The organism is Paenibacillus sp. SSG-1 (assembly GCF_002224835.1).
Taxonomy (GTDB): Bacteria; Bacillota; Bacilli; order Paenibacillales; family Paenibacillaceae; genus Paenibacillus_AQ; species Paenibacillus_AQ favisporus.
Genome location: NZ_MBRK01000001.1, coordinates 6,400,482 through 6,631,167, shown reverse-complemented (window position 1 = coordinate 6,631,167; position 230,686 = coordinate 6,400,482). Strand labels below are relative to the sequence as shown.

The 230,686-nt window shown below is 52.9% G+C and carries 207 protein-coding genes, 1 tRNA gene, 1 pseudogene and 1 other annotated feature (2 of these 210 only partly in view); of the genes and pseudogenes, 50 read left to right on the top strand and 159 right to left on the bottom strand.

The genetic code is table 11. From position 1 onward, the window contains the following. Window positions 1-414 carry the 5' portion of a MerR family transcriptional regulator gene (locus BCV73_RS30260; protein WP_089549596.1) on the bottom strand. The gene continues 438 nt to the left of window position 1, outside the view, so the window shows 414 of its 852 coding nt (coding positions 1-414); the start codon lies at window positions 412-414; its stop codon lies beyond the left edge, outside the window. A 216-nt stretch (window positions 415-630) separates the two neighbouring features. Here BCV73_RS30260 and BCV73_RS30255 point away from each other — a divergent pair, with 216 nt between their 5' ends. Continuing rightward, window positions 631-1,632, top strand: coding sequence for a phosphotransferase (locus BCV73_RS30255; protein ID WP_089549595.1), 1,002 nt, complete (start codon window positions 631-633; stop codon window positions 1,630-1,632). A gap of 16 nt (window positions 1,633-1,648) precedes the next feature. Next, on the top strand, window positions 1,649-2,557 hold the full coding sequence (locus tag BCV73_RS30250) for an aminoglycoside phosphotransferase family protein (RefSeq protein WP_256993048.1): 909 nt from the start codon (window positions 1,649-1,651) through the stop codon (window positions 2,555-2,557). A gap of 81 nt (window positions 2,558-2,638) precedes the next feature. Here the strand turns inward: BCV73_RS30250 and BCV73_RS30245 are convergent, their stop codons facing one another. From BCV73_RS30245 to BCV73_RS30195, 12 genes are all read right to left on the bottom strand, one after another. Then, window positions 2,639-2,959, bottom strand: coding sequence for an MGMT family protein (locus BCV73_RS30245; protein ID WP_089549593.1), 321 nt, complete (start codon window positions 2,957-2,959; stop codon window positions 2,639-2,641). A gap of 197 nt (window positions 2,960-3,156) precedes the next feature. Further along, window positions 3,157-4,017 carry an AraC family transcriptional regulator gene (locus BCV73_RS30240; protein WP_089549592.1) on the bottom strand — a complete coding sequence of 287 codons (861 nt, stop codon included), beginning with the start codon at window positions 4,015-4,017 and terminating at the stop codon, window positions 3,157-3,159. A gap of 282 nt (window positions 4,018-4,299) precedes the next feature. Next, window positions 4,300-4,668: a YuzC family spore coat inner layer protein gene (locus BCV73_RS30235; protein WP_084203961.1), complete on the bottom strand. Its 369-nt coding sequence runs from the start codon at window positions 4,666-4,668 to the stop codon at window positions 4,300-4,302. Between the two features lie 70 nt (window positions 4,669-4,738). Continuing rightward, entirely contained in the window at window positions 4,739-6,034 is a 1,296-nt protein-coding gene (locus tag BCV73_RS30230) for a glycosyltransferase family 2 protein (RefSeq protein WP_089549591.1), read from the bottom strand. Next, window positions 6,027-6,170: a hypothetical protein gene (locus tag BCV73_RS35225; protein ID WP_163882044.1), complete on the bottom strand. Its 144-nt coding sequence runs from the start codon at window positions 6,168-6,170 to the stop codon at window positions 6,027-6,029. The genes BCV73_RS30230 and BCV73_RS35225 overlap by 8 nt, the downstream gene beginning before the upstream one ends. Before the next feature lie 21 nt (window positions 6,171-6,191). Next, window positions 6,192-7,067, bottom strand: a complete 876-nt coding sequence (locus BCV73_RS30225; protein WP_089549590.1) for a diguanylate cyclase domain-containing protein — start codon at window positions 7,065-7,067, stop codon at window positions 6,192-6,194. A 205-nt stretch (window positions 7,068-7,272) separates the two neighbouring features. Next, entirely contained in the window at window positions 7,273-7,635 is a 363-nt protein-coding gene (locus tag BCV73_RS30220) for a winged helix-turn-helix transcriptional regulator (RefSeq protein WP_076172132.1), read from the bottom strand. Window positions 7,636-7,763: 128 nt separating this feature from the next. Beyond that, entirely contained in the window at window positions 7,764-8,330 is a 567-nt protein-coding gene (gene hxlB, locus BCV73_RS30215; protein ID WP_089549589.1) for a 6-phospho-3-hexuloisomerase, read from the bottom strand. A gap of 1 nt (window position 8,331) precedes the next feature. Further along, the gene (gene hxlA / locus BCV73_RS30210; protein ID WP_089549588.1) at window positions 8,332-8,964 is read right to left on the bottom strand and encodes a 3-hexulose-6-phosphate synthase; all 633 of its coding nucleotides are present in this window, start codon (window positions 8,962-8,964) and stop codon (window positions 8,332-8,334) included. Window positions 8,965-9,170: 206 nt separating this feature from the next. Continuing rightward, on the bottom strand, window positions 9,171-10,445 hold the full coding sequence (locus BCV73_RS30205) for a DUF4129 domain-containing protein (protein ID WP_089549587.1): 1,275 nt from the start codon (window positions 10,443-10,445) through the stop codon (window positions 9,171-9,173). Next, window positions 10,442-11,533: a DUF58 domain-containing protein gene (locus BCV73_RS30200; RefSeq protein ID WP_256993046.1), complete on the bottom strand. Its 1,092-nt coding sequence runs from the start codon at window positions 11,531-11,533 to the stop codon at window positions 10,442-10,444. Before BCV73_RS30200 ends, BCV73_RS30205 begins: the two co-directional genes overlap by 4 nt. Window positions 11,534-11,538: 5 nt before the next feature. After that, on the bottom strand, window positions 11,539-12,513 hold the full coding sequence (locus BCV73_RS30195) for an AAA family ATPase (protein WP_089549585.1): 975 nt from the start codon (window positions 12,511-12,513) through the stop codon (window positions 11,539-11,541). A 465-nt stretch (window positions 12,514-12,978) separates the two neighbouring features. Between BCV73_RS30195 and BCV73_RS30190 the strand changes: the two genes are divergently transcribed. Both BCV73_RS30190 and BCV73_RS30185 read left to right on the top strand, forming a co-directional pair. Further along, complete coding sequence (locus tag BCV73_RS30190) at window positions 12,979-13,560, top strand: hypothetical protein (protein WP_089550467.1); 582 nt, start codon at window positions 12,979-12,981, stop codon at window positions 13,558-13,560. Window positions 13,561-13,632: 72 nt separating this feature from the next. Continuing rightward, a complete protein-coding gene (locus BCV73_RS30185) occupies window positions 13,633-13,998 on the top strand; it encodes a DUF423 domain-containing protein (protein WP_076172146.1) in 366 nt (121 codons plus the stop codon). A gap of 129 nt (window positions 13,999-14,127) precedes the next feature. Here BCV73_RS30185 and rlmN read toward each other — a convergent pair whose 3' ends face one another. Beyond that, window positions 14,128-15,225 carry a dual-specificity RNA methyltransferase RlmN gene (rlmN, locus tag BCV73_RS30180; protein ID WP_089549584.1) on the bottom strand — a complete coding sequence of 366 codons (1,098 nt, stop codon included), beginning with the start codon at window positions 15,223-15,225 and terminating at the stop codon, window positions 14,128-14,130. 273 nt (window positions 15,226-15,498) lie between these two features. On the opposite strand from rlmN, the gene BCV73_RS30175 reads away from it, so the two are divergent. After that, a complete protein-coding gene (locus BCV73_RS30175) occupies window positions 15,499-16,563 on the top strand; it encodes a bifunctional transcriptional activator/DNA repair enzyme AdaA (protein ID WP_076172150.1) in 1,065 nt (354 codons plus the stop codon). A gap of 113 nt (window positions 16,564-16,676) precedes the next feature. Here the strand turns inward: BCV73_RS30175 and BCV73_RS30170 are convergent, their stop codons facing one another. From BCV73_RS30170 to BCV73_RS30160, 3 genes are all read right to left on the bottom strand, one after another. Further along, a complete protein-coding gene (locus tag BCV73_RS30170; protein ID WP_089549583.1) occupies window positions 16,677-17,798 on the bottom strand; it encodes a DNA alkylation repair protein in 1,122 nt (373 codons plus the stop codon). A 159-nt stretch (window positions 17,799-17,957) separates the two neighbouring features. Beyond that, on the bottom strand, window positions 17,958-18,416 hold the full coding sequence (locus BCV73_RS30165; protein WP_089549582.1) for an SRPBCC family protein: 459 nt from the start codon (window positions 18,414-18,416) through the stop codon (window positions 17,958-17,960). Window positions 18,417-18,508: 92 nt separating this feature from the next. Further along, window positions 18,509-19,105 carry a TetR/AcrR family transcriptional regulator gene (locus tag BCV73_RS30160; protein ID WP_244169306.1) on the bottom strand — a complete coding sequence of 199 codons (597 nt, stop codon included), beginning with the start codon at window positions 19,103-19,105 and terminating at the stop codon, window positions 18,509-18,511. A gap of 265 nt (window positions 19,106-19,370) precedes the next feature. On the opposite strand from BCV73_RS30160, the gene BCV73_RS30155 reads away from it, so the two are divergent. The 4 genes from BCV73_RS30155 (at window position 19,371) to BCV73_RS30140 (ending at window position 22,559) form a co-directional block, all read left to right on the top strand. Next, a complete protein-coding gene (locus tag BCV73_RS30155) occupies window positions 19,371-19,664 on the top strand; it encodes an NAD(P)-binding domain-containing protein (RefSeq protein WP_089549581.1) in 294 nt (97 codons plus the stop codon). A 75-nt stretch (window positions 19,665-19,739) separates the two neighbouring features. After that, a complete protein-coding gene (locus BCV73_RS30150) occupies window positions 19,740-20,150 on the top strand; it encodes a hypothetical protein (protein WP_089549580.1) in 411 nt (136 codons plus the stop codon). A 99-nt stretch (window positions 20,151-20,249) separates the two neighbouring features. Then, window positions 20,250-21,413 (top strand): winged helix DNA-binding domain-containing protein, encoded by a 1,164-nt coding sequence (locus BCV73_RS30145; RefSeq protein ID WP_256993045.1) that lies wholly within the window; start codon window positions 20,250-20,252, stop codon window positions 21,411-21,413. A 291-nt stretch (window positions 21,414-21,704) separates the two neighbouring features. Further along, window positions 21,705-22,559: a helix-turn-helix transcriptional regulator gene (locus tag BCV73_RS30140; RefSeq protein ID WP_089550465.1), complete on the top strand. Its 855-nt coding sequence runs from the start codon at window positions 21,705-21,707 to the stop codon at window positions 22,557-22,559. A gap of 39 nt (window positions 22,560-22,598) precedes the next feature. Here the strand turns inward: BCV73_RS30140 and BCV73_RS30135 are convergent, their stop codons facing one another. Then, entirely contained in the window at window positions 22,599-22,976 is a 378-nt protein-coding gene (locus BCV73_RS30135) for a winged helix-turn-helix transcriptional regulator (protein WP_089549579.1), read from the bottom strand. 263 nt (window positions 22,977-23,239) lie between these two features. On the opposite strand from BCV73_RS30135, the gene BCV73_RS30130 reads away from it, so the two are divergent. Beyond that, window positions 23,240-23,779 carry an NAD(P)H-dependent oxidoreductase gene (locus BCV73_RS30130; protein ID WP_089549578.1) on the top strand — a complete coding sequence of 180 codons (540 nt, stop codon included), beginning with the start codon at window positions 23,240-23,242 and terminating at the stop codon, window positions 23,777-23,779. Window positions 23,780-23,895: 116 nt separating this feature from the next. Here BCV73_RS30130 and BCV73_RS30125 read toward each other — a convergent pair whose 3' ends face one another. Then, window positions 23,896-24,543 carry a FusB/FusC family EF-G-binding protein gene (locus BCV73_RS30125; RefSeq protein WP_089549577.1) on the bottom strand — a complete coding sequence of 216 codons (648 nt, stop codon included), beginning with the start codon at window positions 24,541-24,543 and terminating at the stop codon, window positions 23,896-23,898. Window positions 24,544-25,242: 699 nt separating this feature from the next. Here BCV73_RS30125 and BCV73_RS30120 point away from each other — a divergent pair. Then, a complete protein-coding gene (locus BCV73_RS30120) occupies window positions 25,243-26,778 on the top strand; it encodes an ABC-F family ATP-binding cassette domain-containing protein (RefSeq protein ID WP_089549576.1) in 1,536 nt (511 codons plus the stop codon). A gap of 131 nt (window positions 26,779-26,909) precedes the next feature. On the opposite strand, the gene BCV73_RS30115 is transcribed toward BCV73_RS30120, so the two are convergent. The 11 genes from BCV73_RS30115 to BCV73_RS30065 form a co-directional block, all read right to left on the bottom strand. Continuing rightward, entirely contained in the window at window positions 26,910-28,736 is a 1,827-nt protein-coding gene (locus tag BCV73_RS30115; RefSeq protein WP_089549575.1) for an APC family permease, read from the bottom strand. Window positions 28,737-28,932: 196 nt separating this feature from the next. Then, complete coding sequence (locus BCV73_RS30110) at window positions 28,933-30,351, bottom strand: hypothetical protein (protein WP_089549574.1); 1,419 nt, start codon at window positions 30,349-30,351, stop codon at window positions 28,933-28,935. A 76-nt stretch (window positions 30,352-30,427) separates the two neighbouring features. Continuing rightward, a complete protein-coding gene (locus BCV73_RS30105) occupies window positions 30,428-31,402 on the bottom strand; it encodes an aldo/keto reductase (RefSeq protein ID WP_089549573.1) in 975 nt (324 codons plus the stop codon). A 99-nt stretch (window positions 31,403-31,501) separates the two neighbouring features. After that, the gene (locus BCV73_RS30100) at window positions 31,502-32,371 is read right to left on the bottom strand and encodes a DMT family transporter (RefSeq protein ID WP_089549572.1); all 870 of its coding nucleotides are present in this window, start codon (window positions 32,369-32,371) and stop codon (window positions 31,502-31,504) included. Between the two features lie 216 nt (window positions 32,372-32,587). Beyond that, the gene (locus BCV73_RS30095) at window positions 32,588-33,994 is read right to left on the bottom strand and encodes a YfcC family protein (protein WP_076172185.1); all 1,407 of its coding nucleotides are present in this window, start codon (window positions 33,992-33,994) and stop codon (window positions 32,588-32,590) included. A gap of 4 nt (window positions 33,995-33,998) precedes the next feature. Next, window positions 33,999-35,195, bottom strand: a complete 1,197-nt coding sequence (locus BCV73_RS30090; RefSeq protein ID WP_089549571.1) for a M20 family metallopeptidase — start codon at window positions 35,193-35,195, stop codon at window positions 33,999-34,001. A gap of 224 nt (window positions 35,196-35,419) precedes the next feature. Further along, window positions 35,420-36,310, bottom strand: coding sequence for a LysR family transcriptional regulator (locus tag BCV73_RS30085; RefSeq protein ID WP_089549570.1), 891 nt, complete (start codon window positions 36,308-36,310; stop codon window positions 35,420-35,422). Between the two features lie 223 nt (window positions 36,311-36,533). Next, on the bottom strand, window positions 36,534-38,129 hold the full coding sequence (locus BCV73_RS30080) for a PTS sugar transporter (RefSeq protein ID WP_089549569.1): 1,596 nt from the start codon (window positions 38,127-38,129) through the stop codon (window positions 36,534-36,536). Window positions 38,130-38,457: 328 nt separating this feature from the next. Continuing rightward, complete coding sequence (locus BCV73_RS30075; RefSeq protein WP_256993043.1) at window positions 38,458-40,131, bottom strand: class I adenylate-forming enzyme family protein; 1,674 nt, start codon at window positions 40,129-40,131, stop codon at window positions 38,458-38,460. 78 nt (window positions 40,132-40,209) lie between these two features. Then, window positions 40,210-41,451 (bottom strand): beta-ketoacyl-ACP synthase II, encoded by a 1,242-nt coding sequence (gene fabF / locus BCV73_RS30070; RefSeq protein ID WP_089549568.1) that lies wholly within the window; start codon window positions 41,449-41,451, stop codon window positions 40,210-40,212. A 56-nt stretch (window positions 41,452-41,507) separates the two neighbouring features. Next, window positions 41,508-41,969 (bottom strand): acyl-CoA thioesterase, encoded by a 462-nt coding sequence (locus tag BCV73_RS30065; RefSeq protein ID WP_084203963.1) that lies wholly within the window; start codon window positions 41,967-41,969, stop codon window positions 41,508-41,510. Window positions 41,970-42,237: 268 nt separating this feature from the next. Between BCV73_RS30065 and BCV73_RS30060 the strand changes: the two genes are divergently transcribed. Continuing rightward, window positions 42,238-44,121, top strand: a complete 1,884-nt coding sequence (locus BCV73_RS30060; protein ID WP_218828207.1) for an S-layer homology domain-containing protein — start codon at window positions 42,238-42,240, stop codon at window positions 44,119-44,121. A 41-nt stretch (window positions 44,122-44,162) separates the two neighbouring features. Here BCV73_RS30060 and BCV73_RS30055 read toward each other — a convergent pair whose 3' ends face one another. The 6 genes from BCV73_RS30055 to BCV73_RS30030 form a co-directional block, all read right to left on the bottom strand. Beyond that, window positions 44,163-44,945, bottom strand: coding sequence for a GNAT family N-acetyltransferase (locus BCV73_RS30055; protein WP_089549566.1), 783 nt, complete (start codon window positions 44,943-44,945; stop codon window positions 44,163-44,165). A 144-nt stretch (window positions 44,946-45,089) separates the two neighbouring features. Then, on the bottom strand, window positions 45,090-45,458 hold the full coding sequence (locus BCV73_RS30050) for an LSm family protein (RefSeq protein WP_089549565.1): 369 nt from the start codon (window positions 45,456-45,458) through the stop codon (window positions 45,090-45,092). A 17-nt stretch (window positions 45,459-45,475) separates the two neighbouring features. Beyond that, complete coding sequence (locus BCV73_RS30045) at window positions 45,476-46,222, bottom strand: class I SAM-dependent methyltransferase (protein ID WP_076172203.1); 747 nt, start codon at window positions 46,220-46,222, stop codon at window positions 45,476-45,478. A 163-nt stretch (window positions 46,223-46,385) separates the two neighbouring features. Further along, window positions 46,386-46,736, bottom strand: coding sequence for a hypothetical protein (locus BCV73_RS30040; protein ID WP_089550463.1), 351 nt, complete (start codon window positions 46,734-46,736; stop codon window positions 46,386-46,388). 197 nt (window positions 46,737-46,933) lie between these two features. After that, window positions 46,934-47,509: a hypothetical protein gene (locus BCV73_RS30035; RefSeq protein ID WP_218828206.1), complete on the bottom strand. Its 576-nt coding sequence runs from the start codon at window positions 47,507-47,509 to the stop codon at window positions 46,934-46,936. A gap of 15 nt (window positions 47,510-47,524) precedes the next feature. Next, a complete protein-coding gene (locus BCV73_RS30030; protein WP_089549563.1) occupies window positions 47,525-48,184 on the bottom strand; it encodes a cobalamin B12-binding domain-containing protein in 660 nt (219 codons plus the stop codon). Between the two features lie 250 nt (window positions 48,185-48,434). Here BCV73_RS30030 and BCV73_RS30025 point away from each other — a divergent pair, with 250 nt between their 5' ends. Genes BCV73_RS30025 through BCV73_RS30015 form a run of 3 tightly spaced genes read left to right on the top strand, consistent with a single transcriptional unit; the run spans window position 48,435 to window position 52,767 of the window. Further along, on the top strand, window positions 48,435-48,740 hold the full coding sequence (locus BCV73_RS30025) for an antibiotic biosynthesis monooxygenase family protein (protein ID WP_076172210.1): 306 nt from the start codon (window positions 48,435-48,437) through the stop codon (window positions 48,738-48,740). Then, window positions 48,737-49,105, top strand: a complete 369-nt coding sequence (locus tag BCV73_RS30020) for a hypothetical protein (RefSeq protein WP_089549562.1) — start codon at window positions 48,737-48,739, stop codon at window positions 49,103-49,105. Before BCV73_RS30025 ends, BCV73_RS30020 begins: the two co-directional genes overlap by 4 nt. A 38-nt stretch (window positions 49,106-49,143) precedes the next feature. Then, on the top strand, window positions 49,144-52,767 hold the full coding sequence (locus BCV73_RS30015) for a CheR family methyltransferase (protein WP_089549561.1): 3,624 nt from the start codon (window positions 49,144-49,146) through the stop codon (window positions 52,765-52,767). A 255-nt stretch (window positions 52,768-53,022) separates the two neighbouring features. Here the strand turns inward: BCV73_RS30015 and BCV73_RS30010 are convergent, their stop codons facing one another. Together BCV73_RS30010 and BCV73_RS30005 are read right to left on the bottom strand one after the other, a co-directional pair. Next, window positions 53,023-54,084 (bottom strand): LLM class flavin-dependent oxidoreductase, encoded by a 1,062-nt coding sequence (locus BCV73_RS30010; RefSeq protein WP_076172216.1) that lies wholly within the window; start codon window positions 54,082-54,084, stop codon window positions 53,023-53,025. A gap of 155 nt (window positions 54,085-54,239) precedes the next feature. After that, on the bottom strand, window positions 54,240-54,827 hold the full coding sequence (locus BCV73_RS30005; RefSeq protein ID WP_089549560.1) for an NAD(P)H-dependent oxidoreductase: 588 nt from the start codon (window positions 54,825-54,827) through the stop codon (window positions 54,240-54,242). Window positions 54,828-54,951: 124 nt separating this feature from the next. Between BCV73_RS30005 and BCV73_RS30000 the strand changes: the two genes are divergently transcribed. After that, window positions 54,952-55,389 (top strand): MarR family winged helix-turn-helix transcriptional regulator, encoded by a 438-nt coding sequence (locus BCV73_RS30000; RefSeq protein WP_089549559.1) that lies wholly within the window; start codon window positions 54,952-54,954, stop codon window positions 55,387-55,389. A gap of 133 nt (window positions 55,390-55,522) precedes the next feature. On the opposite strand, the gene BCV73_RS29995 is transcribed toward BCV73_RS30000, so the two are convergent. The 4 genes from BCV73_RS29995 to BCV73_RS29980 all read right to left on the bottom strand — a co-directional run bounded on the left by BCV73_RS29995 (window position 55,523) and on the right by BCV73_RS29980 (window position 58,934). After that, complete coding sequence (locus BCV73_RS29995; RefSeq protein WP_089549558.1) at window positions 55,523-56,539, bottom strand: SDR family oxidoreductase; 1,017 nt, start codon at window positions 56,537-56,539, stop codon at window positions 55,523-55,525. 87 nt (window positions 56,540-56,626) lie between these two features. Next, entirely contained in the window at window positions 56,627-57,370 is a 744-nt protein-coding gene (locus BCV73_RS29990; RefSeq protein WP_089549557.1) for a hypothetical protein, read from the bottom strand. Window positions 57,371-57,487: 117 nt separating this feature from the next. After that, entirely contained in the window at window positions 57,488-57,799 is a 312-nt protein-coding gene (locus BCV73_RS29985; RefSeq protein WP_089550462.1) for a DUF6944 family repetitive protein, read from the bottom strand. A gap of 184 nt (window positions 57,800-57,983) precedes the next feature. Next, window positions 57,984-58,934, bottom strand: a complete 951-nt coding sequence (locus tag BCV73_RS29980) for a bile acid:sodium symporter family protein (protein WP_089549556.1) — start codon at window positions 58,932-58,934, stop codon at window positions 57,984-57,986. A gap of 330 nt (window positions 58,935-59,264) precedes the next feature. On the opposite strand from BCV73_RS29980, the gene BCV73_RS29975 reads away from it, so the two are divergent. Continuing rightward, entirely contained in the window at window positions 59,265-60,302 is a 1,038-nt protein-coding gene (locus tag BCV73_RS29975; protein ID WP_089550461.1) for a C40 family peptidase, read from the top strand. Between the two features lie 119 nt (window positions 60,303-60,421). Here BCV73_RS29975 and BCV73_RS29970 read toward each other — a convergent pair whose 3' ends face one another. The 14 genes from BCV73_RS29970 to BCV73_RS29905 all read right to left on the bottom strand — a co-directional run bounded on the left by BCV73_RS29970 (window position 60,422) and on the right by BCV73_RS29905 (window position 74,862). Next, the gene (locus BCV73_RS29970; protein WP_089549555.1) at window positions 60,422-61,816 is read right to left on the bottom strand and encodes a sugar porter family MFS transporter; all 1,395 of its coding nucleotides are present in this window, start codon (window positions 61,814-61,816) and stop codon (window positions 60,422-60,424) included. Between the two features lie 280 nt (window positions 61,817-62,096). Next, window positions 62,097-63,446, bottom strand: a complete 1,350-nt coding sequence (locus BCV73_RS29965; RefSeq protein ID WP_089549554.1) for an AraC family transcriptional regulator — start codon at window positions 63,444-63,446, stop codon at window positions 62,097-62,099. Next, entirely contained in the window at window positions 63,421-64,905 is a 1,485-nt protein-coding gene (locus BCV73_RS29960; RefSeq protein WP_089549553.1) for a sensor histidine kinase, read from the bottom strand. The genes BCV73_RS29965 and BCV73_RS29960 overlap by 26 nt, the downstream gene beginning before the upstream one ends. Next, the gene (locus BCV73_RS29955; protein WP_089549552.1) at window positions 64,902-65,891 is read right to left on the bottom strand and encodes a sugar-binding protein; all 990 of its coding nucleotides are present in this window, start codon (window positions 65,889-65,891) and stop codon (window positions 64,902-64,904) included. The genes BCV73_RS29960 and BCV73_RS29955 overlap by 4 nt, the downstream gene beginning before the upstream one ends. Window positions 65,892-66,191: 300 nt before the next feature. After that, a complete protein-coding gene (gene pdxA, locus BCV73_RS29950; RefSeq protein WP_089550460.1) occupies window positions 66,192-67,199 on the bottom strand; it encodes a 4-hydroxythreonine-4-phosphate dehydrogenase PdxA in 1,008 nt (335 codons plus the stop codon). Between the two features lie 2 nt (window positions 67,200-67,201). Beyond that, window positions 67,202-68,500, bottom strand: a complete 1,299-nt coding sequence (locus BCV73_RS29945) for a four-carbon acid sugar kinase family protein (protein ID WP_089549551.1) — start codon at window positions 68,498-68,500, stop codon at window positions 67,202-67,204. Between the two features lie 39 nt (window positions 68,501-68,539). Then, a complete protein-coding gene (locus BCV73_RS29940; RefSeq protein ID WP_076172238.1) occupies window positions 68,540-69,502 on the bottom strand; it encodes a 2-keto-3-deoxygluconate permease in 963 nt (320 codons plus the stop codon). Window positions 69,503-69,679: 177 nt separating this feature from the next. Next, window positions 69,680-71,374, bottom strand: coding sequence for a sigma-54-dependent transcriptional regulator (locus BCV73_RS29935; protein ID WP_089549550.1), 1,695 nt, complete (start codon window positions 71,372-71,374; stop codon window positions 69,680-69,682). Window positions 71,375-71,611: 237 nt separating this feature from the next. Continuing rightward, on the bottom strand, window positions 71,612-72,103 hold the full coding sequence (locus BCV73_RS29930) for a GNAT family N-acetyltransferase (protein ID WP_256993040.1): 492 nt from the start codon (window positions 72,101-72,103) through the stop codon (window positions 71,612-71,614). Next, complete coding sequence (locus tag BCV73_RS29925; RefSeq protein WP_089549549.1) at window positions 72,084-72,458, bottom strand: MerR family transcriptional regulator; 375 nt, start codon at window positions 72,456-72,458, stop codon at window positions 72,084-72,086. The genes BCV73_RS29930 and BCV73_RS29925 overlap by 20 nt, the downstream gene beginning before the upstream one ends. 63 nt (window positions 72,459-72,521) lie before the next feature. Further along, window positions 72,522-73,262 carry an SDR family oxidoreductase gene (locus BCV73_RS29920; protein WP_089550458.1) on the bottom strand — a complete coding sequence of 247 codons (741 nt, stop codon included), beginning with the start codon at window positions 73,260-73,262 and terminating at the stop codon, window positions 72,522-72,524. Window positions 73,263-73,394: 132 nt separating this feature from the next. Further along, a complete protein-coding gene (locus BCV73_RS29915) occupies window positions 73,395-73,796 on the bottom strand; it encodes an ester cyclase (protein ID WP_076172244.1) in 402 nt (133 codons plus the stop codon). 47 nt (window positions 73,797-73,843) lie between these two features. Then, window positions 73,844-74,194, bottom strand: coding sequence for an ester cyclase (locus BCV73_RS29910; RefSeq protein ID WP_089549548.1), 351 nt, complete (start codon window positions 74,192-74,194; stop codon window positions 73,844-73,846). Window positions 74,195-74,310: 116 nt separating this feature from the next. After that, window positions 74,311-74,862 (bottom strand): NADPH-dependent FMN reductase, encoded by a 552-nt coding sequence (locus tag BCV73_RS29905; protein ID WP_089549547.1) that lies wholly within the window; start codon window positions 74,860-74,862, stop codon window positions 74,311-74,313. A 193-nt stretch (window positions 74,863-75,055) separates the two neighbouring features. Between BCV73_RS29905 and BCV73_RS29900 the strand changes: the two genes are divergently transcribed. Further along, entirely contained in the window at window positions 75,056-75,826 is a 771-nt protein-coding gene (locus BCV73_RS29900) for an ArsR/SmtB family transcription factor (protein WP_244169312.1), read from the top strand. Window positions 75,827-76,075: 249 nt separating this feature from the next. Further along, on the top strand, window positions 76,076-76,315 hold the full coding sequence (locus BCV73_RS29895; RefSeq protein ID WP_143811912.1) for a hypothetical protein: 240 nt from the start codon (window positions 76,076-76,078) through the stop codon (window positions 76,313-76,315). 57 nt (window positions 76,316-76,372) lie between these two features. On the opposite strand, the gene BCV73_RS29890 is transcribed toward BCV73_RS29895, so the two are convergent. The 8 genes from BCV73_RS29890 to BCV73_RS29855 form a co-directional block, all read right to left on the bottom strand. Next, window positions 76,373-78,418, bottom strand: a complete 2,046-nt coding sequence (locus BCV73_RS29890) for a bifunctional diguanylate cyclase/phosphodiesterase (protein WP_481855811.1) — start codon at window positions 78,416-78,418, stop codon at window positions 76,373-76,375. A 156-nt stretch (window positions 78,419-78,574) separates the two neighbouring features. Further along, a complete protein-coding gene (locus BCV73_RS29885) occupies window positions 78,575-79,000 on the bottom strand; it encodes a DUF1801 domain-containing protein (RefSeq protein ID WP_089549544.1) in 426 nt (141 codons plus the stop codon). A 66-nt stretch (window positions 79,001-79,066) separates the two neighbouring features. Continuing rightward, a complete protein-coding gene (locus BCV73_RS29880) occupies window positions 79,067-80,842 on the bottom strand; it encodes a DUF5050 domain-containing protein (protein WP_089549543.1) in 1,776 nt (591 codons plus the stop codon). 134 nt (window positions 80,843-80,976) lie between these two features. After that, window positions 80,977-81,342 carry an MmcQ/YjbR family DNA-binding protein gene (locus tag BCV73_RS29875; RefSeq protein WP_089549542.1) on the bottom strand — a complete coding sequence of 122 codons (366 nt, stop codon included), beginning with the start codon at window positions 81,340-81,342 and terminating at the stop codon, window positions 80,977-80,979. A gap of 14 nt (window positions 81,343-81,356) precedes the next feature. Then, on the bottom strand, window positions 81,357-82,022 hold the full coding sequence (locus BCV73_RS29870) for a YdeI/OmpD-associated family protein (RefSeq protein WP_089549541.1): 666 nt from the start codon (window positions 82,020-82,022) through the stop codon (window positions 81,357-81,359). A gap of 202 nt (window positions 82,023-82,224) precedes the next feature. Beyond that, on the bottom strand, window positions 82,225-84,762 hold the full coding sequence (locus BCV73_RS29865) for a carbohydrate-binding domain-containing protein (protein WP_089549540.1): 2,538 nt from the start codon (window positions 84,760-84,762) through the stop codon (window positions 82,225-82,227). A 19-nt stretch (window positions 84,763-84,781) separates the two neighbouring features. Continuing rightward, on the bottom strand, window positions 84,782-85,462 hold the full coding sequence (locus tag BCV73_RS29860; protein WP_076172268.1) for a DUF4956 domain-containing protein: 681 nt from the start codon (window positions 85,460-85,462) through the stop codon (window positions 84,782-84,784). Beyond that, window positions 85,459-86,208: a polyphosphate polymerase domain-containing protein gene (locus BCV73_RS29855; RefSeq protein WP_076172270.1), complete on the bottom strand. Its 750-nt coding sequence runs from the start codon at window positions 86,206-86,208 to the stop codon at window positions 85,459-85,461. Before BCV73_RS29855 ends, BCV73_RS29860 begins: the two co-directional genes overlap by 4 nt. A gap of 299 nt (window positions 86,209-86,507) precedes the next feature. Here BCV73_RS29855 and BCV73_RS29850 point away from each other — a divergent pair, with 299 nt between their 5' ends. Together BCV73_RS29850 and BCV73_RS29845 are read left to right on the top strand one after the other, a co-directional pair. Then, entirely contained in the window at window positions 86,508-87,185 is a 678-nt protein-coding gene (locus BCV73_RS29850) for a response regulator transcription factor (RefSeq protein ID WP_076172272.1), read from the top strand. After that, complete coding sequence (locus tag BCV73_RS29845; RefSeq protein ID WP_089549539.1) at window positions 87,185-88,579, top strand: sensor histidine kinase; 1,395 nt, start codon at window positions 87,185-87,187, stop codon at window positions 88,577-88,579. The genes BCV73_RS29850 and BCV73_RS29845 overlap by 1 nt, the downstream gene beginning before the upstream one ends. A gap of 181 nt (window positions 88,580-88,760) precedes the next feature. Here the strand turns inward: BCV73_RS29845 and BCV73_RS29840 are convergent, their stop codons facing one another. Next, window positions 88,761-89,048, bottom strand: coding sequence for an alpha/beta-type small acid-soluble spore protein (locus BCV73_RS29840; RefSeq protein ID WP_089549538.1), 288 nt, complete (start codon window positions 89,046-89,048; stop codon window positions 88,761-88,763). Window positions 89,049-89,184: 136 nt separating this feature from the next. Continuing rightward, window positions 89,185-90,084, bottom strand: coding sequence for a LysR family transcriptional regulator (locus BCV73_RS29835; protein WP_089549537.1), 900 nt, complete (start codon window positions 90,082-90,084; stop codon window positions 89,185-89,187). A 158-nt stretch (window positions 90,085-90,242) separates the two neighbouring features. Here BCV73_RS29835 and BCV73_RS29830 point away from each other — a divergent pair, with 158 nt between their 5' ends. Beyond that, entirely contained in the window at window positions 90,243-91,334 is a 1,092-nt protein-coding gene (locus tag BCV73_RS29830) for an oxidoreductase (protein ID WP_076172280.1), read from the top strand. Window positions 91,335-91,390: 56 nt separating this feature from the next. Here the strand turns inward: BCV73_RS29830 and BCV73_RS29825 are convergent, their stop codons facing one another. The 4 genes from BCV73_RS29825 to BCV73_RS29810 form a co-directional block, all read right to left on the bottom strand. Continuing rightward, on the bottom strand, window positions 91,391-92,869 hold the full coding sequence (locus tag BCV73_RS29825; RefSeq protein ID WP_076172282.1) for a protein adenylyltransferase SelO: 1,479 nt from the start codon (window positions 92,867-92,869) through the stop codon (window positions 91,391-91,393). Window positions 92,870-93,163: 294 nt separating this feature from the next. Beyond that, window positions 93,164-93,373 (bottom strand): twin-arginine translocase TatA/TatE family subunit, encoded by a 210-nt coding sequence (locus BCV73_RS29820; RefSeq protein WP_076172284.1) that lies wholly within the window; start codon window positions 93,371-93,373, stop codon window positions 93,164-93,166. 66 nt (window positions 93,374-93,439) lie between these two features. Continuing rightward, complete coding sequence (locus tag BCV73_RS29815) at window positions 93,440-93,997, bottom strand: RidA family protein (RefSeq protein WP_343220316.1); 558 nt, start codon at window positions 93,995-93,997, stop codon at window positions 93,440-93,442. Between the two features lie 31 nt (window positions 93,998-94,028). Beyond that, complete coding sequence (locus BCV73_RS29810) at window positions 94,029-95,633, bottom strand: flavin monoamine oxidase family protein (protein ID WP_089549535.1); 1,605 nt, start codon at window positions 95,631-95,633, stop codon at window positions 94,029-94,031. Window positions 95,634-95,912: 279 nt separating this feature from the next. On the opposite strand from BCV73_RS29810, the gene BCV73_RS29805 reads away from it, so the two are divergent. Beyond that, a complete protein-coding gene (locus tag BCV73_RS29805; protein WP_076172288.1) occupies window positions 95,913-96,164 on the top strand; it encodes a MerR family transcriptional regulator in 252 nt (83 codons plus the stop codon). Window positions 96,165-96,196: 32 nt separating this feature from the next. Next, window positions 96,197-96,967: a twin-arginine translocase subunit TatC gene (gene tatC, locus BCV73_RS29800; protein ID WP_076172290.1), complete on the top strand. Its 771-nt coding sequence runs from the start codon at window positions 96,197-96,199 to the stop codon at window positions 96,965-96,967. Between the two features lie 147 nt (window positions 96,968-97,114). On the opposite strand, the gene BCV73_RS29795 is transcribed toward tatC, so the two are convergent. From BCV73_RS29795 to BCV73_RS29780, 4 genes are all read right to left on the bottom strand, one after another. Next, entirely contained in the window at window positions 97,115-98,140 is a 1,026-nt protein-coding gene (locus tag BCV73_RS29795; protein ID WP_089549534.1) for an SMI1/KNR4 family protein, read from the bottom strand. Window positions 98,141-98,273: 133 nt separating this feature from the next. Then, window positions 98,274-98,774 (bottom strand): DinB family protein, encoded by a 501-nt coding sequence (locus BCV73_RS29790; RefSeq protein ID WP_089549533.1) that lies wholly within the window; start codon window positions 98,772-98,774, stop codon window positions 98,274-98,276. Between the two features lie 211 nt (window positions 98,775-98,985). After that, on the bottom strand, window positions 98,986-101,088 hold the full coding sequence (locus BCV73_RS29785; protein ID WP_089549532.1) for a TerD family protein: 2,103 nt from the start codon (window positions 101,086-101,088) through the stop codon (window positions 98,986-98,988). A gap of 311 nt (window positions 101,089-101,399) precedes the next feature. Beyond that, entirely contained in the window at window positions 101,400-102,479 is a 1,080-nt protein-coding gene (locus BCV73_RS29780; protein WP_089549531.1) for an ankyrin repeat domain-containing protein, read from the bottom strand. Window positions 102,480-102,656: 177 nt separating this feature from the next. On the opposite strand from BCV73_RS29780, the gene BCV73_RS29775 reads away from it, so the two are divergent. Then, window positions 102,657-103,016: a hypothetical protein gene (locus BCV73_RS29775; protein ID WP_240913425.1), complete on the top strand. Its 360-nt coding sequence runs from the start codon at window positions 102,657-102,659 to the stop codon at window positions 103,014-103,016. Between the two features lie 195 nt (window positions 103,017-103,211). On the opposite strand, the gene BCV73_RS29770 is transcribed toward BCV73_RS29775, so the two are convergent. Then, window positions 103,212-104,720: a malate:quinone oxidoreductase gene (locus BCV73_RS29770; protein ID WP_089549530.1), complete on the bottom strand. Its 1,509-nt coding sequence runs from the start codon at window positions 104,718-104,720 to the stop codon at window positions 103,212-103,214. A gap of 456 nt (window positions 104,721-105,176) precedes the next feature. On the opposite strand from BCV73_RS29770, the gene BCV73_RS29765 reads away from it, so the two are divergent. After that, window positions 105,177-105,668: a pyridoxamine 5'-phosphate oxidase family protein gene (locus BCV73_RS29765; protein WP_089549529.1), complete on the top strand. Its 492-nt coding sequence runs from the start codon at window positions 105,177-105,179 to the stop codon at window positions 105,666-105,668. A 103-nt stretch (window positions 105,669-105,771) separates the two neighbouring features. Here BCV73_RS29765 and BCV73_RS29760 read toward each other — a convergent pair whose 3' ends face one another. The 6 genes from BCV73_RS29760 to BCV73_RS29735 all read right to left on the bottom strand — a co-directional run bounded on the left by BCV73_RS29760 (window position 105,772) and on the right by BCV73_RS29735 (window position 111,283). Next, entirely contained in the window at window positions 105,772-106,509 is a 738-nt protein-coding gene (locus tag BCV73_RS29760) for a GntR family transcriptional regulator (protein ID WP_076172305.1), read from the bottom strand. A gap of 70 nt (window positions 106,510-106,579) precedes the next feature. Then, window positions 106,580-107,362 carry a fructoselysine 6-kinase gene (gene frlD, locus BCV73_RS29755; RefSeq protein WP_089549528.1) on the bottom strand — a complete coding sequence of 261 codons (783 nt, stop codon included), beginning with the start codon at window positions 107,360-107,362 and terminating at the stop codon, window positions 106,580-106,582. Between the two features lie 63 nt (window positions 107,363-107,425). After that, window positions 107,426-108,439, bottom strand: coding sequence for an SIS domain-containing protein (locus BCV73_RS29750; protein WP_089549527.1), 1,014 nt, complete (start codon window positions 108,437-108,439; stop codon window positions 107,426-107,428). A gap of 79 nt (window positions 108,440-108,518) precedes the next feature. After that, window positions 108,519-109,889 (bottom strand): amino acid permease, encoded by a 1,371-nt coding sequence (locus tag BCV73_RS29745; protein WP_089549526.1) that lies wholly within the window; start codon window positions 109,887-109,889, stop codon window positions 108,519-108,521. A 25-nt stretch (window positions 109,890-109,914) separates the two neighbouring features. After that, a complete protein-coding gene (locus BCV73_RS29740) occupies window positions 109,915-110,733 on the bottom strand; it encodes a TIM barrel protein (RefSeq protein WP_089549525.1) in 819 nt (272 codons plus the stop codon). A 196-nt stretch (window positions 110,734-110,929) separates the two neighbouring features. Further along, window positions 110,930-111,283, bottom strand: coding sequence for a winged helix-turn-helix transcriptional regulator (locus BCV73_RS29735; protein WP_089549524.1), 354 nt, complete (start codon window positions 111,281-111,283; stop codon window positions 110,930-110,932). A gap of 119 nt (window positions 111,284-111,402) precedes the next feature. On the opposite strand from BCV73_RS29735, the gene BCV73_RS29730 reads away from it, so the two are divergent. The 3 genes from BCV73_RS29730 (at window position 111,403) to BCV73_RS29720 (ending at window position 114,864) form a co-directional block, all read left to right on the top strand. After that, window positions 111,403-111,822: a YybH family protein gene (locus BCV73_RS29730; protein ID WP_089549523.1), complete on the top strand. Its 420-nt coding sequence runs from the start codon at window positions 111,403-111,405 to the stop codon at window positions 111,820-111,822. Window positions 111,823-111,934: 112 nt separating this feature from the next. Further along, entirely contained in the window at window positions 111,935-113,008 is a 1,074-nt protein-coding gene (locus BCV73_RS29725; protein WP_089550457.1) for a hypothetical protein, read from the top strand. A 149-nt stretch (window positions 113,009-113,157) separates the two neighbouring features. Continuing rightward, window positions 113,158-114,864 carry an RICIN domain-containing protein gene (locus BCV73_RS29720; protein ID WP_256993038.1) on the top strand — a complete coding sequence of 569 codons (1,707 nt, stop codon included), beginning with the start codon at window positions 113,158-113,160 and terminating at the stop codon, window positions 114,862-114,864. A 117-nt stretch (window positions 114,865-114,981) separates the two neighbouring features. Here the strand turns inward: BCV73_RS29720 and BCV73_RS29715 are convergent. After that, window positions 114,982-115,339: pseudogene (locus tag BCV73_RS29715) on the bottom strand (winged helix-turn-helix transcriptional regulator). 168 nt (window positions 115,340-115,507) lie between these two features. On the opposite strand from BCV73_RS29715, the gene BCV73_RS29710 reads away from it, so the two are divergent. From BCV73_RS29710 to BCV73_RS29700, 3 genes are all read left to right on the top strand, one after another. Beyond that, a complete protein-coding gene (locus tag BCV73_RS29710; RefSeq protein ID WP_089549521.1) occupies window positions 115,508-116,098 on the top strand; it encodes an NAD(P)H oxidoreductase in 591 nt (196 codons plus the stop codon). A 139-nt stretch (window positions 116,099-116,237) separates the two neighbouring features. Then, window positions 116,238-116,594, top strand: coding sequence for a hypothetical protein (locus tag BCV73_RS29705; protein WP_076172322.1), 357 nt, complete (start codon window positions 116,238-116,240; stop codon window positions 116,592-116,594). Window positions 116,595-116,877: 283 nt separating this feature from the next. After that, entirely contained in the window at window positions 116,878-117,261 is a 384-nt protein-coding gene (locus BCV73_RS29700) for a Dabb family protein (protein WP_076172354.1), read from the top strand. A 158-nt stretch (window positions 117,262-117,419) separates the two neighbouring features. Here the strand turns inward: BCV73_RS29700 and BCV73_RS29695 are convergent, their stop codons facing one another. Then, window positions 117,420-118,559 (bottom strand): 5-methyltetrahydropteroyltriglutamate--homocysteine S-methyltransferase, encoded by a 1,140-nt coding sequence (locus BCV73_RS29695; RefSeq protein WP_076172357.1) that lies wholly within the window; start codon window positions 118,557-118,559, stop codon window positions 117,420-117,422. Between the two features lie 245 nt (window positions 118,560-118,804). On the opposite strand from BCV73_RS29695, the gene BCV73_RS29690 reads away from it, so the two are divergent. Beyond that, on the top strand, window positions 118,805-120,082 hold the full coding sequence (locus BCV73_RS29690) for an MFS transporter (RefSeq protein WP_089549520.1): 1,278 nt from the start codon (window positions 118,805-118,807) through the stop codon (window positions 120,080-120,082). Between the two features lie 130 nt (window positions 120,083-120,212). On the opposite strand, the gene BCV73_RS29685 is transcribed toward BCV73_RS29690, so the two are convergent. From BCV73_RS29685 to BCV73_RS29670, 4 genes are all read right to left on the bottom strand, one after another. Continuing rightward, window positions 120,213-120,875 (bottom strand): nitroreductase family protein, encoded by a 663-nt coding sequence (locus BCV73_RS29685; protein ID WP_089549519.1) that lies wholly within the window; start codon window positions 120,873-120,875, stop codon window positions 120,213-120,215. Window positions 120,876-121,011: 136 nt separating this feature from the next. Then, entirely contained in the window at window positions 121,012-121,413 is a 402-nt protein-coding gene (locus BCV73_RS29680; protein ID WP_076172363.1) for an RrF2 family transcriptional regulator, read from the bottom strand. 384 nt (window positions 121,414-121,797) lie between these two features. Next, on the bottom strand, window positions 121,798-122,718 hold the full coding sequence (locus BCV73_RS29675; protein WP_089549518.1) for an alpha/beta hydrolase family protein: 921 nt from the start codon (window positions 122,716-122,718) through the stop codon (window positions 121,798-121,800). 63 nt (window positions 122,719-122,781) lie between these two features. Further along, a complete protein-coding gene (locus tag BCV73_RS29670; protein WP_089549517.1) occupies window positions 122,782-123,534 on the bottom strand; it encodes an SDR family oxidoreductase in 753 nt (250 codons plus the stop codon). Window positions 123,535-123,762: 228 nt separating this feature from the next. Between BCV73_RS29670 and BCV73_RS29665 the strand changes: the two genes are divergently transcribed. Then, window positions 123,763-124,224 carry a MarR family winged helix-turn-helix transcriptional regulator gene (locus BCV73_RS29665; RefSeq protein WP_076172369.1) on the top strand — a complete coding sequence of 154 codons (462 nt, stop codon included), beginning with the start codon at window positions 123,763-123,765 and terminating at the stop codon, window positions 124,222-124,224. A 244-nt stretch (window positions 124,225-124,468) separates the two neighbouring features. Here BCV73_RS29665 and leuA read toward each other — a convergent pair whose 3' ends face one another. After that, window positions 124,469-126,139, bottom strand: a complete 1,671-nt coding sequence (leuA, locus tag BCV73_RS29660) for a 2-isopropylmalate synthase (protein WP_089549516.1) — start codon at window positions 126,137-126,139, stop codon at window positions 124,469-124,471. A gap of 76 nt (window positions 126,140-126,215) precedes the next feature. Continuing rightward, window positions 126,216-126,478, bottom strand: a binding site (T-box leader). A 440-nt stretch (window positions 126,479-126,918) separates the two neighbouring features. After that, entirely contained in the window at window positions 126,919-127,263 is a 345-nt protein-coding gene (locus tag BCV73_RS29655) for a winged helix-turn-helix transcriptional regulator (RefSeq protein ID WP_089549515.1), read from the bottom strand. A gap of 273 nt (window positions 127,264-127,536) precedes the next feature. On the opposite strand from BCV73_RS29655, the gene nfsA reads away from it, so the two are divergent. Continuing rightward, window positions 127,537-128,277, top strand: a complete 741-nt coding sequence (gene nfsA / locus BCV73_RS29650) for an oxygen-insensitive NADPH nitroreductase (protein WP_089549514.1) — start codon at window positions 127,537-127,539, stop codon at window positions 128,275-128,277. A 239-nt stretch (window positions 128,278-128,516) separates the two neighbouring features. Here the strand turns inward: nfsA and BCV73_RS29645 are convergent, their stop codons facing one another. Beyond that, entirely contained in the window at window positions 128,517-129,296 is a 780-nt protein-coding gene (locus tag BCV73_RS29645) for a nuclear transport factor 2 family protein (RefSeq protein WP_089549513.1), read from the bottom strand. Between the two features lie 248 nt (window positions 129,297-129,544). On the opposite strand from BCV73_RS29645, the gene BCV73_RS29640 reads away from it, so the two are divergent. Further along, on the top strand, window positions 129,545-130,153 hold the full coding sequence (locus BCV73_RS29640; RefSeq protein WP_076172379.1) for a TetR/AcrR family transcriptional regulator: 609 nt from the start codon (window positions 129,545-129,547) through the stop codon (window positions 130,151-130,153). A 124-nt stretch (window positions 130,154-130,277) separates the two neighbouring features. Here BCV73_RS29640 and BCV73_RS29635 read toward each other — a convergent pair whose 3' ends face one another. Then, window positions 130,278-130,742, bottom strand: coding sequence for a phage tail protein (locus tag BCV73_RS29635; protein WP_089550456.1), 465 nt, complete (start codon window positions 130,740-130,742; stop codon window positions 130,278-130,280). A 278-nt stretch (window positions 130,743-131,020) separates the two neighbouring features. Between BCV73_RS29635 and BCV73_RS29630 the strand changes: the two genes are divergently transcribed. Then, window positions 131,021-131,623, top strand: coding sequence for an isochorismatase family protein (locus BCV73_RS29630; RefSeq protein WP_089549512.1), 603 nt, complete (start codon window positions 131,021-131,023; stop codon window positions 131,621-131,623). A 74-nt stretch (window positions 131,624-131,697) separates the two neighbouring features. Here the strand turns inward: BCV73_RS29630 and BCV73_RS29625 are convergent, their stop codons facing one another. Next, a complete protein-coding gene (locus BCV73_RS29625) occupies window positions 131,698-132,144 on the bottom strand; it encodes an Lrp/AsnC family transcriptional regulator (RefSeq protein WP_089549511.1) in 447 nt (148 codons plus the stop codon). A gap of 158 nt (window positions 132,145-132,302) precedes the next feature. Here BCV73_RS29625 and BCV73_RS29620 point away from each other — a divergent pair, with 158 nt between their 5' ends. After that, the gene (locus BCV73_RS29620; protein WP_089549510.1) at window positions 132,303-132,953 is read left to right on the top strand and encodes an SDR family NAD(P)-dependent oxidoreductase; all 651 of its coding nucleotides are present in this window, start codon (window positions 132,303-132,305) and stop codon (window positions 132,951-132,953) included. Window positions 132,954-133,111: 158 nt separating this feature from the next. Here BCV73_RS29620 and BCV73_RS29615 read toward each other — a convergent pair whose 3' ends face one another. The 3 genes from BCV73_RS29615 to BCV73_RS29605 all read right to left on the bottom strand — a co-directional run bounded on the left by BCV73_RS29615 (window position 133,112) and on the right by BCV73_RS29605 (window position 135,989). Next, complete coding sequence (locus BCV73_RS29615) at window positions 133,112-134,125, bottom strand: DUF3231 family protein (protein WP_076172388.1); 1,014 nt, start codon at window positions 134,123-134,125, stop codon at window positions 133,112-133,114. A gap of 284 nt (window positions 134,126-134,409) precedes the next feature. Continuing rightward, window positions 134,410-135,633 (bottom strand): RNA polymerase sigma factor, encoded by a 1,224-nt coding sequence (locus tag BCV73_RS29610; RefSeq protein WP_089549509.1) that lies wholly within the window; start codon window positions 135,631-135,633, stop codon window positions 134,410-134,412. 8 nt (window positions 135,634-135,641) lie between these two features. Continuing rightward, window positions 135,642-135,989 (bottom strand): YciI family protein, encoded by a 348-nt coding sequence (locus BCV73_RS29605; RefSeq protein ID WP_089549508.1) that lies wholly within the window; start codon window positions 135,987-135,989, stop codon window positions 135,642-135,644. Window positions 135,990-136,355: 366 nt separating this feature from the next. On the opposite strand from BCV73_RS29605, the gene BCV73_RS29600 reads away from it, so the two are divergent. Continuing rightward, a complete protein-coding gene (locus BCV73_RS29600) occupies window positions 136,356-136,919 on the top strand; it encodes a DUF4062 domain-containing protein (RefSeq protein WP_089549507.1) in 564 nt (187 codons plus the stop codon). Window positions 136,920-137,019: 100 nt separating this feature from the next. Here the strand turns inward: BCV73_RS29600 and BCV73_RS29595 are convergent, their stop codons facing one another. The 3 genes from BCV73_RS29595 to BCV73_RS29585 form a co-directional block, all read right to left on the bottom strand. Beyond that, window positions 137,020-137,799 carry a class B sortase gene (locus tag BCV73_RS29595; RefSeq protein ID WP_089549506.1) on the bottom strand — a complete coding sequence of 260 codons (780 nt, stop codon included), beginning with the start codon at window positions 137,797-137,799 and terminating at the stop codon, window positions 137,020-137,022. Window positions 137,800-137,818: 19 nt separating this feature from the next. Further along, the gene (locus tag BCV73_RS29590) at window positions 137,819-144,166 is read right to left on the bottom strand and encodes a DUF7601 domain-containing protein (protein ID WP_143811942.1); all 6,348 of its coding nucleotides are present in this window, start codon (window positions 144,164-144,166) and stop codon (window positions 137,819-137,821) included. A 741-nt stretch (window positions 144,167-144,907) separates the two neighbouring features. Further along, complete coding sequence (locus tag BCV73_RS29585) at window positions 144,908-145,498, bottom strand: NAD(P)H oxidoreductase (RefSeq protein WP_089549504.1); 591 nt, start codon at window positions 145,496-145,498, stop codon at window positions 144,908-144,910. A 212-nt stretch (window positions 145,499-145,710) separates the two neighbouring features. Between BCV73_RS29585 and BCV73_RS29580 the strand changes: the two genes are divergently transcribed. Then, a complete protein-coding gene (locus tag BCV73_RS29580) occupies window positions 145,711-146,097 on the top strand; it encodes a winged helix-turn-helix transcriptional regulator (RefSeq protein ID WP_076172400.1) in 387 nt (128 codons plus the stop codon). Between the two features lie 197 nt (window positions 146,098-146,294). Here BCV73_RS29580 and BCV73_RS29575 read toward each other — a convergent pair whose 3' ends face one another. From BCV73_RS29575 to BCV73_RS29525, 10 genes are all read right to left on the bottom strand, one after another. Beyond that, window positions 146,295-148,418, bottom strand: a complete 2,124-nt coding sequence (locus BCV73_RS29575; protein ID WP_089549503.1) for a bifunctional metallophosphatase/5'-nucleotidase — start codon at window positions 148,416-148,418, stop codon at window positions 146,295-146,297. Window positions 148,419-148,678: 260 nt separating this feature from the next. Next, a complete protein-coding gene (locus BCV73_RS29565) occupies window positions 148,679-149,374 on the bottom strand; it encodes an ABC transporter ATP-binding protein (RefSeq protein ID WP_089549502.1) in 696 nt (231 codons plus the stop codon). Beyond that, a complete protein-coding gene (locus tag BCV73_RS29560) occupies window positions 149,374-150,495 on the bottom strand; it encodes an ABC transporter permease (RefSeq protein WP_089549501.1) in 1,122 nt (373 codons plus the stop codon). The genes BCV73_RS29565 and BCV73_RS29560 overlap by 1 nt, the downstream gene beginning before the upstream one ends. 116 nt (window positions 150,496-150,611) lie before the next feature. After that, window positions 150,612-151,181, bottom strand: a complete 570-nt coding sequence (locus BCV73_RS29555; protein WP_089549500.1) for a TetR/AcrR family transcriptional regulator — start codon at window positions 151,179-151,181, stop codon at window positions 150,612-150,614. Window positions 151,182-151,281: 100 nt separating this feature from the next. Further along, on the bottom strand, window positions 151,282-153,114 hold the full coding sequence (locus BCV73_RS29550; protein ID WP_089549499.1) for a hypothetical protein: 1,833 nt from the start codon (window positions 153,112-153,114) through the stop codon (window positions 151,282-151,284). Between the two features lie 166 nt (window positions 153,115-153,280). Continuing rightward, on the bottom strand, window positions 153,281-153,922 hold the full coding sequence (locus BCV73_RS29545) for a hypothetical protein (protein WP_089549498.1): 642 nt from the start codon (window positions 153,920-153,922) through the stop codon (window positions 153,281-153,283). A gap of 148 nt (window positions 153,923-154,070) precedes the next feature. Beyond that, a complete protein-coding gene (locus BCV73_RS35220) occupies window positions 154,071-154,442 on the bottom strand; it encodes a hypothetical protein (protein WP_179232097.1) in 372 nt (123 codons plus the stop codon). 176 nt (window positions 154,443-154,618) lie between these two features. Next, on the bottom strand, window positions 154,619-155,098 hold the full coding sequence (gene rlmH, locus BCV73_RS29535) for a 23S rRNA (pseudouridine(1915)-N(3))-methyltransferase RlmH (RefSeq protein WP_089549497.1): 480 nt from the start codon (window positions 155,096-155,098) through the stop codon (window positions 154,619-154,621). Window positions 155,099-155,361: 263 nt separating this feature from the next. Further along, entirely contained in the window at window positions 155,362-155,529 is a 168-nt protein-coding gene (locus BCV73_RS29530) for a CxxH/CxxC protein (RefSeq protein WP_076172419.1), read from the bottom strand. A gap of 111 nt (window positions 155,530-155,640) precedes the next feature. Further along, a complete protein-coding gene (locus BCV73_RS29525; RefSeq protein ID WP_089549496.1) occupies window positions 155,641-156,894 on the bottom strand; it encodes a S1C family serine protease in 1,254 nt (417 codons plus the stop codon). Between the two features lie 704 nt (window positions 156,895-157,598). Between BCV73_RS29525 and BCV73_RS29520 the strand changes: the two genes are divergently transcribed. Beyond that, window positions 157,599-157,805 carry a hypothetical protein gene (locus tag BCV73_RS29520; RefSeq protein ID WP_076172423.1) on the top strand — a complete coding sequence of 69 codons (207 nt, stop codon included), beginning with the start codon at window positions 157,599-157,601 and terminating at the stop codon, window positions 157,803-157,805. On the opposite strand, the gene BCV73_RS29515 is transcribed toward BCV73_RS29520, so the two are convergent. The 33 genes from BCV73_RS29515 to rpsF all read right to left on the bottom strand — a co-directional run bounded on the left by BCV73_RS29515 (window position 157,774) and on the right by rpsF (window position 204,818). Continuing rightward, window positions 157,774-158,580 (bottom strand): MBL fold metallo-hydrolase, encoded by an 807-nt coding sequence (locus tag BCV73_RS29515; protein WP_076172425.1) that lies wholly within the window; start codon window positions 158,578-158,580, stop codon window positions 157,774-157,776. The two genes, BCV73_RS29520 and BCV73_RS29515, sit on opposite strands and share 32 nt — an antisense overlap. Continuing rightward, on the bottom strand, window positions 158,580-159,383 hold the full coding sequence (yycI, locus tag BCV73_RS29510) for a two-component system regulatory protein YycI (protein ID WP_076172427.1): 804 nt from the start codon (window positions 159,381-159,383) through the stop codon (window positions 158,580-158,582). The genes BCV73_RS29515 and yycI overlap by 1 nt, the downstream gene beginning before the upstream one ends. A gap of 273 nt (window positions 159,384-159,656) precedes the next feature. After that, window positions 159,657-160,943 (bottom strand): YycH family regulatory protein, encoded by a 1,287-nt coding sequence (locus BCV73_RS29505; protein ID WP_089549495.1) that lies wholly within the window; start codon window positions 160,941-160,943, stop codon window positions 159,657-159,659. After that, window positions 160,940-162,703, bottom strand: a complete 1,764-nt coding sequence (gene walK, locus BCV73_RS29500; RefSeq protein ID WP_481855845.1) for a cell wall metabolism sensor histidine kinase WalK — start codon at window positions 162,701-162,703, stop codon at window positions 160,940-160,942. Before walK ends, BCV73_RS29505 begins: the two co-directional genes overlap by 4 nt. A 75-nt stretch (window positions 162,704-162,778) precedes the next feature. Then, window positions 162,779-163,513: a response regulator YycF gene (gene yycF / locus BCV73_RS29495; protein WP_089549493.1), complete on the bottom strand. Its 735-nt coding sequence runs from the start codon at window positions 163,511-163,513 to the stop codon at window positions 162,779-162,781. A gap of 254 nt (window positions 163,514-163,767) precedes the next feature. Further along, the gene (locus BCV73_RS29490; protein WP_089549492.1) at window positions 163,768-165,339 is read right to left on the bottom strand and encodes a peptidoglycan DD-metalloendopeptidase family protein; all 1,572 of its coding nucleotides are present in this window, start codon (window positions 165,337-165,339) and stop codon (window positions 163,768-163,770) included. Window positions 165,340-165,585: 246 nt separating this feature from the next. Next, window positions 165,586-166,323, bottom strand: a complete 738-nt coding sequence (locus BCV73_RS29485) for a hypothetical protein (RefSeq protein WP_089549491.1) — start codon at window positions 166,321-166,323, stop codon at window positions 165,586-165,588. A 527-nt stretch (window positions 166,324-166,850) separates the two neighbouring features. Beyond that, window positions 166,851-168,131: an adenylosuccinate synthase gene (locus BCV73_RS29480; protein WP_089549490.1), complete on the bottom strand. Its 1,281-nt coding sequence runs from the start codon at window positions 168,129-168,131 to the stop codon at window positions 166,851-166,853. Window positions 168,132-168,481: 350 nt separating this feature from the next. Next, window positions 168,482-169,843, bottom strand: coding sequence for a replicative DNA helicase (gene dnaB, locus BCV73_RS29475; protein WP_076172441.1), 1,362 nt, complete (start codon window positions 169,841-169,843; stop codon window positions 168,482-168,484). 1 nt (window position 169,844) lies between these two features. Next, window positions 169,845-170,288, bottom strand: a complete 444-nt coding sequence (gene rplI, locus BCV73_RS29470; protein ID WP_076172443.1) for a 50S ribosomal protein L9 — start codon at window positions 170,286-170,288, stop codon at window positions 169,845-169,847. Further along, entirely contained in the window at window positions 170,285-172,288 is a 2,004-nt protein-coding gene (locus BCV73_RS29465; RefSeq protein WP_076172445.1) for a DHH family phosphoesterase, read from the bottom strand. Before BCV73_RS29465 ends, rplI begins: the two co-directional genes overlap by 4 nt. 10 nt (window positions 172,289-172,298) lie before the next feature. Then, on the bottom strand, window positions 172,299-173,210 hold the full coding sequence (locus BCV73_RS29460; RefSeq protein WP_234489821.1) for a DUF2232 domain-containing protein: 912 nt from the start codon (window positions 173,208-173,210) through the stop codon (window positions 172,299-172,301). Window positions 173,211-173,221: 11 nt separating this feature from the next. Continuing rightward, on the bottom strand, window positions 173,222-173,524 hold the full coding sequence (locus BCV73_RS29455; RefSeq protein WP_076172449.1) for a MazG-like family protein: 303 nt from the start codon (window positions 173,522-173,524) through the stop codon (window positions 173,222-173,224). Window positions 173,525-173,880: 356 nt separating this feature from the next. Beyond that, window positions 173,881-174,333 (bottom strand): CBS domain-containing protein, encoded by a 453-nt coding sequence (locus BCV73_RS29450; RefSeq protein ID WP_076172451.1) that lies wholly within the window; start codon window positions 174,331-174,333, stop codon window positions 173,881-173,883. A 314-nt stretch (window positions 174,334-174,647) separates the two neighbouring features. Beyond that, window positions 174,648-175,667 carry an LCP family protein gene (locus tag BCV73_RS29445; RefSeq protein ID WP_076172453.1) on the bottom strand — a complete coding sequence of 340 codons (1,020 nt, stop codon included), beginning with the start codon at window positions 175,665-175,667 and terminating at the stop codon, window positions 174,648-174,650. 363 nt (window positions 175,668-176,030) lie between these two features. After that, window positions 176,031-177,035: an ABC transporter ATP-binding protein gene (locus BCV73_RS29440; RefSeq protein ID WP_089549489.1), complete on the bottom strand. Its 1,005-nt coding sequence runs from the start codon at window positions 177,033-177,035 to the stop codon at window positions 176,031-176,033. Beyond that, window positions 177,028-178,056, bottom strand: coding sequence for an ABC transporter ATP-binding protein (locus BCV73_RS29435; RefSeq protein ID WP_089549488.1), 1,029 nt, complete (start codon window positions 178,054-178,056; stop codon window positions 177,028-177,030). Before BCV73_RS29435 ends, BCV73_RS29440 begins: the two co-directional genes overlap by 8 nt. Next, the gene (locus BCV73_RS29430; RefSeq protein WP_076172460.1) at window positions 178,023-179,015 is read right to left on the bottom strand and encodes an ABC transporter permease; all 993 of its coding nucleotides are present in this window, start codon (window positions 179,013-179,015) and stop codon (window positions 178,023-178,025) included. The genes BCV73_RS29435 and BCV73_RS29430 overlap by 34 nt, the downstream gene beginning before the upstream one ends. Beyond that, the gene (locus BCV73_RS29425; protein ID WP_076172462.1) at window positions 179,012-179,983 is read right to left on the bottom strand and encodes an ABC transporter permease; all 972 of its coding nucleotides are present in this window, start codon (window positions 179,981-179,983) and stop codon (window positions 179,012-179,014) included. Before BCV73_RS29425 ends, BCV73_RS29430 begins: the two co-directional genes overlap by 4 nt. A 124-nt stretch (window positions 179,984-180,107) precedes the next feature. After that, entirely contained in the window at window positions 180,108-181,844 is a 1,737-nt protein-coding gene (locus BCV73_RS29420) for a peptide-binding protein (protein ID WP_076172464.1), read from the bottom strand. A gap of 964 nt (window positions 181,845-182,808) precedes the next feature. Further along, window positions 182,809-185,553: an alpha-mannosidase gene (locus tag BCV73_RS29415; RefSeq protein ID WP_089549487.1), complete on the bottom strand. Its 2,745-nt coding sequence runs from the start codon at window positions 185,551-185,553 to the stop codon at window positions 182,809-182,811. A gap of 692 nt (window positions 185,554-186,245) precedes the next feature. After that, on the bottom strand, window positions 186,246-189,368 hold the full coding sequence (locus BCV73_RS29405) for a beta-galactosidase (protein ID WP_089549485.1): 3,123 nt from the start codon (window positions 189,366-189,368) through the stop codon (window positions 186,246-186,248). Next, window positions 189,365-190,684, bottom strand: a complete 1,320-nt coding sequence (locus BCV73_RS29400) for a glycoside hydrolase family 125 protein (RefSeq protein WP_076172470.1) — start codon at window positions 190,682-190,684, stop codon at window positions 189,365-189,367. Before BCV73_RS29400 ends, BCV73_RS29405 begins: the two co-directional genes overlap by 4 nt. A 94-nt stretch (window positions 190,685-190,778) precedes the next feature. Beyond that, window positions 190,779-193,880 (bottom strand): alpha-mannosidase, encoded by a 3,102-nt coding sequence (locus BCV73_RS29395; protein WP_089549484.1) that lies wholly within the window; start codon window positions 193,878-193,880, stop codon window positions 190,779-190,781. Next, on the bottom strand, window positions 193,881-196,184 hold the full coding sequence (locus BCV73_RS29390; RefSeq protein WP_089549483.1) for a glycoside hydrolase family 3 N-terminal domain-containing protein: 2,304 nt from the start codon (window positions 196,182-196,184) through the stop codon (window positions 193,881-193,883). Between the two features lie 39 nt (window positions 196,185-196,223). Continuing rightward, on the bottom strand, window positions 196,224-197,144 hold the full coding sequence (locus BCV73_RS29385; protein WP_076172477.1) for a carbohydrate ABC transporter permease: 921 nt from the start codon (window positions 197,142-197,144) through the stop codon (window positions 196,224-196,226). A 26-nt stretch (window positions 197,145-197,170) separates the two neighbouring features. Then, complete coding sequence (locus tag BCV73_RS29380) at window positions 197,171-198,100, bottom strand: ABC transporter permease (RefSeq protein ID WP_076172479.1); 930 nt, start codon at window positions 198,098-198,100, stop codon at window positions 197,171-197,173. 91 nt (window positions 198,101-198,191) lie between these two features. Continuing rightward, window positions 198,192-199,682, bottom strand: a complete 1,491-nt coding sequence (locus BCV73_RS29375) for an ABC transporter substrate-binding protein (protein WP_076172481.1) — start codon at window positions 199,680-199,682, stop codon at window positions 198,192-198,194. Window positions 199,683-200,031: 349 nt separating this feature from the next. Then, on the bottom strand, window positions 200,032-201,552 hold the full coding sequence (locus tag BCV73_RS29370; protein ID WP_089550454.1) for a response regulator transcription factor: 1,521 nt from the start codon (window positions 201,550-201,552) through the stop codon (window positions 200,032-200,034). After that, a complete protein-coding gene (locus BCV73_RS29365) occupies window positions 201,545-203,380 on the bottom strand; it encodes a sensor histidine kinase (protein WP_089549482.1) in 1,836 nt (611 codons plus the stop codon). Before BCV73_RS29365 ends, BCV73_RS29370 begins: the two co-directional genes overlap by 8 nt. Window positions 203,381-203,706: 326 nt before the next feature. Continuing rightward, a complete protein-coding gene (gene rpsR, locus BCV73_RS29360; RefSeq protein ID WP_076172485.1) occupies window positions 203,707-203,979 on the bottom strand; it encodes a 30S ribosomal protein S18 in 273 nt (90 codons plus the stop codon). Window positions 203,980-204,000: 21 nt separating this feature from the next. After that, on the bottom strand, window positions 204,001-204,480 hold the full coding sequence (gene ssb, locus BCV73_RS29355) for a single-stranded DNA-binding protein (protein ID WP_076172487.1): 480 nt from the start codon (window positions 204,478-204,480) through the stop codon (window positions 204,001-204,003). Between the two features lie 50 nt (window positions 204,481-204,530). Further along, complete coding sequence (rpsF, locus tag BCV73_RS29350) at window positions 204,531-204,818, bottom strand: 30S ribosomal protein S6 (RefSeq protein ID WP_076172488.1); 288 nt, start codon at window positions 204,816-204,818, stop codon at window positions 204,531-204,533. A 201-nt stretch (window positions 204,819-205,019) separates the two neighbouring features. On the opposite strand from rpsF, the gene BCV73_RS29345 reads away from it, so the two are divergent. Then, window positions 205,020-205,214: a YjzC family protein gene (locus tag BCV73_RS29345; RefSeq protein WP_076172489.1), complete on the top strand. Its 195-nt coding sequence runs from the start codon at window positions 205,020-205,022 to the stop codon at window positions 205,212-205,214. Window positions 205,215-205,647: 433 nt separating this feature from the next. On the opposite strand, the gene BCV73_RS29340 is transcribed toward BCV73_RS29345, so the two are convergent. From BCV73_RS29340 to BCV73_RS29325, 4 genes are all read right to left on the bottom strand, one after another. After that, window positions 205,648-205,738: transfer RNA gene (locus BCV73_RS29340), tRNA-Ser, on the bottom strand. Window positions 205,739-205,814: 76 nt separating this feature from the next. Then, the gene (locus BCV73_RS29335; protein WP_076172490.1) at window positions 205,815-206,033 is read right to left on the bottom strand and encodes a DUF951 domain-containing protein; all 219 of its coding nucleotides are present in this window, start codon (window positions 206,031-206,033) and stop codon (window positions 205,815-205,817) included. 2 nt (window positions 206,034-206,035) lie between these two features. Continuing rightward, window positions 206,036-206,965 (bottom strand): mechanosensitive ion channel family protein, encoded by a 930-nt coding sequence (locus BCV73_RS29330; RefSeq protein WP_433618129.1) that lies wholly within the window; start codon window positions 206,963-206,965, stop codon window positions 206,036-206,038. 6 nt (window positions 206,966-206,971) lie between these two features. Beyond that, window positions 206,972-207,232, bottom strand: a complete 261-nt coding sequence (locus BCV73_RS29325; RefSeq protein WP_076172602.1) for a putative Se/S carrier protein — start codon at window positions 207,230-207,232, stop codon at window positions 206,972-206,974. Between the two features lie 144 nt (window positions 207,233-207,376). Between BCV73_RS29325 and yyaC the strand changes: the two genes are divergently transcribed. Further along, complete coding sequence (yyaC, locus tag BCV73_RS29320) at window positions 207,377-207,982, top strand: spore protease YyaC (protein ID WP_076172492.1); 606 nt, start codon at window positions 207,377-207,379, stop codon at window positions 207,980-207,982. Here the strand turns inward: yyaC and BCV73_RS29315 are convergent. The 13 genes from BCV73_RS29315 to BCV73_RS35510 form a co-directional block, all read right to left on the bottom strand. Continuing rightward, window positions 207,957-208,457, bottom strand: coding sequence for a DUF4446 family protein (locus tag BCV73_RS29315; protein WP_089550452.1), 501 nt, complete (start codon window positions 208,455-208,457; stop codon window positions 207,957-207,959). The genes yyaC and BCV73_RS29315 overlap by 26 nt on opposite strands. Before the next feature lie 210 nt (window positions 208,458-208,667). Continuing rightward, window positions 208,668-209,816, bottom strand: coding sequence for an aminotransferase class V-fold PLP-dependent enzyme (locus BCV73_RS29310; protein ID WP_089549481.1), 1,149 nt, complete (start codon window positions 209,814-209,816; stop codon window positions 208,668-208,670). A 92-nt stretch (window positions 209,817-209,908) separates the two neighbouring features. Beyond that, window positions 209,909-210,748, bottom strand: coding sequence for a ParB/RepB/Spo0J family partition protein (locus BCV73_RS29305; protein ID WP_089549480.1), 840 nt, complete (start codon window positions 210,746-210,748; stop codon window positions 209,909-209,911). Continuing rightward, window positions 210,741-211,502, bottom strand: coding sequence for a ParA family protein (locus BCV73_RS29300; protein WP_076172495.1), 762 nt, complete (start codon window positions 211,500-211,502; stop codon window positions 210,741-210,743). Before BCV73_RS29300 ends, BCV73_RS29305 begins: the two co-directional genes overlap by 8 nt. 403 nt (window positions 211,503-211,905) lie before the next feature. Then, complete coding sequence (noc, locus tag BCV73_RS29295; protein ID WP_076172496.1) at window positions 211,906-212,721, bottom strand: nucleoid occlusion protein; 816 nt, start codon at window positions 212,719-212,721, stop codon at window positions 211,906-211,908. Between the two features lie 744 nt (window positions 212,722-213,465). Next, window positions 213,466-214,188 (bottom strand): 16S rRNA (guanine(527)-N(7))-methyltransferase RsmG, encoded by a 723-nt coding sequence (gene rsmG / locus BCV73_RS29290; RefSeq protein ID WP_089549479.1) that lies wholly within the window; start codon window positions 214,186-214,188, stop codon window positions 213,466-213,468. 3 nt (window positions 214,189-214,191) lie between these two features. Then, complete coding sequence (mnmG, locus tag BCV73_RS29285) at window positions 214,192-216,078, bottom strand: tRNA uridine-5-carboxymethylaminomethyl(34) synthesis enzyme MnmG (protein WP_076172498.1); 1,887 nt, start codon at window positions 216,076-216,078, stop codon at window positions 214,192-214,194. A gap of 59 nt (window positions 216,079-216,137) precedes the next feature. Beyond that, the gene (mnmE, locus tag BCV73_RS29280) at window positions 216,138-217,514 is read right to left on the bottom strand and encodes a tRNA uridine-5-carboxymethylaminomethyl(34) synthesis GTPase MnmE (protein WP_089549478.1); all 1,377 of its coding nucleotides are present in this window, start codon (window positions 217,512-217,514) and stop codon (window positions 216,138-216,140) included. 191 nt (window positions 217,515-217,705) lie between these two features. Further along, window positions 217,706-218,410, bottom strand: coding sequence for an RNA-binding cell elongation regulator Jag/EloR (gene jag / locus BCV73_RS29275; protein ID WP_076172500.1), 705 nt, complete (start codon window positions 218,408-218,410; stop codon window positions 217,706-217,708). Then, complete coding sequence (locus BCV73_RS29270; protein ID WP_089549477.1) at window positions 218,407-219,300, bottom strand: YidC/Oxa1 family membrane protein insertase; 894 nt, start codon at window positions 219,298-219,300, stop codon at window positions 218,407-218,409. Before BCV73_RS29270 ends, jag begins: the two co-directional genes overlap by 4 nt. A 73-nt stretch (window positions 219,301-219,373) precedes the next feature. Then, window positions 219,374-219,724: a ribonuclease P protein component gene (gene rnpA / locus BCV73_RS29265; RefSeq protein WP_076172607.1), complete on the bottom strand. Its 351-nt coding sequence runs from the start codon at window positions 219,722-219,724 to the stop codon at window positions 219,374-219,376. A 357-nt stretch (window positions 219,725-220,081) separates the two neighbouring features. Then, the gene (gene rpmH, locus BCV73_RS29260; protein ID WP_068778604.1) at window positions 220,082-220,216 is read right to left on the bottom strand and encodes a 50S ribosomal protein L34; all 135 of its coding nucleotides are present in this window, start codon (window positions 220,214-220,216) and stop codon (window positions 220,082-220,084) included. Window positions 220,217-220,323: 107 nt separating this feature from the next. After that, window positions 220,324-220,497, bottom strand: coding sequence for a hypothetical protein (locus BCV73_RS35510; RefSeq protein ID WP_218828205.1), 174 nt, complete (start codon window positions 220,495-220,497; stop codon window positions 220,324-220,326). A 564-nt stretch (window positions 220,498-221,061) separates the two neighbouring features. Between BCV73_RS35510 and dnaA the strand changes: the two genes are divergently transcribed. The 6 genes from dnaA (at window position 221,062) to gyrB (ending at window position 227,413) form a co-directional block, all read left to right on the top strand. Next, window positions 221,062-222,408: a chromosomal replication initiator protein DnaA gene (dnaA, locus tag BCV73_RS29255; RefSeq protein WP_076172504.1), complete on the top strand. Its 1,347-nt coding sequence runs from the start codon at window positions 221,062-221,064 to the stop codon at window positions 222,406-222,408. A 199-nt stretch (window positions 222,409-222,607) separates the two neighbouring features. Then, complete coding sequence (dnaN, locus tag BCV73_RS29250; protein WP_076172506.1) at window positions 222,608-223,750, top strand: DNA polymerase III subunit beta; 1,143 nt, start codon at window positions 222,608-222,610, stop codon at window positions 223,748-223,750. Window positions 223,751-223,782: 32 nt separating this feature from the next. Then, a complete protein-coding gene (gene yaaA, locus BCV73_RS29245) occupies window positions 223,783-224,001 on the top strand; it encodes a S4 domain-containing protein YaaA (RefSeq protein WP_076172508.1) in 219 nt (72 codons plus the stop codon). A 56-nt stretch (window positions 224,002-224,057) separates the two neighbouring features. Beyond that, entirely contained in the window at window positions 224,058-225,170 is a 1,113-nt protein-coding gene (gene recF, locus BCV73_RS29240; protein ID WP_076172510.1) for a DNA replication/repair protein RecF, read from the top strand. A gap of 16 nt (window positions 225,171-225,186) precedes the next feature. Then, window positions 225,187-225,438, top strand: coding sequence for an extracellular matrix regulator RemB (remB, locus tag BCV73_RS29235; RefSeq protein WP_076172512.1), 252 nt, complete (start codon window positions 225,187-225,189; stop codon window positions 225,436-225,438). 64 nt (window positions 225,439-225,502) lie between these two features. After that, window positions 225,503-227,413 (top strand): DNA topoisomerase (ATP-hydrolyzing) subunit B, encoded by a 1,911-nt coding sequence (gyrB, locus tag BCV73_RS29230; RefSeq protein ID WP_076172515.1) that lies wholly within the window; start codon window positions 225,503-225,505, stop codon window positions 227,411-227,413. Window positions 227,414-227,513: 100 nt separating this feature from the next. Here gyrB and BCV73_RS29225 read toward each other — a convergent pair whose 3' ends face one another. Beyond that, window positions 227,514-228,344, bottom strand: coding sequence for a YheC/YheD family protein (locus BCV73_RS29225; RefSeq protein ID WP_089549476.1), 831 nt, complete (start codon window positions 228,342-228,344; stop codon window positions 227,514-227,516). A gap of 577 nt (window positions 228,345-228,921) precedes the next feature. On the opposite strand from BCV73_RS29225, the gene gyrA reads away from it, so the two are divergent. Beyond that, window positions 228,922-230,686: the 5' portion of a DNA gyrase subunit A gene (gene gyrA / locus BCV73_RS29220; RefSeq protein ID WP_089549475.1), read on the top strand. Its footprint extends 800 nt past the window's final position; 1,765 of the gene's 2,565 nt are visible here — the first part of the coding sequence; the start codon lies at window positions 228,922-228,924; its stop codon lies beyond the right edge, outside the window.

Genomic DNA, 230,686 nt, shown 5'->3' with positions numbered 1-230,686 from the left:
GACTTCCCGAATGGAGGCGATCCATTCAGGGCCGGTCTGCCTCACGATGACATCCAGGGGCGGCTCTCCATCCTCACTCCGGTCCAGCTCATCCAGCCTGGCCTCGATCCGGTTCAGGCGAGCCTGCTCCTCCCTCAGCATCTCGGCAATTTCGGCCGATTTATGAAGAAGCATCGCCCGCATCTGTTCCGTGCCCAAGGCTCCGTCCAGCAGCGGAATCATCTGCTCCAAGGTGAACCCCAGGTCCTTAAACACCAGAATCCGGTGAACCCGCTTCAGCTGGTCTGCCGTATAGAATCGGTATCCCGTATCCGGATCGGTATAAGACGGCTTCAACAGCCCGATCTGGTCGTAATAGCGAAGCGCTTTGGCCGATACCTGGCTAATTTTCGAAAATTCCGTAATTTTGAACATTTCCCAGCCTCCTCTCCGCTCCAGTATAAAGCTTTCCCTTAAGTGGAAAGTCAACCCCCGTGCCAGCGTCCATCGTTCCAAGAATCCACAAGCTTTTACGAAATCCAAGGCGAATGTCCATACCTTTCATGACATAAAGAATACGATAAAAAATCAACGGTCACCACACCATGCGCTGCTGTCTAAGTTACTTTCTAACGGAGGGAGACCCCACCCATGTCACATCTACTGAGTCAAAGGGAAATCCGCAGCATTTCCCGGCGTTTCCGTCTGCAAACCCTTCGCTCCACGCCGGTCTCATCGTTTTACCGGAAAAACGCCGTGATCCAGATCCAGACGAACCTGGGCACGTTTGCATTAAAGCCGTATAACCGGAATCCCCACCTTCGCTCAGGTCTGGCTGCCCAAATCAAATCAGCCGCAAAGTATGTTCGTCTGTTAATGAACAACGACTATGGCTTTATGCCGGACTGGCTTCCTGCCGACTCGGGAAAGCTGTGGGTCATGCGCCAGGGGCAGCCTTATTATATGACGGAGTGGATTCATGGACGGCCGATGGGGACGGAGCAGGATTGTGAGCAGCTGGGCCACGCCTTGGCAAAGCTTCACACCCTCCGCTGCGGGCTGCCGCCCACAACGAAATCGGCTACCTTGGAGCAAGTTCGACTGTGGAAAGTCAAGGATCGTTATCTGCGGAAAAACATGGTTCAAGCAGCTTCCGCAAATACGGCGCTCCGAAGAGCCGTCATGAAATATGGCGCGGCTTGGAAACGCTTCTCTGATGAGGCATGGTCCGAAATCCGCCATCCGGATATTTCGCGGCTTTGCGCCCAGGAAAAGGCGAATCCGGCCTTAATTCACGGCGATATCACGCCGCCGAATGTCATTATCGCAAATGACGAGCGTCTTCATATTATAGACTGGGATTTTATCAGAGTCGGCTCTACCTATGCGGATACGGCCAAGACGATCATGAATACGACCGGGTTTAATACTGCATTCATAGAGGCTTTTCTTAGGGGATACGAAGGGATCCGGCCCTTAAGCCCACCGGAGCGAAAATTGATCACGGCATTATACGGCTTGCCGAGGGAAGCCTGGTATGCCGTCCGGTTCCCACGAAGCAACAGAAGCGCCGAGATGCTGAAGACCATGGACCAGACCTGGGTGCTCAGGCGTCAGGCGATGGAATATATGAGCAGGTGGGCAAATCTATAACCAAGGGGTGATGTTTGTGACGGACTTCAGGACCGGCATTGAAGAAACCTACGGCATGAGAATCCGTGAAATCAGGCGGGTAAAGGACGTGTTCCGAATTCGGACTCGTCTGGGTACTTACTGCTTGAAGGGCTACGATGTTCAAGTGGAAGAAGTCTTCTATATCGCCCGGGTCTTTGCCTGCCTGGACGAACGGGGATTTACCCGCAGTCCAAAAGTATACCCTACAACCGCGCTTTCGCCGGTCATGATCCATCAGGGCTCGGTGTATATGCTGACGAATTGGGTGCACGGAAGGCAGCCGGATTTTGGGTCAGCAGCGGATTTGAGGAAAGGCCTTCGCTCGCTGGCCAGGTTTCACGCTGCCGCCGAAGGCTTTCCCGCAGGGGAGGCCCCCGCCTCTAGAATACGTTATTTCGACTTGGAGAAAGATGTCTCGGATTATAAGGACCTGCTTGGGTGCTACGAAAATACACGCCACTTAGTCCCTCCTTGCGAAGAAGCGATCAGCCGGCTGCGAGAGCCCGCCGTTCTTGCGGCGATTACAGCGGAGCAGCAGGCATCTGCTTTTATCCATGGAGATTATAATTATCCCAACTTGATTAAAGACAAGCGGGGAAAGCTGCATCTGATTGACTTTGAAAACAGCTCACTGCATGTGCGAATGAAGGACTTAGCCCACATTCTCCACCGCAATTTTACCTGGAACGCGGGCGGAATGCTGCGCGCCGTCGAATACTACCAGCGGCACCGGCAGCTTAGCGCTCCGGATCTCTCCCTACTGCATGCACTGCTGTCTGCACCGTATCCCGTCGTCCGAAGCATCAAAATCGGCGGGATCCAGTCTGCCGCACGGGTCATCCCTTCTACAGACCGATTCTTGCAATATCAAAAAGAGCTGGGCGCATTGCTCACTTCCTCCTGAGTTCCCCGGCCATGCTCATCCTTCATCGAGATGGTGCGCCCGCCGCTGTTCAACGGAACGAAGGGAGTCTGTGGCAAGGCCTCAGTCCGCCCCAGGCTCCGGATAATAGCGGTACGCCTCTAAGTCAATCCGTCCCTCGGCATCGACCTCTATCCCTTCGCCCTTCAAATACAAAATTTGCAGCATGCGCGGCTCCTCCTCCACAAGGGCAATCTCGCCTTTCGCGTTGACGACCCGGTGCCAGGGAAGACGGTGCTTCTTGCCCAAGGAATGAAGAATGCGCACGACCTGCCTTGCCGCTCTCCGGCTCCCCGCCAGCTCGGCGATTTGCCCGTAGGTCATCACGCGGCCCTCCGGTATATTTTGAATAATGTGGATGACGTTCATCGTAAAAGGCGTCATTAGCTTCTCCAACCTCCAAAACGGGATTCATGCTTAAAGCGGTCGATCATATACTGATACGCCGGCCGCTTCCGGCTTTCCTGCAAAAACCGAGCCGTAACAGCAGGCCGCAAATCAACGATGGCTTTTCACTAGCACATCAACAAGGCCGCCTCTAAAGAGGCGGCCTTGTTTAGGCTGAGCGATTATACAAATCGTTACTTCACCGGAATCCAAATTTCCGAATACAGGTCCGGACTGGAAGGATCCTCGTCTGTATAAACCTCCAGCTCGGCGGTGCCGGTATACTCGTAACCGCTGGACGGAAACCATTCGGAGAAAATCCGCTTCCAGGCGCTCTGCATCGCGTCCGGCATCGGGCCGCGCACTTCGAACACGGCCCATTTGGATGCCGGGATGTCCAGCTTCTCCAAGCCTTCCGGCACCTCCTGGTCGCACTCGGTCGCAATCCAGTAGTCCATCTCCTCCGGTCTCACCGCGCTTTGATCGACGCATACGCCAAGCACGCCCTTGATTTGCCCGCTGTTCACGCGGAACAACAGGTCGTTGACCCCGTTCTGGTGAACCTCCTGCCACATCTTCGGAATCCCCTCGAGATTCTGGCCATTTTTACAGGAAAAGGCCCGTTTGACTCCAACGACCTGGAACGCTTCTCTCTCCACAATATGATATTTCACCGGTTCGGCTCCTTTCAGACTCACCTGGATGACCAGGCGGTTATAAAATTGCAGCTTCCCGATCCCTTTCCGCGCTTCCGTCGGGGTCACGCCGTGCTGCTTGCGAAAAGCTTTCGAGAACGCCTCGGGAGTGTCGTACCCGTATTTGCAGGCAAGGTCTATAATTTTGGTATCCGTCCCCGTCAGCTCCTTCGCTGCGAGAGACAGCCGCCTGCGCCGAAGATAATCGCCGATCGTAATGTCGGTCAGCAGCGTAAAGGTCCGCTGAAAGTGAAACGGCGACGAATGCGCCTGCTTCGCGATCTCCTCAATGGTAATGTCCTCGGAGAGGTGGTCCTCCATATAATCGATTGCCCGCTGCAGAGATTCTACCCATGCCATATATCCGATCACTCCTCGTAAGTCATCATAACCCCGTCATTCGCCAAAATCCTGTCATTCCGTGCTATTGCCGAACAGGTTGTCCGTTACATTCTTCCGTTAAAATTAAGTATACAACAGGAACACGGGGGTACAGCACTCCATTTGGCAAAGGCAGCACAAATCAGGGAGCCCGGCTGTTTGGGAACTCCGCATAGAACGAACGTCAAATAAGCCCGAAACGCGAAGGTTTCGGGCTGCCATCGGATGTGGCTGATCATCAGGTACGCTCACCGTTCACTTTTATTTTCCCCATTTCAGGAACATGGCCAGTTTGCAGCAAGGGTCGGTTTCAACTAACGGGTCGACGGTAATCCCGATTCCGCTCGGAGAAAACTCGGACGAAATCTTCGACCTGCTGCTGATCGATTTCATCAGCCGGTCCACCTCCTGCTTGTTGCCGGCCTGGGCGGCTGTCATCACCTGAACGGCAAAGGCATGGTCCGACAGCCGGTTGAGAATTTTGTAGCCCTCCTCCATCAGCGAATAATATCCCTGAATGGACTGGTTGAGGGTATCGGTCTTGATCTGCGGGTATTCACGAATCCATGAATAGTAATAGGGCCGCGGGTAATAATGGGGACACCATCCACCGTATGAGGGATAACTCATGGCGTGATCTCCTTTCTGTAGGCACCGGTCGGTCCATTATATGCCGCGGCTGGGCAATGGTGAGAGGCGCCTATCCAAAGCGCTTGGTTTTATACCATTTGCTCTGCCTGCCCGTCACTTTATCGACGATCATCGACCAGAAGGCCAGCAGCGAAATGACCAGAAACAGCTGGGCATACGTAAAGTAAGACACACAGGACAGGATGAAGTTCCTGACGTTGCTCTGTCCGATATCGGTGGCCAGTGCCAGGTTGATCTGAAGAACATAAATGTAGTACATCAGAGCCCAGGCGATGACCAGATACACATACAGGTCACTGCTGAATTGGAACGGAGATACCGTATCCGGGTGAAAGAGCGCAATGATCTGGTACACGAGGTTGACGATAAAAATGAGGTCGGAAACGATAATCGCCACCATGAACCAAAAATAACTTGCGGCATAATAAAGCACGTGCAGCTTGATCCGCCAGCTGCTCCGATTAAACAGCTGGTGGATATTGTCCACGACCACCTTGTAATTGCCATTGGCCCAGCGCTGGCGCTGCTTCATGTAGACGTCGAGCCTTTCCGGCTCCTGCTGATAGGCTTCGGCCTGCGGTGCGAGCGCGATCAGCTGGCCGCGGCCCAAAATTTCGAAGGACACCGCCGTGTCTTCCGTGATGGCGTGCTCATCCCATCCCCCGATATCCTCCATAAGCGATCGTTTGACGATAAAATTGGTCCCGGGGATCGTTCCCAGACCGAACAGCTCCCACAGACCGGTATGATGCACCCGTTGAATCGTGATCAGCTCCAGGTTGATGAATTGCGACAGCAGGTTCTGCCCGCGGTTGCGCGCTTTGTTCCGTCCGAACACCGCACCGTAGCGCTCTGGCTGCTCCATGGCTTTCTGGATCAGAAAGTAGAGGGCGTTATGCTCGGGTGCGGCATCGGCGTCATAGACGCAAATCCAATCGCCGGTGGTTTCCTTCAGCGCATCATTCAGAGCTCCGGATTTCCCGCCGGTGCCGGTTCTTTCCAAAATGAGCAGGTCCCTGTCTTTATAGCTGGTTCTGGCCTTCAGTGCCTTCAGCTTGTCCGCGGTGCGGTCGGTGCAGTTATCGGCGATCACGATGATCTGGACCTTGTCCGGGGGATAGTACAGCTGCAGAATATGCTCCACCGTCGCGGTAATGACCAACTCTTCATTATGGGCGGGGACCATCACCGTCACGGTCGGAAAATCGTCCATTTGCCCGCTGCGCACCAGAGCCCCCCGGTTCTGCCTGTACACAAACCGGATCGCCCCGGCCATGATGACAATCGACTCCAGCACGGCGATCCAGATCGATACGATCGACAGGAGCAGGATCACGTCAGCCACTGAAATTCCCCCGATCGTATTTTTTATTAACCTTGGCCCGGAACATCAGCGTGGCGATTGTCAGCACCAGCACCGCTGCGGCAAAAAGGATGCTGACGCCGATACATACGGGTATAAACCACTGGGCATACGACATGCGGGCGCCCCTCCTTTCTCCTTATACATACTCACCGATCAGATCGGTCTCCGTATTGCGCTCCAATGCGGCAATGACCGCATCGATATGTTCATACTTGCTGAACTGCTCCGGCTGGAACACGAGCGCCCCCGTGCGGACGACGAGCTTCAGGGGGATCCCGCTCCGGTCGACGGCTTCAACATTCATCATAGCCTGCTTAATCCGGGCGGTGAGCTGCTGTAAATGCTCCTGATTCGTCATCGGATACAAGACCACAAAGCGCCCTTGGTCGATGAAAAATTTATAATCCTCGTAGCGGATCTGCTTCTGGATCGTGTGCGATAACTCGAGCAGCAGCCGGGCGTATCGCCTGGATCCGAGCGACTCTTTGACGAGCGGCAAAAATTCGATTTTAAACATCGCCATACAGAAGTCGTAACGCTGCGGATAACGCTTGGCGAGATTGGAGTGTTTGATGACGGCATCCTCCAGGGACAGCTTGTTCCCGAGGGACGTATCGAGGTCCAGCTGCGGGCTCATGTCCTTCAAATCTTCCAGCCGCTCGATCAGTCTCCGGTTGCGGATCAACCCGGAATGAATCACAGAGGCCAGAATCATGTTGGCGGGAACGAGCAGCAGCCATGAGAAAGATAAGATATCCACATGTGCATAAGTGTTCAGCCACACAAAATAACTCACAAGATAAAAGAAGACGGCCACCGCCGTGACGCCGACCGGCATAAAGAAGCCGATCAGCAGCGCAGCCAATGTCCCCAGACTGAACAGCAGCTCCGGAGTGGTATAAGCTTGATCTGCATATACCTTGATAAAAATAAGCAGCTCCTGAATCATGATGACAAACACAAGAATGAGATAGCCTGCTTCAATGCGACGTGTCGGCGTTTGGTCTTTCATCGGCATCCTTCCTTTACAGCAGCTGCAGCAGCCAGAATTGGAATCAATTTCTAATTATTACCCCATTTACAGGCGATGTCACAAAAAAATACCCCCGCAAAGCGGCGGCTTTTTACTCAGCTGCCTTCGGACTCTGCGGGGGATTGAACTTCATATTTTTTTAAGTACGTGAAAAAATCATTCCAATGAAGAGAATGCCGACCTGTTAATGATCGTCCTTCCAAATGACCCGGTCCCCATAATGACTGCCCCAGTCGTACATCATCTTCAGCACCGGCATCAGCGAGCGGCCGTATTCGGTCAGCGAATACTCCACCCGGGGAGGGACCTCCGGATATACCTTCCGCGAAATCAGCTGATCGTCTTCCAGCTCCCGAAGCTGGTTGGTCAGCATTTTTTGGGTCACATTGGGGATCAGCTTCTTCAGCTCGCCAAACCGCTTCGTCCCCTCAAGCCCCAGGTGCCACAATATAATCAACTTCCATTTGCCGCTGATCACGGCAAGGGTCAGTTCCTTCGCGCAATTGATTTCTTTTAAGTTGATACGGTCTTTGATTTCCGTTGCCACGCTGCCACCTCCTTCTTATAGGATACTACACGATTCGCTTTTTCGCTTGATGCAAAAAAGAACCATCCCTCAGTCTTCGACCTCCGGGATGGTTCCTGTTTGGATGGGTATCTTTTTCAGGTGAAGCTTTACTCCAGGTTGGCGTGTCTGCCGAACATCTGGGAGGAATCTTGACCCCGCTGCTCCATCAAGCGGAGAACGACGGCATCGTACAAAATGATCAAGGTTTGCTCAAACAGCGATCCCATCGGCTGTATGGTCTCCTTTTCTCCACTGCCCGCTGCCTGCTGTTCCTTCGGCGTACCCGGAAGACAGACCGGGAAATCGGACAACCGGCCCAGCGTGGAGTCCGGGTGAATGGTTGCGGTGACGACCGCTGCTCCGATCTCCTTGGCTTTCCTGGCCATCGTGACCAAGCTTTGCGTCTCGCCTGACCCGGAGCCGATGACAAGCAGGTCGCCCGGGCCGATTCCCGGTGTCACTGTCTCGCCGACCACATATGCGGTAATTCCGAGATGCATTAATCGCATGGCCAGCGCCCGGCCCATCAGGCCCGACCTGCCGGCTCCCGCCACAAATACATTTCCGGCTTCAAGAATCATGTCAGCCAACTGGTCCGCTTCTCCATTCGAGATGCGGGCAATCGATCGCTGCAGCTCCTTCGTAATTTCGAGGGCATAATCGGCCGTGTTCATCTTAGACCTGACTGACCAGCTGCTTCATCTGCGATGCCGCAGCCCGCTTGTCATCCTGACCGGTGATTCCCCCGCCCACAATAACCAGATCCGGGCCGGCCGCAATCACCTGAGGCAGCGTGCTCAGCTTGATCCCGCCGGCAATGGCCGTTTTGGCGCGGTTCACCACCCGTTTGATCGTCAGCAGATCTTCAAAGGAGCTGATGCCAGCAGCCTGATGATCGTACCCTGAATGCACGCAGATATAATCCACGCCCATTTGGTCAATTTCCTTGGCGCGCTGTTCAATATCCTTCACATTGATCATATCGACCATAACTTTTGTGTTTTGCTTTCTAGCTTCTTCCACGGCTCCGCGGATGGTGGAATCGTCTGAGACGCCGAGCACGGTAATAATGCTCGCCCCGGCCTCGGATGCCTTCATGACTTCGTATCCGCCGGCGTCCATGATTTTCAGGTCTGCCAGCACGCGCAGGGAAGGGAAAGCTTCCTTCAGTTCTTTCACCGCCCGAAGCCCCTCATTGATGACGATCGGCGTTCCGATTTCCACGATGTCTATATATTCAGCAACCTCGTTTACGATTTCCTTGGCTCCGGGAATATCGACAAGATCAAGTGCCAGTTGAAGTTCCATAGTGCGTTTGTCTCCTTTATGATCGATTTGGTTCGTGAACCACAACCCCATTGTAGTGGCTCTATTTCGCTTGCGTAAGTAGGCACTTTATCGTAATGAAGTTACCTCGGCGTAACTATTGGAAGTCCAAAAACACAAAAAAGGCCCCCTTTAGGGGACCTTCACGACCAAAAGTGTACGGCATCATGCTGGCCGGAGCAGGGCTTCTACTGCTCCTTTTTCCCGCCGTACCGCACGGCGTTATACCGCTCGATGAGCGTATGGACTGCTTCCGGCGCCATGCCGGTGAAGCTCTCTCCCGCCGCAAGCTCGGCGCCGTTCTCCGCAGGTGTACGGCTCGCCCGGAACGCGAATCCTTTCTTGACCGCACGGCGGATCAGGCTCTCGTAAGCCTGACGCGGGTCGCTGCCGCTGATATCCGTTTCTTTGCGGAAGCGGCGGAACCGGCGGGGCTTGGCGGCAACGCGGTCGATTCGCTCGACCTCATCCACGAAGTCCGCCGTCTCCTCGGAAATGTGCCGGATCTGGCGCAGCAGCCCGAGCCGGTAAGCGAGGCGCCGGACCCAGCTTCGGATGCGCTCCGGAAGCCAGCGCCGGAACAGCTTATACAGCAGCATCCCCAGCAAAACAAGAGCAGCCAGGCAAAGAATGCCCAGGAAGACATAGCCTATGACTTTCAGCCACATCGGGTGCTGTACCGGACCCTGATCCATTCCGGACAGATCGGGCATCATCGGATCGGCAGGTGCTTGCGGTGGCTGTTCCACAGACTGTCCGTCTCCTCCCAAGCCTTGGAGGAGAGACCGGAGGCCGTCCCGCAGGAAGAGGAAGATCGCACCAAGGCCCTTCCATCCGCTGAGCAGGGCGATAACGGCAATGACGATCCACGTCATCGAGCGGTTTGCCGTCAGAATCCGGCCGAACAGCTGACGGTCGGCCTGCTCGGCGTGCGAGGCATCCCGGACCCGCTCGCCGTTCATGCGCAGCAGGAGGGCGAACAGCGTAATCATCGCCATCACGTACAGCGACGTTCGGTGCGGATGAAGGGCGCTGACCTGGCCGGCCGTAATGTAGAGCACAAGCGAGGCGCCAAGGCCGATCAGCGGCAGCCGCTGCACCGCTGTCTTCCACCACTGCTTGCGCCCGGCGATCAGCCCGCGGATGGCAGCCGCCAGCAAGGCCACAGCGGCCAGCGCCGCGGCGAGCCGCAGCCCGAACACGGCCAGGGGCAGCAGGACCGCGGCCGCCAGCGGGATCGGCGTCCACAGGCGGCCGCCCCCGCTGCGGGACTGCTCCCGGCCGGCCAGTACGCCTGCAGCGTGAACAACCCCGGCAAGCAGCCAGATGAGCAGCGGATGGAGCGGCAGCGCATATGCCGCAAGCAGCACGGCCACAGGGTACAGCGAGGCGGACTCTAGCAGCGAGAAGTATAATGCTCCCCCGGCTCCCCGGTAACGGGCTTGCGCTTGCTGACGTATCATACCGCCGCCTCCCTCGCATCCGGCCATTCCGCAACCGATACGCGGTGACCTTTGTTCTCCAGTCCGTGGATGCTCTCCCGGACCGCTTCCGACAGATGGACCGTTATGAGCAGATAGTCGACCGTCTCTTCCGACTCGCGCTCCGCTTCAAGACGCAGCATTTCGTGGAATGACATCCGCGTCTTCATATCCACACCGGCCATCGCCTCCAGCACGTTCTCCAAATGGGCCGTGCCGTAATCCGGGTCGAGCCGGAGCATAGCCTGGCTCTCCGGATTAACCGACGCATTATGGGTGAAACCGGCGGCCATACCCTGGTGGATCAGCGAAGCGGCACAGGTGGCCGCATAGGACAGCGCATCCTCGACCATCTCCGGCCGGGTCACCACGTTCCACATCTGCTCGGACACCTCGATGTTCAGGCAGATCATGACCCGCGGATCGGCGGTATAGCCGTGCTTATGCACCTGAAGCTCGCCCGTTCTGGCGGTGGCTTTCCAGTGGATCCGGTTCATCGGATCTCCCGCGGCGTATTCCCGGATTCCGGTAATGAGGAATGGATCCTCAACGACCCAGCGCCGCACCGCGAGCTCCCCCTGCCATGTCTTCCAGGAGGAAGGCAGCCGGTCATCGCCCAGCAGCTCCGGGTAAACAACAAGCCGTTTGCTGAGCGTAATTTGCCGTGACGGGGTGTAGACCGCAAACAGGTCCCCGCCGGTCATCGTGGCCGAGTCCATCCGATAGATCCCCCGGCGGGTACACTGGATTTGATGCGTCCGGGTAATCCGTGTCCGGGGACGGAGCATAAATAAACTCGTATGATTCTGATAGATATTCCCCTCGCTGATCGAGGTTTCCCGGCTGCGCTTAAACATCAGGGACGAGGGAAGCATCGCTTCCAGGCGCAGCCAGGGCACCGGAAACATTTTGCCATTTTCGATCACCTCGACCATTTCGATCCGGTCTCCCACGTAACAGGTTTCCGTGCTGAAATGGCGCTCGTACGTCAGTCTTCGCAGCGATCCCCTGCCCAGGATCAGGCCCTGCAGCACCAACACGCCGCCGCAGGCCAGAAGCAGCCACAGCATCGCCATTATCTCACGCCGCTTTCCAGTCCCGCTTCGCTGGGAACTGCGATGTGATCCAGTACCTCAAGCAGAATGCGCCGGGCGGCCTCATGCTGCCCGCCGTAGCGCTTCTTGAGCACCAGTCTGTGAGCGCAGACCGGCTCCAGCAGATGCTTGATGTCATCGGGAAGTACGTACTCCCGTCCATTCAGCGCAGCATATGCCTGCGCCGCGCGCAGCAGCGCCTGGGTTCCGCGGGGGCTGATGCCAAGAGCCACTTCCGCATGGACGCGGGTCGCTTCGGCCAGGGATACGATGTATCCCATCAAGTCCTCGCTCACGTTCACCTGCGTGCACAGCTGCTGGGCTTCCAGCACCTCGCCGGCTGTTGCCGTGCGCTCGGCCCGCTCTGCCGTTAAGCCGGCCGGTCCCTGCGTCCGCTTCAAAATCTCCTTCCCTTCCGCTGCGGATGGGTACCCCAGCTTCATGCGGATCATAAAGCGGTCCATCTGGGCTTCGGGCAGCGGAAACGTGCCCTGGTTGTCGACCGGGTTCTGGGTGGCCAGCACCATAAACGGCCGCTCCAGCGCCATCGTCTGCCCATCAATGCTGACCTGCCGCTCCTCCATACACTCCAGCAGGCTGGACTGGGTTCTGGGCGTAGCCCGGTTAATTTCATCCGCAAGCACGATCCGCGAGAACAGCGGACCCGGGCGAAACCGAAACTCGCCGTCCTTCTGATTATAGAAATGGATGCCCGTCAAATCCGACGGCAGCAGATCGGGGGTAAACTGAATCCGTTGAAAACTGAGCGACAGGGACGCCGCCAAACTTTTGGCAAGCAGCGTTTTACCGGTCCCCGGCACATCCTCCAGCAGCACATGTCCTGACGCCAGCAAGGCCGTTAGCAGCAGCTCCACTTCTCCCTCTTTGCCGACAATGACTCTCCCGATATTCTCTTTCAGTTTCACAGCCAACTCGCGAACTTGATTCACCTGCATTGCATTCCCATCCTCTCCTGTATGACTGCCCGCGCTTTAGGCAAAGCAATCTACGGTTTATGATTAAAGCGTTTACAAGTGTCTTTGATACCCCCGGCAGACTGGACCTTTACGCCGGGAACGGTTCAGCTACAGATCTTCCGGCAGGCCGTTCTCTATGACCGGACGGTTTTGCTATATTTTATCACCGACAGAAGCATTAATCACCTATCAGGGGTAAAATCCGGCTAAATCGATTGAACTAACGTTTTGCTTGATCTTCCTGTTATAACAGCCCAATAGAGGCCTATAACATTCATTTCTTTAGTTCATTCTATATCAAACGCCCTATTTTTTGCCTCTCCAAGACAGTTGTCCCTCACAAAATCCGGCAAACATCACTAGGATGAACCATACCACAGACAAAGGATGGTTGATATGAGGAGGTATCTTAGAAGCCACGGTTGCGGTTATGCCCGCCGGCATATGGCAAGACGACTGAAGAGGCACTCTCGTTCACGGTCACAGGGCAAGCTCATCGTCAGCATCGTCCGAGGCGAAAAACGGCTGACGACCAAAGTTCCGCTCCGCAGGTTCGATAAGTTCGTGTTTGTCATTAACGATCAATTTACCAACGCCCCGAATACGACGCAGATCGCCAGCGGTGCAGGCCACAGCAGCGCGTCGGGAAGCAACGCGGCCATCGGTTCCCCGAATACGGACCAGCAGGTCAGCGTCGGGGCCGGAGGCACCGCCGATAACATCAGCATCCTCCGCGAGCCCGCTCACGCCTGCCGCGGTAAGCGGAAACGCTCGCACCGCCGGAAGAAGGAAGCCATCTTCGTTCTGAATCACCAGCGGGTTCAAATGCCGGAGGGAAGCGAGGAGGCTGCCGCCACCCAAATTGCCAGCGGCTCCGGCACACACAGCACGAGCGGCACCAACTCCACCATCGACAGCCCCTGCACCAGACAGCAGGACTCGGTCGGCGGCGGACCCGGCGCTAGCGGCATGAACAAGTTTGTGAAGAAGAAAAAACGGAATCATTATATCCGCCGGTATTATTAAGAATACAGCTCAAATCCAAGTCGTTGACGGCCGCCGCGCCAGAACGTATGATGACGCTTAGAGGTGATTGATGTGAACACGCTGCTCATTCTGGGCGGAATCATGATGTTTTTGGCCGTGGCCATCGGCGCATTCGGGGCGCACGCCCTGAAGGAAAGACTCGACGATAACCGGCAGAAAACCTATCAGACGGGAGTCCAATATCATTTGGCTCACGGACTTGGCCTGCTGTTGATGGGCCTCTATGCCCCATCCGCCGCACAAGCGGGCACCATCCAGCTCGCAGGATGGCTGCTGTTTGCGGGAATTCTGTTATTCTCGGGAAGCCTGTACGCGCTGAGCGTGACCGGCATTCGCAAGCTGGGGGCAATTACGCCGATCGGCGGAGTGGCCTTTTTGGCGGGATGGGTCGTATTCATCGTGGCTGTGGCTGGCTAACCGGTTGAGGATAGGGCTGTTTCGTATAAAATGCCCTAGGCATGACAAAAAGCCTGCAGATTTGCAGGCTTTTTCGTGTTATTCATGTTTTAAAAAGGAGGTACCCTCCTGTAAAACAGGAGGCCGGCCTCAACCGTTTACCGCGCTGGCCTGGCCCGCGCCTCTGCCGTTTTCCTTACGGATTTGCTTGCTGCGCAGCTGTCCGCAGGCGGCGTCAATATCGGTTCCATGCTCCAGCCGGACACTGACGCTGACCCGGTTCTTTTTGAGCGTGTCATAGAAAGCCAGGATCGACTCCTGCGCGCTTCTCTGATATTGGCTGTGCTCATCGACCGGATTGTACGGGATCAGGTTGACGTTGACCAGCTGTCTGCGGTCACCGATCAGCTCCGCCAATTCAGACGCGTGTTCCCTGCCGTCATTGACGTCCTTGAGCAAAATATACTCGAGCGTCACTCTGCGCTTCGTTTTGGCCAGATAGTAATCCATGGCCCTCAAGACCTCCTCAATCGGATAAGCCTTGTTAATCTTCATAATCCGGGTTCTCAGCTCATTGTTCGGCGCATGCAGCGAAATCGCCAGGTTCACCTTCAAATCGCGGTCGGCAAATTCCATGATCTTTGGAGCCAGGCCGCTGGTCGATACGGTAATATGGCGCCCGGCAATCGCCAGCCCTTTGCGGTCCTTAACCACATTGATGAAGTCGACCATGTTCTCGAAATTATCAAACGGCTCCCCGATGCCCATCACGACAATATGGCTGACGAGGTCGCCCGGCTTGTTCTGGTCCAGGAACAGCTGCACCTTCATGAGCTGCTCCACAACTTCCCCGGCGGACAGGTCCCGGCTTTTCTTCAGCAGTCCGCTCGCGCAGAAGCTGCAGCCGATGTTGCAGCCGACCTGGGTCGTCACGCAGACGGAAAGGCCGAACTTATGGCGCATCAGCACCGTCTCGATCAGGTTGCCGTCCTGCAATCGGAACAGAAACTTGACCGTCCCGTCGGCCGACTCCTGTTTCACATGCTCTTCGAGCGTCTGGATAACGTAATGCTCCGCAAGCAGCTTCACGCAGTCCGGATTGGCATCCGTCATATCGGCAAAATCGGTGACCCGTTGTACATATAGATAGTCCCACACCTGAGAGGCGCGGAATGGTTTATGTCCATATTCAAGCAGCCATGCAGACAGCTGATCGAACGTTAATCCATAGATGGATGGTTTGTTCATCGTTTTTCCTCTTTTCAAAAGCTTTAAATGCATACTCTCTCTACTTTACCAGATCCAAAAGGCAATCTGTCTATTATTGTCCCAAATTTTTTTTGTTAAAACAAGGGATGCAGCGGGAATTTAGCCACGGATGGGGGCTGCTGGCTCCGCCATTACGGCGTCCTGTTGAAAAAGAACGATGATTTAAAAATCAGTGCCCGATTTTCGGCGGCGGAGATCTGCAGGGCTGGTCTATAATAAGAATAAAGGATGATGAAAAAAAGGAGGCCGGTCATGATTACGGCTGAACATAAAATGGAGTATTATCAGGCGCTGCTCGATAAAAAGTCGGAGTACGAGGGGATTTTCTATGTCGGTGTCAAAACGACGGGAGTGTTCTGCCGCCCGACGTGCCCGGCCAGAAAGCCCAAATATGAAAACTGTGAGTTTTACGAGACCGCGCAGGAGGCGCTGCTCGCTTCTTTCCGGCCCTGTCAGCGCTGCCGCCCGCTGTCCCATCCGAATCACGTTTCGCCGGTCGTCCAGAAGCTGGTCGAAGCCGTCGAGACCTATCCGGAAAAACGGTGGAAGGAACAGGACTTTGATGAGCTCGACATCGATGCCTCAACGGCGCGGAGGCAGTTCAAAAAACGGTTTGGCATGACCTTTGTGGAGTATGCCCGCGCCCGCCGCATGGGGCTGGCATTCAAGCAGATCCGGTCCGGCCAGGCGGTGATCGACGCCCAGCTGTCGAGCGGGTATGAATCCGGAAGCGGATTCCGGGACGCCTTCTCCCGCATCATGGGGGCGGCTCCGGCGAAATCCGCAGACAGCCGCATCCTGCGCGCGGCATGGATCGATACGCGCCTCGGCCCGATGGTCGCGATCGCCGACGAGGAGGCGCTGTATCTGCTGGAGTTTGTGGACCGGCGGGGCCTCGAGCGCGAAGTGGAGCGGCTGCGCCAGCGGACGAAATCGGCGATCATCCCGGGCGTCACCGCTCCCATACGCTCCATCGAGCAGGAGCTGACGGCTTATTTTGACGGGAGTCTGTCCGTATTCACCACACCGCTGCATCTGATCGGCTCTCCGTTCCAGAAGTCGGTCTGGGCGCAGCTGGTGCAAATTCCGCCGGGCGAGACCCGTTCCTACTCCGGGCTGGCCGGGGCTCTCGGCAAACCGAAGGCTTTCCGGGCCGTGGCTCAGGCCAACGGCGCCAACCAGCTGGCCCTTGTCATCCCCTGTCACCGCGTCATCAATGCGAGCGGCGACTTGGGCGGTTACGGCGGTGGACTGACGCGTAAAAGCTGGCTGCTTCAGCACGAGAAGCAGTTTCTTTCAAACCAGCGGCAGCATTGATCCGGAGCGTTCCCTGCTTATATAAAGGCAAGCCGATCACGAAAAACAGGAGTCCCCTTGAGGTCCAACGACCGCTCGGGTACTCCTGTTTGTTTTGTCTTCGCATGCTTCGCCTATGCCTGCTGCTCCCCGCCGCTGCCCGTAAGCATAAGGCTGGCGGAAGCCGTCTCCTGGCCGTTGACCAGCAGCACGATCCGGTGCTCGCCCGGATAATGGCGGCGCGTCGTCAGATCGGCCCAGGAATGGGTTCGCGTCCCCGACAGGCGGGAGCCTCCGGGTACGGTCTTATCCGACAGCAAAAACGCTTTGCGTGATATTTTGCCGCGGGCTTTGACAAAGTCGATCCCGTATTCCACCCGGATATGGGCCGGCTGCCCGTCCCGCACGCGGATCTCGTAGTGAAGCTCTGTGCTGCCCCCGACCGCGACCTCGGACGGCTCTACCGTCAGCGAAGCGGCGGACGCCAGCGGTTCCTCCGCAGATGACTCCGCATAGCCGAACAGAGCCATCGCTTCCGCATGGGACTTCTTGATCAAGGTCCGGCAGCCGTGGCGGATAATCCAATCGGTATGCGGATGAGTACCTTTCCAGCGCCGCGCCGTCTCCAGCACCACGTCAGAATGGTCCTTCGCGATGTCGTTCAGGTTGTTGGCGACGCTCTTGCGGACATAGAGCGACGGGTCCTGCTTCAGCAGCTCCAGCACGGGCAACACCGGCGCCGGATCCTTCTTGAACATCGGCAGGGCCTGTCCCCACGGCAGCCGCGGCCGGCTGCTTTCGCTGGCCAGACGCCGGACATGTTCGTCCGGATGCTGCGCCCAAGCCGTCATCTGGCGCATCATCCGTTCCGGGTCCCGCAGCAGAAAGGGCCTGACGGCAAACTCCGCCGACGATTTGGACGTGAAGCGCTCGAGGGCCTTCATTGAAAGGTCCCAGTGCTCCGGCGCCTGCCCGAACACTTCCACGAAATCGGGAAAGAACAGGTACGGAAACCCCGCACAGTGTTCGTCGATCGCGAAGAGCACCTCCAGCGCCTCTTCATATCGGGCGGGCAAGTGATCGCCCAGCTTTTCGCTGATCCGCCGCATACGGGCTTTCAGCTCAAGTTCCTGCCATGTGTCGTCCATGACATCTTTGACAAACTTATCTGTATCAAACGCGGCGTGGGCCGTATGAACTTTCGCCCCGAACCCCCGCAAAAATTCCTCATTGTATACTGCCTTCAGCTCAGCCATCAGCAGACCTCCTCCTGAAGTTATTATAGTAAGCCGCAGCGGAGGAGGAAATCAACACTCCAAGTCGTCTTACCGGCCAAACGGATTCTTCGATTCAATCAAGCGATTCAAGTGGCGGAGTTTTACTCAATGATCAATTCGTTGAGGCCATGCTTTCGATCAGTCTGCAGCCAGCTGCTGCCGGATGTGGTCCGCTGCCTCCTCCCAATATGCCTTCATCTGCTCACGCTGCTGCATATCCGTCAGCTTTTCCTGATGGAAGCTGATCGTCGTTCCCGTCTTGGCCTCCAGCAAGCGGATCTGGACCGTGGAAGGATGGGGCCAGCCGGGCCGCTGCCAGGTCAAGCGGATTTGCTCCCCGGGTTTGACGACCCGAATCTCGCCGTGGTTTCCTTCCTTGGACGTATACGTCGTTCCCGGCTTGAATTCAAGGGCCGGAAGTTTTCCAAGCCATACCATCATACCCTCCGGGGAAGTCAGCAGCGACCACGTCGCCTCCCGTGATACCGGAAACGTTCTCCGGACGCCGACCTGAAACCCGGCAGCGGCGGTCAATCCCACGGGCTTCGCTGCATCATCCGCAGTGGGTACCGCCAGCTTGCTTGTTGATTTGCTCATTGTCACCGCTCCTCGCAATGTAAAAAATAGTTGCTTGGCCTGCCCCATTTGATTGAGCATCCCGTCCCGCCACCCGGCTCCTTCTCTCGCTCTTAAATCCGTTCGTTCATCGGAGTCAGGGCATCGACGAACAATGCGATGCTCGTCTGCAGAAACTGCTCTTGGGACACGGCTGTAATCAAATCCGCGTTGTGCAGACGGGAAATGAAGGCACCGTAATTCATCCACATAAAAGCCATAGCCTGCGCCTCGGAATCTATGGCCTTCACCTTCCCCTGCCGGTGCATTTCCTGGAAGTACGCCGTCAGCAGCTGCTGCAGCTGCCGCGGATGATCCTGGGCCCGGTCGCGCAGATCGGACAGCTCCGCGCTGCGCAGCATGACCAGCACCAGCTTCCGGTTCCGGTTCATGATGTCATGGTAGGCACGGGTTATCCGCAGCAGATCTTCACGCAAGCTCCATGTCAGCCGGGTGGAAAACAGCTCCTCCATCTCGCCCGCATAATGAAAACGGTCGATCGCCTGTTCCAGCAGCTGCAGCTTGGTGCCGAATTGGCGAAACAGCGTCATCTCGCTCACCCCCGCAGCTGCGGCAATTTCCTTCGTGGTTACTCCCTGATATCCCTTCTCGGCCATCAGGTCAATCGCGGTCAGCATCAGCCTGTCCCGGTTGGTCGTTGATTCCGTCATTGTGTCAGCATCCTTTGGAGTCGTCATCCCGGACAATGTTAGTAATCACTAACATTCCGTTGATTCATTGTAAAACCTCCACGCGCCCGTTGTCAATAACTGGGATATAACAAAAGATGACTTTTCCCATTAAAAACAATCCTATCGCCAATTCGTCCGTGCCTTGAGCCAAAGCTTCGCATTTAAAAAATCATGAAAAATACGCATTGACTTTGACACTGTGTCAACCTTTTAAGATGGGTAGGAAAGGAGATGAGAACATCCTATGAGGGAAAATAAACAAGGGAATCCGCTAGGGCAGGAATGGAAACAAACTGAGGGGCATCTTTTACCGGTGAGCGTCATCGGGCTAGGCATGATGGGGTCGGCGCTGGCCCAAGCCTTTCTGAAGGAGGGCCGCCGGACCACCGTCTGGAACCGCACGCCCGGTAGAGCCGAAACACTCGCGGCGCAAGGCGCGGTGTCTGCTCGCACGGTCGCTGAAGCCATTGCGGCCAGTGCCTTTTCTTTTGCATCACTCCCCAATAGCGTGTTACATCTACCCCAAAAATACCAATAATTGGACAGTCCAGATCATTCTCGGCCCCATTTCCTCAAATCGGGAGGGATTTATATTTTTAGGTTTTGTTATGTATTGTGGACAGGCCTGTCTCTGGCCTTGTGCGCTTTCGGCCTGCTTGCCTTCTGGCCATGGTACAGTCCGGAGCAAGAGTTTCCCTTGTTTCAGGATATCGTCACGGTCATGTTGTTCCTGAACTCTGTTTCGATTTTGTGCTACTCGCTGCTTCTGCAAGCCGTTTCCAGGTTAGTTGCAGCATATTGGAAGCCGCGGCCTGGGGTCCTGCCTCTTATATGGTATGTTCTGGTGTCCTGCCTATTGCTGTTCTATCTGAATCATAAAAGCATATCGGCCCGGCCGCCGCTGATTCTGCTTCTCTCGGTACCCGGCCTGCTGCACTATTGGATTTCCACCATGCTCCGTATTTTGGCATCCGTCCCGAAAACCCACATCGATCCCCGGGACGAGGATCACAAATTCCTTTGACCGTACTCTCCAAACCCTGACATATTGTTGTCAGCGTTGATGGCTATACTGAGGATATAAGAACGTATAGACCATGAACCTTAAGGAGGCGCTGCCGTCGTGACCGAGCCGATGCCGAAGCCAACCGATACATCCCTTTTTACGAAAAATGTTCCCCAAGTGCTCAGCCGCCGGGTCTTGAACCGGGCCCTGCTCGAACGGCAGCTCCTGCTGCGCCGGGCAGAGATGCCGGTGCTTGACGCACTGCGGCATCTGGCCGGCATGCAGGCCCAAGCTCCGATTCCGCCGTATTACGGCCTGTGGGCCCGGCTGGATGGCTTCCGGCACGAGGAGCTGTCCCGGCTGATCGAGACGCGTCAGGCCGTGCGCATCGTGATGATGCGGTCGACGATCCACCTCGTGACAGCCGAGGACGCCCTGGCGCTGCGCCCGGTCCTTCAGCCCGCGTTGGACCGCGGCCTGAAGGGAGGCTACGGCAAGGAGCTGGCCGGCCTGGATACCGGCGCGGTCGCCGCAGCCGGCCGTGCCCTCGTGGAGGAGGCGCCGCTGGCCTATGGCGAGCTCGGCGCCCGCCTGCAGGAGCGCTGGCCGGACCGCAGCCCGGCCGCGCTCGCCAACACGGTGCGCACGCTCGTGCCGCTCGTGCAGGTGCCCCCAAGGGGCCTGTGGGGCGCCAGCGGCCAGGCCCTGCACACCACCGCGGAAGCGTGGCTGGGCAGCCCGCCCGCAGAAGCTTCCAGCTCCGGACTCGAGGAGCTGGTCCTGCGTTACCTGGCCGCCTTCGGGCCGGCCTCGGTCAAGGACATCCAGGTCTGGTCCGGGCTGACCCGGCTGAGCGACGTCATCCGCCGGCTCGGGCCAAGTCTGCGGACCTTCCTGGATGAAAAGGGCGTCCTGCTGTACGACCTGGCGGACGCCCCCCTGCCGGCGGAGGATACACCCGCACCTCCGCGCCTCCTCGGCGAATTCGACAACATGCTTCTCTCCTTCGCCGACCGCTCCCGGATTATGGATGAGAGCTACCGCCGCCGCATCTTTACGGTGAACGGCATCATCCGGGCAGCGGTGCTCGTCGACGGCTTCGTTTGCGGCATGTGGAGCCTGGAGCGGAACAAGCAATCTGCCGAGCTTGTGATCAAGCTGTTTGAGCCTATCTCGGACACCGATCAGGAGGCATTGGCCGACGAGGGCCGCCGCCTGCTGGATTTCGCCGCAGCGGATTGCCCGAACCGGGAAGTTCACTTCAACCTTTCCGAGCTCTAACACCGAAGCCTAGCTAGTGGTTGCTGTAGTGTGTCTTCTTTGAACAAAGGGGAGCACGACGCCCCTTAATGAACGAATTGATTCACCACGTGGACACCGCCCCGCAGCTTTCCCGTTCGCATCCGAGTATTCCCACGTCTCCCATATTCCAGCCCGAATGGCCTGCCCATCCCGGGCTTTTTCGCATGTTAGCAAGAACGGTCAAAACGCACCCTCTCCCATCTGCTATGCTGATATCAAAGGAGGGGCACGCAGGTGTATTCAAATCGGATTCAACACAGCATCCGGTTCATGGAGGAACAGCTTCACGAGCCGCTGACACTTGAGCAGATCGCGGCGGAGGCCGGATTCTCGCCGTTCCATTTTCACCGTTTGTTTCGCAGGGAGACCGGGCTGAGCATCGCGGAATATTTGCGAAGCCGCCGGCTGTGTCTCGCCTCGCGGATGCTCCTGTACTCGGAGGAGCCGATCATCGGCATTTCGCTGCAGTGCCATTTTGAGAGCCAGGAGGCGTTTACCCGCGCCTTTAAAAAAATGTACGGCATGCCGCCAGGGCGATACCGGAAGATGTTCAGTCTTCATACCCAGGCCCATGCCGCTCAAGGAGGAGAAATGAACATGATTGAGGAATCGATGATAAAAGGCTGGATGCTGAGCGGCAGCCACCCGCATCAGTATGAAATCGGCCTGGACCGTCACAACGTCCATCAAGGGAACGCCTCGGGTTATGTGAAAGCCGTCACCCCGGAAGGCCCCAACGTGTTCGCCACGATGATGCAGCAATTTAAAGCCGATCGGTACCTGAAACGCAGAATGCGCTTCTCCGGCTTCGTCCGGACGGAAGGGGTTACCGAGTTCTGCGGATTGTGGATGCGGGTCGATAATCAAGCCGAGGACGTGCTTCGGTTTGACAATATGAACAACCGCCGGATTGTGGGCGACACGCATTGGAACCATTACGCCATCGTGCTTGATGTCCCGGACAATGCCGCGACGATTTCGCTCGGCGTGCTGCTGATGGGACCGGGGCAGGTGTGGGTGGACAGCTTCCGGTTTGATGAAGTCGACGAGAGCGTACCCACCACGAATTTGGAGATCGTCTACGAGCTCCGGGACGAGCCGTCTAACCTGACATTTGAAGAGTGACATCTAATATACAGTAAGGGAGGGCCCTCAGGCCCTCCCTTACATATTTCCGTCCGCTTCGGAGGTGGTATCCTCCTTGGCGGCATTCGCCTTGAATTCCATATGCTCAAAACCCCAGCTGCACATATCGTGGAGCACAGATCTCAGCGACTCCCCATGTTCCGTCAAAGAGTATTCTACCTTGGGAGGAACCTCCTGATATACCTTCCGGTGGATCAATCCATCCTGCTCAAGCTCACGCAATTGGTTGGTCAGCATGCCCTGTGTAATATGGGGAAGTTGTCTGCGCAGCTCCCCGAACCGTTTCGTCCCCTGGTGCAGCAGTAAAAACAAAATGAGCGGCTTCCACTTGCCTCCGATCGCCTGCAGCGTCATGATGATTCCTCCCGTGTTTCCCGTCCCGTGGTCCTTACTCATCTCGTTAGCCCTCCCCTTTCCCACCGAAGCGGCAGCGCTGTCTTTGCTGCCATTGTACCAGAGTACACGGAATGGTGACAGTACTCTTTTGAATCGTACATAGTATGATTTTTCGTACTACTCGGCAATACGCTGTCCTGATCCAGAGTACGGTTTGCAAGACTTAGTCTGTTAAAACTGCGTACTTTTCAAGAGTATTGGCCCTGAACCATACTGGGGGTGCAACATTCATAACGCATACCGCCCGAAAGGATGATTTTGAAATGAAAACCATGGTCATCGTATCCCACCCTGATCTGAGCCAATCCAAAGCCAATCGTGCGCTTCTTGAAGCGCTGCCGAAGCATACCGATATCCACGTCCGCGATCTGTATCAAGAATATCCGGATTGGCAGATCGATGCGGACCGTGAGAAGCAGCTGCTGCTTGCTTACGACCGGATTGTTCTCCAGTTCCCTTTTTATTGGTACAGCTCACCACCACTTCTCAAAAAATGGTTTGACGATGTACTGACTCCCGGCTGGGCTTACGGCCCCGGAGGCGAGCATTTAAAGGGCAAAGAATTCATCGTCGTCACTACCGCTGGCGGCACAGATAAGTCATTTCAGGCCGGAGGAGACAACTGGTTCACGATCAGCGAGCTGTTAAAACCGATCCACCTTACGATTGCCCACTGCCACGGCACCTTCCTTCCCCCGTTCGTGGTGTACAATGCCAACCGGGCCAGTCAGGAGCAATTGAAGGCAGAAGGCATCCGGTACGCCGAATATATCCAGACGCCTTCGCCTGTGCTGGTTCACTAAACCGTCTCCTGATCGCTCAAAGGGAAAATAAAAACGGGCAAGGCCTCTCGGCCTGCCCGCTGTATTTCTCCCGGAATCAACCCGGATTCTTCTGCATTTTACGCATGGTCAGCATGTTAGTTCAAGACATCCTTCATAAACCGTTCCAGTTGAGACACATCGGTAATATTCTGGTTGCACTTGGCGCTGTCGATGCACATATAATTTCCGACCCGACCGAAATGGTCCAGTGCCGATCCTTTCGCTTTCGTCTGCGCGGTCACGAAGGCCACCTCTTCATGCTTGTTGCAGAGACAGCAGACCCCCTTCTTGTTCGTCGGGGTGAACCGGCCCTCGATGCCTGTCATTTTCCCGTCCAGGTTGTAGACGATGAACAGTTTATTCGTTGAAATGTCGGTCCAGCCAATATAGGTCAGGAAGCGGAAATCGAGCTCGGCCAGCGGTGGAAGCTTCAGCTTTTTAATTTTGGGATAAAGCTTCTTCAGCTGCTGTTCCGTTACCTGCGGAAAGGCCGTAACGTATTGCTCCAGCTCGCTCAAATAAGCCTGGAATTCTTCGGCACGGTTTAGCGTCGGAATCCGGTCGAAGAACCGCTTCTGCTCCTCCGTCGCAGCAGGAAACATCTCTATGACCCGGGTCCAAGTCGTGTGCCGGATCGCGGATATGACTTTCTGGTCGGCTGTGGTCTTGATGTTATATTCGAGGCGCCCCACCAGGCGCTTGATCAAATTATACTCGTGGTTTTCCATAAATGGCGTTAGCATGTGTTTTCCTCCTCATTTCACCAAAAAACGGAGTACCTCAAATAAGGCACTCCGCCGGTATCGAAAAAAATACGATGCGAGAAGTTCCTTGTATTAGGTCAAAAGGGCATACGTATCCCGTGAACGAACTCACGAAATTTTTGCACTTTTGCCGGCTACAAGCAAACAACTGCCACTTATGGATTCCCCTTTCGAACTTCTGCACATACATCGACATTATAAATTCTCATGTCAGCCTTGTAAAGATATCTCCGGGTAAAGGATTCTTAACCGCCTGCGGCGGGTTGAAGAGCTAAGATATCCCGGGCAAGTGTCCAATTGACAACTGCAGGAAGCCTCGCTTATACTGTGTGGCGTAACGATAACTTGAATGAGGTGGAAAGGTAATGGAAATTTTGTCTACTGTTCTTAGAAGAGATTTGGCTTGATACGGGAGAAGTCTGCCCTTTTTTAGCCATCTCGAGAACAGTCGATATGATTTCCACATCTTTTCCAGCTTTGGTATGTAAGCGGGTAGGGTGTGTTCACCTTACCCGCTTTCTGTATATTAAAGCGGGACTGTAAGATACCTAATCGCCAGGTACAGACCCCTAGGGCCGGAGTATCTTGCAGTATTTACAACCGAATCTTCACGTCATTTCGCTGTCCTCCTGATGGCTTCATTTATTCGCAATTAATGAAACCTAAGGAGAGAAAACCATGAGCATATTAAATGTCACGAATCTTACGCATATGTACGGTGATCAAGTTACTTTTCGCCATATTGAGTTCCGCCTGCTGCCGGGCGAGCATGCCGGACTGGTGGGCATGAACGGCGCCGGCAAGTCGACACTGTTCCGCCTGCTGACCGGAAGCCTGCTGCCGGAGGAAGGGCGGATCGAGTGGTCGCCGCGCGCCCGGGTCGGCTTCCTGGAGCAGCACATCTCGCTGCAGGAAGGAATGACGGTCCTGCGGTATTTGGAGCGGGCTTTTCAGCACTTATTTGACATGGAACGCGAAATGAATGAAATCGCGGGCCGATTCGGTGAGGCGGGAGACGGGCTTGACGCGATGCTCAGGCGCTACGGCGAGCTGCAGGATGGGCTGGAGCAGGCCGGCTTTTATGCCATTTCCGCCAAAATTGAGGACGTGGCCCGTGGGCTGGGTCTGGCCGAGATCGGCCTGGACACCGACGTTAGCCGCTTAAGCGGCGGCCAGAAGACGAAGCTGCTGCTCGCCAAGCTGCTGCTGGAGGAGCCCGATGTGCTGCTGCTCGACGAACCGACCAACTACCTGGACGCCGTGCATATCGAGTGGCTGACCGGCTACTTGAAAAAGTACCCGCACGCCTTTATCGTTGTGTCGCATGACGAGCATTTCCTGAACGAAATCACGAACGTGATTTTTCATCTGGCCCATCAGACCTTGAAACGCTACACGGGCAGCTATGCCGCGTTCCAGAAGCAGTATGCACTCGGCCAGAAGCAGCAGCAGGCAGCCTATGAGCGGCAGACCCGGGAGATCGAACGGCTGGAATCCTTTATTAATATCAACCGGGTCCGCAAGGCGAAGCAGGCCAAGAGCCGCGAGAAAATGCTGAGCCGGATCGAGCGGGTCGAGAAGCCGGGTGACGGCCCGGCGCCCCGCTTTGAGTTCCGGGCGGAAGGAAACCTCAGCGGCTCGGTGCTAATCGAGGCCAAACGGCTTCAGGCGGGATACGCGGTGCCGCTGTTCCGGCCGCTTGACCTTACCGTCAAGGGCGGCGACAAAATCGCCATCATCGGGGAGAACGGCGCCGGCAAGTCCACGCTGCTGAAGACTCTGCTCGGCAGCATCAACGCACTGGGCGGCGCCGTAACCGTTCAGAACACGGTCCGGACCGCTTATTACCAGCAGGAAGACACCCCGTCTTCGGACACGCCGCTGCAGTATGTCTGGTCCTTGCGTCCGGATTTGACGGAGAAGGAGATCCGCCGCACGCTGGCCATGGCCGGCCTGAGCGCCGAGCATATCCGCAAGCCACTGCGGACGCTGAGCGGAGGAGAGCAGGCTAAGGCCCGGCTCGCCGAGCTGATGCTTACCCGGAGCAATCTGCTCGTGCTGGATGAGCCGACGAACCATCTGGACGTCCGCGCGAAGGAGTCTCTGCAGAGGGCACTGGCCGCCTACCCCGGCACCGTGCTGCTGGTGTCCCACGAACCCGCCTTCTATGAAGACTGGGTCACGGACATCTGGCGGGTGCAGGATTGGAAGTAAGACCAAGAGGCAGGGCGCTCAAGGCTAAATCACAGATGCAGTATGGTTTCGCATCTATTGATCTTCAAGGAAGAAGCTGCCGCACCGGAAGAACCCGGTCGGCAGCTTCTTTTGTGTAACGGGTAAAGCAGCTATTTTTTCAAATGGTACGGCACCGTGGTGACGATGATATTTTTCCGGTAGAGCAAAAAGGCACGGATCAGCAGACTCGACTGGTTATGCAAAATGTTGTGCCAGCTCTTCTTAGGGATAAACTGCGGGATAAGCACCGTCACCCGGTAGTGCGACTCTGAAGCTTTATACTCCACGGTATCTACGAATTTCGTCAGCGGCTGGATAATACTGCGGTAAGGCGACAACAGCGTCACCAGCCGAATGTCGGGCTGCCACTGCTTCCACTTCTCCTCCATCTTCCGCTCCGATTCCCGGTCATAGGCTACGTAGACAGCGATGATCTGGTCGGGTGACAACGACTTGGCGTAATTGATCGAGTTCTCCACCACATGGGTAATCCCGGCGACGGGTACGATCATCACATTGCCTTCGACGGGAAGGGCCGGCTCGCAGGTCGTAATCCGCAGCTGATCCCCGACGGCCTCGTAGTGCCTTTTGACCGCATGAAATATATAAACGATCAGCGGCAGGAAAATGAGCACAGGCCACACTTGGCCAAACTTGGTAATAAAAAATATCATCATGACCGTGAAGCTGATCAGCGCCCCCACAAAGTTGATGATCAGCTTGCCCAGCCAGCCTTTCGGCTTTTCACGAATCCATTTGACCAGCATCCCCGTCTGTGCCAGCGTAAACGGAATAAATACCCCCACCGCATATAGCGGGATTAAATGCTCCGTGCGTCCTTTGAAGGCGATGATCAGAATGATCGATGCCGTGGCCAGAAACATAATGCCGTTGGAATACCCGAGGCGGTCTCCGCGAACGGTAAACATCCGGGCGATGTATTTATCCTTGGCCAGGTTGACGGCGAGCAGCGGAAAGGCGGAATAGCCGGTATTAGCCGCAAGGACGAGAATAAGGGCGGTTGTCGCCTGGATAAAATAATACAGGAAGCTCCTCCCAAAGGTGGTGGAGGCGATTTGGGATACGACCGTTTCTTTATCATTCGGTACGATCCCGTAATAGTAAGCGAGAAAGACGATGCCGGCGAACAGGATTGCCAGCAGCGTGCCCATCGCCATCAAGGTTTTGGAGGCATTATTCGGCGCCGGGTCGCGAAAGTTCGGAATGGCATTGGAGATGGCCTCCACCCCGGTGAGCGCCGAGCTTCCTGAGGCAAAAGCCCGCAGCAGCAGAAACAGGGAGATCCCGGCCACCGGCGTGCCTATTGGAGCGTGCAGGGTTGGGGGCACCTGTCCGGTTGCGATTTTGTACAAGCCCACCCCGATTAGAATAAACAGCGCCAGCACGAACAGGTAAACCGGATACGCCAGAATGGAAGCCGATTCGGTAATCCCGCGCAGGTTCAGAATGGTAATCAGAACGACCAGCGCACAGGCGATGACCACATTATACGGGTGAAGGCCGGGAAACGCCGACGTAATGGCATCCGTCCCGGACGACACGCTGACCGCCACCGTCAAAATATAATCGACCAGCAGCGAGCCGCCGGCAATCAGTCCGGGATTGATCCCCAGGTTCTTTTTGGAAACGACATACGCTCCACCGCCGTGGGGATAAGCAAAGATGATCTGCCTATACGATAAAATGAGGGCCAGCAGCAAAATCAGAATGCCGATACCGATCGGGATCGTGTACCAGAAGGCTACCGCACTGACCGTTACCAGCACGAGCAAAATTTGCTCGGGACCATAGGCAACAGAGGACAGCGCATCGGAGGACAGGATGGCCAGCGCCTTGGTTTTATTCAGTTTTTGCTCACCCAATTGGCCGGACTTCAGCGGGCGGCCGATCAGAAATCTTTTGACGGCTGACAACATGAATAACACCTCGATCTCTGTCGATAGTATGGTTTCCTTAGGGTATCCCTTTCCCAGCCAAACGACTCCGGGTATATCTAGGAATCCCCTCCCCAAACATTTAAACCGCTGCAGGGCATGAAACAACAAAAAAGCCTTCCGATTTAGGAAGGCCTTGTGTGAATGGATCGAGATGGCAGGAATTATCGAAGCTCGGCTACACCAAAAAGATCGCCACGGCCGTGGTCACCGCCAGCCCGATCAGCACGGGCTTCAAGTTCCGTCTCGCCAGCTCGAACGGGCTGACGCCGCAAATGGCCGCGGCGGGAATCAGCGCCCAGGGAATCAGCGTACCGCCGCCGACCCAGATCGCCGCCACCTGGCCGAGGGCCGTCAGCGTGGCTGCATCGGCATGCGTGGCGGCCGCGAACAGCTGGGCGATCGAGCCGGCGAGCGAAATGCCGGAGAAACCGGAGCCGTCGAGTCCGGTGATGGCCCCGGTAATCGTCAGCGTGACGGCGCCCACCGCTCCGTTCAGCGGCACCACATGCGCCAGCGCGGCGCCCAGATCGTTGACGATGCCGTTCGAGGATTCCGGCAGCACCTTGCCGAAGAGGTCGGTAAACGCCGCATCGCCGAGGTAGAAAAAGGCGGCGATCGGAATGACCGGACCGAATACTTTAAACCCGAAGGTGAAGCCGTCGATCAGGTAAGAGGTGACCTTCTCGAGACCTTGGCTCCGGTGCGAAAGCAGCGTTACCGCGATCAGAATCAGTACGGCCGTGCCGCCTACGAGCGCTGTGGCGTCTCCGCCCTGCAGCTTCAGCACAAACATGGCGGCTACGTCGATCAGGAACAACACCGGGATGATGACGGCCAGCCACACCCTAACGCGTGGAGTAAGCGGCGCTGCCGATTCTTCCGCTCCCCCGCCTTCGCCTGTAAGGGCACCCGCCCCTCCGGACCCGGTGACGAGACCATCCCGCCATGTGCCGTTCTTCATGTCCCTTCGCATCATCCAGAAGGCCGTCACGGTTGTCACCAGGCCCATCACGATGACGAGCGGAACGCTCGCTTCCATGACCTGCGATACGTGAAGTCCCGCCGCGTCGGCGGTCAGCTTGGGCGCGCCCTGAATAATATAGTCCCCGGAGAGCGCGATGCCGTGCCCGAACAGGTTCATCGCGATGGCCGCGCCCAGGGCGGGCAGACCAACGCGGGCCGCGACCGGAAGCAGCACCGCCCCGATCAGCGCGACCGCCGGCGACGGCCAGAAAAACAAGGACGTGACCAGCATGATGAGTCCGATTCCCCAGAAGGCGACCGCCGGCGTCCGGATGAACCGCGTCAGCGGTGCAACCATCGTCTCGTTAATGCCGGTGCGGATCAACACCCGGCTCATCGCCACGATAATCGAAATGATCATGATGGTGCCCATCAGCTCTTTGGTCGCATAAATAAAAGAATTAAAGATGCCCGACACCGAGCCGCTCAGCGTCTCGGTCGCCAGCCATCCGAGCACGAAGATGCCTGCCACACAGATCATCGTCGTGTCCCGCCGCTTGATCAGCAGCGCCATAATGAACACGATAAACGCCAAGTACACATAGTGTAAGGCCGTTAAATGAATGACCATACCGGTCACACCCTTCCCCTGCTGCAATTGTGCTATATGCTATGCGGGGGCCTGGGCATGTGTTCATATCTATGGCTCAGGACAAACGGTAAGTGGCGAACGGCTCACCATTTCGGAACGGCTCGCTGATGCGGTCCAGTTCTTGGATCGTCTCCGCGCTCAGGGTCATATCTACGCTGCGCAGGTTGTCTTCCAGCTGACTTGTGCGTGTCGCCCCAACAATGACGGTCGAAACCGCCGGACGTCCCATCAGCCAGGCCAGTGACAAGCTGCTTGGAGCTAATTCCAGATCGGCAGCCATCCGTCCAACCTCCTGGCCAAGCCGGATGTTGCGGTCAATGACAAACCGGCTGAAGTTCGGATCGGTATCGGCCCGGGATTGCTCGGGTGCCCGGTTCTCCAGCGAATATTTTCCGGTGAGGATACCTCCGGCCAGCGGAAAATAAGGGATGATGCCAACGCCTTGATCCAGGCACATCGGGACCAGCTCCCGCTCCGGCGTCCGGTCTGCAAGCGAGTAGCTGACTTGTGTGGACACGAACCGGTTCAGCCCTTTGGCTTCGCTGATGCCGATCGCCTTCATCAGCTCCCAGGCGGCATAATTGGACGCGCCGATGTAGCGGACTTTGCCGGATCGGACCATATCGTCCAGCGTCCGAAGCGTTTCTTCCAGCGGGGTATGCGGGTCAAACGTATGAATCTGGTACAGGTCGACGTAATCCGTGCGCAGCCGTCTCAGGCTGTTCTCCAGCTCCTGCATCAGATGGTACCGGGAAGAACCGCGGCCGTTAGGGCCCTGCCCCATGACCAGCCCGGCCTTGGTGGCAAGCACCGCCTCCTGCCGTCTGCCTTCCAGCGCCAGGCCGATGATGCGCTCCGACTCGGTTCCGGCATAAATATTGGCGGTGTCGATAAAGTTCACCCCGTGATCCAGCGCGTGGTGGATGATCCGGATGGAGGTATCCTGATCCGCCCGCTTTCCGAAGGCGTTCGTGCCTAGTCCCAGGACGGATACTTCCAGTCCGGTATGGCCGAGGTAACGGTAATTCATCAGTTCATTTCCCCTTTACGATAAAGTGAGTGTTCAGCGGCACGTCTTGAGTCTTGAGATATTGTGCAGCCCAGGTTCATATTCCTTGCTCCTCGGCCCTTATCTTTCCGCCGATGCTTCCGCCTTCGGCTTCCCGCCCCCGTTCACGAGCCAGATCCCCAGCAGCACAAGCACAATGCCAACCGCCACGACGGAGTTCAGGCTTTCCTTCAGGAACAGGCATCCGCAGACGACCCCGACGACCGGCACCAGCAGCAGCGAGATCGAGGCTTTGCTGGCCTCCACCTTGGACAAAATGTACGACCACATCACAAAAGCCAGCGCCGAGCCGACGACGCCCGAAAACACGACGTACACGGCCGGCATGACGCCCCAGTGGCTCTTCCCGTGCTCGCAGATTACCGAGTACAGCAGCAGTCCCGCTGCGCCGGCCACCATCTGCCACGTCGTAAACTGGAGCATGTCGCTGCCTGCAAGCTTTCGCTTGATGAGAAGGTTGGACAACGCCCAGGACAGACCTGAGGACACTGCGAGCAGCAGCGCTCCTGTGCTGCCTCCCCAGTGGGCATCCATGGCGATGAAGAGTCCGATGATGCCGATCATAATACCGGCGAGTTTGCGCAAACGCAGCTTTTCTCCCGGAAGCCAAAAATGGGCCATCAGCGTCAGCCAGAGCGGCATGCTGTACGTGAGGACCGACGTCAGACCGGCGCTTAGATCCTCCAGCGATATCTGGATCGCCAGGTTAAAATACATCGTCTGCAAAATGCCGCATACGATATACCACTTCAAATCCTTCCAGCGGGGCAGCGGCACCCTGCGGAAATAACAAACCGCCAGAAGTACGAGCGCCCCAAGCGCAAAGCGGTAGCCGGCAAAAAGCACGGGCGGAAACACGCCGTTGGCCAGCTTCATAAAAACCCAATTGAAGCCCCATATTAAACAGAGAAGACCGATCAAACCATTCATGTTCACACCCCGGATGTCTGAGATTGAAACCCCCGGCCGCAGGGTGCCGTCCGGTGAACCCTGCCTGCGGCGGTTTCAGCTATCTTTCATGTTAGTCCAATTCCGGACCCATGGGAAGAAAGAAAAATCGCACCTCCATGCGGTTGGCACGGCGGTACGATTGGATTCCTTGCGGATTTTGCCCTGGCACAGACACGGCGATCCGCTTCTGTAAGGCTAGTATTTGATGATGTTAGCGATCACGATCAGAATCGCCCCAATAGCGATCCACATGCACATCAGGGGCCAGAAAAATTTCACCCACTTTTGATATGCGATGCCGGATACGGCCAGGCTTCCCATCAGCGCCGAGGACGTTGGCAGAATCATGTTCGTGATTCCGTCCCCAAGCTGGAAGGCGAGCACCGTCGTTTGGCGGGTAACGCCCAGAATATCCGACAGCGGCACCATGATCGGCATCGTCGTCACTGCCATCCCGGTTCCGGACGTAATAAAGACGTTCATTACGTTCTGGAACACGTACATGCCGAGCACTTGAACGGATCCCGGCAGCTCGCCGACCACAACGGCCAACCCGTTTACGATCGAATCGATGACGTCACCTTGGTCCAGCACGACCATAATTCCCCGGGCAAAACCGATGATCAGTGCGCCGTATGTAATCGACTTGGCGCCTTTGACGAATTCCGAGGCGATCCGGCTCGGACCGTAACCGGCGCAGAAGCCGGACACGATGCCCATGGTGAGAAACAACGCGGCGAGTTCCTCCATCCACCAGTCCTTTTTCGATACGCCCCAAATCAGGGAAGCAAACCCGATCACAACGGTGGCGATGGTCAAATAATGCTTAAGCTGCATGGGAGGCAGCTTGGAGAAGTCGAGCTCCTGCTTGTCCGCATCCTTCTCCAAATCCTGGACAAGGCTGCGCTCCGGATTTTTCCTCACTTTACCGGCGTACCGGACAATATACAGACTGGTAACCGTAATCAGGCACACGAGCAGGATAATCCGCAGCCAAGCACCCGAAAACATCGGCACCTGGGCGATGGCCTGCGCCAAACCCACATTGAACGGGTTCAGAATCCCTGCGGTGAACCCGCATGAGGCGCCGAGGGAGATCATCGCGGTGCCCGTCAGGGCGTCAAACCCGAGCGCCCGGGCAATGGCGATGCCGATCGGCACGAAAACCATGACCTCGGTCGACATCCCCATCGTGAAGCCGGCGACCGAGAAGAGCGTAATAAAGATCGGGATGACCCAGCGGCCCTTGTTCGAAAACCTTTTGGCGACCCGGCCGGTAATGGCTTCGATCGTCCCCGTGGAGGAAATAATTTCGAAGGTGCCGCCGATAATCAGGATAAAGAAAACGACGTCCGCCGAGTCGATCAGCCCGTGCACAATCGCCTTCGGTATGCTGACGATGCTAACCGGACTGGCCTCCACCTGGTGGTAGGAACCGGGAACGACCAGGGATTTGCCTGTCGCCTTGTCCTCGGCCCGGTCGAACTCCCCGGCCGGAATGACGTAGGTGAGCGCCGTGGCCACCAGCACCAGGAAAATCAAAATGACATACGTATGAGGCATTTTCAACCATTTGCGGGATGCAGTATTAGTGGTGTTCATCGGTCTATCCCTCGTTTCTCTGCGCTTTCCATTGCTCAAATTCGCTGCGGACCTCGTGCAGCGCTTCCTTGTCGGTACACAAATCGTAAGCCGTTAGCGCCAGCGCCTTGGCCGCACGGTTCAATTCGATCATGCCTTCCTCCGAACCGGCCAGCGCGGCGAATTCCGGCGTATGCGTCGTAGCGTCACCGAGCCGGATATACGGGTGGATTGCGGCAGTCATCTGGCTGACGTTGCCGATGTCCGACGATCCGACCCCGCCTTTCTCCGGCGGGTCGTTCACTTCAATGCCGAGGTCCTCCAGATTACGGGCGAACAACCCGGCCAGCGCCTTGTTGTTGTTGCGCTCTGCATAAATCAGCCCCTCGGCGATGTCCACGGTAGCACCGACGCCTTCTGCTGCGCATCGGACGGCGCGGTACACTTTTTCCCTGACCGTCTCCAGCTCCTGAACGGTGGAAGCCCTGAGGATGAACACCGCCTCGGTCAGTTCCGGCACGACGTTGGGCGCGTCCCCACCTTTTGTAATGATGCCGTGTATCCGCACGTCCTCTTTCATAAACTGCCTCAGCGAGTTGATCGCCACATACGCGTTAACCAGCGCATCCAGCGCGCTGATGCCCTTTTCCGGCGAGGAGGAGGCATGCGCCTGCTTCCCGTGGAAGGTAAAGGTCGCGTCTACGCAGGCGAGCGCTCCGCGCAGCACCATCGTTTTGTTCTGCGGATGAACCATCATGGCCGCGTCGACATCATCGAAGACGCCATCCTGGCACATGATGATCTTGCCGCCGCCCTCCTCTTCGGCCGGGGTGCCCAGCACCACGATTTTGCCCGGAAGCTCCGGGCATGTATCCTTCAGCGCCAGAGCCGCTCCAACGGCAGCCGTTCCGATCAGATTATGCCCGCAGGCGTGGCCGATGCCCGGCAGCGCGTCATATTCGGCGAGCAGAGCGATCGTCGGTCCGCCCGGTGTTCCTTCCCAGGTTGCGCGAAAGGAGGTCTCCAGTCCGGAGATGCCTTTTTCTACGGTAAATCCCGCTTCGGCCAGCGGCTCGGTCAACCACTGCTGCGCCTGATGCTCATGGAAGCTCAGCTCCGGATTGGCATGGATTTTCAGCGAAATCTCCCGCAGCATGGCGTCACGCGCGTCAACTGCCTGAATCAGCTGCTGTTTTGGTTCTTTTCCTTGCTGTGCACTCATGGCTATCCCACCCTGTCGATTTAAATGTTTCATGAAGCCGTCATTGGTTCCGGGATTGTTTCGTATATTTATGCATTAATATGTATTAAATAATAAGGGCAGCCGCAGGAAGATGTACAATCAAGATTTTTTCGCGCTGGACCTAAAGAATTTTTATGTAGGCGCTTCGTTTCATTCAAATTGGATAAAAAGAAGCCCCGCCCGATACCCAGGCAGGACTTCGTTTAAGACGGATGTTCCGTTTTCATAAAATCGACGAACCGGTCCACGATGGCCAGCTCGAGCGATGGCTCCCGGTACAGCATCCAGGTGTTGCGCCGGATCGGCTCCCCGTTCTTCAGCTTAAGCTCCAGCGTGTACAAGCCGTCCTCCGGCGAGACGAACACGCCCGGCACGATGGAATAGCCCAGCCCGTGCTTGACCATTTCCTTGCATGTCTCATACGCATCCACCTGCATGGCGATGGTGGGCGGCGTGTCGTAATGCTCGTGCCACCAGGCCCGAATCGTCTGCCCAAAATGGGAGGATACCTGGCGGGCGGCCTTGGCCTTCGGCTCGCTGTAGTGGATATGCGGCAGCTCCGGCAGGATGGCCAGATCGATCGGCTCCTTGGAGATCAGGCAAATCGGCTCATCATGCAGCAGGAAACGGGATTCCACCCATGGATAATCGCCGCGGACGATGCCCACATGAATCTCCTGCTCCATCAGCGAGTCGAGAATTTCAGGGCTGAGCGCACAGGTGACGCTGAACTGCACCTCGGGATACAGGTCCCTGAACTTCTTGAGCAGCGGCGGGAGCTTGTAGAGGCCGTAATAACTGGCGACCCCGAGCCGGAGCGTCCCCTTCACCCGGCTGCGCATATTCAGGAGATAATCCTTCATATGGTTCAGCTCGTCCTGCGTCTTCTTCGCGTAAGCCGCCAGCGCTTCGCCTTCCGGCGTCAGGTACGTCCCTTTGGCGTGTTTGACGATCAGAGGCACGCCAAACTCCCGCTCCAGCAGCTGAATCCGGTAGGTCAGTGCCGGCTGCGTCATGTACAGGCGTTCCGCCGCTTTGGTCAAGCTTTGCTCTTCGACGAGATGCTGCAAGATGGCAGCGTCCTTTTCGTTCATGTGAGTGTCCTCCTTTCCACGGGTCGGTTGTTATTTTGTTTATCATACCATACCGGCTGCGGCGGACCGGCCCCATGTTACCTTGGAAAAAATGGATGTGCTGCCCGGTGACGACGAAAAAGGCCCGGGAAGCTTTGCTTCCAGGACCTATCCATGCTCACACCTGATACTGCATCGTCTCATCCTAACCACACCACACTTACGGCGGAAGGAGCGGCCAATGTTAGGCTGACGCCTCGATTTCCGGCTTCTGTTCGGACTTTCGGCCCGTTCTCCACGCCTTGTTCGCCACCAGCGTCACCAGCATCGCCAGAATCAGCGCGACGAGCATAGCCGCGGCAAAGCCGACCACGTTGTTGGACAGAAACGGCCCCATAAAGGACGGAACATACGCCGTTCCGCGCACATTAAACAGTCCCACCAGTCCCCCGCCGACGCCAGCCGCCCCGATGGCGCCCGCGAAGACGACCTTGTTCGAGAACATAAACGGATACGCCGCCTCGACAAAGGTGCCGAAGCCCATGTTGATCAGAAAGCCTGGCGCGGCCACTGCCGCCTCTCCCCGGTCCCGCGGAGCGATGATGTTGGCCAGGGTGATTCCCGCGGAGACCATCACGAGGCCGACCATGTCGATGGCCCCCAGGAAGCTGTTGCCGGTCTTCTCCATTTCCAGCAGGACGATCGGCAGAATCGCCGCATGATACACGCCGCCGATAATCGCCGGCCAGATCAGAAGGCCTGCGACCACGCCTGCGATGATCGGATTAAACGAAATCGCCTGATTGATAATGTATTTAATGAACTCGCCGAGCTGCAGGGCAAATGGGGCGATCAAATAGTACATGATCAATCCGGATATGAGGCCCGCCAATCCCCCGGCCACGATGTTGACCGTCGTCATCGGAAACTTCCACTGCACGCATTTGACAAATAAATACTGCACCAGCAGGCCGGCGCCAATCCCGCCGATAATACCCCCGATAATGCCGCCGTTCACCGACAGCACCCCGGCGATGACACCTGCGACAATCGACACCTCGTCCATGTCGGAAATCTGCTTGGCCGCCACGACCGCCAGCACGACCGGCAGCGCCTTGAGCATCAGGTCGAACACCTCGCTGAGTCCCTTCAGCGCCGGGATCTGGCTGATCGCCAGCACGATCGCCATGGCGATGAAGCCCGGCAGCGAGGACTGCATGATGCCCTTCAAATTGATCCGCCGCAGCGGGTTCCCCGCAGGTGCGGCGGATTTGTCCCCGGCACTTCCAAGCACCGGGATGTATTTGATCCCCCAGTATTTGCACAGGGACGTCATAAACGAAACAGCCCGCGTCCGGTTCGTCGTCCCGGTCGTACCCGACGTGGCGATGACGTTCGCCCCCTTGGAGCTGATCATCGCCATCGATGTTCCGCCGGTTCCCACGACGGGAATGCCCGCCTCTGCCGCGGCCTGCACCGCCTGCCGGTTGGACCCTTGCGGATCGGCGCTCATCACGATCAGCCCGTCGATGCCGCCGGACCGGATCCGGTCTGCCAGCTCCGCATCCGCTTCCGCCGCCGCCTCATTCGTATCTTTCAGCGTCCCTTCGTACCGCTTCGCCAGGCGCTGCTCATCCTCATTCCATCCGTACAGCACGGCGGCGGTGTGGTCCTTGGCGACGTCCATCGATTCGGATGCGGCAATGAACTGCACGAGGCCGATGTCCACGCCTGCGCTCTGACACTGCGCCTTGATCTCCCCGATCAGTTTCTCGGGATCCTTGCCGCCGAGGTTAAACAGGTTGCCTCCGCTGCTGCCTGCAATCGCTATTCGCTTCATCTCGTTCTCCTTGTTGTGTGGCTTTCATTCTTTATCTGATTACCGTATTACCATATTATAAGAGCAAAAGGTTAGGCCGACAACCGTTTTACCTTCAGAAAACAGGCCTCTCTCTGCATCACTGCTGGCACCCGGTAGTTAAGCTGTATCTGTGGTTCCTCATTTGGTTCGACGTTCGGCGGCATCTTCAACCGTCATCCACCTTCTCAAACTGCCCTTTACCCCTACGGCTGACCGGAGGCAGCAAAAAAAGGACACCCTGAAGGGTGCCCTTTCACCGAAGCTTATTCTTTTTATAACGAACCGTTAACAGCGTTTTCCGCCATTTTTATTGTCTCTCAAACAATCCATGCTTCTGGTCTTCTACCGCCATCTGCTTCACGACAAAATGCTTCTTCTTGCCGGTTGCGGTATACGGCAGCTCGTCAATGAACCGGTAGAAACGCGGTTTCTTGTAATTGGCCAGCATCGGATGATCGCTGCAGTACTTGTTCAGTTCTTTGGCTGTCAGCTCCGGATCCTCCTTGATCACGTAAGCGACGATCGATTCGCCGCGCAGCTCGTCCGGCGCGCCGACGACGACTGACTCCTTCACTTTCGGGTGCTGGTTCAGAATTTCTTCGATCTGCACAGGGTGGATATTTTCACCCGAGGAGACGATCATGTCATTTTTACGGCCGACCACGGTTACGAACTCATTCTCGTCCCAGGTTCCCATGTCCCCGATGTACACCCAGCCTTTATAAAAGACCCGCTCGCTTTCATTCGGGTTGTTCACATAGGCATACGTGGATTTGCCTGGAGACTTGACGATGATCTCGCCGACCTCGCTGCCATCGCGGGCCACGACCTCATCCGGTTCCGCCCGTCTGTCCGGGTAGACCTTAACGACCGCGACATCGTCGTCGGTGCAGGAACGTCCGGCCGATCCCGCCATTTCCGGCAGATCGTAAGGACGGAGGAACGTGTTCCAGAATGCTTCCGACGTGCCGTAACCATTGAAAATATTCGGCGTCAGCGTCTCCTGGAATTTGATGCAGTCCTCCCGCTCCAGCGGCGCACCCATCGTCACGATGCCTTTTAATTTGGACAGATCCACAGGGTTTTTCTTTTGGGCGTCATAGAGCATTTTGAGCATAGGCGGCGCCCCGATCAGGAAGGTCAAGTTGTATTTCTCGGCGAGTTCCAGGCATGTTTTCGGATGGAAGTATCGTAGAATGACGATTTCGGCCCCCACATACAGGGATGGAGTCGGTCCTCCGGAATGAATGCCTCCGCGGTGGAACCAAGGGCTCATATTCATCGTCTTGTCGGTAGGATTGAGAGGAAAATGCATCGCCACGTCGTGGGCGGACAGGATGTCGTTAATGTTGTTGATTGGAACCCCTTTCGGCTGGCCGGTGGTTCCCGAGGTATACAGGCGTGTAATTTCATCGTAGATATGGGATGGCCGCTCGATGTCCGGGTTAAGCTCCGGCTTGTCCTGCACATAATCGCTGTAGGTGATGTGATCCGCAGGTGCCTCTTGATTGCCGTTCATATCGACCATCACGATCCGGCGGGGGCGGTGCTTGGCCATGGCCAGCGCCTGCTCGGCGGTTTCCTTGATTTCCGCATCGTAGATGTAGACGGCAGGCTTGCTGTCATCGAGGATGAACGCGGTTTCTCCGGGGGAGAGCTTGAAGTTGATCGGGCAGTTGATCGCGCCGATTTTTTGCGGAGCCAGGTAGCTGAATACGAATTCGGCCGAGTTGAGCAGCTGATACACAATGACCTCATTTTTGCCGACTCCGTCTCCGAGCAGGGCATGCGCAAGGCGGTTTACCTCCCCGTTCAGCTGGGCATAAGTCCAAGTGCGCTCCCGCACCGGATCGGTCAAGGCCGGACGACCGGCAAACCGGTGCACGTTCCGCATAAATCCGTTGATATACGTAAACTCATTTTCAAATGTATCTTTAAACATCCGAACATCATAGGTAAATTGTTGTTCCATGGTACCCATCTAACTTCCTTCCTTCATATTTAAAATCAAACCTTTGTGAGACTTCGAAAAGCGGAACCGGGCCTTTTCCCGTCCGCTTCATGAATTGTTTCCTTCGTATTTCCCAACGATCAGGGACGTGTTTTGTCCGCCAAAGCCAAAAGAATTGGACATCGCGATACGGACCTTCGCCGCTCTCGCCTCATTCGGCACATAATCCAGATCGCATTCCGGATCCGGCTGCTCGTGATTGAGCGTCGGCGGAACGATCCCTTCGCGGATCGCCTGAATGCAGGCAATCAGCTCCGTGACGCCGCCCGCCCCCATCAAGTGGCCGGTTGCCCCCTTGGTCGAGCTGACCGGGATTCGGCCCGCCCCTTCGCCGAACACGGCTTTCAGAGATTTGGTTTCGATCCGGTCGCCTAGCGGTGTAGACGTTCCGTGCGCGTTAATATAATCCACGTCGGACGGAGTCAGCCCGGCCTGTTCCAGGGCCTGTTCCATGCACCGCACTTCCCCGGCTCCTTCAGGCTCCGGCGAAGTCACGTGGTAGGCGTCCGAGCAGTTGGCGTGGGCGAGCAGCTCAGCCTTAATGCCGGCTCCCCGGCTCTCGGCCGATTCGAGCCTTTCCAGAATGACCGCGCCGGCTCCCTCGCCCATCACGAACCCGTCGCGATCGAGGTCAAACGGCCGGCTCGCTTTGGCCGGATCGTCATTCCGGGTCGACAGCGCCCGGGCCGACGCCAGGCCGGCGTCCATCAGTCCGCACAGGATGGATTCCGCGCCGACGGCCACGACCGCATCCGCTTGTCCGGACTGCAGGAGCATGGAAGCCATGCCGATGGCGTCCGCACCGGAAGAGCAGGCGGTGTTGACCGTATAACTCGGGCCTTTGAAGCCATATGCGATCGAAATTTGGGCTGCAGCAATGTTGCCGAGGATTTTGGGAACCAAATACGGGCTCACGCGGGCGCTTCCCGTTCCGGTCATCTGCTCCTGCGCCGCCGCTGCCGTCGTAATGCCTCCCAGCGCCGTTCCCAGCACGATGGCCACCCGCTCGGGCTTCGCATCCAGCTTACTGTCCGCCAGCGCTTCCTGGGCTGCCACCAGGGCAAACTGCATGAAAATATCGGTTTGTCCGGCTAACTTTTTCGGTATGTAGTCCGTAGGGTTAAACGCTTTGACTTCCGCTGCGATCTTGACCGGCAGCTCCGAGGCATCAAACCGCGTAATACTTCCGATCCCGCTGCTTCCTTTCAAGAGATTGCCCCAGTAGGCCGGCACGCCGATGCCGATCGGGGTTACGGCCCCCATACCTGTAATCACTACGCGCTCCTTCACTCCGAAAGCACCTCCTCTCTATTTTTGCCGCAAAATATATCATCCTTGCTTGTAGATTATGCTTGGGCTGATGGCTTGCCTGCCAACGCGCCGCTCCATGTGCTGCTGATCTGCTTCCACAACTCCGGGAAACGCTTCTCCACGTTAAAAGGAAGACCCTGGTCATCCACATATGTGTGGGACGTCGTCCCCTCGCACGCCAGCTTTCCGTCCTGCTTCAGCACCTGATAGGTGAACGTCATCCGGCTCCGTGACAGGGCTGTCAGCGACGTGCGGACCGTAACGGGCTCCTCCGGGCGGAGCATTTTTTTATAATCACAATCCGCCTTCAGGCAAACCAGCGAAATGCCGTTACCATGAAAGGTTTCCATGTAAGGAAATCCGTATACGTGCATGAATCTCATGCGCCCGTTCGTGAACCAATCAAAAGCTTTGGCGTAATAGGAGATTCCCGCCGCATCGCAGTCCCCCCAGGTCACAACCATCTCCATGTCATTGCTGGGAAAAGAATCTGCCAATTTCGCTCCCTCCTTTCGCTCGTGCTATTTTTCACACTGAACATTATACTCCGATTATTAAAAATAAAAAGTAATTTGCTAACTTTTATAAGGTGGCCCACTCTTTACCTGTGATTCCAATCCACAATTGGATCCGTGGTCCATTCAAGGATTGCCCTGCCGGCAAGTTTTCAAACCGCGAAAATTTTGATTGAAATACGCCTGATAATCACTACAATTCAGATTAGGCTTATTGGTTATTATTTCATGTTCAATTGGGGGAAATATGTTGAGAAATACGTTGATGAAAGTCCTCTCGTCCGCGGCGCTGCTCAGCGCCATCGCCGTACCCGCCGTTAGTGCGGAAACCGCCACCACCCCGTTCTCGGATATCGCCGGATCCTACGCCAAGGATGCCATTAACGAGTTAGTCGAAAAGGGCATCGTTAACGGAAAAGGTGACGGCAAGTTCGACCCTACCGGAAAAATTGAAAGACAGGATTTTGCCATCATCCTTGCCAAGGCACTAGGTCTGGACGTTTCCAGTACACCAACGTCGCCGACTTTTTCGGACGTACCTTCAGACAGCTATGCCTATGCTTCTGTCGAGGCCGCCGTCAAGGCGGGGCTGATCAAGGGGCAGGGAAACGGAACTTTTGGCACCGGCTCCAATTTGTCGCGCCAGGATATGGCGGTCCTGTTCGTTCGCGCTCTGGGTGTCGATGCACAGGGGAAAGGCTCCATTTTAAAATTTTCCGACGCGAGCTCCATTTCTGACTATGCCAAGGATGCCGTCGCCGTAGCGGTTGGGTTCGGATTGTTCAATGGAGGCACCGACGGCAAATTTGATCCAAAAGGCGGTGCGGCAAGAGAAGAAGTGGCGCTGGTGGCGAGCCGTTTTTTTGACGCCAAGGAGATTATAGACAGCCAAACGCCGCCTTCGCAGCCGGATCCAGCTCCAACTACGCCGCCGGAACCGGCCAAGCCAGCCACTCCGACACCTCCGGCAACCTCTGTGCCATCTTCATCGGGCGGGAGCAGCAATAGCGGGGGCGGCTCTAATGGGAATAATGGCGGCAGCACGCCTAGCCAGCCGGAAACGTCAGCACCGGCGGTTACCTTGGTGTCTTCGTCTCCACTAAATATTGGAGATCCGATCCTATTCCGCAGCAGCAAAGAGGGCGATGTGTATGTGGTGCCATATGATACAAATCCAACGAGTAAGGCCGATCTAGAGGCCCTCTCCTATTACATTAAAGAATCTGTTCTTTCTGCCAATCAATCGATTCAAATCGGAACTTACCAACTGCCAGTCGGCGAGTATAAGCTGTATGTCGTAGACTCTGATGGGCGTATGTCAGCTCCGTCTTCTAAAGTCGTTCTTCAGGATAATCCCAAGATCGCTTTAACGAATGAAGGGGAGTCCTTCTTCCACTTAGGTAAGGAAGGTGCCGTTCTTAAAAATTTTTTCAATACGGGTACTCCTTCAAGAACAAACAGAAATATTAACGATTGGATTCAGGTAAAGTGGCACGGAAAGTCTTTAGATATAATTTATAATTCAACGCAACACAATTTCAAAGTCTTTGAAGATGACAATCGGGTAGGCACATTGGAAGTAAGCTCTGAATCTTCCGTAATTTCTATTGAGCCTACTGAAGATGGGTTGCATATCCGGCCAACCGAAGAGGCCAATGAAACAATAAAAGCTGATTTGCAGTTTACCTTAAAGAGTTACAGTAGAGAGGAAGAAACTCAACAAGAGTTAGGCCATGTTGATTTGCCAATCCATTTTGACTTCACAGCCCCGACGGTTACCGAGGCAACTTACCAAGACGGTGAACTCACCGTGAAGGTGGATCAGGAGCTTTATCAAGTGGAAGGTTCCCCGATCAGTATCAGAATCAGCTATTCCCCAAGTGGCCAATTCGGTATGAATGATGTATTCTTTCTTCAAGATGAAGAGTTTGGAGTTTCTCTAAGTGAAGATCACAGGCTTTTTACTATAAAAATAACCGAATCGGCGCTTAACGTTCTGCCTTTTAGCGAAACGGGAAAATTCCGCCTGATTATCTCAGGACTTAGAGACGAGACTGGCAACCAGTCCGAAGAAGAAACCTACGACGTGAACATATCCAACCTCGACCCAGACCCCATTTCCGAAGGCGAATAACGCACACAAAAAACGGCCAACATCTTTGGCCGTTTTTCCATTTACCCCTCCTGCCCCACAACTTTCATCCTCAGCAGCCGGGTTCGGGTCACCATCCCTGCGCTTTCCAGTGTCCTCTTGGACGCCTCGTTGTAATACCAGCAGCCGCTTAGCGGCCGGATTCCCTGTGCGTGGCACCAAGCTTTCAGCCACAAAATAATCTTTCGCCCTACTCCCTGATGGCGGTACGACTCGTTCGTAAACATACCGATACTGGCGGTGCCTTCGATCAAGGCCGAGCGCTCCACAATGCCGACTCCCAGCAGCTCACTGCCACGATAACAGGTAAAGAGCTCTCCCTTTTGAATGCGTAATGCGACAGAACCCAGAAAGTCTCCGCATACCCGCTGGATGTCCTCCAGATCGGCAAGCTCTGCGGGACGTAACATGCCCGGGTCCGAACCTGGATCACTCGTCAGGTCTAACCCGCTGTCCTGAAAGAAATAGGCCTGCTTGGCGATAGCCATATCATGGTCCAGTGCCAAGCTGAGCAGCAGCTCATCTCCCGTCGACACGAACACCTCACTCACCTGATGCTCTTCCAGCACCCGCCGCAGCAGGACCTGCGCATGCCTCTGATGAGGCCGCCGCAGGTAAAACTGCGTCAGCAGACTGTGATCATGAATGGCGTAATATCCGATCGACGCGTTTTCAGACAGGATGATATAAAATTGCGAGGCCAGAATATACTGCTCGTGAAAGCTATCAAACGGTGAAGACAGACCTTTTATGTATTCCTCCAGAAGTTCTCGTATTTCTTCGATCCCACACTCTCTGGTGTCCATGCACGAAACACCCCTTCCAACCATCTTTTTCCTTCATTTTACATCGGCTTCCCGCTGGGCGAAACTACAAAAAAAGCCATTCCCACACGGAATGGCCTTGTGTTCCACAGAACTTCTGAAAGTATCTCATGCGGCTCGCCCCCGCTAGATTTTAAATGCCCCCATCAAGGGCATAATCATCTGCAGCATATTCATGCCCACCCGAATATTCGGGATAATCTGGCCGAACATGCCCATGATTCCTCCGGGTTGACCATCCGCTTGGCGCTGCGCATTTCCCTGACGACCGCCGCCAAACAAAGCGCTCAAGATGCCGGATACCTGCACTTCTTTATCCCGTGTCGGCGGGCCTGTCATCTTCGACCGTCCTCTGGCCGCGGACAGTACAACCTGCCCGTTCTCAATACCCGTTACGTAGCCCACATACTGCGTACCATCCTTGAGTACTACCCAAACCGGCTGCCCCAGCAACTGGGCGGCTTGTTTAGGATCGACAACATACTCCTGCTTCATGAATCTCACCTCGCTTCTCAGCTATCTGATCCGCCCGCCAATCCCTTGCCTCCGATCCATACCGCATAAGACAATACATCGCCGAACTCTTCGTAGAACTGATGATTCCTTTGCAGCAGCTGCAGCGCTGCCGGATCGTCCAGCCACTCCATATCGAACATTTGGTATGGATCAAAGGATATGCTCACTCCCTGCTCCTGCAGCGAAGCCAAACGGTCCGAAGGAAGCCGCGCCTCCAGACTGCGGAAACCCGCCTGCTTCAATAGCTGCTCCCATTCTTCCAAGGAAGGAATGTCCAGGGCACCGTATAGCTCCTGCGACGCTTCCTTCAGCCCCGGATGGTCCTGCTTCCGGACCATTTCCCGGTCGTATAACAATCCGCCGTCCTTGAGCACGCGGTGATATTCCTTCAAGGCAGCCGGAATGTCCACAAATAAGGTAACCGATTCGACAAAAACGACATCGAACCCGCCGGCTTCAAACGGAAGTGAGGCGGCATCCGCTATCCGGAAGTCGACCTCCACCTCCATAGCCTCGGAACGCCGGCGGGCTTTTCCGATCATGCCATGATGTACATCTACAGCGGTTACCCGGTAGCCCATTTTCGCCAAGTGACAGGCCGTTCTCCCGGTTCCGCAGCCTACCTCCAGAATATTCGCCCCGGCCGGTATGGCATCACGCTCAAGGAGTGCCAAGGTGCTGTCAAAGCCGCCTGGATGAGCAGCCCCTTCACCCAGCGCAGCCAACATATCAAAGTACTTCAACGTTTTTCGCCTCCATCAGGCACTCCGTCCGGTCTTCGGCCCGCCATGGCGGACGGACAGGTCTCCCGTTTTCCTTTTAAAAAAATGACCCCTGCATTCCCTATCGTCTGCAGAGATCAGTTCAAATCCAGCGAAGCGCCAGTATATATATCGTCTATTCTATTTAGATGAAGAGGAACGGTATCAGGAATAATAAAGCAATGGAAGTCCAGGCCAAAGCCCCGTATCCCGGCGGGTAACCGTAACCGTAGCGACCGCCATAGCCGCCGTAAGGACCGTATCCCGGGTAGCTGGATGTCTTGGCTTTTTGCTGCAGCTCGCTTAGCTGCTTGCTGGCTTTTCCGGGGTTCGTGGACAGAATGGTCGCACGGGGAGCAGCGTCGCCGAGCTCCAGTCCATGATCCGAAACTCCCTTAATCGTGCCATACACTTGCGTACCATCCTTAAGAACCGCACAAACGTGCTTACCGACATACGATCTGCACGTCTCGGCCGATGGTGATTGGATCAGCATCATGCCTATTCCTCCTTCCCACTTCATTCCTTTATCCTATTCACCTGCATCCGAAGTCGAAAGGGGAATATGACCATTTATAGGGAGCCCTCACCAGAAAGGCCTTGAAGCCCATATTCATGTCATCCATGTTCCGGTTATAAAAAAGAAACCCGCGTCTCCTAAAGACGGGGTTTCTGGTCAGCTCCTCTGCCAGTTCATCTGCCGGGTGAGCGCTTGCCGGCCTGCGGATAACCTGCCCCCGCATCCTGCAGCGCCCGGTCGATCTGCTGCTTGATAATGTCCGCATAGACGGTTTGGTTCATCTCCAGCAGGCTGGGGTACAGCAGATCCACCAGCTCGCGGATTGTCGTCAGTGCGGCGGAAAGTTCGCGGATCCGCATCGTCACGGCTCCCCCGCCAGAAGGGGGCTTCACCGCGGAACGTTTCCGCTCCGGCTCCTTTAAATCCTCGTGCAGCCTTTGGAGCTGCTCCGTCACCATCTGGAACTCCCGGCTCTGACAGATACAGACGATATGTCCTGTCCCTACTTCGTCCCAGGACTGATAGACGTCAACCAAAGCAAGCGGGGCGGAACGGGTCTTCATAATTAGCTCCACCTTCACGTTAGCATGGGAAGGAGCAATGTAGGCCGTCGCTTTGCCCACCGAGCCCTCGTCGATCAGATCGAGCAAGGAGCCGGCTTCAGCGAATATTGCTTCGGCCTGACCGGAGGCGGTTAAAATATGATAATCCCGGTCAATGCAAAAATAAGGGACCGGTATTTGCGTCATGTCCATGGACGGTCATTACCTCACGATCTGCTGTTTCGCATCAGCGAATAAATAGGAATCGATCCAATCGTTTAATTCGAGTAACGTTGGCACAAACACGGCCTGATCGGCCAAACGCTGATCAATTCCGTACGGTTCGATCACACGGCCCCCAATAATGACCGCAGGACTGCCAGGCAGGCTCCCGAGCGCGTTAACATACTGCTTTAACTTGGGTAAATGATACACGATGGAGACCGAAAGGCCGATCACATCGGGCTTCCAGTGCATGGCGCCAAGAAGGGCGTCCTTCAGGGGCAGATTCGGGCCGTAAAACCGGGCGGCGAACCCGCGCTCTTCGAAGAGGGCCGATACCATTTTCAGACCGAAATAGTGCGCTTCTTCTTCTACACACAGAAACATGCCTCTTTTTCCATTGGGCTGTTCCGGCTTCACTAGTGCGGCATACCGGGTCATCAATATATCGCAGACGCCTGAGGCCAGATGCTCATCAGCCACCGTGATTAAATTTTGCTCCCACAGCGAACCGACGTATCGCATGGCCGGCGCCAGCCACTGCTCGTAGATATACAGGCTGTTCCTGCCGGACTCAACTTGTTCCACAAGGCTGTCCCAGCATTCTTCTGTCCTTCCGCCAATCATTTGTTCAGCGAGCTGTTCCATGCCCATATTCATGCAGCGGCAGCCTCCTTTTCCGTCGGTTATAGATATAACAATGTATATATCAGTCTTATATACTATCATCCATACGAACAGAAGGGAATGTAGATTCAACACAGGTTTTGTCGAATTTGACGACCTTGGGCCTGTTCCTCTACGATGAACACAAATAAAAAATGAAAGACTTGAAAACTTTGGGAGATTATACCCATGATCTTTATTATAATATAATTAGCCCTCATCTGAGAGGCAAGGAGGAACATGCATGTATATCGTTCACTCAACTGTCGTTGTCCCCGCCGATAAGGCCGACGAAGTTATCCATATTTACAACCACAGATCCAAGTTGGTGGATCGGGCCCCAGGCTTTCACTCTTTCATGCTGCTGCAGAATGAACGCAAGCCTCATGAGCTGACGGTACAAATCACTTGGGAAACCAAGGAGGACTACCTCCGCTGGGCCAGGGGGGAAGATTTCAAGCGGGTCCATGAGCTGGAGAAGCAGTACCCGGATCAGGAGCTGGCAGCGATCATCCCACAGGTCAGCAAGTACAAGGTGGTCGCCCAATGAAACAAGCCGGCACTTACGAACGATTAATCGATCGGGTGACCCAGCTGATTTACGAAGCCGACCCTTCACTCATGGACCGGTACGGCGAGAAAGGAGTGCAGAAATGCAAGGATGATAATGTGCACCACATGCGTCATCTGGAAACGGCACTCGAACTTGGCGATTCACGGGTATTTAGCGATTATGTCGTGTGGCTGAATGGTATTCTGAACACTTACGGCATGCAAACGCGTACGCTGACGGATAACTTTCGATACCTTCAGCAATCTCTTTCCACAGTGGATGAATTGGACGAGCCCACCAAGCGGGCCTTCGGCCAGTACCTAACCGATGCGATAAATCGGCTTGAAGCAGATCAAGATTGATTGCCTTTCAAGAATGATAACGGAAGGGGTAGACGCGGATGAACGGGAATGGACGTAATGAACTGCAAGCTGCAGCACCGGTATCGACACAAGAACTGACGCTCGTCAATAAGGATACACAGGAATTGGACCCCAGCTTTGTAGTGGGTCTGGGTGCATCAGCCGGAGGACTGGAAGCATTGGAGACTTTCTTTGACCAAATGCCGACAGACACGGGGATGGCCTTCATTGTCGTTCAGCACCTTTCTCCGGATTACAAAAGCCTGATGGACGAGATTTTGCGCAAATACACTTCCATGCCCATTCGCGAAGCCAAGCACGGCATGAAAATCAACGCGAATCATATTTATTTGACCCCTCCACGTAAAATCCTCACCGTTATGGAAGGACGACTGCAGCTGACCGATTCCATTCCGCCTGCAGCCCTGCACCTGCCGATCGATATGTTTTTCCGCTCACTTGCCATGGCCTACGGCACCAAAGCCGTAGCCGTGATTATGTCCGGGACCGGTACCGACGGTTCACGGGGAATACATGACATTAAGGAAGCCGGGGGACTCGTCATTGTTCAAGACAGTCAATCGGCTAAATTTGACGGAATGCCCAGCAGCGCGAGACTGTCCGGTAACGCTGACGTCGTGCTGGCCCCGAAAGAAATGACCGAAAGGCTGATGCAGCACGTGCATGGCGCAGAGTACGAGAGCATGACTACGGTCCGGGAAACCATTACGACCGAGCAATACATTCAGCTCATTTTTGAGAAAATCCGCCAGGACTGCGGCGTGGATTTTACCTATTACAAACGAAACAGCGTGCTGCGGCGGATCGAGCGGCGGATGGCCATTCATAACGCCCCATCCATGGCGGCTTACATGACCTATCTTGAGGAACACCGTGAGGAGCTGCAGGCGCTGCGAAAGGATCTCCTGATCGGCGTTACCAATTTTTTCAGAGATCCCGAAGCGTTCCAGAACATTTATGACAAGGTACTCCCGGAGATTTTCGAGCGCAAAAGCCTCTCCAAGGAAATCCGCGTGTGGGTGGCGGGGTGCTCGACGGGGGAGGAAGCCTACTCGATCGCGATGCTGCTGCGCAAATATGCGGATACGCTGGATGAGCCCTATCTTATAAAAATTTTCGCCACCGACCTGGACAAGGAATCGATTGAATACGCCAGCCAGGGCATTTATACGCAGAGCAACATCAGCCATCTTTCGGAAGAAGATCAGGAGCGCTTCTTTATTAAGGACGACGATATGTTCCAGGTGAGCAAAGACATCCGCAAGATGGTTGTGTTCGCTCCGCAGAACATCATCAAGGACCCTCCGTTCCGGAATCTCGACCTGATCACCTGCCGGAACATGCTGATTTACCTGCAGCCGGAAATGCAGCAGAAGGTGCTGTCCCTGTTTCATTTTGCGCTGAATCCGGAAGGCTTCTTGTTCCTTGGGCCCAGCGAAACGATCGGGCGCTTTGCGGGACAGTTCGATTTTGTGGATCGGCGCTGGAACATTTTCTCCCACAAGAACGGAAAAGCCGAAACGGAATCGCGGCTGTTTTCACTCGAAGGGCGAATTTCACAGACCCAGTCCTACCGCAAAACCACGCCCCCTCCGGCTGCTGTCCGCGACCCGGCAACGCCTAAACGTCTGGACGATCTGCAGGGGGCGCTGGTCGAGGAGCATATTCCGCCCGGCATGATCGTGGACCAGAACAACGATGTCATTCACCTGAATGGAGCGATCAACGATTATCTCATGCTTGCCCAAGGCAAGCCCAGCTGGAATTTGTACAAAATGATCGACCCGAACGTATCCGTCGCGGTATCGGCCGCCGTCCAGAAGGTCCGGCAGGAGCGGCGGGGCGTCGTCTACCACTCGCTCGGCATCGCTACCAACGCAGGCGAAACGGTAGTGGACCTGCACATTCGGCCGTTTTCGCTAAAGAATAAAGCGTTTGATAAATACGTGCTTATCCTGTTCATGGACCCTGAGGAGCCGGAGGCCGCGGCGCAAATGGTCCTGGAGCCGTTTGAAATCGACCGCAACGTCAGCTCCCGGATCATTGAGCTGGAGCAGGCGCTCCTCATGGCGGAGGAATCCCTTCAAGCCACCGTCGAGGAGCTCGAGACATCCAACGAGGAGCTGCAGGCGACAAACGAAGAGCTCGTGGCCGCGAACGAGGAGCTGCAGAGCGCCAACGAAGAGCTGCAGTCGGTGAATGAGGAGCTGGTGACCGTCAACACGGAATACCAGTTTAAAATCCAGGAGCTCACCGACGTGAACAACGACATGAACAACTTTCTGGTCAGCACGCGCATCGGCACCATTTTTCTGGACAAACGGATGTGCATCCGCCGCTTTACTCCGGCCATCACGAAGGAGATCAACCTGCTGGAGGTCGATTACGGCAGGCCGATCGAGCATATCTCCCACCATTTTAAATACGATACGCTGGTGGCCGATGCGAAGCAGGTGCTGCAATCGCTCGTTCCTTTTGAGAAAGAAATCCAGAGCCAGGACGGCACTTGGTACAGCATGCGCATCCTGCCGTACCGTACGGAGCAGAATTTCATCAGCGGGGTCGTGCTGACGTTCGTGAACATCACGGATCTCAAGGCGGTAAATGAAGAGCTGACCAAGCTCAGCTACGCCGTCGAGCAAAGCCCGAGCATCACTGTTATTACCGACGTCGGCGGATCGATTGAGTACGTGAATCCGAAATTCACCGAGATTACCGGATTCAGCCTGTCCGAGTCGCGGGGAAACAGTCTGAAGGCTTTTTGCAAGACGTCTGAGGGAAGTCCCACGGTCGATCTGATCATGGAAACGGCCAAAAACTGCGGTATCTGGAAAGGCGAGCTGAACAGCACCAAGAAGAACGGGGAATTGTACTGGGAATCGGTGAAGCTCATTCCGATTAAGAACAAGAAGGGCGAGATCATCCACTTCGTCAAACTGTCCGAGGATATCAGCGAGCGCAAGCAGGCGGAGGAGATGCTCCGCAAGACCGAGATGCTGTCGGCCGTCGGCCAGCTGGCTGCAGGCATCGCCCACGAAATCCGCAATCCACTGACCGCGCTGAAGGGCTTCACGAAGCTGATGTCCAACAAGGGGACGGGCAACGAATCCTATATAGGGATCATGCTGAACGAGCTGAACCGCATTGAGCAGATCGTCAGCGAGCTGTTAGTGCTGGCGAAGCCGCAGGCGGTCGATTTTGTCCAAATGGACCTGGAACCCATCCTGCATGACGTTATCATGCTCCTGGAATCGCAGGCCAACATGAACAACGTAGAGATGAACATCGACCTGAAGCCGGGCATGAGGGTGGTCTGCGTCGAGAACCAGCTCAAGCAGGTATTCATCAACGTGCTGAAAAATGCGATTGAAGCGATGCCGCGCGGCGGCGAGGTGAACATCCAGGCCAGCCTGAGCGACAACCACAACATCATCGTGCGGTTTGCCGACAACGGCTCCGGCATTCCGGAGAGCAAGCTGGCGAAGCTGGGCGAGCCGTTCTATTCGACGAAGGATAAGGGAACGGGCCTCGGCCTGATGGTCAGCTACAAAATCATCGAGAATCACCAGGGATCGATCCGTTTTGAAAGCGTTGAAGGCGAAGGAACGACGGTCACCATCACGATTCCGGGCGTAGCGTAAGGGGAAAGTGGGGCTGGCATCCTCAGCCTGAGCATAAAAAAAGAGGGGGACAAAACCCCCTCTTTGTTGTGATTATTGAAATGTGTGGTCATGCAGCAGCTGGCGGCACTGAAGCGCTGCGTTAAGCCGTTTGCTCAGGGCACCCGTGTGCCCGCGGCTTGCTATCACTCCTGAGCACACTTGCCCTCTGCCCGGTTCGCCAGCCGTGTGATTCCTTCCGCTGCTCTCAGGATCGCGAGCCCCCGGCTGCAGGCCTTACTCCTTCGGTTCGCCCGCGGCTTCCCATTTCGCAATCTCCTCGCGAACGAGCGGCGCCACCTCGGTCCCGAGCAGCTCAATGGCGCGCATCACGAGATGATGCGGCATGGAGCCGACCGGCACGTGCAGCATAAAGCGCGTAACGCCCACGTTTTTGCGGAGATGGATGATCTTCCGGGCGACCGTCTCCGGATCGCCGACGTACAGGGCGCCTTCGAAGCTGCGGGCGTTGTCGAAGCTGTTGCGGTCATAATGACCCCAGCCCCGCTCCCGTCCCAGCACATTCATGCTGTACTGGGTGGAAGGGAAGAACAGGTCGGCGGCTTTCTCCGTATCCTCGGCGATAAAGCCGTGCGAATGGGAGCCCACCGCCAGCTTCGACACGTCGTGGCCCGCGTGGGCAGCCGCCCGCTTGTACAGCTCCACCAGCGGCGCAAACTGCGTCGGTCTGCCTCCGATAATGGCCAGCACCAGCGGCAGGCCCAGGAGGCCGGCACGGATGACCGACTCCTGGTTGCCCCCGCTGCCGATCCAGACGGGCAGCGGATCCTGAACAGGGCGCGGATACACGCCCAGGTTGTGAATCGCCGGGCGGTGGCGGCCCTCCCAGGTCACCTTTTCCGAAGACCGGATTTTGAGCAGCAGCTCCAGCTTCTCGTCAAACAGCTCGTCGTAATCGTTCAGATCGTAACCGAACAGCGGGAACGATTCGATAAAGGACCCCCGGCCCGCCATAATTTCGGCGCGTCCGTTTGAAATTCCGTCGACCGTAGCAAAATCCTGAAAGACCCTCACCGGGTCGGCCGATGACAGCACCGTGACCGCGCTGCTGAGCCGGATTCGCCGGGTCTGCGGCGCAGCCGCCGCCAGCACGAGCGCCGGCGAGGACGCGGCATAGTCCTTCCGGTGATGCTCACCTACTCCGAATACGTCCAGCCCCACCTGATCGGCAAGCACAATTTCCTCCACTACTTCGCGCAGACGCTGCGCGTGGCTGATGACCTCACCCGTCTCTACGTCCGGTGTCGTTTCCACAAAGGTACTGATGCCTATTTCCATGGGATCCCCCTAGTTCAATAGATTGGTATACTCGAACCGACCGCCGCAGCGGCCCATTTTTTCTTAATTGCGTATATCTTTATATTGAACTATTTTTGGGTCCATTTCAAGTCTTCCCGCAAAAATCCCCATTCGCCTTCCTGCTTCAACCCCGGTCAACGTGCGACGGTTCTAAAATACCGATACACCCGGTCCAGCTTCGCCTCATGCTTGCCCTTGGGACTTTCCATATTTCCGAACTCAAAAAATTTGACCCGCTTGATGCCCACGAACCGGAACAGCGCCTTCCGCATCAGCACTTTGTGTGCGTTATTCAGCCAAAACAGAGGATATAGTGCCGGCCCTTTCATGGAGGAGATGCATACGACCGATCTGCCCTTCAGCAGCCCTTCCGGCAGCAACCCTCCCTTGTCCCTGTATGCGAAGCCCGAAGCAAACATCTGGTCGATGAATCCGAGCAGCATGGCCGGCGGCCGGCCCCACCAAATCGGGTAGACCAGGACGATTTTATCCGCCCACAGCAGCATCTCCCGATACTTCTCCAGCGCTGGGTCCTTGTGCATATCCCGTCTCCGTTTGGTCTCATTAAAGATCAGAACCGGATTAAAGCCCTCTTCATAGAGGTCGAGCGTCCGGATTTGCGAAACCGCCGGATTCTCACGGCTGCCTTCCAATACTTTCTGCAGAAACGAGTAACTTAAGCTTTGATGATTCGGATGCGTGTAAATGACCAGTACCTTCATCGTGCCACCCCATTTACTTATCATTTGATAACCAAATCCTACCACGCAGTCCTTTTGGTTGTCAAATGATAATTGTTTATTGATAATAATTTTGATATGTTCGTGAGGAAGAGGTGGTGACATCATGGATGAAAATAAGCTTTTTGACAAGTTTATTGCCTTTACGGCAGCCGTGCATCAGGTCAAGCACGAAATGACTCAAGGCATCAAACCCGAAGGTATTACGCCGGTCCAGTACAGCATGCTCGAATACATCGCCGTAAGCCAGCCGGTGACCTTGAGCCAAATCAGTGACTGCCAGCAGATGTCCATGCCGAATACGAGCCGGGAAATCAAGAAGCTGTGCGACAAGCAGTTATGTGAAAAATACGATGACCCCAGTGACCGGCGCAAACAGTATGTCCGCCTGTCCGGCGAAGGGGATCGTGTGATGAAAGAGGCCTTCGGCCACATCGGCGCGCGGTTCCTCACCCGGCTGCAGGACGCTTCCGAGAAGGATCTGCAAGAGATCGTTCATGCGATGGACGTGCTGCACTCCCGGGTGTTTTATACAGATAAATGATGATATGAAACGGCCGTATGATCTCAGGATCATGAAGACAGGGTCCTTTCCATGCAAGCGAAAAAGGCGCCTGTCTCCAGGCACCTTTTCATAAACGAAGTATATATTCTCGGCAAGTCTGCTGCCTTCTGCCTTACCCTTTAATCCGCTCAGCCGCTTCCTGCAGGGCTTGAACCACTTTATCGCACCAGCTGTCGAACTCAGGATCCTCGGTCTGGTGCTCGGGATGGGCCAGAATATACTGCACCGTCTCCTTAATCCCCTGATCCACCCGTGTGGTCGCCGCAAAATCGGGAACGAGCCGCTTCAATTTGGCATTGTTAAAGACAACCGTGTTGGCCTTGTCTCCCAGCAGGCTGCCCCTGAAATCCTCCTTGCTGCAGGCATCGAGAAACTCGGATGCGACATGAACCGCATTCAGCTTCACGCCCAGAGCGTCGGCGATGATCTCGTAAATCTGGTTCCAGGTGACCGATTCATCCGATGTAATGTGCACGGACTCGCCGATCGCATGGATGTTGCCCATCAGGCCGATAAAGCCTTTGGCAAAATCCCGGTTATGTGTCATCGTCCACAGCGACGTACCGTCTCCGTGAATAATGACGGGCTTGTTCTCCAGCATCCGTTTCGCCACCTGCCAGCTGCCCTTGCTGCCATGCACGCCAAGCGGTATCGAGCGCTCATCGTACGTATGGCTTGGCCTTACGATGGTGACCGGAAAGCTCTGCTCGCGGTACTGCTTCATCAGGTAATCCTCGCAGGCGATCTTGTTCCGGGAATACTCCCAGTATGGATTGGATAGCGGAGTTCCTTCGGTGATGAGGTAATCGGATAAAGGCGACTGGTATGCCGAAGCCGAACTGATGAACATAAACTGCTTCGTACGGTCCTTGAACAGGCGGTAATCCCGCTCCAAATGCTCCGGCACAAAGGCGATAAAGTCGGCCACCACGTCAAACTGGAGATCGGCGATCAGACCGGCCACCTGCTCCTCGTTGTGGATATCGGCTTGGATGATATGAGCCCCTTCCGGCAGGGCATCATTCCGGTGTCCGCGGTTCAGCAGATACAGCTCGCAGCCCTGCGCAAGCAGCTGCTTCGTAATGGCGGCACTGATCGTTCCCGTTCCTCCAATAAATAGCGCTTTCATAAAAAGACACCTCCATCAAGATGGTCTAGAAACTTTTGGATTCCTTAAGCCCATCCTAACGATAACACGGGAAGGCCCGCCAGACAATCAAGAGAAGTAACGACGCAGGCTCTTTTTCATCTCTGCTTTCCGTGCGGCAAACTGTTTGTGCCGATGGCCGTTGGCCCCCGAAGGGTGGGGAAAGCCCCATAGGCACTGCCCGGCGTCCATCACTCCCTGCTCGGCCAGAAGCCGGAGGACGCTTTCCACGGCTATTCCAAGCGGAATGATGAAGGGGCGATCCGGAAAAACGTTCAGCTCTTCGGTGATGCTGGCTAGCGCCGTGTCCCTTAGACTTGGAGTCCCCAGCAGACTCGGGCGGCTGCCGTTGTAATTGGCCCGGTTGACGAAGACGGGATAGCGGAGCACCGAACTGGTATGCAGCAGCTCCCGCTCTGTGCCAAATAAAGCCTCACTCGTGCGGATCCCCAAATACTCCGGCATCCCCAGCTCGTCCAGCATGGAGATCAGGTTCGCGCGCAGACTGCCGGCAAAGCTGGCCGCATCCTTCGCCTTCCGGCACACCGCCTCATCGCCCAATCCTTGATCCATGGCATGCCACGCCGCTTCATAAGCGATTCTCATCTGTGTAAAGCCCGGGGTCAAGCCCACGATAAATAGGCTCGCGGATGAATGAACATAATCATTATGCGGAGCGTAAAATGTCTCTACAAGGCCGTCTGACGATAGACGCAGTTCCGGAATCAGAAGCTCCTCCCGGGTGAGCCGTCCATCTGCCGGCAGCGACCGAATGGCGCGTCGGAACGTGCTCAAGGCGCTTGATAACAGCAATATCATCCCTCCAGTTATGCCAGAACGCGGGGATATGTTCGCCTGCTGTGCATACCTGATCCCGAACATTCTCGGAAGCGGCTCCCCCGCTTATTATCCTTATCCTTACCCCGCCGGTTAGGACCCATCCCCTGCAATCACCTCCAGCGAGTTCCCCAGGGACTGCAGCAGGTTGCCGGCGACCATCATGTCGTTCACTTTCTTGCTTGATGCAGAGCTTCTCAATCTGGCGGTTAGTTCTGCCTGTGCGGCATTGGCAATCGCCTGCATCGCATTGCCGATAAGCTGCAGCTTCTCTCCTTCCTGCTGCTTCTTTTTGTTGGATGAGAGCACTTTCGTCTGGCCAATGGCCGCAACGTTGGTCCCCCATGCCTGAAGCCAAGCAAACGCCGCAATCTGCTCCTGAATCCTCCTTTGCTTTGACCGCATCTTTGACCGCATCGTATCCCTTCTTTCAATCTACAATCTATGAGAAGTATCTACTGCTATAACATACGCTTCTCTAGCACGGCCCGCCGATGGCGTATGACCTCCCCGATGCGGCGCCTGTCCGATTGCTAAGGAAAAAGAGGCTTGTCACATGGACAAGCCTCCTGCAAGTTCTAATATTGTCTTACCGATTCTTACCCATCTCCGCCTGCTCATAGCGCCGGGCGAACCAGGTGGCCAGGAGCGAGCCGGAAATGTTGTGCCACACGCTGAATATCGCGCTCGGCACGGCGGCGACGGGGTTGAAATGAGCCGCGGCGAGCGTCGCCCCCAGGCCCGAATTCTGCATACCGGTCTCAAACAAGACCGCTTTGCGTTTGCTCAGGTTCATGCGGAAGAGCTTGGCAAACAAATAGCCAAGAGCATACCCGAGCAGGTTGTGAAGAATGACGACCGCAAAAATCAGCAAACCGCTCTCGATGATTTTGGTGCGGCTGCCGGCCACGACGATCGCCACAATCAGCACAATGGCCAGAGTAGAGACGAGCGGGAGTGCCTGAGCGCTGGCTTCGGCCTGCTTTTTAAACAGGGACTTAACGATAACCCCGAGCACGATCGGCAGAATGACCACCATCAGAATGTCCTTGATGAGTGCACCGGCATCGACCGGCATCCAGCGGCCGGCCAGCAGGCTAATCAGCGCGGGTGTAGCCAGCGGTGCGATAATGGTAGACACGGAAGCGATGGATACCCCCAGCGCAACATCCCCTTTCGCCAGCAGCGTCATCACATTGGACGAGGTGCCGCTCGGGCAGCATCCGACGAGGATGACGCCTACGGCGATATCCGGCGGGAGGTTTAGAACCAGCGCCAAAACATAGGCCAGCAGCGGCATAATGATGAAATGGCCAACCACGCCGATCAGCACTTCGAGCGGCCTGCGGAAAACTTCGCGAAAGTCAGCGGAGGATAAGGTCAGCCCCATGCCGAACATGACGATTCCCAAAAAGATCGAAATGTAGCCCTTTAACGGGATAAAGACATCAGGTAAAAAAAAGCCCAGACAAGCAAACAGAATGACCCAAACCGAAAACGTACCACCGACAACCTTGCTTACTTTTGCAACAGCATTCATCTCTCCGAACCTCACTTCTTGTGTAATAAAAATCATTCTACGACAAAAGCTGTGAATCGTCTACGAATTCCGGAGAATTGGAGAGGGTTACTGTTGCAGGAATGTACTGGTGAAAAAAAGACCTCCTTCATCAAGGCGGTTAGATACAGGTCTCCGTGTAGAGCTTGTCCGTTTCATATATTTACCAATGCTGAAGAACAAAACCAATCGCCCTCCCTCTCGTCCAACTATACAGGGACTTCTTGGTAAAGTCACCCGCCGGGAGTCCCTGTTCCTATGCGGTTCATCATCCACGAACCGTCAATCCAGTTGAAGCAAGGTGATGAGAACATGATGAGAAAAAAAGGGGCGGTTCTTGCCGGCCTGGCCGCCGCCATGATCGCAGGCACGTCGGTCTATGCGGATGCCGCTCCAGCATCCAACAAGCCGATCGCCGTCTATCTGAACGGCCAGCAGCTGCAGACCGAAGTGCAGCCGCTGAATGTCGGCGGTACGGTACTTGTGCCGATGCGCGGCCTGTTTGAGCGCCAAGGGGCCAAGCTGGCCTGGGATAACGCCACAAAGACGCTGAAGGCCACCAAGGGAAGCACCACGCTGACCTACCGGATCGGCGAGCATACCGCGAACCTGAACGGGCAAGCCCTCGAAGTGACGGTGCCCGGCCAAATCTCCGGCGGATATTCCCTCGTGCCGCTGCGCTTTGTGAGCGAAGCGCTGGGCAGCGAGGTCGCTTGGCAGCCGGATGCGCACACGGTGCGGATTACGTCCAAGGTTTCGCTTGAGACTTCTATCCGCTGGGGTGTGAACCTGCGGAGCAAGCCGGATTCAGCGAGCGATGCGACGTCACTCGGCATGCTTGCCGCCGGACAGAAGGTGCATGTCATCCGCGAGGTGAACGCCCTCTGGCTGCAAGTGGAGACGGAAAACCACCAAACGGGATACATATCGGCCAAGCCGAAATATACCGACTATGCCAGCGCCTCGCTTGCCGACATGCAGGCGGACGAGCTGATCGCTTACGGTAAGAAGTTCCTCGGGACCCCTTACGAATTCGGGGCTTCTCCGGATCAGACGAAGACATTCGACTGCTCTTCCTTTGTCAAGCGGGTTTACGAGGATGTGCTGTCGGTCGAGCTGCCTCGCGTGTCCTACGATCAGGCGAAGGCCGGCAAGGAAGTGTCCTTAAGCGATCTGCGCAAAGGGGACCTGCTGTTCTTCAGCGCCCGCGGGCTGGATATCGGCCACGTTGGCATCTATATGGGCAATAATCAAATTCTGCACACGTACTCCAAAGAGCTCGGTGTTCACGTCGAAGCCTTTGACGGCCAGTGGAAACAACGGTTCGTCACGGCGCGCCGGATTCTGTGACCCGGATCGTAGGCTGAAACCGGTGGATGTCGGTAGTCCATACCGATTGTTCCAACACACAAAAAAAGGGGAGTTTCCCAGGTTCATCGACCCGGGGAACTCCCCTTTGTATATGCGTATTATTTTCCTTGCGCCCACATGGATTCCATTTCCTCCAGGGACTTTCCTTTGGTTTCCGGTACCGCGCGCCATGTAAACACGAGGCAAATCAGCGACATGACGCCGAAGATCCAGAAGGTGGCCGCCGGACCTGCCGAAGACAGCATCGGCGGGAAGGCTTGGGATACGACGTAATCGGCGATCCACAAAGCCATCGAAGCAATGGCCGTCGCAATGCCGCGGACCCGGTTCGGGAAGATCTCCGAAATGAGGACCCACACCACCGGTCCGAGCGAGATTGCAAAAGCAGCTACGTAAATCAGAATAAAGATCAGGACCAGCGGGCCGGAGCTATGTCCGGTTTGGAATGCCGTTCCGATAACGGCCAGACAGATCAGCATCGCGGCCGATCCGACCAGCATCAACGCTTTCCGTCCTACTTTATCGATCAGCCAAACGGCCAGGATCGTAAACAGGAGATTGATCACGCCGACAAAGATCGTCTGAATGAGTGCGGCGTTCGTGCCGGCACCAGTCTCTTTAAAGATCTCCGGCGCATAATACATGACCGCATTGATGCCGGTCACCTGCTGCAGAACCGCCAGTCCGACACCGACGATCAGCGCCATGCGCAGCCCCGGGCTGAACAGCTGGCGGAACGATCCTTTTTCCTGACTAAACGACTCCTTGATATCCCGCACTTCCTGCTTCGCCAGCTCTTCGCCGTGAATTTTGAGCAGGATCGGCAGCGCTGCAGCTGCCCGGCCTTGCTTGATCAGCCATCTTGGGCTTTCCGGAACGAAGAACAGCAGCACGAGGAACAGTGCGCCGGGAATGACGCCGAAACCAAACATCCAGCGCCAGGCACTCGACACGTCCCATGCGTCGTCACCCATGCCGGCGATCCACAGATTGATGAAGTATACGAGCGAAATGCCTGTAACCGTTGCCAGTTGGTTTAATGCGACGAGGCGGCCGCGGTATTTGGCCGGGGCGATCTCCGCATTATACAGCGGACACAAGGTGGATGTAATGCCGATGCCAACGCCGCCGATCATCCGGGCGATGATAAACCCGCTGAACGTATTCGGTATGGCCGAGCCAATGGATCCGATGATAAAAAGAAGCGCTGCCGCAATGATGACTTTTTTCCGGCCGAACTTGTCGCTCAGCATGCCGGAGAACAGGGCTCCAGGGATACAGCCGATGATCAAGCTGGAAACCGCCCAGCCTGTCTGAAAATCGTTCAAGTTAAAGCGCTTTTCCATGAAACCGATGGCGCCCGAAACCACGGCCGTATCAAAACCAAACAACAGCCCGCCCAATGCGGCTACGATGGACACCAGCGTCACGAACTTCATGCTGATCTTCTGATTATCCTGATCGCTGCTATGTTCCAATGTAATAGAGCTCATATATTATCCCTTCCATGTCATTTATTTGGATAGATTGAACTACTGTTCAATGCAAACTTCTTTAGTTCAATCTATTGGATGAAATCCAAGAAATCATCACTAAAAGCCTACATCCATTGTAACATGGGGGACCTTTGCATCCGCTTTCGAATCCCTTCACTTATTTGCGGTAGATCAGCATAAAATCGCTCCGTCATTCGCCTGATAAGCCTGGACTAGCACAAATTCGGCTCGCATCACAAATAAGTCCATGCCCGCATTCGGCATGGACTTTTGTCTCTCATTGGTGCTGTACTCTGTAGTCGGACGGCGTGAGGCCCGTCACTTTTTTGAATACCCGGCTGAAATAGTTCGGATCCTTATACCCCACCTGGTAACAGACCTCCTTCATGCTGTACCGGCCGTCTTTCATCAGCTCCTTGGCTTTGTCGATCCGCAGCCGGGTCACGTAGTCGATAAAGGTTTCCCCGGTCTGCTGTTTGAATACCTTGCTGAAATAGTAAGGATTCAAGTGGACATGCTCCGCCACATCCTCGAGCGACAGTTCCTCCTGAAATCGGCCCCGGATATACAGCACCGCCCGGTCCAGCATATTGGTGGTCCGCTGCTCCCGATCTTCACGGATTTGGCGGATCGCCAATTCAACATAGGCGCTCTCTCCGGCATCGCCGGATCCGTTGATCAGCTTCTCTGCATGCGTTCCGCCGGCACCCGAAGCCTGCACCAGGTCTTCAAAGCGGCAGATGCCGCCCCCTTCCTGATCATACCTGGAGGCGAAAACAGCCTCGTAATAAGACCGCTTGATTCCTTCCGCCCGATTCTGGACGGTTCCGATGCCGACCGGGACGGCCATCCCGCACTGCTCACTCAGCACATCAGCCAACCGTGTGCCGAGCTCGCGGGCGCCTTCAGCCAACGCCGAGTCGCCAGTCTGCCTCGTTCCCAGCAGGAACAGGGCCATATGGCTGTGAATGAGCGAGCTGACGACCGTGCCGTAGCCGTCTTTCGGGGCTGCGTGCGCCGCCGTTTTTACGGCGTCGTACACTTTTTTCTTGGCGTCCCCCACTTCGGACAGTCCCAGCACCAAAGAACAGCCTTTGTCGACCGGGAGCTGCAAAATATCGGCCAGATGGCCTGTCTCCGTCTCATTGACATGGCCCGACATCAGATGCAGCGCGATTTCCGTCTCGGCCAGCGGCAGCAGCTGAAAGAACTGCTCGCGCACCGCGAGCTCCTCATCGCGCTTGTGCTGCTCCTCCTCCAGTTCCTGCACCAGCCGGCTTAGCACGGCAACGATCTGCTCCCTTTTGGCCGGCTTGACCAAATACTCGTGCACGCCGAGGGTGATCGCCTGCTTGGCATATTCAAAATTTTCATAAGCGGTGATAAGTACCATTTTGGCTTGCGGATTTTGGGCTTTAATCTCTTTTAATGCCTCCAGCCCCTGAATGCCCGGCATTCTCACGTCCATCATGACGATGTGCGGGCGGTGCTCTTCCGCCTTCTGTATGGCCATCCGGCCGTTCTCCGCATGGATCGTTTCAAACGTATCCGGCATCATCCGGTTCACAATCCATTCGATACCTTCCCGCTCCAGCGCTTCATCATCGGCGATCAGCAGACGATACATGGGCGTCCTCCTTTCGTGTTTCGGCAGGGATGTTCAAAAAGACCGTCGTCCCCTTCCCGGGCTCGCTGACAATGTCAATCAAATCCTTCCTGTCATAAAACAGCTCCAGGCGCTTAAACACGTTGCGGGTTCCGAGGCCCGTCGAGTGCCCTGCAGGGTGCCGGGCTTCTCCGCCTCCCTGATCCCGCAGCCGCGGTGTGTCAGTATCCAGCAGCGACCGCCGGACTTCCTCGCTCATCCCGATCCCATTATCGGAAATGGCAATCCGTGTTCCGCCCGGCACGGCAGAAACTGCAAGCCGAACCTCGGCCCCCTCTTCCATACCTTCGATGCCGTGCACGAACACGTTCTCCAGCAGCGGCTGAAGCGTGAGCACCGGCACAAGTACATCCAGAGCCTTCTCGTCGATGTCCGTGACGAACCGGATGCGGTCGCGAAAGCGGGCCTGCTGAATCGTAAAATACTCCTTCGCATGCTCCACCTCATCGCGGAGCGGCACCGGCCGGTCCAGCTGGCGCAGATTGTAACGCAGCAGATTGGACATCGTGACCGTGAGATCGCTCGTCTTCTCGGCCCCTTCGATCAGCGCCAGCTTGGACAGCACGTTCAGGGAATTGAACAGGAAGTGAGGATTGATCTGGTTTTGCAGCACCTCAAGCTCCAGCTCCTTGACGAGCCGGTCCTTTTCCAGCCCTTCTTTTTCCTTGCGGATCAGTGATTTCAAATTGTCCTGCATCTGCACGAAAGCCTCGGATAGAATCCGAAACTCGTCGCGGCTCTTCATCACCGGCGGTTTCACCTGTAGGTTGCCGTCCGAAATTTGCCGGGCTGTCCGGACCAGCTGCCGGATCGGTCTGGTGATACGGAGGGAGATCCAGTAAGCCAGCAGGACGCTGATCAGCGTGCTGAATATAAACAAGGCGACGCCCCATTGGTTCATCCGGTCGGTCTGCGCCAGAATGCTCCGGTAGAGGGGCTGATAATAGCTCAGCTCCTGGTCGATCAGCCGGTACGCCTCTTCCTGGATGAAACCGGCCGTCTTCTCCGCCGCCGCATAGGAGTTGGCGTATGCCAGCGGGGTCTTGCCGCTTAACGCCTGCAGGATGCCGGATTCCTGCGCAAGAAACGTCTCCAGCAGGTTGCGGTAGCTCCGTACGCTCAGCTCCGTGGTCGGAATGGCGTCCTGGGCGTTCAGTTCCGCCTGCAGCTTTCGCAGCTGACTCTGATGCTCCTGATAGATTTGCCGGCTCCGCTCGCTCCGGTCCGTCAGATACACATTGACCGCGCTTAAATTGCTGCGGGTCTCCGCATCGATTTGTTTGTATAGTAATACCCGGTCCAGCATCATATTATAGCTCTGCTGAACGGTTCGCCCGCTTTGAAAAATAAAAAACGATACGGCGTTCGTCAGGACAAATAAAGCGGGGATCACTATGAGCAGCATCCGGCGCATGTTCATGGGCCGGCCACCTCCAGCTTCAGCGCCGACTTGTCCAAGACGCTCGTCGGAATAAAATGCTCGGCCGCAAAGGACTTGCCGTGAAAGTGCTCGTTCAGGAGGCCGATCGACCGTGCCCCCATTTCTTTCGGCGACTGCACAATGGACGCTGCGATTTCGCCCTGCTCGATCCCCTGCCGGGTCATGGCCAGGTCGTCAAAGCCGTATACGCGGATTCCCGTCCTGCCCGCAGCTTGGATGCCCTCGACGATTCCGGCCGCGTCCAGGGAGCTGAAGCCGACGATCGTCTGGATGTCCGGATGCTGCTTCAGCATCGCCTCGGCCTGCTTGGCGGCGCCGATCCGCGAAATGTTGGACGCGCGGACGTCCACGATGGCGAAGCCGGGAGCTGCAGAAATCACCGAGCGAAATCCCGCCAGGCGCAGCTGCATATTTTCGGCCCGCTCGCTTCCGATCATGACGCCGATCTTCCCTTTGCCGGCCGCTTCCTTCAGCACCAATTCGCCCATTCGTTTTCCCGCTCCCAGGTTGTCGGTTCCCACATAAGCCAGGCGGGAGCTGCCTGGTTCGTCTGCATCCACAGTGATCACCGGGATCCCTTGCCCTGTGGCTCTTTGGATCAGCGCATCGTAGTCCGGATCCACGATTCCCTGCACGAAGATGCCGTCGGGTCCGGATGCGATCGCCCTTTCCAGCAGCCTCATCTGCTCGGCGGGATTGATGCGGATCGGGCCGGTATAATCAATCCGCATCCCCAGCTTGTCCGCCGCTTCCTCCGCCCCTTGCTCCATTTCCCGCCAGAACGGGTTGTCGAGCTCCTGGGCGATCAGCACGACATGCTTAACGGACGGATCGTCGGCCCGCTGAAGCCGGATCTGTCCGACCAAATCACCGATGGTCATGGACGCGAGGAAAAACCGGACCAGAATATACGCAAAAATGAGAACAAGTACAATCAGCCCGAAGGGCCAGATTCGTTTGAGCATGAGCATCTTCCTCCTTAGCCCAAATGAGATATATCTGTAGGGATCGGCATTTTACCGTAAATGCTCCCTGTTATAACGGCCCAATATGGCCCTCTAACATTTTGATTTAGTATGCGGAAAACCAGCCGCCCCTATCATGGTTAAGGCATAAGTCCCGGGTGTTCCCATTACAACAGTATAGCATTTGAATGAAAAGCCGCTGAATGGTTTCCGAATATTTTCTGAACGATAAAGGAGGGAACCTGATAAATAAAAAAGATGGCCCCCATCTAAGGAGCCATCTACCTCTCAATCGCGAATTTATGGTTTCTTCGGTGCCAGCTCAACCGCCTGGCGGATCGCTTCCATCATGCTCTTCTCTTCCACGATCCCTTTGCCCGCAATGTCAAAGGCGGTGCCGTGGTCTACGCTTGTGCGGATAATCGGCAGGCCGACGGTGATGTTCACGCCTGCGTCGAGGCCGAGCACCTTGACCGGTCCGTGGCCCTGGTCATGATACATGGCAACGACAATGTCGAAGTCGCCGCGGACGGTGCGGAAGAACAGCGTGTCCGCAGGCAGAGGTCCGACCACGTTGATGCCCTCGTCCTGGGCGCGCTGCACGGCGGGCACGACTTTCTCCTCTTCCTCGCCGTAGCCGAACAGGCCGTTCTCGCCCGCATGCGGATTGATGCCGCAGACGGCGATACGCGGCTGAGCGATGCCGGACTTCGTCAGCGTCTCATGCGCCAATTGGATGACGCGGTATACGCGCTCCGGATTGATCATTTTCACCGCATCAATCAAGCCGACGTGAGTGGTGACGTGAATGACCTTGAGATTCGGCGCGGAGAGCATCATGGAAAATTCGCTCGTTCCCGTCAGATCGGCCAAAATTTCCGTATGCCCCGGGTATTTGTGGCCGCCTTTATGCAGGGCTTCCTTGTTCAGCGGAGCGGTGCAGATCGCGTCGATCTGCTGCTTTTTCGCCAAATCGATCGCTTTAGCTAGATATTCGAACGCCGCGTGGCCGGCTTCAGCCGATACCTGTCCAAGCGGAAGGTCCTCGCTAAGCAGATTCAGATCAAGGCAGTAGACGGTGCCGTGCTCATAGTTCAGACTGCTGAGCTGGTCCTCAGTCACCGCTTCAACGTTCAGGCTGCTGTTCACATAAGCCTTGGCCCGATTCAGAATTTTCGCATCCCCGATCACCAGCGGATGGCACAGGTCGTAAATCTCCTGGTTCTGCAGGCTCTTCAGAATAATTTCGGGACCAACTCCGGCTCCGTCCCCCATCGTAATACCAATGACAGCTTTGGTTTCGCTCATTTTCATTCATCCTCTCCACTCATATAGATCAACGCATTCATCAAAGAACGCTCATTACCAAATCCTCCGGCCTTCGTTACGGCCCAGTACTCTCTTGTATCCGCTCCGCCGCGCAGCTTCCCGAGCGGAAGCCCGGCCTCCACTTCGGTGCAGAGCTGCATCTGGTTCATGTTCAGCTGATTGCACACCGCCTTGGCGGTATCGCCGCCGGTCAGAACCAGGCCGTTAATGTCCTCATATGTGCCTAAAACCTCCCGTGCGATCGCCCCGAGCTCTCTGGAAATCGTCTCGCCGATTTCGGTTTTTCCGATGGAGAGCTCGGCTTCCAGCCGCTTCGTCGCTTCTCTATTGTTGACCGACGAATCGACAAACAATACAAAATGCTTCTTGTCCGCTTCCTTGGCTAAGGAAGCCATAACGTCCGGCAGAGCGTACGTGCGCTTGATCAGCTCCACCGGGTCCAGCTCTACAAAATACGTGTCCGGCATCGACCGCACGTTCTCCAGCTGCTGCTTGGTCACCTGCGACAAGCTGGCGGACACGGTCAGCGTCTTGGCGACCCGGAGCCGGTCCTCCGGACGGTCAGCGGTTCGCTCCAGCTGAAGCGCCTCCGGCAGGTGCTCGATCAGGCCGGCCGAACCGGCCCATACCGTCTTTTTACCCGCCCGGGCAAAAACCTCGGCAATCTTTTGCAGATCTTCATCCGTCGCTGCGTCGCATATAAACCAGGTCCGCCCCAGTGCGGTATGTTCCTCGATCGTCTGCATCAGCCGTTCCGCCGGTCCATGCAGCTGCGCAAGGTCGATCAGGACGATGCTCTGCTGACCCGCATACGGCCGGAACAGATTCGCGATGAAGCTGTCCTTGACCGGCGTTTTGGGATCGCGACCGAATTCGGTCTCCGAGACGCGCTGCCCGTGGACATGCTGATAACCGTCAAGGGTTTGACGGTTCATCTTCGGATATGCCGGGGCAATCACGACCACTTCCGGCTGATGAACGGAAACGACGGCTGCCAGCTCGGCAGCCACGTTCCCCCGTAAGGTCGAGTCCATTTTTTTATATACTTGATGATACCCTTGCTGATAAAACAAAGTACTTGCTTTAGAAACGTTGTCGTGTGCTTCCTGTTCGCCTGCCGCCCGGGTGTCCGTATCGATAATGGCAACATCCCCGTTCGGCTTGGCCGGAGCAGCTTGGGAATCGAGATACACGGTTGACGTGATCCCGATCTTGGACAGCTGCACGCCGGCATCGTTAGCTCCCGTCAAATCATCTGCGATAATGTACATATGCTGCATGTTGAACGACTCCCTTACTTGATTCCTTGTCCATGCCACTTACGCCTGTGAACTCCGCCGCTGCGCCCTTCTTGCGAACCAGGTCGTCAGAAGCGGGGTCAGAATCGCCGTCACAATGACGCATGCCGTTACCTGGAGCGTTGCATCCGCAGCAATGCTGCTGTAGCCGGAGTATACCGCAGCAACCGCCATCGGAACTGCCGAAGCGTTGCCCGCTGTAGACGATGCCGCGATCCCGGCCACGCCGTCGCCGCCAGTCAGACGGTCGATCAGGAACAGGACGATGCCCGTGATCACGACAACACCAATCCCCAGAATGACACCGGAGAATCCGGCTTTGACCACGTTGGTCAGGTTAATACCGGCGCCGATCGCCAGCGAAAAGAGCGGAATGATGACATCCTGTCCCTTGCTCAGGAACTCGCGCATCTTCTCATCGAGGTTTCCGAGGATCATGCCGAGCAGAAGCGGCAGAATCGCAAAGACAAACGCCATAATCGGGAAGCTGGCCAGGCCGGCGACACCGAGAATGAGCATCGTAAAGAACGGGCCGGATTCCAGTGACATGATCGAATATGCGGCGACGTCTTCCTTTTTCTTGCCGAGCTGACCCATCAGCGCCATGTACAGGCCGCCGTTGGTGTCGGAGAATGCCGCGACGATGGCCAGAGCCGACAACCCCAGGAACAGATTGTTCTGATCCGGGAAAATCGCTTTGATCAGCAGGGCGATCAGGAAGGTCGTACCGATTTTACCTACCCAAAGGCTGACGCCCTTCTTCAAAATGTAACCGGTTGCCTGAAACCGAATCGTCGACCCTAAGCAAATATAAAAGGCGGCAAGCAGCGCGGATGTACCGGTCAATAGACCGCCTGTAAACGAGCTCTTGAATTCCGGCATATCGAATACTTGCGGAAAGAACGTCCGAATCAGGGCGCCGATCAGCAATGGGATCAACATCATCCCGCCGGGGACTTTGTCAATGGCTGCCTTTATTTTCATGGCTGTGTCATCTCCTGTGTTGTAAATTTAAACAGTTCGTTTTGTAAAAGCGATTACATAAAACGATTACATCGATTATGATAAACGTTTACAAAAAATAATGCAACACTTTTTAGCTAAATAAAATTCATTTAACCAAAAGTGTTGCATATTTAAACAATAATGAAGAATCCACTATCAGTCCTTAAGCTTTCTCCACAATGTCGACCGGTTGATGTTCAGGCGCTTCGCCGCTTTGGTCTGGTTAAAGCCCTCCTGCTCCAGCACCTTCTCAATGATTGCTTTCTCAATCTGTTCCAGCGTGCCGTTCAGCAGTTCTCCGCCGATCGCTCCGGCAGCCTCGCCTTTTCGCTGCAGCAGCTGTTCGATCAAGGCGTGCTCGATGACGTACCCTTTTTCCAAAAGCACCGCCTCCTGAAGCAGCGCCCGCAGTTCCGATACGTTGCCCGGCCAGCTGTAGTCCATCAACAGGGCCAGCCCTTTGTCCGTCATTTTAATGGCCGAGGTGCCCTGCGTTTGGTTAAAATACAGCAAAAACGAGGTGACCAGCTCCCGGATATCCTCTTTTCGCTCCGCCAGCGCAGGAACATGAATCCGGACGATTCCGTCCTCATAGGCTCCCCATAAATGCTGCTCTACAACCATTGAGAAGATGAGGGTGATTCCCTTTCCCTGAAAAGCGTCCATTCTCCGCCACAGCTCAGCCCTGAGGCTGCTATCCATCATATCGAGCGCGTGGATATGCAGCGTCTTGATCTCTGCGTCGACTTCGTCGGGCTCCAGGGCCAGCATATCGGCAGCCTGGACGGAGGCGAGCAGGCCCTCCCCGCTGAACTTGCGGTTATGAATATAACGCGCGATCAACTCCTTGCCGGCCCCCCTCGGCCCGATCAGGACGAACCGGGATGCAGAAAGGCACCGGTCGATCATCGACAAACAAGCGTCCATCGCTTCACTCTGATGAATGATCAGCGGCGGCGTGCCCGTCTTCACCTGCAAAACCGCCTCGGCCGGCGAATTCATATGGACGCGCGAAAATTCGCACACCAAATAAGCCCCATTTTCCACCGCGACCCGGGTTTTGACGATCTTCAGCGGCCTGCCTTCCGCATCGCTCGCATGACTGGTCTCCCGGACCGCCGCCGTCTCCCGGAAAGCGTGGTGATCCAAGCCGACATGCGGAACGGGACGGGAATCGAAATGCTTCCACTGCTCGTATACGACCTGCCCGTTCTCCGACAGAACCATCACATCCCCTGCCGTGACCTGCAGCACAGCTTTGAGCCTTTCGATTTCCAGGCGGTTCTTCATCATCCAGCGGGAGACGGTCTTCGCCTCCTGAAAGGCATCGAAAATCGCTTCGCGCCCGGACTGGATCAGAATACCCACAAGCCCCAGCCGGGACGCCGTTTCGAAGGTCACTACATCCCCCATAATCAGCTGGTAGCCTTCCTCCTTGAGCTTTCTGAGCAGGCTCTCCGTCTCGTCCTCGTCATGAATCGTGAAGATATCGATCGGAATTTCCAGCAAATCGATGATGGCCTTGGCGCCGAGGGTGATGGCGGGAAAGCCGACAATCGCCTTTTTTCGTGGAAAATCGTTCGCCAGCGTCAATACCCGCAGCATGTCATAGCCGGATACATGCACGTCGACGACGGGAATATCGACGGCCTCCCCGATCAGCTTGGCCGTTCCGCCGCGGCTGATGATGACGTCGACCCCTTCAGCCTCCGCCTGCTTGGCGATGGCAACCCCTTCTTGCAGATTTCCGACCCGGATCTGAAGGTCCAGATCCTTCTCTTCCGCACGGCACGTCTCGATCAAGTTTTCCATGGCTGCATATGGAGCTATAAACAGGGCTTTTATTCTCATCTGATCCCACACCTATATTCCTTTAAGATTGTAGTTCAGTCATAGCATATAATCGGGTGGTATGCAATTTTAGTCTTGTCTGCGGGTAGTTTGGTGAAGGCGACGCCAAGAAAAGGCCATTTGATGGAGGACGGAATTCAGAGCCAGCAGCTGCAGCCGCGCTTGAAAAATACGGCGCAAGCCAATGGATCAGCCTGCGCCGCAAAGTATTTTCTTCCTTTTATCTCTTTACTCTCGCTATGATATCCCGAGTACCAGAATGTGCTGCGGACCTGCCGGCCCGATCCGGGTCCGTCCCTCATCACGGAAACCCGCTTTGAGATAGACATGACGCGCGGCAGCGTTTCTCATATTAACAGCAAGGACCACTTCATCGGCCGTCGGGAAATGCTGTTTGACAAACTCCTTCAGGCCGAGCAGAGACTGCGTCGCGTACCCTTGTCCCTGATGCCTGTGATCGATGGAGAAAGCCCGCAGCAGCAGGGCATTGGGGTTTTCCGAGTATTCGCTCCGGTCTTCCCCTGCATCCAGAATGAAAAAGCCGACCGGCTCCTCATCCCCCAAAATGACGATCGGATGCCTCTCCTTCCGCTCCAGCGCGTTCTGTATGACTTCAAACGGCAATGCGGTGAATTCATGCTGCTCCTCCGGCAGCGTAAAAGCTCCAAGTCCGGCCTCGTGATCCCGGTGATATAAGGCAAGCCGTACGTTATTCATGGTGTTTTTCATCGGAGTCTCCTTGGGCCATGTCTTCATAAAGGCCGATTTTGCGATTCAGCATAGCCTCATATTTTTTAAACCGGGCCATTTGCTCCTGGACGTTCTGCAGTTGTTCCCGAAGCCGCTCCAGCCGCTCCTGAATGGTGGTCGCGTGGTTGACAAATTGTTTAATGTCAGCGATGCCCATCCCCGTTTCCCGCAGGCAGCAGATAAACTCCAGCGCTTCGATATCCTTCGCTTCGTACAGGCGGATGCCGCTTTCGTTGCGCTGAACGCCCGGCATGATGCCTTCTTTTTCATAATACCGCAGCGTATGGATCGACAAACCCGTTTGGGCCGACACTTCCCCGATCGAGTAACTCATGCCTTCAAATCCCTCCTAAGCGAAAAAGCCCACCTGACGACAGGTGAGCCATGGTTATTCGTATTATAATTCCTGCCTGGTGGGCCTTACAATGATTTCATTGACGGCCGTTTGCGGCGGCTGGAATATGGCGTAGGCAATAGCGTGAGCGATGGCCTCCGGGGTTAAGGCGATGTCCATGGAAGCTTCGATGTCCCGCTTCACTTCTTCGTTCGTAATCGTGTGCACCAGCTCGGTGTCGACGCCTCCCGGACAAATAATCGTCGTGCGGATGTTATTATGAGCTTCTTCTTGGCGCAGTGCTTCGGTGATTGCCCGAACGGCGAATTTGGTGCCTGAGTAAACCGCCCACGTTTTACGGACGATGTGCCCGGTCACCGACGCGACGTTGATGACGTGCCCCTGTCGGCGCTCCCGCATATACGGCAGCACGGCCCCGATCCCATAGAGCACACCCTTCACGTTTACATCGATCATCCGGTCCCACTCTTCGATCTTCTTCTCGTGCAGATAAGACAGCGGCATGATCCCTGCATTATTCACCAGCACGTCGATTTGTCCGTATGTGTCAAGGGCGAGCCGGGCCAGCTCCTCCATCTGCGACTGCACGCTCACATCCGTCACTTGGTACACCGCCGTGCCTCCTTCCTGCTCAATCGCCGACTGTAGCTGCTTGAGCCGTTCTCCGCGCCTTGCTGCGAGCACCATTTGGGCTCCGCTTCGGGCGAGGACCCTGGCCGTAGCTTCTCCGATACCGCTGGAGGCTCCTGTTAAAATAACCACTTTTCCTTGCACCGCGTTCATGATCATCGGGACCATCCTTTCTTTACGGGTAAGATGGTTCCCAGTATAGGACCTTGAGCGCGCTCTAGGTCAAGGCTTTCTGGTCATAGGAAAAAGACAGGTGTTTAACATATCGAATCCAGCGGTTTAGGTTTATCCCGCTTGAATTTGGCTCCACATCGTCACCATATCGATCCAGCCGCGATGCTCCGCGATTTTTCCGTCCCTAAGGCGGTACTGGCGGTACAGCGTCACATTCATCGTCCGTCCGGTCGGTGCGGTGCCGAAGAACACGCCCTGATGGGTGCCACGGACCGTCATTCGAACGAGAACCTTCTCATTCTCGGCGATGATTTCCTCTACCGTATACTGCTTATCCGGGAAGGCCTCCAGGATTTTGGCTGCAAACTGCTTCAACCCTTCTTTCGATTGATAGCTGAGCTCCCGGTAATCTTCAGTCGTAAACGTATCCGCTGCACTCAGATCGTTGCTGTTCCAGAACGCCTGAATAAAAGCTTCAACCACCTCGGTATTTTTTTGCTCCATCGTTGTCATAGGATCCATCTCCTCTAATTTATATTGGCCGTATCATACAGGTCATGTCAGGCACCAGTTTGCAGCTGGGGGAGCAGCGTACCGGTGTCATACCATCCGAAGCGATGAACGATCCGCCCATCGTTCACCGTGAATTCGTGGAACTGCGTGATCCGTACCGTTTTTCCCGTAGCGGGAATTCCTGCGAATATTCCGGTGTGCTTGCCCGTGATGACCACCCTGGCGATGACCTTCTCTCCCTGGACCATCACGTCATCCACTTCGTATTGCCGGTCCGTAAATGCCTCTTCCAGTTGACCGATGAATGCTTGCCCCGTTTGGCTCAGCGTCCCTGCCTTCCATGCCTCTTCGATCCATTTTACTGCCGCTTCCACCTGCTGCTGCCGCGTTGTGCTCATAGCGATCCGTCTCCTTTTTTGTTGGTCATATTCAAAATACTCCGGCGCACTCGTCTAATCGTTGCAAATTCATAATGTTACCATTTGGTCACGTGTTGTGTAAAAAAATATGCTGTCTATCCGGTTACCACTGCCGTCTCAGCTGAAAGCAGCCGGGTCATCTTTATAAATTGTTCGATAACTGTGCTGACCCTCTCTCTCACCCCTGCATCCAAAGGCGCGCCATCCGGGCCAAATTCATTCGAACCGTACCCTACGGAAATCCATTCCGGGCAATTGACGCCATGCAGGTTGCGGACGATCGTCTGCAGATGCGTCAGCGAGCTGATGCCAAGCGGCCCGCCTGCCGAACTTACGGAAAGAACCGGCTTGCCTTCCACATGTCCCGGCGTCAAATAATCCAGGGCATTCTTCAGCGCTCCCGAGATAGATCCGTGGTATTCCGGTGTGGCCAAAATCAGCGCATCTGCATGAATGATCTCATTTTGCAGACGTACAGCCTCCGGATTTTGCCCTGCTTCCGGCGAATACAGCGGCAGCTGGAGCTCCCTCATGTCCACGAACGAAACCGTAATTCCGCCGCCGGCCAGTTGGCTTTCCAAATAACGAAGGAGCCTGGTGCTTACGGATCCCGCATCGTTGCTTCCGGCAATCAAAGTCATTTTCATTTCCTACATCCTCCTTTGGATTCCCCGGCGCTGCATCAGCACTTAAACACCTGCCGGCTGACAAACGATTTGGGGTATGATAATATGTGACTATATTGTCACTCTTGATGGGATTATAATACGTTACTATATGGTAACATGTCAAGGGCATTGCTCCACTTTTTCAATGCACGAGGTAAAGGAGGTGTTACGATTGGAGGACAATCTAATATTTAAAGCCCTCGCCGACCCCACGCGCCGCACCCTTCTGGACCTGCTGCAGGCGCATGACGGACGGACGCTGAACGACTTGTGCGCCCCGCTCGACATGTCCCGGTTCGGCGTGATGAAGCATTTGAACCTGCTGGAGGAAGCCGGACTCATTACGACCAGGAAGGTCGGCCGGGAGAAGCTGCACTACCTTAACGCCGTGCCCATCCGCCAGATATACGAACGATGGGTCAGCAAATACGCCGAACCTTGGGCGGCAGGATTAACATCACTTCAATTCGAATTGGAGCGTGAGACGCAAATGGAAAACAGACCGAAGCATGTCAACCGGATCGCCATTAAATCGAGTCCCGAGCAGGTGTGGCAGGCGATTACCGACCCGGCCAAAACGTCAAAGTTTTGGTTCAATTGTGCCATTCAATCCTCCTGGGAAATCGGCTCTTCCTTTGAACTGCTGGGCCCGGAGGGGGAAAAGAAGGTCAAGGGGGTCATCCTTGAACTGGATCGCCCGCATAAGCTGGCCGTGAGCTGGCAGTTTGTCAATCTGCCCGGTACGGAGAACGATGCGCCTTCCCGCGTCACGTGGGAGATCGCACAGCACGCGGAAATTCCCGGCGTCACGCTCGTTACGGCCGTCCATGACGATTTCGAACAGGCGCTCCCTACCGCGGGCGTGCTGGAGAACGGCCTGCCGCTCGTCCTTTCGGGAATGAAAACGTTCCTGGAAACAGGGTCTACGCTGGCGGATATGTAAGGAGCTTCAAAAGCATTTTCAAGGCCCAGTCGCGACTGTCTGCGAGTGGGTTTTTCGTGCGATCTGATCGACAAGCATGTTAATCCAAGCCCATAGCCGGCAAACTTCTCCGCACTTCTCTAACTTTTGTGCTTCCAAGGCGTTGTTATAAATAGATGTCAACGAGCGTCATTTATAGGCTGTGTGAACTCCACCCTGCTTATATAGCAGATAACCGATAGCGATGGAGAAGGGAGATGAAATGCTAAGATGAGTGGTGCTAGTATGATAGGTATGGGCGGCGTGGTAGCCGTCCTGATAATGTGGGGAGTTATTTTGGCAATTTTCTTTTTGCTGGTCCGGCTGGCCGTGGATAAATCCAATATGCGTACCGAGCTGCGGCATTTGCGCCGGGAGGTTCGAGAGCTGAAATCTTTGGTTCAGAACCAGCGGAACGATTCTATCAACCATGCTGAGAATTTCACCTATAACCATCCCGAGGATGATTAATAAAATAGCCTGTAAAAAAAAGGATGCCAGCTACAACCGGCATCCTTTTTATTTTATTCAAACCAACGTTTCTCCGATCGGCCTGCCCGCATTCTGCAGCAGCCACTCGTCCATCTGTTCGATATTCATCGGTTTGCCGTAGAAATATCCCTGCATCACGTTGCATCCGGATGCGCGGAGAAAATCGATCTGCTCCCTCGTTTCCACGCCCTCAGCCACCAGCTCCAGATGAAGCTTTAGCGCCATATCGATGATGGCGCCCACGATCGCCCGTTTGGAGGGTGAATCGCTTTCCCGGACAAACAGCTGATCGATCTTGATCGTGTCGATCGGAATTTGATCCAGGGATCCGAGCGAGGAATACCCCGATCCGAAATCGTCCATCGATATCCGCACCCCAATCTCGCGCAGCTCATTCAGCTGCCGGATCATATCGGGCACATCGTACAGCATCGTCGATTCGGTGATCTCCAGCTCCAGGTACCGGGCCGGAAGCCCGGTCGTCCGAAGCGCATGTTCTACCATGTACAGAAGGTGCTGGCTTTCGAACAAGCGCACAGACACATTGACCGACACGATCATCGAAGGCATGCCCTTGTCGAGCCACACCTTGTTTTGGCGGCAGGCCTCTTCCAGGATCCACCGGGTCATCGGGATGATCAGTCCCGTTTCTTCGGCGATCGGGATGAATTCATCTGGTGAGACGACGCCGAATTTGGGGTGCGGCCAGCGCATCAGCGCCTCGAGTCCGACGGGAGTATCCGTCTGGGCATCCCACTTCGGCTGATACACGACATAGAACTCCTGGCGTTCCGACGCTCCGCGCATATCCTTTTCCAATTCCAGCCGGCGCAGCAGCCTTTTATCCATATCGTCATCAAATACGCAGTACCGGTTCTTGCCGGCATTCTTGGCATTGTACATGGCTGTATCTGATGTTTTCAACAGCGACGCCCGGTCCGTTCCATGCTTGGGCGCCAGACTAATGCCAATGCTGGCCGTAATGTACAGCTCATTGCCCTGCAGGACAAACGGTCGGGTGACGACCTCCAAAATGCCGGAGGCAAGCTCCTCCGCCAAGGCCTGACCGCAGTTTTCCGCAACCACGAGAAATTCATCACCGCCTAGGCGAAACACTTTCTGGTCATCCTGCAGATACCCGCTTAGACGCCTTCCCACCTCCTGAACCAGCATGTCGCCGATGTCATGACCCAGCGTATCGTTGATCGTTTTGAATCGATCCAGGTCGATAAACAAAACGGCGGTTTCCTTTGAGGTGTCGACTCCCTCGCCAAGCAGCCGATTCAGGTCATGCCGGTTAGGCAGCCCGGTTAACGGGTCGCTGTAGGCCATTTTCTCCAACACGTGACGGTCGAAAAACATCGCTCCCCACGAAACCATCAGGATAAAAAACGTCGTGATCGTCACACCGGCCAGCAGTAAAAGGTTCATTTCCCCGGCATCGGTAGAAACAATCGCATTCGGGTTCCCGCACCAAAAATCGGCCGCCTTCATACCGGTAAAATGCAAACCGCAAATGGCCAGTCCCATGACCAGAGCCGAAGCCCACTTCCACCAGCTGACCTCGGTATGATCGCGAAAGCGGATGAACAGCAGCAGCGCCACGTAAGAAGCCGCCAATGCAATAGCTGCCGAGAGCAGCCAATAAGACCGGTCATAGATAATCTCGGCCGGAAGACGCATCGCGGCCATCCCGGTATAGTGCATCGCCACGATGCCGCTGCCCATGCAGAACCCGCTCAAGGCAAACTTGCCCCAGTTCACGCCTTTGGACAGCAGCATTTGGAATGCAATAAATGACGCCACTATGCTGCACAGCATCGATAACAGCGTAATCGGAATATCGTAATTCACTGGCACGTTCAAATGGAAGGCAAGCATACCGACGAAATGCATGGACCATACCCCGCTGCCCATGACGCAGGAGCCGGCTCCCAGCCACCATTTCTGCGTCCTGCCCCGCGACCTTGATATTTTGGCCGCTAAGTTGAGGGCCGAATAGGACGCAAATACGGCGATGATGAACGAGAGCATAACAATCCATAAATTATATGATTCATGTAGCAGGACGATGGGGCTCACTCCTTGTTGTCAGCGCAGTAAAACTCATAGAGCAAGTATAAAGGAGCGTCCCGCCAAAACGAAAGAAGTATTTTAGCAAAATTCGCTAATTTTCGCCGCCTTCTGCACGAGTTTTACCGCCTATCGACACGGCTCTGTGACCCCGGCAGCCTGCTGTCACTTCCCAGCCGGATAGGTTTCTAGCAAATGCTTTACCGACTGCCGGATCAGCGCCTTCAGCACGTCTGCATCGATATCCGCAACCTTGTTGATATAGACGCAGCCTTTGCCGGAGGTATGCTTGCCCAAATTCTTCAGGAGGGCTTCACGCTGTTCTTCTCCAGGGGCGAAATAGAGGCTGATCTTGGCTTTGCGGGGTGAAAAGCCGACGAGCGGCGCATCCCCTTCGTGACCTGACGCATACTTGTAATGGTACGAACCGAAGCCGATGATGCTCGCCCCCCACATTTTCGCAGGATACCCCGTCGTCTCTGTAAAAATATCCAGCAGCCAATACGCATCCTGCTTCTTGCCGGGATGCTCCACCTGTTCGATGAAGTCGAGCACACTGTCATCGGTTTCTTTCGTTTTCAGCTCATACATGGTCACCACTCCTTCAGGAAAATAAAATGGCCTGCCCGTTTACCCGGGCAGACCAACGGAATCGGTTTATTTTACCGAATAAACCCCTTCCTTGTAGGTCAAGGTGTACACCAAACCTTCATCCGTAAGCTTTGCCGTTTGAATCCGGTCGGATACCAGGCGGGCGCTCCCCTTCGCGTCAATCTTGTATATTCCAGGATCGTAGCCTTCCGACAGGTAGTAAATCGCATTCTTTCCAATGTAGTACGAGCTTACTGGCTTGTCGCTGCGCTTGATTTCCTTGCCAGTCGAGAAGTCATATTGGTACAGGATGCCCGGATCGTAGGAACTGCCGGCATCGTTCGAGGTGTAGTACAAGCTGCCATTCAACAGCTGGGCATTAAGCACCTTTCTGGAAATCACGGTTTTTGGCTCCGCTCCGTTCACATCGGTCTTGGCCAAATAACCGGTCGCACCGTCCACATAATAAATCTGGTTATCCACCATCCAGAACGGACCGGCGGCAGGAGTAAGCTTCACCTGCGTCTGGTCAGACGGGTTGACTTTGTACACCGAGCCCTCATCCTTCGGGTCGCTGTCTTTGTATCCAAGCACGTACACAAAGCCCCCTTTGACGTAAATGGCATCATTAACGCTGTAGCTGGTCCCGCCCCCGTCATGCTGCTTCCGGTTGATGGCATAAACGAAGTCGTCCTGGCCGATCGCTTTATTCTCCCCAGTCTTGAGATTAACCCGGCTTAAGTTATCGACCGTTTTGCCCATAATGTTAAAATCGGCATGATACAGGAAATCACCCGATTTGACAGGACCGATTATGCTTTTGGCACCTGTCACCTCTTTCAATGAGCCATTCTGAACTCGATACAACGTCTCCGATCCAATCGTGAGATCGCCGCTGTGTAGGTTCACGTTCAGCTCATTGTCAATCATCGAGACATTCTGCAGCCAGCCGTCCGACGGCTTCCAATCCGCGAGCGAGCTCACCTTCCGAACTTTATTGTTGGTCAGGTCCAAAGCATACAGAACCCCTTGGTTGCTCACCGTCGATACAAAATATAGGTCATGCCCGATAACCTTCGCACTGTGCAGTGCCGGCTCCCCCGGAATGTTAACCTGAACTTCCTTTTTGCCGTCAGCCTTCCGATATAACCGTTCTAAGGTGCCGCTGCTTTGATAGATCTGCTTATAATAGTACAGCGCGTCTCCGTATTTAGTGATCGGCGTCAGTACCTTTTCATCCGCCACCGGCTTCCGGGTGTCCTTTAGTTGGGTTAAAATGCGGTTTTTTACAGCCAGCGTTTCGGCACTCTTCTCGTCAACGACTTCGTCTCCCATCACGATCAGGCCGTCCAGCCACTGGATATTTTTGCCCAGCGCCTCCGCTGCGCTTCTTAGGGGCAGAACGACCCGGCCACCGATTTTCTGCGGAGCCACGTCCATCTTTTTGGACTCGTTATTCACCAGCATTGTGGTGCTGTTCACTTTGAACTTGATCGTTTTCTTCAACCCATAGTTCACAAAAGTAACGTCATCCGGATTTTCCGCTTCCCAAATCGTTTGCCACTCACCCTGGGAGCGGAACTGCGAAGCCAGCGTTCCCATCAGGCGGATCGGCACCAAGACCCTTCCACTGCGCTGGACGATGTCATAATCACCGTAAAGGTCGGTTTTCTCCCCGTTAATAAAAGCTTTTCCGTGATAATCATAAGGAATGATGACCATCTTGTCGAAGGTTTGGCTTAGAGGCTTGGGAGCCGCCTTCTCCGCGGCAAAAGCCGGTACCGCCCCGCATACCAAAGCCGCAGACAGCAGCAAACTCGTTAACTTGAATTTTGTCGACATCGAAACTTCTCCTTACCCTCAGAAATTTTATCTCATCTCAGACGAACCTAGCTCAATCGATCTGCCAGGGACCGCCTAGATTATAGACGTCCGGAGAAAGGAATATGTTTCTAGTTCTGTGCTAAACTCCAAAATTATGCGCCTTCGATGACCTGCTTCACCAACCGTTTGGGCGCCGCCAGCAGATACGCCTCCTTGATCAGCACGGCCAGCTCGTCCCAGTCCGGGACGGATGATTTATCCACGGAAACCCAGCCGTGGTGCCCGATATAAGGCGTTTTAACGTAGCCTTCCTGCTGCAGCAGCAGGAACTGCTCTTCCTTGGTCGATTTGAACGAAAGGCTCGGAACGCCCTCGTTCTCCCCCATCATGACAAACGTTTTGCCTCTGACTTTCATGACGTTGTGGCCAAAGCCGTCAACAATCTCCTCCACCTCCGGCAGCGGACGGCAGATGCCCCTCACCCGCTCCAGCATGTCCAAGCCCTGCATTGACTTCATCCCAAGCCGCCTCCTTATCTTCTCCGATACAGGTCCATCGTTTTATAGCCCGCCGCCAGAGCCGTTTTCATATCCTCGCGCCGCTTCTCCCGGGTCTCCTCTTGTACCGCGCTGTAAATGTACCGGGCCCAATCTCGGCGGTATCCCGGCGTGAGGGACTGGTAAAAGACAAGCACCTCCGGAGTATCCTGCAGATCCTTCTCCACCTCCGGAATCAAGGCTTCATAATCGCCAACGGATTGGCTCGGTTTGGAGGACGGCTGCTTTTTGCTTGGCTTCTCCGCTTTGAGGCCGACGACCGTAAACACGTCGTTCAATCCGACCATACGAGCAAATTTGATGCTGCTTGTCCCAATAAATCCATTCTCATCCGCGCCTAACCCTTCCAGAAGCTCGTCCCTGTGAATATAGGTAGAGTAAACCTTGTTTCCCTTTTTCGGATATGCTGCGTACAAATATCCCCCTTCGTTCAGATGATTGCCGTCAATCACCTTCCGTACAAGCCCCTGCAGAGACTCCATATCGAGCACAAAGGCGAAAATCAGATCGTAACCGCCGTCCTTCAGCTCGGTATCGTACGACTCCAGACCGGCCAGCAGATCCTCCCCTTCCGGTTGATGCAGTACCGCCGTCTTATTATATTTTTGCAGGTTCAACTTCTCCACGATTGTTTTCGCCATTCTCAAAGGCCTCCGTAAATCAATCTATTATATTTAATATTCTGTACTTTTTTCGTATATAGTAAAGCGAACATTCGGGGAAAAAGCAACCTCCTATCGGCAGCGCCCAGCCACACCACGGCAAAAAGAACCCCCATTAAAAATGGGGGCTCTGCGTTACCCGTGCATATCACCGCATATTCTCGTTAGTTCGTGCCGGTCATTAGATCGAGGATGTGCCTGTATCAGCATTACCCGAGCTGCCGGAGCCCGACGTTCCGGACTGTCCGGTACTGCTTGTTCCGCTGCCGGACGTGCTGCCGCTGGAGTTACCGGATGTGCTGCCGCTGGTACCGGAGGCGCCGCTTTGACCGCTCGCGCCCGATCCGCTGCCGTTCGCTCCTCCTCTGCCTCCCGGACCCCGGCCTCCGCCGAAGCCGCCGCCAAATCCACCGCCGCCAGTGGTCACGCCGGACTCGTTCACATACGTGACCGTGTCACCGAGCTTGAAGCTGACGACCTTCGTGCCGCCGGTCAGCTTGCCGCCCGTGTACAATCCGTCCTTCAACGTGCCTGTCGAGGTGCCGCCCGTGTAGAAGGCGTAGGTCTCTCCGGACTTCAGATCCGGCGTGGAAATGACGATGGTCTGGATGTCTTTAGCCGGTGCAAAGCTCAGGACCGGTGTGCCTGCGCTGTCGGCCAGCGTCACCAGCGTGCCCGCCTTCACCGTGCTCGGGAACGTCATGAGCACCGAACGCTGCGACGAGCTTTCCGATGGCGCTTGGGCCATACCGGCGCTGCCCGCGGCAACCAGCAGACCGCCGGACTGCTCGAACGTACCGTCATAATCAAGGGCGCCGTTGCCGCCCGATGTCGGACCGTTTACGATCACGGTGCCTCCGGTCATCGTGATGGAGCCATTGGCATCCAGACCGTCACCTTGCGCATTCACCGTCAGGTAGCCGCCGCTGATCGTCAGCTGTGCGGTGCCGGCGCTTCCGCCAGGGCCGCCAGGCATCCCTTGGCCATCCGGACGCTGCTGGGCGACGTTTTGGTCAGCCGAGCCGCTTTGCGCCGCCTGGCTGCCCACATTCGCCTGCGCATCGGACTGCGCCGAGCCCGTACCGGACGACGAGCTGCTGCCCGTTTGCGCAGACGTTCCGGACTGCGCCTGATCGCCCGTCTGTCCTTGGCTGCCGGCCGCTTGGTCCGGCGCCTGTCCCGGCATGCCTGCCGGCGGTTGTCCGCCGAACATGCCGCCCGGGCCTTCCGAGCTGCCGCTGCCGTCGGAAGCATTCACGCCGTCATCGCTCGCGACGACGTTCACTTCGCCGCCGGAAATGCTGATATCCGTGGCCTCCACACCTTCGTAGCTGTTCTTGATGTTCACTTTGCCGCCGGAAATAACGATCGATACGTCGCCGTGAATGCCGTCATCACCGGTCGTGAGATCCAGCTGACCGCCGGAAACGAGGATGCTGCCATTGCTGTGCACCGTATCGTCCGCCGAGTCGATCGTGAACGTGCCGCCCGAAACAGCGATGCCTGCCTCTGCCTTGAGTCCTTTCGAACTCGTAGACTCGCTTTCCTCATCCTCCGTCTGCGCCGCATCCGCGTCTGTTCCACTGCTGCTGTTCGTACTCGCAGCGGTGTCATCCTTCACCTGGGATGCGGAATCCTTAGCCGATGCCTCGTCGCCGCTGGTCGAATCCGCAGCCGCGCCGCTGTCTGTGTCTTGGGCACCGGACTCACCTCCCTGTCCGTCCGCTCCTGACTGGCCGCCGAAATCAGGGCGCTGCATCGGCATTTCTTCCTCATGCGGCTCGGCGTTCGCGCTGCCGCCGCCGGTCACGACATCATAGGTGCCTCCAGCGATCAGCAGAGAAGCTGCCGCCTGGAAGCCGTCGCTGCCGGATTCAACATGGAACGTGCCGTCCTCAATAAGCAAATACCCTTTATCGGTCTTGTCCCCGTCATAAGTCGTCTTGAAGCCGTCCCCGCCGGCGTTAATGTTGATCGTGCCCGCTTTGACAGCGGCCATGTCGCGGCCGATGATGCCGTCGTCGGCTGCGTTGACGCTCAGCGTGCCGCTGACGATTTTCAGATCGTCCTTGCTGGTGATGCCGTCCTTGTAATTCCCCTGCACGGTCAGCTGGCCGGTGCCGTTAATCGTCAGATCGTCCTGGCTGAACAGGGCCGCCGTCGGTGCCTCATCGGACGTATCCGCATACTTCGTGCCGTCCGACAGTGTGTTCTGCGTCCCTTCCGGCAGTGTCAGCACCGTTTTGCCGGCTTGCTTAACCTGGATCGCCGGGCTGTCCGAGCTCGCGATTTGCGCTCCGTTCAGCACCAAGCGCACGACGTCGTCCTTACCCGCATCGACCACAATACTGCCGCCTTGCAGCCTGCCGCTGATCACATACGTTCCGGCCGAGGATATGGTTACATCACCTCCGCTGGACTTTGCGCCTGCTCCCGTCACGGTCGCGTCCGTCCCGTTCAGCTTGATGACCGTGGAGTCACCGGCTGACCAATCTACCGTGGTATCGTCGGCGTCATACTCCATCAGATCATTGATTTTCAGGCTGGCCAGCTTCGCGTTCGCTTCGCTCGCATTCACCGTCGTCGTTTTCGTCGCCTCGGTCGCCGTGCCCTCCGCCGCTGTCGACGTATTGCTCGCCGCATTGGTCGTGCACCCGGAGGCCAGCATGGCCGACAGGATCAGAATCGCGGCAAATTTCGTTTTATAGGAATGTTTCATCGGATCAACCTCGTTTCGTTTAATATTCCTGCACCGCAGGGTTCATTGTCAGCGTAATGTCCAGATTGCCGTTGCGGGTCCGGATCGCGTCCAGAAATTCCTTCTGGTTCGTCTGCGGCCCCATTTTCACCGAGTAGACCACCTCATAGAGGCTGCCGAGCTCGGTGGTCTTGACCTTTTTCAGCTCATACTCAACGTTGTGCTTGCGGAAAATTTCCTCAAACGCCTCCTCATAACCGAGGTTTTCAGGAATGGTCACCTTAAGCGTTTTGATGGCGTCTTTACGGGTGCCGAATTTAATCAGCTTCAATACGTACATCAGCGCGCAGAGGATCACTGTAAACAGCACCGCATACCCAAAGGCGCCAACACCGGCGGATAACCCTGCCGCCATCGAGAACAAAACATAAGAGATGTCCTTCGAATCTCCCGGCGCACTCCGGAACCGGATGATTGAGAAGGCGCCAGCCAGGCTGAACGCCCGGGCGATGTTGCTGCCAATCAGCATAATAATGATGGCCACGATCGCCGGCAGCACCATCATCGTCAAGGTGAAGCTCGGCGAATAGGCAGGCTGTGTTTTCATATAAGTGAAGCTGATAATGGCACCCAGTACGATGGCGATGGCCAGCGTCAAAAGCGCATGAGATAACGATAAGGTCGTGTCCGCAGCGGACGAACTCAAAATAGAATCGATCATAAAACAACTCTCTCCCTTTCCACAACTGGTGCATTAGCATGGCGTATCGATTTCTTATACTCGTTCCCGTATTTGGAGAAGCTTGTACGGTACATCTGATGCTCGGAGAGCATTTTGGACAGCCAGACCGGAATGGTCTTCTCGGCCTTGACCTCCATCAGCCACTGTCCCCGCTCCATCAGCTGATCCCCGTAATCCCCGGCCTCTAGTGCAAGATCGTAACGCCGCGAGCGGATGTTGGTGTCGAAGGTAATCCGCAGATCCCGGTTCCCCTTACAGAACAAGGCAATGCGGTCGTATGCCAGATACACCATCGGTTTCAGCTCGTACCGGCTCAGAAAATACTCGATTTCGCTGACCACCTGGCGGTTCATGCCCTTCCGGAACTCCGGCGGCACCCCTGTCCGGACGAATTCGTATGCCTCATGAAGCTTGAGCGAAGTTCTTCTTTTGTTCACCAGGCCGAACACCTTCTTCTTCAGCTCCAGATATACTTTGGCATCGCTCTCCGGCACGCCGTACGACCGGATCCGCAGCTTTTCCCGGTACTTGGGCTTGGCCAAACTCGTTCGGATGAGCGTATGATGCTCCGTATCGTAGTACAAGTTGCTGATGGTGTAGAACTTGTTATCCTTGTTGTTTTCATCCGGTTCCATATATGCCATCAGGTCGTTGTAAATGTTGTAAAAAGCCTTGGTGTCCATCAGATACTTGTTCTCATACCGGTTAAACACTTCAATAGCCATCGTCATGTCGCTCCTTTCGTTTATACAGGTTCACCCGGGCTCATCGCCCTTCATGTTTGTAGCTTAATGGCTTAACCTTTAACGAATCTTAAACATTGCGATAACATTCCGTTTACATGCCGATTACAAAACAAGCTCACCATTGTACAATAAGGGACAAGCGAAGGAGCTGAGGTTCAGGTCCGCCCGGCCGCAGCCCAAAAGGCTGCAATTCAAGGCGTTAAAGGTTGATTAAAGGTTCGCTTCTTATAATTAAGGGACAATAACGCTGCACTAGAGGTATGAAGGAGATTACGATGATGCGGATATTAATTGTGGAAGACGAGGTTAACCTGGCCGAGGCACTGACCCAGATTTTGAAGAAAAACCATTACTCCGTCGATGCCGTCCACGACGGCCAGACGGGACTGGATAACGCCCTCAGCGGGATCTATGATCTGCTTCTGCTCGACATCATGCTGCCGGGGATGGACGGAATTACGCTACTGAAGACGATCCGGGCCGAAGGCATTGCAACGCCGGTCATCATGCTCACCGCCAAGGGCGAAATTTCGGACACGATTACGGGGCTGGACTGCGGGGCCGACGATTATGTCGCCAAGCCGTTCTCGACGGGCGAGCTGCTTGCCCGGATCCGGGCGGCGCTGCGCCGCAAAGGCGAGGTTGTCCCCGAGGACGGCCTGAAATTCGGCGATATCGAGCTGAACACGTCCACGCTCAAGCTGAGCTGTAACGGCAAGGAGCTGAAGCTGATTTTGAAGGAGTGCGAGCTGCTCGAACTGCTGATGCTGCGAAAGTCGGCGGTGACGTCCAAGGAGCAGATGATCGAGAAGCTGTGGGGTTTTGACTCCGATGCGGAGCACAATAATGTGGAAGTGTATATTTCGTTTCTGCGGAAAAAGCTGGCGTTCCTGAACGCCTCGGTGCGGATCAGTACGATCCGGGGCGTCGGCTATGTATTGGAGGCGACTTCTTAATGTTCAAGAAGCTGCGCAACCGGTTCCTGCTGATGAACATGGTCATCATCACCATCATCATGCTGGTCGCCTTTGCCACGATTTACGTCATTACCTATCAAAACGTGCGCCGCGACATCGGCATGGAACTGGAGCGCGTCTCGGAGTTTTATCACAAGGACGGCGGGCCCGGAAAGCAAAGCCCGGGGAAAGGCTCCGGGCAGGGCGGGGCTTCGCTGGCGCAGACCGGTAGCGGCGGCAAAACGGGCAGTCTGTCTAGCACGGGCGGCAGCGCCGCACAGATCCAGGGATCCGGAGGCATCGGTGGAGAGCTGCCTGCCACGGGAGATACCGATCTACACCACCCCCGGGAAGGCGGGCAGATCCCCCCGCCGGAGCTGTCGGTATCCTTCGAGCTGAAGACCGACAGGGAGTGGAATCTCCTGTCCAAGAACACGAGGTTTGATATGGAGGATACGTTCTATGAGACGGCCAAGGAAGAGGCGGCTTCCAAGCCCGTCCGCAACGCCCAGTTCTCCCTCGAAGGGACGCGATGGGCTTACAGCGTGCAGCAGACTCCCAGCGGTTATTCCATCGTATTCCTGGACGTGACGGCACAGCTGAAAATCATCACCAACCTGATCTACACCTTTTCCATCGTGGCGCTGGTCATGCTGGCGGTTATCTATCTGACGAGCCGATATTTCGCCAACCGGTCCATCGAACCGGTCCGCGAAGCCTTCGACAAGCAGAAGCAGTTTATCGCAGACGCCTCGCATGAGCTGAAGACGCCGCTTGCGGTCATCAACACGAACGCTGATGTCCTTCTGGCCAACAGTGACGAGACGATCCGGTCGCAGTCGAAATGGCTCCAGCATATCAAATCGGAGACCGAGCGCATGAAGACGCTCACGAACGATCTCCTGTACCTGACTCAGATGGACGATGCGCGGGGCCATATGATCTTCGTGCCGTTTGATCTCAGCGAAGCCGTCGAAAGCGTCATTCTTACGATGGAAGCGGTCATATTCGAAAAAGAGCTGTCCTTCACTTACGATATCGAGCCGCGTCTGACTGTGACCGGCAGCAGTGAGCAGATCAAGCAGGTCGTCATGATCCTGCTGGACAACGCCGTCAAATATACCAATCCACGGGGCTCGATCCATCTGAGCCTGAAGAAGCAGCATAACCATCTGCTGCTGCGGGTAACGAATACGGGCGAGGGCATCGCCCCTGAGCATTTAGACAACATCTTCGACCGGTTCTACCGCGTCGACGCCTCCCGCTCCCGCAAGCACGGCGGATATGGCCTTGGCCTGGCGATCGCCAAATCGATCGTCGAGCAGCATAAAGGGAAAATATCCGTGAAGAGCGTGCCGAACGAGAAAACGACGTTTGATGTGCAGCTGGGGTGAGCAGTACAGCCATGGAACAAGGGACCGGTAAGCGACCGACTGTAACGATAGCGAGATAGAATAAAGGCACCCGCTAGGACATTGGGGTGCCTTTATTACCTATAAAAAAAGTATAAGCTTCGGAGTCTTCAGCGCAATCCTTGCTCACTGAGAGAAGCCGCCATGCCGCAGCCTAATGCCGCTACTTCTGCCCGTCCTTCTCCGCCAGCTGCTGCTGGGCCAGCCGGATCATCTCGCGGACCATCGAGCCGCCGATTTTGCCCCCGACATGGCCGACCGATTCCGTCGTGAGCTCGCCATTGCCGTCCGGACTGAGCGGCACGCCGAGGTCTTTGGCCACTTCGTACTTCACATCATCCGGCCGGTTCGGGTCCACGTCATACCCTTCGCGCCGCATGACTTCTGCTTTAAACGTCTGCATGTCCCTGGCAACCCCTGGCACCGAGTATTTTCGGTTTCTTCTGGACATCCTAGCTTCATCTCCCCACTTGTTTTCCCTTAACATGCCCGGAGACAGCCAGGTCCATCCTCCCTAAGCGCTGCCTGATCCTGCCTTCCTGTATGAAGGCTTTAGTATGGATCAATCCAGAAGGTATCTTTTATGCTTAACCATTTGCATAGTCTGCCAAGTTAAACCGCTGTCCTGCCCTTTTTACACATGCGGCGAAAGCAAGGAACGCTTGGCTCTGGAACTGCTCCTTCCGGGACACCAGTCGCGTGGTCACAAATTGGTATCGTTCGGGGACCGGGTACATGCGAACACCATCTTCATCCGCAGTCGCAGTCACAGCCATCCGGGTCAGAAACGCACTGCCGATTCCCGCACGTACGCAATTTAGCATGGTCTCCAAAGTGCTGACCTCGATCATATTCATACCTTGTTCCTCTTGGCTATGAAGCCAATCTTCGTTCGCAGCACGCAGTGGGCAGCCCTTCGGAAACACGACCCATGCAGGATTCCCCGTCTTAGCAAATGCTTCTGTTTCCTGGCCTGCAGGCGTTAGGAGCACCACTTCTTCCTGTATTTCAAAGGCGATCTGCAGTGAGGAGAGTTCAAACTCCCCGGTCAAGAAGGCGCCGTCCAAGCGCCGATCCAGAACTTTCTCGTAATTCTCCTTCGAAGTTGCAGTCACCAATGACAAGCTCACCTCAGGGTATTGGGTCTGAAATTCGGACAGCGCCTGAATAAATGGGGCCGTTGAAGCTATCGTCTCCACCACGCCGATCGACAGTGGACCGCAAGGATAGTCAGGTTCCTTGACAGCCTTGGCTGCCTCCTCGGCCAGCATGAGAATGTCCGAGGCATATTTATACAAAATAATTCCTTTCTCGGCGAGGACTACCCCCTTCGGTGTCCTAAGAAACAGCTGCGCCCCCAACTCCGATTCCAGCTTTCGCACCCTTGTAGTGAGGTTGGACTGTACATAGCCCAGCTTCTCAGCTGCGCGGGTAATGCTGCCTTCCTTCACAATAGCTATAAACACTTTCAAGTCGGTTAGCTCCATCCCCCAAAACCTCCGGTTCAATCCCATCAATTTTTTTAATGAGCTCATCTATAGCAATCATTTTACGGTATTGAACAGGCAGGATACAATCATCTCAGGTCAACAACCAGGTGTAAAAGAAGGTCCGCTATCAAAAAAATAAAGGGAGGTTTTTAAATATGAAGCAATATCCGAACCTTTTTAACGGTTATATGCTAGGTACCCTACCGCTTCCGAATCGGGCGGTTCTGGCGCCGATGACACGCACCAGTGCAGAGCCGAACGGAGTGGCTAACGATCGTATGGCACGTTATTATTCCCGTTTTGCAAAAGGGGGATTCGGCTTGATCATCACGGAGGGCTTGTACCCGGATGAGGAATTCAGCCGGAGTTATCATCATCAGCCCGGTATCGCCAGCATAGCACAAGCTGATTCGTGGATACCGATCATTCAGGCCGTGCACCGGGAAGGAGGGAAAATCATTGCCCAGTTGATGCATGCAGGCGCGTTAGTCCAGCATGATGCTTTCACTCCGATCGCACCGTCTGCGGTGCAGCCTGTTGGAACGATGCTGGAGGATCATGGGGGCAGCGGCGAGTTCGCTGTGCCAAAGGCTATGACGCTGGCAGAGATTCGAAGAACGATCGAAGGCTTCAAGCAGGCCGCTCTCCGCGCGAAGTACGCCGGATTTGACGGTGTGGAGATTCATGCCGCCAACGGCTATCTGCTCGATCAGTTTATTACGGATTATACAAACCGGCGCACGGATGATTATGGCGGCGCGACAAGCCGGCGTATCCGCTTCGCCGTAGAAGTCCTTAGAGCCATCCGTTCCGCCGTTGGCCCGGATTATTTGGTCGGCGTTCGCATTTCGCAAGGGAAGGTGAACGATTTTGACCACAAATGGGCTCATGGAGAAGAAGATGCAAAAATCATCTTCGGGGAATTGGCCGCAGCTTCCGCCAGTTACCTTCATACGACCGAGTATAAGGCATGGATGCCCGCCTTCTCGGATGAGGGGCCGACCCTTGCGGAGCTCGCCAAACGATACAGCGGCCTTCCCGTGATCGCCAATGGAAAACTGGGTGATCCTGAAAGGGCCGAACAAATGCTGATTGCAGGAGCAGCCGATCTGATCGCCGTCGGAACCAGCGCACTGGCCAATCCGGATTGGGTGAACAAGATACGGGAGGGGGGCACGCCGCGAGCTTTTGATCACCGTTTTCTCCAGCCGATGGCCACATTAAAGGAAGAGGAAGTACTGGGCTAACACTTGTTCCTACAAAAAAAGGACCAGCTCCGCTGGTCCTTTCTCATGATCTTATATCAGGTTCCGCAGTAGGTCCGATACCGGAACGTCGACTCCGGTACGACGGCATACTCGGCCTGTTCCGGCGTATGCGCATAAGGATCGGCCAGAACCTGCAGCAGCTGGTGCATCACTTCGTAATCGCCGTCCTGCTCCGCCGCCTCCAGCGCTTCCTCCACCCGGTGGTTCCTCGGAATGACCGCCGGATTGCTGTCCCGCATCAATTGATGCGCAGCCTCCTTGGTTTCGGACTGCCGGCCAAGCCTCTCCTGCCAGCGTGCATGCCAAGCCTCGAATTCTTCGATGCCATGCAGCGGCGTTCCCTCCAACCGGTCAAACGTTAAGGCAAGAAACGTATTGGTATAGTCGGCGCGATGCGTCTTCATGAGGTCCAAGAGTTCTTCGATGAGCGCCTCGTCCTCCGGTTCTTCACGGAAGATCCCAAGCTTCGCCCGCATCCCTGCAAGCCAGTATTCATTAAATAGACCGGCAAAAGTCTCGACCGCATTCTCCGCCATCTTAACGGCCTGCTCCTCGTCCTCATGCAGCAGCGGCAGCAAGGCTTCCGCCAATCGGGCGAGATTCCAGGAGCCGATGTACGGCTGGTTGCCGTAAGCATACCGGCCCTGTGAGTCGATGGAGCTGAACACAGTGGCCGGATCGTAGGTATCCATAAAGGCGCACGGACCGTAGTCGATCGTTTCCCCGCTGAGGGTCATGTTGTCCGTATTCATAACGCCGTGGACGAATCCAACCAGCTGCCATTTCGCGATCAGAGCGGCTTGGCGCTTGATCACTTCCTGCAGCAATATAAGGTAGCGATTTTCACCGGAAGCAAGGTCAGCATCGGGATAATGCCTCTGCAGGGTGTAATCGGCCAAAGCCCGCAGGTCATCCGTCGTGCCTGCTCCCCGAGCGAACTGAAACGTGCCGACGCGGATATGGCTGGCCGCCACGCGGGTTAAAATCGCGCCCGGCAGCTCTTCCTCCCGGGTAATCGCCTGGCCGGTGGACGTCACCGCCAGGCTGCGGGTCGTCGGAATGCCAAGGCCATGCATGGCCTCGCTGATGATGTATTCCCGCAGCATCGGCCCCAGGGCCGCCCGTCCGTCGCCACCACGGGAGTATGGCGTGCGGCCCGCTCCTTTGAGCTGAATATCCACTCGCTTGCCCTCTGGCGTAACCTGCTCGCCCAGCAGGACCGCCCGCCCGTCACCCAGCATCGTAAGATGGCCGAATTGATGCCCTGCGTATGCCTGGGCGAGTGGCTGCGCCCCTTCCGGAATGCGGTTTCCCGCCAGTTCCGCAGCTCCTTCATCGCTCATGAGCGCCTGAGCGTTTAAACCGAGCGACGCCGCCAGCGGCTCATTGAATGCCACGATCTGCGGCGAACGCACCGGCACCGGATCCTGCCGGGTATAAAACAGATCCGGCAGCCCGGCGTAGCTGTTGTCTAAGTGCCATCCCGCCTCCAGTTTTCCTTGTGTATCCGTCATAAAGGTCTCCTTTTTCAGTCCTAGTAAAATTATTCTTCGCATGATGACAGCCTGATTGTCTTATGGCCAAGGCCGGTTCCACTGCTTCATATCCTGTGCCGTATCAAATTTATTATGCGGCCCAGAACTTCAGCGGCCAAACGATGCCTGGTTCTTCCATTATAAAAGAACACAGCGGCGGAGGCCACGATGCGCTTCGACCGGCTGGGCGCAAACAGCCCCGCCATTCGCGTTGAATGACGGGGCTGGCTATACAGGGTGGCCGTTGATCGGCGGATCCGTTGGTCCTCCCCTTTATCCTTTGATTTTAATGATACCGGACTCTCGCTCACGCTCTTTGTCTTCTTCTTTATCCTCACCGACGAGGTCCCTGGCGGACGACTTGAATTCGGAGAGCGTGCGTCCCACCGCACGGCCCAGCTCAGGCAGCTTGGAGGGCCCGAACAAAATCAGCACGACGACCAGAATCATCATCAACCCGGCAAATCCTACGTTTTGAAACATCGCCAATCAGCTCCTTCTCATTTGTCATGGAGAACACTCCGCCTTAGCGAAATCATTGCTCCAGCCTCACTTCTTCTTCGAATCCGGCTTCACCGCCACCGCTTCGATCTCGATCAGCCAGTCGGAACTCACCAGGCTCGCCACGCCTACCGTCGAGCGGGCCGGCTTTACCGGATTGGCTTCGGTATTAAAGAACTGCGCATAGGCATCGAACCAACCCGTATAGTCAAACGTGCCGCCCTTCTGGGCGTCAGGAGCGATGTATACCCGCAGGTAAACGACATCTTTCAGGCCAAGGCCCTGTTCCTTCAGCTGCTTTTCGATTTCCTTCAAAATGCCGATGCCCTGCGTTTTCGTATCCCCATAGCGTTCATAGACCGTCTTGCCGTCCTTGTTCAGTACCGGCGGGACGGTGCCGCTCGTGAACAAGTACGATGCGCCTTCGTGAACGACCACGCCGCTGGATATGGACGACGAAGGGCTTCCGTAAAATACCGGCGCCGGCGCCGTCTTGATCGGCTTGGCCGGTTTCGCCGGGGTATGGGCGGCGCTGTCGGCATATGCCGTGACGCTGACGGTGCCAAGCAGAACTGTCATCAGCAGCGTCGTTTTCATTTTTTTCATCATAAAAGACCAGCCCCTTCTAGATATGGATCTATGATTTCATGACACGCTGATGGATGTCGGTGACCACTTCGCGGGCGGACTCGATCGCTCCGGCCTGCCAAGCGGTAATGTAGCTGATATGCTCACCGGCCAGGTAAATCCGGTTGTCAGGCTTGCACAGTGTCGGATAGTACGTTTTGCGGTCGTTTGCTGAGTAAGAAACCCATCCGCCCTCTTGGTACTTGATCGTTTTCCAGTTGATCGAATAGGAGGATTCGAACTCTTTTGGATACTGCGGATGGATTTTGGCCCCTTGTGCCAGCGCCAGCTTCTCCCGCTCCGCGTACGACATCGCTCCGAGCTTGTCGGCAACCCCGCCGTAGGCATAATAGCCGAGGAGGACTCCCTTTTTCCCGAAATAATCGGTCGGCGGGTAATAAATCTGCGTAATGTCCATATTCGTCAAGCTGCTGCCTCCGTACAGGTGCTCATCCTCTTCCCAGAAGCGCCGCTTGAACTGCAGGCCGATCTTTCCGGCAGAGGCGTAATTGATGCTCTGAATCGCCTTGGACATTTCGGGGGAAAAATCAGCGGGGATCTTCTTCAGCACGGATAACGGAATGGTGCAGATGCAGTAATCCCCTTTGACCTCCTGCTCCCGGCCGGATGCCATGTCGGTGTACACGATTCTCACGCCCGACGAGGACTGGCGGATCTCCTTGACCTCGGCCCGGAATTTGATCCGATTGCCAACCCGCTTCTCGAACGCCTTCGCAATGGCGTCCATCCCGCCGATCGGGTGGAACATCATCATCTGCTGGTCGTATTCGTACTCATTGCTGAAATACTTACCGAAGCCGGAGTTGATGATCGACTTTAGATCGAACGGATCGCGGAGAACCCCGGCATCAAGCCGGCTCCCCGGCTCATCCTTGTATCCGCCGCGCTGCGAGCCTTTGTAGAACAAATCGGGGTTCAGGTCCCCCTCCACCTTTAAGTAATCGACGAGCTTCATCTTCTCTTCAGCCGTGAGCGGAAGATCGAGCGCGTTCTGGTCAACCGCCTTGGCGAGCATTTCCGCGACGTAGCCGCGTACGTCTGCTTTGGCAGCCCGCTTCGGCACCTTCTGACCGGATAAAGCGCCGACGTTTTCGTTGTAGTAATAGCCGCTTTCGTTCACGTTGTTGAACGGTTCGATCGCAACGCCGAATTTCCGGCAGTACTCCAGGGTGACATGGAACTGCGGAATGCGCATTGGGCCGGCATTGAAATACAAGCCCTTATCGAAGCGGGAAGTTTGGGTACCCGAACCGATTTCCGCCTCTGACGTGCCGCCGCGAATAGTCCAGCATCGGCCGCCCGCCCGGCTTTTTGCCTCGAGAATCGTGCAGTCGTACCCGGCCAATCCCAGTTCGTACGCTGCCGTCATACCGGCGATCCCGGCGCCGAGAATGATGATTTTTTTGCCGCCCCGTCCGCTTAAGTGCAGATCATTCGGGCCCGGCGGCTCATATTCGGCGGCCTTCATCGTCTCCGGCGACAGCAGTCCCATCGTTCCCATCAGGCTGAAGACGGCAACGGATCCCCCTACTTTGCCGACGGTCGACAGAAATTGTCTGCGGGTCATCTCTTTCGGTTGCTCCTTGATTGTCACCTCGATCACTCCTTCGCTAGTGGAATGGAACCTCTTGAGGCGATCTTAGCAAAGAAATTTAGTTTTCGGTGAATTTGTGTAAGGATTTCTTACATGGATTTTTTATTTTTAAAAACCGATTGCATTTTTAATGGGTTTTCCTTAAAATCATGTCATAATTCCTTCCATAAACATCTGTTTGTGTGTTTCTTCTCTTTGTTTTATCTTCTTCTAGGTTTCAATCCTGGCTGTTTCTGCAATGGTCCGGGGTTAACTATACTTGCACAGGAGGTAAAAAGCATGGAGAGCAAGGTGATGAGCATTGGGATCGTCTGCGAGCTGACCGGCTTGTCGGAACGCCAAATCCGGTATTACGAGGAACGGAAGCTGATCTTCCCGGAGCGGACGAAAGGAGGTAACCGCCGATATTCTTTTGAAGACGTAAAGGCCATTCAGGACATCTATCAAAAAATGCAGGAGGGATTTAATACGCTGGAGCTGAAGGAAATGAAAAAATCGAAAACGCCGCGCTGCACGCCGGCCTTCCGGTAACGGACATGACTTGGGAGGAGTGATCTTCGCCTATGGAAGCGAAAAATACGATGACCCTGCTCGGGCATATCGCCGAGCTTAGAAAACGGCTCCTTCGAATCGCTGCCGTATTCATCGTCAGTATGGCAGCCGGCTTGTTTGCAGCCCCTCATATCCTGACGCTGCTGCGGACGCATTCCCCGCTCCACGTCGCATGGAACGTCTTCTCACCATGGGACGGACTGCGGATTTATATGAGCATTGCCGTGGTACTGTCGCTGCTGCCGACCATACCCTTTGGCATGTACCAGATTTGGCGGTTTGTCTGCCAGGGACTCAAGCCTGGCGAGCAAAAGGCGGCAGTCCGCTACATACCGTTCGCTGCATCATGCTTTCTGGTGGGCGTGGCCTTTGCGTATTTCGTCGTCTTTCCGATGAGCCTGCGCTTTACAGCCGGCATCAACCGTCAGATCGGCCTTGTGGAGACCTATGGGGTATCCCAGTACTTCGGGTTTATGTTCAATATCATGATCCCGCTCGCCATTGCCTTCGAACTGCCCGTGATCGTTATGTTTCTGGCCCGGATCGGGATCTTAAACCCATCGATTCTAAAAGGAATGAGGCGTTACGCGTACGTCGTTCTGGTTGCCGTGGCTGCACTGATCTCGCCGCCTGACCTCGTCTCCCATCTCATGGTGGCTGTTCCGCTCATCGCCTTGTACGAAATCAGCGCTTGGCTGACCGGTTGGGTGCATCGCAAGAAGCAGCGTGCGAAAGAGGCATTGGAGCATGCCGTCACGGATGGCTCCTATTCGGCAACCTAAAAGAACGGAAATGGAATTGCCTCTATGACATAAAAAAGGAAGCTGGCTCCCCTGCGAGGGAACAGCTTCCTCTTGATTTTTTTGCCGCGATATTGCGGGGATTCCATCCCCGCTCACGCGTTCATGGCGGCTTTGTTGTCACGGGCCCTAGGCGTTAACTAGTCCGCGGACAAAGGTTTCGAAATCGGACGCGAGCCGGGTAATCTTACGCCCGGTTGCCTGTTCTACATGCACAACCTCAGGCTCTCCATCGTTGCCGGAGCCGCGGTAATCCAGCATAACCACGCCGGACTCCTGCGGGCAGTCGCAAATGACGACGCCGAACTCCGGATAACCACCGTTCTCGATGATAGACCGGCTGCCGGAGGCCCCGCAGAGCGACTTGGCTTTGTCCCGGCCGATGCCGAACATGCCGTTAATCCGGACCCCGCTTGGCGCTCCATCGGCGGCTTCACCCAGCGGGAAGTACCTGCTGCGGGGAATGCCCCCGTTATGTATTTTCATCATCTGCACATAAAACGCCGGCAGCTTGAACACCAGCTCCTCCTGCACGGAATCGATCAGATCTTCTGTCGGCGGAGCCGAAACATACGATTCCGCATCGGGATCGGCGTCGTTCCAGAAGTTGTTGATATCGAAACCCTCATTTGGCGAGCCATACGGCACATCTAAATTGGCTTCGTCCGATGGGATGGCATTCACCGAAGCCACGGCCGCCGCGGCACCATCCGTTTCATCGTTTTCCCCGGATTCATCCGAGCCGCTGTCTTCCGCCGAGTCGTCTGAATCTAAATCTTCATCCGTCTCTTCCTCGAATTCCCCGGCCTTCTTGGCACGGATCCATTCCAGAAACTCAAGGGTATCCTCATCCCCAGGCTCCAGCTCATCAGCACGAGTAAACTCCCGCTCGGCGTCATCATACTGCTCCAGGTAATAATAGGCCAGTCCAATCCGGTAATGCCAAAGCGGATCTTCCGCCCCTTCCTCGGCAACGGTCAGAAACTGCTGCACCGCCTCCTCGTAGCGTTCCAGATTGTTCAGCGCCCGGCCTAAATGGCCGATCAGCTCATAACTCCGCTCCTCCGCAGGAATTTCCGTTACGGCCTCTACGATGCGTTCGTATTCATCCTCTTCATGCCATGTCTCCAGCTGTTCCAACAGATCCTCGCTCATCCTCATTCCCCCTGCGATATACTCTTGCTGTGATTATAGCATTTTCCGGAGGCGGTTCTCCAGGGCGCGGCAGCCTCAAGGAGTTGCATAGCATTTATGAAAAAAAAAGCGCCGTATCGGGCGCCCAATGATTTTACAGCGGCGGCTGCTGTACCCCCAGCTTCACCCATCCTTCCTTCGATGGCCCGTAGACGGCCGGTATGCCCAGTCCCGCTTGACGCATCAGAACCGTCGCTTGACCCCGATGATGCGCAATATGCTTGATCAGCCCCATGAGGATGGAGGCGTTGGATTCCATTCGTCCAAATGCGTTCTGTACCTTGCGAAGTGACTCATCGGTCCACTGCTCTTCCAGTGCCTTGGCGGCTGTCGAGCTGACCGTCCGGAAGGTATCCGCAATCTCTTTAGCGGAAGGGACTTCATCCGGATTTGCGACCTTATCCATCGCGATGCCGAATTCGTTCAAATAGTCGGGGATATTCGAGACAAAATGCCAGGCGATCCTGCCCAAAGTCCGTCCTTCCGGATAGACCTGCTGCCCCAGCGATTCATCCGTCAGCGCATCCAGAACCCCCTGCGTCAATTCGGCTTCCTTGTTCCATTCCTGAATAAAATCCTGCACCGTCACATACATAACGTTCTTCCTCCTTTTGATGATTAAAATTTCTTACGACCAGCCTCTGCTTCCTTTCGGCCTTTCATACGTCCATCTTAGCCCATATTGGTGACAGGGTTTGTCATAGTTGCGAATTTTATTAAAAAAATCACGAACGCAAAAAACCGACGCATGATCGCCATGAGCCGGTTATCGGTTAATCTCTTTACGTTTTTCGGTATATCCGAATCTACACCATATATTCCGCCATAATTTCCTCGATATCATAAGGAGTTACTCCTTGCTCCACAGAGAACAACGCATCGGCCTCCCCCGGAGTTTCGGTCAGCACCCCACGGGCCTTGGCATGGAGGGTGAACAGATCATACAGGTCCGGTTTCCGCAAAGTCGTCATCGCTTTGCCCATCAGGACCATTCCTTTTTGGTTCCCCTCGACGTTGTTGTAGTAGTACGGATGCCGAGTTAAAGATAGGTCCGTCCAGATCACCGTGCGTTCCACCAGATCCAAGATTACGGGGATGGCAATCTGCGTATCGGCGGTGACATCGATTTTGTTCGCGACCGTACCCGGCTCGAAAATTTCGCCGGACCCGGGCTTCTTCCGCATCATCCAGCCCGTAAAGCACTCCGGCAAATCGCAATACGGCTGGCTTGTGAACGAATGCAGCGTTGCCACAATATACCGTCCGCCATAATCGACGATGGAAGGAATGTGCAGGTCGATAAACTCACACGCGCCTTGAGGGGCCGAAACGATATCTCCGCTGTGCACGGCCCGGTACTTGGACGACCGCAAGTTCGTATACGAAATATGCTCCACATACTGCCAGTCACGGTCATACATTACGGCGGACAGATCGATGTCTACGCGGCCCGTCGGCTTGCCGTCCACCAGGCCCTCTTTCCACCAGCTGAAGAAACGAATCGTATCCCCTTCCGCCATCGGCACCCGGCTGCCGCGCACGATCGTATGCAGCGCTTTGCTGGCGGAGCGCCCGGAGAACGGCACGAGGTAGCTTTGGAGCCGCTTGTCGACATACACCTTCCCGAGCGGCGGCAGGGCAGAGAAGCGCCCGATCAGCGCCTGCTCGCACAGCCGCACGATGTCCCGGCATGCCTCTTCTTCAATCTCCGGCAGGTTGTTCCGAAGGGCAAACGCATTGGCGACATTCCCTTTTGGAAAAAAGACGCGCAGCTGCTGCCGTTCCTGGCGGCGGGCAAAATGGTTCTTCACCTGCAGCAGCACCGGCGTCGATACTTCCTTAACCACCTCGCCAAAAGCCAGCACGACATACTCTGTATGCTCGGTGGACCGGAGCAGATGATCGAGCCTTCTCGCCAGTTCGCCCGGGCGCTGCATCAAGAGATCGATCAGCGTCCAGACGTTCCGGAATTGGAAGGCCAGCTCCACGCTTCCGTTAAAGGTCGTGAACGGCTTGTCGTTCCGCAGGACGTCAAAGGCTTCCTCGCACCGCCGGAAGCGATGCTTATATTCGGAAGGATGCAGAATTTCGCCCAGCCGAATCCAGCGCTCCTTGTACCGCAGCATATCTTCCGTGATGGACGGGCACTTCTCGAGCAGTCCCAGCAGCAGCCGTCGCTCGCGCCGTTTGAATTTGCGGAAGCGCGTCGCCTCGGCCAGACTGACGTCTCCATCCGACCATGCGGCTGCCAGCCGAAGGACATCGGTCGCCGTCCGGAAGTACCGTCCGATCTGCTCCAGATTGGCTTGGTCATGCTTCATTAAGGACGCTGCGACGAATGCCGCATTTTCCTTGAACGGGATGTCGTCCGGTAGAAGCACTTCCAAATCATCCGCGCCGGCAAACGCAATGACGTCATCAATATCCTGTTTGTCACGATCGGAGATGGAGCCTTTGGCTTGAATCAACCGGGAGATCAGGCTCATGAATTCCGCCCGGCTCCCCAAACCAATCACTTTCAGGTTACCTTCATCCTCCAGGGGCAGCCGGTCCGCTTGCCCATACGCCGGTACATCCAACGTCAGGTAATGATAAATCGCATTCAGATACAGCTCGGCATCGCTATGCTCCATGACCTGCATCGGAAAATCCGGGTACATCGGTTTGAACTTCACATGAGCCCCGACCATAACCTGTAAATCCGCGACCAGCTGTTGGTATAATGCTTCAAACTGCACTTTAGATAAGTCCTTTACCGCGCGCAGCAGCGCATGCGAAAACGTATATCCCAGCGCTTCGATATTTTTCAGGGCGGATGCCAAATAGGCCTTCGGGAGCGGCTCGCCCCCCTGCCCTTGTTCCACGATCAGATGATTGGCTCTTCGTAAGTAGATGGTATTGATATTCATATTAAAGAGTCCAGGAAACCCATGCCCCTAATTTTTTAATAAGGGTTAAAGAAGGAAGGAGCATGATAGCCTGGACGCCTCCTCTCTGAATCGAAATCCTTCAGGGAAGCGGCGGCCCTATGTTCACCAAATGAAGTTAGAAGGAAGGACCGCCATAGCCTGAAGGTCAAGGGTTTCGGGTTTTACTGAACCCGAGCCTTTGATGTCCCCATCTTCCCATACTCCGCAGCGCGCCAACAGGGCGAAAGTATTACGATGTAAGAAAAATCATCCAGATTCGTCCGAATCATCCTCAGGCACCATTCCGGTTTCTACAGCTCACCCTCCAGAAAACGAATAAGATACGTACCGGGCTGCTCGAGGAACTCTCCCAAACGGCACAGGTCCGAATAGTGGTCATGCTCGACGTCATAGCAGCCGATCCATCCTTTTTTCTTCGGATTCCACATGAGCTGAAGATCCGAATAGTTGTCTATGTCTGCCGATAGGCGCAGCAGCTTCTGCCGCCCGACCTTGATCGGGATCGTGTCGGTCAATGTGAAGAAGTCGATATGCTGGATATCGTACTCATTGGGGGCTAACTCAAGGCGCAGACGGTCACCGGTTAACCGATCGACCAGCTCCTCCGGTAATTTATACGCTCTCAGCTCATGCTTCTTATTCGCCACGTCATGAAATTCCGGCGGTTCCAGCGATTTTAAATAATCGGCCAGAACTGCGTTCTTTTGGCTGACCGCGATCGTATACGGCCGTTCACCGTCCTTTTCCGCTAACGTCACATCCGCGCCCCGCTCGACCAAAAACTTGACCATGTCGAAATTTCCAATGCGCGCGGCCACGGTTAACGGCGTCGCTTCGTAAGGATAGACTTGATCCGGCTGGTTGTAGTTAATGTCCACCCCCTGATCGAGCAAATAATTGAGGGTCTTATAGTCATGATCGGACACCGCCTGGCGAAGTACAGCCCCGCCGTCCAGCTTGATATCGAGGCCCAGCTCCTGGATGAGCGGGATGTTGCGTTTGTTGCCATAGTAAGCCTGCGAATACGCGCCGGAGCCCACTCGATTAAGCATGTCCATTCTGGCACCCTGCGTGTGGATATAGCGTACCATCTCCTCCTTCCCATAACGGACAGCCCGTAAAAAAGCCGGACTCTGTGCGTTATTGAGGTTGACGCCGTGTTCTACCAGCAGCTTAACTACATCCAGCCGTTCCGCGATCACGGCAAGGTCAAGCGGACTTAACGCATTATACCGGCTAAGTACGATACCCTCCTCAATATCCCAACCCTCCGCGAGAGCATCCCGCAAAGCCGGAATATTCCCTTGATAGATATGCATTGCGATTTCTGGAAGCTCCTTGAATTTCCCGATATCTTTCAACTGAATCATGTTTTCCTCTCCCCTGCCCAAATGGTTAAACTTAATTCAATCTATGTAGATGATTTATTTGTTAATCGTAGACGGATCCCCCTGCGCTGCATTAAGCTTAATATATAATACTTGGGGCCATTTACCTGAATTATATTAAAAATGGAAGCGAGGTGCATGCCATTGACGACAATTGTTATGATCATCATTATCTTTTCGTTACTTACCGCCTCACTGACGATCACTTTTGCCATCAAGACAGTAACCCGTCAACGTAAAGGGCTATCGCAGCGCAAAACCATCCTCACAAACGGCACATCCGCGCAAGCCGTCATCAATTCCATTCAACAGACGAATGCGCAGCTCAATAATCAACCGGAGGTACTGCTTGATTTAACCGTCACCAAGCCGGATGGCGAATCTCATCATACCATCGTCAAAACGTTTATCCCGATCGTGAATATTCCCTCCTTTCAGAAAGGCTGCGTCGTTGAAGTGAAGTATATGACGATCGCAGGCGAGCCAAAGTTTGAAGTCGTCGGTGCTTACGTACCCTGACCGGTGTCCTCTGCAAATGCAAAACGGCCCTCATCCCTTAAAGCTCAGGGTGAAGGCCGTTTTATTTAAGATTATAGAATTTATAAATTTCAGCGAAGCTGAACCATTCTATAATCGCAAGAAAAACTTCAGTTAAACGCGGTCTGTCTTCTTGAAGGTACGTCGATAGACGTTTTTCTTATCATATCGCTATATTTACATCACGTTGGCCGAATGCAATCCACGGTTGAGACCGAGCGTGCGTGCCGTCGACGTATGAATTTCGCGGATCAGCCCCGGATTTTTCATCAAAGGCGCGCCATAAGACGGAATCATTTCCCGAATCTTCGGCTCCCACGCCTTCGCATGCTGAGGGAAGCATTTTTCGATGACCTCGAGCATGACGGAAACGGCGGTGGAGGCCCCCGGAGAAGCTCCCAGCAAGGCAGCAATGGATCCGTCCGCGGCGGTCACGACTTCCGTACCGAACTGAAGCGTGCCTTTGCCGCCAGCTTCCGTATCTTTGATGACCTGCACGCGCTGGCCGGCCACCAGCATATCCCAATCCTCGCTCTTGGCGTTCGGGATGAACTCACGCAGCTCTTCCATACGTTTTTCCTTCGACAGCATCACCTGCTGGATCAGGTACTTGGTCAGCGACAGGTTCTTGGCGCCTGCAGCCAGCATCGTGAGCACATTGTTCGGCTTAACCGAACCCAGCAAATCGAACATGGAACCGGTCTTCAGGAACTTTGGCGAAAAGCCCGCAAACGGTCCGAAGAGCAGCGACTTCTGATTGTCGATAAAACGGGTGTCCAAATGCGGCACCGACATCGGCGGCGCACCTACTTTGGCCTTGCCGTACACCTTGGCATGGTGCTGCGCTACCACTTCCGGATTGTTGCACACCATAAAGAGCCCGCTGATCGGGAATCCGCCGATATGCTTCCCTTCCGGGATACCGGATTTCTGAAGGAGCGGAAGGCTTCCGCCGCCACCGCCGATAAAGACGAACTTCGCCGTATGGCGTTCGACGCTGCCGCTGCTCAAATTGCGTATTTTCAATTCCCACGCGCCATCGCTGTTGCGTTTAATATCGTCCACACTGTGCTTGTAATGAATACCAACGTTTTTGCTCTTCAAATGCTCAAACAGCATACGCGTTAAAGCGCCAAAGTTGACGTCCGTTCCCGAGTCCATTTTGGTGGCCGCGATCGGTTCATCCGAGGTCCGGTCCTTCATAATGAGCGGAATCCATTCCATCAGTTTTTTCGGATCGTCGGAGAATTCCATCCCTTGAAACAGCGGGTTTTTGGACATCGTCTCAAAACGTCTCTTCAAAAATGCCACGTCTTCTTTCCCCTGAACCATACTCATATGCGGGAGCGGCATAATAAAGTCCTGCGGATTGCGAATCAAATTGCTTTTGACCAGATAAGACCAGAACTGCATGGAAACCTGAAATTGCTCGTTGACGCTAATCGCTTTGCTGATATCTATGGAACCATCCGGTTTCTCGGATGTGTAGTTCAGCTCGCACAAGGCGGCATGCCCCGTTCCTGCGTTATTCCATTCGTTCGAGCTTTCCTCTCCCGGGCTTGCCAGCTTCTCAAACACTGTAATTTTCCAGTTCGGTACTAATTCTTTCAACAGTGTCCCCAAAGTCGCACTCATGATACCGGCACCAATTAAGATAACGTCTGTATCGGTTTGTCTGTTGCTCATAATTACCGTCCTTACACGCTAGTATTTGAAGAAAAGATGTAGGCGCTCTCAAGAGGCAAGCCAGAGTGCGACCCGGTTATCCACCTTTTCTGATGAATGATTACTTAATTTATAGTATAGCACTATTCTCTGGAGTGTTAAATGATTGTCGTGCGAACAGCTCGGAAATAAACAAAAAACCAAAGGCCATCGCCCGGCAGCGTACCGGAATCGCGGCTTTGGTCATGGGATCGTCTCCTAATCTGGTGAATTTGCCCACCCCTCTGTGGTAAGCATCCTCAGTCTGCTTCGGAAATACCTTCTCCGTTAAGACGCGATGAACCTCGGGGGTCTAGGTATAGGCTTGTGCATAAGGGGATTCAAATCAGGAGTGGAGTCAGCCCAATTCTCTTGGTTTGGCAGCGTATAAATAAGTGTAATACTAATAAAAACACACACTAGGAAAAGGTGAACAAAATGACAAATCCAACTCCGGACAACCAAGAAGCGATCGAGAAAGTACGCGATTTGATTAAGGGCATCGACACAGCCATGCTGACGACCGTCTCGGAAGAAGGGCTGGTTTCACGTCCCATGAAGACCCAGGATATCGAATTCGACGGCGACCTGTGGTTCCTGACCAAGAAAGACACTGAGAAGTTCCATGAATTGCTGCAAAACCGGCAGGTCAACGTGGCCTATGCCGGCAAGTCCTTCGTCTCCATCCGCGGTGAAGCTGAGCTGGTGAACAGCACCGAAAAGCTGAAGGAATTGTGGAACCCCGTTTACGAGCAGCTGCTGGAAACGAACTATGACGATCCGAACCTTGTGCTCATCAAGGTGCAGGCTGAAGCAGCCGAGTACTGGGATGCCGGCAACAAGTTCAAAATGGCCCGGTTCCTGTTCCGCAGACTGATGGGTAAAAGCAACGAAGGCACCAATATGAATCGAACTGTGGAATTGGATTAGGATAAAAAAACGGACGCCGGTTCTTAACCCGCGTCCGTTTTTATTTTCAGATCACAGTGCAGTGTCCGCCCGTCCCTGTCCGCATGAGCGTTCAGCCCTAAGTCTACTGCCCCTGCTTCGCCCGGTGAACCGTCAGCGTGACCCGGTTGGTCTCACACATGAAGGTAGAGAGATGCACCGGCTCATCCTTGGCGTCAAAGGCCACTTTTAAAATTCGGAACAGATTCGCCCCGATGTCGCATTCCAGCAGCTTGGCATACTCCTTGGTCGCGCCGATCACATCGATCTCTTTATCGTTGCTAACGATTTCCGTTCCGTAATCCTCGGACAGAATTTTATACGTCGATTCGTTCGTAGTAATCTTCTTCTCCAGGTCGGGAAAGCGTGTCAGCGAATAATGCGCGATGTCGTAAAACAGCGGACGGTCATTGACGTACATAAGCCGCTCCAGCTCGAGCACCGGGCTGCCCGCATCGATGCGAAGATACCTGGCCACGTCTTCGGTCGCTTCAATCACGTCGCTCCTGAGTATCCGGGAATTCGGAATCATCCCAAGCTGATGGCTGAATTCGGAGAATCCGCTTACAGACAGCAGCTCATTATGGAATTTGTTGGAGGCCACAAACGTCCCCCGCCGTGGAATCCGGGTCAGCGCCCCTTCCCGGACCAGCTCCTCGATCGCCTTGCGGATCGTAATCCGGCTCACGCTATAAATATCGCAAAGTTCGGCCTCTGTCGGGATCTGCTCATCCGGTTTGTAGCGCCCCTGCTGTATATCATTCTTCAACATTTGCCTGATCTGCATGTACAGCGGCTGAGGGGTTGAAGGATTCAAATTCATTGAACATTCATCCTTATCCATCAATGATCAAATTTGTATCTCTCTATTATACATTGATGGCTACGTCCAGTCACCATGCAGCAAAGTAGCTGATCGTCTTTGCGGCTTTATCTGCGCCCTGCTCCAAGCAGGCTGCGACCGGAAGCCCTTTCAGAATACCGTATATAAATCCGGCAATAAATGAATCACCCGCTCCCAGCGTATCGACTACCTCCACCTCCGTAATTCCGTGCTTGTAGAACCGTTCTCCATCGTAGGCCAAAGAACCGTTTTCTCCAAGCGTGGCTACGACGATTTTGGAGCCCCGGTCCTTGATCTCCCTCATGAGGCGGCGGATATGTTCGTCATCCTGTGTATAGGACAAGAACGGATAGTCCACGTATGGCGTCAGTGTCGTCACCAGCTCATGATCCAGCTTATCGGCAAAGTCGAAGGAAGTCAGCAGTCCTTTTTCCTTAAAATTATCGAAATACGAATCGGCATGGCCCCAAATCGCGGAGTGCACCAGCTGGAATGACTCCGTAAAGCGCAGATCCTCGGAGTTCAAGGCAAAATCAGCCATCACGCCTTCTTCATAATCGCCCAGCTTTCTTTCGCTGCCTACCATATCGACGTAGGTCACCGCCGTGCGGCCTTCTTGGACCGAGACCCTGGACGTATCTACGCCCTTGCCCCGAATCGCCTGAACCATAATCTCCCCATAATGGTCGTTGCCCACCCAGCCGATATAGGCTGTCTCCGCACCCAGTTCGGTCAAATAGACGGCTACGTTTACCGGATTTCCTCCAGGACAGGCTTTCCCCGAGGATCGGTAGACATCCATACAATTGTCTCCGACTGTAACGATTCGCATCTTGTCTCACCTTCCCGTGTAAGGAAGGAGCTCTGCCGGGATGGGCAGCGCTCCCCGTACGTATTAGTATTCCATCTTGCGATAGTATCGTCTCAAAGTCAGCGGATGGTTTCTTTCGCGTTCCAGATAGACGCTGATCCGGCTCAGCAACGCCCAGTTGATACTCACGGCAAAATGCTTCCGGAACTCATCGCTGATCCCTTCCATCACAAAATCTTTCGTATCGATCACCGTCAGCCGTTTGGTGACCTTCTCGGCAAATCGTTCCACACGGTCCGCCAGCGGTCTCGTTTCATCCTCACCCTTCAGCAGAATGACGCTTGTATCTTCTACGACGAGCTCCAGGGTACCGTGGAAAAACTCAGCCGCATGGATGGACTTGGCCGGAATCCACTGCATCTCTTCCAACACGCACATGGCATAGGAATAGGTGTTGCCCCACAGGTTCCCCGAGCCGACCATCATATGGTAGTTCGTATCTTTATGCTCAACGGCAAAGGCCTCGGCCCGCTTATCAAACGCTTTGACGGCATCCAGAATGGCTTGCGGCAGCAGGGCGACTTCCTTGGTGAATTGCTCATACTGAGGGAACTCGTTATTGTTATACATGAACCGGAATACGACCATGTACAGCAGCATGAAGAACGTATCGAAGGAGTGCTTCTCCGACCCGGTCGTAATGCAGTGATCGACCAGCTTCGTGATCGGCGTGTCCGGCTCGGCCACCAGGGCAAAGGTCGTTGCACCCCGCTCTTTGCAGTACTCGATCGCCTCGATCGTCTCCTTCGTCGTTCCGGATACCGAGGTGAAGATGCACACGGAATTCTTGCTGAAATGCTTGTTGTTCATCACCAGAAATTCAGCGGCGATTTCGGCGTGCACGTCGATCTTGGAGCTCGATTTCAGGATATATTCATACGGGTACATCATCGCGATGGTACCGCCCGCGCCGATCATGAAGATGTTGCTGTAGCCTTTGCTGCAGATCCCGTCGACGATGTCCTCAATCTGGCTTCGGTGAGCGAGGCCTTCCTTTTCCACCAATCTTAGAAACAGCTCTTCGTCAAAATTAAACATGTAGCGTTCCCTCCTGTGCTGGAGCGGTTGCCGCCCCTCTATTTGTTATGTCTTGTATTATAATTAGATATTACCAAACTTACAATTCTTTTTTTGCGGGCTGGGCTATCATTGGGGGGCTGCTGTCCTGGTGTCGATGGCGTCCGTATTTCTTTTCCCAATAGTAATAGACAGGCAGGCCGGTGACGATCACGATCAGCGCCGCAATCATCCCCTCGAGCGGAGCCCAGGTGAAGGTTCCCCACGCCAGCCAGGCTGCGCCCAAGATCGCCAGCACCGTTGTGATTCTCCAGAAAGGCATGCGGTAGATCGGCTTGTAGTCCTCTCTTTTCCGGCACTTATAAATCGCAGCAAAGTCCAGGATGTTAATCACCAGCTGAATCAGCGTAAAGTAACCCAGCAGTGCGGTTAAATCGCTGAAAAAGACGAGAATGCAGGCATACGTAACTTGGGCCAGAATCGAGAAGCTCGGCGTTTCGTGCTTGGGATGGACTTTCGCAAAGCGCTGAAAGAACAGCCCGTCCTTGGCCATGGCATACTCAAGACGCGGCTGGAACATGATGCAAGAGCTTAACGCGCCGAGGATGACGATAATGGCTGTGATTGCCACGAAAGACGAGGCGATGCCGGAGAACCCCGGGATGTAGCTGACCGCATCGGACACGGCGGCGCTGGAGCCCATCAGCTTGTCAAACGGCATTAAACCGGTAATGCAAACAGACAGCAGCGTGTAAAGACCAAGAACGATCAGCACCGAGCTGATGAGTGCCTTCGGCAGCACCTTCCCCGGATTCCGGATTTCCCCTGCCATAAAGCAGATTGACGCCATTCCCGTATACGCCCAGGTTGTGGCCGACACTCCGCCGATCAGGCTGCCGCTGTGCGTTCCCGCCGCAGGAGTATACGAAAAGTGATCATAATTCATATACATCAAGCCCAGCGCGATGACGATGAGGAACGGAATGATCTTGAGCAAAGTAATGATGACTTGAAAGCGGCCGCCCTCCTTTACGCTGCGGTAATGAATGGAGGTAATGAACAAAATAATGGCAATGCCCAGGAGCTTGCCCGCAATCCCGCTAAAGAACGGGAAGAAGCTTGCCAGATAAGTGACGATCGCGAGTGCCATGATCGAGATGGACGGAGGATCGAGCGCCCAGAACGTCGCCCATCCGTACAGGAAGGCAAGCGGCCGCCAACCCGCTTTGTTCAGATACACGTAACCGCTTCCATTTTCCGGGTAAGCAGTAGACAGCTCGGCCAGCACCATAACCTGCGGGATGGCAATAACGCCGCCGATAATCCAGGCCAGGATAGACATGGAAGGCAGACCCGCAGCCCTTGCCACATCCCCGGTCGAGACGAAGATTCCGGAGCCGATCGTTGTTCCCACCGCTAAGGCCAAGGCTGACCAGAAGCCCAGCTTTCTTGTAAGTGTGCCAATACTCATCGTGAGTTCCTCCCAATCCGAATGATCAGATGCCCAGTTCCCTAACTTTTTGAATGGATTGCTTAACCGTCTCGTGCGGGTTTTGATAATAACGGTGTCCCATAATCTCCAGCGTGCAGGTCCCTTGGTAGCCCCGGCTTTGAAGGTCGGTGACATACCCTCTCCAATCCAGTGTCCCGTCGTCCAGAGCCAGATGCGCATCCGAAGTTCCGTCGCCGTCGATCAGATGAAAATGACACAAGTCCAGCAGTACGGAGAAATAATCCTCCGGCGTTTCGCCGGCCAGATGCATGGCTACCGAGTCGATCATTCCCTGAAGCGCCGGGGACCTTATCTCATCCAGCAATTTCCGGATTCCCTTGACATCCGTCATCAAGTTCGACTCAAAGCGGGTCAAGGGCTCCAAAGCAAGCGTCACGCCTTCCTGCTCCGCCACCCGGGCCAGCCTGCCGATCGAATCGGCTGCGTAAGTCCATGACTGATCCTCAGACAGATGGAAGTCTCCGATCCCTGAGGTGACCAGCATCATGCTGCAGTCCAATTCCAACGCGGCGTACATATTTTCGATAAAATAATCCACGCTCTTCTGCCGCAGATCCGGGTCGGATGCCGCCAGATTGTAAGGGTACATGCACTGTTCCGGCGTATAGCAGACCACCTTCATCTGCCTGGAGCGAAGTTCCTGACGGATGCGCCTTACTTGGCTGAGGCCGCCCCGATACACATAGAAATGCGGCTCACCTGCCCACAGTTCGATGCGATCCACCCCGAGCTCCGTCATGGAATCGAGAAAGTGTTCAAAAGGAAAATGCCTGTACGTAATATTCATGCCTGCAAGATCCATCGCTTCACCCCCAAAATGATAGCGCTTTTAATTGTTATGTCTTGTATTATAATTAAGTAATACATAATGTCAACCCATTCGTTTAAAATAAAAAAATCCCGCTGTGGCACACGCCCTAGAAAGGGGGTGCTGCGGGATATTTAGAGAAAAGAACATAGCTTAGCGGTATTCATAACTTACATCCACATGACTCGACTCAGCTTGGCGGGTCAGCAGCCGCCTCCTGTTTTTGCTGTGAAATATAGTGCTCTCCCACTTTCATGATCTGCTCCAAAATGGGCTCCAAACGCTGGCCAAACTCCGTCAGCGAATATTCAACTTTTGGCGGCACGGTCAAAAATGCATTTCGCTGTACGATACCGCCTTCTTCCAACTCCCGCAGCTGTGTCGTCAGCACATGCCTGGAAACACCGGGAATTCGCCGGTGGAGCTCGCCGAAACGGCACGTTTGCTGAAGCAGCTCGTAGATAATCTTCGGTTTCCATTTCCCGTTGATCAGCTGCAGTCCCACATCTACCGGACAACCAAATGTTCCATCCTGATAAGGCATTTTTTCCTCCTGCTGGTCAGGTTTTTATGACTACGTCATCTATTTCTGCGTACTTCAATACCGGTGAAGGATCGTATAAGCTACCTGTATATTTCCATTATACGAAAAGAGGCGATCTTATGAAGCCACCAGCGCACTTCAATCCGGTCATGCGGCCGGAGGATATGAATGCAGCTTTTGCCGAGGCCTTCAACTCCGGCGATATCAACGCACTGCTTTCGTTATACGAATCAAACAGCATTTTGATAAACCCAGCCGGCGAGCTTGACCAAGGAATCGAAAAAATCCGCAGAACGCTCGAGGATTTGCTGCAGCTGCAGGGCCGCATGATGTCCAGCAACATTTACTGCATCCCATTCGAAAATATCGCTTTGCTGCGTGCCCATTTCATCCTTCATACACAGGATGGGAACGGCAATCCGGCTCAGGTGGAAGGACATACGTCCGAAGTGATAAGACGGCAAACCGACGGAAGCTGGCGGTATATCGTAGACCACCCTTCTGGCTCCGAAATTTTGGAACGAATACGATCATGCTGAGGATGTTTCGCAGGAGGTTATGCCCGCTTCACGTCGAAAACCTCTAAAGCAGCGTGCCAGCGGCCAGCAAGCGAATGTAAGCAGAATGATTAAGGAACCGAGGAACAAACAAATGACACTTCAATCGCTATTTAACGAATATTTGAACATCAAATTCAATAGAGGATTCGAGCTTGAACACACGGAAGGCTTTGAATACGGCCTTTTCGAGGATGGCAGCGCCGAATTATTTTTTGCCGGTCATGATGACGAATCGTTTGTGGAATGGGCAGACGTATTACAGCCAAAAGATCCCCGGTACACGGCTAACCCCGACTGGAGCCCGCTGCTCTCGGGTTACTTTCCGGACCTCGATGTCTACGATGAGCAGATCCTCTATTTTCTCCTGTATACGATCAATTCGACGACGTCCATTGCAAGGCCCCATCCTTACCGTGCAATGAATGATTTCATGAAACATTACTGCTTTTTTCAATTGGGACAGTTGACAGATGCGGCCCGGTTGAATGATGTGCAGAAAGAGCAGCTAAGGGACTTTTTCTTCTTTTTCTACCTTTATGCCCACCCGGTTAACGAGGAAACCCTGTACGGCTTTTCTTTCTGCGGCCGGGATTTGGTTCATACGAAAACAGGTATCCGCGTAGAGCACTATTTTTCCTTATACCACGATTACTACTGCGACAAGCACGATAAGTATAAGGATCGATGGCTAATCACTCCTCACGAAATTCAGGCCGGTAAACACCTCACGCTGGAGCTGCTAAGATCGATTGAGGGTAAATCATCCAGGCTGCTTATGCCTCCGGAAGAAGGTTTCGAGACCGTACTGCGGCTGATCAATGACGTGGATGAGCTGCTCCGGATGCACTCGGAACATCAAACAACATTTTTCGATTTGCTGAGAGACGCTCTTTTGGATGCCGGAACCAACCCGTATCGAGAATACGGCTTCCGCATGCTGCTTCAGAATTATGTCTGTTATATCCTTTATTTTCAGTTTGATGACATTCATGATATGGTCGATCATCTCAAAGACACCCCGTTAGCGTGCGAAAAAATCGTCAACATGCTCTTTGCGGACGCTATTTTTATTCAGAAAATCATGCGGCAGCACCGGATCGATATCGCCGAGTATCAGGGCGTAACCGGATTTTTTGGAGAAGAAACCCGGGAGATGTATGTTTAAGGAATCCCTTTTCCATTAAAAATTACCCATATTTTGACAGGTTGTCTTCTTTCTTCCTCTGGAATACACTCTTTTTTGAAAACGCATTCATGGAATCATGCCCCGTGATTTCGTACCGTCATTGATTTTACGTAAATCAAAAAAAGGAGATGTATCGTGTGAAGAAAATGAGATGGACCATCAAGTTACTGCTAGCCCTATTGCTCGTAGTCCCGATGCTCATGAACAGCCACCCCGCGGATGCCTGGAACGGAATGCCCATGTCCAAGCTCCATGTGAGCGGCAACCAGCTGGTGAACAGCAGCGGGCAGCCCGTCCTGTTAAGCGGTTGGCATCAGCCCTCGGGCTCCTATTGGACCTACCAGTCCAGCAGCTACTATCTGGACCGGAACGGAGGGAACCGGCATGCGGCAATTCTGGACTATTTGAAGGATATCACCGATACCTTTACCGGTACCTCGGCCAAGTACGGCAGCAGCCACGGCTGGTATATGAATCAGGTTCGTCTGTTTATCGACCGGGAGGATATGGGCGACGTAGCCGCCGGGACGTATAATTTTGCCGGTTTGCAGAGCGTAACGCAGGACGTCATCATTCCGTATATTGCCTATGCCAAGACAAAGGGCCTGTATGTCACGCTGGGTCTCGATTTTACCCTTTCAAACAACCAGGCAACCACCCCATCCAATCTGAACAAGTTCAATGAAATCTGGGGTTACCTTGCCTCCCAACCGGCGATCAAGAGCGCGGACAACGTGATGTTCGAACTGATCAATGAACCGGTCCTGTCCGATGTCAACGGGCAATGGGGCGGAAATCCCTCTCAACCCAATTTCGCTGAATACTGGAACTCCCTTAAAAAATTTCAAAACTCCCTCATATCCACGATACGCAGTAAAGGTGCTGACAACGTGATATGGGCCGCGGGGCTTGGCTGGGATCAATACTACCAGCTCTGTGCATCCAGTCCGCTGACGGATCCCTTGAACAATGTCGGGTATTCCGTTCACTGGTACCCAGGGTACGGCGCCCATGACGATTATGCGACTCTGCAGCAGCAGTGGGATACGAATATTAAGCCCTGCGCCGATCATTATCCCATCAACATTACAGAGACCACCTGGTTCAAGACACAACCCGGGGATTCTTCCTACTGGGAGCTGTTCAACGGGTCTAATGAAGGTTTCGGGAAAAACACGAAGGCTATTTTCACAGCGGCTGGCAATGTCAGCATGACCGCGCATATGAACGGATTTTTGCTGGAGCCCGGCACAAGAAGTTCTTTCGCCGATCCGACCGCAGGCCTCAAACATGACGGCAATACCGCACGGGACGGCATGGCCCGCTTCCTCTTCGAATGGTATTACGAACGCGCGCAGTTGAACCCTTGGAACGGTATATGGAACGGAGTCCTGTCCGGCTCGACGTATAAGATCGTGAACCGCGCATCGGGTAAAGCGATTGACGTACCGGGCGGTCAGAATACCAACGGGCTGCAGCTTCAGCAGTGGTCAGACAACAATGCAACAGCCCAGCAATGGGTGGCCGATGATCTGGGGACTTACAACAACGTGTACAGGCTGCGAAGCGTCAGCTCGGCCGACCAAAAAGTCATGGATATCCGAAACGGAACGAAGAACAACGGCGAAGCAGTCCAACTCATGCAGGACTTGGGAAATACCGCACAGCAGTTCAGATTGATCAAACTGAGCAACGGTTACTGGAGCATCCTCAATGTGAACAGCAACAAGGCCGTCGAAGTTGCCGGATCCTCCTCAGCGGATGGAGCGAAGCTTCAGCAAAATCTCTACCGGGGCGATCTGAACCAGCAATGGCAGCTGGTGAAAATCAATTAGTGCCTGATACCGAATATCCTGATGATGTTTCACTAAAAAACGAGCGCGAGCCTTCATAGGCCCAACGCTCGTTTTTTAGATCCCCGGGACGCTGAGTCATCTGGGGCAATCTTCTCCTCATTCCGAACAGGAACACCTCCAATCACGCAAATTCATATACTTCTCGCCCCACTCATCCAATTGATCCAATATCAATTTCAGCGACTTTCCCAGCTCGCTCAGTTCGTAGACTACTTTCGGTGGAACCTGATTGTAAGACGTTCTCGTTACGATGCCGTCTTCCTCCAGCTCCTTGAGCTGCTGGATCAGCATTTTTTGCGTAATCTCAGGAATTGCCTTTTTTTAATTCGCTCGTTCTTTGCGGTCCGTCCCCACAGTTCAAATGGCATAAAATCAATAGCTTCCATTTTCCCCCGATCACTTGAAGCGTCGCCTCTGCGGGGATGTTAAACGTCCGTGTGGTCTGCATTTCCATGGGATTATCACCCTCCTGTCGATTCCGATGAACGATTACTTTCCGGTGAGTATATCACTTTAAAGTGTCTATATCACAAAAAAGTAAGTACTTCCCATTTATCACAGCATACCTGATAATTTTACCGTACTTCATATTGAAATTTGAGAGAGAGGGAAGGTGACATCGATGAAAATTTTGACGGTTGTGTCGCATCCGCGGGTGAACTCCTTAACCTTTTCCGTGACAGAGAGATTTATCCAGGGACTTGCCGACGCCGGGCACGAAACCGAGGTGCTGGATCTGCATCGCAGCGGCTTTAATCCCGTGTTGTGGGAAGCCGACAAGCCGGATTGGTCTTCGGATTACAAAGTCTATTCGCCTGAGGTGGGAGCGGAGATCGCACGAATGAAACGGCATGACGCGCTCGCCTTGATTTTCCCGATATGGTGGTACGGCCTGCCGGCCATGCTGAAAGGATATATCGACCGGGTATGGAACAACGGATATGCTTACGGCGCAAGTCACCTGCATCATCAACAAGTGCTGTGGCTTGGTCTGGCGGGAGCTCCGAAAGAACACTTCGAGAAAAGGCAGTACGATACATTGCTCTCCCAGCTTCTAAACGTCGGTATAGCCGATTACTGCGGAATCACGAACAGCCGGGTTGAGATCCTATACGATACGCTGGATTCCAGGCCGGAAGTTTTCGATAACCTCCTGACGCGAGCTCATCATTTGGGACGGCATTACGACAACGTTTCAGAAGCTGTGAATTAATCGGGAAGCGCTGCGGAAATCCGGGTCCGGCTCGAAATGAAAATGTACTGCCTTTGCCTTGGTGGTATGGCCTGCAGTGCCGTGTCCAAGCTCATCCTCTATGAATACGTTGTAGGAATTTCATTAGAGAGGTGAGAGCATGATTCAACTAAGCGGGATCGTAGGCGGAAAAACGCCGGTCAAAGTAGGGCCGCGGAAAACACTGCTGCTGCAGCAAATCGTCATTCGGGTGAAAAAGGGAAGGAAATTGGTATTAAATAACCTTAATTTTTTGTTCAATAATGAAGCCTTTGCGATTAAAATCGAGGCCCAGCCGTCTCCGGGAAAGTTTGTTGCCCGAGGCGGTGCCGGGGATTTAACGCCAAACAAAGTGTTATTTAACAACAACACCGGCGAAGATCAAATCATTTTCCTCTTGGTCAGCGCCGTGAATACTTCGAGAACCTCCACGGAGCTCAGCCGCTCGGACAGCTGGCGTATGACTCTCAAGCGGTGATTATTCAGGTTGCGGGGGAGAGACGAAGTACCGTATCAAAAGACAGAATTTAGCTCTTTTCGGCAATTAGCCGGAAGGGGCTTTTACTTGTTTCAAGAGGTTTCCCTCTTAGATACGCGCTTCAAGTTATTTTAACTTTAATTAAGTAAGCTGATCCATAATAGATGACTATATCCAAGTGAGTTGACTTCTTACATTCGGTAAGTGACCTTGATACAATATCGTTGAGGCATCAATGGAAATCCAGGGGTGTTCTAATTAGACGATATTCGGAGGGACGGAGATGATCACAAGCATTTTGCGGTTTCAATTCAAAGATGGCGTCAATGAAGCGGAAATACAGAGGGTCCTTTCGATTATCGAGCGTACAGCCAAGGCGGAATCAGTCGCGTTTTATTCCCTTGGGCGCTATTTCGGTGATCCTCAGGAGGGATTCACGCATGCATATTGTGTCAGCATCCCTGACTTGGCGTCGCTCGACCGGTATTTTCGTGAGCCTGCCCATCGCGAAGGGGATTTTCAGTTCATCCCTTTATTGTCCAAACTGTCCCAAATGACGGTGTTGAATGATCCGGACCCAGATATTTTGGCAAAAATCGCCGCTTGCCGGAACGCTGCGGTTGACCCGGAATGGATGGCGTTGTTTGACCGGATCGGCCTAACATGACCATTCCTTACAGCCTCCCGGCTTTCTTTAGTATCAGTTCTATACACGCGGACTCGAGGCAACCGCCTCATTTCGTGAAGTACTTAGAGAGCATCCTTAGCCGTACGGATCATCATCCATACGGCTATATTGGTGCTTATTCTATTTCGATATATGAGTTACTTCCAGATCTCTTCCGCGATTTCTTTGATGAAAGCAAGCTTGCGCCATTGCTGCTCCTCGGTCAGGTGGTTGCCTTCTTCCGTAGAGGCGAAGCCGCATTGCGGGCTCAGGCAAATCCGGTTCAGGTCGACGTACTGTGTCGCTTCCTCGATCCGTTTCAGGATGTCCTCTTTATTTTCCAGCTCACCGAATTTAGAAGAGAACAGGCCCAGCACGACCTGCTGATTGTCCTTCAGGAAGCGAAGCGGCTTGAAATCGCCTGCCCGCTCGGTATCGAACTCCAGATAGTAGCCGGAGTAGTTATCGATACCCAGGAGCGTTTGCGCGATCGGCTCGTAGCCTCCTCCAACTCCGGCGTAAGTCGATACATAATTACCGCGGCATACATGCGTGGTGACGACGAGGTCATCCGGAAGACCGGATACCACTTCCTCATTCAATCTTGCAAATTCATTCGCATATTCTGCCACGTTGACGCCGGCCTGCTTCATAAACGCCATAAACTGTTCGTCGCAAAGCGCTCCCCACGTGCAATCGTCGATTTGGAGGCTGCGGCAGCCGGCTTCATAGAGTGCAAGGATCGCTGCTTTGTAGGCTTTGGCAATATCCGTAACAAGCTCTTCCCGATTCGGATAGATGGCTTGCGTGCTCTCCTGATTTTCTGCCCGGTCCAGCTCGAACAGGAACTGCGCGGCCGCAGGAATGGATTGACGCGCAACGACGTCTTCGCCAGCAACCTCTTTTAAAAACGCATAATGCGATACAAACGGATGGCTGCTGTAACCCACTTTACCAGTCAGGCGGGCGGTTTCGGGTCTGGACTGTGCACCGTTAAATTGGTAGCCTTGATCAACAATGGTCCGCTCTACACCATCCAAGCCCCAGAAGAAGTCCAGATGCCACCAAGAACGGCGGAATTCGCCGTCGGTGACCGCTTGAAGCCCTACTTCCTTTTGCTTCTGCACGAGCTTGATGATCTCGGCGCTCTCTACTTCTCTCAGCTGCTCAGCGGTGATTTCACCGTTCTGGAATTGGGCTCTGGCTTCTTTCAACGCTTGGGGGCGCAAAAAGCTGCCGACGATATCATATCGAAACGGAGTAACGGTTCGTTTTGTAGGTTTGGTTTGTGTGCTCATCGGCTAATCTCCTCGGAAAATAATATTAAAATCACTATAGCATAACCCCTTGGGTATAACGTTCTACTAAAAGGTTATAGCCTGTTATAGCTATTAACTATAGCTGATTTTCTTTTTACAGGATGCCTCTGTGCTTGCCCTATTAGGTGTTTTTCCTTCATTGTAAAAAACTTCAAGTTCCCGTATTCTTAATCTTGTTACAAGCTTTTTGCATCATGCACGTAGGAACGGAGACTTTGACCGCCATGAAATCATCCTTCTTAACCCGGCCTTTCTATTTCCTGTGGACCACCCAGACGGCGGCAAACGCCGCGGATGTGCTCTACATTATGGCGCTTACGGTGCTGGTATTAAACCAGACCGAATCACTCATATCGGCGGCGTTTATGCCGCTGATGCGCAGCGGCGCCCAAATGCTGAGCGGCCTGATCGCGCCGCTGCTGTTGAACCGCTTCAAACTTCCATCCCTGCTGCTCCTCTCGCAGACGGGCCAGTTTCTGCTGTTCGTAGGCTTGGCCGTTTACCTGCAGCTTACCGGAAAGGACGCTGTGTTTGTTCTGGTGTTTGCGCTGGTCTTCGCCATGTCTTTCCTGGACGGGTGGACGGTTCCCGCCCGCAACGCGCTTGTTCCGCGGCTCGTCGCACATGAGCAGGGCCTGCTCAAGGCCAACAGCTTGATCAGCGTCAGCGATCAGGTGGTACAGTTTGCCGGCTGGGGGCTCAGCGGCGTTATTGTCGCCTTGCTTGGACCCAGTCCAACACTGCTGGTGACGGCCGTCGTCTACGGGCTGGCAGCGGCTTTTACACTAGGCGTCAAGGAGCCGGCGGAAGCCCATCTTGAACAGCAGCCGACCGACGCAGCGCCTGACGACAGCTTAGCAGCGGCTCCAGCTTCCAGATGGCACACCTTGACCGAGGGCTGGAAAATCATCTGGCAAATGCCGCGCCTGCGGCTGCTGACCTTCATGGACATCATCGACATGCTGGGCGGTTCGGTATGGGTCGGTGCTTTTACGCTGGCCTTCGTTCAGACTGCGCTTGGCCAAGGCGAAGAGTGGTGGGGCTTCATTAATGCGGCGTATTTTGCGGGGACGGTTGGCGGCGGACTGCTGGTTCTGGCCATTTCCCGCGCCATCGGCAGCAGCCTTCTGGTCGCCATGCTGATCGGCATGGCGGGGTATGGCATCCTCACCGCCATATACGCCCTCAACACCCAGCCCTTTATCGCGCTCATTCTCGTCCTGCTGATGGGCCCATTCGCCGAGCTCTCGGTGATCAACCGCCGCACCTTGATTCAGCGCAGCGTTGACAAAGGGGTGCTGCCGAAAGTGCTGTCCGCCCAAGCCTCCTTGCTGAATCTGGTGTTCTGTATTTCGCTGCTCGTTATGGCTGCCCTTGCCGAATGGCTCGGCATTGTGAACCTATACTTGTTAGCAGCAGTCCTAACCTTGCTGGCGCTGGGAGTCGGCCTGATCGGCCGCCAGGCTTTCCGTAACGAATCTGCTCCCGGCGCACGAATGTAAATTCCGCTAAAAAACCACTCCATGATCTGGAGTGGTTTCTGTCTTTTATATGCTGATGGAACGGTATCGTCCAAACCGCTGAGATACAGTTCATATCCTCGGGTGTTTTTTTCACGCTTGAATGATGATATTATTCCTTAGGCATTTCGTTGAAGAAAGCGACATCCTTCATCGGCAGTCTTAATGTCGGGTGTCCAGGATTTGCCGCCTTGCCGATGGCGATAAGCATAATAGGAGCGTATCTCTCTGGAATATCGAACGCTTCTGCAAATTTAGCATGATCAAAGCCGCCCATCGGAACCGTATCATATCCTTTGGCACGGGCGACAAGCATAAGCTGCATGGATACCAATCCACCGTCAATAGATATTTTCTGGAGAACAGTCTCTGAAGGCATGCTCGCGAACATCGTTTGATAGCGTTCCACAAAGGATTGAGCAGTGTCTGCAGGCATGTAACCCGCATCAACCGCCATTCCGTAAATCTTCTCGGCCAGTTTGTAGCCCTCCAGATCTCCGAGTACCGCAATGACAGCCGAAGCTTCGATCACTTGCTGCTGATTGAAGGCAATCGGATACAGTTTTTGCTTCAGCTCCTGCGAATCGATGACGAGGAATCGCCACGGCTGCAGATTGGCGGCTGAAGGAGCCAGCGCAGCTTGCTGCAGGATTTCGTTCATTTCCTCCCGCGAAATTTTCACTTCGGGATCATAGCTGCGGACGGACCGCCGTTCCTGAATAACGTTGAAAAATGGCTGCTGCTCCACGGTTTGTGACAATTGTGAAACGGACATGTTTCTCTCCTCCTAGTAATTACTGTGCTCAATACAGGCACAGTATATCTTAAAATAAAATGCAGTCGGGCCACCAACTGCAACTTACATGAACACAGTATATAACGTTTCGGCTCACATTGCAATCCGGTAATTATTATTGCATCAAATCGGCTAACGTATGCTGCTTGAGCAATTCGATCGTCTGATTCTGCACTTCTCCCATAATCGCTTCAAGCTTTTGTTGGCCCGAAGCGCATTGCTCCTGAACCTCTTGTTCGCAGCAATCCGATTTTACAGCCAAATATATATCCGCCAGCGTAATTTGATCCGGACGGCGCTTTAGATAGTAGCCCCCGTTCCGTCCTTCTCTCGCTTCGACCATTCCGCTATGCGTGAGCTGCGCCAATACTCTGCGGAGGAATGTGGCATGTGATTGGACATCGCAGGCTATGGCCGCGCTGGAAAGCATTCCTTCGCATTTGGCAAGCAAGATCAGGGCATGTACGGCAGTGGCGAAACGCGGCGGACCAATCTGGACGCTCCGGTTAGATATCATTTAAATCCCTCCTGTTTACAGTGTATCGCAATCTCACAACATGTGTCTGTATCAGCAATACTTTCTTTTATCATATCAGTTCTTTCCTCAAACATAAAACTCGCGATGAACGGAGTGGATGTTTGCGGGATAAAGCAGGCATCATGTTGATGTGTTTGGGTATCCCATTGTCGGTGCTCCCCCAAACTTTTGGTTTGTGAGCAAGCTTCACGCCCCCGCCTATAACGGCAAGCTTAAAGGCCATCCTTTTAAGGGATGGCCTTTGTGATATCGCTTGTTTAACTGCCGTCCTGGTATTTGCCCTGGCACCTACATTCAAATGGATGCTCGCGGCCAGGTGGACCGGGCTTCATATGACTGTCAGGCTGGTACGACATCCGGCCCTTACTTCGACTCGATGCGGCCCAGCGGGTGGGAACCCTCTTCCAGAGCCGCGCAGGCTGCCGCCCAGCTGGAATCTTCGATGCCAAGCGCGCTGCGAAGGTAAGCCCATGTGACCCGCTGGAGCAGGGCGACCCGTTCGGGATTCTCGTCCGTCGTCTCCGTGACGTTGTATCCGGGAATTCCGCCCAGCGAATGTTCTCCCCCGAAAAGGGTGAGCAGGCTCTTGCTGCCCGGGCTCAGGAAGTACGGGTCGGCGAACCAGTCCGGCCCCCGTGTGGACAGCCGGGACTGATCCTGATCCCCCGCGACCACGAGGGTCGGCGTATTCATGTCCGCGAAGCTCGGATTCATGAAGGGGAAGTGCTCGGCCGCGAATGGGCTTAAGTCGGCTCCGCCCTTGCCCGTCGTGGCAAGCAGCAATCCCGCCTGAATCCGCGGGTCGGACATGTCCTCTCCCGGCTTACCGTCGGCGTCAAGGACACGGGCGCCGAGCAGCGTGCTCACCGTCTGGCCTCCCCAGGAGTGTCCGGCTGCGGCAATGCGGCTCCGATCAAGGCGTCCGCTGAGGCCGGGAACCCCAGCTTCAATGAGATCAAGCTGGTCGAGAATGCGCTTCAGGTCATCGACCCGAATGCGCCAGATCAGCGGTGTTCGGGAATCTTCAGGTGGAAGATTCAGCGTTCTCGAGTCAAGGTGGGTAGGTTGAATAACCACGAAGCCGTGTGCGGCCCAAAAGTCCACCAAGGGAGCATAGGCGTCCATCGACGAGCCAAAGCCATGGGAGAAAACAATAATGGGCAGGTCATGCCCCGCTGCGGGCGCAGACACTCGCACTTGCAGATCCTCACCCCGTTCCGGCGCGGGCAATACTACCGGTTTTACCGAGATGATCGGAGTAGATGTATTAACGTTGATTTCCATAATTAAAGTTCCTTTCGTTGAGAGAGATTGGGGGGTGGTTGGGATCAACCACTAGAAGCTGCATTACCACGGGAGTGGGCCGTCCTCGTTCGAAAACGTGCCTGTCGGACCGTTCTCATCGAGGAGCGCCAGACGCACGGGTTCGCGTGCCCCCTGTTCGACGGTGCGCGTTCCCGCGAAGTTGTTGAGGTCCGTCCCGGTAAAGCCCGGGCATGCTGCGTTGACCTTGATGCCTGCCGACTCGAGTTCGATGGCGAAAGCAAGCGTCACGGCATTGAGGGCGGTCTTCGACGGGCTGTACACGGCACCGAACATCGGGCGATGCGGATTGGCCGGGTCGGCGTTGAGCGCCAACGACCCCGCTTCGCTGGATACGTTGACGATGCGTGCCGCCGGCGCCTCACGCAGGAGCGGCAGCATCGCTTGGGTGACCGCGATAACGCCAAACACGTTCGTCTCGAACACCGCGCGTACCTCGTCAAGAGAAGCGACGCTGGGCCGGCACGATTCCGCGATCTCCTCAAGCGGCCGGTCCGGATTGCCCGCATGCGAGATGCCGGCATTGTTCACGAGCACGTCGAGTCGGCCGAGCTCTCGGCGGATATGCTCTGCCGCGGCGTCGACGGAGGCCTGATTCGTGACGTCGAGCTGGAGGGCGCGTGCGTCTGCTCCTACACTTTTGGCTGCCTCCTCCCCATTCTTAAGGCTGCGCGACCCGACGAGTACGGTGAAGCCGTGTGCAGCGAGATCTTTGGCAATTTGATGGCCGATTCCTTTGTTGGCCCCGGTAACCAGGGCGACGGGTTTATGCTGCATCTAAAAAAATCTCCTTTCGTGCATTGAAGTATGGTATTTGTAAATGCTCCAGGCTGATGCGCCAACTTCGTATCCAGAATGGATCTTCGGGTTGATACGTCAACCTAATGGGTAAAAAACTTGGTTGCACCTCAACCCATCATGTGCGATCACATCTGGTTGATGCGTCAACCTGGTATCTACTGTAACATGTTGTGGTTGATGCGTCAACCATGATATGATGTTTCTATGGATAAGAACGAGCTGAATGAAGAAGAAATGCGAATATGGCATATGTGGAAGGGCTCCTTCCAGACCATCTTCGGCCGCGTCATCAAGGAAATATCCGAACAGACCGGGCTATCGGAAGGTGATTATGGTGTTTTGGACCGGTTAGACCTGTTTGGGGACGGCAGCCTTCGCCAGCAGGAATTAGCCGACTCGATGGACTGGGATAAGAGCCGATTGTCACATCATTTGACGCGGATGGAGAAACGTGGACTCGTGAGGAGGAAGCCGCTGAACACGGATCGTGGCGTTCAAGTCATCATCACTCCCGCCGGCAAATCCGTGCTGGAAGATGCCCGTCCCATCGCCTCCAGGGCTATACGCAGGCATTTCTTTGATCAATTAACCGAACAAGACATCGAGTCGATTACTAGGCTGGCGGAGAAGACAAGGTCTTCCTCTGGTAAAACCCCGCCGCCCTGATCACGTTTGTTAATGTTATTCGTGAGACAGATGAGTACATCGATCAGTAAAGAACAAGGCCCATCACCCAAACGGTGAAGGGGCCTTCTACTTTCTGTAAGCCCTGACCCCTCTCTAAGGTGTCTATAGGCGAATAAACGAAAAAAGGAGTTGCCCGCGGCAGCTCCTTTTCTTATGTGCGAGAGTACTCCCATCCTCTTTAGGTGGGAATGAAACGATCGAATTTCCTTCTAGCTGGAACCGATCAGTTTTCCGCATTGCGGCTAAATTGATTCACGGCACTAAAGAGCGCTTTTACTGACGACGTCATAATATCAACGTCAATGCCGCATCCCCAATATACACTGCCGTTGGAAGCCGTGATCCCGATGTAAGACACCGCTTGGGATTTCGAGCCTATTTCCAGAGCATGTTCCGTATAGACCAGATCGGAATAATCCAGCCCAAGCTCAGTTTGCAGCGCATTGCTGATCGCATCGAGTCTGCCGTTTCCGTTGCCGGCGATTTCCTTGACTTCGTTGCCGGTACGAATCGTGACGATCGTTTGGAAGTCTTCGTTGTCCGTCATGCGGTATTTCACAAACTCGACAGGCGTTTGGATATTCACGTATTCCTTCAAGAAAATGGCGTAGATCTCCTCAGGCATCAGTTCCTTCTGCTGCTGATCCGATACGTTTTTAACGAAGTATCCGAAGTTTTCGCGCATTTTCGCCGGGAGGTCAAGTCCGTACTTCAACTGCAGCACGTAGCCGATTCCGCCTTTGCCGGACTGACTGTTGATGCGGATAATGTCGCCTTCGTATTCCCTGCCGATATCCATCGGATCAATCAGCAGATAAGGGACCGACCAATGCTGCGGATCCTTTTCCTCGCGCCATTTCATTCCCTTGGCAATGGCATCCTGATGCGAACCGGAGAACGCGGTGAATACCAGCTCGCCTCCGTATGGATGTCTTTCGCCCACTCTCATTTTGGTCAGCCGTTCGTACACGGAAGCAATCGCCGGAATGTTCTCAAAATTCAATTTCGGATCGACTCCGTGAGAGTACATGTTGAGCGCCAGCGTCACAATGTCCACGTTCCCCGTCCGTTCCCCGTTTCCGAACAATGTGCCTTCGACGCGCTGAGCTCCGGCCAGCATGCCGAGCTCGGCGTCCGCCACGCCCGTGCCTCTGTCATTATGCGGATGAACCGACAGAATGACATGTTCCCGGAAGTTCAGATGCTCGCTCATATACTCGATCTGGCTGGCGTAGACGTGAGGCATCGACATGGATACCGTAGCCGGAAGATTGATAATGACCGTATTCTCTGCGGTCGGCTGCCATACATCAAGCACACTGTTGCAGATGTCCAGCGCAAACTCGATCTCCGTGCCGGTAAAGCTCTCCGGCGAATATTGGAACTGGAAGTTCCCTTCCGTCTCCTGCGCGCACTCCTTCAGCAGCTTAGCGCCGCTCACAGCGATATCGATAATCTCTTCCTTGGATTTGCGGAATACCTGCTCCCGCTGCGCCACGGAGGTGGAGTTGTACAGATGGACGACGGCTTTTTTCGCGCCCTTCAGCGATTCGAACGTTTTGCGGATGATGTGCTCTCTCGACTGGGTCAGCACCTGGATCGTCACGTCGTCCGGGATCAAATCCTGCTCGATCAATGTGCGCAAAAAGGCAAATTCCGTTTCCGAAGCTGCAGGAAATCCGACCTCAATCTCCTTGAATCCGATTTCTACAAGCAGCTTGAAGTATTCCAGCTTCTCCTCCAGATTCATCGGAACGATCAACGCCTGATTGCCGTCACGAAGGTCAACGCTGCACCAAATCGGCGCCTCCGTAATATATTCCTTCCGGGTCCAGTTCAGGCTGGTCTCCGGCGGCATAAAATATCCTCTGTCGTATTTGTTTACATTTTTCATGGATACCCTTCCTTTCGTCGATTCCTATGCTAATCTGCCAAAGATCGGAGGCGCAAAAAAAGCCTTTCATCTCCATTACAGAGACGAAAGACTTTAACATCTTACGCGGTACCACTCCGAATTCATGCCAACGCCGGCATGCACTCTACGGATACGGTTTGCATACACAGACAAACCTGGATCCTCCTGATGATAACGGTCAGGCTCCGGCTCCACCTACTTTACTGTTTCAGCGAGCAACTCCAAGGTGAGTTCCAATTTTCTCCACGGCTGTTTCACACCGGCCAACAGCTCTCTGTTCGCTTAGAAAACCGTACTATTCCTTTTCAACGTAGTTTAATTATTAGGATTAATGCTATATCACCGACACGATGGTGTCAAGTGCAATCTACAACGTATTGTTCTTCCGTGAGGGCTTTTTTATTTGGCTAAATGCTGCGATATTTAATTTTTATGTACAAAAATAGTGGGTGCGGCGGTTTTTAACCATCATTATGGTTCGTGTTCCCTTCCAATTTATGCAGTAACCTATAATCAGGGTTTACTTCCCATGCTTCAAAGGAGGCACAAAGCATTTAGCATTCATGGCGTCTAATAATCTGGAGCGTTGCTGTGGTCTTGTGATGTATTCCCCAATATTGAATTCATCCATTTTTATATCGATCATTTCCCCATTCGTAAACCACTCAAGGCAGTAGTGAATCCCTTTTCCAAAGGCTAAATGCTGGCTTTTTCCCTCAAAATATTGAACACTTCGGGGTCATAGTACATTAATTTTGTTATCCATACTCTTTACCGAAGTCCTCCATCTTCTCAAGGATCGGCAGTAATTTATTCCCCTTGTCTGTAAGCGAATACTCTACCCGAGGAGGAACTTCTGGATAAACATCACGTTTAATGACTCCATCTTGCTCCAACTCTCTAAGCTGCTTTGTGAGAGAGCCTTGCGATAAACCGCCAAGAAATTTTTTGATGTCCGTATAGCGACGCGTTTCTCCTCTTAGATACCATAATATAAAGTATTTCCAACGTCCTGAAAGGACATATTGGGTAAAGGATATCGCGTACATATCCCTGTTTTCATCGATAAACGCTTTATCAAATCCTTCATTACAGACCCTCATTGATATCCCCCCCTGAAGGTACAAAAAGTTGTACTATGTTCATTTATATTGCCCTCTTTGCGGACCCAACGAAAAATTTTATGATAGTGTCAATGTCACCGGGACAGAACAACATTGGCCAATATTTAGTTAGTAGTCTTAATGTAATTATAGCAAAAAGGTGATTCAACTCTGAGCTTATACAGCTTAAAGGAGAGTAGGGAACACGTAAAAACATGTGAGTTCCTTATCAATACGGAGTTATTATATCAAATAAATATGGAGATGGATTACATGAATGAAACCATTTCACTGCTTCATAATCATGCATCTGTGCGATCTTTTACCAATAAATCCTTGACAGAAGAACAGCGAGAAGCAATCTTTAAAGCAGTCAGTCAAACTTCATCTTCCAGTCTTCTTCAAGCCGTTTCGATTATTCGAATCACAAATCCTGATCTGCGAAAAAAAGTGATGCAACTCAGTATGGATCAACCCTATATTGAAGAGGCAGCAGAGTTTTGGATTTTTTGTGCAGATTTCAACCGTAATCATCAAATTGCCCCAGTGGTGGATATTGAATATATTGAATTTCTGTTGGTTGGTACGTTCGACGCTGGACTAATGGCACAAAATGCCTTAACAGCAGCCGAATCCATGGGACTTGGCGGTGTATTTATCGGGGCTGTCAGAGCTAATATTAACGAATTATCTGACCTGTTGAAATTACCGAAGTATGTGATACCTTTGGTGGGATTATGCTTGGGTACCCCGGCAGGAGATAAACCTGAACTTAAGCCGCGGCTGCCTCAATCCATGGTCTTGCAAGAAAATCAATATCAACCACTGGATCAAGAGAAATTAGCCACCTATGATGAAGCCATGTTGAAGTATTATGAGAGCCGTCCGGTTATGGCTCCCTTCACAGTGAAAAAAGTAAAGGGATGGAGTGACCATATCCAAGATCATCTCCAGAGAAGTACACTCCCTCAAATGATGAACTATTTGAACAAGCAAGGATATGCGAAAAAATAAACGGTTAAGGCCGAGGTAAGTTAACTACATTAGCGCTGCAGAATAATAGGGATTTTCGCAACCGCGATTGCAAAGCGGTTGCGAAAATCCCTCTTTCAGTTCGGCATCGTTCTGCGCCAACAGCTCCGGCAAATTACAGCCGGACCTCCGACTGTGGCGGTCGTCCCTTATTAGCCCCCAAATGAACTTGGACAGTGCCGCAATGTTCGGCGATGCCTTTCTATTAACCCTCTCAAGCCTTAAAACCGGCTGTTTGAATTTTTCCGCTTTTCTGCCGGCAGGATGGCTTCGACTACGTCCCAATGCTCGGCGATCTTTCCGTTCTCCACCCGGAACAAATCGTAAAAAGCGGTAGGCTGGCCATCAAACAAACCTTCACTTACCGTAAGCACAAAATCGCCTTGGCCAATGACCTGATGGAGCTGAGTATATTGAAATTCAACATTTCTCTCCGATAGCGCCTGGAGTGCCGCATGCAGTCCCGAAAGGCCATCCCCAATATGCGGACTATGCTGGATGTAACGATCCCCGTCAAAATAGGAGTTCAGCAGCTCCGGATTTTTCCCAAACAAAATGTTCTCCACATAGCTTTGGACAAGCCCTTTGTTCGCGTCCGTCTTATCGATATCCTGAACCGTGACCGGTCCGTCAATCATCGTATGGCCGCTTGGCGTCTTCTCCACCATCTCCTGCAAATTGTCCCAATGCTCGACGATGAGTCCATGTTCAAAACGGAAAATATCAATCCCGATCTTAGGACCGAAGAATTCATATACGGAATGGAGGACCACCAAATCCCCGTCGACCAAAGCACGTTTAATGCTGACCTTCGTACCGTTTTCCTTTAAATGAGCTAGCGCACCCAGCATGGCATCACGGCCATCAGGTAATGCTTGGTTGTGCTGAATATATTTATCCGGATGAACGTAAGCCTTAATCGCTTCGGGGCTGCCGCTCTCCAAGCTTTCCAGCACAGCGGTTGCCTTAAGAACAAGCTCATTATGATCGTTGAATGTCATCGAAATATCCTCCCTTTGATATCGAAAGTTAAAATTAACGTTTGCGCTTGATGGACCGGTCCTGATCTCGCACCATTTATCGTCATCAGATAAATAATGAACACGATGTTGTTTATTTATCTTGTGCTCATTATAATAAGGAACCATAGCACCCTCAATATTCAATATTTTGTGTTTTGCCGGATAAGAGGCATTTCGCACGGATTTGTCGCTTAACGCCTTAAATTTCTTGTAGGAGAGCGAAACCCATGAACAAAAAGAAGACCGATCTAAGAATAGTACGCACGAAACAATCGATCCGAAAGGCATTTTATGAGCTGATTCAGGAAAAAGGATACGAAGCGATCACGATCCAGGATATCGCCGACCGGGCGATGATCAATCGAAACACGTTTTATCTTCACTACCAGAACAAGCCGGATTTATTAGATACATGTATGGACGAGCTGTTAAGCGAATTGCAGCAGACCGTCGTGCTTTGCCCATTTCATATGAACCCTTTCCGTCTGTCCAGACTGGAGACCGTCATGCAAGCCGTTCTGGAACACATTTCGGGGAGTATTACTTTGTACTATGCCATGTTGGTGGAGGAGAGCAGAATCTATCCGTTTCGAGCAAAAATGGAGGCGATCATAAAAGGCAAACTGGATGAGGGGTGGAGTCCTGCGCAGGGGGATTCGCCGTTAGCGGTATCTAAAGAATTGCTGCTTGAATACCTCGTATCGGCTTTCATGGGGATCGTGATTTGGTGGATCAAAAACGACCGGCCCCTGTCCGCGGCTGAGGTATCTTCCCAGTTCAGTAACATCGTGACCTATGGTCATTTGAGAGCTGCCGGCATTGCCGTCGAGGAGTAGGATCGCGAGAGCAGAGATGTGTTGTAGGCTGGCGTTCTTAAAAAGACAAAGGACAGGAGAGCATGGTCTGCCCCGCCTGTCCCGTTTATGTTTTGATTTGATTGCTTCGCGTCCTATGCCGAGCTTAATATTCCCCTTTAATGACAAAAAACGAACCCCGAATCGTTCCGGCCAGCTTGGACTTCTGCCTCGCAAACTTAAACTTCCCTTCCAGCTCTTGGGGTATCTCCATCCCTTCCGAAAGCTTGAAACCGACGGCCCGTTTCTTCGGGTCATCCACGGTATACATGACATTGAGTGCGAGACCGTCCTCATAAAAAACGTAGGCCATTTGGATACTTTCCACTTGAAAACGCGATGTTTCCAAAGGTTTGGCCGCAAACTCAATATCCCGTTCTTCTTTCAAAATCCGGTTCACATAATCTAGGGTCTCCTGGCTTTCGCTGGCGGGCACAACCGTAAATTCATGCTTGTACTTATTCATAAAGTAACGGGCTTCATTCGCGCGCAAACCGGCAAGGGCTTCAGCGACAGGTGAAGATTCTAAACCCACCGTAGATACATTTTGAAAATCAACGATATACGACATTTCCATCCCTCGTTTTCCCTTAATTTCCAGATATCTATATTTCACAAGCTGACTGACGATTTTGTTAGTCTTCTAAATATTGTTTACATAGACTGGTAGAAACAAACATCCCGTTTACATATTCAGCACTTTGCGTCAAAATCCTTCACATATCTTCATAAAATCTGTGTATTCTAGGAGAATCACTCCTAGGATAATCCACTCTCTCGTTAATCACCACGGCCTAATTTATACTGATTCCGTCATCATTACATTACAAGATTAGCGGAGGGTTTCCTATGAATCAACTTCATGACAATCATACGCATAGCGGGCAAAGAGAACCGTTAATCGATTGGAACAGAACAGCTCTGGTCGTCATCGATCTCCAAAAATGGATAGGTCAGCAGTATGCACCTTATTCCGCGGAAGCGGTCATTGCCAATGCAGCCAAGCTGACCCAGCTTTTCCGAAGTCATGGGGCTTTTGTGGCGCTCGTGCATGTATCCAGTAAAGACTTCAAAGATATGCTCAGCCCTATGCTGGATACCGCGCCTCCCAAACTAAATCTGGTCGAAGGCTGGGACGAATTTGTTCCCGAACTCGGCGTAACTGAAACGGATCATATCATCTCCAAAAAGCAATGGGGGGCCTTCCACGGGACAGATCTTGATCTTCAACTGCGCCGCCGAAACATTGATACCATCGTCATCTGCGGTATAGCATCAGGGATCGGTGTGGATACAACCGCCAGAGAAGCTTTTCAGCACGGATATGATATCATTTTCGCGATTGACGCCATGACCGGGTTCACGAAGGCTGAGCATGAGCATGTACGGGATGTTATTTTCCCGAGGATGGGGCGGATTCGCACAACGGAAGAGGTATTAAAAGGGATTTAGTTCCCTGGAGGGGTTGGCCAAAGCATCCCTGAATCCGATAGATTGCACTTTCTTCAAACCACCTGGTTAAGTCGTTAATTAGACTCGGGGACGACCGCGGCCAGGGATTTATTTTCAATAGGGGAAGAAAGTACGATGGACGTTGCAAATTTCCCGTACTTTACGATTTCGTTCTCAAACATCTCTAAATCCGGCAGTGACGCGGTAACTACCTTCAACAAGTGATTATACTCTCCCCCGCTTATCCTGTGGCACTCAATCACTTCCTGGGCGGATTGGCAGAAAGCATAAAGTGATTCGCAATTCGTTGCGCGCAGCCAAATAGCCGCCATTGTATGTTTACCTATCTTTTCTCTTGCGACGACCGCCCGATACTCTTTAATCACTCCCCTTTCCTCCATCCGCCGAACTCTCTCCGTTACAGCAGGCTGGGTTAGCCCAACCATCCTGCCTAGTTCTGTCATGGAGATCCTTGCATTGTCCTGCAAAACTAACAGGATATTCTTATCAACCTGATCCAAGTGACCCACCCCTTATATTCTATAAGCGTATGAAGCTAAATGGTTTGATTTCCTTAGCGAATGATGATAAACACCTTGGTTGACCCATGTAGCATTCCCATACTATCAAATATAATTTGTGGAGTACATTGGAATCCAAATTGAAGGAGCGAGTCTATATGGGCAAAAAATCTATTGTAATTGTTGGGGCAGGTCCCGGAGTGAGTTCTGGCGTAGCTAAAATATTCGGTTTGAAAGGGTTCAAAGTTATTCTTGTGGCCAGGAATGAAAAATCGCTGGGCGAGCTTGTAAAGAGCCTGGAGGCCCAGGGCATAGAGGCATATGGAACAACAGCGAATGCTGCGGATGCGGACTCTCTTCAAACCGCGTTCCAGCAGATCAAAAGAAATCATGGAATCCCGGAGGTACTTGTCTATAATGCAGCTGTTATTAAACTGGGGACTGCATCGAAACTAACGGAGGCCGAGTTGTTGGACGATCTTAATGTCAATGTGGTCGGGGCTCTAAGCAGTGCTTTACAAGTTATTCCCGACTTCATTGAACGGAAGAGTGGAACGATCTTGTTCACAGGCGGTGGATTTGCCCTAACTCCTGCTTATGAATTAGCTTCTTTGTCTGTCGGAAAAGCCGCTCTACGCAGCTTAGCCTATACATTAGGAGAAGAATTGAAGCCTCATGGCATTCATGTGGGCACCATCACCATTGCTGGTACAGTTGCGGTGAACACAAATTTCGACCCTGATCGAATCGCCCAAACGTATTGGGATATGTATGAAAAGCAGAACGAACGTGAACTTATCTATCAGTGAGTACTCCATTAGCGGTCATTTTCGCCTTACTTAGGGTACGGATCACCCGGCTGTCTGTAACCGCAAGCTTAAAGGCCATCCTGTAAAGGATGGCCCTTCCTATACCTATAGCCACTCGATTCAACTATGGTGCCCAAAACAGCTTCTAGATCAAGCTTTTAATGTCCCGCTTGTACCTCATCTCGGTCTATAGCTTCTGGAGGTTGCTCCAACCAGCCATGGTCAATCATAATATTGGCACCATCTTCTACATATAACGATACTTGCAACTGACATTTTGCAAATAAGGCGGCAACATCTTTTCTTGCACTAAGTGAGGCACCATTGGCGTATTCCCGGATCTTCATGGCAAACATATCGATTTTATGATAAACCATCAGTTTGTCTGAGAAAGGAGACTCCGTTGATGGTCTGACCAGATGATCAATGAGCGAAGGAGATGGCAAACCGTCTTTGGACAATTTATCCGACATCTGATCAATATGTTTTTGGTTAAGGTTCTTTCCGCGTTCTAAATATTGTCTGACTTTTTCACTTTTTGCCACCTGAACAAAGCCAGTAATAATGGCTTTACTTGTGATGTCGTTGTTCATGTTTCCGTATAAATGGGCGATTTCCAAGCCTTGCAGCGGTCTCCCGTTTCCAAAAAATACATTTAAGAAACTCTGTTTGGTAATAAAATCAACTCCTTCGGGAGGAGGAATGACGGGTGGATTTATTGATGCATTTTTGGAAAGCAAAACATCATTGACCCGAACCATTAATTGGCTCGTATCATGAAGGGTCTTGACAAAAAAATCCCGGATATCTTTCCTCGTTACTAAAGGTATAGCCACGCTATAAATACTCATCCCAGCTTTGCCCAGATACTGTAAGTAATGAAGATAAAAGTCATCTTCATACAGTCGGGGTGCTTCCAGATTTACGTCGTCCTTCGTAAACCCGACCGGTATGGGAAAAGCCGCTTGTTTAAAAATGGCTTCGATATCCTGTATATAATCTTCACATAACCCCTGGGCAAATTGTAAAATTTTTTTAATTTCTTTATCGTTCACATGCTGGAGATAATAACTAAGCACGCATTTCCCCATCGTATTTCCAACATACGTTGCCCAAAGTTTTCCCATCTCCGCTGCCGTTAATTGTGATTGATCTGTTTTCACAAAACTCATTCCTTTTATGGTCTATTGGGAACCCATGCCTAGGATATCCAGTGACCAGCTTCGAAATACACTAGAAGCGCACCTTAAATTAATCACATCTCCCTCCTGCAAAGTCCTCCCACGGATACGGAAGAGGGACAAGTTGTCCAAAGGCTAACAAATTCTATAAAACATTTACCGTTACTTATGGTACGGATTCAGTTTAACGGGTTTATCGGCGGAAAAATGAGAAAGGGGCTGGCACGCCAGCCCCTTTCTTCCTCGGGTAGTATATTTTATCCCGATGTGTTGCTTTATATCTCAGCATCTTGGCGATTTAGAAATTGCCGAATCGATATATCTGTGCTTAGCCCAATGGCACGGCTATAAGCCAAGTGAGCATCTTCCTTCCGCTGCATCCGTTTGTATAAATGACCGGCAAGTGCCCAATAGGGCTGATAGCTTACCACTTCTGTAGATGGAATGGCTTCTAGAAGCGCAATGCCGCATTCCGATCCATAAGCCTCCGCCACTGCAGCGGCTCGGCCGACTAATGCGCCTAGGGTAGGAGATATACGAATGAGGCCCTCGTATAATTGAGCAATCGCCTCCCACTCTGTTTGCCCAGTCCATAAACGCTGTGCATGCACGGATTGGATCGCGGCCATGAGTTGAAAGCGTCCGATTTCACCGGCTTGCGAGGCGATATGCAGATAACGCTCCGCCTCAAAGATCAGGCTTTGTTCCCATCGGGCACAGTCCTGCTGCGAGAGGGGAATATAGTTCCCCTCTTCATCATGCCGAGCCCCAGCTCGTGCTTCACAGTGCAGCATAAGCGCCAACAGGCCATTAACCTCCGGCTCGCGGGGGTTGAACTGGAGAAGCAGCCTTCCTAGATAGATCGATTCCTCTGCCAATCTCCTGTGAGGCGAATCGGCACTGGCTGCTTCGTCCCACCCACTCCCGTATGCAGCGTAAATAGCCTCCAGGACGGAATCGAGACGATTCGGAATTTCTTCAGCATCGGGCAATTCAAATGTGATGCGTTCGGTACGAATTTTGGCCTTTACCCGCGTCAGACGCTGGCTCATGGTGGAGGGCTTGACGATGAATGCAGATGCAATTCGGGCTGCATCGATTCCAAGCACCGTCTGCAGCATCAGCGGTGTACGCATCGCAGGGTCAATGGCCGGATGAGTACAAAGAAACATCATCCGCAGTCGTTCGTCCGGAAAACCAGTGTTTGACGATGCGAGCCGCTGTGTATCCTCTGACATGGCAATGAGTGTCGGCAGCGCACTTTCGGAAACGCGGGTACGGCGTGCACGGTCGATAAGCCGCCTACGGGCGGCGGTAACCAGCCATGCCTCAGGCTTATCCGGAATGCCGATCTTCGGCCAAGTTTCTAACGCAGCGAGAAAAGCGTCTCCGATCGCATCCTCAACTGCCTTCAGGTCCCGCCAATTTACAGCTAAATAGGAGAGTAATCGGCCGTAAGCGTTACGAGCTGTTTGTTCAATAACTTGATGAGCTTCCATAGAAATGATTACTTCAGCGCGGGAAGGTTCTCTCTGATCTCCACCGTATCGACAGGCCCTCGAGCAGCCCACTCTAATGCAGTATCCAAATCCGGAACATCAATCACGAATATTCCGCCGAGCTGCTCTTTCGTCTCGGGAAACGGTCCGTCCTGAACCTCCATTTCACCGCCGCGCCGTTTCATCGTTGCAGCTGTCTCTGGAGCATGAAGCCCCGAACCAAACACCACGATTCCAGACTGTCGTAAAGCATGCACGTAATGCGTCCAGCCTGCCAGGTATTCTTGTTGCCGGGCTGGATCCATTCTAGCCGCAAAATCCTCCTGGCTCTCGTAAAACATTAGGGTGTAACTCATACAAAAACTCCTCCCTGTAAAACCGTATTGGAATTGGGTTGCACTATAATGTCGTGTGGGCTGCTCCAATTTCTACATTACAAGAAAAATATTCATATAAAAAGCCGGCGTCATTTGGAATGCGCTCACGGAAAACCGAGCGAAACCCCAAAGCCCCACAAAAAGTGCGCAGTGAATACAAAAGCCCTTAAATGTAAGCCATATATACTTGCTAATTTTGACATATAAAGTGAGCGAATGTTAGATTCTAAATAGATTGAAATAAAGTCTGCGCTGAACATCCTGTTATAACGGCTCAATACGGCCTATTTCATTCATTTCTATTTCATTCTATATTTTTAAGAATTCTTTAATTTAGGTGGGCTTATGAGAAAAAAACTACAAATTTACATATCGTCTACTTACTATGATCTAATTGAGGAAAGACATACCGCTGTGGAAGCCATACTTCAAGCCGGTCATATCCCTGCTGGAATCGAGCAATTTTTCAAGGAAAGCCCAATGAACATTAGGAAGAGATGGATCGATGAGTCCGATGTATATATCCTGATTCTCGGAGGATTCTATGGTTTGACGCTTCCTGATGAATCCAAAAGCTATACGCATTGGGAGTATGAGTATGCCGGAGAAGCGGGCAAACCCAGATTTGCTTTTGTTGTCACAGAAGAAGCATTGAGACAACAGCCATACGACTTTACAGCGATTGAATACTATCAGGAGTTTCAAGAGTTTAAGCAAACGGTCATGGAACAAGTCCCGATCTATTATGTGGAAGATGTACGGCACATTAAAATGGTACTTCGTGATCAATTGCCGTTGTATGCCGCAAGAGACGATTTACATGGCTGGGTTTCCGGCAAAGATGTCCCGGATGTTCAAAAGCTGTTGGAAGAGAATGCAAGACTAAAGGCGGAGTTGGAGAAGAGGTAATGAAAGAGGGGTTGGCACCGTCAGCCCCGAATGCTAAAAAATCGCGTCCTCCAAAGGGAGAACGCGATATCAACCAGCTTGACTCCGTATTTCAACATCGTCATTTAATCTTTCGCGCAACCACCGCTAGCCGGCCGTTTTCGGTTGAGTACTCGCAAGTGGACAGTACAACAAGCTTGTCGCCATACCGGGCAGTTACGCCCGTATCATAAAGAGCAAGTTTCTTGATGTTCTGTACATACAAATCAAACGCGGCGGGCGTACTTATATTTTCAATCTGGTAGTATTTAAAAACTTCGTCCGATTTGCGATAAACTTGAGACAGAATGACGGCTACAATTTCGTACTTTTCCTTTTCAAAAAGCGTGCTGAACTGGAACGTAGCGTGCTCTTTGTAAAAATTTTCGTTTTTGTACTTCATTAAATCTTTAAACATCCAGCCGCTTTTCATGTGATGTCCATGAATCAGCAAAATGCCCGAACCATTGGCCCGGCTATGAGCATCCAAGAAAGGGAGGCCGCCTTTGTTTTCCTTCTTATCGAAATCATGATTGAGATAGTACTCCGCATCCTGTGGATTCTGCATGACCGGGTACTCAATTCGGGTGCCGTCAATCTTCAGCCAGCCGACGATATCCGGATTCCTCTCGTAAAGCTCTCGAAATTCGGGAAGCATGACCGGCTTACCCGCCTTATTGGACAAAAGGGAGGGGATTGCATCCCCTCCGCCTTTGCCAGACCCATCCTCCCTAACTTTTGTCAGCTCTTTAATTTCCTGCTGTTCAGCGTAATCTCGAAGGAGAGTCTTCGCAATACTGAAGAGAGAAAATACGAACACAAGGAGGGAAACGGCGATAAGAAACTTTTTAGTTTTACTCATTTTCTTACCGCCTTTCCGGTCACTGAATGTGCTTTTTCTTCTTGTTACCGATTAGGCAGAACCCGATCGTCATCAAGGACATCAGCGCTAAAGCCATATAAAGGATAGGCGATACGCTGTTGTCTCCGGTTTTCGGAGCATCGTCCAGTTCGTTGTCGACGTTGCCGGTTCCGTTGTTGCCGTTGTCGGTTCCGCCGTTGCCGTTATCGGTTCCGTTGTTACCGTTATCGGTTCCGCCGTTACCGTTGTCGGTTCCACTGTTGCCGTTGTTGGTTCCGCCGTTACCGTTGTCGGTTCCACTGTTGCCGTTATCGGTTCCACTGTTACCGTTACCGGTTCCACTGTTGCCGTTACCGGTTCCGTTGTTACCGTTATCGGCTCCGCCGTTGCCGTTGTCGGTTCCACTGTTACCGTTGTTGGTTCCACTGTTGCCGTTATCGGTTCCACTGTTGCCGTTATCGGTTCCACTGTTACCGTTATCGGTTCCACCGTTGCCGTTACCGGTTCCGTTGTTGCCGTTACCGGCTCCGCCGTTGCCGTTGTTGGTTCCACTGTTGCCGTTGTTGGTTCCGCCGTTACCGTTACCGGCTCCGTTGTTGCCGTTATCGGTTCCCCCGTTGCCGTTGCCGCCCCCACCGTTACCGTTGTCGGAGCCACCACCGGAACGGATCGGCTTCATTGGCACGTCGTATTTGATAATGTCATAATCGACAGAAATCGTATCGCTCCGATGCGTCTCATATCCGTCCTTCGTTACGATCAGATAGTAATCCGCGTCAGGAAACACCATGTATGCATAGAAGCCATTTGCGTCGCTATCTTGCTCGGGGCTCTTGTTGTTGTGCGGCGGGAAGTTCGGAACCGGAGGAAGCGTTACTTTCGTATCCGGAATGTGCCCGTTATCTCTATTCCGCTGCGTATCCGCATAATACAGAGTAACTTTGGCTCCATCAATTTTCTTGCCGGTGATAGCGTCTCCTGTCGTTTCATCATAAACCGTACCGTAAGGATCGACCAATTCCTCGGAAATATTCAGCTCTCCGTTTGCTTTCACGTCCAGCTGCGTCACCTTGAAGAGCAATTCCTGACCGTCCTCAGCTTCATAGCGAACTTCCATGGTGTACTTCTGCTCGGTTAGCCCTTCCACGGAGAAAGTGCCGTTTGAAGCCATCGGAAACGCCTTGGGACGACCGTTCTCTTGAATATAATTGCCGTCCTTGTCCTTCAAATAGATATGCATCTGGCTGGTAAAAGAATCGTTGAATAGCTCTTTTGTTCCATCCAGCTGCTTGAACAGCACGATCCCTACTGCCGTAATGTCGGCCGGAACGGTCTCGTCTCTCACACTGCCGTCTACATTTGCTTTTTGCGTGAACTCGACAGGGACATCCTTCCCGCCTACATGATACAGCTTCGTATAAGTGATCGTATATTCGGTATCGGCTGCGGCCGGAATCGAATATTCACCCTTCTCATTCGTCCGAATCTTTTGCTGTTCATCGGTCTTCTTGTTCGTCACGATGATTTCCGCGTTCGGAATGACTTCGCCTGTGTTGTTGTCACGCAGCACGCCTTCCAGATATGGGCGGGTATTTACAAAGTATGCTTTGGCCGATGTTTTTTCCGGAATGGTTCCTGTGCGAACGAAACCTTCAGGATCCGTCACATAGCCGTCTTCCGAATAATCAGTCTGGGTCACCGTATACTCGAGACCCGTCGGAAGTTCATGCACAACGAGCGTCTGGCCATCCGTAAGATCGAAGGTGTAATCACCCTTAATCATGACCGTAGTGCCATCCGGCTTCTCATAGGCGTAGGATTCGTCCGATCCCTTTCCTGTGAAGGTGATCGTGTACTTGAACAGCTTCTTCTTGTCGTCGTCTTTGCCTTTAACCGTGTTGCTGATGACCAGGTCGCCCTTTATGACTCGCACGTTCGTGTACGGGGCATTTTCATCTTGGCCCTTCATGACTCCGGTATAGTTTCGTTCCTCAGGAGTAGTCACGTAATCATCGGTTGTGTAGTCCTTCTGAGTAACTGTGTATTTTAGATCTTTAGGCAGACCCACCATTTCCAGGGTCTCTCCATCCTTGAGCGTGAAGGATTCGCCAGACTTGATCGTACCTGTACTGCCATCCGATTTCTCGTAAGAGTAGCTTCCGTCCTTGCCTGCACCCTCAAAGCTGACGGTGTACTCGAACGCCTTCGTCTTGTCGCCGCCGTTGCCCATGACCGTATTGCTGATCGTCAGCTTGTTGACGGTTCGCTCATTGATAAAGTCCGCCTTGTGGTCGCCTTTATTCACGATTGTGTCAGACCATTCTCGCGACTCCGGCTTAGTCGTGTAACCGTCAACGGTCGTATAATCGCCCTCGATAACGGTATAAACCAGACCTGCAGGCAATGCCGGCAGCGTCATAGTTTGCCCGTGCTTAAGGGTAATCTTGCCACCGCTTTTGATCATGCCAGTCGTATTATCTGACTTTTTATAGAAGTACTCTCCGCCCTTACCCTCACCGTTGAAGGTTACGGTGTACTCGAACTCTTTGTTAGGGTCGCTTCCGTTGCCTTCCACCTTATTGGTGATGGTCAGCTTGCCCTGGGCGGGTGTTGGGACAATTAGCGGATTGTTCGAATCCACCTTCTGTCCGTCTACGAGGACAGGCTTGCCCGGCGCATCAATGACACGCACCCGGTAGACCGTAGTCGTAGGCAAGTAAGTGAGGGGATCAATATACGTCTGCTTGAGCAAATAATCCCCCGGCAATTGAATAATAAAACTCGCCTTGCCGTCCGTGCCCGTCGTCTTCTCCGCCATTACAATGCCGTCTTTATCCTTGGCCGGCGTGCCGTCAGGATTGAACAACTGGAACTTGACGTCCTTCAGCGGCGTTGTGCCATCGGGACCTACCTTCTTGAGGTAGAGCAGGCCGTTCTCATTCGAGCTTCCCGCCACGTCGTTCGAGTCCAGCGTAATGCTGCTCTGCGCTCCGATCGGCGGAAGGGTATCGTCGCCTATCAGCCTGATGGAGTTCCCGGCTGTTCCCGCCTGCATGCCCTGGGATTCGGTCTGGTATACGATCTGATAGAACTTGTTCGGGTCGGTAAAATCAAATCTAAGCGTCGATCCCCCGGTTGCCGGGTCTGTGCCCGCGGTGACCTTCACCTCGGAGTTCGGATCCGCGAGATTCAGCGGCCCACCATCATGCTCCAGAGTGCCGTCCGGCTTCAACTTGCCGGGATAGACAGCGATGTCAGAAGGTTCGAGAGACAGGCTGCCATCTGCATTTGTGCGTAGCTTCAGTCCCTTGGCAAGGGTATCCAGCAAATAGACGCCCTGCTTCATCTCGAACGGTGGCGTATAGTTCACCGTCCATTCCTGTACACCGGCAACAGGCTTTTTCACTGTCTTGCTTAGAGACTGCATAGGCACAAGGATCCTGTGAGTTTCGATGGCACTATAGGGCTTGCTTCCCCATTTCATGGAGAACTCAGCCTTATTCTCACCGGCATTATTGATGCCTATGTGGTACTTCGTAAGCGCGGAATTTGTCGGGCGCGCCTTCACAAGAATGACGTAAGGGCTCTCCAGCTTGGAGAAAGTGAATGTGCCTACATTGCCGTTCTTGTCGAAGCTTACCACATGCTTGGGATCGTTCGGCTGAATTTTGCTCCCTATTGCTTGTGCGTATAGGCCAAAACCACCTCCACTTGATCCTCCATTTTCAGCGTTTCCATGATAGCCTGTAGCACCAGTATAAAGTCGATAGTCTTCGCCCGGAGCATAATCAACAAACTCCCAGCCTTCAGGCAGCGTATCCACCAGCTTGATGTCGCTGGCTACGCGGTCTCCACCATCCTTGGCCATCACATCCGTATTGAATCCCGGCATGTTCACCGCCAGCCGGAAAGTGACTGTTCGATCCTTGCGATCATAGCCTGCCAGGATGTATTTATCATCACGGGAGTTGTCAATATAATAGTTCTGATCATTGACGACAATTGGCCGAGTCCATGTGCTGGCGCTCCAGTTGCCATAATCTCGGTTCCAATTGGCGGCTATGTTTCCTAGCGAGTTACCTTTCTCATCGATTGTACTCGCATACAACATCTCATTGTTCAGCATCCGCACTCTGTTCTTGGTGGTGGCGTCATAGCTCCCCACATAGCTGTCACCATCGAAGAGCAAGCCGCGGTTGCTCCAATCGCTCCATTTGCCTCCAATATCTTGACGGAACAGGTTGTCCGGGTTGGTCGTGACGGATTCGAATGAAACATCTCCCTTCACATCTCCTTTAAACCCGGTCACCTTGATAAGATCCGCTACCGGCTTGCCTTCCACCGTCAATGGGATCACATCTCCGTCCAGCCCGCTACTCACAGTCAGCGTTTTGTCGCGGTATTTTTGCCAGAGCTGCTTGTCATCAATCCCGCTCTTGATTGCATTCAGAGTCTCTGCCGTTACCTCAGGACTATAATCCAGATTATCCAGTACATCGAGGGACCCACCATGAACCAGCAGATCATAGACGACTGGAGCGTCCAGATCATACTGCAGTGTCAAGTTGATCGTCCACTTGGCGCCTGCATATAGCGTTTGGGCGGTGTTATTTCTTGCTGCAACGGTTTTCGTGAAGGCATGTGCGCCGATTTTCACCTGCGCAGCGTCCACAACAGCAGCGGGGGCAGTCCAGTCAGTCGCATCGTTATTTTGAATGGGATTTCCTTCATCCTTCACATCCAATTCCCAATTGGCGCGGGCACTATAGTCGAAGGTTGACTTGCTGCTGTCTGTCACCTTAGTCACAACCGTCATGTAGAGGGAGCCGTTCAGATTCCCGCCGATGGCGGTTCCGATGTCGTATTCCCCTGCGGCGTTGCGGGTAATGGGGGTATCCGTACCGCTGTCCCCATTCTTATAGGACGCGGACACTAACTCCGTCCCGGCGGGCAGAGTGTCTGTGATCTTAACGTTCTGCAAGCCGGTTCTGAATAGTACGCCGTTATTGTTAATCCTCTTGTTGACTTCGATCGTCCATGTGATGAGCGTATCGCTTCCACTCTTGCTGGGCTTGCCGCTCACCGTAATCCAGTTGGGGCGTACGGCAACCCGATAGAGATTGGATGAAGCCTTCTCATCGGCGGCATCCCCCAGAAGCTTTGCGGTATTTTCAATGCGGTACCATCCATACGAGTCAAAATTGCCGTTCTTCTCATAGTAATATACACTTTTAGGAATCCACGTTTTGAAGGTGATCGTCGCCGTGCTCTTGACGTTCCCTTCAGTGGATGCGTCTGGGAACTTGTAGGAAAGCGTGCCATCAGCATAAGCAGGATCTGCCGCAATTCCATCCACCTTGAAGGACTCGGGCATGTATATGCCGATGCTCGCAAGCGCATCTGAGAAGGTCAGCCCATCCAATGGTATGGGTATCGTCTTATCGTCCGCGTCGGTGGCCGTCACTACCGCTTGCCATGTAATAGCGCCCTCTAGAAAAGAAGTGTTGTTAATTCCGGTGTTATCGCCGCCGAGACTTGATGAGCTGCTTAAAGTAATGGTATATTCCGGCACCAGATCAGAGTTTTTAAACTTATAGCCATCTCCGAAAAGGGTCGTATCCCCGCCATCGCCGGGAGTCTGATTTGCCGCCTTGGCAACAGCGGAGAAGCCGATTTTGACTTCGCGTCTACTGCCGTCATATACTCCTGCGCCATCAAACGTAATTTTGATGGAATCGGCAAAAAACTGAACGGTAGCAATTTTCAGGCTGCCCTCGTTGATTGCCATAGGACCTGCAGGCGTCAAATTCACATCAGGGAAGTAGGTCGCCTTATCCAGGACGGCATAATCCCCCTGTTGAATCACGCTTTCGGGCGGAGCATTGACATTGTCGCCCTTGGTCGGCACGGCGATACTATCCAACTGAAGGGTGAAGTTCTCCCGGCCGTTAATCTCGCCCCCCGCCGGAATCACGGCCGCAGGGTCGCCCTGCTTTACTGTGAGGCTGAACTTCGAGTTGGCGTTCACCAGTACAGCCGTTTTGTCCGTCGGGTCTGCCGTCATTTCTTCCAATGTAGAAACGGGCTGTGTATCGTCCGCCACCTCAGGTGTCGTCGGCGGTTGTTCCGTCGACGGTTCGTTTGACGCGTCGTCCACCGCTCCAGGTGTCGCAGGCGGTTGTTCTGTCGACGGTTCGTTTGGCGTGTCGTCCACCGCCCCAGGTGTCGCCGACGGTTGTTCCGTTGACGATTCGCCTGGCAATTCGTTAACCGTCTCAGATACCGACGATGATTCGGTTACCAGTTGGCCTGATTCGCCATCCGCAAATGCGGCAGCCGAGAAAGCCACCGTCTGCAGGACTAGCATAATTGCCAAGCATAAAGAGAGTATTGCTTTACCTATGCTGCGTTTTCGTTTCAAGACACTTTTGTCCTCCATTCCCGAAACTACTGAAATTTTTGCGACTGTAGGATCATCGGTTCAACATCGCTCAACCGAATAGAGAGCTTCTATTGGCTCGATCCCAGCAGCCCTTTGCATCATCTTAAATCTTGCAGAGTTCCCTCCTTCCTCTCCTCTACAGATGCTGATAGGCCTAGTTGGAAACACATGTAGTTGTGCTCTCTTCCTGTTATCTGCGTTTCGCTGTGATCTATCATCACGAAATCTCCTCAGGTGTAGTGCATCAACATATGACCAGACCAAATAATTCTGTCTAATTTTGGAGAATAAAGTCGACTTGCGATGATTATACTCATTCCTACTGAATAATTACTGAATATTACCAGACTACAGATAAGGTCACGCTTTCTATGTAGCCCAACTACGGGCTGGAAATGGATTGAAAGAAGGTCGGTTCAACTTTAATGGAACATTAATGGTTGTCTCTAAATGCAAAACAAAAAAGACCCGTAGGAATTCAATTATTCCGAACGAGTCTTTTGATGGCTGACTTGCTATATTTATTATAAATTATCCGCTTTAAGTTCGTTTATCACCCGGCACAGCCGGATGTATATAATAAATCAATCTGGAGCAGGTCCAATAAAGGCGTCACGAGTCTATCGGCGAAAAATCCACTACGGGCACGGGCCTGAATGCCAACCTCTATACTGCGGATCCTCGCTCCTTGGCATATTTCAACCCTAAGTGATAAGCTTGATTAAGCAGTATCTCATAATGCTTGGAATTGGAGTCCAAGGTCTCGTATAAAAATTCAACATTGGAACTGGATACACCGCAATAATCTGCAATTCCCACATTGAGCAGATGGGTAATCATTTTATCGTAATTTCTCTTTTCCATCTGTTCTTTGGAAACGCCCGCCAGACCAATCCACAAGACATGCTGATGCTGAAGATGGTTCGAACCGTATGCAAACCCATTGTTCCATACACGGTCAATATAACCTTTCAGCATGGCTGGCAAACTCCACCACCAAACTGGAAAAATAAACGCCAGAGCGTCGTGCTCTTTCATTCGCCTTATTTCCCTTTCCACCTCAGGAGAAAAGGACTGTTTGGCTGCAGACCAATCCGGTTCATCCGCTCCTTGTAAAACCGGGTCAAAGCCAATCCCGTGTAAATCCAATATCTCATAGTCGTGGCCGGACTCGGCAAGACCTTGTACGAAACGATCGGCGACCTGAAAGGTCAGGGAATCTTTTCGCGGGTGCGAAACAACACATAATACATTCATGCTTGTATCCTCATTCCTTTCTCAACAGCTAACTTGTAGCCATGATTAACGGCTGATGCTATTATAAACAGTGCCAAAATAACCTGGAAGTACGCACTTTCACGTTCTATAGGATCATACGGGTACCCTAGGAACATGGAAGTGCCCTGGATAGATGTCCCTTGAAGTTATGTTCTTAGCGAAAACACATCCTTTTTGCGGAGGAATCCAAGATGACTGAACAAAAGGAAAATCGCATTCGAGAGAAGTATAAAGTTGGGGTGGAGGCTGCATTAGAAGTAATGGGAGGGAAATGGAAGCCTTTAATCATCTATCATTTGATGACAGGACCGAAACGGACCTCGGAACTTCGCCGGCTAATCCCCGGCATTACGCAGAAGATGCTGACCACTCAACTAAGAGGCCTGGAAAAGGATGAGATTGTCGCACGCAAGATTTATCAAGAGATCCCACCTAAAGTGGAGTATACGTTAACTCCCTACGGCTGGGGATTAAAGCCTGCGCTTGACCTTTTATGCTATTGGGGAGAGGATCACCTGGAAAAGGTTTATGGCGACAAATCCAAGGTTCTGGAAGAGTTTGAAAGCTGTTCAAAGTAAATTTCCACACTTAAAAGAACGGGTATTCGGGATTACCGATGAAAAAAAACACATCCTCAATTGGGATATAGCATTCTTCTAGATTAACCTACCTCTCCATGAATTGAGAGACTAATTGAGGTTCATCAATAGAAGAAGACTTTTCACCAAAGGGATGTGTTTTTCTGTCTTAATACAAGGTTTGAATCACTTCTACATTATGAAGCTTTTGCTGCAACAGCTTTTTGAATTAACGCTTTTGCATCGCTATTGGAAAGACCTTGTTTAGGTTGAAGCCATTTTTTATCCACTGCACTTAGAATACCTTTATCAATCAGAGTGGCCATAGATTTAACCGCGTAGGCAGAAACGGTTTTGCCATCTTCAAAACCTGCAAGGATCGCAGCAGCGTTTTTATCAGAAACTGGGTTGTTCAACAATTTAGCAAGTATGGTAGCCGCCTCTTCACGAGTGATATCACGATCCGGATTGAAGTTACCACCGTAGCCTTGAATGAATCCGGCATGAGCAGCTTCAGCGATGGCATCTGCATAGGCAGCGTCAGCAGCAACATCCTTGAATGCAGGTGCTGCAGCTACTTGGTTTAGTTTCAACATATCTACTAGAGCACTGACAAACTCGGCACGAGAAATAACTTCTGTGGTAACAGGTGTTTCCGGTTGTTCCGTAGATGCACCTAGGTTGGTAATACGTCCTTCTGTTTTAGCTTGAATAGCGCCACCTTTAAATTTATCTACAATGTACTGATAGAATACATCCAGATCGATCGGACCGGCTAAGGATGATTTAGCATCCACCAGCACTTTATAGTTATCTCCGCCTGCTGCCATAAAGTTGTTGACTACAGCCGTATATGTTTTTCCAGGATCAATCGGTGTACCGTCTTCAAGAGTAAGACTAGTCACACGTTCAGCAACGGGCTTATTGAGATCTGCCGTATACTTCAAGCCAGAGATTTGTAGTGTTTTGGTGTTTGGCGTACCGTCCGCATTTGTACCCCATTGCTGCTGCAGCAAGGTTTGAATTTGTGCACCCGTCAGCTCCAGTTTCACCAAAGTATTGCCAAAAGGTTGGATTTTAGCAAGATCAGCAAAGGTCACATCGCCTTGCGGCAGATCCGCACGAATCCCACCTGGATTCATAAATGCAAAGTCAGCAGCACCTGCTTTATCACCAAAGTCTGCCTGACGCATTGCATCTGCAATGAGGTTTCCAAGAGGCGCTTCGTTATTATAAGCATCTGTACGAGTGACAGAACCATCTGTCGTGCCTACTGGCTTCGTTAGCTCAGGATGCTTGTCTAGTGATTTTTTAATAATAGCTAAAGATTCAGGGTCTTCTTTGACACCGTCTTGAAAAGTTGTTGTAACTGCAGCTGACTTTTCGGTTACATCCCCAGTCGTTGGGTCAATCATCAACTTAATATCTTCAAATGCCGTACCATAAGAATAAGCCTGTACGATCAATTTTCCATTCACTTCACCGTTAGCCAGAGCATGATTGTCACCTGCAACGATAACGTCAACAGGGGAATCGGCAGGCAAAGCTTTGGCCAAATCAGCCGCTTCTCCAGTGGTTACGCCTTCTTTGGTTGTTGCTGGATCATGTGCCAGGACGATGATCGTTTCTACACCTTGATTTTGTAATTCTTTTGCATATTTATTAACGGCTGCAACCTCTTCCTCTGCGCTTAAGAAACGCACGCCTGCTGTACCCGCTGGGGATACTTTAGAAGGTGTCGCTTTCGTCACTAATCCGATAAATCCGATTTTGACTCCGCCCACTTCTTTAACCACATATGGCTTAATCAATGGTTTGCCAGTGGAAGTTTCAATGACGTTTGCATTTACATAATCAAATTTTGCGCCCGCATGGGTTACCTTGCCTTCTTTTGGATCCAGACCACCAAAGATTTGTGCTTTTAATGCAGCGATACCTTGGTCGAATTCATGATTGCCCAAAGAACCTACATCAAAGCCCATCATATTCATCCATTCCATCGTAGGCTCATCACGATCCAGAGATGAGACGGGGGCGGATGCTCCAACAGAGTCTCCATTATGGAAGAGCAGGGAGTTTTCATATTTGGCTTGAGCTTCTTTTAAATATGTTGCTAGAATTGGAGCTGTTCCGACCTTTTTGTCACTAACTATCGATGTGGTGTCCAACTGACCGTGCAGGTCATTGATTCCGATCAAGTGTACTTCGACATCGTTACCTGCAGCAGAGACAGAACCTACTGCGCCAAACAGTTGGGAAAGTAATAGAGCAGTCGTAGCCACACGAATGGTGCTTTTACCCAGAACTTTTTTCCATGACATGAGTTATAAAACCCCTCTCCAATTTCTGTTCCTGAAATATTTTAGCACAATTCAAATCATGGAAGTCGTAGAATATATCAAATCTACGTAAAAAAGTTGGGAGATTGGTAGAGATGGAACAAGATTATGAATTTATTATATAATCTGTCTGCCGTATGGGAGCCTATCGGTTTTTTACTGATGCCACTTCATAAGTTGTGATCTCGCTTCCGAGAATTGGAGATTCTTTATTTGCTGCCTCTGAACCTGGTTCTGGACGTTCAATGGATGGACTCCAGTTCCCCTAGAAATAATTTGCCATCTTCCATCCGGTATACCTTGTCGCAGTAGGTAAGCAGCCGCTCATCGTGTGTGACCATAATCGCCGCTTTATGGCGTGTTCTCACCTCATGGGCAATCAAGGAGACAACTTCATGGGCGCGCTTGGTATCCAGGCTTGCTGTAGGTTCATCCGCCAATATGATATTGGGATCGTTAATTAACGCGCGGGCAATGGCGGTACGCTGCTTCTCGCCCCCCGACAGCTCATCCGGGTAGCTCTTCAGCTTATTGCCTAGTCCAAGCTCTTCAAGTAACTTGATAGCCATCGCTTTGTCTGCTGCACGAATCTTTCCCGACATCCGCTTCACAATTAGCAGCTGATCGAGGACGCTCAGATATGGAACTAAATTCGAGGCCTGCATGATGAAACCAATCTCATGCAAGCGGATATCGGATAGTTGTTTGCCTGATAGCTTTGAGATGTCCTTCCCATTTAGTATGACCTCTCCATCGGAAGCTTTTAGCAGTGCACCCGCGATGGATAGGAAGGTGCTTTTTCCAGAACCGGACGGACCTACCACTGCGACGAACTCACCTGGCTCCACTTTTATGGACACTCGGTCTAATGCCGCAATACGATTCGATCCCTCGTTGTAATATTTGGAAGCTGTTGTTATTTGCAAGCCTTCAGTCATTACTCAACCCTCCCAAGTGCCTTAAGCGGATCAATTTTCGAAATCGTGCGAACGGATACCAACGAACTAAGCAATGAGATCACCAACAATACAATGGAATACGTGAGCACCAGCTTCGTATCCAGCATAAACGGCATGCTTTTGGGCATGATTGCCGCTGTACCATAAGTCAATAAAATGCCAACGATAATGCTTGAGAGCGACAAGACGAACACCTGTGAGACGACGGCTTTACCTAGGAATCCATTCTTGGCCCCGATCGCTTTCATAATCCCGAACTGGTTGGACTTCTGCATCGTGAATACATAGAAGAACACGCCAATGATGAATGCAGAGATCGCAAGCAGGAACGCAAGCATCATCATGATCGTGCCATTCTCTTCTTTGTATCCAGGCATTCCCTGTACCGCTGCCGCACGAGTAACCGTATCGGTACCCGAAAGCTGTTCATTGATAGTGTTCCGATCAATATCTTTACCTTGAAGCATCATCGCATTGACGGGGTCCTTAACTCCTTTGTCCGAGCCTGGTGCCGCAAACGCAAGCTTACGCCACTCTTCAATAGGTGTAAATACAGCTGCTACGTGGTTATAAGTCTGATTCTTGACGAAGCCGACAATCGTCAACGATTCCGTCGAACCATCTAATTGGAAGGTGTCCCCTAGCTTAAATCCTTCGTCTTTCATCGTCTCATTAACGATGACCTTCGTCATCTGATCGGATGTCAGCCCCGTTCCTTCAATAATCGCCGGCTCAAGAAAGCTCCCCGGGTTAATTCCAACAATCGCTATATCTACTTTATCCTCATTTAACTTGCTACTCCCTTTGATTGCCGATGCCATGATGGTTCCCATAGGTGAAACGGCACTTACATTCGGCATTTCTGCTAATTTAGCTGACAAATCATTAGACAATAAAGATTTACTCATTGAAGCCTTAGACCCTTGTTCAAAAACCACATAATCAGCCCTCATCGTTTTAAACGTCGAAGCCGCAAGCGTAGATAACCCATTCCCCAAACCTGACAATATAAACACCAGCCAAGAAATGAGCACAAAAATAATAGCGATCATCAAAAACCTTGTCTTGCTGTGTCTCAATTCCTTCAATGCCAAAAACATATGCTAATCCTCTCCTCAGCACAGATAAATGACACGCGTGTCAAATTAATCACATTTCGTCCGGTACGTATTTATTATAGGTTTTATATGACACGAGTGTCAAATATATTTGTGCTTTATCGTCTTCCTACCCCTCCCAGCCACATTTGGTACAACAGCTTACTCCACTGAGGTGTTGGAATATTCATCATATTGGGAGTTTCAATCAGGTTAAAAAATACACCTATAATCGCAGGAAGTGGGATACTTGTATTCAAGTGTCCCTCTTCCTGAGCACGAGCAAACAATCGCTCCAGTTGATTTTTTAAAGTCACATGCGCTTGCTCAACAAATTCAAGATCATTGGCTGCAGCCGCAGAATTGGCTTTATTTATTTTATGAGCATATCCAAGTAATTGATGGAAACTAGCTTCCTCCAGATATACATCTAGCAGCTGTTGAAGGGCATTCATGCAATCCGTTTCATCAATAGCCGACGCCTTCTGTAATACATTTTCCATTGATCGTTTCATACATGCAGCAACTATCTCTTCTTTGTTGGCATAATATTGGTAAATCGTGCTTCTTGCTCCAACCAGGCTCTTGGATAACAACTTAAGTTGAAATCCCTCATAACCGTATTCGAGAAGCACTTTCTTGGTTTGGTCAAGCAACTCTGATTTTGTAAAAGCCTGCTTTCTTCCCATGTTAATCACCGTCCCTGATTGCTAGCCGTAGTCTACATTGTAACAAAAATTTCGCCCTATTTGTCGTACGGTTCAGCTTAACACGTATAGTCGGCGAAAATTAGTCGAGGGATTTAGATAATAACTGATTTGCTAACTTGCGGTAATACTTATCTTTTGTCGTAGTTGAGATGTTCTTAATAGCAGCAAGTATACTAGGCTGTTGCCAAATCGAAGGAGTCCATTCTTCAAGCACACTTAGAGCCTGATATTGCATTAGCTCTGTATCCGATTCAAGAGCAGCTTGAACCAGTGGTAGCCCCACTCCTGCATGCTCATGTAAATCTTGAACAATATATCGCAGACAATGTTCTTCTTCTTTTGACGGGCTTGATAACGATAAATGATTTTCTGCGAATACGCAGAGGTCTATGATATGCTGTCGATGATTTGTATTCATAATGGAAAAATATATCTCGCTATTTGTCGGATGTATCTCTAGCATCTTAAACAAATTCGGAATGATGTCTAATTGGTAAAAATGGGCGACTTCAAGAGCCTTAACATCGATATCTTGTTGTAGTGTATCCATGGCAAGCTGTGACCACTTAGGATTATTTATAAATGGTTGAATCGCCTTCTGAATAGAATTGCGCTCCTGCTGCCTTCTGCAATCATTAGATCTTTCTCCCCAAATTTCATCAGCATTTATATATTTACATATTTTCATAAGGGGATAAAAATCTTCAAGGGTTTGGCAGTGGATCCGAGCATGGTCTAAGAAGCGACAAAGAATCGCGTTTTCAAATATATAGTCTTCAATATCACATTCTACATCTTCATGAAGTAACGTTTGGATGATTAAACCTACTCCATCATACAGCTGTTTTGAGATCATCTCTGGATTTAGTGCTGCAGGAAGATCTCCTTTAATGGCACACATGTAGACAAAATATTCATTCTTAATGATATTTTCACAGCCCTTTGTCAGCAGCCATTGTTTTATTTCTGGCGTTGTTGCTTCTAATTTTTCAACTGCAGCAATTTTGCCCCAGCCATGGACAGACTGAGCGAGCCGCCAAATTTGGTCATTCGCTTCCCTTGTTCCATTTTTCAATGCAAATAAGACATATAAAGTGAATTCCTCATGCATGCCTAATGTGAATAACAGCTCTTTATACTTTTCACAATTCGTACACCCAAGTACTGTGATTGAGAATTTTACAACCTCTCTATGTGCTGCATGTTCTAGAAGCCATATTGCTTCTTGTTGTACGAGAGATTCATCCCACTCAGCTTGTTTAAAGCGCTCAATAAATTCCTCGCCGTAGCTAGCGATATTGTCAGAAATGATTTCTTCGTATGTTGCCTTTCGTGTTTTGTTCGTAGGATGATGGAGTTGTCTTTTAAAAAGCTTCAACAGCTTTTTCACAAAAAATGGAGTGGGGATGTCTTCTACGAAATGATCAGATGAACCCGCAGCCACTGGTGGATGATTTTCATCATATACATATTCGTCATCCGGTAAACCATCATCTACTATTTTGTTGTGTGTTTGAACTTGTCGCTCAATAAACGGAACGATCTTTTCCTTATGGTTCCACGGAAGAAAATCAAGCGCCAATGCATCATCCAACACCGTAACATTGTCAATCGTGATAATACAGTTAAAGCTTATATAACCACCCAGTTTAACGGACACCGTATGTTTTACGCCATCTTCCAGATCAATCGTACCTGATAATTTGGAATAAGGAACAAAGTATGAAAATATCGATTTTCGTTTATTCGTATCCACCGTAGCCCCATCAATGATAAGACACTCTTTTTTTAGCTCATGTATAATTTCAACATTATGCCCTTGATAATCAATTCTCCACGTCTTTTGTACTTCTTTTTTTACATCTTTCATTGCGTTACGTATTTCACGTTTTAATTCATCTTTAAAACCCATAGTGTCCTACTCTCGATGTGTTAGTTAATTTTGTAAAGCAGCGATTCCCATAAAATATGACATGACCGCATGACATACGAATAGATAGGTTTTGAGAATACGAGGATTACCATTATTTTCGCTGTTACTTATGATGCGGTTCATCGTAGCATCTAAAAGAGCGAAATCAAGAGAATTGCCAAAAGCCTGCTACAGGGTGTTGGATCTCGGTCGCTCCTATTAAGGCGAAGATATAGAGTGATCCAAAACCAAAAGGGTAGTTGTAATCATGTTGAACCAACTTTTCGGGGTAACCATCTTCATCTACCTGAAATAAGAAGGAAAATGACTCCTCCCTAAGCTTCGTAAAATAATTGTCTTCATTTTGAATAAGTCTCGGGTTTCCACCTACTTTGATCAAAAAAGACTGGTCTATCGATTTCTTGTCATTGCTTAGTGCACCATCTGAAATGAAATGTTTTATAAGGCCTGGATTAGTAAACATCTCTTTGGCGCTTTCAGTTGAAATGGGATGCTCTATCACCTTAATCGAGCAATTAGGATACATATTGTTCTCCAAATACTCCTCATAGTCTTCAGGGATGAAGATCGAAATCATGCTCTCCGATTTAAAGGGATGGACTAGGGTCAAGTAAAAAACATATTTCTGGTTACCTTCATGGATGAGGTCATCTTGATCATCAAAAAAGTCAGGTGCATTTCCGCCGATCCAGCCTGCCCCCTGATCTTTCGATAGGTCAGATTCGGCATAATAAAGTATACTGTCTGTCCGCTCAACTAAAACTTTTGTTTTATTGTCCAACGGCATTCAACTCTCCTCCAAGAAACTTAATGAGGTACCTTTCAGACCGCGCAAGGAAATCTCCACGTTTCCACATCATATTTAAGCCACGATTATCCTAATTAAAAAATCGATTGATTCATATTCCTCAGTAACTACCTCTGTAGATCCTACATTACTTATTCTCTTCTTCTTGTAAGATGGCTGCCCCGCCTATTAAACAGGAAATCTCAATATCATCAATGTCCACCATCTTATCTTTCTCTGCATCATAATACTCCCCAAATAAAAATAACGAATCATTTTTCCTATCCAATAAATAGGGGATAATTTTTTCGCAAAATTCTGTAACGCTTTTAAACATGCTCTCTGGTGTTATCCCCGATTCATCGATAACGAGCAATTCTTTGTGTTCATTACGAGCAGGGTTGCGATTTAAATGATACAGTTGAAAAGAGGTACCCTTGCGATACACTTTATAAATTGGAACTTCTAGGTTGTCGATGAAATCTCCATCCGTATAACTCAAGCTAAACTTTACGGTCATCTATATTCTCCTTTCAACATGAATGCTATGTTTAGATACAAATTTCTAAGTATTTATTATATTCCTTTTTGGGCACCCAGAGTCTGCGGCTTTTCAGACGTAGCGCCCATGAAGCGATGCCACGCGCAGCATAGACTAGCGGATGATGATATGGAATCCGTAATCGCTGTTTCGCCTTACTTATGATACGGTTCCCCCCGATTGATCTTCACCGCGCGATAAATCTGTTCCACCAGCACCAGCCGCATCAGCTGGTGCGGCAGGGTCATGCGCCCGAAGCTCAAGCGCTGCTGAGCGCGGCGCAGCACCTGATCGGAGAGCCCATGGCTCCCTCCGATCACGAACACGACATGGCTCGTCCCGTAGGTGCCGAGCCGGTCGATCTCGGCGGCCAGCTCCTCCGAGCTCCAGAGCTGGCCGCCAATGGCGAGCGCGATCACATGCGCGCTCTCTTTGATGTGCGCGAGGATGCGTTCGCCCTCGCGCTCCTTCACAATCGACACCTCGGCATCGCTCAAGGTGTCGGGGGCCTTCTCGTCCGCGACCTCCACCATCTGAAATTTGATGTAAGGCGTCAGCCGCTTGGCGTATTCCTGGATGCCCTGCACCAGATATTTCTCCTTCAGCTTGCCGACGCCGATCATTTGAATCAGCATGAATACCCCTCCACTTATCTTTTACGTCCTCACATCATAAAGCACTCCCATAGGGTCTTAGACACTCCAATTCCGCTCCAATCTTCGGGGCCACGACACTTTCCCGACCAGAAAAGAGCCCCTTGAAAATCGCCTGCGAACCCCTATCTACTGAGTGCATTTCACGAACCCTATCCACTCTTCCAAAAAGTAAAAAAGAGCGTGTCTCCACGCTCTCCCCATCGCTATTCATCTCTTCATAGCATTTCCTGATAACCCTGCGGCTACACGACCAGGAACTTGGCCGGCTGTTCGCAGTGCGCGCACTGTACAGGCGGGTCCCAGTCTGAGAACTCCGTCTCCTTCAGGTCCACGATATCCGGCGCGTCCTCGTACTCGTCGACGAACATATCGATCGCGAGCTCCACATGGTCTTTACAAACGACAAACATAAAATGGCATCCCCTTAAAATTGCACACAATGTACGTATTTCTGGCTGGTCAATTCCGAAAACCTATGACTCTCATTATATCCGGTTTTGGGCCGGATCACACGTCCTATTTTAGGAATCCGGCTTGTCGGCGAGCTTGACGTCGACGGTCTCCTGCTGGCCTGCACGGTAGAAGGTGACCTTGAGCATGTCGCCGATCTTCACTTTGTCATACAGGTACTTCTTCAGCTCCAGCGTAGTCTTGATCGGGTTCCCGTTGAACTCCGTAATGACGTCGTTTAGCTTGAGTCCCGCATCCTTGGCAGGTCCGATAGCGTCCAGCACGACCACGCCGTCTTTCACATCAGCCGGAAGCTTCAGCTCCTTGCGCTGGTCTTCATCCAGCGGGGCGTACGGATTGTTCAGGTCCACGGTGTACACGCCCAGGTAAGGACGTGAAATTTTGCCGTATTTCATCAGCTCATCCACCGTCTTCATCACCTGATCGACCGGGATGGCAAAGCCCAGGCCTTCCACACCGGCATCGGAAATCTTCATCGTGTTGATGCCGATCACTTTGCCGTTCAGGTCCACCAGCGCGCCGCCGCTGTTGCCTTCATTGATGGCCGCGTCGGTTTGGATCACTTCCTGCTCCCAGTCGTACACGCCATCCTGGTTCAGCGACACCGGCACAACCCGGTTGGTGTAGCTGATAATGCCGGACGTCAGCGTATCCCCGAGCCCGAGCGGATTGCCGATGGCGAACACGGTCTCCCCTAGGCGCAGCTTCGTAGAATCGCCCATTTCCGCCACATCGGCAATGTTCTTGTCGTCCACCGACAAGACGGCGATATCCGTCACTTTATCGGTGCCGACGAGCGTTGCCTTTTTCATGTCCCCGCCGACCGTCATCACTTCCAGGTCCTGTGAGCCTTCAATGACGTGGTTATTGGTGATGACATAAGCTTTGCCGTTCTCCTTCTTGAAAATGACCCCTGATCCAAGCGCCGAATCCTCCAGGTCTGCCGTTCCCTTGTCCGCGTCCTTCGCATCTTTATAGTTCACGATGCTGACGACGGTCGGACGGACTTTGGCCGCTGCCTGAACGAGCCGGTCGAACGGATCTCCGCTGCCGTCCAGCGGGGTTGAAGCAACGGCACTGACCGCCGCCGTCTCCCTTGTATGGGAAGGAAGGCCGGTGATGAGGCTGAACAGGAGCACCGCCACCACCGCACTGATGACGGAGCTGACCGTCGCCACGAACAGCGTGGACGTCCCCCGGCTGCGCCTGCTTCTGCCCCACACCCGCTGTGCGGGATATACTTTGCGAAGGCTTCGCCGTTTGGAAATTTTGGTCGAATAAAAATCGTCACGAAACAGCCCCATGTGATCCTCTCCCCTTTGTTGTAACGCATCCCGAAAATCTTGTGAGATTCATCCATACAGATGCCTTTGACGAGAAATGAAAAATATCCGTCGCCAATGACCGGTCTGTATAACTAATGACGTGGCGGCATGTTCTTATAAGCTTCTAATCGTTCAGGCTGCCTATACTATTAATAACTGCTTCCAGCTTACCAAGGTTGCACGAGGCAGACCCTTTATTTTTTACATCACCACATTGGGCTGAATCTAAGCAGCAAATTTGAAGCGTCGAAGTCTCAGTCACTCACATTTGTATGTATAGAATTTGCCCACGTTGACTTCGGATTCTCTTTCTATATAGATTGAACTAAAGCTTTGCATTGAACTTCCTGCTATAACAACCCGATAGGCGGCCTATAACATTCATTTCTTCAGTCTATTCTATACAGCACATGAGATATATTTTCATAGAAACAGGAATGTTTCCAGCATTAACAGACTAGAATAAAAGTAAAGCCTGATGAAACTATGAAAAAGGGCGAAGCACGACCTGCTATGCTGCAGGCTGGACACCAGTCAAACCCGCTGTATGCAAGCCTTCGCGGACATTCATGCGGTATAGTTATTGTAACATAAGTGGGGCGGTTGCCCTAATCTTTTATCGCTTGCGTCATTGGTGGGTTATGGAATTGAACCGATGTTGAAAAACAAGGAGGAACGGACTCATGGAACGATTTCCGTCTTCGATGGACTATGTGAATATGATGGCCAAGCTGGGGGATTTAAAGGACGAGCACTACCGCAATACCCTTGCCTTAAGCACGATCATTGAACTGCTCATTGACAAGGGCATTCTCACCCGTGATGAGGTAGAGAGAAAAGCGGCGGAGCTCGATGAGTTTATGGCTCACTCACCTTATCCCACGGTGTAGGCCGGTCGTAGTAAGTGTCGCACAGTTTAAATTCGCTGTCTTTATAAAAGCATCCCCGGTCTTCCATTCCGGCACGCACGGTCATTTTCGCCAAATCCATCTGATTATGGTCCCGGCTTAAATGCGCCAGATAGGTGCGCTTCAGATCTCCGGTCAGCAGCTCGCTCATCGCCTCGCCTGCGGCATCGTTGGACAAGTGCCCGAGGTCGCCCAGAATGCGGCGCTTGGTGTTCCACGGATAACGGCCCATCCGCAGCATCTCAATATCATGATTCGCCTCCAGCACGAGCACGTTCGAGCCGCTGATGGCCTGCTTCACCTTATCGCTCATATAGCCCAGGTCCGTGGCCACGCTCAGCTTCTCGTCCCCGTCGTAGAAGCAGTAGCCCACCGGCTCTGCCGCGTCATGTGAGATTTGAAAAGATTCCACCCGCAGCGATCCGAAATCCCGCACCTCGCCGCTGTCCATCACGACACGGTTCTCCTCGGCGATTTTGCCGACGGACTTGTTGATCGCCTCCCATGTCTTCTCGTTGGCATAGATCGGCAGATCGTATTTGCGGGCCACGGCACCGAGCCCTTTAATATGGTCGGAATGCTCATGGGTGACAAGAATCCCGTCAAGTTCCTCTCCCGACAGCTCCCGCTGTTCCATCAGCTCGTCGATCCGCTTGGCGCTAAGCCCGGCATCGATCATCAGCGTCGTGTCTTCATTTCTTACCACGGTTGCGTTCCCCGTCGATCCGCTCGACAGAACGGTAAAAGATATGCCCATCATCCCTGCTCCTTTCCCTCTTCATCCTTGGGGCTGTTCACGGTCACGTCACCGCTGATCCCCTGTACGTAATAAATTTCTCCGCTCTCCAGCGTGAACCGCCATGATGGCGCAGCCACCTGGCTCTCCGAGTTAAATACCTGGCCGTAATAGCCCAGCTGAATATCCTTTATGGACGAACCTTCCGGGATAAAAGCGTCCACTAACCGTTTCAGTGCCCCGGATGCCGGCAAAATCTTCTGCTCTTGCTCGTCCTCCATCGGGGCGATTTCCACCAGCGACTGGCGGTAGGACACGATTTTCTGCTCGCTGTAGTACAGCTCGAGCTGATCGTTGAACAGCGGCCATTTGCCATCCACCAGCGTATGCATGACGAATCGGCCCGCGGCGCCGGCAACTTTCACCCGTTCCAGCTCCGCTTCCGTCATCTCCTGACTCGCCTGAGGGTCATACCGGTAATTGCCGAACTCGGGAATCTGGTCGCCCAGGGCGTCCACAAGGTCGGTGCCCATAAAGATCAGCTTGCTCTCGACCGGCTTCTTCAGCGTGACTGGCTTGCCGATGCTTTCCCCGCTGACGTAGTGATAGGAGATTTTGGGCAGCGCGGGCGTCATGCTCGGAATCGGGCACAGCAGCTGAATCGATTTTTCCTCCATCGCCTTCTGCGTGCTGTCCGCCAGGGAGGCAAAGTCCAGATTGGTGTCCGCCTGTTCGCGCACGTCGGCCCACAGCTGGTAGCCCAGCACCAGGTTCAGCAGCAAAAAAGCGTAGATCAGCACATTTTTGGCCCGTCCCCAATCCATCCCTTGCCCTCCTTTTACCCGAAATTTGATCCCGCTTGGTTCCCCATAGCTTCGGCTAACCCAACATTTCCAAGCCTCGACACGCGATCCATCCGATCGTTATGAAAATGGAGCTTTGCTCCTTCTAATCGACCTTCATGCTAGATGCTGCATCCGTTATTGCCCTAAATACAGCAGCAAGATATTGATTGGGCGGCAGAATTTCCTGCTACTCCCACCTTACGCCACTCTTTTTCATCGGTCAACCCGCATTATGCCAAGCCTGGCGTCCTTTTAGCGGATCACCGTCACGGCGCCGCTCTCCTGCTTCACCGCCCAGACCGGCGTCAGCTTCAGCCCCGTTCCGGTCTTGGTCAGCTCCGGCAAATACGCCGGATATAGATCCTCGATCGCCGAGTCCTTGTTGATCCGGCTCAGCTTCTCCTTGAGCTCGGCACCGCCCGGCAGCTTCACCATTGTCTTATGCTGCTCTCCGGATTTCATATAGATCAGGGAGCGTTCATAGGCCGACACGGTGCCCTGCTGCAGGTTCAGCCGGATCGTGCCGTAATGGAAATTAAGCGTGTCCAGAATCGGATAAGCGCCGTAATACTGCTGGAACACGATTTGGCTGCGGTCCTCTCCGGTGCCCGACTGGCCGAGCCGGTAGGTTCCATTCCAGCCGCCATGCTCGTTGACGAAGTCAACGGCAGCCAGCGCATCCTTCCCGTCGCTGCTCTCGCCCGCCGGCGGCGCGGCCGGATCGGTGTAGCTGATCCACTTCTGCTCCTGCCGCACCTGGAGGCTCCGCTTGCTGTCCGTATAAATCTCCGATCCGTCCTTTTCCTGGATGTAACGGGTTATTCCGGGGTCGAAGAAGAGGCTCTGCTGCATCTGTTCCACCGTATAGACGCCAATATTAATTTCAGCCTCCACCATCTGGATGGACGACTGCGGCACATAATATTTGCCGCCTGCCTCCGAAGAGTAAGCCGTCCATTCCTTGCCGAAATCGACATGCTGCTGCACGTCCTGCACCGTCAGGTCGACTTTGCCGGCTTCATAGACGACATCGCCTTCCGTACTGAAGAACATCGCATGCGTCTTGGAATCGTTCGGCGACGTATAAATCCAGATCCGGTCGATCCGCTCCGCTTCAAACAGCGAGTCAGGCGCGATCTGCATGACGCGCTGGAGCAGCGATACCGGGATTCCCGATCCGAAGGTCAGCTCGATCCCGGGATCCTCATTGCGGATCTTGCTCCAGTCCGTGTTCTCCACCGGACGGCGCTGGAAGCTCTCGAAGCTGCGTCCCTTCAGACGCGAGTAGATCAAGTTGTAGAACGTGGAGTTCGGGTAGAAGACGGTATGCTTGCCTTCTCCCATATGAATCTGCATTTTATCCGGATAAATCAGGTTCTCGGCGCTCTCCTCCGGCCCCATGTTGTCCGTCTTGATATAATTGTTCTCCGTTTTGGCGATCGAATCCCCGCCCGGCAGCCGGTAAATCAGGTAATAGCTCTGCACCAGGCTGCCGGCAACGAGCACCGCCAGCAGGATCGATTTCATCTTCTCCTTCATGAGGCGCTCCCCCCTTCGTCACCCAGAGGCAGCGTAAACGTCACCTTCGTGCCCTGCCCCAGCTCCGACTGAAGGGAGATGGTGCCGCCGTGGGCGAGCACGATCTCGCGGGCGATGGACAGTCCGAGTCCGGTGCCGCCCATGTTGCGGGAACGGGCCTTGTCCACCCGGTAGAAGCGCTCGAAGATCCGGTCCAGGTCCTTCTTCGGAATGCCGATGCCGGTATCCTGGACCGAAATGGCGAGCAGACGGCCTTCGGTCAGCGCCGCTTCCATTGTGATGCTTCCGCCGGAAGGCGTATATTTGAGCGCATTGGACACGAGGTTGTCCAGCACCTGATCGATCTGGTCCCGGTCGAACGGCGCCTTCTGAACCCCTTCCTCCACGCGGACTTCCGCCAGAATGCCCTTCTGCTGCATTTGAAAAGAAAAGCGGTCCGACACGTCCTCCAGCATTTCGAGCACATCGGTCGGCTGCTTGCGCAGCAGCGCCTCCTTGTTGTCCAGTCTGGACAGATGGAGCAGGTCCGTCACGAGCCGGATCATCCGCTCCGTTTCGTTCTGGATGACCCCGACAAACCGTGACGCCAGCGGCGGATCGTCCAGTGCCCCGTTATCCAGCGCTTCGGTGTAGCTCTTGATCGTCGTGAGCGGTGTGCGCAGCTCATGCGACACGTTCGCCACGAACTCACGGCGTGACGCCTCGAGCTTCTCCTGCTCCGTCACATCCTGCAGCACGGCGATCGTGCCCGTGATGCCAAATTCGCGGCGGTGAATCGGAGTAAAGGTCACGCGCACCATGTAATGGCGCGATTTCTCCTTCTCCTCTTCCGGGCTGATCTGCAGCAGCATCGTCACGTACGTTCCTTCCGTGAACGTGTCCGCCTGCTCCGGCGTCAGTCCCAGCACTTGCGCGATATCGCTTCCGGCCAGCTCATCCTCGTCCACGCCAAGGATCGCTCCGGCGCGGCGGTTCATCAGGATGACCTTGCCGGCTTCGTCCGTGGCGATCACGCCGTCGCTCATGTTCGTCAGGATCGAAGCGAGCTTCTCTTTCTCCTCTTCGTTCTGGATCAGCGCTTCGCGCAGCCGCGAAGTCATATAGTTGAACGCCTCGCTGAGCTGGCCGATTTCATCGTTGCCGAATACGGGCATTTTCTGGTCGAAGCTGCCCTCGGCCACCGCAGTGGCGTGGTTGGTCATTTCCTTGATCGGGTGAGTGATCGTATGAGCCAGAATGACGCCGAGCACGCAGGTCATCCCCAGCGCCAGCAGGATCCCGGAAATAAAAATGTTGTTCACCCGGCCCATCGTATCGTACAGCTCCTTCATCGAAGCGACGATGTAGATGGCGCCGACGATTTTCCCATTGTTCATGACCGGCTTCGCCACGACCTTCTTGCGCACGTTGTCTTCATCGATGACGTATTCCTCGTTGTCCTTGATGCCCTGCAGCGCCCGGCTCACGACCGTCTGCGTGTTCTTCTTCCCGACATAGTCGGCATGCGAAGGGTAAGACGTGATCAGCACCTTGCCGCTGGCGTCAAGCACCTGGATTTCCGCCCCGTTCAGGTTGAACAGGTTGTTGACGATTGCTCCCAGGCTCTCCACCGGATTATTCTCTCCCGTATCCCCGGTGCCGCCCAGCTTATCCGCCGCAAGCACCGACAGCAGCTCCGCCCGCTCCTGAAGGTCCTTCGTAAAGTTGCTGGTCAGGGAATTTTTCATCGCGCTGACAAAATACACCCCGATCAGCTGCATCGCGATCAGGATAAGCAGCACATAGATGATGATCAGCTTCGCCTGGATCGTGCGGAAAAAGGAGGGCCATTTCATTTACAGGCCTCCGTTTTTGGGACTCCGCATGACGTAGCCAAGCCCCCTCCGGGTAAGGATGTATTCCGGCTTGCTCGGATTCTCCTCGATTTTCTCGCGCAGACGCCGGATCGTCACATCGACGGTGCGGACATCGCCGAAGTATTCAAATCCCCATACCGCCTGCAGCAGATGCTCCCGCGTCATGACTTTGCCCGCATTTTTGGTCAAGTAATACAGCAGCTCGTACTCCCGGTGCGTCAGATCCAGCGCTTCGCCGTCCTTGTACACCAGATACATATCCGTATCGATAAACAGGCCGAACAGCTGCACGCCCTGCTTCGGCGTCTCCGCGGCAGGCGCGGCGGCCGCCTCCGTACCGTTCGGTTTGTTCTGGCGCCGCATCTGCGCCTTGACCCGGGCCAGCAGCTCGCGCGTGCTGAACGGCTTGGTGACATAGTCATCCGCCCCAAGTTCCAGCCCCAGCACCTTGTCGATCTCCTCGTCCTTGGCCGTCAGCATAATAATCGGCAGCTCCATCCCGGCGGCGCGCACCTCGCGGCACACATCCATGCCGTCTTTGCCGGGCAGCATCAGATCCAGCAGCATCAGGTCCGGCTGCGCAGACAAGGCCATTTCCACGGCGCTCACGCCGTCAAAGGTACAGATGACCTCGTATCCCTCTTTTTCCAAATTAAATTTCAAAATATCGGCAATCGGCTGTTCATCATCCACGACCAAAATGGTTCCCTGCATCGGCTGACCCCACCTCTTTTTCTCTCCGTACTTGTTGACACTGTCCTTTTTATTTTACCATACCTGGAAGCCCGTCACATCCCGCAGAGCCGCAGTTTTGGCAGTAATCCTTTCCTTTTCATGAAAATTTCTTGCAAACCTCCGCCATCCCACTAAAAAAAGCACGGCCTCCCTCAGGAGACCATGCTTTGAATATAAATATATGATAGCTGTATCCGGTTATGATCTTATGCTAATCCTTACCGCAGCCCAACTCAGTTCAAATATTTCATCGGGTTCTGAATCGAACCGTTCTTGTGGATCTCAAAATGCAGGTGGGTGCCGGTCGAATGTCCGGTGCTGCCCATGATGCCGATTTTTTGGCCTTGGCTTACTTTTTGACCGCTGTGAACCGAGATGCTGTTCAAATGTCCGTACAGCGTTTCATAGCCGTTGCCGTGACTGATGATGATGGCGTTGCCGTAGCCGCTGATTTGGCCCGTAAAGGTTACCGTGCCGTCGTCAGCCGCCATGATCGTCCGGTTGCCGGATACCATGTCGATGCCCTTATGCATCTTGCCCCAGCGCGTGCCGTAGGAACTGGATATGACATGGCCGCTCACCGGCCAGGCGAACTGTCCGGAACCTCTGCCCGGAACTTTCGTTCCCTGCAGGACGACCTCTTTGAGCGAAGACTTCACGACCGTTTGTCCGAGCCACTGCTCACTGACGACCTTTCCATTCTCCTTCGTCACCTGATAGGTCATTACCTTCAGGCCTTCCTGTCCGGGCCGAACGACCTTGGTCTTGCCGGCCGGCAGTTCCTTGCTCTTGCGGATTTCGATTTCCGGCGCAGTCGATACCTGTTCGGTCACCTTCTCGACCGTCTTCACCGTAATTGGCGGCTTCGGTACGGTCAGCTTCAGCTGATCGCCGATCTGCAGGTACTTTTCCTTCACACCCGGATTGTTGCTGTAAATCTCCTTCTGGCTGATCTTGAACTGGCTCGCGATCGTGCTGATCGTATCGCCTTCCTCCACCGTGTACACCAGCGGCGCTTCCTGCCCGGTCGTCAGCAGCTTGGCTGCCTCCGCAGCGGTCAGCACTTTGTTCGGGTCGGCTTTGACCGGCGCTACCGTCACTTTCTCCTGAATAGACACCTTTTGGACCGAAGTTCCCGGCGTCGACGCGGTTTTCGCAGAGGAAGTAGTAGCTGCCATCTTCTTCAGCTTCGTTTCCACTTTGTCCTTCCCGCTGGCCGCAGTGACTGCAGCCTTCGGCGCGAACTTCATTTGCGCCTGTTCCAGCGCGGCATCCACCGTGGCCTGGTCCTTCACGATCCCAACGACCTTGCCGTTTACTTTCAGTTCCACACCTTCGGCATATGCCTTAAGCATACCGTCCAGCTTCTTGAGCGTGTTATCCGTATCGGGCTTGGCCTGAAACGCCTTCTCGACCTTCGTCGTGATGCCGTCCGTCTGAAGCACCATCTCCACACCCGGATATTTATCTTGATATTCCTGCTGTTTCTGGCTGAACAGCTTATCGATTTGAGAGGGATCCTTGACCGTCCCGATTTCCTGATTATGTACAAGGACATGATAATACGGGACCATATTGGCATTGACGTACTGATTGCCTGCATACACAAGTCCAGCGATCACGATGACCGCACCGGCCGTACCCGCGATCCATTTCCGTGGAGCGCTCCATTTCCGCCCTTGAGGTTCAGTTCCAGGCGTCGCAGCGCCCATATGCTGATGTTCATCCTGCTTTCCGGAGAGTTGCGCGGAATTTGTCGAAGCTTGATTATTCTCCTTCCAGCGGTTACCCTTAAAACCCTTCATAACTCTCTCCTTGTTTGCTTTGTATGCTTTTTCAAAAATGACGAAAAAGTTAAAATTTTGATACCTTTTTACACAATCTATACTTTAACACAACGTTTACAAACAATTCAACTCTCGGCGTAAAGCAAAAAACCCACGTCCAGCGCGGGTTTATGTTATTTACCTATAAGTGGATTGCGTTGCTTTAATTCATTAAAAGGTTACAACTTCCTCCGTTGGGTTTGATCGCCCAGTGTTTCCAGCTGCCTATTGCTCCAGCAGTTTACTAAGCGCGGCATATTCTTCCTTCGTCAAATACTTGGAGATCGTGTCTTCTATTGTCGATAATTCTTGCTCGGTCAGGCCGTCCTCCATGGCGGCCGAAATTTTTTGCATTTCCGATTGCGGCAGCTTTTTCATCAAAATATTAAAAATCTGCTCCTTCTCCGTCGCGGTCAGCTCATCTTTCTTCTGGATCATTTCGTCCGGGCTGATGACAACCTGCTGATCGGCTGCGGACTGGCCGCCCATGGCCGATTCGCTCAGGCCCTGCCCCATAACGGGCAGCGCGTCGTCCGGCGCATCCGTGCCCTCGCCGTCTGCGTTTCCCCCCGTCTCCATACCGGCCGTACTGCCCCCCGATCCCGCCTCACCAGCGTTGGTTCCGGTCTGGGACCCGGTTCCGGCAGTTTCTCCCGCTCCCTCCGTGCTGCCTGTTCCGGTTTCTGCCGTATTCGTGCTTCCAACCGTTGACTTGCTGTCGTCCGCCGCATGAGCCGTGCTGGCCGCCTCTTTATCGGGCTCCTTTTCCTTGGTGTTGTTCAATCCCAGCATTCCCTTCATCATGCCACCGATGCCCGTCGGCTGGCCCTCCAGCTGAATGTTAAAGCTGGCCAGCAGCGATTGGACATACATATTCACGACAGCTCCTGTCGTAAGTACCGTCAGGCCGCTGATCAGCACCACAGTCAGCACCGTTTTGAGCAGCCATTGCGCAATCTTCATAGCGCACCTCCTCCTTTGCCCTTCCCGTCATATCCGGGCTGTTTTCCGGCATTCCAGCCGTTATTCTTTGTGACGACCTGTGACGACCTATCCATGCCAACACGTATGATTGACTGTTATTAGAGCGTAATCGCTACGGGCCAGGCCGCCCCAAATTCTGCACCGCTCCGACTCTATCAGAGTCACGGCGGCCGAACTCTATGAAACGGCGCTGTTCAATAGAATGAACTGAAACTTCCTGTAAATTTTCAAATTCAATCTATATATCTAGCAGTATTGACGGGAAGCGAAGGATTCAATCCTGCGGTACGCAAAATAGCCCCAACAAAGTGGGGCTTATGCTTCGACGCTTATTCCAGATACTTTTACGCAGACTCCACAACAAGGAAGCTGACTCCGCAAAGTTTATATACTCTCGAACATCTCAAAAAAAAGCCACCCTGACGCACTTGGCGTTAAGGTGACCTCTTCGATCAAAACGGTATCAATTCGCCTGTTTCCCCGGCTATTGTACAACTGATTACTTATTAATAGATCGGCAGCACCTGATTGGTCTGGTTCCGGTTGCGTCCTACCGAGAAGATAGCAATCGGAATGCCTGTGAGCTCGGATACGCGGTTAACATAGTTGCGTGTCGTTTCCGGCAGATCGTCCAGCGTCTTCGCGCCGGAAATATCTTCGTGCCAGCCCGGCATTTCCTCGTACACCGCTTCGCATTCGCCCAGCATTTTCAGGCTCGACGGGTAGTGGGTTATGATTTCCCCGCGGTATTTGTATCCGGTGCAGATTTTAACCGTATCGAGACCTGTAAGCACGTCCAGAGAGTTCAGCGACAGTCCTGTCAGGCCGCTGACACGGCGCGCATGGCGGACCACGACGCTGTCAAACCAGCCGACGCGGCGTGCACGTCCCGTTACGGTGCCGTACTCATGGCCCTTCTCCCGGATATAATCGCCGATCTCGTTGTTCAGCTCGGTCGGGAACGGTCCGTCGCCTACACGGGTCGTGTAGGATTTGGCCACGCCAATAACCTGCTGGATTTTGGACGGCCCTACGCCCGATCCGATACATACGCCGCCCGCGGACGGGTTGGACGAAGTCACATATGGGTACGTGCCTTGGTCAATATCCAGCATGACCCCTTGCGCACCCTCAAACAGCACCTTGCGGTCTTCGTCGATCGCGTCGTTCAGGACGACCGAGGTATCGGTAACGTACTTCCGGATTTGCTCCGCATAGTCCAGGTACTGTTTCAGCACTTCCTCGACGTCCAGCGACTCCCCGCCGTACATTTCAATGACCTGGTTCTTCTCTTTCATCAGATGGCGAAGCTTGAGTTCAAACTCCTCGGGATCCATCAGATCGGAAATCCGGATGCCGTTACGTGCCGCCTTGTCCATGTAGCATGGGCCGATCCCTTTCCGGGTCGTGCCGATCTTGTTCGGCCCTTTGCGGTCTTCCTCCAGACCGTCCAGCACCATGTGATACGGCATAATGACATGCGCACGATCGCTGATTCTCAGGTTGTCCGTCGTAAATCCGTTATCGTGAATGTATTGGATCTCTTCGAGCAGTGCCGCCGGGTTGATGACCATCCCGTTGCCGATGACGCAAATTTTATCGGAATAAAATACGCCGGATGGAATCAGGCTGAGTTTATATTTTTTACCGTCAATCAGAATGGTATGACCGGCATTGTTGCCGCCTTGATACCGGGCCACCACATCGGCGCTTTCTGCAAGATAATCCGTAATCTTGCCTTTGCCCTCGTCTCCCCATTGTGTTCCCACAACGACTACTGTTGACATGTTCATTCCCCCGCTTGGTGTGTACCACCGCATTTTAATTACAAGCTTATTTCATTATGTTTACCTGCAAGTATGATTATGCACCATTTCAAAGCTGCCATCGTCAAAGGGCATGTAAAACCCTCACACGTTCCAGTGTCCCCTACCATGAGACGAGCGCTGGACTGTGCTAAAGCAGCATTACCAGTGTAACAGTCCCCATTTTTAAAGTCAAATAAAAAACGAACAATTGCACTAACTAAAGTACAATTGTTCGGAAATAAGACAAGCATTCTTAGAAATATGGATAACCATTTATAAGATCGATTGGATCTATCTATCTGTTCTCGCGAACAACATCGCCGGCTTCGCTACATCGCAAATGCGTCGGTGTGCGTCCGCTCGTAATTGACGAACTTATTGAAATTCTTCATGAAGACCAGTTCGACGGTGCCCACCGGACCGTTACGCTGCTTGGCGATAATGATCTCGATGATGTTTTTCTTCTCCGTCTCTTGGTTATAGTAGTCGTCGCGGTATAGGAACGCAACGATATCGGCATCCTGCTCGATGGAACCCGATTCACGAAGGTCACTCATCATCGGACGCTTGTCCTGCCGCTGCTCTACGCCCCGGCTGAGCTGGGACAGCGCGATAACCGGCACGCTGAGCTCACGCGCGATCTGTTTCAATGTACGGGAAATTTCAGATACTTCCTGCTGGCGGTTCTCGCCGGCTTTGCCGCGTCCCTGGATCAGCTGCAGGTAGTCGATCACGATCATCCCGAGCCCCTTCTCCTTCTTCAGACGGCGGCACTTGGAGCGGATATCCGCAACGGTAATGCCTGGCGTATCATCGATATAAATTTCGGCCTCCGCCAGGGAAGCGATCCCCATGGTCAGCTTGGCCCAATCTTCATCGGTCTTGAAATCGCCGGTACGCATCAGGTTGGCGTCCAGGTTGGCTTCGGCACAGATCATCCGGTTGACGAGCTGGGGCGCCGACATCTCCAGACTGAAAATCGCGACCGTTTCTTTCGCACGAACCGCCACGTTCTGGGCGATGTTCAAGGCAAACGCCGTCTTGCCGACGGAAGGACGGGCAGCCACGATAATCAGGTCGGAACGCTGGAAGCCGTTCGTCATCCGGTCCAAATCGACAAAGCCTGTCGGTATGCCGGTGGTGCTTCCGCTCTGCTGGTGCAGCACCTCAACGCGCTCGAACACTTCCATCAGCACGTCGCGGATGGCGACAAAGCCGCTGCCGCTGCGCCGGTTGGAAATCTCCAGGATGCGCCGCTCGGCGTCGCTCAGCATGCCGGATACGTCCTCGCCGCCGGTATAGCCTTCGCTGACGATCTGCGTCGCTGTGCGGATGAGCCGCCGCAGCATGGATTTCTCTTCGATGATCTGGGCGTAATACTCCACATTGGCCGCTGTCGGCACCGCATGTGCCAGCTTCGCCAGGTAGCTGACGCCCCCGATTTCCTCCAGCTGTCCCTTGTCCTGCAGACGCGAGGTTAAGGTAATGAGATCAATCGGCTGGTTCTCTTCTCCAAGCTGGATCATCGCCTCATAAATCAGCTGATGCGGCACATCGTAGAAATCCTCGGGCGTAACCCGCTCCATCGCGGTGATCATAGCCTCGCTCTGCAGCAGAATCGCACCTAGAACCGCCTGCTCCGCCTCCAGATTTTGCGGGGGAATCCGGTCGAAAAAGAGCTCTCCGCCCATCTTATTCCTCCGTGACCTGGACCTTCAGCGTAGCTTTGACATCCGGATGAAGCTTCACGGTCATCTGCGTCACGCCCAATGTCCGGATCGGCTCATCCAATTCGATCTTGCGTTTGTCGATCTTGATGCCTTGCTGCGAAAGTGCATCCGCGATTTGCTTGCTAGTGATTGCTCCGAACAGCCGTCCGCCTTCCCCGGCTTTCGCTTTAAGCTGTACGGTCATCTCTTCCAATTTTTTGCCGAGAACCTGTGCTTCCTCTTTCTCCTGCTCTTTGCGCTTCTGTTCGGCCGCGTTCTGGTTCTCCAGCGTCTTCATGTTACCCTCGGTTGCCACACGGGCGAGGCCGCGCGGAATAAGGAAATTCGTTGCGTAACCTTCCGATATATCTTTAATGTCCCCTTTTTTGCCTTGACCCTTAACATCCTTGATAAAAATGACTTTCATTCGAACAACCCCTCTTTCTCCTCAATTTGTGCAAGAACTTCGAGCAGCTGGGCCTCCGCTTCCTTAACGGTACCCTTCAGCTGCACGGCAGCATTGGTCAGATGGCCTCCGCCGCCGAGGCGCTCCATCACGACCTGCACGTTCATCTTCCCGAAGGAACGGGCGCTGATCCCGATCAACCCGTCCGGACGTTCACTGATCACGAAGGAGGCCACCACATCCGTCATGTTCAGCAGCGTATCCGCCACCTGCGCAATGAGCAGCTGCGGGATGACCGTTCCCGGATCCGTGACGGCCAGAGCGATATGATCATATACCATTTTAGCACGCTTAATGATATCTGACTTTGCCAGATATTCCTGCAGGTCTTCCTTCAGCATCCGCTGGATCTGGATCGTATCCGCTCCACTCCGGCGGAGGAAGCCTGCCGCCTCAAAGGTCCGGGAACCGGTATGCAGCGCAAAATGCTTCGTATCCACCGTAATCCCGGCCAGCAGCATGGTCGCTTCCAGCGGCGTGAGCTGGATTTTCTCATGGATATACTGCAGCAGCTCCGTCACCAGCTCGCACGCGGATGAAGCGTACGGCTCCATGTACACGAGCACGGCGTCGTTGATGAATTCTTCGCCGCGGCGGTGATGATCGACCACGACGACCCGGCTGGCGTGATGAACCAGCTTCGGTTCGATCGTCATGGACGCCTTGTGCGTGTCCACCACGACCAGCAGGCTGTGCGGGCTGATCAGCTGCAGCGCCTGCTCCGGCGAGATGAAGCGCTCGACGAGCTTCTCGTCCTTCTGGACCTGGGTCATCATCCGCTCAATGGACGGGTTTGTGCCAGGGAGCACGATGTACGCTTCCACATTGTACATCTGCGCCGCCTTCAGCACGCCGATGGAGGCACCGATGACGTCCATATCCGGCATCTTGTGCCCCATGATGAACACCTTGTCGCTCTCCTGCATCAGGTCGCGCAGCGCGTGCGCGATGACGCGCGCCCGGACCCGCGTGCGCTTCTCGACGGCGTTGGACTTGCCGCCGTAGAAGGACAGCCGCTGGCCGGCCTTGACGGCCGCCTGGTCGCCGCCGCGCCCGAGCGCCATGTCGAGCGACGACTGCGCCAGCTCGCCCAGCTCGCTGATGCTGTCGGGGCCAAAGCCCAGCCCGATGCTCAGCGTCATCGGCACCTTCAGCTCCGCGGTCATTTCGCGGACCTCGTCAAGAATGACAAAGCGGCTTTTCTCCAGCTCCTGGAGCGATCTGTAGTTCAGCATCATCAAATACCGGTCGGACGACAAGCGCCGCAGATACACTTCGTAATGCTTCGCCCATTCCGTGATTTCGCTGGTCACCTTCGCAATGAGCGACGTGCGCTGCTGGTCATCCATGCCCTGGGCCGCTTCGTCCAGGTTATCCATCATAATAATGCCGATCGCCAGCTTCTCGGCCTCGTATTTCTCCCGGAGTACGACCATCTCCGTTACGTCGTACAGATAGATCAGCCGCTCATCGGTATTCAGGATCAAATGATAGTGCAGCTCGCCCACCTGGATTTCCGTCTCGATCTCCTTGGGCCCGTCCTTATGCGCTTCCCGGCCGCCGTCCCTTTTCTCGGCAAGCAGCGGCATCAGATCGGGAAACAGCTCGGATAGGCTAGCGCCCACAAGCGATTTTTGACCGAACATGGTACAGACGAACCGGTTATTCCATTCAACCACGCGGTCCTCGCTGTACAGCACGATCCCGAAGGGCAGCGTATTGATGGCTTCCCCTTCCACCCGTTTCACCCGGAAGGAGAGGCCGTTGATATATTCAAGCAGTTTTTTGCGGAAGTCCATTTCCTTCTTCAGCACCGCATAGCAGAGCGCGACGACAAGGCAGAGGCTGACGATTCCCAGCGCCCAGTTATACCGGGTCACAATAATGACCAGAACCAGCATCAGCGCAAACGCCCAGACGGTATAATAGCCGTGCCAGCGTTTCTGTAGAAATTTAGGCATGACACCCACCCTAACGTTTTGATTTGGTCATAAATTGACGAAGCGGAAATGCAAGATCCAGAATGCCGATAATCCGCATCGGCGGGAACAGCAGAATGGGAATCGCGAACAGCAGCGGGATGACGGGATGCCATTTCCGCTTGTGCCCCAAAAAGAAGAAGAAGCCAAACGCTTGAATCATAAAGCAAATATGCAGAAGCGGCAGCAAGTTCGCGGCAATCATGTCGAGAAAGCTGTTCTTTGATCCGCTTGCGAAAATTTCAATAATGACACCAATCAGATAATACCAGATCAGGGATCTCGGCAGCATCCACTCGCGGGCAGGCTTCAGCCTTGGGACAGAGAAGCCCATGCTGTCCATGATCGGACGAGCAAGCGCGTGCGTGATCACCGCCATCATAAAGGAACTGACTATCATGGCAAAAGGAATCATTTGCACCGTGGCGTCGCTTACCATCTGCATCTCCTCGGGGGACCAGGCCATATCCGAAATCAGCGGGTTGCTTCCGCCTACATCACGCAGCGGAGACATCGTCATTTTGACAATGTCATGGACGTAGCTGGACAGATCAAAGTGGAAGAACGCCGTTCCGACCAATAGCAGGAGCAGCAGTTCCGCCAGAATGGTACCTGCACCCAGCATCAATGTGCGTATAGCCGGCACCCTTCTCTTGTAGGCCCGCCCCATAATCAGGGCAGGAATCATAAAATAAACGGCGAGCAGCAAATACACCGGATGTACAAGGTAGGCAATCAGCCAAACCGGGAGCACATGCAGTATGAACGATTTGACGTTAAGTGTTGTGAATAGGATTGCGGCCGGCAGGATGAGAAAAAAGACGGTCACAATCGAGAAGGGAGATAGTAAAGATAGCAGCAGGAGCAAATAGACGACACTCCAGACTACCGACGTCCAGCGCATTTTCAATGTGTTCACCTCTTACGCATATGTTCTTCCAGCGCGGAAATATCCTGGTACCAATCTTCAAGCTGGTGACCTTCCTGTTTATGCTTCTTCAATTTGTCGAGCAGCAGATCATCCATGTCCCGGTAGGACATGCCGAGCCTGCGGGCCAGTATGTAAGAGCTCATAATCAAGCTGGCGAGACTGTCGCCCACTCGGGTGGTGCTGCCTTCCCACAAGGCTTTGAAAAGACGGGATACGTGGTCTACGACTTCGGTTTTCAGCCATTCAATAACTTTAGCGCGTTTGGCTACATCCAAATCCTTTGGCATGCCTCTAGGTCACACTCCCTTAAATAACCCCACGATGTGGGGCTTTATCCTCCGATGCCTATTCGGTTTCTCTTCGGCGGCCCAATATCAGCAAATACGCCTTTTTTTGATGAAAAAGCTTTATTCTCCATTATAGCATAAATAATAGCCTCTCACGAAAAGCCCCCCTGGCCTAAAACGGCGGCAAACTTCCAGCAAAGTGGCGTTATTAACCTCTGCCTATGTTCCTGCCTACAAACGGGTAAATGAATAAATGATAAGGCAAAAAAGACCTGCCATCCCGTACATCCCAATCCAAGCAGGTCTTTTGCCATTGCTTATTCAAAATCTTTGCCCAGCTTCCTCAAACCAGCGGATTAGCGGGTCTCTATGGATGCCTTGGTCTCCTCCGAAGCTGTGGATTCTCTGGAGACGAACTTCTCACAATATTCGATAATCTGGCTTCTGCGCACGATGCCGATAAACCGGTTCATATCATCCACCACCGGCACGAAGTTCTGTACTTTCGCCAAATTAATCAGATCTTCCATATTGGCGTCGATGGACACCGGCTTATTATGCACTTTGAGCGGAACTTCCTTCAGCAGAAATTTGGACGTATTCTCGAACGTCACCTTTCCGCCGGAGTTCTTCATATACCAGAGCAGATCGCCTTCCGTGACCGTTCCTGCATATTCCCCGTTCTTCCCGACGATCGGTACGGCCGTGTACCTGTGATACTCCATCCGTTCCAGCGTTTGCCGCAGCGTGGAGTCCATGGTAACACTGACCACTTCCTGTTTAGGGAGCAGAAAAAACGCTATATTCATGAAAATTGATCCTCCTCTTACCCTTTTTCAAGGTTCCCCTAACTCCATACGTTTCAAACCGCCCAATGTCTCAGTAGGGACACAAAATCAGCAGCCGAACCTGTGGCTGCCGATCATGCCCCGCATTTCTGATCCCGCAAATGCACACTGCTGCTTGTTGCGGTTTGGTTTTTTCTATATGCGAGCCAATAGGCACGCTTTGTTTTAGATATAAGAAAGCTTAATCTTCGTGGACTCAACATCCTTATATCGCAATAAAAACTTCCGCTAAATGCGGTCTGGCTTCTTAGAATGTTCGTCGATAGACGTTTTTGTTACTTTGCAACAGTCGTTTCTTCCTTCTTATCCAACATGTCAGGCGTCAACAGCTGATCCGAAGGGGTGTCCGGATTCTCCCAGCTGTCGATCAGCTTCTTGGCGTTCTGCACATCCTTCTTGATCGGCTCATCATAATAAACGCCGTCAATCTTCATGCCCTCACCCATGATGGTATAGGCAGTCATCTCAGCCTTATCACCGGCCAGCACTTGTTTCGCTAAATTGATAATGAAATTGGGCTGCATATCGGTTTTGAAATTGTCACCCATAATTTCGAGCAGCTCCGGAATTTTGGAAATTTGATTCAGGTTCAGCATCCGGTTGGCCACCGCGTCCAAAAAGACCTGCTGGCGCTTCGTCCGGTTAAAATCGCTGTCCTCCCGGTAGCGCACATAGTTGAGCGCTTCTTCACCGCTGTAAATAGGCTTATTGGCTTTGACCGTAAATTTCTCATGATCCTTGCCTTTGTTGACAATATCTTTGCCGATCGGCAGCTCCACGCCGCCCAGCGCGTCAACCGCGTCCTTCAGACCTTTGAAATTGATGGTGGCATAATAATTGATATCGTGGTCCAGGAACGCCTCGACGGTATCCTTGGACATCTGCTGACCTCCAAAGGCATACGCATGGGTAATTTTATCTTTTTTGCCTTTGCCGACAATCTCTGTATACGTGTCCCGCGGAATCGAAATGAGCAGCACCTTGGAATCCTTTGGACGTACGACCGAATAAATGATTGTATCCGAACGCGACGGTTCGTTGTCACGCTGGTCGGATCCGAGCAGCAGCACCGAGAACGGCTTGCTTTGATACGCAATCTTCTCCACCGGCTTGCTCGGCACGTTGTCCTGGGACGTCAACGGCTGATACGATTTCTGCAGCGAGCTTTCCACTTGCTTGGACAGGAACAGGTCAAAGGCCATGACTGCGAGCTGCTTGCGGAAGAGATAAGCCCCTCCGGCCAGAAGCAGCAAAATCACAGTTAACGTTATATATGTTTTTGTTCTCTTTTTCATTAAGGGATTCCTTCTTTAAATTTAGAATAAAAAATGAATTATAGCCAGGTCGCGCCTGTACTTCCATCCCTCCCTTCTATATTTACACGAGGGGCGAAGGCTTGACGCACAAGCTTGCCCGCTGCCATTTGGGTATAAAGTCACAGCCAAACGACATTTACATTGTAAACGCAAACGAAACAAAAGAAAACCTTAAAAAGGTAACAGTGTTACCGGAATGAGGATATTTCTGAGCCGTGTTCATTCCTCAAAAAAAGCCCCGCCTCGGCTGAACACCGCAGGCAGGGCTGTATATGGAACGCTCAGAAGGACCCCAATCCTTCCTGTATACGCAGCATATAACTCTAATCGTCGAATATAATATTACTTCAGGCTGTTCAGGTCCGAACCGCCTTCCACGCCGATCGGGAAGTGGCAGGCCACCTGGCGCCCAGGAAGCACTTCCGTCAGGGCCGGTTCCACTTGGCTGCATTTCTCCTGAGCAAACGGGCAGCGCGGATGGAAACGGCAGCCGGACGGTGGATTGGCCGGAGACGGCACATCGCCCTGAAGGACGATCCGGTTGCGTTTCTTCGTTGGCGTCGGCTTCGGAATCGCGGATAGAAGCGCCGCGGTGTAAGGATGAAGCGGGTTGGCGTACAGCGTTTCCGTTTCGCCGACCTCAACCATTTTACCGAGGTACATGACGCCGACGCGGTCGGAGATATGACGGACGACGTTCAGGCCGTGGGCGATGAACAGGAACGTCAGGCCCATTTCGCGCTGCAGCTTCATCAGCAGGTTGATGACCTGCGACTGGACCGACACGTCAAGCGCCGATACCGCTTCGTCGGCCACGATGAATTTCGGATTCAGGGCGATGGCGCGAGCGATCCCGATCCGCTGACGCTGACCGCCGGAAAATTCATGTGGATAACGGTTCCGACGCGAAGCGTCCAAACCGACCAGCTCCATCAGCTCAATGACGCGCTTTTCGATCTCCGAAGAAGACATCTTCGTATGGACCTTCAGCGGTTCGCCGATAATATCCTTGACCAGGAAACGAGGGTTCAGAGAACCGAACGGATCCTGGAAAATAATTTGCATTTCCTCGCGCATTTTGTTCAATTCCTTGGAGCCCATGGAATGAATATCGCGCCCGTTAAATTTAACGGCACCAGCAGTAGCGTTCTGCAGCCGTAAAATGACCCGGCCCAGCGTAGACTTGCCGCATCCGGACTCGCCGACGAGTCCGAAAGTTTCGCCTTCGCGGATCGTAATGGACACGTCGTCGACCGCTTTGACATTGCCCACAACACGGTTCAGCAGTCCTTTATGGATAGGGAAATACTTCTTCACGTGCTCTACTTCGATCAAGTTCTTAGCCATTGGCATTTCCCCCTATTCCACCGCTTACCGAGACTCCGTTACGATCCTTGTCTTCGTACAACCAGCATTTCGTGCTGTGTTCTACGCCGATCTGAATATCGCCCGGCTCCACCTGACGGCATTTATCCATCACATGCGGGCAGCGCGGGTTAAAGCGGCATCCTTTCGGCAGGTTGCCCAGACCAGGGATGGTACCCTTGATCGTGTACAATTCGTTGCCGCGTTTGCCTTCAAATCCCGGAATGGACTGCAGCAGACCAACCGTGTATGGGTGGGAGGGGTTCGAGAAAATCTCTTCAACCGTACCCTGCTCGACGATCGAGCCCGCATACATAACGGCAATATGGTCAGCTACCTCGGCAGCCACACCCATATCGTGTGTGATCAGCAGAATCGCCATACCGAGTTCTTCTTTCAGTTTCATCAGAAGGTCCAGAATCTGTGCCTGTACCGTCACGTCCAATGCGGTTGTCGGTTCATCCGCAATCAAGAGCTCGGGCTTGCAGGCCAGTGCCACCGCGATGACGACGCGCTGACACATACCGCCGGACAACTCGTGCGGGTACTGCTTGGCTCGCATTTCCGGAGCCGGTATACCTACCAGACGAAGCAGCTCGATCGCTTCTTTCCAGGCTTCGCTGTGGCTCTTGTTCTGATGCAGACGCAGGCTCTCCGCGATCTGCTCGCCCACGGTAAAGACGGGATTAAGCGCAGACATCGGGTCCTGGAAAATCATTGCGATCTTGTTGCCGCGGATCGATCTCATCTGATCCTGCTCTTTAGTTGCAAGGTCGTCGCCATTAAACCGGATGTTACCTTCCAGTATACTGCCCCCTGCATAATCTATCAGACGCATGATGGATAAAGAGGTAACACTTTTTCCGCTGCCGGACTCGCCGACGAGGCAGAGCGTCTGTCCTTTTTCGATATTGAGTGAGATCCGGTCCGTCGCTTTGACGAAACCATTCTCGGACATAAATGCCGTGGTCAGATTCCGGATTTCGAGTAGTTTTTCCGCCATTTGTCCAGCCTCCTCCGGGAAATCTTCTTCTTCTGTCTAGGGTCCATCGCATCGCGGATACCGTCGCCGATGAAGTTGACGGCAAGCACGACCGCCAGGATACAAACCCCTGGATAAATGGCCTGCAACGGGTCAATCAGCATAAACTCCTGCGAGTTGCTCAGCATAAGTCCCCAGCTTGTGGCCGGTGCCTGGATACCCAGACCCAGGTAGGACAATCCGGACTCGGAAAGAATCGCGCCCCCTACCATCAGGGTGGCGTTTACGATAATCGGAAAGCTTGCGTTACGAAGCAAATGCCTGAAAATAATACCTGTTCTGGAAACCCCGATAGCACGGGCAGCTTCAACGTACTGCATTTCACGAAGCTGCAGGTACGTACCGCGAACGAGACGGGCCACGCCCATCCAGCTTGTAAAGGCCAAAATCATGATCATATATTGGATTTTCGTTCCGAAAATCGCCATGACCAGAATGTTCAGGAAGAGCGTCGGTATCGAGTTCATGACGTCAATCAGACGCATGAAGATCGTATCGATCCAGCCGCCGAAGAAGCCGGAAATCGCGCCGACCAATGTTCCGATGATGACGGAAATGGCTGCGACGGAAAAGCCGACCGTCAGGGAAATCTGACCGCTGTGCAGCAGTCTCGAAAAAATATCGCGTCCCAGTTCGTCTGTGCCCAGTAGGTGATCGCCAGTTCCTGGCTTCAAGTTGGAATTCATCAGATCGATTTTAGCAGGGTCGTAAGGCGAAATAACGTTTGCCAGTACCGATATCACGACAAAAAAGAGCAATACAATAAGCCCGGTTACGGCATAAGGATTACGAAGGAATTTCTTCACGACCGTCATCCACGGGCCCGGAGGCTTCTTGGAAGGTGGAAGTGGCGCGCTGGCCGGTTCCGGATGCTCAGATGCCTGAACATTAGGAGCTGTCTCGATGTTCATGTCGCTCATGCCGATTTGCCTCCTTTACTTCCAAGTTTCACGCGTGGGTCGACGATCTTATACAGAATATCAGCGATAAAGTTACCGGCAACGACGACCACAGCCGTAATGAGCGTAATCGCCATTAACACGGAATACTCACGCGAACGGGCCATTTCGACGAACAAGCGTCCCATGCCCGGCCAGTTAAATACGCTTTCCGTCAGGGTCGCTCCGCCGACCAGAATCGGCAGGTCGAGGCCGATGATCGTAATGATCGGAATCAGGGCATTACGCAGCGCATGCCGGAAAATAACTTTGCGCTCAGGAACACCCTTCGCACGGGCCGTACGGATGTAGTCCTGCTCCAGCACTTCAAGCATACTGGAACGCGCGTATTTGGAGTATGAGGCCAAGAAACCAAGCACCAAGACGGAGCAAGGCAGAATCAAGTGATACAGCAGGTTGCCGAAATTCCCTTGCTTATCCATGTCGTACATGTCGGATAGCGGTAGCCAGTCTAGTTTTAAGGAAAACAATTCCTGGAGGATGATCCCGAACCAGAACGCAGGCATTGCAAAGCCAATGTAACTGACAAAGTTAGCCGTCTGATCGGAAATGCCGTACACTTTCGTACTGTTATAAATCCCCCATGGAATGGCGATGAGCAGTGAGATAAACCAGGCGAACGCCATCAGTTTGATCGTGTTGCCAACTGTTGGCCACAACACTTCGCCAACCGGCAGGTTGTTTTTGAACGTGTGACCCAAGTCGCCTTTCAGCATGTTCGTCAACCAAATAACATACTGGGTAGGAACCGGCTTATCCAGACCCAGGTTATGGGCTTGGATCTTTGCGGTTTCGGGTGATACTCCAGGGGCCATCATCATCTGTGTTGGACCGCCTGGCGCAGCGTGAATAAGGCCGAATGCAACCAAAGAGATCAGAAAGAGTACAAGAATGGATTGCAGTAAGCGGCGGATGAAGTATTCAGTCATTGTTGATCCTCCTAGAGATGATACGGACACGGACGCCTAACCATCATCCTTTTTTAAACACAAAAAAGGGTGGAGGGGAAGTTTCCTCCCCCTCTAGCACCGTTGTTACTTCCTATGTTGTCTATTATTTTGCGTCTACCCACCAGTTGATCAGGTGGAAGAAGTATCCGTAAGCCAGGGAGGATTCAGGAGCATCCTCTTCCGCAAATTTCACCTTGCTGCTGTTATACGCGGTTGGCGTACCGTATTGGTACATGAACACGTATGGAAGGTCCGTCGAAATCTCTTGACCGATTTGTTTGTAAATCTCTTTACGCTTCTCTTGGTCTACGACAGCCGTTCCTTCTTCCCACAGCTTGTCGAGTTTTTCGTTCTTATAGAAACCTTGGTTCTGACCAGCCGGCGGGAAGTATTTCGAGCTGAACGTCGTTTCTCCGTCCGGATCAGGGTTGTTCAGGGACCAGCCCATCAGGATTGCCGGGTATTTACCTGGAGTCAGGTTTTGGTCAACCCATGCAGCGAAGTCGAGCGCTTTAGGAACAACTTCGATACCTACATCCTTCAGGTTTTGCTGGATTACGCTCGCCACTTGCTCACGGCGGCTGTTACCCGAGTTGTATTGAAGTTCGAAGGAGAAACGGTGTCCGTCTTTCGTCAGGATGCCGTCGCTGCCTGCAGTCCATCCGTCTTCAGCCAGCAGCTGCTTCGCTTTTTCCGGATCAAAGGCATAGTTGACTGCCGCATCGCCCGGATCTGCCCAAGAACCTGGCAGGAACGGAGCGTTCATCAGCTTGCCTGTGCCTTTCAGAACGTTGTCGATCATGCCTTGACGGTTAAGCGCGTAAGCAATCGCTTGTCTTGTTTTTTGTCCAGCCCAAGGAACGAATTTGTCCTTGAAGTTGTCCGGGTTGAAGTTGAATCCGAGGTACTCGTATTGCGGACCTGGCTCCTGGATAACGGTCAAGCCGTCTCTGCTCTTCACGGCGTCGACTTGGGTTACCGGGATACCGCCCAGAAGGTCAACGTCGCCTTTGATAAGGGCTTGAACTTCTGTGTTTTGGTCGGCATAGATTTTATATACGATCTTGTCGATATGAGGTTTAGGACCCCAGTAGTTCGGGTTTCTTTCGAAGGAAAGGTACTGCTTCTGCTTCCACTCTTTCCATACCCAAGGACCGCTGGATACCGTTTTGGCCGGATCGGTTCCGTATACGTTCTTTTGCAGCTCTTCAGGCTTAACGTCCTTCAGGATGTGCTCCGGAACGATTTGGGTAGACAAAACATATTGGAATGGAGCGTAGACTTGTTTCAGCGTAATTTTAACGGTAAGGTCATCCACTTTCTCGATTTTCGTTACCTTGTCAAATCCGGACATTCCAGGGGATCCGACTTTAGGGTCCTTAATCGAATTGAATGTAAAGACGACGTCGTCGGCCGTAATCGCTTCGCCGTCGCTCCATTTCGCCGAATCTTTCAGCTTGATGGTATACGTAAGTCCATCTTCGGAAATCGTCATCGGCTCAGCGGCAATAGACCAAGGCTCGGCTACGACTTCACCTGTACGGTTAATGTCATACAGCTTGGCATACATGAACTCCGCAGCATCACCAGAAGCTGTATCTTGAACGAACAGTGGGTTTACGCTAACGATGTCGGAGAAGCTTCCGTAAGTCAGCGTTCCGCCGTCCACCGGACCGGTCGCCTCTTTCGTTCCCTCCGTGCCCGTATTCGTAGACGATTCTTTGTTCCCCTCGTCTTTAGGTGTGCTGCTTGCATCATCCTTGCTGCCGCATCCTACGAACAGCGTGCTGACTACCGATAATGAAACGAGTAATGAGAGCCATTTTTTCTTGCTTGTCATGTACCATTTTCCTCCCCTTTATGATTTGAAAAATAATGGCGTCCCGCATAAGATACGAGAACAACCCAAGACCTCTCCAATGGTCTTAAGCGAATCTGGCCGCGAAAACCATTAGGGACTTTACACCTACTTCGGTTACCGTAACCGACCCCCGAATGACGTTGAAACAATTCCCCCTCTTGTAGACCTTTCATATTGCAACAAGACGACGGTAGCAAGGTAAAGCAATATATTAAAAAATAATATATCCAGAAGTAAGGCAGGACCGATGCGGGATCGTGCAGCGATAAAGGACGGTAGATTCCGCGACGTGGACGCGCAGTGCATTATAGCGCAATAAAGCATTAATGCTTTAAATGACCATCGGTCAATTTGAATCAGCAAAAAGGACTATATATGAAATGGTTAAAACTTCCTAATAAATTTAATGTAAATAATACGTGTAAATTAATATCACGTCAATATTTTTTTTAGGCGGTTTTAATATATTTTTTAAAATGGCTGAATATTAGCTGTATCAATGGGATTTTGATGAAAGAGGCGATCCGTTTTCACCAAATTTAAATGTTAAAAACAGGAAGGTTTGACGTCTGGAATATCCAAGTATTCAAAATGTTCAAAGTATAAACCGCTTACATTGAGAATACATAAAAATGCATGTTAGGTTCTGTGACATAATAGCGAGGTTTCTTGAAAATTATGGCAGCCACAGGCTAACAGCATAGGAATCTTCCGCGTCATCTCTTGCAAATCAACAATTGATTACGTTCAAATTTACTGGAACATAAATCATCTGTCAATTATAAAAATAGCGGGTAATTCTGGTAAATAGATGGGAATTACAATATTTAAATTGTCAAGGAGCCGGGGTTGCCGGAGGGGGAAAAGCCCCCTCACACCCCTATTATAAATCACTTTTTGAATAAATCTATGATGACCAAATTATTCCACACAGTTAAACATACTAGCGCTCAATACCTATCGTTACGATTTCGCAAGGTCCCGCTTCCAGCTCCAAAGACTCAGACAGCTGTTCTACCGAAGCGCCTTCCGTCTCTTCCAGAATGGTCGTTTTATATGCACGGCTCACCGATTGAGGCCATTCCAACCGAAGGCTGGCAGGCTGCTGTTTCATGTTGTACCAGCGAAGCATATGATCTCCGAAATCCTCGTTAACGGTCCACGCTGAGAAGGCGACTCCCTCACCGCTCCAGGCAAAAGGAGCATGTACCGCAGACAGATCACCGGTATGAATTCCGGTTTGGACTTTTGTCCACGGAATTTGGAATTGGTAGGCTTCCGCGTAAGCTCCGGAATCCTCCCCGCTGCCGTCATGCGGAATGATTTCAAGCTGAACGGCATGTTCGCCAAGGCATTGAGCCTCCGGCGTCGGGAACCAGCCCCAGTCGCCCAATTCTCCGACCGAACGCAGCAGCGTGACCGCGATGGTATTCCGGCCGTCCCGCAGCACTTCATACTCGTTCAAGCCGAGGTTGGCTACCGCCAGGCCGGCTGTCTCCCCGCTCACATCGACAAAAGCCTGCTGATGCTGGGCGTTGCTCGGATTCTGCCATTCGATCACGGGCTGATTATCCCGTGTCACGATTTCAAACATGGAGTCCACGCGGTGCCGGCTGGCTTCAATGTCAGTCGGGAACAATGCGCGGACGCGGTGATCCTTGGCCTGGTTGTTAAACGAGGCCTCCACTTTAACGCCCTTGCCGTCCTTCTCCAGACGAACCAGGGTACGGATCTTCATTGGCACGGTTTCTTTCACCCGTTGAGCTTTGCGCTCCGGATAGTAGACCACTTCGATCTGCTCCTTCTGAAGAAGCTCATCCGCCGATGCCGGTACCTCCCAGTCATGAACGATTTCGAGCGTAGCGCGGTAAGGCGTATCTTCCACAACCCGGATGGATGCTTGCAGATCGCGCGTCGTCAGCGGAGCTTCACCTTCCGGCTGCTTGTACATGTATTCGTTACCGATGTCCCCGGTATCCTCATAAACGAGCAGGTCACGGTATTCGCGTCCGTTTCGCTTGTCGGTTACCGTAAGGCTTCCGTTCGGCTGGGCCGCTACCCGCAGGATGCTATTTTCCATCACGTTGTTCCCGGTGATCAGCGATGCTGAAGCATTGTCCGAGTGCTGCGCTGCTGCCTGGCCGGACACGAGTGCGTACGCCCGAAGTCCGTGCGCCGGAACGGCGTCCGCCTGCAGCGTAATTCTCACGGCACGCGCCATATACGGCTGACGGAACCGGTCATCCGGCAGATCGTAGCCGAAGCGCTGGCCCAGATCCTCGAGCGTAAAAGGCACCGGCTTTCCGCTCGGGTCCAGCACCACACGCTCACCAAGCTCGAGCGCCTGAATCCGGCGGCTGATTTCGTCCAGCGGGATGCCGTCGCGGAAGTAAATCCGCTGTACGTCCAACTCGACGGATACAGTGCCGGTCCGCTCCCACCCAGTAGTGTTAAACACCACAAACGGGAGCGCATCTTCGCCATACTGCGCGAAGGATGACGTATCCACCGCATCGGCCACCGCCCGCTTGCTGTCATCAATGATCGATTCCGCCACGTCGCGGCTCTTCGCAAAGCGGGTTACCATCTCGCGGTGAACCTCATCGACGCTGCAGCCGCAGATGCTGTCATGCGGATGGTTCTGCATCAGCGTTTTCCATGCATACGTAAACAGATGATGCGGGTAGGCCTGACCGGTCAGGTGGGCATACGCCGCCAGCGGCTCGGCTACCTTTTCCAGCAGCGCCTGGCCATGCTGGTTCATCTGCTTGAGATATACGCGGGCAGACGCCGTGTTCACAAGCGTCCCCCATCCGTCGGTCCGCTGGCTCCGAAGCTCGCCGCGAACGACGGACAGCTCGTTCTCTTGATGGCCTTTGACCGACTCCAAATACTGCGGGAAGTTCGAGTGAACGAACTCGGTGTCCGGGTAGAGCTTGCGCGCAGTCTCCAGCGCCTCAGCCAAATCGGTCTGGATCGGCTGGTGGTCGCAGCCGTTCATGAAGAGAAGCTCCGGCGTCGACGCGTACTTCTCCGCGTCAGCCAGCTTCCGGTCCCAGAACGCCTTCGCCTCTTCGGGATCGGCCGGAATTTCGTTGCCGTTGCTGTACCAGTTGGCAAACAGAATGCCGAGCACCTTGGAGCCATCCGGACCTTCCCAGATGAGCTCCGAGAAGGAAGACTCATATTCGGAGTCGGCAACGGTATTGTTAAAGCCGGTCGGCTTGACGCCGCGGCCGAACAAGGCGTTATCGATGCCGGATTGGCGCATCAGCTGCGGCGCCTGGCCGACGATGCCAAAGGTGTCGGGGAAATATCCCACCTTGGATATTTGCCCGTAACGGCGGGCGTCCTTATGGCCGATTTGCATGTTGCGAATGTTGGCCTCGCCGCTGGTCAGGAACGCATCCTGCAGAATATACCACGGGCCGATGAAAATGCGGCCTTCACGGATGTATTTTTCAAGCCGTTCCTTCTGCTCGGGACGCACCTGAAGGTAATCCTCCAGAATGATCGTTTGCCCGTCCAGGTAAAAGCTCTTGTACTCCGTATCGTTCTCCAACGTATCCATCAGCACGTCCATCAGACGGATGAGACGGACATGATGTTTTTCATAGGGCAAATACCATTCCCGGTCCCAGTGAGTGTGGGAGATGATATGCGCCGTTCGTTTCGGCTTGTTTGACATAGAAATCGGGTCTCCTTTCCTTGGGTGGCTTGTTCCCGATCGGAACTCTCACCCCCTGCTTGCAGATCAACATATTGGGCTAAGGTCCAGCTTGTAGCCAAACCCTGCCCTGGATAAATTTGCACTGTCATGGATGGCCGGACGCTGGCATGGATGACTTACGGACATCATCATCTCCTTCCGCAAGTGTCCATCCGTCGCGTACAAATTAACATTCAAAGTAAGTCTTAAATATAACCTATATATAATAGAAGAAAAAAATTTGGCGATCCGTACATCAGACGATTTCTGCAGGCCTGAACCTTCGATTAAAAGTTTATAAAAAACCCCTGACGATTGCCCAGTTTTGGTGATCAATCCCAAAGAACTCCCCAAATAGGAGGACGCCAGGAGCCCAACATTCAAAAGCCGACATTACTGCCAAAAGCCCTTTTGCCCAATAAGACCGCGGGCTCCCTGCCGGAATAACACCGGCTCCTAAAAACAAATGTCCATTCACAGTGGACAGACACCTTGCCTCCGGCACAGCAGTGAAAAGGGGCAGGATTCCTGAACCCCGCACCAAAATTATCCTTTCCCCCTGCCCTGCAAGGATTGGTTTGATGCCCATCCCGTTTGCCCCGACGGCTCCATCTCTGCAAAAGTTCCTGACGATCGCCTACACCTTTATTGTACAAATCAACTCAACGTGTTTAGTCTACTTGGATGTCAACCTCATCCGGCCGGTACACGGCCGTAATGCGGCCCTCCCGGTCGGCGGCAAACAACACGCTGCGGTCGCTCTCGAGCGTAAAGCTGTAGACGGCTCCGGTCTGCGGGTCCTTGACCTGTACCGGGGCATCCCAGCCGTACTCGGAGACGAACACGTACAGGCTGCCGTCCTTGAAGCTGAGCTTCCGGCCGTACACGCCCGGCAGGTCCCCGCCGGCCAGCCACTCGAGCTCACGCTCAACGCCAGCTGCGGCAGCCGCGTACCGGTACAGCTCAAGGATCGGCTCGTCCCGGCCGTTCAGCTCGAGCGGCAGCGGGCTCCAGATCAGCCGGCCCTTGCCCAGCGGCACGTCCACGAGCGCATCCATGCTTGCGCCAGTCCCTGCAGCTGCGGCCGGGATTTCCTTCGCCACTTCGGCGATCCGCCGGTGCCCAAAGGATACCGGCAGCAGACGGCCATTCACGCCGAGCATTTCCTCCCGGCGCACATTGGCAAGCCGGCGCTCGCCGAGGACGGCGTCGAGGCGCGTCGTCGGACGCCAGTAGGCGTCCAGGCCGAGCGGGCCGGTGGCGAGCAGCGTCGCGCCGGTCTCCTTGACGAGCTCCAGCAGCTCGTCCAGCGTCCGGCTGTCCATGTTATGCGGGCTCGGCAGCAGGATCAGCTTCGGCGCCTTCTGACGCAGCGCGTCCAGATGGTATTCCGACGCCGCACGGAATGGAAGCTTCAGGTCATAAGCCAGCAGCCGGGTCACCCGCGTCGTCGACTGGAACGCAAATGCGCGGTTCGAGAAGTCGTTGGAGTACGGGAAGATGGCGACGATGTCCTCGAGCTCCCGGTCCGTAAACAAGTCCCGCGTGGCCGCGATGAAGCGTCCAAAGTCGTAGGATACGTCCGCTTCCGGCTTCTCCGTGCCATCGGCGCGGAGCGCCCCGATATGCGATTCGTTGGCGTTGTCCATATAGAAGTTCGTATTCCAGATCCAGTGGATCGCACCCGCCCCCCCGGTAGAGAAGGCGTAAGCGTATTTCCGCTCCAGAATGCTGCGCAGCTCGGCTTCGGACCGCTTGGCGCGGCCGTCCGGCGTTTCTACGTACATAATGCCGGTTTCCTGAATCAAGTTCGGTTTATCCGGCGTTTTGGTGAAAATGCCGTCCCATACCAGATAGTCGTTCAGCCACCAGGAGTGCACCGTCGTATAATCGACGGCCTGCTCATAGAAGAACGGAGATGGGCGCTGGGCGCCGAGCGCTTCGTCCTGCCCGACGGTGACCAAATGGTCCGGGCACAGCTCCTTGATCGTGCCGACGAGCTGCTCCGCCCACCGGTTGTGCATATCCATCGAGAACAGGCAGTAATCGAGCCATCTCGTTCCCTTCTTGGCTTTGTGCATATCCTGCACGTCGAAGTTGATCTCTTCCGCTTCCGGAATGGATGCCGAAGCAAAGTTGGGCAGCTGGTCCGGCGTCATGTTCCATGCTTCCTGGAGGATGCGGATATCGCCGTGGCGGCGCTCCAGCCACTCCACGAACGCCTGGTGCTCAAACGGATCCCGGGCGGAACGCGGTCCCTCCGAGAAAATCCGCGGCGGATCAAACATCGACGGTTCGTTAATCAAATCCCAGTCCACATGCGTCGTGGCCGTATGTCGGCTGACGATGCTGCGGATGAAGCGTTTCTGGGCCTCAACGCTCTGCGGGTCGAGATAAGGGTTCAGTCCTTCCCACGTCTCCGGCGTAAAGGAGAAGAACGTAAAGGTCACCTGCAGGCCGTGGCGCTTGGCCGTCAGGAAGAAGGCGTCGATCGCGCGCAGCACTTCCTCCGAGGCATGGCCGTCAACCTGCATAATATTCCGGTAAGCCGTCCAGACGCCGGTGCGGATCCAGTTGATGCCCGCTTTGGCCATCTGGGCCATGTCCCGCTCCCATACGTCCACGTTCGGCAGGAACAGGAACTTGCGCGCCACGTCGGAGGTCATGTACGTCATGCCCACAACGGGCAGCGGCCGCCCGTCTTTGATGAAATAATCGCGGCTGCGGGTAATCGGCGAGCCCTCGGCCAGAAGGAGGTCGTCACGGCCCCAGAAACCCTGGCGCAGCACGCGAATCTCGCCGTCCGGTCCCTCTGCGCGGCATACGACGCGGTACAGCCCGCTCTTCAAGGGCAGAGGCACCGGAATGCGCACGAAGTTCTGCTCCTTCGTCACCTGCGCCTGGAACCGGTGGCTCCAGGCCTCTCCGCTTCCGCCCTCATGGCTTACTTCCAGCTCAAAGCTCCACAGCTCAGGCGCCATACTGCGCGATTCCCCGCGCTGCAAAATCTGCGTCTGCAGCGTCAGCACCGCGTGTTCCCCGGCTTCGTACGAAGCATAATTCGGCTTCAGCGACAGCTCGGTCACGCCCCGGGCGCAGAAACGCGCCCAGTCGATCAGGTGCGCAGCGCCCTTCCCGCTCCAGGACGCTTCGGTCAGCGGCAGGAACACGAACATCCAGCGCGAGCCGGCGAACGTCACACGGGAGTTCTCCCACAGCACGATCGGCGCCGCGATCTCGCGCCCTTCAGCGCTGAGGCCGGTAAGCAGCGGATAGATCTGCGTGCTCATCGGGCCAGCTGAGCCCATCTGCTGCGGCAAATCGGCGCTTTTGGTCGTATGCGGTACCAGGTTCCAGGCATCTGCCAGCTCAAACAGATCTTCTTGGCCGTTCAGCAGCGGGATGCGGTCCGAAACGGCGAGTTTCATGACTTTACTTGTGTCAACCCGCAGCGCTTCGTGAATATAGAGTTCCTGATGATAGGCGGTTTGCTCGGTCTCCGACACCCAGGACCCGTTATCCCGTACCACAGGAATTTTAAAAGGCGCCCCGCCTGCACTGATCAGGCTGCCTCCCCGATGCAGGAAGGCGGAAATTTCCGTCCAGGCAGCCTTTGGAAAATAAGGCGCGTGCAAATTGACAAAACAACCTTGATCCACTCCGCGAAGCGCATCAGCCAGTTCTTCGGCGCGAACGACCGCCACTTCTGCGGCATGCTGGAAGTCTCCGGCCTGCGGGAGCTTGCCCGCAGCCGGGAAATCCGGATCGCATAGAATGATGATATGCCGGCTCATAGCAGACCGTCCTTCATGGCCTTATACACGAGCTGGGAGAACAGGCTGTTGGACCAGGCGAACCATTTTCGCGTAAAAGTGGTCGGATCGTCAGCGTGGAACCCTTCATGCATGAAACCTGTATCCGCATCGGTCGCTTCCAGCATGGCGATCATCTCCAGCTTCTCTTCAGCCGTCTGCGCGGTCAATCCCTGCATGGACAAGGCCATATGCCAGATATAGTCCTCCGGCGTGTGCGGGCTGCCGATTCCCTTGGCCGCTTTGCCCTCGAAGTAGAACGGATTTTCTTTGCTGAGCGCAAACCGTCTCGTATTTTGATAAATCGGATCGTCCGCCGTTGTGTAGCCCAAGTAAGGGATGGACATCAGGCCCGGCGTACCGGCGTCGTCCATCAGGCAGTAGTTGCCGTAGCCGTCGGTCTCGTAGGCATAAATCGGCCCGAACTGCGGATGGCGGTAAATGCCGTACAGCTGAATACCGTAGTTGACTTCGATCTCCAGCTCTTTGAGCTCAGCGAGCATGTCCATATCGCGGAAGACCCACTCGGCGAATTCCTGCATTTGGCGCAGCGCCACGACCGCAAACATATTGCCCGGAATGTTGTAATGGAAATCGCAAGCGTCGTCGCTGGAGCGGAAGCCCGACCAGATCATACCTGTGTAGTTAACCGGCATGCCCATTCCGTTATTGCGCAGGGAGTCTGTCAGGATGCCGTTGTTGCGCGTAAAACGGTACGGAGACTTCTCGAAGTGGTGCTGCTCCGTTTTGAACACGTCGATGATGGCGCGCATGGCCTTTTTGAAATTGGCGTCGAAAATATCGGTCAGCTCGGTTTCCTTCCAGTACAGGTACGCCAGACGAATGACGAAGCACAGCGAATCGATCTCGAATTTGCGCTCCCACACCCATGGGGACATGTCCGTTTCGTCCGTCGTGTTCCAGTGCCAGTCATTGGCCGACTCATTGAACGCATTGGCGTACGGGTCGATCAAGACGTAGTGAACATGGCGTTTGATCAATCCGCCGATAATGCGCTGCAGATCCTGGTCTTCCTTGGCAAAAGGCACGTAATGGACGACCTGCTCCACGGAATCGCGCAGCCAGGAGGCCGGGATGTCTCCTGTAATGACGAAGGTCGTTCCGTCGTCCATCAGCTTAGTCGTCGTTTCCAGCGTATTTGGAAAGCAGTTTTTGAACAGCTGCAGCAGCTTCGGCCGGTGGGCCAGCTTCTGCTCGGCTTCTTTAATTACGTCCTGGATCGCCTGCGGCATCTCCAGCGCCGGCATCGGTATTTTAGGAAGTCTGAATTGTTCCAAAGCGATACGCCCCTTTACTTGGCTGAATTGTAGAGTGATGTCACATCAAATCATGTATTGTTATACGATCTATACCAAACTTCTATATATTGCGTTAATCAACCTGCTTAAGCAGGACGGTTTTAATTTCATAAGGGGCAAAAGACAATTGCAGTTTCCCCTCCTGAAGCTGCAGCGGATGGGCCGGCTCTTCCAGCGCGTTGGACAGATAAGCCTCTGTGATGGCACCCGGCCATGTCAGCTCGATCTGTTCGCGTCCACCGGTCGATTCATAGAACCGCAGGATGACGCCGTTTCCGTCCTCGGACGGTTTCACCGTGTCGAGCACGACGTGCCCGCCGGATAGGGTAATCAGCGATCCCGTTGACGTACGAGAGCCTTGTGCACCGGACTCTGCCTGGCGAACCGGCATGTCCACGTTCAGCTCCGCCGCCTGACGGACGGTGTGTGACTCCCTCCAACCGCCTTGATGCGGCAGCAAGGAGTAGGTGAAGTCATGCTCGCCAAGGTCTGCCGTCACGTCCGGCCACTTCGGCGCCCGCAGCAGAGACAGACGGATCGTGCTGCCCTGAACGTCATAACCGTATTTGCAGTCGTTCAGCAGGCTGACGCCGTATCCATGCTCCGACACGTCCACGAAGCGGTGTCCGCATACCTCGTACTGCGCCTGCTCCCAGCTCGTGTTCCGGTGGGTGGCGCGCTCAAGGGAACCAAATGGAATTTCGTAGGTCGCCTTATCGGTGACCACATCGACCGGAAAGCCCACTTTCAGAAGCTTGTGCGCCTCGTTCCAGTGAACATGCGTTTTGAAATCGATCCGTCGGTCATGGTGATAGAAGATCATGTCCTGCGTGATTTCGGACTGGCCAATCTTCCAGCGGAAGCGGAGCACGTCCTTCGTGCGTCCGGCCAGAACCAGCCGCTTCTCGAGCAGCTCCGCCTCGCCGGCCGGCTGCTGTTCGTAGCGGGTGTCAATGTCCCAAGCGTCCCACAGCGTCGGACGGTCGTGGAAGAAGTAGAACCGGTTGGCGCGTTCCCCTTGCTTCACGACTTCGCGGCCGGCAGCCTTATCCAGCAGGCTGGTGATTTCGCCCCGCTCGTTGAACCGCACAAGGTAAGCGGAAGTCTCCCACGTATCGCCGAATGACTGAATCCCCGCGGAGTCAGCATTCACGGCGGCTTCCGGCTTCACCCACACGGTTTTGTAACCCAGTGCCGGTACGTCGGGAACCCGGACGGAGATGCCGCCTTCGACAGCGTCCGTCTCCAGGCGCGTGCCGTGCTCGTCATAAGCAGCCAAGGCGCCTTCGCCTTGTTCAGCTTCGATATGAACCACAGCGCTCCGGCTCCATCCGAGACTGTTGAAGACAACGTACGGAGTGCCCTCCTTGCCGGAAGTGTCGATATCCCACACCAGCGTGTTCAGCCCTTCGTTCAAGGCGTGTTCTCCCTTGGCGAAAATTTCGCCGTATTCCTTATCCGACGTTTCATACGTTTCGGTAATCGCCGAGCCCGGAATGATGTCATGGAACTGGTTCAGCAGGATCAGCTTCCAGCCGTCATGCAGCTGCTGCGTCACCTCTGTACGGTTGGCCGCATCCATGTTCGGCCCAGCCAGCGTGTTCCACAGCTCGGCTTCCCGGTACAGCACCTCCGCCTTGCGGTTGCTGCGCTTGTTGCGGGCATGCGTCGTATACGTGCCGCGGTGCAGCTCCAGGTAGAGATCGCCGCGCCACGTCGGAAGCACCGGACCCGCCTGCTCGATGCTCTCGAAGAACTTGGCCGCCGTACTGTAACGGCTTGCCGGCTGCCCGACCATCAGATTGGACCGGTCGATGTACTCCAGCATCTCGCGGGTGACACCACCGCCGCCGTCCCCGTGTCCGTACAGGAGCATCTGCTCGGGATGCAGCGCCTTTTCCCGATAGGACTGCCAGTGATCATGAACATCCTTTGGCAGTGTGTGTTCGTTCACGCCATGGTTCAGATAAGACAAAATCGGCGTTCCATCGATGCCGACCCAATGGAACAAATCGTATGGGAACAGGTTGGTGTCGTTCCAACCGAGCTTGGTCGTCATGAAATAATCCACTTTGCCGTGCTTCAAAATTTGTGGCAGCGATGCGCAGTAGCCAAACGTGTCCGGCAGCCATTCGATATTCGACATCCGGCCGAATTCCTCCTGGTAGAACCGCTGGCCGTACAGCATCTGCCGGATCAGTGATTCGCCGCTCGGCAGATTCAGGTCGGGCTCGACCCACATGCCGCCGACCAGCTCCCAGCGTCCTTCCATGATCCGCGCCTTGACCCGTTCGAACAGCTCGGGATCGTTTTCCTTCAGAAAGGCGAAGAGCTGCGGCTGGCTTTGCGTGTACCGATACTCCGGATATTCCTCCATCAGCCGGTCGACCGTCGAGAACGTGCGGCTCGCCTTGCGGACCGTTTCGCGGACAGGCCACAGCCAGGCGATATCGATGTGCGACTGGCCGACCATATGCTCCAGCCCCTCGGCATTGCCGCCTACTTCCTGGACGTCCGCTCTAAGCGATGCCTCGATTTCGGCAACGTCCCTGCCATCACGGATGGCCGCTGCATTCAGGTTCACGAACCGGTCCATCGCCCGGTACAGCACTTCCATCAGGCGCACGCGGCGGAAATCTTCCTGCGGCAGCAGCACCAGCGAGTCACGCACGACGGTGACTGTATACATCAGGCTAAGCACCGCATGATTCGGCCGCACAAGCAGACTCGTGACCGACGTGATCGGCGGGTTGATGACGGCCTGCTGGTTCAATGGATCGACCGGCTCCGGAACCGGATCAAACAGCTCGATTTCGAGTTCCGGCGTCTCTCCGATCACTGCAGGATCGAGCGTTACATACGTATGATTGCGGTCGAGGCCCTGGTAGGAAACCCCGTTGACGCGCAGAAGCCCTTCTCCGCCCGAAGCAAAGACGAGCCCGAACGGCTCGGATGGCCAGCCTTCCGGCAGCTCAAGCCGGGTCCGGAAGAAATATGTCGTTCCTTGCTTGCTTGGAAAAGAGGCCAGCCCCTTCCCTTCCGGGTAAGGAGCCGTATTCTCATATTCGCCAGGCAATTTGTAGTAAGAGCGGGTGATGTCCCAGCTGCGGAGCTCTGTCTGCTCCAGCCAGCGGTTGTCCGATAATTCACGGATAAAGCGTCTGATCCGTTCCATTTATTTACCCTCCCGCACGGCCAACTCCGTGCTCATCGTGTCGTTTACATGTCTGCCGACATGGATCCGGAACAGCCCCGGTTCCACGACGGGCTTCAGGTCCCTGCCCACGTACTGCAGCTGTTCCCTGCCGATCTTAAATTCCACGGTCCGGGATTCACCCGGTTCAAGTTCCACTTTCGTAAACCCTTTGAGCTCCATCAACGGACGGCTTGCGGCGCTCATGCTATCTGAAACGTACAGCTGCACGACTTCCGCTCCGGTACAGCTGCCGGTGTTCGTCACGTTCACCGACACGGTTGCCGTTTCGTCTTCCGTTATCGAATTGGCGCTGATGCGGAGCTGATCGTAACCAAAGGTCGTATAACTGAGGCCATAGCCGAACGGGTAACGCGGCTTCGAATCCTCTTCCATATACCGCTTGCCCCGCGAGCGTTTGCCGTTGTAATACACCGGCAGCTGGCCGACATGCTTCGGAATCGATATAGTGAGCCGTCCGGACGGATTGACGTCGCCGAACAAAATGTCCGCTACCGCGTGTCCGCCCTCCTGCCCCGGGTACCAAGCCTCCAGAATCGCGTCGGCATGCTCGTCCACCCATGGTTCGGCAATCGGACGGCCGTTAATGTACACCACGACGAGACGCTTGCCAAGTTTGTGGATCTCCTGAATCAACTCCAGCTGCACGCCCGCCAATCCCAGTGTCATGCGGTCGATGCCTTCGCCGCACTCCATGTCGTTCCAAGAGTTGTCCGACACCTTCGAGGCGCCAGTCTTCAGGTCGATCGTCCCTTCGCCGAAATCGCGGGCACTCGATCCACCCATCACCATCACCACGGTGTCTGCCTGAGACGCGCAGGACAGCGCCGTGTCAAATCCTTCGCGGGAATCGCCTTTAATCCGGCAGCCCGGTGCATACAGCACCCGGCCGGATTCGGCGCCGAGCTTCGCCCGGATGCCCTTCAGCACGGTCGCCACTTTGTCCGCCGGCTGCGGCGACGTGTAATCGCCCAGCTGGTTATAGCCGTGGTCTGCATTCGGACCGATCACCGCAATGGTGCCCGCCCGCTTGTCCAGCGGCAGCGCATCCTTCTCGTTCTTCAAGAGAATGATGCCTTCCTCCGCCAGCTTGCGTGCCAGCTGCACATGCTCGCTTTGGCCAATGACCTGCTCAGCCCGCTCCGGATCCACATATGGCCGGTCGAACAAGCCCAGCTTGAACTTGAGTACCAGCACCCGCAGCACCGCCCGGTCCAGGACACCAATGCCAAGCTTGCCCTGGCTGACCGCCTCCAGCAGATACCGGCCGAACATTTCGCCGGACATCTCCATATCGATGCCCGCCTTGATGGCCTGAACGGCGGCGTCCATGCCGTCTTCCGCCACGTCATGTCCCGCGGCCAGCATATCGATGGCCCCGCAGTCGGTAATGACCATGCCGTCGAACCCCCACTGCTTGCGGAGGACGTCCTCCAGCAGTTCCGTGTTGACCGTGCATGGCACACCGTCAATTTCGTTATACGCCGGCATGATGGATGCGGCGCCGGCTTCCACTGCTTTCTTGAACGGATACAGATCCACCTCAAGCAGCTCGCGCCAGCCCATGTGCACCGGGCCAGCGTTGCGTCCACCTTCGGAGCTGCCGTATCCGACAAAATGCTTCAGCGTCGCGGCAACGCTCGCGTCGCTGTCCAAAGCATCGCCCTGAAGCCCCTGGACCGATGCGGCGGCAAATTCGCCGATCAGGTAAGGGTCTTCGGCGAAGCACTCCTCCGTGCGCCCCCAGCGGGGATCGCGCACGACGTCCAGCACCGGCGAGTATGTCACCGCCCCGCCCTGCGCCCGCGTCTCCGCGGCGACGGCGCGGCACATCTCGCGGTACAAATCGACGTTCCACGTGCTCCCGAGCAGCAGCGGCACCGGATACACCGTGCCGTCGATCGCCATATGCCCGTGCGAGCACTCCTCCCCGATCAGGATCGGAATGCCGAGCCGGGAATTCTCAATGGCATAACGCTGAATTTCGTTAACCGCCTCCGCACCTTCCTTGGCGGACAGGCCGTTCTCCAGCGTGACGCCGGTCCACGGATCGGCTCGCAGCACCCCGTACAAGGAACCGACACCGCCATTTTGGACTTGCTGCTTAAAAGACTCCGTTAATTCAATCTTCCCATCTCTATGTTCATAGGTTTGCCAGCCGAACGGCTGCACGAGCTGGCCGACCTTTTCTTCCAAAGTCATCAGACCTAGCAAATGCCGGGCCCTCTCCACAGCTGGTTTCGTCTTGTCTTTGTAAATCAACATCTCGACTTCTCTCCTGTCTCCCTAAAGTGATGTTGTTTATTATTCTTTGACGGCACCTACGGTAAGTCCTTGTACAAAATAACGTTGGAAGAACGGATATGCAAAAATAATTGGCAGCGTAGCGAGCACGACCATCGCCATACGGGACGTATCCTGCGGAATGGACTGCAGTGCAGCCATGCTGAGCGAGCTGTTGGCCGAATTTTGCTGAATGAACTGAATGCTGGATTCGATCCGCATCAGCATCGATTGCAGCGGCACCAGGTTCGGATTGTCGATATAGAGCAAGGCATTAAACCAGTCGTTCCAATACCCCAGCGTACTGAACAGTCCGATCGTCGCCAGACCTGGCAAAGACAACGGCAGCACGATGCGAAGGAAAATGTAGAAATCGCCCGCGCCGTCGATCCGGCCCGATTCGATAATCGCCTCCGGTACGCTGGTGCTGTAGAACGTACGCAGGATCATGATATAAAAAGCGTTCATCGCGAGCGGCAAAATTAGCGCCCACAGGGTATCTTTTAATCCGAGCAATTGCGACACAACCATGTAGGTCGGAATCATCCCGCCGTTAAACAGCATGGTAAGAATCGCGAATACGGAGAAAAATCTGCGGTAGCGGAAGCTTTTTCGTGAAATCGCATAGGCGTACAGCGAGATCAGGATCAAGCTGACGAGCGTACCCACGACGGTAACGAGGATCGTCACGCCATAGGAACGGAGCAGCGTGTCGCCGCTTTGAAATACGAATTTATAAGCCTCGAAGCTCCATTTGGCCGGGATCAGACGGTAGCCGTCCGTTGCCAGCGTTTTTTCATCGGTTAACGAGATAATGACGACGAACAGAAAAGGAAATACGCACAAGAAGGAAAAGATCGCCGCAATCGTATGAAGAACAGCGTTCGCGCCGCGCGAAACATGATGAAAATCTCGTTTTTTTCTTTGAATGACCTCCGCCATAACCTGACACTCCTTTCAAAAAATGATTAGAATAATGCGCTGTCCTTGTCGATTTTGCGGACGACAAAGTTGGACACGATCACGAGTACAAAGCCGACAACCGATTGGTACAGGCCTGCAGCGGTACTCATACCGATTTCGCCAGTTGTTTTCAGACCGCGGTATACGTACGTATCGATAACGTTGGTTACGGAGTACAGCGTACCCGAGTCTCTTGGAACCTGGTAGAACAGACCGAAGTCGGCGTAGAAGATCCGGCCCACTGCGAGCAGCGTCATGATAATGATGATCGGCGAGAGCATCGGAATCGTAATGTTCTTGATTTGCTGCCACTTGCTGGCGCCGTCGATCATGGCCGCTTCATACAGGGATTTGTCGATACCCATGATGGAGGCGAGATACACGACGCTGTTATAACCGACGGATTTCCAAAGACTGACGAAGACAAGGATATACGGCCAATATTTTGGATCGGAATACCACTGAACCGGCTCGGCGCCGAACCAGCCAAGGATTTGGTTGATCATCCCGCGGTCCATGCTCAGGAAGCTGAATGCAAAGTATCCGACGATGACCCAGGACAGGAAGTAAGGAAGGAACATCCCGGTCTGATAAATTTTCGCCATCGTTTTGCCGACCAGCTCGGAGAGCAGAACTGCCATGGCTACGGACAGGATCAATCCAAGGATAATAAAAGCCAGGTTGTACAATAACGTGTTACGCGTAATCGTGTAGGCGTCATTGGTGCTGAACAGGAACTTAAAGTTGTCCCAGCCTACCCACTCACTCTTGCTGATACTGGCCCAGAAGCCTTCCCGGTTGAAACGGTATTGCTTGAATGCCACGATCGTACCCACCAGCGGCAGGTAGGAAAAGAAGAAAAACCAAATGGCACCGGGCAGTACCATAAACAGCATGACTTTGTTTCTAATGAGGTTTTTGAAAAATGCGGCCATTCTGTTTCCCTCCCATGATTGATTGGTTATACATTGAAAAAGGACCGGGCGCTAAGTCACCCGCCCGATCCTTTCCGAATTTTTTTCTACATTACTTGTTGTTTGCAGCTTTCCAGGCGTCAAGCTGAGTTTGAGCTTCAGCGATGACCTTGTCCAGGCCGGCTTGCTTGAAGGCCGCAATCGCTTTTGGCAGGTAGGTTTCCGGATCAACGGTACCGGTCATCAGGGATGCCCAGAACTGTTCCTTCACGTTTTGTACAGCTGCCATTTCGGTTGCTACTTTCGTGCTGTCGAAGTTGAAGCTCAGGATTGGAGAATCTTTACCTTCAGCGTTAAATTTCTTGAATTGCTCCCACTTGTCATCCGGGTCATTCGGGTTCAAGTAGAGCAGCATGTTGTTGCCGAGGGAGTACGACGGCATGTCGTAGTTTTTGCCCTCTGGAAGGTTTTCAATGTGCTTGTCGTCAACCTTCTTGTAGTGTGTTCCTTCGATACCGGAATCCACCATGTTGCGAAGAACCGGATCCGTATTCAGCAGGTTCAGGAATTCCATTGCTTTCTCCGGATGCTCGGAGTTTGCGGAAATCGCCATGATCGAGCCTTGAACCGATGTGTTCGTGATGATCGCATCACTTGCCGGTGTCGATTTAACCGGATAGCCATAGCTTGCAGACCAAGTATTGTCAGCCAGCGGCTGGGTTTGCGCACGGTCCATGAACCAGTTGCCGGAAGTCATCAGATCGCTAGTGGAGCCCGTTGTTGCTGCTTCCGGAGCCACATAGCCGGCTTGATAATATTTGTGCATCGTTGTCAGCGCCTGCTTCATTTCTGGCGTTTCGAGGATATCGACGATTTTGTAATCGGTCGTATCCAGCTTCACAGCCATTGGCAGATTCTGAATGATGTAGTCATAAGGAACATAAGGAACGTAGTTCTTGTCCATCGCGAACGGTGTTACGTTCGGTTCTTTTTCCTTAATCGCTTTCAACAGCGGCTCAATGCTATCCAGGGAACGTACATTGGAGGTATCCAGTTTGTACTTGTCCACCAGGTTTTGGTTGAAGCGCCATACTTCTTGCTGTGGAAGCTCTTTGTTGGCCGGAATGCCATAGTTGTGTCCATCGACTTTGGAGCCTTCCAGGAAAGCAGGATCGATAGTATCTTTGATACCTTTTCCATATTTATCAAGCAGATCGTCGAGTTCCATGAACGCGCCTTTTCTTGCGTTCTGTACGTAATCGAATCCGCCTGCGGATGTGAACATAATGTCCATCGGTTCGCCGGAAGCTACGTTTACCTGCATTTTTTGCTGGTAGTCGCCCCAGTCGATCATTTTCATGGTGACGGTTGCATTAATCTTCTCCTGCGTATACTTGCTGACCTCGGCCATAACCTTGTCAACGTCTTTTTGCGGCGTGCCGATCGTGTACCAGATCAGGTTTACCGGTTTCTCGGAGCTTCCCGAAGATCCGGAACCACTGCTTTCCGCGTCTTTGTTGCCCCCACCGCACGCGCTGAGTACAAGCGCGAAGGCCGTCAACATGGCCAGTGCGAACGAGAAGCTTTTCTTACCCTTGCTCATGTGTGTTCCTCCCTTTTTGTGTTGCAGTCAATGTTGTCTAGCTGTCTGCCCACCAAGCGGCCAAACCGGCTTTTTCTTTTATTTGTTCCGGCTCGGTTTGTTTAACTAAGATAACCTTAACGGATGTAAGCCGTTACAAAAAGAAGATAAACTAAATAAATCCGTGTACAAATTAAAGAAAAGGTTTTCTTTTTGTCTAAATTTGTCATTTTTTCAGTGAAACGCTTACTTTTATTGTTTTTCTTTCATTTTCATTTGGTTTTTTCTGCATCAAACGTCACAAAAAAACCCTAAACCGTATGAGATGGTAGGTGTTTAGTCTCATCTGATTCAGGGTGTCTCCAGCCGGTCAACCCAGCCCCTTGTAATCCGTCGGCGAGATCCCGACATATTTCCTGAACTGTTTATAAAAATATCCGGTCTCCCAGTAACCTACGTTCCGCGCAATCTCCTGCACCTTGAGGTTCGTATTCTTCAGCTGCTGCTTCGCCTTTTCGATCCGGAACTTGTTGATGTATTCGGCGAACGTTTCCCCGGTTTCCTTATGAAACAGCTGTCCCAGGTACACCGGATGAATATGATACTGTGCCCCCAGCGTCTTCAGCGACAGTTCGTCCGCATAATGATTGTGAATATGGACCAGCACCTGATTCACCACGGGGTTCTTCATATCCTGAAGCAGCGACTGGACCGCAGCTCCAGCCACTTCCTGCAGAGCAGTAATGAGATCCTGCAGCGAGGAGCTGTCCCGGACCCTGCCTAAGCCGTTCTTAAATATATCCGACTCATCCGTATGCTTGATCTGCTCAAGCTCCATTTTGAAGCGAATCACCAGCTCCAGGGCCGCGTTCAGCAGATCCTCCGGGCGGATATGTCCCGCCTTCTGCATCTGCTCAAAGTCGTCTTGGATTTTTCGATTCAGCCCGGTCTCGTCCCTCGCCAGAATCAGCTTGGCGTATTCGTCCCAAGCGATGGCGATATGCCGCTCCGGGCCGCCGCTATTCTCCTCCAAGCTGGTGTAGTCGATGATCCGCCGATCCGGAAATACCATAAAATACTCCAGCGACTGCTTGGCCTCCTTGTAGCTGACAGAAGCCTCTCCAGGCAGGCTCACCGCCGAGCCGACACCGATATGCACCGTGCAGCCCTGCCTCGCTAAATCAGCCTCCAGCTGCTCCAGTGCTGTCATCAGACGGGCCTTCCCCTCCTGCGGGTTCTCCAGACTTCCAATAAGGACCGTATCCCCATCCACATCGCGGAACAGCGTCAGCTCCGTGCTGTCTTCCAGCAAATCGTCAACCTGCCCGAACAACGCCTCATCGGCTGCGGTCCGAAGCACCGCCACGGCCATATAAGGCCGGTCCAAGTTCACGCCAAGCAGATCGGCTCTTTCTATAAATTCCGGAGGGGCGATCTGTCCGTTCATCCAGCGATAGAGCGTATTGTCCTTCAAAATTTGCACATCAAAAGCGCTGTACAATCCGCTCGCTCTCGTACTGTCCAGCTTGGACACGGTATTGCGGAGCGTCGATTCCAGTTCCTCCACATTGATCGGCTTCAGCAAGTAGTTCTCGATACCGAGCCTCATCCCCTGCTTCAAGTAATCGAACTCGTTGTATCCGCTTAGGATGATCACCTTGAGGTCGCTGCGGGTTTTGCGAGCCTCGCCGATCAGACTCAGGCCGTCCATCACCGGCATGGAAATATCCGTAATCAGCACATCCACGGGTGTAGACGCCATGGCCTCGAGCGCCTGGCGTCCATTTTCTGCGTGCCCGACAATCTCCAGTCCCAGCGCTGCCCAATCCAAAATATCGTACAGCCCTTCGATAATGAACGGCTCATCGTCCACAATAAACACTTTATACATCTTCAGCATCCGTCCCTTCCCGGTTAGGGTAACGTACGGTGACAACCGTACCGACTCCAGGCTGACTGTCAATTTCCACCCCGTAAGCCGGACCGTACAAAAACTGTAGCCGGCTGTGCACGCTCCGCAGCCCAAACATTTCGCCGGACTCCTCCGGCTTCCCGAGCTCTTCATGGATTTCAGCCAGGCGCTCAGGCGTGATACCTTTGCCATTATCCGTAATCACAGCCACCAGCATATCGCCTTCATCCCTCACCCGAATGTCCAGATGATTATCGTCGCGATTGGTCTGGATGCCGTGAACGATATAGTTTTCGATCAGCGGCTGCAGCGACAGCCTCATGACCGATTTGCCCTGCAGCGCCGGGTCTGAATCGATCGTATAGCTGAACTTCTCCTTATAACGGATCCGGAACAGCTCCAGATACAAGCGGCATGCCTCCAGCTCATCCTTGAGCGTGTAAATCTTTTTCTGCTTGACCAGGCTTTTGAAGAGCACGGACAAACTATAGATCATTTCCCCGACATCTTTAGCCCCTTGGGAAATGGCCCGCATCCGGATCACTTCAAGCGTATTGTACAAAAAGTGAGGATTGATCCTCGCCTGCAGAGCCACCAGCTCCGTCTGCTTCTGTTTAATTTCGGCTTTGTACACCCGCTCGATATACAGGTTCAGCTCGTCCAGCATATCGTTAAAGCTTCGGGAAATCTGGCCAAGCTCGTCTTCTCCCGGGTTATCGATCCGTGCGGATAAATCCCCGTTTTTCACCTTGCGCGTAATCCTAATAATCCGGTTCGTCCGGTTGGCGAAATTAATCACAAAGAAGGCCGGGAAAAAGATCGCAAACAATATACAGATCCCGCTGATCGTTATAATCGTTTTCCGGATGCCCGAATAACTGGCCTCCACGTCCTTTTTCGGAACTGCACCAATCACGACGTATCCGTTGTCAGCCGAAGTCAGCTTGTTGATATACATTCGGCTGCTGACCTCAGCCGGGCGGGTATTCCCACCGTCATACAGCGAATCGGTCACATCCATATACGGATAGGTCTTCCCATAATATTTCCCTTCCGAATCATACAAAACCTTGCCGTCCGCCGAAAGGACCGCAATATCCCCTTTGAAGCTGTCCTTGTAGCTGGCCAGGGCATCGGAAATGCCTCCCGAATCCAAATATACGAGGAACTGACCCGCATTCTTCAGCTGCCGGTTGTTGATGGGTACCCGGATGGCGTACAGCTCCGGCGCCCACTGGTCCGCCGCCTTCCGGATCCAGTAATTCGGAGCGGTGATGCCTTTATAGTCCATCGCCATGACATCCGGAATATAGGAGTGGGTCATATCGGTCGTCAGCTGCTTATACTGCTTGTTTGGCTTGAACACAGACAGAAACTGCTTCTCTGAACTGTACAGCATGATGTTGCGGATATCTCCATTTTCGTCCATCACCTGCTGGAAATACTGCAGCGGGTCTGTCGAGTTGTTGTTCGTTTCGTTAAAAAACTGGTCCATGTGATGCTGTACATATTGCGAATAAGGATGCTCCATCAAAAAAGAAATGTTCGAGAACAGCATTTCGTTCCGGTACATATCCCTGGCAATATTCTCTACCGACTGGTAACGCTGATCCAGATACCGGCTGACATTTTCCATCGCAGCCTTCTGGTTGTTGAGTTCCTTCTCCACGATCGATTGGGATAGGGAAGAGAACATCAGATAGGACAGAATCACGATTGTTAGAATGGCAATGATCGTGAAGATCAGCAGAATCCTCATGAACATGTTATTTTTAAAATAATTCCTGTAGATTCTGCCCAGTCCCATCTTAATCCCCCTTTTCGCCGTTTTTCCATTATATCATACCCTCGTTGATCGTTAAGGAACACGCTGTTTACGAAGCCTGTTTGCGAATCAATTCAGCCGGAACTTCACGATCATGAAATTGCCCGGGAAATGGAAAGCTGTGTCCTGCCCTTTCCTACGGGTACGCTTACAACCTTACCGCCACTGCTCGATGCAGCAATACCCCTATGATAACTTTTTCGTTTCCAGTAAGACAAATGGAATAATTATGAACATGTTCTTCACAGCAAAAAAGCCAGCACCTGGGATGTCCAAGGTACTGGCTTTCTCGTTCGCCATAATACAGATTACTCTGTAGTGTATGGCAGCAATGCGATTTGACGGGAGCGTTTGATCGCAATCGTCAGCATGCGTTGGTATTTTGCGCTAGTGCCGGTTACACGGCGAGGCAAAATTTTACCGCGTTCGCTGATAAATTTCTTCAGCAGATCGGTATCTTTATAGTCAATGTGAGTAATTTTGTTCACAGTGAAGAAGCACACTTTACGACGTTTGTTACGGCCGCCGCGGCGAGCCGGTCTTTTATCGTTGTCTCCGCCTTCTCTTTGTTTAAAAGCCATGCTGTTTCAGTCCTTTCCTTATTAAAATGGCAAATCATCATCCGAAATATCAATCGGTTTTCCGTCATCGGAAAAAGGATCCTGATTGGAATTGTTCCGCGAGTAGCTGTTACCGCCACGTCCACCGCCTCCATTGTAGGAAGGCTCCTCACGCGGGGTGCTTCCGCCTCCACCGCCTTCACGGTTGGATTCCAGGAAACGTACGTTATCGGCAATGACTTCGGTGACGTATACACGTTTACCTTCGTTATTCTCGTAATTCCGTACCTGGATGCGCCCTTCTACAGCCGTCAGACGGCCTTTGCGCAGATAATTGGCGCAGGTCTCAGCAAGCTGTCTCCATGTGACCACCGGAATAAAGTCCGCCTCACGCTCTCCGCCTTGCGCCGTAAACGGGCGATCCACAGCGAGCGTAAACTGCGTTACGGCTACCCCTGAAGGTGTATAGCGCAGTTCCGGATCCCGGGTCAACCGGCCGATCAAAATAACACGGTTCAACAATCGAGTCCCCTCCTTTGAGCGAATTTCATCACTAATTCCGTAAACGGATATTAAGCAACAACGTCAAGCGTAATGAGATAACGAATTACTTCGTCAGAAATTTTCATGAGGCGCTCAAGTTCGGCTACAACGTCAGGGTTGGCGCTGAAGTTAACCAGAACAAAAGTACCGTCACGGAATTTGTTGATCTCATACGCAAGGCGGCGTTTACCCATCACTTCATGCTTAGTGATTTCTCCACCGTTGGAGATGATGCCTTGGAATTTTTCGACTGCGGCTTGAACAGCATCTTGTTCAATGTCAGGACGAATAATGTACATCACTTCGTATTTGCGCATATGTTTCACCTCCTTATGGACTTCGGCCCCTGATCATGTCAGGAGCAAGGAACGAGTCTAAACTCGCACCATATTAATATATCAAATTGGCCCAATGATTGCAAGTACAATGCCGTTTTGATCCTGTTCCACACATGATTCTCCGCCAAGGGTACACACTACAGAGGCAGTCCATTTTAACGATTAAAGGAGGCCTTGTCCATGGGTGAAAGAACCGAATTTGAACCAGGCGACAAAGCGCCGAACCCCGGCGTATACATGGAGGTTGGTGAAAACAGCTTCCATACTGAAATCACGGATCCGCAGCGGGTCGAGCTGGCTAAGGGCGATACCTTTCCAGAGACCTCGAAGAAAGACCGCAAATGGAAACGGATGACGAAAGCGCGGGTCCACTAATTTTACAAATGGATGCATAAGCGCACGAAAACTGCGCATATTACAATCAGGCGGTGCTTGAGAGAGGTGTGGTTCCGTTGGACATGATCAACGCAACAAAGCACAGGAAGTCAGAAACAGCACGTTCAAGAAGCGGAGGGAAGTGCTAAAAACACTTTATTGTCTAAAGCAAAGATTTGCTAAAGGCTGACCCGAGTTTCACTTGCTGAAGTGTTGTGTGGATGAATTCCAAAAAATCATGGCATCGCCTGCCAAATCGGAGGACCTTCTGGGTCCTCCTTTGGTTTGTATACAGCAGTAATTGTTCCCCTCTTATTATGAAAGCAAAGGATCATAAAGGGAAACGATCCAACAACTAAGAAAACCTCCAGTTTACTCAACTGAAGGTTTTCACTGTATGTATTCTATGCGCAGTCACTTAAAAAAGGGAATGTGGCGGAAAGAGAGGGATTCGAACCCTCGCACGCCTTGCGACGCCTAACTGATTTCGAGTCAGCCCCCTTAGACCTCTTGGGTACCTTTCCGCAGCAAAATTGATTATAGCACATGTCCATCATTTGTGCAAGCCCTTTGTCCAAAAGCTGTTTATTACTAAGCCTGCTAAGCCTGCCCTTCCATTCCCTCTTCCGATTTCGATCGAAGCACCTTTTTCATATTTTTCTCAAACTTCGCCCGCGGGATCAATACGCTGTGCTGGCAGCCGACGCATTTGATCCGGATATCCATTCCCATGCGGATAATTTCCATTTCGTTACTGCCGCATGGGTGGTTTTTCTTCATTTGGACGATATCTCCGAGTTGAAACACTTTACGTTCCACCGTTATCCTTCCCCCATTTCGTTGTTCCCTTCTTTACCTGCCGCAAGCTCGGCCTGTGCCTGTTTCATCATGTCCTCGTATTCCAAAGCCTGCTTCACGTCGGCCTGAATCTGCCGTTCAACATCGCCTTTGGTGTTCGGCATGCACTCGGCTACGATCCGGATAACGTATTCACTCGTGTTCAAGGATTGCACCCCGAGTACATTCGGCACCGAAATGACATTAGGATCCCGCTGCTGAATGCCGGTAAGCGCCTGTTTAATCAGGGCTACGGTTTCTTCCAGATTTCGCTCGTTTTTCATGGGAAGGTCAACAACCGCGAGCGCATTGGATAAGGAGTAGTTCGTTACGCTGGCGATGGAACCGTTAGGCAAAATATAAACTTCCCCGGTAGGGCTTACGATGCGTGTGGTCCGAAGGCCGATCATCTCTACGGTGCCTTTGAAGGTCCCCGTCTGGATAACGTCCCCTACCGCAAATTGGTCTTCTAATATAATGAAGAATCCGGTAATCACATCTTTAACCAAACTTTGCGCGCCAAAACCTATGGCCAAACCAAGGACCCCTGCTCCCGCAAGGAGCGGTCCCAAATGAAAGTTGAACTCCGACAGAATCAGGAGCACCATAATAAAATTACAGGTGACCGCCGTTACGTTTTTCAGCAGCTCGGCTACCGTGGCGAACCTCCGCGGGTTGACGTTCATCCGGCTCTGCTCCTGTCTCGCCAGCGATTTGTCTATAATTTTGGATACAACCCGTATAATGACGCGGGAAACAAAAAACAGAATGATGATACGAATGCCCGAAAACAGCACATTGGTCCACATATCTACATTCGTCACCCAATCCAGAAACTTATCGCCGATACTTACCGCCTGCTTGACAGCCTGCTCTGGATTGGGAATGGTATCCTCCAGCCAAAACTTACTCAATCAACTCTACCTCCTATCCTCGATGCTCTTATATCCCTCTATGCTGTCTTTGAAGTAGATTCCCCGAATCTCCACCTGCTCCTGCTGGATGATCGTCTGTACGCTATCCAGCTGGTCCGGCGGGAACTGGATCGATAATGCACAGCCCGCTGTAATTTCCTTTGGTGTAGGAAATAAATCAATTTCAACCTCCGCATATTCAAGCAGCATCTCGGCGCGCAGCGCCTGCTGTGTCGAATCAAAAGCAATCAGCATCCAGGTTTCCATCTCCGCCGCCATCCGTTTCTCCCCCACCTTGATTTGTGCTGCATTCGTCAGAATTACTTTTTCTATGGAATTCCTACATGAAGTATAAAAACCCTCTTCCTTCCATATACTAGTTACTACCAAATGCAAGGAGAGGAAGATTCTATGACTCAGTGGCCAAAAACGTCTCCCAAACAGGAGCCTACATGCTTAAAAATACCACATACCGACCCTGAAATCCATTCCGCTATTATTCATCGTCTTCTGTTTCATCTCTCTCAAGCCGGGGAAAATCAACAGGTTATCGTTGTATGTATCGGTACCGACCGGTCCACGGGCGACTGCCTCGGTCCTTTGGTAGGCACTGCATTGGCCCGGTATAAAAGTCCATGGTTTCACTTGTTCGGCACGCTGGACGAGCCTGTGCATGCCGTTAACCTCCAGGAAACGCTCTCCTCGATCTATTCGCTGTATGACAATCCATTTGTCATCGGCATCGATGCGTGCCTTGGACAATCCTCCAGCGTAGGCTGCATTCAAGTCGCCAACGGCCCGCTCAAACCCGGCGCAGGCGTACATAAAGAATTACCGCCGGTTGGCGATATCCATTTGACGGGTATCGTTAATGTCGGCGGCTTCATGGAATATTTTGTATTGCAGAACACCAGGCTGAGCTTGGTGATGCGTTTGTCCGAAATTATTGCCTCAAGCCTTCATTCCGCCATTAAGGAATGGAAAGCCCGTACTACGCTTTTTGCAAGGCTAGAGTAATCGCCTCTACCTCTTCCGGCGAAAGGGGATAAGTCGACTGCCCGGCTTCTACCGGCTTGGCATAAACATAGGAGCTGTCACGGCTGTACAGCGCAGTGATGACGACTCCACTTCGATCGGCATCAACGATCGCAATCGAAAAGCTTAGATCGCTCCCTCGTTCGCTGAATGCATTGTAACGTTTAATACCGATATTACCCTTGATCGTTTGAAGCTTGTTCAATGCCAGCGACACGGATTCACGCTGCTGCTGCTGCTCATCCTCCACGCTGTCCACCTGTGTCTTTAGATCGATGAGCAGTGTTTCTAAATCCTCCACCCCGCTGCCGGCCATCATCGTTTCGTATTTGCGGCGAACTTTTCTAAGCTTTGCCCCTTGTGTCAGCACCAACACGAGCAAGATCAAAATGAGGAGTACGATCCCGCCAATGATTCCTGGTAATTGTTCGCTGATTAAATCATTTAAGTCCGACATGCTGTTCATTCCTTTTCCTCAATCTTGACCTACCCGTTCCCAAGACGTATCGTGATCTCATATATTCATGGTCCTTGATACTATACGGTTAAAAATCACAAACATTCATTCTGCCGGTTGTCCCTTCAGCTTTACAGGGGAGAACCGGTTTTGTCTTGCCATCGAGATTTGATTACAAATAGACTTCGAGGCTCGTGTCAGGCCATCTAGTTAACGAACCAGCTCGCGCATCGCTTCAACCATTCGTTGAACCTCCTGCTCCGTGCTGTTCGCACCCACACTCGCCCTCACTGCTCCGGTCTTATCCGTTCGCACCGCATAGTGAGCCAACGGCGTACAGTGCATCCCCGCTCTGACTGCGATTCCATATTGCCGGTCCAAGCGGAAGGCGATTTCCGTAGAATCCCGGCCCTCGATCGTAAAGGCCACGATTCCGGTCCTTTCCTTCCCTTGTGCCGGACCAAGCAAGTTCATACCCGGCAGACCCTTCAACCCATCGATCATCATTTGAGTCAGCGCCCATTCATGCTGATAAATCCGCTGCGGGGTTTCCTTTAGTACATACTCCACCCCTGCTCTTAGTCCGGCAATTCCGACCGTGTTCAAGGTCCCCGCTTCATACCGGTCCGGCCTTACGCTGGGCATTTCCTTTTCCTCCGATTGGCTGCCCGTTCCTCCGTGAATCAGCGGCTCCAGTTCGATCTCCGGCGATAAGTAAAGCCCTCCCGTCCCTTGCGGACCGAGCAGCCCTTTATGGCCCGGAAAAGCCAACATGTCGATGCAGCAGGACTCCACATCAATGTCCAGCACGCCGGCGCTTTGTGCAGCATCTACCAAAAATACTGCACCACTGCTGCGTGCCAGCTCACCAATTCGCTGGATTGGCAGAATACTCCCCAACAAATTCGAGCTATGGCTGCAAACCACCAGCCTCGGATTTTTGGATAAGCATGCCTCCAGCTGCTGCATGTCCAGTTCTCCTTGATCATTTACCCCAATGTAATCCACTTGAATATCCAGAGTCCGCATTAAATATTCCAACGGTCTCCGTACGGAGTTGTGTTCGATCATCGTCGCAACGACATAGTCACCGGACTTCAAGATCCCCTTGATCGCCATATTCAATGCCTGGGTTGTGTTATGGGTGAAAATGATGTTATTCGGGTTCTTCACCCGAAACAACTGAGCCAGCACCCGGCGGGTCTCAAAGAGAACCCTGCTCGCTTGCACGGCCATTTGATGGCTCCCTCGTCCTGGATTCGCCGCCGCTTCCTCCATCGCCTTTTGCATGGCTGCAAGAACACCAGGCGGTTTCGGCCAGGAAGTCGCTGCATGATCCAGATATACAACTTCGTTCATATCCCGTTTCACTCCGATCCAAGGAACAAAGAATGACGCATCTTCGGTCCTTTTCAGGAATCACCTAGACGCGTCATCCCATCCACTGATCTTTATTGCAACAACTCCAGCAGCCGTTCCAGGTCCTGTTTGCTGTAATAGTTCAATTCGATTTTGCCTTTATCTTTGTTTTGCTTGATCTTCACTGTCGTTCTAAACCGCTCCCGCAGCGACTCTTCCAAATTATCGATATAAGGATCGCGCTTTTTGACTTTCACCTTGTTTTTATCCGTAGGTTTCCGGTCGAGCTGTTTCACAGCCTCCTCAAGATCCCGTACGCTCCACTCATTGTTGACGCATTGCTTTGCCAACTGCTTGATGAGGGACGGATCCTTGAGACCAACCAACGCTCTCGCATGACCCATGGAAATTGTTCCACGTGAAACATAGTCTTTGACTTCATCCGGTAAAGCCAGCAAACGAAGGAAGTTTGCTATATGGGATCTGGATTTCCCCACTTTCAATGACAGCTCTTCCTGCGTCAGTGAGTATTGATCCATCAAGCCCTGGTAAGCAACAGCCACTTCCATCGCATTTAAATTCTCGCGCTGCAAGTTTTCAATCAAGGCAATCTCCATCACCTGTTGATCGCTGAATGTGCGAACCACAGCCGGGATAGTGGCCTTGCCGCAGTATTGCGAAGCTCTAAAGCGCCGCTCCCCTGCAATAATTTCATATCCTTTGAGCACGCTGCGTACAATAATCGGTTGAATGACCCCATGCTGACGAATCGATTCGGCCAATTCCTGAATTGATTCCTCGTTAAAGTCCTTGCGCGGCTGGTAAGGATTGGCACGAAGTTGGCTGAGTGGGATTTCTACGATTTTGTCATCTTCATTAATCGAAAGTGAAGGAATTAAAGCATCGAGCCCTTTACCCAATCGTTTACTCATACGAAATCACTTCCTTTGCCAACTCTAAATATACCTCAGCGCCTTTCGAACGCGGATCATACGTAATGATCGACTGACCATGGGACGGAGCTTCACTAAGTCGAATATTTCTCGGAATGATCGTTTGGTACACTTTTTCCTGAAAGTATTTCTTTACTTCTTCAATCACTTGAATCCCCAAATTCGTCCGAGCATCCAGCATGGTGAGCAGAACGCCTTCAATCCGTAGCGAAGTGTTCAAATGCTTCTGGACGAGACGAATCGAATTCAGCAGCTGGCTTAATCCTTCAAGGGCATAGTATTCGCACTGGATAGGAATAATGACCGAGTCAGCGGCAGTAAGTGAGTTAATAGTAAGTATACCAAGAGACGGCGGACAATCGATTAAAATATAGTCATAATTTGCTTTCACCAACTGAAGCGACTTTTTAAGCCGAAGCTCCCTTGAAATGGTCGGTACCAGTTCAATTTCCGCTCCAGCCAATTGAATCGTTGCCGGAATAATATGAAGTCCTTCGATTTGCGTTTGCAGGATCGCATCCTTGGGATGTACATCATTGATAATCACATCATAAATGCAGTTCGCTACATCCGCTTTATTGACACCTACCCCACTGGTTGTATTGCCTTGGGGATCGATATCGACGAGCAGCACCCTTTTTCCGAGCGAAGCCAATCCTGCACCGAGATTGACGGAGGTTGTCGTCTTGCCGACTCCGCCCTTTTGATTTGCTATGGCAATAATTTTGGACACTCAATTCACCTCTATGTGTATGAAGACTCTTCTTGTAGGTCGCGGGATTGTGATCATCAGCAAAACAAACGGCTGCAAATACCTGTATGCCCCCGGCGGTAAATCAGAAGTACCGGTGTTTCAAGTATACAGATACGCAGAAACGGCTTCGCCCTGCAGTAGTGCGCTTCCCCTTGCTGGAATAACAAGAAAAACCTTTACTCAATTATTCGGACACCATCAATGAACAACTTTGATTTCAGAACATTGACGAGAAAAATGGGAGATGCGAACTTTCCCCCTCCCCTCTATTCTTCCATCTTATGAAATTCAGCTGCCTGGACCTATGATTTCATGGTTTAGAGCATAAATTCATTATGACTTCCTAAAAAAAGCGGCCGCTCAGCCGCTAAGCTCCATCGTATTAGCGCTTAGGAATTTTGATCACGATCTCATAATGATCCTCATGGTCGTTTTCCTGCGTTTTAATGGCCATTCCGGATCCAGACACCATATCGATGGATTGGCGAATCGTGTTCAGCGCCAACCGGACGTCCTTGGAGTAAGAGATGCGCTTTGCCTTTTTAATTTTTGCCGATTCCTTGTAAAAGGCAACCCTAGCCTCCGTTTGTTTCACGTTCAGCTCTTTGGATACAATCTCTGCCAGCACTTTCAGCTGCAGTTCCTCGGTATCGAGGGACAGTAACGCGCGGGCGTGCCGCTCAGTAATTTTGCGCTCCATCAGTGCATTTTTTACTTCCTCCGGAAGATGAAGCAGCCGGATTTTATTGGCAATCGTTGATTGGCTTTTCCCAAGGCGCTGCGCCAAGCTCTCCTGCGTAAGCTGATGAAGGTCAATGAGCTTTTGGTAGGCAACGGCTTCCTCGATGGAAGTCAGGCCTTCACGCTGGAGGTTCTCGATCAATGCAATGGAAGCAGCTTGGGAATCATTGAATTCACGGACAATGGCGGGAATGGTCTCCAAACCGAGTTTGGAAACGGCACGCCAGCGCCGCTCACCGGCAATAATCTCGTATTTGGCATTACGGATACGAACAACAATGGGCTGGATCACCCCATGCGTCTTGATCGTTTGACAGAGTTCGTCGATTTTATCGTCATCAAAAATGGTCCGGGGCTGGTAAGGACTGCTTACGATTTCCGCCACCGGAATTTGCTTTACTTCATCCCCATTGCTTCGTTCCGTCAAACCAAACAATTTAGAAAATTGTTCTTTCATTCCGTATATTACCACCTAAATTCGTAATAGCACCGCTAGAGCACCTAACAACAATCTACAGGTCATCGAGACATCCATGTAGGATAAGGGCAACAACTAACCTTGAGCTTTGATAGCTGCAATCCAGACATAGAGAGTCGTCCAATGACTTCAAAATGGAAGATGAGAATCGTCAGATCCGAACGCAATTTATGTATAAGGTTCACATGACTGAACGGTCTGACTGTCAGACCACTTACCAACGATCATCCCTCTCTATCATACCATTTGAAGCCAGTTCATAGAATACAATTTATACTCTATTCTACCACTTTTCTTCATATAATCCTATTCTCCAAAGTTCCCGATTTTTCCTGCCATTTATCCATTTTTTCACATTAAGAAAAGCACTTATCGATGGATCGCCAAAGAAGACAAACCGCTTCTAGCAGAAGCATTTCTTACGATTTCACAATGATTCGGCACCGTTATATTCATAACTCTATAATCTTAGTAAAGCGACTATCGATGTATCTTTATAGAGGACAGACCGCGTATTTCAGAAGTTTTCTTGAAATTATATAGGATCGAACAGCTCCGCTGAAAATTTATATTTTTATCATCTAAAAAAAAGAGGACTGTTCCACGTGAAACAATCCTCTTCATTTTATAAATATGACTTGGTTTCAGACAGTCCGTTGATAGGAAGTCAGTCGACTGCACATCCCATAGGGTCTGATACAGCTTGCTGAAACCAGTTTTTTCTTAGACTAAAGGCGATTTAACCGCAGTTCCGGCCTTTCTCGGATATTTACCTGGGGTAGGCGCAGTCTTACGGATCTGGACAATATGGCGAGCCGATTCCTCTACAGGTAGCAAGAAGCGTTCCAATTCGATCACCTTGCCCCGCAGTTCCTTCAAGCTTTTGGCTGCCTCCTGTACTTCCTCCGCCGGATCGCTTCCTTTCATCGCCGCAAACAGACCGTTCACTTTGACAAAGGGGAGACAGAACTCATTCAGGACGGCCTGCCTGGCCACTGCTCGGGCGGTAACGAGATCGAAATGATCACGGTACCCCGCCTTCCTTCCCCAATCCTCGGCCCGGCCATGGAGAAGCTCTACATCCTTAAGTCCAGTCTCCTGCACAATGTGCTGCAGGAAGGAAATGCGCTTGTTTAACGAGTCGATAATCGTCAGCTTCAAGTGTGGAAAACAAATCTTCAGCGGGATTCCCGGGAATCCCGCCCCTGAGCCGATATCGGCCAGTGTTCCGATCTCCCCCATGTTCACATAAAACGCCAGGGAGATGGAATCATAGAAATGCTTGGTGTACACTTGCTCCCGCTCGGTAATCCCGGTAAGGTTCATTTTCTCATTCCATTCGACCAGTTCCTTGAAATAAATTTCAAATTGTTCCAACTGGGACGGTTCGAGCGTAATGCCATGTTCTTTTAAACGCTGCACAAATTGCTCTTGTATCGGATCCATTCTTTAACCTCTTGCCGCTGTAACGCGATTATAGTGTTCCAGATATACCAGCAGAATCGAGATATCCGCCGGCGTCACGCCGGAAATGCGTGAAGCTTGACCGATCGAAATCGGACGGATGCTGCTGAGCTTTTGACGAGCCTCGATGGCGATGCCTTGAACATCGTTATAGTCGATCGATTCCGGAATCTTCTTCTTATCCATCTTTTGCAGGCGTTCCACATGGATCAGCTGCTTTTCGATATACCCTGCATACTTGATTTGAATTTCGACCTGCTCCTTCATTTCTTCCGTAAGTTCATATGGCGAAGGTGAAATTTGTTCAATATGGCTGTGGGTTACTTCTGGACGGCGCAGAATGGTCAGCAGGTTGCTGCCATCCTGAATCGGGGCGGAACCGATCGATTCTAACAGTGCATTCACATGTGAAGGGCCCACCTTCGTTGATCGTAGACGTTCGATTTCCAGCTCCACCTTTTCCTTCTTATCCAAAAACTTCGCGAAGCGTTCCTCCGAGATCAGACCGATCTCATGCCCTACCGGTGTCAACCGCAGATCGGCGTTGTCATGGCGAAGCAGCAGTCTGTATTCCGCACGGGAAGTCAGGAGACGGTAAGGCTCATTGGTACCTTTCGTCACGAGGTCGTCGATCAGAACTCCGATATAGCCTTGCGAACGGTCGAGAATGACCGGTTCCTTGCCCTGTACTTTGCGTGCGGCGTTAATGCCGGCCATGATGCCTTGACCTGCAGCTTCTTCGTAACCGGAGGTTCCGTTAATTTGACCGGCGGTGAACAAGCCCGGCATCTTCTTCGTTTCCAGAGATGGCCACAGCTGCGTCGGTACCATAGCGTCATATTCAATCGCATAACCGTTGCGCATCATTTCAACTTTTTCCAAGCCAGGGATACTGCGCAGCATCGCCAACTGAACGTCTTCAGGCATACTGGTGGACAGCCCTTGGACATAATATTCAGAGGTGTTCTTGCCTTCCGGCTCGAGAAAAATTTGATGCTTCGGCTTGTCGCTGAAGCGCACGATCTTATCCTCAATGGACGGGCAGTAACGTGGTCCTGTTCCTTCAATAATTCCGGAGAACATCGGCGCACGGTGCAGGTTCTCGTTAATAATGCGGTGGGTTTCCACCGAAGTATACGTCAACCAGCAAGGAAGCTGCTCATTATCGGAAGACTCGGTTTCATAAGAGAAAAATTTAGGTTTCTCATCTCCCGGTTGAATTTCGGTCTTGGAAAAGTCAATGGTGGACTTGTGTACACGCGGAGGCGTGCCGGTCTTGAAGCGAACGAGATCGAAGCCCAGCTCGCGCAGATTTTCCGCCAGCTTCACCGAAGGCTGTTGGTTGTTTGGACCGCTTTCGTAGGTCAGCTCACCCATAATGACTTTACCGCGAAGATACGTGCCGGTAGTCAGCACCGTAGATTTAGCACGGTACGAGGTGCCGGTTTTCGTCACCACGCCGACACAGACGCCGTCTTCAACAATCAGCTGTTCCACCATGCCTTGACGCATTGTCAGGTTCGGTTCTTTCTCCATCGTTTCCTTCATCGTTTGTTGATACAGGAACTTGTCGGCTTGCGCACGCAGCGCATGCACCGCCGGCCCCTTCCCTGTATTCAGCATCCGCATTTGAATAAACGTTTTATCAATATTACGGCCCATTTCGCCGCCCAGCGCATCGATTTCACGGACGACATGCCCTTTGGCCGGTCCCCCGATCGAAGGGTTGCACGGCATAAATGCGACCATGTCCAGATTGATGGTAATCATCAGTGTGTTGCAGCCCATCCGTGCTGCGGCCAAGGCCGCTTCACAGCCGGCATGACCCGCACCAATGACGATGACATCATAGCTGCCTCCATCATAACTCATTGGACAAACCTCCTTTATTTTTCTGAAAATAAATGCATGAATCTATATGAACGAACGACTTATTTACCTAAACAGAACTGGGAGAAAATTTGATCCAGCAGCGTTTCGGCCGCCGTATCGCCTGTGATCTCACCAAGCTGTTCCCAAGCAAGACGGACATCGATCTGAATCATGTCGATCGGGATGAACTGATCCGCCGCTTCGTAGGCATCCTGAAGCGATTTGTACGCCTTTTTAAGGAGTGCGATATGCCGGACGTTGCTGACATAAGTCAGATCGCCCGACTCCAGCTTCCCGCTGAAAAAGAGCGATGAAATCGCCTTTTCCAAAAGATCGATCCCCTCTTCGGTCAACACCGACATCGGGACGATCAATTCATCCGGATAGTACCTGGACAGCAGACCTCTGTCCAATTGCGAAGGTAAGTCCATTTTATTCATAATGACGATGGATTGTCTACCACGGATTTGTTCCATTAATTCCAGTTCGTCCTCATGCAGCGGTTCGCTTGCATTCAGCACGAGCAGGATGAGATCGGCTTCCGTGACCGCATGCTTCGAGCGCTCTACGCCGATTTTCTCCACGACGTCCATCGTTTCCCGAATTCCTGCCGTGTCCAGCAGCTTGAGCGGAATGTTGTTGATCGTGACGAACTCCTCGATGACGTCCCGCGTCGTGCCCGGAATGTCGGTCACAATCGCACGGTTCGTATGCGCCAGCGCATTCAGCAGTGAAGACTTGCCCACGTTTGGACGTCCGACAATCGCCGTGGTGATGCCCTCACGTAAAATCTTCCCTTCTTCAGCGGTCTTCAGCAGCTTCTGAATGCCTTCCATAACTTCGCTGCTTTTCTGCTTAATGAACTCTGCCGTCAGCGATTCCACATCATGCTCCGGGTAATCGATATTGACTTCGATGTGAGCCATCGTTTCCACCAAGGTGTGGCGCAGCTCCCCGATTCTCTGGGACAAAGATCCCTCTACCTGCTTCAATGCGATCGAGAAGGCACGGTCCGACTTGGACCGGATCAGGTCGATTACCGCTTCGGCCTGGGAAAGGTCAATCCGACCGTTCAAAAAGGCCCGCTTGGTAAACTCGCCCGGCTCGGCCAGACGGATCTCCAGCTGCAGCAGCAGATCCATCACCCGTTTGACCGAAATCACGCCGCCGTGCGTGCTGATCTCCACCACATCTTCCGTAGTAAAAGACCGCGGCGCCCGCATGACGGTGACAAGCACCTCCTCCACTCGCTCCTGGGTGTCCGGGTCGACGATATGCCCATAATGAACCGTATGCGACTCCGCCTTCGTTAACGCCGTTTTGCTGTGAAAAATCCGTTCGACCTCAGAAATCGAGTCCGGTCCGCTCACGCGGATAACGGCGATTCCCGCTTCCCCTACAGCTGTCGATATCGCTGCAATTGTATCCGTAAGCAAGGCTGTCACCTCTTTTTTCTATATTAAACGTTCATCCGTTTCTGTTAGCTCTATTGTTGCCATAACAAGACGTATCAAGACCTGCGACGCCTAGGCCCGGCGCCTCCCGGTGATCCCATTCAAGATTCAAAAAAAACAATGACTTCATAAGCTAAAGGTAAGCTCAATAAAGTCATTGTACAGGTCTCTCTTTACTTTATCGTAATGACTACGCGCCGGTTGGGCTCTTCCCCTTTACTGTAGGTCTTCACCTGCGGATGATCCTGCAGCTTGGAATGGATCACCTTCCGCTCCTGCGGGGACATCGGTTCAAGTACGACCTCTTTATGGGTCCGAATCACCCGTCCCGCCAACCGGTCGGCCAAATCCTCCAGCGTCTTCTTCCGGCGTTCCCGGAAGTTCTCGGCATCGAGTACAAGCCGCACATAACTGCTCGACACCCGGTTCGCCACAATGTTGGCCAAATACTGCAAGGCGTCGAGGGTTTGTCCTCTTCTGCCGATGATCAGTCCCAGATCGGGACCGAAAATATGAAGAGTCGTAGCATCCCTCGCGTGCTGGATTTCAACGCTCACATCCAGCCCCATGCTCTTTCCGACGTCAATGATAAACTCGGCAGCCGTTTCGTAAGGGTCTTTCTCTTCTTCCTCTATGGAAGCTTCGGGTTCATGTAAATCTAGTGGCAAAGGTTTCGCCGTCTCCACTGGTTCCGGTGCGGGCTCAGGCAGCAGTGTAAGTTCCACCTTTGCTTCCTTGACACCGATCAGTCCCAGGAATCCTTTTGACGGCTGCGATACGATTTGGACCGTGACCCGGTCGCGGCTTACCCCAAGCTGGGCCAGCCCTTGGTTTACAGCATCTTCAACGGTTTTTCCTGAAGCGACGACTTTGCTCATTTAGATTTTTTTGCCCCCTTCTTCCCTTTGCTATTTCCTTTACCACCTTTGTTGCTGCTGCCCTTGTTGCCAGACTTGGCATTTGCGCTTCCTCCAGCAGAAGAAACGGCGGCTACGTTCGCAGTCGTATTGTTGTTACGATACAGGAAGTAGTTCTGGATAATGGTGTACAGGTTACTGTAAATCCAGTACAGCGGCAGTGCGGATGGGAACTGGTAAGACATGAAGAAAATCAAAACCGGATACACCAGCATCATAAATTGCATGGCACCCTGCTGCGGGCTCGGGTTCATCTTCATCATCATGCGGGACTGCAGGAATGTCGTTGCAGCAGCCAGCAGCGGCAGGATGAACGTATGGTCCGGCTTACCCAATTGGAGCCACAGGAACGAGTGGTCACGAAGATGCGAGTTGTACACGATGGAATTATAGAGTGCGATAAAAACCGGCATTTGGATAATCAGCGGCAGACATCCCGCCATCGGATTAACCCTGTTCTCCTGAAACAGCTTCATCGTTTCCTGCTGCTGTTTCTCCGGCTGATCCTTATACTTCTCTTTTATCTTTGCAAGTTCAGGCTGAATCGCTTGCATCGCCTTGGAACTTCTAACCTGCTTAATGGACAACGGCAGAATAATCGTACGGACGATAATCACCATCACGAGGACGGCTAAGCCGTAAGCTCCGCCAAACCAACCGGCGAACGTATCTAATGCGAGCGAGAAATAATAAACGACGTTAGCCTGCCAAAAGCCGCCTTCCTTCATTTCTTCTGTAGTATGCGTCACAGTGTTGCCTGTTCCGCACCCAGCTAAAACAACCACTGCGAGCATCATCACAGCGATGAGGAGGATCCATTTCCTGCCTCGGCTAGTCTTAAATAGCGACACTTCATAACCCCTCTCTTAACGCTTCCATTCACCGTAAATCATACCATAATTAATTGGACAAAGAAACCAGCATTCAGCGCCCCGGCGGCTTCAGCAGCGACGCTTTCCGCAGCACGTGCAGAACGCTTTTTTCAAGGTCTTTATAGGACATTTCAACGGCACCTTTTCTTACAATAAATACAAGATCGACATGCTCGATCAGCTTGTCTTCATGGTGGCGCATAATCTCCTTGACCAGTCTTCGCATCCGGTTGCGTACAACGGCGTTGCCGACTTTCTTGCTGACGGATATGCCGACGCGGAACTTCTCTACCTCTTTTTTTCGGAACCAATACACGACAAATTGGTAATTGGCAAATGACTTCCCATGCCTATATACGCGGCTGAAGTCAGCCCGGTTTCGTAAACGTAAACTTTTATGCACGAATATCCCCTGCTTGCTGCCCGCTATCCCGATGTACAGCGGCCTTTCCTTCAAAAATATCAGCATTCGAAATTTTGCTTCATATAATATATAGCGATATTCCACTTCCTAGTATGGTCATCCATTGTGCGATATAAACCACACTAAGAACCGTGAGCACTTCTCTGAGCACGGCCCGTCCTCTTTCATTTTATCGGGATCGGGTCGTATCTACATCTTCTCCTCGGCGTAAAAGCCCGCTTCTCCCTCTTTTTCATAAAAAAATCTGCAGAAGTGAAAGGAAAAACTCATTTTTGTACGCCTATAGACGTTTTCTTATGAAAAAAAGACCACCTCGGTGGTCTTCATGTACGAAATTTACGCGCTCAGTACTTTTCTGCCCTTCTGGCGACGAGCTGCCAGCACTTTGCGGCCGTTTTTCGTGCTCATTCTTTTCCGGAAACCATGCACCTTTTTGCGCTTGCTTACATTCGGTTTAAATGTAGGTCTCATGTATTGCACACCCCCTTACAGGATTTCATAACCTTTATGGTTAAATATTCATTTTCATTCAACACAGAAAATGCCTTTATACATTTAATCATGAACAGGCCCAAAAGTCAACTCAAACCTGCTCCCCCACTTTCCGGAATTTGAATCCCTGAGATCGCTCTTCTCCCTCTTTTTACTGCTTCCCTCTCCCACTTCTCGCTCCGTCTGATCTGGAACGCCAGTTTCACCGCTTCATCTTCATTTTCAGCAGCAGCTTCATTAAACGCTCCCTCTCTCTCCATCCTCGGTTCTGTGGACACCTTTTCCTGGCATTCACTTCATTCGATGTCATTTCGCTAAAACCACATCATCTCATTTTAAAATCCAGCCATCCAAGTTTTCCACAGCCCCCGGCCCAACAAACCTGAAAAATCCACAATTCAGATTTATCCACTTGTTCACATCGTTCGCAATAAAATTCTAAGATCCGGCATAACCTGTGCACAACTGATTTTTTATTTTGGGGGATGCTGTCGAAAATTAAACACGTTATAAACAATATATAGTGGTGTGAATAAAAATTATACACAACTTATTGAATTTGTGGATAATTTCAGCCATTTCATTGATAAACGGGCGTTCTTTTGCTATGATTATATTGTTTTTGGATGTGAATATGTGATTTCACCCCATATATTATCAACAAGCTGTGGATAAACTTGTGAACAATTTCAATTTGTCCACTTTTTTTATTTTCCCCCGTTTTTGAAACTGGGGATATATTCTGCACCATTCATCTTTTTTCGACATTTCCACTCATGGCTCGATCCCAGCCACATTTGGAAGATTTAAAGGAGTGACAGTCTGTGGACAGCCATACTTCCGAATTATGGCAGCAAATCCTATCCATTATTCATACCAAGCTCAGCAAGCCGAGTTTTGACACCTGGTTTAAAGCAACCAAAGCGATACAAATGAGCGAGCATTCCATCGTAATTTCCGCTCCAACCACATTTGCTGTCGAATGGCTGGAAAGCCGCTACACAAAACTCGTTAGCTCCACCATCTATGAAGTGTTGGGGAAGCAGGTTGACGTGAAATTCGTCATCGAAGAGAACAAGCCTGCCGAACTTACCCCACAGCAGCCCGCGCCCATGCCTCAGGCGACCCCTGACGAGGCTCTAACCCATATGCTTAACCCGAAATATACATTTGACACATTCGTCATCGGTTCGGGCAACCGGTTTGCTCACGCGGCCTCTTTGGCTGTCGCGGAAGCGCCGGCAAAGGCATACAACCCTTTGTTTTTGTATGGAGGGGTAGGGCTTGGCAAAACCCACTTGATGCATGCGATCGGACACTACATTTTGGAGCACAATCCCGCCAGCCGGGTCGTATATATCTCTTCCGAGAAATTTACGAATGAATTCATCAACTCCATCCGTGACAACCGGGCCGAGAGTTTCCGCAACAAGTATCGGAACGTCGATATTTTGCTGATTGACGATATTCAGTTTCTGGCGGGCAAGGAGTCGACACAGGAGGAATTTTTCCATACGTTCAACGCCCTGCATGAGGAACAGAAGCAGATCATCATCTCAAGCGACCGGCCGCCCAAAGAAATTCCGACGCTGGAGGATCGGCTGCGCTCGCGCTTTGAATGGGGGCTGATTACGGATATCCAGCCGCCGGACCTGGAGACGCGGATCGCGATCCTGCGGAAGAAGGCCAAGGCGGAGAATCTCGATATCCCGAATGAAGCGATGATGTACATTGCCAATCAGATCGACACGAACATCAGGGAGCTGGAAGGGGCGCTGATTCGCGTCGTCGCCTATTCATCGCTGACCAATCAGGACGTGACCACGCATCTGGCTGCCGAAGCGCTGAAGGATATCATCCCGTCCAGCAGACCGAAGATGATCACCATTCAGGACATTCAGCAGAAGGTCGGGGAGTACTACAACCTGAAGCTTGAGGATTTCAAAGCGCGGAAACGGACTAAGGCCGTCGCTTTTCCAAGACAGATCGCCATGTACTTGTCCAGGGAACTGACGGATTTCTCGCTGCCCAAAATTGGCGAGGCCTTCGGGGGAAGAGACCATACAACCGTCATCCATGCCCACGAGAAAATATCCCAGTCTCTGAAAGAGGACCAGGATCTGTTCAAAGTCATCAATAACATCACGGAAAAAATCAAAAATCCAACCTGAACAAGTTCAAAGCCTATGCACAATCTATACACATGTGAATAGGCTTGATTTTATTGAGGTTTTTGAACTTATCCACAAATTCAGTGCGCCTACTGCTATTACTATATTATTTAAATAAAATAATATTCATAAATAGGCTGCACGCAGCCGGCATACCGGAGTAGTCTTGCAATCCGAATTTCCTGCTAGGAGTGAAACTATGAAAATCAGCATCCTTAAAAACGTTCTTAACGAATCCATCCAGCACGTATCCAAGGCGATATCGAGCCGAACCACCATTCCGATCTTGTCCGGCATCAAGCTGGACGTGAATCATTCGGGCGTTACCCTCACAGCGAGCGACACCGATATTTCCATTCAGTCCTTTATTCCGGTGGAGGATAGCGAACGCACCATCGTTACGGTCGAACAACCGGGCAGCGTCGTGCTGCCGGCCAAATTCTTCGTGGAAATTATCAAGAAGCTGCCTTCTCAGGAAATTCAAATGGAGGTCAAAGACCAGTTCCAAACCTTTATTTCCTCGGGAGCCACCGAAATTCAGATGGTCGGACTGGATCCGGAAGAATTCCCGGTGCTGCCTGATATCGAGGGGAACCAAACGATTTCCCTTCCGGGAGCGCTGCTCAAAAACATGATCCGCCAAACCGGTTTTTCCATTTCCACGCATGAGACCACACCGATCCTGACGGGGGTTCTGTGGAACCTGGATCAAAACGAGCTGAAGTTTACCGCTACCGACCGGCATCGCCTGGCCACCCGCTCCGCTCATTTGGAAGGGGCCGACGAAGTGAAGTTTCATAATGTCGTTATTGCCGGTAAGACGCTGAACGAGCTGAGCAAAATCATTCCCGACCAGAATACGCTGGTCGATATCGTCGTGGCCGACAACCAGGTGCTGTTCAAGATCGACCGGGTCCTGTTCTATTCCCGCATCCTCGACGGCATTTATCCGGATACTTCTAGGATTATTCCGACAAACTACAAAACAGAACTGGTTTTGGACACAAAAAAATTAAGCGAGTCGATCGACCGCGCTTATTTGCTCTCCAGAGAGGAGAAGACGAATATCGTACGTCTGCAGACGATGGAGCATGGCGGTATCGAAATTTCTTCCAGCTCGTCGGAACTCGGTAAAGTGCGCGAAGAGCTGGACGTGATTGATTTTAAAGGGGAACCTCTGAAAATCTCGTTTAACTCGAAATATATGCTGGACGTGCTGAAAGTGGTGGAAAGCGAGCAGCTCAAAATTGCCTTTACCGGCATCATGAGCCCGATCATTCTGAAGCCGGTGGATGACAGCCAAAGCTTGTACGTTATTCTTCCGTACCGGACCACCAACTAAAGCAAAACTTGTCCACAGCGAAAGGATTCCTGATGAACAAAATAGTTATCCACAGTGAATATATTAAGCTTGATCAATTTCTGAAGCTCGCCAACTGCGTATCCACAGGGGGAATGGCCAAAGCCCTGCTGGCGGAGAACATGGTGACCGTTAACGGGGAGCCGGAAGACCGCCGGGGGCGGAAGCTGTATCCGGGCGATCAGGTCAAAGTGACGGACTGCGGCGAATTTGTGGTAGCACAAGAGGCATAAAGTGCCCCCAGGCCGCTGCTGTCTGCGGCGGCCGGCGAAGATGGGGAGGATAAGGCGTGTTTGTTAAAAATATCAGTCTGCAGCATTATCGCAACTACGAGAAGCTGCAGCTGGATTCTTTTGGAGACGTAAATCTGCTGATCGGACAAAATGCCCAAGGCAAAACCAATTTGCTTGAGGCTATTTTTGTGTTGGCATTAACCAAAAGTCACCGGACCTCAAAAGATCGGGAGCTGATTTCGTTTGAAGGAGGAAGCGCGCATCTGTCCGCGGTTGTGGATAAGAAGTACGGTCCACTTACCCTCGATTTGACGATGTCCCCACAGGGGAAGAAGGCGAAGATTAACGGACTCGAGCAGCGGAAGCTGAGCGATTTTATCGGTGCGCTGAACGTGGTGATGTTTGCCCCGGAAGATTTGGAAATTGTGAAAGGCACACCGGGGATCCGCCGGCGGTTCCTTGATATGGAGATCGGCCAGGTCCAACCGGGATATCTCTATCATTTGCAGCAGTACCAGAAAGTTCTTAACCAGCGGAACAACCTGTTGAAACAGATGTGGGGGAAAGACAGCGTGAAGCCAGGCATGCTGGAAATCTGGGATCAGCAGCTCGTAGAGCACGGTGTTAAAATCATCAAAAAGAGGAAACAATTCATAATAAAGCTGCAGAAGTGGGCGGAAACGATCCACCAAGGCATCACAAGCGGCGGAGAATCGCTGAAGCTTGTCTATCAGCCGTCGTTTGGCGACGCCGAGGAGGAAGATGAAGCTTATCTTTTTGAACAATTTATGTTAAAGTTATCACAAGTGAAGGATCAAGAAGTGCGCCGCGGGATGACCCTTGCCGGGCCTCACCGCGACGACATGGCCTTTTTCATTAACGGCAAGGAAGTCCATACGTACGGTTCACAGGGACAGCAGAGAACGACCGCTCTGTCTCTTAAACTGGCTGAAATCGAACTGATCCAGGAGGAGATCGGAGAGTATCCGGTGCTCTTGCTGGATGATGTGCTGTCCGAGCTTGATCCTTACCGGCAAACGCAATTGATTGAGACTTTTCAGAGCAAGGTTCAAACCTTTATCACGGCGACGGGAATCGAGAGTTTGAATGCCGATAAACTGAAGAACGCGAACATCTATCATGTTCATGCGGGACAGGTCGACTCTTAAGGAATGGGGAATGGTTATGTATATCCATCTGGGCGGTGAAAAAATCATCCGTTCTGCGGAGCTGGTTGCGATCTTTGACATTTCGATCGAGAAATCCTCCAAAATATCAAAGCAGTTTGTAAGCCATGCCCGGCAGGAAAAGAACGTGGAGTACATCGGCGAAGAGGAAGCCAAATCCATCGTCGTGACGAAGAGCACCGTCTATTACTCTCCAATTTCCTCATCCACGCTTAAGAAGCGGGCGAATGTCTTCTTCGCCAACGCTTAGGACACTGTGAACGCAGGTACACTCCAATCAGCAAACGTAGAATATATAGAAGTAGGTGACAGGCATGTCTATGAATCAACCGCAATATGATGAGAGTCAGATTCAGGTTCTGGAGGGTCTGGAAGCCGTCCGCAAACGGCCGGGCATGTATATCGGATCGACCAGCGTCAAAGGACTCCATCACCTGGTCTGGGAAGTGGTGGACAACAGTATCGACGAGGCGATGGCGGGCGTATGCGACCATATCGAAGTCATTGTCCACAAGGATAACAGCATCACGGTTGTCGACAACGGGCGCGGTATTCCGGTTGGTGAGAACGAGAAATTGAAAAAGTCGACCCTTGAGGTCGTCATGACCGTGCTTCATGCCGGTGGTAAGTTCGGCGGCGGGGGATATAAGGTATCCGGCGGCCTGCACGGCGTGGGCGTATCGGTTGTTAACGCATTGTCCACCAAAGTCGTTGTCCAAGTTAGGTTGAATGGGCATATTTATCAGCAGGAATACCGGCGCGGGGTGCCCCAGTATGACGTCAAAGTCATCGGGGATACCGACGAGCACGGTACGACCGTTACCTTTCTGCCGGATCCGGAAATTTTCACGGAGACTACGGAATATGACTATAATACTCTCTTGACGCGGATTCGCGAGCTGGCCTTTTTGAACAAAGGCATTGCTTTGACGCTGACGGATGAGCGCACGGGGGCTTCCAACTACTTCAAGTACGAGGGCGGTATTATCGAATACGTCAAGTTCCTGAATGAGAAAAAGGAAGTTCTTCATGAAGAGCCGATCTATGTAGAGGGCTCCCGGGACAACATTCAAGCAGAGATCGCGCTGCAGTACAACGAGAGCTACACCGAGAACATTTATTCTTTTGCCAACAATATCAATACGCATGAGGGTGGAACCCACGAATCCGGCTTCAAGAGCGCCTTGACCCGGATTATTAACGAATACTGCCGCAAGAGCGGCCTCGTCAAAGACGGATCCAATCTGTCCGGCGACGATGTGCGCGAGGGCCTGACAGCCATTATTTCGGTCAAAATTCCGGAGCCGCAGTTCGAAGGCCAGACGAAAACCAAACTCGGCAACAGTGAAGTCCGCGGCATCGTGGAATCGCTCTTCTCCGAGAAGCTGTCCGAGTTCCTGGAAGAGAATCCTGCCGTATCCCGGCGGATCTTGGAAAAGGCGCTGCAGGCATCCCGTGCGCGCGAAGCTGCGCGTAAAGCCCGTGAATTGACGCGACGCAAGAGTGCGCTTGAAGTCAGCGCCCTTCCCGGCAAGCTGGCGGACTGCTCCTCGAAGGATGCGTCCATTTGCGAGCTGTACATCGTCGAAGGGGACTCTGCCGGCGGATCCGCCAAACAGGGACGCGACCGGCATTTCCAGGCGATTTTGCCGATCCGCGGTAAAATCCTGAACGTTGAGAAGGCGCGTCTTGACCGCATTTTGTCTAATTTGGAGATCCGGGCGATCGTAACAGCGATGGGTACGGGCATTGGCGACGAAGACTTCGACCTCAGCAAAGCCCGGTATCACAAGCTCATTATCATGACCGACGCCGATGTCGACGGCGCGCACATTCGCACGCTGCTGCTGACGTTCTTCTACCGGTACATGCGCCAGCTGCTGGAAGCGGGATACGTATACATCGCGCAGCCGCCGCTCTTCAAAATTGAGCGTAACAAGACGGTCCGTTATGCCGGTTCCGAGAAGGAGCGCGATGAAATCATCGCTGAGTTCGGAGAGGGAGCCAAAGTTAATATCCAGCGGTATAAAGGTCTGGGAGAGATGAACCCGGAACAGCTGTGGGAGACAACCATGGATCCGGAGAGCCGCACCATGCTGCAGGTGACGATTGAAGACGCCATGCAGGCAGACCTTATTTTCGACACCCTAATGGGTGACAGCGTTGAACCGCGGCGTGATTTTATTCACGAACACGCAAAAACAGTTAAAAATCTGGACATTTAAGCTTTGAAACCCACCTTAGCTTGTTGGTGAGTCCAGCCCAAGATAATATAGACAGACAAAACAAGAGAAGTTTCCGGAACCGGAGCTTCTCTTGTTTTTGTTAATAGCTGCCTCTCCGTTTACTTCTGCCGGGGAGCCTCCCATAGTTGATCGCATACCGTTCTATGCGGCGGTATATGCTTTTATCCTTGAAGAACTTTTTAAACGGAAAGATGGCCGGGAGCGTATTCACTTCAAGGATCCAGGGGTTGAGCTGCTCGTCGATGGCTACGTCGAGGCCAATCTCCTTGATACCGGGGAATTTGGTCTGCAGCTGCTGTGCGGTGGCTACACCAAGCTCATACAGCTTTCGTTCCAAGTGAGGGGCTTCTTCAGGGCTTACGTTCCCCTCGAGCAGTTCGTTCAGCAGGCGTACGGAACCTCCGCCGTGGTAATTCGTGATGATCATGTTCTTAGCGGCCACCCGGCCGATGATACCTGTCGTCTCCCAATTACGGTAGGGTGTTTTTTGGGTCAGAATTCTCAGATCAAACTGGCGCTCCTCGTACTTCAAAGTCACGATTCCCTGTTGAATAATATAAAACTTTCCTCTTGTGTGTCTGAGAATGGCTAGATGCAGCGCATCAAGGTTCGCGTACGTCTCGGAGCGTATGCCGTAGCGCAGGGTATATTCCACTCCAGTGTGAGGAGAACCCTCGGCGGGCTGCTCGCCAGCTGGAGCGTCAGGTTCACCGTGCCGCTGTACGTTCATGACCCCGTTGCCGTATGTGCCGCGGTCCGGCTTAATGTATACAAGAGGTGTGTTTTCAAGCATATTACCCAGCGTAGCGCGTGTATATTTTTGCGTTAAGGGAATGTAAGGAGATACCTGTTGATTCTGTAAAAGGACCTGGGTTTTCGCCCATTTGCTTGCAACACGTTGAATCGCCAAGAAATATCATCCTTTCTACGTGATTGGCCTTGTTATGTGCTTGTCGGCCGGAGCTTCTTCTCCGCGGTTCACAGGCGTAAAACATAGGACAAGCAAGCAAAACAATGGTATAATATAAAGATGTGGTGTTTTGTTTGCTCAAAACAGCACTAGGCGTCCCTATTGCCCTACCAGTATATGTGGAAAAGGCACAGAAGGCCGGGCGAATCCCTAGAGAAACGGAACTTGGGCAGCTGCGGAGCAGCGGCGCTCAAACGTTTAATTGTGCTCTTTTTGTGAAAGTAATATAATAAAGGTTGGTGGGTTTGCGGATTCTCGTCCGTTGATTTCACCTTTTCAGCCCTGCGGTTATGCGCTTTTCGGTTCGCTCGGGCAAGAAGGAATTGAACTTTAACAGGCTTTGCATAAGCCTGAAAGTTATGGGAGCTTTTGCGGAAGTACGGGCGCTAGGCCCAGCCTGCAAAGACTGTACGTCGACAGACGTTTTTCCTCATATATTGATTTTTTATTTGCTGTACTAAATGAATCGTCTGAAAAGACATGTTAGTGGTTTGATAGAAATTGGAGGAGGTCCACCATGGCGGAAGAAAGAGGCTCGCAAATCAAAGATCGGGACATACGCGACGAAATGCGCGAATCCTTTATGGATTATGCGATGAGCGTCATTGTTTCCCGGGCTTTGCCGGATGTGCGGGACGGGATGAAGCCGGTTCACCGGCGTATCCTGTACGCGATGTCGGAGCTCGGTATGTATCCGGATAAACCATTTAAGAAATCGGCGAGAATCGTGGGAGAGGTCATCGGTAAGTATCACCCGCATGGTGACTCGGCTGTATACGAGTCCATGGTTCGTATGGCACAGGATTTTTCGATGCGTTATATGCTTGTTGAAGGCCATGGAAACTTTGGATCCGTTGACGGTGACTTTGCAGCAGCCATGCGTTACACCGAAGCGCGTCTTTCCAAAATCGCCATCGAGATGCTGCGCGATATCAACAAAGAGACAATTGATTTTACCGAAAACTATGATGGCGAGGAACTGGAGCCGGTTGTGCTTCCTGCACGTTATCCGAACCTGCTGGTCAATGGGGTATCGGGAATCGCGGTCGGCATGGCCACCAATATTCCACCTCATAACTTGAGCGAAGTGATTGATGGTGTACAGGCGCTCATCAAGAACCCCGACATTACGTCACTGGAATTGATGGAATATATCAAGGGTCCTGACTTCCCTACCCGGGGCTTCATTTTAGGCCGGCAGGGAATCCGCCAGGCATATGAGACTGGCCGTGGATCCGTCACAATGCGGGCCAAAGCCGAGATTGAAGAAGTCAACAATAAAGCGCGCATCATTGTGACCGAGCTGCCTTACCAGGTCAATAAAGCGCGTTTGGTCGAGAAAATCGCTGAGCTCGTGCGCGAGAAGAGACTCGAGGGCATTACCGATCTGCGGGACGAATCCGACCGGACCGGTATGCGAATCGTTATCGAGCTGCGCCGTGATGTCAATCCAAGTGTCATGCTGAATAATCTGTACAAACATACGGCACTGCAATCCACGTTCGGCATCAACATGCTGGCGATCGTGAACAAGGAGCCGAAGGTTCTGACGCTGCGCGATGCGTTGTACTATTATTTGCAGCACCAGATTGAAGTTATCCGCCGCCGGACCGAATATGATCTGAAAAAGGCGGAAGCCCGCGCTCATATTTTGGAAGGCTTGCGAATCGCACTTGACCATCTGGATGAAGTCATCTCGATTATTCGTTCTTCTCAGACGACGGAAATTGCCCGTGACCGTTTGATCGAGCGTTTCAGCCTAAGCCTTGAGCAAACTCAGGCCATTCTGGAAATGAGACTCCAGCGCCTGACCGGTTTGGAACGCGAGAAAATCGAGGCCGAGTACCAGGAGCTTATGGTGAAGATTGCCGAGTACCGTGAAATTCTCGCGAATGAAGAGCTTGTTCTGGACATTATTATGAATGAGCTTCAAGAAATCAAGGAGCGCTTCGGCGACGAGCGCCGCACCGAAATTACCGTTGGTGAAGAGAGCATCCTGGATGAAGACCTGATTCCGCGTGAAGAAGTGGTTATCACGATCACGCATACGGGATACATCAAACGTCTGCCTGCCAATACCTATCGCAGCCAGAAACGCGGCGGACGCGGGGTGACAGGGCTTGATATGAAGGATGAGGACTTTGTCGAGCATCTCTTCGTTACCAACTCGCATAATTACCTGATGTTCTTCACGGATCGGGGTAAGGTGTACCGCCTGAAGGCGTACGAAATTCCTGAACTCGGCCGTACCGCTCGGGGAACGGCGATTATTAACCTCATCC

Bases quoted from the DNA above. Each gene is read 5' to 3' on its own strand.
- BCV73_RS30255 (WP_089549595.1), top strand. From the start codon at position 631: ATGTCACATCTACTGAGTCAAAGGGAAATCCGCAGCATTTCCCGGCGT.
- BCV73_RS30245 (WP_089549593.1), bottom strand. From the start codon at position 2,959: ATGACGCCTTTTACGATGAACGTCATCCACATTATTCAAAATATACCG.
- BCV73_RS30240 (WP_089549592.1), bottom strand. From the start codon at position 4,017: ATGGCATGGGTAGAATCTCTGCAGCGGGCAATCGATTATATGGAGGAC.
- BCV73_RS30235 (WP_084203961.1), bottom strand. From the start codon at position 4,668: ATGAGTTATCCCTCATACGGTGGATGGTGTCCCCATTATTACCCGCGG.
- BCV73_RS35225 (WP_163882044.1), bottom strand. From the start codon at position 6,170: ATGTCGTATGCCCAGTGGTTTATACCCGTATGTATCGGCGTCAGCATC.
- BCV73_RS30225 (WP_089549590.1), bottom strand. From the start codon at position 7,067: ATGAAAGACCAAACGCCGACACGTCGCATTGAAGCAGGCTATCTCATT.
- hxlB (WP_089549589.1), bottom strand. From the start codon at position 8,330: ATGAACACGGCCGATTATGCCCTCGAAATTACGAAGGAGCTGCAGCGA.
- hxlA (WP_089549588.1), bottom strand. From the start codon at position 8,964: ATGGAACTTCAACTGGCACTTGATCTTGTCGATATTCCCGGAGCCAAG.
- BCV73_RS30205 (WP_089549587.1), bottom strand. From the start codon at position 10,445: ATGATACGTCAGCAAGCGCAAGCCCGTTACCGGGGAGCCGGGGGAGCA.
- BCV73_RS30200 (WP_256993046.1), bottom strand. From the start codon at position 11,533: ATGCTGTGGCTGCTTCTGGCCTGCGGCGGCGTGTTGGTGCTGCAGGGC.
- BCV73_RS30195 (WP_089549585.1), bottom strand. From the start codon at position 12,513: ATGCAGGTGAATCAAGTTCGCGAGTTGGCTGTGAAACTGAAAGAGAAT.
- BCV73_RS30190 (WP_089550467.1), top strand. From the start codon at position 12,979: ATGGCAAGACGACTGAAGAGGCACTCTCGTTCACGGTCACAGGGCAAG.
- rlmN (WP_089549584.1), bottom strand. From the start codon at position 15,225: ATGAACAAACCATCCATCTATGGATTAACGTTCGATCAGCTGTCTGCA.
- BCV73_RS30175 (WP_076172150.1), top strand. From the start codon at position 15,499: ATGATTACGGCTGAACATAAAATGGAGTATTATCAGGCGCTGCTCGAT.
- BCV73_RS30170 (WP_089549583.1), bottom strand. From the start codon at position 17,798: ATGGCTGAGCTGAAGGCAGTATACAATGAGGAATTTTTGCGGGGGTTC.
- BCV73_RS30165 (WP_089549582.1), bottom strand. From the start codon at position 18,416: ATGAGCAAATCAACAAGCAAGCTGGCGGTACCCACTGCGGATGATGCA.
- BCV73_RS30160 (WP_244169306.1), bottom strand. From the start codon at position 19,105: ATGACGGAATCAACGACCAACCGGGACAGGCTGATGCTGACCGCGATT.
- BCV73_RS30155 (WP_089549581.1), top strand. From the start codon at position 19,371: ATGAGGGAAAATAAACAAGGGAATCCGCTAGGGCAGGAATGGAAACAA.
- BCV73_RS30140 (WP_089550465.1), top strand. From the start codon at position 21,705: ATGGAGGAACAGCTTCACGAGCCGCTGACACTTGAGCAGATCGCGGCG.
- BCV73_RS30135 (WP_089549579.1), bottom strand. From the start codon at position 22,976: ATGAGTAAGGACCACGGGACGGGAAACACGGGAGGAATCATCATGACG.
- BCV73_RS30130 (WP_089549578.1), top strand. From the start codon at position 23,240: ATGAAAACCATGGTCATCGTATCCCACCCTGATCTGAGCCAATCCAAA.
- BCV73_RS30125 (WP_089549577.1), bottom strand. From the start codon at position 24,543: ATGCTAACGCCATTTATGGAAAACCACGAGTATAATTTGATCAAGCGC.
- BCV73_RS30120 (WP_089549576.1), top strand. From the start codon at position 25,243: ATGAGCATATTAAATGTCACGAATCTTACGCATATGTACGGTGATCAA.
- BCV73_RS30115 (WP_089549575.1), bottom strand. From the start codon at position 28,736: ATGTTGTCAGCCGTCAAAAGATTTCTGATCGGCCGCCCGCTGAAGTCC.
- BCV73_RS30110 (WP_089549574.1), bottom strand. From the start codon at position 30,351: ATGGTCATTCATTTAACGGCCTTACACTATGTGTACTTGGCGTTTATC.
- BCV73_RS30105 (WP_089549573.1), bottom strand. From the start codon at position 31,402: ATGAATTACCGTTACCTCGGCCATACCGGACTGGAAGTATCCGTCCTG.
- BCV73_RS30100 (WP_089549572.1), bottom strand. From the start codon at position 32,371: ATGAATGGTTTGATCGGTCTTCTCTGTTTAATATGGGGCTTCAATTGG.
- BCV73_RS30095 (WP_076172185.1), bottom strand. From the start codon at position 33,994: ATGAACACCACTAATACTGCATCCCGCAAATGGTTGAAAATGCCTCAT.
- BCV73_RS30090 (WP_089549571.1), bottom strand. From the start codon at position 35,195: ATGAGTGCACAGCAAGGAAAAGAACCAAAACAGCAGCTGATTCAGGCA.
- BCV73_RS30085 (WP_089549570.1), bottom strand. From the start codon at position 36,310: ATGAACGAAAAGGACGCTGCCATCTTGCAGCATCTCGTCGAAGAGCAA.
- BCV73_RS30080 (WP_089549569.1), bottom strand. From the start codon at position 38,129: ATGAAGCGAATAGCGATTGCAGGCAGCAGCGGAGGCAACCTGTTTAAC.
- BCV73_RS30075 (WP_256993043.1), bottom strand. From the start codon at position 40,131: ATGGGTACCATGGAACAACAATTTACCTATGATGTTCGGATGTTTAAA.
- BCV73_RS30055 (WP_089549566.1), bottom strand. From the start codon at position 44,945: ATGGACACCAGAGAGTGTGGGATCGAAGAAATACGAGAACTTCTGGAG.
- BCV73_RS30050 (WP_089549565.1), bottom strand. From the start codon at position 45,458: ATGAAGCAGGAGTATGTTGTCGATCCTAAACAAGCCGCCCAGTTGCTG.
- BCV73_RS30040 (WP_089550463.1), bottom strand. From the start codon at position 46,736: ATGCTGATCCAATCACCATCGGCCGAGACGTGCAGATCGTATGTCGGT.
- BCV73_RS30035 (WP_218828206.1), bottom strand. From the start codon at position 47,509: ATGACGCAAATACCGGTCCCTTATTTTTGCATTGACCGGGATTATCAT.
- BCV73_RS30030 (WP_089549563.1), bottom strand. From the start codon at position 48,184: ATGAATATGGGCATGGAACAGCTCGCTGAACAAATGATTGGCGGAAGG.
- BCV73_RS30025 (WP_076172210.1), top strand. From the start codon at position 48,435: ATGTATATCGTTCACTCAACTGTCGTTGTCCCCGCCGATAAGGCCGAC.
- BCV73_RS30020 (WP_089549562.1), top strand. From the start codon at position 48,737: ATGAAACAAGCCGGCACTTACGAACGATTAATCGATCGGGTGACCCAG.
- BCV73_RS30015 (WP_089549561.1), top strand. From the start codon at position 49,144: ATGAACGGGAATGGACGTAATGAACTGCAAGCTGCAGCACCGGTATCG.
- BCV73_RS30010 (WP_076172216.1), bottom strand. From the start codon at position 54,084: ATGGAAATAGGCATCAGTACCTTTGTGGAAACGACACCGGACGTAGAG.
- BCV73_RS30005 (WP_089549560.1), bottom strand. From the start codon at position 54,827: ATGAAGGTACTGGTCATTTACACGCATCCGAATCATCAAAGCTTAAGT.
- BCV73_RS30000 (WP_089549559.1), top strand. From the start codon at position 54,952: ATGGATGAAAATAAGCTTTTTGACAAGTTTATTGCCTTTACGGCAGCC.
- BCV73_RS29995 (WP_089549558.1), bottom strand. From the start codon at position 56,539: ATGAAAGCGCTATTTATTGGAGGAACGGGAACGATCAGTGCCGCCATT.
- BCV73_RS29985 (WP_089550462.1), bottom strand. From the start codon at position 57,799: ATGCGGTCAAAGCAAAGGAGGATTCAGGAGCAGATTGCGGCGTTTGCT.
- BCV73_RS29980 (WP_089549556.1), bottom strand. From the start codon at position 58,934: ATGAATGCTGTTGCAAAAGTAAGCAAGGTTGTCGGTGGTACGTTTTCG.
- BCV73_RS29975 (WP_089550461.1), top strand. From the start codon at position 59,265: ATGATGAGAAAAAAAGGGGCGGTTCTTGCCGGCCTGGCCGCCGCCATG.
- BCV73_RS29970 (WP_089549555.1), bottom strand. From the start codon at position 61,816: ATGAGCTCTATTACATTGGAACATAGCAGCGATCAGGATAATCAGAAG.
- BCV73_RS29965 (WP_089549554.1), bottom strand. From the start codon at position 63,446: ATGTATCGTCTGCTGATCGCCGATGATGAAGCGCTGGAGCGGGAAGGT.
- BCV73_RS29960 (WP_089549553.1), bottom strand. From the start codon at position 64,905: ATGAACATGCGCCGGATGCTGCTCATAGTGATCCCCGCTTTATTTGTC.
- BCV73_RS29955 (WP_089549552.1), bottom strand. From the start codon at position 65,891: ATGCTCAAACGAATCTGGCCCTTCGGGCTGATTGTACTTGTTCTCATT.
- pdxA (WP_089550460.1), bottom strand. From the start codon at position 67,199: ATGAGCGAAACCAAAGCTGTCATTGGTATTACGATGGGGGACGGAGCC.
- BCV73_RS29945 (WP_089549551.1), bottom strand. From the start codon at position 68,500: ATGCAGCATATGTACATTATCGCAGATGATTTGACGGGAGCTAACGAT.
- BCV73_RS29940 (WP_076172238.1), bottom strand. From the start codon at position 69,502: ATGAAAATAAAGGCAGCCATTGACAAAGTCCCCGGCGGGATGATGTTG.
- BCV73_RS29935 (WP_089549550.1), bottom strand. From the start codon at position 71,374: ATGAGAATAAAAGCCCTGTTTATAGCTCCATATGCAGCCATGGAAAAC.
- BCV73_RS29930 (WP_256993040.1), bottom strand. From the start codon at position 72,103: ATGAAAAACACCATGAATAACGTACGGCTTGCCTTATATCACCGGGAT.
- BCV73_RS29925 (WP_089549549.1), bottom strand. From the start codon at position 72,458: ATGAGTTACTCGATCGGGGAAGTGTCGGCCCAAACGGGTTTGTCGATC.
- BCV73_RS29920 (WP_089550458.1), bottom strand. From the start codon at position 73,262: ATGAACGCGGTGCAAGGAAAAGTGGTTATTTTAACAGGAGCCTCCAGC.
- BCV73_RS29915 (WP_076172244.1), bottom strand. From the start codon at position 73,796: ATGACAACGATGGAGCAAAAAAATACCGAGGTGGTTGAAGCTTTTATT.
- BCV73_RS29910 (WP_089549548.1), bottom strand. From the start codon at position 74,194: ATGAGCACAACGCGGCAGCAGCAGGTGGAAGCGGCAGTAAAATGGATC.
- BCV73_RS29905 (WP_089549547.1), bottom strand. From the start codon at position 74,862: ATGAAAATGACTTTGATTGCCGGAAGCAACGATGCGGGATCCGTAAGC.
- BCV73_RS29895 (WP_143811912.1), top strand. From the start codon at position 76,076: ATGAGTGGTGCTAGTATGATAGGTATGGGCGGCGTGGTAGCCGTCCTG.
- BCV73_RS29885 (WP_089549544.1), bottom strand. From the start codon at position 79,000: ATGTATGAGCTGAAAACGAAAGAAACCGATGACAGTGTGCTCGACTTC.
- BCV73_RS29880 (WP_089549543.1), bottom strand. From the start codon at position 80,842: ATGTCGACAAAATTCAAGTTAACGAGTTTGCTGCTGTCTGCGGCTTTG.
- BCV73_RS29875 (WP_089549542.1), bottom strand. From the start codon at position 81,342: ATGAAGTCAATGCAGGGCTTGGACATGCTGGAGCGGGTGAGGGGCATC.
- BCV73_RS29870 (WP_089549541.1), bottom strand. From the start codon at position 82,022: ATGGCGAAAACAATCGTGGAGAAGTTGAACCTGCAAAAATATAATAAG.
- BCV73_RS29865 (WP_089549540.1), bottom strand. From the start codon at position 84,762: ATGAAACATTCCTATAAAACGAAATTTGCCGCGATTCTGATCCTGTCG.
- BCV73_RS29860 (WP_076172268.1), bottom strand. From the start codon at position 85,462: ATGATCGATTCTATTTTGAGTTCGTCCGCTGCGGACACGACCTTATCG.
- BCV73_RS29855 (WP_076172270.1), bottom strand. From the start codon at position 86,208: ATGGCTATTGAAGTGTTTAACCGGTATGAGAACAAGTATCTGATGGAC.
- BCV73_RS29850 (WP_076172272.1), top strand. From the start codon at position 86,508: ATGCGGATATTAATTGTGGAAGACGAGGTTAACCTGGCCGAGGCACTG.
- BCV73_RS29845 (WP_089549539.1), top strand. From the start codon at position 87,185: ATGTTCAAGAAGCTGCGCAACCGGTTCCTGCTGATGAACATGGTCATC.
- BCV73_RS29840 (WP_089549538.1), bottom strand. From the start codon at position 89,048: ATGTCCAGAAGAAACCGAAAATACTCGGTGCCAGGGGTTGCCAGGGAC.
- BCV73_RS29835 (WP_089549537.1), bottom strand. From the start codon at position 90,084: ATGGAGCTAACCGACTTGAAAGTGTTTATAGCTATTGTGAAGGAAGGC.
- BCV73_RS29830 (WP_076172280.1), top strand. From the start codon at position 90,243: ATGAAGCAATATCCGAACCTTTTTAACGGTTATATGCTAGGTACCCTA.
- BCV73_RS29825 (WP_076172282.1), bottom strand. From the start codon at position 92,869: ATGACGGATACACAAGGAAAACTGGAGGCGGGATGGCACTTAGACAAC.
- BCV73_RS29820 (WP_076172284.1), bottom strand. From the start codon at position 93,373: ATGTTTCAAAACGTAGGATTTGCCGGGTTGATGATGATTCTGGTCGTC.
- BCV73_RS29815 (WP_343220316.1), bottom strand. From the start codon at position 93,997: ATGAAAAAAATGAAAACGACGCTGCTGATGACAGTTCTGCTTGGCACC.
- BCV73_RS29805 (WP_076172288.1), top strand. From the start codon at position 95,913: ATGGAGAGCAAGGTGATGAGCATTGGGATCGTCTGCGAGCTGACCGGC.
- tatC (WP_076172290.1), top strand. From the start codon at position 96,197: ATGGAAGCGAAAAATACGATGACCCTGCTCGGGCATATCGCCGAGCTT.
- BCV73_RS29795 (WP_089549534.1), bottom strand. From the start codon at position 98,140: ATGAGCGAGGATCTGTTGGAACAGCTGGAGACATGGCATGAAGAGGAT.
- BCV73_RS29790 (WP_089549533.1), bottom strand. From the start codon at position 98,774: ATGTATGTGACGGTGCAGGATTTTATTCAGGAATGGAACAAGGAAGCC.
- BCV73_RS29785 (WP_089549532.1), bottom strand. From the start codon at position 101,088: ATGAATATCAATACCATCTACTTACGAAGAGCCAATCATCTGATCGTG.
- BCV73_RS29780 (WP_089549531.1), bottom strand. From the start codon at position 102,479: ATGATTCAGTTGAAAGATATCGGGAAATTCAAGGAGCTTCCAGAAATC.
- BCV73_RS29775 (WP_240913425.1), top strand. From the start codon at position 102,657: ATGATCATCATTATCTTTTCGTTACTTACCGCCTCACTGACGATCACT.
- BCV73_RS29770 (WP_089549530.1), bottom strand. From the start codon at position 104,720: ATGAGCAACAGACAAACCGATACAGACGTTATCTTAATTGGTGCCGGT.
- BCV73_RS29765 (WP_089549529.1), top strand. From the start codon at position 105,177: ATGACAAATCCAACTCCGGACAACCAAGAAGCGATCGAGAAAGTACGC.
- BCV73_RS29760 (WP_076172305.1), bottom strand. From the start codon at position 106,509: ATGAATTTGAATCCTTCAACCCCTCAGCCGCTGTACATGCAGATCAGG.
- frlD (WP_089549528.1), bottom strand. From the start codon at position 107,362: ATGCGAATCGTTACAGTCGGAGACAATTGTATGGATGTCTACCGATCC.
- BCV73_RS29750 (WP_089549527.1), bottom strand. From the start codon at position 108,439: ATGTTTAATTTTGACGAAGAGCTGTTTCTAAGATTGGTGGAAAAGGAA.
- BCV73_RS29745 (WP_089549526.1), bottom strand. From the start codon at position 109,889: ATGAGTATTGGCACACTTACAAGAAAGCTGGGCTTCTGGTCAGCCTTG.
- BCV73_RS29740 (WP_089549525.1), bottom strand. From the start codon at position 110,733: ATGGATCTTGCAGGCATGAATATTACGTACAGGCATTTTCCTTTTGAA.
- BCV73_RS29735 (WP_089549524.1), bottom strand. From the start codon at position 111,283: ATGCCTTATCAGGATGGAACATTTGGTTGTCCGGTAGATGTGGGACTG.
- BCV73_RS29730 (WP_089549523.1), top strand. From the start codon at position 111,403: ATGAAGCCACCAGCGCACTTCAATCCGGTCATGCGGCCGGAGGATATG.
- BCV73_RS29725 (WP_089550457.1), top strand. From the start codon at position 111,935: ATGACACTTCAATCGCTATTTAACGAATATTTGAACATCAAATTCAAT.
- BCV73_RS29720 (WP_256993038.1), top strand. From the start codon at position 113,158: ATGTATCGTGTGAAGAAAATGAGATGGACCATCAAGTTACTGCTAGCC.
- BCV73_RS29710 (WP_089549521.1), top strand. From the start codon at position 115,508: ATGAAAATTTTGACGGTTGTGTCGCATCCGCGGGTGAACTCCTTAACC.
- BCV73_RS29705 (WP_076172322.1), top strand. From the start codon at position 116,238: ATGATTCAACTAAGCGGGATCGTAGGCGGAAAAACGCCGGTCAAAGTA.
- BCV73_RS29700 (WP_076172354.1), top strand. From the start codon at position 116,878: ATGATCACAAGCATTTTGCGGTTTCAATTCAAAGATGGCGTCAATGAA.
- BCV73_RS29695 (WP_076172357.1), bottom strand. From the start codon at position 118,559: ATGAGCACACAAACCAAACCTACAAAACGAACCGTTACTCCGTTTCGA.
- BCV73_RS29690 (WP_089549520.1), top strand. From the start codon at position 118,805: ATGAAATCATCCTTCTTAACCCGGCCTTTCTATTTCCTGTGGACCACC.
- BCV73_RS29685 (WP_089549519.1), bottom strand. From the start codon at position 120,875: ATGTCCGTTTCACAATTGTCACAAACCGTGGAGCAGCAGCCATTTTTC.
- BCV73_RS29680 (WP_076172363.1), bottom strand. From the start codon at position 121,413: ATGATATCTAACCGGAGCGTCCAGATTGGTCCGCCGCGTTTCGCCACT.
- BCV73_RS29675 (WP_089549518.1), bottom strand. From the start codon at position 122,718: ATGGAAATCAACGTTAATACATCTACTCCGATCATCTCGGTAAAACCG.
- BCV73_RS29670 (WP_089549517.1), bottom strand. From the start codon at position 123,534: ATGCAGCATAAACCCGTCGCCCTGGTTACCGGGGCCAACAAAGGAATC.
- BCV73_RS29665 (WP_076172369.1), top strand. From the start codon at position 123,763: ATGGATAAGAACGAGCTGAATGAAGAAGAAATGCGAATATGGCATATG.
- leuA (WP_089549516.1), bottom strand. From the start codon at position 126,139: ATGAAAAATGTAAACAAATACGACAGAGGATATTTTATGCCGCCGGAG.
- BCV73_RS29655 (WP_089549515.1), bottom strand. From the start codon at position 127,263: ATGAGGGTCTGTAATGAAGGATTTGATAAAGCGTTTATCGATGAAAAC.
- nfsA (WP_089549514.1), top strand. From the start codon at position 127,537: ATGAATGAAACCATTTCACTGCTTCATAATCATGCATCTGTGCGATCT.
- BCV73_RS29645 (WP_089549513.1), bottom strand. From the start codon at position 129,296: ATGACATTCAACGATCATAATGAGCTTGTTCTTAAGGCAACCGCTGTG.
- BCV73_RS29640 (WP_076172379.1), top strand. From the start codon at position 129,545: ATGAACAAAAAGAAGACCGATCTAAGAATAGTACGCACGAAACAATCG.
- BCV73_RS29635 (WP_089550456.1), bottom strand. From the start codon at position 130,742: ATGTCGTATATCGTTGATTTTCAAAATGTATCTACGGTGGGTTTAGAA.
- BCV73_RS29630 (WP_089549512.1), top strand. From the start codon at position 131,021: ATGAATCAACTTCATGACAATCATACGCATAGCGGGCAAAGAGAACCG.
- BCV73_RS29620 (WP_089549510.1), top strand. From the start codon at position 132,303: ATGGGCAAAAAATCTATTGTAATTGTTGGGGCAGGTCCCGGAGTGAGT.
- BCV73_RS29615 (WP_076172388.1), bottom strand. From the start codon at position 134,125: ATGAGTTTTGTGAAAACAGATCAATCACAATTAACGGCAGCGGAGATG.
- BCV73_RS29610 (WP_089549509.1), bottom strand. From the start codon at position 135,633: ATGGAAGCTCATCAAGTTATTGAACAAACAGCTCGTAACGCTTACGGC.
- BCV73_RS29605 (WP_089549508.1), bottom strand. From the start codon at position 135,989: ATGAGTTACACCCTAATGTTTTACGAGAGCCAGGAGGATTTTGCGGCT.
- BCV73_RS29600 (WP_089549507.1), top strand. From the start codon at position 136,356: ATGAGAAAAAAACTACAAATTTACATATCGTCTACTTACTATGATCTA.
- BCV73_RS29595 (WP_089549506.1), bottom strand. From the start codon at position 137,799: ATGAGTAAAACTAAAAAGTTTCTTATCGCCGTTTCCCTCCTTGTGTTC.
- BCV73_RS29590 (WP_143811942.1), bottom strand. From the start codon at position 144,166: ATGCTAGTCCTGCAGACGGTGGCTTTCTCGGCTGCCGCATTTGCGGAT.
- BCV73_RS29585 (WP_089549504.1), bottom strand. From the start codon at position 145,498: ATGAATGTATTATGTGTTGTTTCGCACCCGCGAAAAGATTCCCTGACC.
- BCV73_RS29580 (WP_076172400.1), top strand. From the start codon at position 145,711: ATGACTGAACAAAAGGAAAATCGCATTCGAGAGAAGTATAAAGTTGGG.
- BCV73_RS29575 (WP_089549503.1), bottom strand. From the start codon at position 148,418: ATGTCATGGAAAAAAGTTCTGGGTAAAAGCACCATTCGTGTGGCTACG.
- BCV73_RS29565 (WP_089549502.1), bottom strand. From the start codon at position 149,374: ATGACTGAAGGCTTGCAAATAACAACAGCTTCCAAATATTACAACGAG.
- BCV73_RS29560 (WP_089549501.1), bottom strand. From the start codon at position 150,495: ATGTTTTTGGCATTGAAGGAATTGAGACACAGCAAGACAAGGTTTTTG.
- BCV73_RS29555 (WP_089549500.1), bottom strand. From the start codon at position 151,181: ATGGGAAGAAAGCAGGCTTTTACAAAATCAGAGTTGCTTGACCAAACC.
- BCV73_RS29550 (WP_089549499.1), bottom strand. From the start codon at position 153,114: ATGGGTTTTAAAGATGAATTAAAACGTGAAATACGTAACGCAATGAAA.
- BCV73_RS29545 (WP_089549498.1), bottom strand. From the start codon at position 153,922: ATGCCGTTGGACAATAAAACAAAAGTTTTAGTTGAGCGGACAGACAGT.
- BCV73_RS35220 (WP_179232097.1), bottom strand. From the start codon at position 154,442: ATGACCGTAAAGTTTAGCTTGAGTTATACGGATGGAGATTTCATCGAC.
- rlmH (WP_089549497.1), bottom strand. From the start codon at position 155,098: ATGCTGATTCAAATGATCGGCGTCGGCAAGCTGAAGGAGAAATATCTG.
- BCV73_RS29530 (WP_076172419.1), bottom strand. From the start codon at position 155,529: ATGTTTGTCGTTTGTAAAGACCATGTGGAGCTCGCGATCGATATGTTC.
- BCV73_RS29525 (WP_089549496.1), bottom strand. From the start codon at position 156,894: ATGGGGCTGTTTCGTGACGATTTTTATTCGACCAAAATTTCCAAACGG.
- BCV73_RS29520 (WP_076172423.1), top strand. From the start codon at position 157,599: ATGGAACGATTTCCGTCTTCGATGGACTATGTGAATATGATGGCCAAG.
- BCV73_RS29515 (WP_076172425.1), bottom strand. From the start codon at position 158,580: ATGGGCATATCTTTTACCGTTCTGTCGAGCGGATCGACGGGGAACGCA.
- yycI (WP_076172427.1), bottom strand. From the start codon at position 159,383: ATGGATTGGGGACGGGCCAAAAATGTGCTGATCTACGCTTTTTTGCTG.
- BCV73_RS29505 (WP_089549495.1), bottom strand. From the start codon at position 160,943: ATGAAGGAGAAGATGAAATCGATCCTGCTGGCGGTGCTCGTTGCCGGC.
- walK (WP_481855845.1), bottom strand. From the start codon at position 162,703: ATGCAGCTGATCGGGGTGTATTTTGTCAGCGCGATGAAAAATTCCCTG.
- yycF (WP_089549493.1), bottom strand. From the start codon at position 163,513: ATGCAGGGAACCATTTTGGTCGTGGATGATGAACAGCCGATTGCCGAT.
- BCV73_RS29490 (WP_089549492.1), bottom strand. From the start codon at position 165,339: ATGAAGGGTTTTAAGGGTAACCGCTGGAAGGAGAATAATCAAGCTTCG.
- BCV73_RS29485 (WP_089549491.1), bottom strand. From the start codon at position 166,323: ATGAAGATTGCGCAATGGCTGCTCAAAACGGTGCTGACTGTGGTGCTG.
- BCV73_RS29480 (WP_089549490.1), bottom strand. From the start codon at position 168,131: ATGTCAACAGTAGTCGTTGTGGGAACACAATGGGGAGACGAGGGCAAA.
- dnaB (WP_076172441.1), bottom strand. From the start codon at position 169,843: ATGGGCGGAGAGCTCTTTTTCGACCGGATTCCCCCGCAAAATCTGGAG.
- rplI (WP_076172443.1), bottom strand. From the start codon at position 170,288: ATGAAAGTCATTTTTATCAAGGATGTTAAGGGTCAAGGCAAAAAAGGG.
- BCV73_RS29465 (WP_076172445.1), bottom strand. From the start codon at position 172,288: ATGCCTAAATTTCTACAGAAACGCTGGCACGGCTATTATACCGTCTGG.
- BCV73_RS29460 (WP_234489821.1), bottom strand. From the start codon at position 173,210: ATGCGCTGGACGTCGGTAGTCTGGAGTGTCGTCTATTTGCTCCTGCTG.
- BCV73_RS29455 (WP_076172449.1), bottom strand. From the start codon at position 173,524: ATGCCAAAGGATTTGGATGTAGCCAAACGCGCTAAAGTTATTGAATGG.
- BCV73_RS29450 (WP_076172451.1), bottom strand. From the start codon at position 174,333: ATGAATATAGCGTTTTTTCTGCTCCCTAAACAGGAAGTGGTCAGTGTT.
- BCV73_RS29445 (WP_076172453.1), bottom strand. From the start codon at position 175,667: ATGAAAAAGAGAACAAAAACATATATAACGTTAACTGTGATTTTGCTG.
- BCV73_RS29440 (WP_089549489.1), bottom strand. From the start codon at position 177,035: ATGGCTAAGAACTTGATCGAAGTAGAGCACGTGAAGAAGTATTTCCCT.
- BCV73_RS29435 (WP_089549488.1), bottom strand. From the start codon at position 178,056: ATGGCGGAAAAACTACTCGAAATCCGGAATCTGACCACGGCATTTATG.
- BCV73_RS29430 (WP_076172460.1), bottom strand. From the start codon at position 179,015: ATGAGCGACATGAACATCGAGACAGCTCCTAATGTTCAGGCATCTGAG.
- BCV73_RS29425 (WP_076172462.1), bottom strand. From the start codon at position 179,983: ATGACTGAATACTTCATCCGCCGCTTACTGCAATCCATTCTTGTACTC.
- BCV73_RS29420 (WP_076172464.1), bottom strand. From the start codon at position 181,844: ATGACAAGCAAGAAAAAATGGCTCTCATTACTCGTTTCATTATCGGTA.
- BCV73_RS29415 (WP_089549487.1), bottom strand. From the start codon at position 185,553: ATGTCAAACAAGCCGAAACGAACGGCGCATATCATCTCCCACACTCAC.
- BCV73_RS29405 (WP_089549485.1), bottom strand. From the start codon at position 189,368: ATGAGCCGGCATATCATCATTCTATGCGATCCGGATTTCCCGGCTGCG.
- BCV73_RS29395 (WP_089549484.1), bottom strand. From the start codon at position 193,880: ATGGAACGGATCAGACGCTTTATCCGTGAATTATCGGACAACCGCTGG.
- BCV73_RS29390 (WP_089549483.1), bottom strand. From the start codon at position 196,184: ATGTTGATTTACAAAGACAAGACGAAACCAGCTGTGGAGAGGGCCCGG.
- BCV73_RS29385 (WP_076172477.1), bottom strand. From the start codon at position 197,144: ATGGCGGAGGTCATTCAAAGAAAAAAACGAGATTTTCATCATGTTTCG.
- BCV73_RS29380 (WP_076172479.1), bottom strand. From the start codon at position 198,100: ATGGCCGCATTTTTCAAAAACCTCATTAGAAACAAAGTCATGCTGTTT.
- BCV73_RS29375 (WP_076172481.1), bottom strand. From the start codon at position 199,682: ATGAGCAAGGGTAAGAAAAGCTTCTCGTTCGCACTGGCCATGTTGACG.
- BCV73_RS29370 (WP_089550454.1), bottom strand. From the start codon at position 201,552: ATGTATAAAGTGTTTATTGTGGACGATGAGCCGTTCATTATCGAAGGG.
- BCV73_RS29365 (WP_089549482.1), bottom strand. From the start codon at position 203,380: ATGGGACTGGGCAGAATCTACAGGAATTATTTTAAAAATAACATGTTC.
- rpsR (WP_076172485.1), bottom strand. From the start codon at position 203,979: ATGGCTTTTAAACAAAGAGAAGGCGGAGACAACGATAAAAGACCGGCT.
- rpsF (WP_076172488.1), bottom strand. From the start codon at position 204,818: ATGCGCAAATACGAAGTGATGTACATTATTCGTCCTGACATTGAACAA.
- BCV73_RS29345 (WP_076172489.1), top strand. From the start codon at position 205,020: ATGGGTGAAAGAACCGAATTTGAACCAGGCGACAAAGCGCCGAACCCC.
- BCV73_RS29325 (WP_076172602.1), bottom strand. From the start codon at position 207,232: ATGGAAACCTGGATGCTGATTGCTTTTGATTCGACACAGCAGGCGCTG.
- yyaC (WP_076172492.1), top strand. From the start codon at position 207,377: ATGACTCAGTGGCCAAAAACGTCTCCCAAACAGGAGCCTACATGCTTA.
- BCV73_RS29315 (WP_089550452.1), bottom strand. From the start codon at position 208,457: ATGTCGGACTTAAATGATTTAATCAGCGAACAATTACCAGGAATCATT.
- BCV73_RS29310 (WP_089549481.1), bottom strand. From the start codon at position 209,816: ATGAACGAAGTTGTATATCTGGATCATGCAGCGACTTCCTGGCCGAAA.
- BCV73_RS29305 (WP_089549480.1), bottom strand. From the start codon at position 210,748: ATGAGTAAACGATTGGGTAAAGGGCTCGATGCTTTAATTCCTTCACTT.
- noc (WP_076172496.1), bottom strand. From the start codon at position 212,721: ATGAAAGAACAATTTTCTAAATTGTTTGGTTTGACGGAACGAAGCAAT.
- rsmG (WP_089549479.1), bottom strand. From the start codon at position 214,188: ATGGATCCGATACAAGAGCAATTTGTGCAGCGTTTAAAAGAACATGGC.
- mnmG (WP_076172498.1), bottom strand. From the start codon at position 216,078: ATGAGTTATGATGGAGGCAGCTATGATGTCATCGTCATTGGTGCGGGT.
- jag (WP_076172500.1), bottom strand. From the start codon at position 218,410: ATGAGCAAAGTCGTCGCTTCAGGAAAAACCGTTGAAGATGCTGTAAAC.
- rpmH (WP_068778604.1), bottom strand. From the start codon at position 220,216: ATGAGACCTACATTTAAACCGAATGTAAGCAAGCGCAAAAAGGTGCAT.
- BCV73_RS35510 (WP_218828205.1), bottom strand. From the start codon at position 220,497: ATGGAGAGAGAGGGAGCGTTTAATGAAGCTGCTGCTGAAAATGAAGAT.
- dnaN (WP_076172506.1), top strand. From the start codon at position 222,608: ATGAAAATCAGCATCCTTAAAAACGTTCTTAACGAATCCATCCAGCAC.
- yaaA (WP_076172508.1), top strand. From the start codon at position 223,783: ATGAACAAAATAGTTATCCACAGTGAATATATTAAGCTTGATCAATTT.
- remB (WP_076172512.1), top strand. From the start codon at position 225,187: ATGTATATCCATCTGGGCGGTGAAAAAATCATCCGTTCTGCGGAGCTG.
- gyrB (WP_076172515.1), top strand. From the start codon at position 225,503: ATGTCTATGAATCAACCGCAATATGATGAGAGTCAGATTCAGGTTCTG.